Source organism: Oceanicola sp. D3, from assembly GCF_006351965.1.
Lineage (GTDB): Bacteria > Pseudomonadota > Alphaproteobacteria > Rhodobacterales > Rhodobacteraceae > Vannielia.
This window is the reverse complement of the sequence record NZ_CP040932.1, coordinates 3,556,135-3,772,842: the sequence shown is the minus strand read 5'-3', so window position 1 is coordinate 3,772,842 and position 216,708 is coordinate 3,556,135. Positions and strand designations below refer to the sequence as shown.

At 65.2% G+C, this 216,708-nt stretch carries 236 protein-coding genes, 1 tRNA gene and 2 pseudogenes (2 of these 239 cut by a window edge); 146 read left to right on the top strand and 93 right to left on the bottom strand.

What is annotated here, in order from left to right:
* From FHY55_RS18980 to FHY55_RS18955, 6 genes are all read left to right on the top strand, one after another.
* Nucleotides 1-294 carry the 3' portion of a hydroxypyruvate isomerase family protein gene (locus FHY55_RS18980; protein WP_140015681.1) on the top strand. 465 nt of this gene lie to the left of the window's left edge, so 294 of the gene's 759 nt are visible here — the last part of the coding sequence; the start codon falls outside the window, past its left edge; its stop codon occupies nt 292-294.
* Between the two features lie 51 nt (nt 295-345).
* Nucleotides 346-1,071, top strand: a complete 726-nt coding sequence (gene nanR, locus FHY55_RS18975; RefSeq protein WP_168223061.1) for a transcriptional regulator NanR — start codon at nt 346-348, stop codon at nt 1,069-1,071.
* Nucleotides 1,068-2,312 (top strand): ribulose-bisphosphate carboxylase large subunit family protein, encoded by a 1,245-nt coding sequence (locus FHY55_RS18970; RefSeq protein WP_140015679.1) that lies wholly within the window; start codon nt 1,068-1,070, stop codon nt 2,310-2,312. The genes nanR and FHY55_RS18970 overlap by 4 nt, the downstream gene beginning before the upstream one ends.
* A complete protein-coding gene (locus FHY55_RS18965; RefSeq protein ID WP_140015678.1) occupies nt 2,309-3,622 on the top strand; it encodes a four-carbon acid sugar kinase family protein in 1,314 nt (437 codons plus the stop codon). The genes FHY55_RS18970 and FHY55_RS18965 overlap by 4 nt, the downstream gene beginning before the upstream one ends.
* 1 nt (nt 3,623) lies before the next feature.
* Nucleotides 3,624-4,466 (top strand): phosphogluconate dehydrogenase C-terminal domain-containing protein, encoded by an 843-nt coding sequence (locus FHY55_RS18960; protein WP_140015677.1) that lies wholly within the window; start codon nt 3,624-3,626, stop codon nt 4,464-4,466.
* A gap of 75 nt (nt 4,467-4,541) precedes the next feature.
* Complete coding sequence (locus tag FHY55_RS18955; protein ID WP_140015676.1) at nt 4,542-5,480, top strand: 2-hydroxyacid dehydrogenase; 939 nt, start codon at nt 4,542-4,544, stop codon at nt 5,478-5,480.
* A 180-nt stretch (nt 5,481-5,660) separates the two neighbouring features.
* Here FHY55_RS18955 and FHY55_RS18950 read toward each other — a convergent pair whose 3' ends face one another.
* On the bottom strand, nt 5,661-7,673 hold the full coding sequence (locus FHY55_RS18950; protein WP_140015675.1) for an NADPH-dependent 2,4-dienoyl-CoA reductase: 2,013 nt from the start codon (nt 7,671-7,673) through the stop codon (nt 5,661-5,663).
* Between the two features lie 196 nt (nt 7,674-7,869).
* On the opposite strand from FHY55_RS18950, the gene FHY55_RS18945 reads away from it, so the two are divergent.
* Nucleotides 7,870-8,511, top strand: a complete 642-nt coding sequence (locus FHY55_RS18945; RefSeq protein ID WP_140015674.1) for a hypothetical protein — start codon at nt 7,870-7,872, stop codon at nt 8,509-8,511.
* Between the two features lie 13 nt (nt 8,512-8,524).
* On the opposite strand, the gene FHY55_RS18940 is transcribed toward FHY55_RS18945, so the two are convergent.
* From FHY55_RS18940 to ilvD, 4 genes are all read right to left on the bottom strand, one after another.
* On the bottom strand, nt 8,525-8,929 hold the full coding sequence (locus FHY55_RS18940; protein WP_140015673.1) for a hypothetical protein: 405 nt from the start codon (nt 8,927-8,929) through the stop codon (nt 8,525-8,527).
* Nucleotides 8,930-8,944: 15 nt separating this feature from the next.
* Nucleotides 8,945-9,721 (bottom strand): DUF6478 family protein, encoded by a 777-nt coding sequence (locus tag FHY55_RS18935; RefSeq protein ID WP_254695369.1) that lies wholly within the window; start codon nt 9,719-9,721, stop codon nt 8,945-8,947.
* A 155-nt stretch (nt 9,722-9,876) separates the two neighbouring features.
* Nucleotides 9,877-10,548, bottom strand: coding sequence for a hypothetical protein (locus tag FHY55_RS18930; protein ID WP_140015672.1), 672 nt, complete (start codon nt 10,546-10,548; stop codon nt 9,877-9,879).
* A gap of 1 nt (nt 10,549) precedes the next feature.
* Complete coding sequence (gene ilvD, locus FHY55_RS18925) at nt 10,550-12,313, bottom strand: dihydroxy-acid dehydratase (RefSeq protein WP_140015671.1); 1,764 nt, start codon at nt 12,311-12,313, stop codon at nt 10,550-10,552.
* A gap of 112 nt (nt 12,314-12,425) precedes the next feature.
* On the opposite strand from ilvD, the gene FHY55_RS18920 reads away from it, so the two are divergent.
* The 7 genes and pseudogenes from FHY55_RS18920 to FHY55_RS20685 all read left to right on the top strand — a co-directional run bounded on the left by FHY55_RS18920 (nt 12,426) and on the right by FHY55_RS20685 (nt 19,855).
* Complete coding sequence (locus tag FHY55_RS18920; protein WP_168223060.1) at nt 12,426-13,307, top strand: CPBP family intramembrane glutamic endopeptidase; 882 nt, start codon at nt 12,426-12,428, stop codon at nt 13,305-13,307.
* A 58-nt stretch (nt 13,308-13,365) separates the two neighbouring features.
* Complete coding sequence (locus FHY55_RS18915; protein WP_140015669.1) at nt 13,366-14,259, top strand: CPBP family intramembrane glutamic endopeptidase; 894 nt, start codon at nt 13,366-13,368, stop codon at nt 14,257-14,259.
* 144 nt (nt 14,260-14,403) lie between these two features.
* A pseudogene (locus FHY55_RS20985) lies at nt 14,404-15,572 on the top strand (MFS transporter).
* 63 nt (nt 15,573-15,635) lie between these two features.
* Complete coding sequence (gene accD / locus FHY55_RS18905; protein WP_140015668.1) at nt 15,636-16,610, top strand: acetyl-CoA carboxylase, carboxyltransferase subunit beta; 975 nt, start codon at nt 15,636-15,638, stop codon at nt 16,608-16,610.
* Between the two features lie 26 nt (nt 16,611-16,636).
* Nucleotides 16,637-17,854, top strand: coding sequence for a folylpolyglutamate synthase/dihydrofolate synthase family protein (locus tag FHY55_RS18900; protein WP_140016196.1), 1,218 nt, complete (start codon nt 16,637-16,639; stop codon nt 17,852-17,854).
* Between the two features lie 244 nt (nt 17,855-18,098).
* Complete coding sequence (locus tag FHY55_RS18895; protein WP_140015667.1) at nt 18,099-18,698, top strand: rhodanese-like domain-containing protein; 600 nt, start codon at nt 18,099-18,101, stop codon at nt 18,696-18,698.
* Nucleotides 18,699-18,721: 23 nt separating this feature from the next.
* The gene (locus FHY55_RS20685; RefSeq protein WP_210410514.1) at nt 18,722-19,855 is read left to right on the top strand and encodes a LysM peptidoglycan-binding domain-containing protein; all 1,134 of its coding nucleotides are present in this window, start codon (nt 18,722-18,724) and stop codon (nt 19,853-19,855) included.
* A gap of 182 nt (nt 19,856-20,037) precedes the next feature.
* On the opposite strand, the gene argF is transcribed toward FHY55_RS20685, so the two are convergent.
* On the bottom strand, nt 20,038-20,964 hold the full coding sequence (gene argF / locus FHY55_RS18885; RefSeq protein WP_140015666.1) for an ornithine carbamoyltransferase: 927 nt from the start codon (nt 20,962-20,964) through the stop codon (nt 20,038-20,040).
* On the bottom strand, nt 20,961-22,142 hold the full coding sequence (locus tag FHY55_RS18880; protein ID WP_140015665.1) for an aspartate aminotransferase family protein: 1,182 nt from the start codon (nt 22,140-22,142) through the stop codon (nt 20,961-20,963). Before FHY55_RS18880 ends, argF begins: the two co-directional genes overlap by 4 nt.
* A 233-nt stretch (nt 22,143-22,375) precedes the next feature.
* Here FHY55_RS18880 and FHY55_RS18875 point away from each other — a divergent pair, with 233 nt between their 5' ends.
* From FHY55_RS18875 to FHY55_RS18855, 5 genes are all read left to right on the top strand, one after another.
* Complete coding sequence (locus FHY55_RS18875; protein WP_140015664.1) at nt 22,376-23,305, top strand: DMT family transporter; 930 nt, start codon at nt 22,376-22,378, stop codon at nt 23,303-23,305.
* Between the two features lie 55 nt (nt 23,306-23,360).
* Complete coding sequence (locus tag FHY55_RS18870) at nt 23,361-23,957, top strand: GcrA family cell cycle regulator (RefSeq protein WP_140015663.1); 597 nt, start codon at nt 23,361-23,363, stop codon at nt 23,955-23,957.
* An 80-nt stretch (nt 23,958-24,037) separates the two neighbouring features.
* The gene (locus tag FHY55_RS18865; protein WP_140015662.1) at nt 24,038-25,057 is read left to right on the top strand and encodes a GSU2403 family nucleotidyltransferase fold protein; all 1,020 of its coding nucleotides are present in this window, start codon (nt 24,038-24,040) and stop codon (nt 25,055-25,057) included.
* A 107-nt stretch (nt 25,058-25,164) separates the two neighbouring features.
* Nucleotides 25,165-26,106 (top strand): ABC transporter ATP-binding protein, encoded by a 942-nt coding sequence (locus tag FHY55_RS18860; protein ID WP_140015661.1) that lies wholly within the window; start codon nt 25,165-25,167, stop codon nt 26,104-26,106.
* Nucleotides 26,103-26,864: an ABC transporter permease gene (locus tag FHY55_RS18855; protein WP_140015660.1), complete on the top strand. Its 762-nt coding sequence runs from the start codon at nt 26,103-26,105 to the stop codon at nt 26,862-26,864. Before FHY55_RS18860 ends, FHY55_RS18855 begins: the two co-directional genes overlap by 4 nt.
* Before the next feature lie 54 nt (nt 26,865-26,918).
* Here FHY55_RS18855 and FHY55_RS18850 read toward each other — a convergent pair whose 3' ends face one another.
* Nucleotides 26,919-27,476 carry a hypothetical protein gene (locus tag FHY55_RS18850; protein WP_140015659.1) on the bottom strand — a complete coding sequence of 186 codons (558 nt, stop codon included), beginning with the start codon at nt 27,474-27,476 and terminating at the stop codon, nt 26,919-26,921.
* Nucleotides 27,477-27,598: 122 nt separating this feature from the next.
* On the opposite strand from FHY55_RS18850, the gene FHY55_RS18845 reads away from it, so the two are divergent.
* The gene (locus tag FHY55_RS18845) at nt 27,599-28,096 is read left to right on the top strand and encodes an N-acetyltransferase (protein WP_140016194.1); all 498 of its coding nucleotides are present in this window, start codon (nt 27,599-27,601) and stop codon (nt 28,094-28,096) included.
* A gap of 8 nt (nt 28,097-28,104) precedes the next feature.
* The gene (gene rimO / locus FHY55_RS18840) at nt 28,105-29,481 is read left to right on the top strand and encodes a 30S ribosomal protein S12 methylthiotransferase RimO (protein ID WP_140015658.1); all 1,377 of its coding nucleotides are present in this window, start codon (nt 28,105-28,107) and stop codon (nt 29,479-29,481) included.
* On the opposite strand, the gene alaE is transcribed toward rimO, so the two are convergent.
* From alaE to FHY55_RS18815, 5 genes are all read right to left on the bottom strand, one after another.
* Nucleotides 29,478-29,885, bottom strand: coding sequence for an L-alanine exporter AlaE (alaE, locus tag FHY55_RS18835; RefSeq protein ID WP_140015657.1), 408 nt, complete (start codon nt 29,883-29,885; stop codon nt 29,478-29,480). The genes rimO and alaE overlap by 4 nt on opposite strands.
* A gap of 172 nt (nt 29,886-30,057) precedes the next feature.
* Nucleotides 30,058-30,402 (bottom strand): DUF6455 family protein, encoded by a 345-nt coding sequence (locus FHY55_RS18830; protein ID WP_140015656.1) that lies wholly within the window; start codon nt 30,400-30,402, stop codon nt 30,058-30,060.
* A gap of 83 nt (nt 30,403-30,485) precedes the next feature.
* Complete coding sequence (locus tag FHY55_RS18825) at nt 30,486-30,827, bottom strand: hypothetical protein (protein WP_140015655.1); 342 nt, start codon at nt 30,825-30,827, stop codon at nt 30,486-30,488.
* Between the two features lie 56 nt (nt 30,828-30,883).
* Complete coding sequence (locus FHY55_RS18820) at nt 30,884-31,246, bottom strand: diacylglycerol kinase (RefSeq protein ID WP_140015654.1); 363 nt, start codon at nt 31,244-31,246, stop codon at nt 30,884-30,886.
* Between the two features lie 113 nt (nt 31,247-31,359).
* Nucleotides 31,360-32,073: a M48 family metallopeptidase gene (locus tag FHY55_RS18815; RefSeq protein WP_140015653.1), complete on the bottom strand. Its 714-nt coding sequence runs from the start codon at nt 32,071-32,073 to the stop codon at nt 31,360-31,362.
* A 141-nt stretch (nt 32,074-32,214) separates the two neighbouring features.
* Between FHY55_RS18815 and FHY55_RS18810 the strand changes: the two genes are divergently transcribed.
* Nucleotides 32,215-32,457: a hypothetical protein gene (locus tag FHY55_RS18810; protein WP_140015652.1), complete on the top strand. Its 243-nt coding sequence runs from the start codon at nt 32,215-32,217 to the stop codon at nt 32,455-32,457.
* Between the two features lie 14 nt (nt 32,458-32,471).
* Complete coding sequence (locus tag FHY55_RS18805) at nt 32,472-33,470, top strand: lysozyme inhibitor LprI family protein (protein ID WP_140015651.1); 999 nt, start codon at nt 32,472-32,474, stop codon at nt 33,468-33,470.
* A gap of 17 nt (nt 33,471-33,487) precedes the next feature.
* Here FHY55_RS18805 and FHY55_RS18800 read toward each other — a convergent pair whose 3' ends face one another.
* From FHY55_RS18800 to FHY55_RS18775, 6 genes and pseudogenes are all read right to left on the bottom strand, one after another.
* Nucleotides 33,488-34,645: a DUF1217 domain-containing protein gene (locus FHY55_RS18800; protein WP_140015650.1), complete on the bottom strand. Its 1,158-nt coding sequence runs from the start codon at nt 34,643-34,645 to the stop codon at nt 33,488-33,490.
* 74 nt (nt 34,646-34,719) lie between these two features.
* Nucleotides 34,720-35,115: pseudogene (gene flbT / locus FHY55_RS18795) on the bottom strand (flagellar biosynthesis repressor FlbT); the annotation flags it as partial.
* Nucleotides 35,112-35,519, bottom strand: coding sequence for a flagellar biosynthesis regulator FlaF (flaF, locus tag FHY55_RS18790; protein ID WP_371707741.1), 408 nt, complete (start codon nt 35,517-35,519; stop codon nt 35,112-35,114). The gene flaF and the pseudogene flbT, both read right to left, overlap by 4 nt.
* A gap of 113 nt (nt 35,520-35,632) precedes the next feature.
* The gene (locus tag FHY55_RS20935) at nt 35,633-37,225 is read right to left on the bottom strand and encodes a flagellin (protein ID WP_140015647.1); all 1,593 of its coding nucleotides are present in this window, start codon (nt 37,223-37,225) and stop codon (nt 35,633-35,635) included.
* 309 nt (nt 37,226-37,534) lie between these two features.
* Entirely contained in the window at nt 37,535-37,888 is a 354-nt protein-coding gene (locus tag FHY55_RS18780) for a flagellar export chaperone FlgN (RefSeq protein ID WP_140015646.1), read from the bottom strand.
* Nucleotides 37,881-38,165 carry a rod-binding protein gene (locus tag FHY55_RS18775; RefSeq protein WP_140015645.1) on the bottom strand — a complete coding sequence of 95 codons (285 nt, stop codon included), beginning with the start codon at nt 38,163-38,165 and terminating at the stop codon, nt 37,881-37,883. Before FHY55_RS18775 ends, FHY55_RS18780 begins: the two co-directional genes overlap by 8 nt.
* A gap of 112 nt (nt 38,166-38,277) precedes the next feature.
* On the opposite strand from FHY55_RS18775, the gene FHY55_RS18770 reads away from it, so the two are divergent.
* Both FHY55_RS18770 and FHY55_RS18765 read left to right on the top strand, forming a co-directional pair.
* On the top strand, nt 38,278-39,822 hold the full coding sequence (locus tag FHY55_RS18770; RefSeq protein ID WP_140015644.1) for a flagellar hook-length control protein FliK: 1,545 nt from the start codon (nt 38,278-38,280) through the stop codon (nt 39,820-39,822).
* 12 nt (nt 39,823-39,834) lie between these two features.
* A complete protein-coding gene (locus tag FHY55_RS18765; protein WP_140015643.1) occupies nt 39,835-40,572 on the top strand; it encodes a flagellar hook capping FlgD N-terminal domain-containing protein in 738 nt (245 codons plus the stop codon).
* Nucleotides 40,573-40,938: 366 nt separating this feature from the next.
* Here FHY55_RS18765 and ubiB read toward each other — a convergent pair whose 3' ends face one another.
* Nucleotides 40,939-42,471 carry a 2-polyprenylphenol 6-hydroxylase gene (gene ubiB / locus FHY55_RS18760; protein ID WP_140015642.1) on the bottom strand — a complete coding sequence of 511 codons (1,533 nt, stop codon included), beginning with the start codon at nt 42,469-42,471 and terminating at the stop codon, nt 40,939-40,941.
* Nucleotides 42,472-42,478: 7 nt separating this feature from the next.
* Nucleotides 42,479-43,231: a bifunctional demethylmenaquinone methyltransferase/2-methoxy-6-polyprenyl-1,4-benzoquinol methylase UbiE gene (ubiE, locus tag FHY55_RS18755; protein ID WP_140015641.1), complete on the bottom strand. Its 753-nt coding sequence runs from the start codon at nt 43,229-43,231 to the stop codon at nt 42,479-42,481.
* An 85-nt stretch (nt 43,232-43,316) separates the two neighbouring features.
* Here ubiE and FHY55_RS18750 point away from each other — a divergent pair, with 85 nt between their 5' ends.
* The 14 genes from FHY55_RS18750 to gyrB all read left to right on the top strand — a co-directional run bounded on the left by FHY55_RS18750 (nt 43,317) and on the right by gyrB (nt 58,752).
* The gene (locus tag FHY55_RS18750; protein ID WP_140015640.1) at nt 43,317-44,027 is read left to right on the top strand and encodes a hypothetical protein; all 711 of its coding nucleotides are present in this window, start codon (nt 43,317-43,319) and stop codon (nt 44,025-44,027) included.
* Between the two features lie 61 nt (nt 44,028-44,088).
* Entirely contained in the window at nt 44,089-44,952 is an 864-nt protein-coding gene (gene mutM / locus FHY55_RS18745; protein ID WP_140015639.1) for a bifunctional DNA-formamidopyrimidine glycosylase/DNA-(apurinic or apyrimidinic site) lyase, read from the top strand.
* Nucleotides 44,953-45,016: 64 nt separating this feature from the next.
* Nucleotides 45,017-45,793, top strand: coding sequence for an enoyl-CoA hydratase (locus FHY55_RS18740; protein WP_140015638.1), 777 nt, complete (start codon nt 45,017-45,019; stop codon nt 45,791-45,793).
* Nucleotides 45,794-45,868: 75 nt separating this feature from the next.
* Nucleotides 45,869-46,219 (top strand): DUF2384 domain-containing protein, encoded by a 351-nt coding sequence (locus tag FHY55_RS18735; protein WP_140015637.1) that lies wholly within the window; start codon nt 45,869-45,871, stop codon nt 46,217-46,219.
* On the top strand, nt 46,219-46,731 hold the full coding sequence (locus FHY55_RS18730; protein WP_140015636.1) for an RES family NAD+ phosphorylase: 513 nt from the start codon (nt 46,219-46,221) through the stop codon (nt 46,729-46,731). Before FHY55_RS18735 ends, FHY55_RS18730 begins: the two co-directional genes overlap by 1 nt.
* 160 nt (nt 46,732-46,891) lie before the next feature.
* Nucleotides 46,892-47,158 (top strand): 30S ribosomal protein S20, encoded by a 267-nt coding sequence (rpsT, locus tag FHY55_RS18725; protein ID WP_140015635.1) that lies wholly within the window; start codon nt 46,892-46,894, stop codon nt 47,156-47,158.
* Between the two features lie 576 nt (nt 47,159-47,734).
* Nucleotides 47,735-49,180, top strand: a complete 1,446-nt coding sequence (gene dnaA / locus FHY55_RS18720; protein WP_140015634.1) for a chromosomal replication initiator protein DnaA — start codon at nt 47,735-47,737, stop codon at nt 49,178-49,180.
* Between the two features lie 148 nt (nt 49,181-49,328).
* On the top strand, nt 49,329-50,447 hold the full coding sequence (gene dnaN / locus FHY55_RS18715; RefSeq protein WP_140015633.1) for a DNA polymerase III subunit beta: 1,119 nt from the start codon (nt 49,329-49,331) through the stop codon (nt 50,445-50,447).
* An 82-nt stretch (nt 50,448-50,529) separates the two neighbouring features.
* The gene (locus FHY55_RS18710; RefSeq protein WP_254695520.1) at nt 50,530-50,880 is read left to right on the top strand and encodes a type II toxin-antitoxin system PemK/MazF family toxin; all 351 of its coding nucleotides are present in this window, start codon (nt 50,530-50,532) and stop codon (nt 50,878-50,880) included.
* A gap of 173 nt (nt 50,881-51,053) precedes the next feature.
* Nucleotides 51,054-52,172, top strand: a complete 1,119-nt coding sequence (gene recF, locus FHY55_RS18705; protein ID WP_140015631.1) for a DNA replication/repair protein RecF — start codon at nt 51,054-51,056, stop codon at nt 52,170-52,172.
* A complete protein-coding gene (locus FHY55_RS20680; RefSeq protein WP_210410512.1) occupies nt 52,169-52,366 on the top strand; it encodes a DUF1697 domain-containing protein in 198 nt (65 codons plus the stop codon). Before recF ends, FHY55_RS20680 begins: the two co-directional genes overlap by 4 nt.
* Nucleotides 52,363-52,983: a LysE family translocator gene (locus FHY55_RS18695; RefSeq protein ID WP_140015630.1), complete on the top strand. Its 621-nt coding sequence runs from the start codon at nt 52,363-52,365 to the stop codon at nt 52,981-52,983. The genes FHY55_RS20680 and FHY55_RS18695 overlap by 4 nt, the downstream gene beginning before the upstream one ends.
* A gap of 48 nt (nt 52,984-53,031) precedes the next feature.
* Nucleotides 53,032-56,250 (top strand): caspase family protein, encoded by a 3,219-nt coding sequence (locus FHY55_RS18690; RefSeq protein ID WP_140015629.1) that lies wholly within the window; start codon nt 53,032-53,034, stop codon nt 56,248-56,250.
* Nucleotides 56,251-56,334: 84 nt separating this feature from the next.
* Nucleotides 56,335-58,752, top strand: a complete 2,418-nt coding sequence (gene gyrB, locus FHY55_RS18685) for a DNA topoisomerase (ATP-hydrolyzing) subunit B (RefSeq protein WP_140015628.1) — start codon at nt 56,335-56,337, stop codon at nt 58,750-58,752.
* 28 nt (nt 58,753-58,780) lie between these two features.
* On the opposite strand, the gene FHY55_RS18680 is transcribed toward gyrB, so the two are convergent.
* From FHY55_RS18680 to FHY55_RS18660, 5 genes are all read right to left on the bottom strand, one after another.
* Nucleotides 58,781-59,947, bottom strand: a complete 1,167-nt coding sequence (locus FHY55_RS18680) for a winged helix-turn-helix domain-containing protein (protein WP_140015627.1) — start codon at nt 59,945-59,947, stop codon at nt 58,781-58,783.
* A 244-nt stretch (nt 59,948-60,191) separates the two neighbouring features.
* On the bottom strand, nt 60,192-60,632 hold the full coding sequence (locus FHY55_RS18675) for a thioesterase family protein (RefSeq protein ID WP_140015626.1): 441 nt from the start codon (nt 60,630-60,632) through the stop codon (nt 60,192-60,194).
* 8 nt (nt 60,633-60,640) lie between these two features.
* Nucleotides 60,641-60,736 (bottom strand): DUF2474 domain-containing protein, encoded by a 96-nt coding sequence (locus FHY55_RS18670; RefSeq protein ID WP_140015625.1) that lies wholly within the window; start codon nt 60,734-60,736, stop codon nt 60,641-60,643.
* Entirely contained in the window at nt 60,736-61,767 is a 1,032-nt protein-coding gene (gene cydB / locus FHY55_RS18665; protein ID WP_140015624.1) for a cytochrome d ubiquinol oxidase subunit II, read from the bottom strand. The genes FHY55_RS18670 and cydB overlap by 1 nt, the downstream gene beginning before the upstream one ends.
* Nucleotides 61,768-61,770: 3 nt before the next feature.
* Complete coding sequence (locus FHY55_RS18660) at nt 61,771-63,195, bottom strand: cytochrome ubiquinol oxidase subunit I (RefSeq protein ID WP_140015623.1); 1,425 nt, start codon at nt 63,193-63,195, stop codon at nt 61,771-61,773.
* Between the two features lie 145 nt (nt 63,196-63,340).
* Between FHY55_RS18660 and FHY55_RS18655 the strand changes: the two genes are divergently transcribed.
* A complete protein-coding gene (locus FHY55_RS18655; protein WP_140015622.1) occupies nt 63,341-64,399 on the top strand; it encodes a bifunctional transcriptional activator/DNA repair enzyme AdaA in 1,059 nt (352 codons plus the stop codon).
* Here the strand turns inward: FHY55_RS18655 and FHY55_RS18650 are convergent.
* Entirely contained in the window at nt 64,396-65,352 is a 957-nt protein-coding gene (locus FHY55_RS18650; RefSeq protein WP_140015621.1) for a hypothetical protein, read from the bottom strand. The two genes, FHY55_RS18655 and FHY55_RS18650, sit on opposite strands and share 4 nt — an antisense overlap.
* 150 nt (nt 65,353-65,502) lie before the next feature.
* Here FHY55_RS18650 and FHY55_RS18645 point away from each other — a divergent pair, with 150 nt between their 5' ends.
* Nucleotides 65,503-66,267: an HpcH/HpaI aldolase/citrate lyase family protein gene (locus tag FHY55_RS18645; protein ID WP_140015620.1), complete on the top strand. Its 765-nt coding sequence runs from the start codon at nt 65,503-65,505 to the stop codon at nt 66,265-66,267.
* A gap of 74 nt (nt 66,268-66,341) precedes the next feature.
* Here the strand turns inward: FHY55_RS18645 and FHY55_RS18640 are convergent, their stop codons facing one another.
* From FHY55_RS18640 to FHY55_RS18630, 3 genes are read right to left on the bottom strand one after another with little or no spacing between them, the layout of a single operon-like run.
* On the bottom strand, nt 66,342-66,908 hold the full coding sequence (locus FHY55_RS18640) for a hemerythrin domain-containing protein (protein WP_140015619.1): 567 nt from the start codon (nt 66,906-66,908) through the stop codon (nt 66,342-66,344).
* Entirely contained in the window at nt 66,905-67,801 is an 897-nt protein-coding gene (locus FHY55_RS18635) for a rhodanese-related sulfurtransferase (protein WP_140015618.1), read from the bottom strand. The genes FHY55_RS18640 and FHY55_RS18635 overlap by 4 nt, the downstream gene beginning before the upstream one ends.
* 49 nt (nt 67,802-67,850) lie before the next feature.
* Nucleotides 67,851-68,393, bottom strand: a complete 543-nt coding sequence (locus FHY55_RS18630; RefSeq protein WP_168223059.1) for an NADPH-dependent FMN reductase — start codon at nt 68,391-68,393, stop codon at nt 67,851-67,853.
* Nucleotides 68,394-68,520: 127 nt separating this feature from the next.
* Here FHY55_RS18630 and pncA point away from each other — a divergent pair, with 127 nt between their 5' ends.
* From pncA to FHY55_RS18610, 4 genes are all read left to right on the top strand, one after another.
* On the top strand, nt 68,521-69,120 hold the full coding sequence (pncA, locus tag FHY55_RS18625; protein ID WP_140015616.1) for a bifunctional nicotinamidase/pyrazinamidase: 600 nt from the start codon (nt 68,521-68,523) through the stop codon (nt 69,118-69,120).
* A 49-nt stretch (nt 69,121-69,169) separates the two neighbouring features.
* Nucleotides 69,170-69,883, top strand: a complete 714-nt coding sequence (gene arsH, locus FHY55_RS18620; protein ID WP_140015615.1) for an arsenical resistance protein ArsH — start codon at nt 69,170-69,172, stop codon at nt 69,881-69,883.
* A gap of 68 nt (nt 69,884-69,951) precedes the next feature.
* Complete coding sequence (gene pncB / locus FHY55_RS18615) at nt 69,952-71,244, top strand: nicotinate phosphoribosyltransferase (protein WP_140015614.1); 1,293 nt, start codon at nt 69,952-69,954, stop codon at nt 71,242-71,244.
* Nucleotides 71,241-72,071 carry a sulfite exporter TauE/SafE family protein gene (locus FHY55_RS18610; RefSeq protein ID WP_210410511.1) on the top strand — a complete coding sequence of 277 codons (831 nt, stop codon included), beginning with the start codon at nt 71,241-71,243 and terminating at the stop codon, nt 72,069-72,071. The genes pncB and FHY55_RS18610 overlap by 4 nt, the downstream gene beginning before the upstream one ends.
* Before the next feature lie 75 nt (nt 72,072-72,146).
* Here FHY55_RS18610 and arfB read toward each other — a convergent pair whose 3' ends face one another.
* From arfB to FHY55_RS18585, 5 genes are all read right to left on the bottom strand, one after another.
* On the bottom strand, nt 72,147-72,572 hold the full coding sequence (gene arfB, locus FHY55_RS18605) for an alternative ribosome rescue aminoacyl-tRNA hydrolase ArfB (RefSeq protein ID WP_140015613.1): 426 nt from the start codon (nt 72,570-72,572) through the stop codon (nt 72,147-72,149).
* A gap of 258 nt (nt 72,573-72,830) precedes the next feature.
* Nucleotides 72,831-73,457: a queuosine precursor transporter gene (locus FHY55_RS18600; RefSeq protein ID WP_140015612.1), complete on the bottom strand. Its 627-nt coding sequence runs from the start codon at nt 73,455-73,457 to the stop codon at nt 72,831-72,833.
* A gap of 95 nt (nt 73,458-73,552) precedes the next feature.
* On the bottom strand, nt 73,553-74,359 hold the full coding sequence (locus FHY55_RS18595; RefSeq protein WP_210410510.1) for an esterase-like activity of phytase family protein: 807 nt from the start codon (nt 74,357-74,359) through the stop codon (nt 73,553-73,555).
* 71 nt (nt 74,360-74,430) lie between these two features.
* Nucleotides 74,431-75,336 carry a penicillin-insensitive murein endopeptidase gene (mepA, locus tag FHY55_RS18590; protein WP_140016192.1) on the bottom strand — a complete coding sequence of 302 codons (906 nt, stop codon included), beginning with the start codon at nt 75,334-75,336 and terminating at the stop codon, nt 74,431-74,433.
* Nucleotides 75,336-76,673: an MFS transporter gene (locus FHY55_RS18585; protein WP_140015610.1), complete on the bottom strand. Its 1,338-nt coding sequence runs from the start codon at nt 76,671-76,673 to the stop codon at nt 75,336-75,338. Before FHY55_RS18585 ends, mepA begins: the two co-directional genes overlap by 1 nt.
* Before the next feature lie 113 nt (nt 76,674-76,786).
* Here FHY55_RS18585 and FHY55_RS18580 point away from each other — a divergent pair, with 113 nt between their 5' ends.
* Nucleotides 76,787-77,509 carry a hypothetical protein gene (locus FHY55_RS18580; RefSeq protein ID WP_140015609.1) on the top strand — a complete coding sequence of 241 codons (723 nt, stop codon included), beginning with the start codon at nt 76,787-76,789 and terminating at the stop codon, nt 77,507-77,509.
* A gap of 83 nt (nt 77,510-77,592) precedes the next feature.
* The gene (locus tag FHY55_RS18575) at nt 77,593-78,297 is read left to right on the top strand and encodes a hypothetical protein (protein ID WP_140015608.1); all 705 of its coding nucleotides are present in this window, start codon (nt 77,593-77,595) and stop codon (nt 78,295-78,297) included.
* 49 nt (nt 78,298-78,346) lie between these two features.
* Here FHY55_RS18575 and FHY55_RS18570 read toward each other — a convergent pair whose 3' ends face one another.
* On the bottom strand, nt 78,347-79,522 hold the full coding sequence (locus FHY55_RS18570) for an acetyl-CoA C-acyltransferase family protein (RefSeq protein WP_140015607.1): 1,176 nt from the start codon (nt 79,520-79,522) through the stop codon (nt 78,347-78,349).
* 125 nt (nt 79,523-79,647) lie between these two features.
* Between FHY55_RS18570 and FHY55_RS18565 the strand changes: the two genes are divergently transcribed.
* From FHY55_RS18565 to FHY55_RS18555, 3 genes are read left to right on the top strand one after another with little or no spacing between them, the layout of a single operon-like run.
* Nucleotides 79,648-80,268, top strand: coding sequence for an HAD family phosphatase (locus tag FHY55_RS18565; RefSeq protein ID WP_140015606.1), 621 nt, complete (start codon nt 79,648-79,650; stop codon nt 80,266-80,268).
* Entirely contained in the window at nt 80,265-81,176 is a 912-nt protein-coding gene (locus tag FHY55_RS18560) for an ornithine cyclodeaminase family protein (protein ID WP_140015605.1), read from the top strand. The genes FHY55_RS18565 and FHY55_RS18560 overlap by 4 nt, the downstream gene beginning before the upstream one ends.
* Nucleotides 81,173-82,105 (top strand): alpha/beta fold hydrolase, encoded by a 933-nt coding sequence (locus tag FHY55_RS18555; RefSeq protein WP_140015604.1) that lies wholly within the window; start codon nt 81,173-81,175, stop codon nt 82,103-82,105. Before FHY55_RS18560 ends, FHY55_RS18555 begins: the two co-directional genes overlap by 4 nt.
* Here the strand turns inward: FHY55_RS18555 and FHY55_RS18550 are convergent.
* Nucleotides 82,102-82,743 (bottom strand): hypothetical protein, encoded by a 642-nt coding sequence (locus FHY55_RS18550; RefSeq protein WP_140015603.1) that lies wholly within the window; start codon nt 82,741-82,743, stop codon nt 82,102-82,104. The genes FHY55_RS18555 and FHY55_RS18550 overlap by 4 nt on opposite strands.
* Nucleotides 82,740-83,984 carry an MFS transporter gene (locus FHY55_RS18545; RefSeq protein ID WP_140015602.1) on the bottom strand — a complete coding sequence of 415 codons (1,245 nt, stop codon included), beginning with the start codon at nt 83,982-83,984 and terminating at the stop codon, nt 82,740-82,742. The genes FHY55_RS18550 and FHY55_RS18545 overlap by 4 nt, the downstream gene beginning before the upstream one ends.
* A gap of 106 nt (nt 83,985-84,090) precedes the next feature.
* On the opposite strand from FHY55_RS18545, the gene zapE reads away from it, so the two are divergent.
* On the top strand, nt 84,091-85,182 hold the full coding sequence (gene zapE, locus FHY55_RS18540; protein WP_140015601.1) for a cell division protein ZapE: 1,092 nt from the start codon (nt 84,091-84,093) through the stop codon (nt 85,180-85,182).
* A gap of 224 nt (nt 85,183-85,406) precedes the next feature.
* Here the strand turns inward: zapE and glyA are convergent, their stop codons facing one another.
* Nucleotides 85,407-86,696: a serine hydroxymethyltransferase gene (gene glyA, locus FHY55_RS18535; protein ID WP_140015600.1), complete on the bottom strand. Its 1,290-nt coding sequence runs from the start codon at nt 86,694-86,696 to the stop codon at nt 85,407-85,409.
* Between the two features lie 183 nt (nt 86,697-86,879).
* Here glyA and FHY55_RS18530 point away from each other — a divergent pair, with 183 nt between their 5' ends.
* A complete protein-coding gene (locus FHY55_RS18530; protein ID WP_140016191.1) occupies nt 86,880-87,620 on the top strand; it encodes an NAD kinase in 741 nt (246 codons plus the stop codon).
* A 70-nt stretch (nt 87,621-87,690) separates the two neighbouring features.
* Here the strand turns inward: FHY55_RS18530 and FHY55_RS18525 are convergent, their stop codons facing one another.
* Nucleotides 87,691-88,041, bottom strand: coding sequence for a hypothetical protein (locus FHY55_RS18525; RefSeq protein ID WP_140015599.1), 351 nt, complete (start codon nt 88,039-88,041; stop codon nt 87,691-87,693).
* A 215-nt stretch (nt 88,042-88,256) separates the two neighbouring features.
* Here FHY55_RS18525 and FHY55_RS18520 point away from each other — a divergent pair, with 215 nt between their 5' ends.
* Nucleotides 88,257-89,246 carry a glutathione S-transferase family protein gene (locus FHY55_RS18520; protein WP_140015598.1) on the top strand — a complete coding sequence of 330 codons (990 nt, stop codon included), beginning with the start codon at nt 88,257-88,259 and terminating at the stop codon, nt 89,244-89,246.
* A gap of 17 nt (nt 89,247-89,263) precedes the next feature.
* On the opposite strand, the gene FHY55_RS18515 is transcribed toward FHY55_RS18520, so the two are convergent.
* Together FHY55_RS18515 and FHY55_RS18510 are read right to left on the bottom strand one after the other, a co-directional pair.
* The gene (locus tag FHY55_RS18515) at nt 89,264-89,656 is read right to left on the bottom strand and encodes a hypothetical protein (RefSeq protein ID WP_140015597.1); all 393 of its coding nucleotides are present in this window, start codon (nt 89,654-89,656) and stop codon (nt 89,264-89,266) included.
* Between the two features lie 96 nt (nt 89,657-89,752).
* Nucleotides 89,753-90,802, bottom strand: coding sequence for an FAD-binding oxidoreductase (locus FHY55_RS18510; RefSeq protein ID WP_140015596.1), 1,050 nt, complete (start codon nt 90,800-90,802; stop codon nt 89,753-89,755).
* A gap of 49 nt (nt 90,803-90,851) precedes the next feature.
* Here FHY55_RS18510 and mnmD point away from each other — a divergent pair, with 49 nt between their 5' ends.
* Nucleotides 90,852-91,520, top strand: a complete 669-nt coding sequence (mnmD, locus tag FHY55_RS18505; protein ID WP_140015595.1) for a tRNA (5-methylaminomethyl-2-thiouridine)(34)-methyltransferase MnmD — start codon at nt 90,852-90,854, stop codon at nt 91,518-91,520.
* A complete protein-coding gene (locus FHY55_RS18500; protein ID WP_140015594.1) occupies nt 91,517-92,386 on the top strand; it encodes a DMT family transporter in 870 nt (289 codons plus the stop codon). The genes mnmD and FHY55_RS18500 overlap by 4 nt, the downstream gene beginning before the upstream one ends.
* A gap of 10 nt (nt 92,387-92,396) precedes the next feature.
* On the opposite strand, the gene FHY55_RS18495 is transcribed toward FHY55_RS18500, so the two are convergent.
* Nucleotides 92,397-93,839 carry an MORN repeat-containing protein gene (locus FHY55_RS18495; protein WP_140015593.1) on the bottom strand — a complete coding sequence of 481 codons (1,443 nt, stop codon included), beginning with the start codon at nt 93,837-93,839 and terminating at the stop codon, nt 92,397-92,399.
* Nucleotides 93,840-94,006: 167 nt separating this feature from the next.
* Between FHY55_RS18495 and FHY55_RS18490 the strand changes: the two genes are divergently transcribed.
* Both FHY55_RS18490 and FHY55_RS18485 read left to right on the top strand, forming a co-directional pair.
* Nucleotides 94,007-95,665, top strand: coding sequence for an NAD+ synthase (locus FHY55_RS18490; protein ID WP_140015592.1), 1,659 nt, complete (start codon nt 94,007-94,009; stop codon nt 95,663-95,665).
* A 4-nt stretch (nt 95,666-95,669) separates the two neighbouring features.
* Nucleotides 95,670-96,608 (top strand): 1-phosphofructokinase family hexose kinase, encoded by a 939-nt coding sequence (locus FHY55_RS18485; RefSeq protein ID WP_140015591.1) that lies wholly within the window; start codon nt 95,670-95,672, stop codon nt 96,606-96,608.
* Nucleotides 96,609-96,685: 77 nt separating this feature from the next.
* Here FHY55_RS18485 and FHY55_RS18480 read toward each other — a convergent pair whose 3' ends face one another.
* Together FHY55_RS18480 and FHY55_RS18475 are read right to left on the bottom strand one after the other, a co-directional pair.
* Entirely contained in the window at nt 96,686-97,456 is a 771-nt protein-coding gene (locus tag FHY55_RS18480) for an SseB family protein (RefSeq protein WP_140015590.1), read from the bottom strand.
* Nucleotides 97,453-98,040: a uracil-DNA glycosylase family protein gene (locus FHY55_RS18475; protein WP_140015589.1), complete on the bottom strand. Its 588-nt coding sequence runs from the start codon at nt 98,038-98,040 to the stop codon at nt 97,453-97,455. Before FHY55_RS18475 ends, FHY55_RS18480 begins: the two co-directional genes overlap by 4 nt.
* Nucleotides 98,041-98,193: 153 nt before the next feature.
* On the opposite strand from FHY55_RS18475, the gene FHY55_RS18470 reads away from it, so the two are divergent.
* The 5 genes from FHY55_RS18470 (at nt 98,194) to FHY55_RS18450 (ending at nt 103,713) form a co-directional block, all read left to right on the top strand.
* Nucleotides 98,194-98,532, top strand: a complete 339-nt coding sequence (locus tag FHY55_RS18470) for a helix-turn-helix transcriptional regulator (protein ID WP_140015588.1) — start codon at nt 98,194-98,196, stop codon at nt 98,530-98,532.
* Entirely contained in the window at nt 98,525-99,562 is a 1,038-nt protein-coding gene (locus FHY55_RS18465) for a permease (protein ID WP_140016190.1), read from the top strand. Before FHY55_RS18470 ends, FHY55_RS18465 begins: the two co-directional genes overlap by 8 nt.
* Before the next feature lie 144 nt (nt 99,563-99,706).
* Nucleotides 99,707-100,954, top strand: a complete 1,248-nt coding sequence (locus FHY55_RS18460; protein WP_140015587.1) for a Na+/H+ antiporter NhaA — start codon at nt 99,707-99,709, stop codon at nt 100,952-100,954.
* A 259-nt stretch (nt 100,955-101,213) separates the two neighbouring features.
* The gene (locus FHY55_RS18455) at nt 101,214-101,873 is read left to right on the top strand and encodes an ABC transporter ATP-binding protein (protein ID WP_140015586.1); all 660 of its coding nucleotides are present in this window, start codon (nt 101,214-101,216) and stop codon (nt 101,871-101,873) included.
* A 46-nt stretch (nt 101,874-101,919) separates the two neighbouring features.
* Nucleotides 101,920-103,713 carry a capsule biosynthesis protein gene (locus FHY55_RS18450; protein ID WP_371706986.1) on the top strand — a complete coding sequence of 598 codons (1,794 nt, stop codon included), beginning with the start codon at nt 101,920-101,922 and terminating at the stop codon, nt 103,711-103,713.
* A 259-nt stretch (nt 103,714-103,972) separates the two neighbouring features.
* Here the strand turns inward: FHY55_RS18450 and rnhA are convergent, their stop codons facing one another.
* From rnhA to ispH, 10 genes are read right to left on the bottom strand one after another with little or no spacing between them, the layout of a single operon-like run.
* Nucleotides 103,973-104,422: a ribonuclease HI gene (rnhA, locus tag FHY55_RS18445; RefSeq protein ID WP_140015584.1), complete on the bottom strand. Its 450-nt coding sequence runs from the start codon at nt 104,420-104,422 to the stop codon at nt 103,973-103,975.
* A gap of 5 nt (nt 104,423-104,427) precedes the next feature.
* Nucleotides 104,428-105,075 (bottom strand): CDP-alcohol phosphatidyltransferase family protein, encoded by a 648-nt coding sequence (locus FHY55_RS18440; protein WP_254695367.1) that lies wholly within the window; start codon nt 105,073-105,075, stop codon nt 104,428-104,430.
* A complete protein-coding gene (locus FHY55_RS18435; protein ID WP_210410509.1) occupies nt 105,068-105,436 on the bottom strand; it encodes a hypothetical protein in 369 nt (122 codons plus the stop codon). The genes FHY55_RS18440 and FHY55_RS18435 overlap by 8 nt, the downstream gene beginning before the upstream one ends.
* On the bottom strand, nt 105,436-106,386 hold the full coding sequence (locus tag FHY55_RS18430; protein ID WP_140015582.1) for a phosphatidate cytidylyltransferase: 951 nt from the start codon (nt 106,384-106,386) through the stop codon (nt 105,436-105,438). The genes FHY55_RS18435 and FHY55_RS18430 overlap by 1 nt, the downstream gene beginning before the upstream one ends.
* Entirely contained in the window at nt 106,383-107,078 is a 696-nt protein-coding gene (locus FHY55_RS18425) for a 1-acyl-sn-glycerol-3-phosphate acyltransferase (RefSeq protein ID WP_140015581.1), read from the bottom strand. Before FHY55_RS18425 ends, FHY55_RS18430 begins: the two co-directional genes overlap by 4 nt.
* A 10-nt stretch (nt 107,079-107,088) precedes the next feature.
* Entirely contained in the window at nt 107,089-107,703 is a 615-nt protein-coding gene (locus FHY55_RS18420) for a class I SAM-dependent methyltransferase (RefSeq protein WP_140015580.1), read from the bottom strand.
* Entirely contained in the window at nt 107,700-108,305 is a 606-nt protein-coding gene (locus FHY55_RS18415; protein ID WP_140015579.1) for a LysE family translocator, read from the bottom strand. The genes FHY55_RS18420 and FHY55_RS18415 overlap by 4 nt, the downstream gene beginning before the upstream one ends.
* A gap of 5 nt (nt 108,306-108,310) precedes the next feature.
* Nucleotides 108,311-108,808 carry a hypothetical protein gene (locus FHY55_RS18410; protein WP_140015578.1) on the bottom strand — a complete coding sequence of 166 codons (498 nt, stop codon included), beginning with the start codon at nt 108,806-108,808 and terminating at the stop codon, nt 108,311-108,313.
* A 51-nt stretch (nt 108,809-108,859) separates the two neighbouring features.
* Complete coding sequence (locus FHY55_RS18405; RefSeq protein WP_140015577.1) at nt 108,860-109,354, bottom strand: hypothetical protein; 495 nt, start codon at nt 109,352-109,354, stop codon at nt 108,860-108,862.
* 45 nt (nt 109,355-109,399) lie between these two features.
* Nucleotides 109,400-110,350 carry a 4-hydroxy-3-methylbut-2-enyl diphosphate reductase gene (gene ispH / locus FHY55_RS18400; protein WP_140015576.1) on the bottom strand — a complete coding sequence of 317 codons (951 nt, stop codon included), beginning with the start codon at nt 110,348-110,350 and terminating at the stop codon, nt 109,400-109,402.
* Nucleotides 110,351-110,480: 130 nt separating this feature from the next.
* On the opposite strand from ispH, the gene FHY55_RS18395 reads away from it, so the two are divergent.
* On the top strand, nt 110,481-110,954 hold the full coding sequence (locus FHY55_RS18395; protein ID WP_140015575.1) for a cytochrome c: 474 nt from the start codon (nt 110,481-110,483) through the stop codon (nt 110,952-110,954).
* 62 nt (nt 110,955-111,016) lie between these two features.
* On the opposite strand, the gene FHY55_RS18390 is transcribed toward FHY55_RS18395, so the two are convergent.
* Nucleotides 111,017-111,595 (bottom strand): NYN domain-containing protein, encoded by a 579-nt coding sequence (locus FHY55_RS18390; RefSeq protein WP_140015574.1) that lies wholly within the window; start codon nt 111,593-111,595, stop codon nt 111,017-111,019.
* A gap of 133 nt (nt 111,596-111,728) precedes the next feature.
* Here FHY55_RS18390 and folK point away from each other — a divergent pair, with 133 nt between their 5' ends.
* From folK to FHY55_RS18360, 6 genes are all read left to right on the top strand, one after another.
* A complete protein-coding gene (gene folK / locus FHY55_RS18385) occupies nt 111,729-112,295 on the top strand; it encodes a 2-amino-4-hydroxy-6-hydroxymethyldihydropteridine diphosphokinase (RefSeq protein WP_140015573.1) in 567 nt (188 codons plus the stop codon).
* Between the two features lie 124 nt (nt 112,296-112,419).
* Nucleotides 112,420-112,773, top strand: a complete 354-nt coding sequence (rpoZ, locus tag FHY55_RS18380) for a DNA-directed RNA polymerase subunit omega (RefSeq protein WP_140015572.1) — start codon at nt 112,420-112,422, stop codon at nt 112,771-112,773.
* Nucleotides 112,774-112,795: 22 nt separating this feature from the next.
* Nucleotides 112,796-114,913, top strand: coding sequence for a bifunctional (p)ppGpp synthetase/guanosine-3',5'-bis(diphosphate) 3'-pyrophosphohydrolase (locus FHY55_RS18375; protein ID WP_140015571.1), 2,118 nt, complete (start codon nt 112,796-112,798; stop codon nt 114,911-114,913).
* 85 nt (nt 114,914-114,998) lie between these two features.
* Entirely contained in the window at nt 114,999-115,628 is a 630-nt protein-coding gene (locus FHY55_RS18370) for a DUF2062 domain-containing protein (protein WP_371706980.1), read from the top strand.
* A 281-nt stretch (nt 115,629-115,909) separates the two neighbouring features.
* Entirely contained in the window at nt 115,910-116,653 is a 744-nt protein-coding gene (locus FHY55_RS18365; protein ID WP_140015569.1) for a pyridoxine 5'-phosphate synthase, read from the top strand.
* Nucleotides 116,654-116,708: 55 nt separating this feature from the next.
* Nucleotides 116,709-117,173 carry a hypothetical protein gene (locus FHY55_RS18360; protein WP_140015568.1) on the top strand — a complete coding sequence of 155 codons (465 nt, stop codon included), beginning with the start codon at nt 116,709-116,711 and terminating at the stop codon, nt 117,171-117,173.
* A 37-nt stretch (nt 117,174-117,210) separates the two neighbouring features.
* Here FHY55_RS18360 and FHY55_RS18355 read toward each other — a convergent pair whose 3' ends face one another.
* Nucleotides 117,211-118,101: a LysR substrate-binding domain-containing protein gene (locus FHY55_RS18355; RefSeq protein WP_140015567.1), complete on the bottom strand. Its 891-nt coding sequence runs from the start codon at nt 118,099-118,101 to the stop codon at nt 117,211-117,213.
* A gap of 88 nt (nt 118,102-118,189) precedes the next feature.
* Here FHY55_RS18355 and FHY55_RS20905 point away from each other — a divergent pair, with 88 nt between their 5' ends.
* The 11 genes from FHY55_RS20905 (at nt 118,190) to recO (ending at nt 124,879) form a co-directional block, all read left to right on the top strand.
* Nucleotides 118,190-118,324 (top strand): hypothetical protein, encoded by a 135-nt coding sequence (locus tag FHY55_RS20905; RefSeq protein WP_256377566.1) that lies wholly within the window; start codon nt 118,190-118,192, stop codon nt 118,322-118,324.
* Between the two features lie 49 nt (nt 118,325-118,373).
* Entirely contained in the window at nt 118,374-118,796 is a 423-nt protein-coding gene (locus FHY55_RS18350) for an ABZJ_00895 family protein (protein WP_140015566.1), read from the top strand.
* Nucleotides 118,793-119,248 (top strand): hypothetical protein, encoded by a 456-nt coding sequence (locus FHY55_RS18345; RefSeq protein WP_254695366.1) that lies wholly within the window; start codon nt 118,793-118,795, stop codon nt 119,246-119,248. Before FHY55_RS18350 ends, FHY55_RS18345 begins: the two co-directional genes overlap by 4 nt.
* A 7-nt stretch (nt 119,249-119,255) precedes the next feature.
* Entirely contained in the window at nt 119,256-119,666 is a 411-nt protein-coding gene (gene acpS, locus FHY55_RS18340; RefSeq protein ID WP_140015565.1) for a holo-ACP synthase, read from the top strand.
* A gap of 199 nt (nt 119,667-119,865) precedes the next feature.
* A complete protein-coding gene (lepB, locus tag FHY55_RS18335; RefSeq protein WP_140015564.1) occupies nt 119,866-120,660 on the top strand; it encodes a signal peptidase I in 795 nt (264 codons plus the stop codon).
* A 4-nt stretch (nt 120,661-120,664) separates the two neighbouring features.
* A complete protein-coding gene (gene lepB, locus FHY55_RS18330) occupies nt 120,665-121,384 on the top strand; it encodes a signal peptidase I (RefSeq protein WP_140015563.1) in 720 nt (239 codons plus the stop codon).
* Nucleotides 121,381-122,061 (top strand): ribonuclease III, encoded by a 681-nt coding sequence (gene rnc, locus FHY55_RS18325; protein ID WP_140015562.1) that lies wholly within the window; start codon nt 121,381-121,383, stop codon nt 122,059-122,061. Before lepB (FHY55_RS18330) ends, rnc begins: the two co-directional genes overlap by 4 nt.
* Nucleotides 122,061-122,861, top strand: coding sequence for an endonuclease/exonuclease/phosphatase family protein (locus FHY55_RS18320; protein WP_140015561.1), 801 nt, complete (start codon nt 122,061-122,063; stop codon nt 122,859-122,861). Before rnc ends, FHY55_RS18320 begins: the two co-directional genes overlap by 1 nt.
* 58 nt (nt 122,862-122,919) lie before the next feature.
* Entirely contained in the window at nt 122,920-123,831 is a 912-nt protein-coding gene (gene era, locus FHY55_RS18315) for a GTPase Era (protein ID WP_140015560.1), read from the top strand.
* Entirely contained in the window at nt 123,828-124,154 is a 327-nt protein-coding gene (locus FHY55_RS18310; RefSeq protein WP_140015559.1) for a DUF1491 family protein, read from the top strand. Before era ends, FHY55_RS18310 begins: the two co-directional genes overlap by 4 nt.
* Nucleotides 124,154-124,879, top strand: a complete 726-nt coding sequence (gene recO / locus FHY55_RS18305) for a DNA repair protein RecO (RefSeq protein ID WP_140015558.1) — start codon at nt 124,154-124,156, stop codon at nt 124,877-124,879. Before FHY55_RS18310 ends, recO begins: the two co-directional genes overlap by 1 nt.
* 4 nt (nt 124,880-124,883) lie before the next feature.
* On the opposite strand, the gene FHY55_RS18300 is transcribed toward recO, so the two are convergent.
* Nucleotides 124,884-125,282 (bottom strand): META domain-containing protein, encoded by a 399-nt coding sequence (locus FHY55_RS18300; protein ID WP_140015557.1) that lies wholly within the window; start codon nt 125,280-125,282, stop codon nt 124,884-124,886.
* A 77-nt stretch (nt 125,283-125,359) separates the two neighbouring features.
* Here FHY55_RS18300 and FHY55_RS18295 point away from each other — a divergent pair, with 77 nt between their 5' ends.
* Nucleotides 125,360-125,962 (top strand): DUF4189 domain-containing protein, encoded by a 603-nt coding sequence (locus FHY55_RS18295; protein WP_140015556.1) that lies wholly within the window; start codon nt 125,360-125,362, stop codon nt 125,960-125,962.
* A 31-nt stretch (nt 125,963-125,993) separates the two neighbouring features.
* On the opposite strand, the gene FHY55_RS18290 is transcribed toward FHY55_RS18295, so the two are convergent.
* Nucleotides 125,994-127,670 carry an acyl-CoA dehydrogenase family protein gene (locus tag FHY55_RS18290; RefSeq protein WP_140015555.1) on the bottom strand — a complete coding sequence of 559 codons (1,677 nt, stop codon included), beginning with the start codon at nt 127,668-127,670 and terminating at the stop codon, nt 125,994-125,996.
* A 147-nt stretch (nt 127,671-127,817) separates the two neighbouring features.
* Between FHY55_RS18290 and FHY55_RS18285 the strand changes: the two genes are divergently transcribed.
* Nucleotides 127,818-128,588 (top strand): sulfite exporter TauE/SafE family protein, encoded by a 771-nt coding sequence (locus tag FHY55_RS18285; protein ID WP_140015554.1) that lies wholly within the window; start codon nt 127,818-127,820, stop codon nt 128,586-128,588.
* A 23-nt stretch (nt 128,589-128,611) separates the two neighbouring features.
* Here FHY55_RS18285 and FHY55_RS18280 read toward each other — a convergent pair whose 3' ends face one another.
* The 3 genes from FHY55_RS18280 to FHY55_RS18270 all read right to left on the bottom strand — a co-directional run bounded on the left by FHY55_RS18280 (nt 128,612) and on the right by FHY55_RS18270 (nt 131,480).
* Nucleotides 128,612-129,199 (bottom strand): DUF3859 domain-containing protein, encoded by a 588-nt coding sequence (locus FHY55_RS18280; protein WP_140015553.1) that lies wholly within the window; start codon nt 129,197-129,199, stop codon nt 128,612-128,614.
* Nucleotides 129,200-129,279: 80 nt separating this feature from the next.
* The gene (locus tag FHY55_RS18275) at nt 129,280-129,789 is read right to left on the bottom strand and encodes a DUF3859 domain-containing protein (RefSeq protein ID WP_210410508.1); all 510 of its coding nucleotides are present in this window, start codon (nt 129,787-129,789) and stop codon (nt 129,280-129,282) included.
* A gap of 92 nt (nt 129,790-129,881) precedes the next feature.
* Complete coding sequence (locus tag FHY55_RS18270; RefSeq protein ID WP_140015551.1) at nt 129,882-131,480, bottom strand: phosphoenolpyruvate carboxykinase; 1,599 nt, start codon at nt 131,478-131,480, stop codon at nt 129,882-129,884.
* A gap of 353 nt (nt 131,481-131,833) precedes the next feature.
* Here FHY55_RS18270 and FHY55_RS18265 point away from each other — a divergent pair, with 353 nt between their 5' ends.
* The 7 genes from FHY55_RS18265 to FHY55_RS18235 all read left to right on the top strand — a co-directional run bounded on the left by FHY55_RS18265 (nt 131,834) and on the right by FHY55_RS18235 (nt 137,351).
* Nucleotides 131,834-132,535, top strand: a complete 702-nt coding sequence (locus FHY55_RS18265) for a response regulator transcription factor (RefSeq protein WP_140015550.1) — start codon at nt 131,834-131,836, stop codon at nt 132,533-132,535.
* Between the two features lie 107 nt (nt 132,536-132,642).
* Nucleotides 132,643-134,250: a sensor histidine kinase gene (locus tag FHY55_RS18260; protein WP_140016187.1), complete on the top strand. Its 1,608-nt coding sequence runs from the start codon at nt 132,643-132,645 to the stop codon at nt 134,248-134,250.
* 51 nt (nt 134,251-134,301) lie between these two features.
* Complete coding sequence (locus tag FHY55_RS18255; RefSeq protein WP_140015549.1) at nt 134,302-134,760, top strand: HPr kinase/phosphorylase; 459 nt, start codon at nt 134,302-134,304, stop codon at nt 134,758-134,760.
* On the top strand, nt 134,757-135,716 hold the full coding sequence (gene rapZ / locus FHY55_RS18250; RefSeq protein WP_140015548.1) for an RNase adapter RapZ: 960 nt from the start codon (nt 134,757-134,759) through the stop codon (nt 135,714-135,716). The genes FHY55_RS18255 and rapZ overlap by 4 nt, the downstream gene beginning before the upstream one ends.
* Nucleotides 135,713-136,105, top strand: coding sequence for a PTS sugar transporter subunit IIA (locus FHY55_RS18245; RefSeq protein ID WP_140015547.1), 393 nt, complete (start codon nt 135,713-135,715; stop codon nt 136,103-136,105). The genes rapZ and FHY55_RS18245 overlap by 4 nt, the downstream gene beginning before the upstream one ends.
* Nucleotides 136,106-136,117: 12 nt before the next feature.
* The gene (locus tag FHY55_RS18240; protein WP_140015546.1) at nt 136,118-136,387 is read left to right on the top strand and encodes an HPr family phosphocarrier protein; all 270 of its coding nucleotides are present in this window, start codon (nt 136,118-136,120) and stop codon (nt 136,385-136,387) included.
* Between the two features lie 55 nt (nt 136,388-136,442).
* On the top strand, nt 136,443-137,351 hold the full coding sequence (locus tag FHY55_RS18235) for a lysophospholipid acyltransferase family protein (RefSeq protein WP_140015545.1): 909 nt from the start codon (nt 136,443-136,445) through the stop codon (nt 137,349-137,351).
* Between the two features lie 3 nt (nt 137,352-137,354).
* On the opposite strand, the gene FHY55_RS18230 is transcribed toward FHY55_RS18235, so the two are convergent.
* Nucleotides 137,355-138,230 (bottom strand): 3-hydroxybutyryl-CoA dehydrogenase, encoded by an 876-nt coding sequence (locus FHY55_RS18230; RefSeq protein ID WP_140015544.1) that lies wholly within the window; start codon nt 138,228-138,230, stop codon nt 137,355-137,357.
* 165 nt (nt 138,231-138,395) lie between these two features.
* On the opposite strand from FHY55_RS18230, the gene FHY55_RS18225 reads away from it, so the two are divergent.
* Nucleotides 138,396-139,220: a DUF6473 family protein gene (locus FHY55_RS18225; protein ID WP_140015543.1), complete on the top strand. Its 825-nt coding sequence runs from the start codon at nt 138,396-138,398 to the stop codon at nt 139,218-139,220.
* Between the two features lie 70 nt (nt 139,221-139,290).
* Here FHY55_RS18225 and FHY55_RS18220 read toward each other — a convergent pair whose 3' ends face one another.
* The 6 genes from FHY55_RS18220 to FHY55_RS18195 form a co-directional block, all read right to left on the bottom strand.
* Nucleotides 139,291-140,217, bottom strand: coding sequence for an electron transfer flavoprotein subunit alpha/FixB family protein (locus tag FHY55_RS18220; protein WP_140015542.1), 927 nt, complete (start codon nt 140,215-140,217; stop codon nt 139,291-139,293).
* Nucleotides 140,217-140,975 (bottom strand): electron transfer flavoprotein subunit beta/FixA family protein, encoded by a 759-nt coding sequence (locus FHY55_RS18215; RefSeq protein WP_140015541.1) that lies wholly within the window; start codon nt 140,973-140,975, stop codon nt 140,217-140,219. The genes FHY55_RS18220 and FHY55_RS18215 overlap by 1 nt, the downstream gene beginning before the upstream one ends.
* 147 nt (nt 140,976-141,122) lie before the next feature.
* Nucleotides 141,123-141,695 (bottom strand): cob(I)yrinic acid a,c-diamide adenosyltransferase, encoded by a 573-nt coding sequence (locus FHY55_RS18210; RefSeq protein WP_140015540.1) that lies wholly within the window; start codon nt 141,693-141,695, stop codon nt 141,123-141,125.
* A 1-nt stretch (nt 141,696) separates the two neighbouring features.
* A complete protein-coding gene (locus FHY55_RS18205; RefSeq protein WP_140015539.1) occupies nt 141,697-141,900 on the bottom strand; it encodes a twin transmembrane helix small protein in 204 nt (67 codons plus the stop codon).
* 65 nt (nt 141,901-141,965) lie between these two features.
* Nucleotides 141,966-142,799 carry an SDR family NAD(P)-dependent oxidoreductase gene (locus tag FHY55_RS18200; protein ID WP_140015538.1) on the bottom strand — a complete coding sequence of 278 codons (834 nt, stop codon included), beginning with the start codon at nt 142,797-142,799 and terminating at the stop codon, nt 141,966-141,968.
* Between the two features lie 45 nt (nt 142,800-142,844).
* The gene (locus tag FHY55_RS18195; RefSeq protein WP_254695519.1) at nt 142,845-143,369 is read right to left on the bottom strand and encodes an SH3 domain-containing protein; all 525 of its coding nucleotides are present in this window, start codon (nt 143,367-143,369) and stop codon (nt 142,845-142,847) included.
* Between the two features lie 197 nt (nt 143,370-143,566).
* Between FHY55_RS18195 and FHY55_RS18190 the strand changes: the two genes are divergently transcribed.
* The 12 genes from FHY55_RS18190 to FHY55_RS18135 all read left to right on the top strand — a co-directional run bounded on the left by FHY55_RS18190 (nt 143,567) and on the right by FHY55_RS18135 (nt 158,965).
* Complete coding sequence (locus FHY55_RS18190) at nt 143,567-145,891, top strand: DNA topoisomerase IV subunit A (RefSeq protein ID WP_140015536.1); 2,325 nt, start codon at nt 143,567-143,569, stop codon at nt 145,889-145,891.
* A 62-nt stretch (nt 145,892-145,953) separates the two neighbouring features.
* Nucleotides 145,954-147,198 carry a YjgN family protein gene (locus FHY55_RS18185; RefSeq protein WP_140015535.1) on the top strand — a complete coding sequence of 415 codons (1,245 nt, stop codon included), beginning with the start codon at nt 145,954-145,956 and terminating at the stop codon, nt 147,196-147,198.
* A gap of 33 nt (nt 147,199-147,231) precedes the next feature.
* Nucleotides 147,232-148,362, top strand: a complete 1,131-nt coding sequence (locus tag FHY55_RS18180; RefSeq protein WP_140015534.1) for a M48 family metallopeptidase — start codon at nt 147,232-147,234, stop codon at nt 148,360-148,362.
* Nucleotides 148,359-149,000, top strand: a complete 642-nt coding sequence (locus FHY55_RS18175) for a hypothetical protein (protein ID WP_140015533.1) — start codon at nt 148,359-148,361, stop codon at nt 148,998-149,000. Before FHY55_RS18180 ends, FHY55_RS18175 begins: the two co-directional genes overlap by 4 nt.
* Before the next feature lie 136 nt (nt 149,001-149,136).
* Nucleotides 149,137-150,312 (top strand): elongation factor Tu, encoded by a 1,176-nt coding sequence (tuf, locus tag FHY55_RS18170; RefSeq protein ID WP_140012664.1) that lies wholly within the window; start codon nt 149,137-149,139, stop codon nt 150,310-150,312.
* Nucleotides 150,313-150,488: 176 nt separating this feature from the next.
* Nucleotides 150,489-150,950 (top strand): (2Fe-2S)-binding protein, encoded by a 462-nt coding sequence (locus FHY55_RS18165; protein WP_140015532.1) that lies wholly within the window; start codon nt 150,489-150,491, stop codon nt 150,948-150,950.
* Between the two features lie 4 nt (nt 150,951-150,954).
* Entirely contained in the window at nt 150,955-153,111 is a 2,157-nt protein-coding gene (locus FHY55_RS18160; RefSeq protein WP_140015531.1) for a xanthine dehydrogenase family protein molybdopterin-binding subunit, read from the top strand.
* A 251-nt stretch (nt 153,112-153,362) separates the two neighbouring features.
* Nucleotides 153,363-154,334: a zinc transporter ZntB gene (locus FHY55_RS18155; RefSeq protein ID WP_140015530.1), complete on the top strand. Its 972-nt coding sequence runs from the start codon at nt 153,363-153,365 to the stop codon at nt 154,332-154,334.
* Nucleotides 154,335-154,421: 87 nt separating this feature from the next.
* Nucleotides 154,422-154,497: transfer RNA gene (locus FHY55_RS18150), tRNA-Trp, on the top strand.
* Nucleotides 154,498-154,604: 107 nt separating this feature from the next.
* Nucleotides 154,605-156,251 (top strand): electron transfer flavoprotein-ubiquinone oxidoreductase, encoded by a 1,647-nt coding sequence (locus FHY55_RS18145; RefSeq protein WP_254695365.1) that lies wholly within the window; start codon nt 154,605-154,607, stop codon nt 156,249-156,251.
* Between the two features lie 142 nt (nt 156,252-156,393).
* On the top strand, nt 156,394-158,121 hold the full coding sequence (locus tag FHY55_RS18140) for a tetratricopeptide repeat protein (RefSeq protein ID WP_140015528.1): 1,728 nt from the start codon (nt 156,394-156,396) through the stop codon (nt 158,119-158,121).
* Nucleotides 158,108-158,965 (top strand): 4-(cytidine 5'-diphospho)-2-C-methyl-D-erythritol kinase, encoded by an 858-nt coding sequence (locus tag FHY55_RS18135; protein WP_140015527.1) that lies wholly within the window; start codon nt 158,108-158,110, stop codon nt 158,963-158,965. Before FHY55_RS18140 ends, FHY55_RS18135 begins: the two co-directional genes overlap by 14 nt.
* Nucleotides 158,966-158,973: 8 nt before the next feature.
* Here the strand turns inward: FHY55_RS18135 and FHY55_RS18130 are convergent, their stop codons facing one another.
* Entirely contained in the window at nt 158,974-159,912 is a 939-nt protein-coding gene (locus FHY55_RS18130; RefSeq protein ID WP_254695518.1) for a polyprenyl synthetase family protein, read from the bottom strand.
* A 130-nt stretch (nt 159,913-160,042) separates the two neighbouring features.
* On the opposite strand from FHY55_RS18130, the gene FHY55_RS18125 reads away from it, so the two are divergent.
* The 3 genes from FHY55_RS18125 (at nt 160,043) to FHY55_RS18115 (ending at nt 161,315) form a co-directional block, all read left to right on the top strand.
* Entirely contained in the window at nt 160,043-160,261 is a 219-nt protein-coding gene (locus FHY55_RS18125; protein WP_140015526.1) for a DUF2007 domain-containing protein, read from the top strand.
* 31 nt (nt 160,262-160,292) lie between these two features.
* Nucleotides 160,293-161,012 carry a tRNA1(Val) (adenine(37)-N6)-methyltransferase gene (locus FHY55_RS18120; RefSeq protein ID WP_254695364.1) on the top strand — a complete coding sequence of 240 codons (720 nt, stop codon included), beginning with the start codon at nt 160,293-160,295 and terminating at the stop codon, nt 161,010-161,012.
* Nucleotides 161,013-161,150: 138 nt separating this feature from the next.
* Nucleotides 161,151-161,315 (top strand): YdcH family protein, encoded by a 165-nt coding sequence (locus FHY55_RS18115; protein ID WP_140015524.1) that lies wholly within the window; start codon nt 161,151-161,153, stop codon nt 161,313-161,315.
* Here FHY55_RS18115 and FHY55_RS18110 read toward each other — a convergent pair.
* The 4 genes from FHY55_RS18110 to FHY55_RS18095 all read right to left on the bottom strand — a co-directional run bounded on the left by FHY55_RS18110 (nt 161,296) and on the right by FHY55_RS18095 (nt 165,314).
* Entirely contained in the window at nt 161,296-162,201 is a 906-nt protein-coding gene (locus FHY55_RS18110; protein WP_140015523.1) for a DMT family transporter, read from the bottom strand. The genes FHY55_RS18115 and FHY55_RS18110 overlap by 20 nt on opposite strands.
* Nucleotides 162,202-162,280: 79 nt before the next feature.
* Nucleotides 162,281-163,003, bottom strand: coding sequence for an acetoacetyl-CoA reductase (gene phbB / locus FHY55_RS18105; RefSeq protein WP_140015522.1), 723 nt, complete (start codon nt 163,001-163,003; stop codon nt 162,281-162,283).
* Nucleotides 163,004-163,094: 91 nt separating this feature from the next.
* The gene (locus tag FHY55_RS18100; protein ID WP_140015521.1) at nt 163,095-164,270 is read right to left on the bottom strand and encodes an acetyl-CoA C-acetyltransferase; all 1,176 of its coding nucleotides are present in this window, start codon (nt 164,268-164,270) and stop codon (nt 163,095-163,097) included.
* A 201-nt stretch (nt 164,271-164,471) separates the two neighbouring features.
* Complete coding sequence (locus FHY55_RS18095; RefSeq protein WP_140015520.1) at nt 164,472-165,314, bottom strand: EAL domain-containing protein; 843 nt, start codon at nt 165,312-165,314, stop codon at nt 164,472-164,474.
* Nucleotides 165,315-165,413: 99 nt separating this feature from the next.
* On the opposite strand from FHY55_RS18095, the gene FHY55_RS18090 reads away from it, so the two are divergent.
* On the top strand, nt 165,414-165,983 hold the full coding sequence (locus FHY55_RS18090; protein WP_140015519.1) for a DNA-3-methyladenine glycosylase I: 570 nt from the start codon (nt 165,414-165,416) through the stop codon (nt 165,981-165,983).
* Nucleotides 165,984-166,074: 91 nt separating this feature from the next.
* Here FHY55_RS18090 and FHY55_RS18085 read toward each other — a convergent pair whose 3' ends face one another.
* Nucleotides 166,075-166,632: a TlpA disulfide reductase family protein gene (locus FHY55_RS18085; protein ID WP_140015518.1), complete on the bottom strand. Its 558-nt coding sequence runs from the start codon at nt 166,630-166,632 to the stop codon at nt 166,075-166,077.
* A gap of 22 nt (nt 166,633-166,654) precedes the next feature.
* Between FHY55_RS18085 and argH the strand changes: the two genes are divergently transcribed.
* The 7 genes from argH to FHY55_RS18050 are packed head-to-tail and all read left to right on the top strand — an operon-like array spanning nt 166,655 to nt 173,432.
* Nucleotides 166,655-168,055, top strand: coding sequence for an argininosuccinate lyase (gene argH / locus FHY55_RS18080; protein ID WP_140015517.1), 1,401 nt, complete (start codon nt 166,655-166,657; stop codon nt 168,053-168,055).
* Nucleotides 168,052-168,189: a lipoprotein gene (locus FHY55_RS18075; RefSeq protein ID WP_140015516.1), complete on the top strand. Its 138-nt coding sequence runs from the start codon at nt 168,052-168,054 to the stop codon at nt 168,187-168,189. Before argH ends, FHY55_RS18075 begins: the two co-directional genes overlap by 4 nt.
* Nucleotides 168,189-168,401, top strand: a complete 213-nt coding sequence (locus FHY55_RS18070) for a hypothetical protein (RefSeq protein WP_140015515.1) — start codon at nt 168,189-168,191, stop codon at nt 168,399-168,401. The genes FHY55_RS18075 and FHY55_RS18070 overlap by 1 nt, the downstream gene beginning before the upstream one ends.
* Entirely contained in the window at nt 168,385-168,570 is a 186-nt protein-coding gene (locus FHY55_RS18065; protein ID WP_140015514.1) for a hypothetical protein, read from the top strand. Before FHY55_RS18070 ends, FHY55_RS18065 begins: the two co-directional genes overlap by 17 nt.
* Before the next feature lie 44 nt (nt 168,571-168,614).
* Entirely contained in the window at nt 168,615-169,442 is an 828-nt protein-coding gene (locus tag FHY55_RS18060; RefSeq protein WP_140015513.1) for a hypothetical protein, read from the top strand.
* A 49-nt stretch (nt 169,443-169,491) separates the two neighbouring features.
* Nucleotides 169,492-170,757: a diaminopimelate decarboxylase gene (gene lysA / locus FHY55_RS18055; RefSeq protein WP_140015512.1), complete on the top strand. Its 1,266-nt coding sequence runs from the start codon at nt 169,492-169,494 to the stop codon at nt 170,755-170,757.
* A gap of 47 nt (nt 170,758-170,804) precedes the next feature.
* Complete coding sequence (locus tag FHY55_RS18050; protein ID WP_140015511.1) at nt 170,805-173,432, top strand: TIGR02302 family protein; 2,628 nt, start codon at nt 170,805-170,807, stop codon at nt 173,430-173,432.
* A gap of 114 nt (nt 173,433-173,546) precedes the next feature.
* Here FHY55_RS18050 and FHY55_RS18045 read toward each other — a convergent pair whose 3' ends face one another.
* Nucleotides 173,547-174,449 (bottom strand): zinc-ribbon domain-containing protein, encoded by a 903-nt coding sequence (locus FHY55_RS18045; protein ID WP_140015510.1) that lies wholly within the window; start codon nt 174,447-174,449, stop codon nt 173,547-173,549.
* Nucleotides 174,450-174,620: 171 nt separating this feature from the next.
* Here FHY55_RS18045 and FHY55_RS18040 point away from each other — a divergent pair, with 171 nt between their 5' ends.
* From FHY55_RS18040 to FHY55_RS18025, 4 genes are read left to right on the top strand one after another with little or no spacing between them, the layout of a single operon-like run.
* A complete protein-coding gene (locus FHY55_RS18040; RefSeq protein ID WP_140015509.1) occupies nt 174,621-175,298 on the top strand; it encodes a cell division ATP-binding protein FtsE in 678 nt (225 codons plus the stop codon).
* A 26-nt stretch (nt 175,299-175,324) separates the two neighbouring features.
* On the top strand, nt 175,325-176,227 hold the full coding sequence (locus FHY55_RS18035; protein ID WP_140016185.1) for an ABC transporter permease: 903 nt from the start codon (nt 175,325-175,327) through the stop codon (nt 176,225-176,227).
* A complete protein-coding gene (locus FHY55_RS18030) occupies nt 176,224-176,979 on the top strand; it encodes a 1-acyl-sn-glycerol-3-phosphate acyltransferase (protein ID WP_140015508.1) in 756 nt (251 codons plus the stop codon). Before FHY55_RS18035 ends, FHY55_RS18030 begins: the two co-directional genes overlap by 4 nt.
* 4 nt (nt 176,980-176,983) lie before the next feature.
* Nucleotides 176,984-177,586 carry a pyridoxamine 5'-phosphate oxidase family protein gene (locus FHY55_RS18025; RefSeq protein ID WP_140015507.1) on the top strand — a complete coding sequence of 201 codons (603 nt, stop codon included), beginning with the start codon at nt 176,984-176,986 and terminating at the stop codon, nt 177,584-177,586.
* A 93-nt stretch (nt 177,587-177,679) separates the two neighbouring features.
* Here FHY55_RS18025 and FHY55_RS18020 read toward each other — a convergent pair whose 3' ends face one another.
* A complete protein-coding gene (locus FHY55_RS18020) occupies nt 177,680-178,642 on the bottom strand; it encodes an acetyl-CoA carboxylase carboxyltransferase subunit alpha (protein WP_140015506.1) in 963 nt (320 codons plus the stop codon).
* 132 nt (nt 178,643-178,774) lie between these two features.
* On the opposite strand from FHY55_RS18020, the gene FHY55_RS18015 reads away from it, so the two are divergent.
* Nucleotides 178,775-179,608, top strand: a complete 834-nt coding sequence (locus FHY55_RS18015) for a GyrI-like domain-containing protein (RefSeq protein WP_140015505.1) — start codon at nt 178,775-178,777, stop codon at nt 179,606-179,608.
* Nucleotides 179,609-179,638: 30 nt separating this feature from the next.
* On the opposite strand, the gene FHY55_RS18010 is transcribed toward FHY55_RS18015, so the two are convergent.
* Nucleotides 179,639-180,595, bottom strand: coding sequence for an L-malyl-CoA/beta-methylmalyl-CoA lyase (locus FHY55_RS18010; protein WP_140015504.1), 957 nt, complete (start codon nt 180,593-180,595; stop codon nt 179,639-179,641).
* A gap of 155 nt (nt 180,596-180,750) precedes the next feature.
* Here FHY55_RS18010 and FHY55_RS18005 point away from each other — a divergent pair, with 155 nt between their 5' ends.
* From FHY55_RS18005 to FHY55_RS17965, 9 genes are all read left to right on the top strand, one after another.
* Nucleotides 180,751-181,401, top strand: coding sequence for a hypothetical protein (locus FHY55_RS18005; RefSeq protein WP_140015503.1), 651 nt, complete (start codon nt 180,751-180,753; stop codon nt 181,399-181,401).
* 184 nt (nt 181,402-181,585) lie between these two features.
* Nucleotides 181,586-182,593 (top strand): N-acetyltransferase DgcN, encoded by a 1,008-nt coding sequence (gene dgcN, locus FHY55_RS18000; RefSeq protein WP_140015502.1) that lies wholly within the window; start codon nt 181,586-181,588, stop codon nt 182,591-182,593.
* Nucleotides 182,594-182,665: 72 nt separating this feature from the next.
* Complete coding sequence (dgcA, locus tag FHY55_RS17995; protein ID WP_140015501.1) at nt 182,666-183,631, top strand: N-acetyl-D-Glu racemase DgcA; 966 nt, start codon at nt 182,666-182,668, stop codon at nt 183,629-183,631.
* Complete coding sequence (locus tag FHY55_RS17990; protein ID WP_140015500.1) at nt 183,628-184,404, top strand: metallophosphoesterase; 777 nt, start codon at nt 183,628-183,630, stop codon at nt 184,402-184,404. Before dgcA ends, FHY55_RS17990 begins: the two co-directional genes overlap by 4 nt.
* Nucleotides 184,401-185,228: a hypothetical protein gene (locus FHY55_RS17985; RefSeq protein WP_140015499.1), complete on the top strand. Its 828-nt coding sequence runs from the start codon at nt 184,401-184,403 to the stop codon at nt 185,226-185,228. Before FHY55_RS17990 ends, FHY55_RS17985 begins: the two co-directional genes overlap by 4 nt.
* The gene (locus FHY55_RS17980) at nt 185,225-186,079 is read left to right on the top strand and encodes a D-amino-acid transaminase (protein ID WP_140015498.1); all 855 of its coding nucleotides are present in this window, start codon (nt 185,225-185,227) and stop codon (nt 186,077-186,079) included. Before FHY55_RS17985 ends, FHY55_RS17980 begins: the two co-directional genes overlap by 4 nt.
* A gap of 154 nt (nt 186,080-186,233) precedes the next feature.
* The gene (locus tag FHY55_RS17975) at nt 186,234-188,756 is read left to right on the top strand and encodes an OmpA family protein (protein ID WP_140015497.1); all 2,523 of its coding nucleotides are present in this window, start codon (nt 186,234-186,236) and stop codon (nt 188,754-188,756) included.
* A 13-nt stretch (nt 188,757-188,769) separates the two neighbouring features.
* Nucleotides 188,770-189,498, top strand: a complete 729-nt coding sequence (locus tag FHY55_RS17970; RefSeq protein ID WP_140015496.1) for a hypothetical protein — start codon at nt 188,770-188,772, stop codon at nt 189,496-189,498.
* A gap of 514 nt (nt 189,499-190,012) precedes the next feature.
* Entirely contained in the window at nt 190,013-191,929 is a 1,917-nt protein-coding gene (locus tag FHY55_RS17965) for an alpha/beta hydrolase domain-containing protein (protein ID WP_140015495.1), read from the top strand.
* 56 nt (nt 191,930-191,985) lie between these two features.
* Here FHY55_RS17965 and FHY55_RS17960 read toward each other — a convergent pair whose 3' ends face one another.
* The gene (locus tag FHY55_RS17960; protein WP_140015494.1) at nt 191,986-192,294 is read right to left on the bottom strand and encodes a DUF1244 domain-containing protein; all 309 of its coding nucleotides are present in this window, start codon (nt 192,292-192,294) and stop codon (nt 191,986-191,988) included.
* Nucleotides 192,295-192,526: 232 nt separating this feature from the next.
* Between FHY55_RS17960 and FHY55_RS17955 the strand changes: the two genes are divergently transcribed.
* Nucleotides 192,527-192,955, top strand: coding sequence for a hypothetical protein (locus tag FHY55_RS17955; RefSeq protein ID WP_140015493.1), 429 nt, complete (start codon nt 192,527-192,529; stop codon nt 192,953-192,955).
* A gap of 141 nt (nt 192,956-193,096) precedes the next feature.
* Here FHY55_RS17955 and FHY55_RS17950 read toward each other — a convergent pair whose 3' ends face one another.
* A complete protein-coding gene (locus FHY55_RS17950; RefSeq protein ID WP_140016184.1) occupies nt 193,097-193,840 on the bottom strand; it encodes an N-formylglutamate amidohydrolase in 744 nt (247 codons plus the stop codon).
* Between the two features lie 136 nt (nt 193,841-193,976).
* Here FHY55_RS17950 and pyk point away from each other — a divergent pair, with 136 nt between their 5' ends.
* Nucleotides 193,977-195,422 carry a pyruvate kinase gene (gene pyk / locus FHY55_RS17945; RefSeq protein WP_140015492.1) on the top strand — a complete coding sequence of 482 codons (1,446 nt, stop codon included), beginning with the start codon at nt 193,977-193,979 and terminating at the stop codon, nt 195,420-195,422.
* Nucleotides 195,423-195,553: 131 nt separating this feature from the next.
* Nucleotides 195,554-195,784, top strand: coding sequence for a hypothetical protein (locus FHY55_RS17940; RefSeq protein ID WP_254695363.1), 231 nt, complete (start codon nt 195,554-195,556; stop codon nt 195,782-195,784).
* On the opposite strand, the gene FHY55_RS17935 is transcribed toward FHY55_RS17940, so the two are convergent.
* A complete protein-coding gene (locus FHY55_RS17935) occupies nt 195,781-196,473 on the bottom strand; it encodes a dienelactone hydrolase family protein (RefSeq protein WP_168223055.1) in 693 nt (230 codons plus the stop codon). The genes FHY55_RS17940 and FHY55_RS17935 overlap by 4 nt on opposite strands.
* Before the next feature lie 184 nt (nt 196,474-196,657).
* Between FHY55_RS17935 and rpmI the strand changes: the two genes are divergently transcribed.
* From rpmI to FHY55_RS17920, 3 genes are all read left to right on the top strand, one after another.
* Entirely contained in the window at nt 196,658-196,858 is a 201-nt protein-coding gene (gene rpmI / locus FHY55_RS17930) for a 50S ribosomal protein L35 (protein ID WP_140015490.1), read from the top strand.
* A 12-nt stretch (nt 196,859-196,870) separates the two neighbouring features.
* The gene (rplT, locus tag FHY55_RS17925) at nt 196,871-197,233 is read left to right on the top strand and encodes a 50S ribosomal protein L20 (RefSeq protein ID WP_140015489.1); all 363 of its coding nucleotides are present in this window, start codon (nt 196,871-196,873) and stop codon (nt 197,231-197,233) included.
* Nucleotides 197,234-197,509: 276 nt separating this feature from the next.
* Nucleotides 197,510-198,463 carry a Hint domain-containing protein gene (locus FHY55_RS17920; protein ID WP_140015488.1) on the top strand — a complete coding sequence of 318 codons (954 nt, stop codon included), beginning with the start codon at nt 197,510-197,512 and terminating at the stop codon, nt 198,461-198,463.
* On the opposite strand, the gene FHY55_RS17915 is transcribed toward FHY55_RS17920, so the two are convergent.
* Complete coding sequence (locus FHY55_RS17915; protein ID WP_140016182.1) at nt 198,436-199,230, bottom strand: MauE/DoxX family redox-associated membrane protein; 795 nt, start codon at nt 199,228-199,230, stop codon at nt 198,436-198,438. The genes FHY55_RS17920 and FHY55_RS17915 overlap by 28 nt on opposite strands.
* Nucleotides 199,231-199,398: 168 nt before the next feature.
* Here FHY55_RS17915 and pheS point away from each other — a divergent pair, with 168 nt between their 5' ends.
* Nucleotides 199,399-200,469, top strand: coding sequence for a phenylalanine--tRNA ligase subunit alpha (gene pheS / locus FHY55_RS17910; protein ID WP_140015487.1), 1,071 nt, complete (start codon nt 199,399-199,401; stop codon nt 200,467-200,469).
* A gap of 110 nt (nt 200,470-200,579) precedes the next feature.
* Here the strand turns inward: pheS and FHY55_RS17905 are convergent, their stop codons facing one another.
* Both FHY55_RS17905 and FHY55_RS17900 read right to left on the bottom strand, forming a co-directional pair.
* Complete coding sequence (locus FHY55_RS17905; RefSeq protein ID WP_140015486.1) at nt 200,580-200,771, bottom strand: hypothetical protein; 192 nt, start codon at nt 200,769-200,771, stop codon at nt 200,580-200,582.
* Nucleotides 200,772-201,032: 261 nt separating this feature from the next.
* Nucleotides 201,033-201,284 carry a hypothetical protein gene (locus FHY55_RS17900; RefSeq protein WP_140015485.1) on the bottom strand — a complete coding sequence of 84 codons (252 nt, stop codon included), beginning with the start codon at nt 201,282-201,284 and terminating at the stop codon, nt 201,033-201,035.
* Between the two features lie 153 nt (nt 201,285-201,437).
* Between FHY55_RS17900 and FHY55_RS17895 the strand changes: the two genes are divergently transcribed.
* From FHY55_RS17895 to FHY55_RS17875, 5 genes are all read left to right on the top strand, one after another.
* Nucleotides 201,438-201,719, top strand: a complete 282-nt coding sequence (locus tag FHY55_RS17895) for a YrhK family protein (RefSeq protein WP_140015484.1) — start codon at nt 201,438-201,440, stop codon at nt 201,717-201,719.
* A gap of 5 nt (nt 201,720-201,724) precedes the next feature.
* Nucleotides 201,725-201,958: a hypothetical protein gene (locus FHY55_RS17890; RefSeq protein WP_254695362.1), complete on the top strand. Its 234-nt coding sequence runs from the start codon at nt 201,725-201,727 to the stop codon at nt 201,956-201,958.
* Nucleotides 201,959-202,038: 80 nt separating this feature from the next.
* The gene (gene pheT, locus FHY55_RS17885) at nt 202,039-204,432 is read left to right on the top strand and encodes a phenylalanine--tRNA ligase subunit beta (RefSeq protein WP_140015483.1); all 2,394 of its coding nucleotides are present in this window, start codon (nt 202,039-202,041) and stop codon (nt 204,430-204,432) included.
* On the top strand, nt 204,429-204,935 hold the full coding sequence (locus FHY55_RS17880) for a hypothetical protein (RefSeq protein WP_168223054.1): 507 nt from the start codon (nt 204,429-204,431) through the stop codon (nt 204,933-204,935). The genes pheT and FHY55_RS17880 overlap by 4 nt, the downstream gene beginning before the upstream one ends.
* 83 nt (nt 204,936-205,018) lie before the next feature.
* A complete protein-coding gene (locus FHY55_RS17875; RefSeq protein ID WP_140015481.1) occupies nt 205,019-205,507 on the top strand; it encodes a hypothetical protein in 489 nt (162 codons plus the stop codon).
* 86 nt (nt 205,508-205,593) lie between these two features.
* On the opposite strand, the gene FHY55_RS17870 is transcribed toward FHY55_RS17875, so the two are convergent.
* A complete protein-coding gene (locus FHY55_RS17870; protein WP_140015480.1) occupies nt 205,594-206,295 on the bottom strand; it encodes a glutathione S-transferase family protein in 702 nt (233 codons plus the stop codon).
* Between the two features lie 150 nt (nt 206,296-206,445).
* Between FHY55_RS17870 and mscL the strand changes: the two genes are divergently transcribed.
* Entirely contained in the window at nt 206,446-206,877 is a 432-nt protein-coding gene (mscL, locus tag FHY55_RS17865; RefSeq protein ID WP_140015479.1) for a large conductance mechanosensitive channel protein MscL, read from the top strand.
* 163 nt (nt 206,878-207,040) lie between these two features.
* The gene (locus tag FHY55_RS17860) at nt 207,041-207,733 is read left to right on the top strand and encodes an adenylate kinase (protein WP_140015478.1); all 693 of its coding nucleotides are present in this window, start codon (nt 207,041-207,043) and stop codon (nt 207,731-207,733) included.
* 72 nt (nt 207,734-207,805) lie between these two features.
* Here the strand turns inward: FHY55_RS17860 and FHY55_RS17855 are convergent, their stop codons facing one another.
* Entirely contained in the window at nt 207,806-208,003 is a 198-nt protein-coding gene (locus FHY55_RS17855) for a DUF1127 domain-containing protein (protein ID WP_140015477.1), read from the bottom strand.
* A gap of 334 nt (nt 208,004-208,337) precedes the next feature.
* Here FHY55_RS17855 and ruvC point away from each other — a divergent pair, with 334 nt between their 5' ends.
* Genes ruvC through ybgC form a run of 5 tightly spaced genes read left to right on the top strand, consistent with a single transcriptional unit; the run spans nt 208,338 to nt 211,576 of the window.
* Nucleotides 208,338-208,847 carry a crossover junction endodeoxyribonuclease RuvC gene (ruvC, locus tag FHY55_RS17850; protein WP_140015476.1) on the top strand — a complete coding sequence of 170 codons (510 nt, stop codon included), beginning with the start codon at nt 208,338-208,340 and terminating at the stop codon, nt 208,845-208,847.
* On the top strand, nt 208,844-209,512 hold the full coding sequence (gene ruvA, locus FHY55_RS17845) for a Holliday junction branch migration protein RuvA (protein ID WP_140015475.1): 669 nt from the start codon (nt 208,844-208,846) through the stop codon (nt 209,510-209,512). The genes ruvC and ruvA overlap by 4 nt, the downstream gene beginning before the upstream one ends.
* Before the next feature lies 1 nt (nt 209,513).
* Nucleotides 209,514-210,536, top strand: a complete 1,023-nt coding sequence (ruvB, locus tag FHY55_RS17840; protein ID WP_140015474.1) for a Holliday junction branch migration DNA helicase RuvB — start codon at nt 209,514-209,516, stop codon at nt 210,534-210,536.
* Between the two features lie 45 nt (nt 210,537-210,581).
* Nucleotides 210,582-211,199: a hypothetical protein gene (locus FHY55_RS17835; RefSeq protein WP_140015473.1), complete on the top strand. Its 618-nt coding sequence runs from the start codon at nt 210,582-210,584 to the stop codon at nt 211,197-211,199.
* Complete coding sequence (gene ybgC / locus FHY55_RS17830; protein WP_140015472.1) at nt 211,196-211,576, top strand: tol-pal system-associated acyl-CoA thioesterase; 381 nt, start codon at nt 211,196-211,198, stop codon at nt 211,574-211,576. The genes FHY55_RS17835 and ybgC overlap by 4 nt, the downstream gene beginning before the upstream one ends.
* Nucleotides 211,577-211,592: 16 nt before the next feature.
* On the opposite strand, the gene FHY55_RS17825 is transcribed toward ybgC, so the two are convergent.
* The 7 genes from FHY55_RS17825 to trmD all read right to left on the bottom strand — a co-directional run.
* Nucleotides 211,593-212,051: a hypothetical protein gene (locus tag FHY55_RS17825; protein ID WP_140015471.1), complete on the bottom strand. Its 459-nt coding sequence runs from the start codon at nt 212,049-212,051 to the stop codon at nt 211,593-211,595.
* Nucleotides 212,052-212,106: 55 nt separating this feature from the next.
* A complete protein-coding gene (locus FHY55_RS17820) occupies nt 212,107-213,498 on the bottom strand; it encodes a sensor histidine kinase (protein WP_140015470.1) in 1,392 nt (463 codons plus the stop codon).
* A gap of 405 nt (nt 213,499-213,903) precedes the next feature.
* Complete coding sequence (gene rpmE, locus FHY55_RS17815; RefSeq protein ID WP_140015469.1) at nt 213,904-214,125, bottom strand: 50S ribosomal protein L31; 222 nt, start codon at nt 214,123-214,125, stop codon at nt 213,904-213,906.
* An 11-nt stretch (nt 214,126-214,136) separates the two neighbouring features.
* Nucleotides 214,137-214,529, bottom strand: a complete 393-nt coding sequence (rplS, locus tag FHY55_RS17810) for a 50S ribosomal protein L19 (RefSeq protein WP_140015468.1) — start codon at nt 214,527-214,529, stop codon at nt 214,137-214,139.
* Nucleotides 214,530-214,971: 442 nt separating this feature from the next.
* On the bottom strand, nt 214,972-215,166 hold the full coding sequence (locus FHY55_RS17805; RefSeq protein WP_140015467.1) for a hypothetical protein: 195 nt from the start codon (nt 215,164-215,166) through the stop codon (nt 214,972-214,974).
* 188 nt (nt 215,167-215,354) lie between these two features.
* On the bottom strand, nt 215,355-216,173 hold the full coding sequence (locus FHY55_RS17800) for a hypothetical protein (protein ID WP_140015466.1): 819 nt from the start codon (nt 216,171-216,173) through the stop codon (nt 215,355-215,357).
* A gap of 134 nt (nt 216,174-216,307) precedes the next feature.
* Nucleotides 216,308-216,708, bottom strand: the end of a protein-coding gene (gene trmD, locus FHY55_RS17795; RefSeq protein ID WP_140015465.1) for a tRNA (guanosine(37)-N1)-methyltransferase TrmD. The gene runs 403 nt beyond the window's last position; only the last 401 of its 804 coding nucleotides appear in the window; its start codon lies beyond the right edge, outside the window — the gene reads right to left on this strand; the stop codon is at nt 216,308-216,310.

The following is a 216,708-nucleotide window of genomic DNA, read 5'->3' as shown; positions in this document are numbered from 1 at the left end:
ATTCTGGCCGAGGTGGGGGCTGAGAACCTGAAGATCATGTTCGATTGCTACCATGTACAACTCATGGAGGGCGACCTTAGCCACCGGCTTGAGCGGCTCTTGCCGATGATCGGGCACATCCAGATTGCTGCTGTGCCAGACAGGGGCGCTCCGGATCATGGGGAAGTGAATTTCGACCATATTTACAAGCACCTGAAGGCGCTGGGCTGGTCTGCACCACTGGGGGCGGAATACAAGCCGGGCGGGCCGACAGAGCCGACATTGGGCTGGTTAAGAGCGGCGCAAGAGGTTTGACTTAGACGGTGGTCTTGTCTGTGGCGGGCGCTTGCGCTACCAACTGGTATGATGAGTTTACCAGATCACGATAGATCCGCCGGTATCAAACCGCGCAAGCTGGCCGACGAGGTGCAGGAGCGGCTGCTTCGGCTCATTCGCGCGGAGGGCCTTGGCCCCGGCGATGCGCTGCCCTCGGAGCGCGAGCTGATGACGCGCTACGAGATTGGCCGCCCGGCGATCCGCGAGGCGATGCAGGCGTTGCAGCACCGCGGCATCATCGAAATCCGCCACGGCGGGCGCCCGCGTGTGGCAGAGCCTTCGCTTGACGGGCTGATCGGCCAGCTCGGCACCGGTGTTCAGCACCTGCTGGCCCATACCTCCTCGATGGACCACCTCAAGGAGGCCCGCGCCGCGCTGGAGGCCGAGATGGCCCGCATTGCCGCCCGCCGCCGCAACGAGGCAGACATCGGCGCGCTGGAGGCCCTGCTCGCGGCGCAGGAATTTGCCACGGAGGAGCCCGAGCGCTTCCTCGAAATCGACGGCAAGTTTCATCGTCGTATCGCCGCCATTTCTGCCAACCCGATCTTCGAGACCCTCGCCGCCGGGATCTTTGACTGGATGCGCGACTTCCACGTGGAAGGGGTGCGCAAGGTGGGGCTTGAGGCGCTGACGGTGACAGAGCACCGCGCGATCCTCGACGCGATCATCGCCGCCGATCCGGAAGCCGCTGCCCAAGCGATGCGCGACCATCTGGAGCGGGCAAACGCACTTTATCATCAGGATCACTTCCAATGAGTGAACGCATCGAAGCCGACTATCTGATCGAAACCCCGGTCGAGCCGGAAAAGGCCGCTGCCGCAATGGCGGGCGAGCAATCTTCTGGCACCTTCGTGGCTGTTCCGGGCGAGACACCGGAGCTGCGCGAGCGTTCGGCGGCGCGGGTGGAGGCGCTGGAGATTGTTGGCGAGGTAGGTGAGCCATCGCTGGGCGGCGGGCTGACAGGAGAGCGCTACACGCGGGCGAAGGTGACGCTCTCGTGGCCGCTTGCAACACTGGGGCCGGACCTGCCGAACCTTGTGGCGACGGTGGCGGGCAATCTCTTTGAGTTGCGTCAGTTCTCGGGGCTGAGGCTGTGCGACATTCGCCTGCCGCGCGCCTTTGGTGACGCCTACCCGGGGCCGAAGTTCGGGATCGCGGGCACGCGGGCGATGGCGGGGGTAGAAAACGGGCCGCTGATTGGCACCATCGTCAAGCCCTCGGTAGGGCTGACGGCGGAAGACACCGCCGCGCTGGCAGGGGATCTGGCGGCGGCGGGGATCGACTTTATCAAAGATGACGAGCTGCAGGCGGACGGGCCGAACTGCCCGTTCGACGACCGCGCCCGCGCGGTGATGGGCGTGTTGAACGAGCATGCCGAGCGCACCGGCAAGCGGGTGATGTATGCCTTCAACCTCACCGGCGAGGTGGATGATATGCGCCGCCGCCATGACCTGCTTATCGAGTTGGGCGCCAGTTGCGCGATGGTGAGCCTCAACTCGGTTGGCCTCTCCGGCTTGCTGGCGCTCACCCGCCATTCTGACCTGCCGATCCATGCTCATCGCAACGGCTGGGGTTACCTGAGCCGGGCGGAGATGCTGGGCTGGGATTATCCGGCTTGGAGCAAGCTGTGGCGGCTGGCCGGCGCGGACCACATGCATGTGAACGGGCTGCGCAACAAGTTCTCGGAAGGCGATGACAGCGTGGTGGCTTCGGCCCTATCGGTTGGCACACCGCTTTGGGAAGACAAGCCCTGCGTGGCGATGCCGGTGTTCTCCTCGGGGCAGACGGCGGTGCAGGCGGCGGAGACCTATGCGCGGGTCGGCCATGCCGATTGCATCCATGCGGCGGGCGGCGGGATCATGGCGCATCCGGGCGGCCCGGCGGAAGGGGTGGCCTCGCTGCGGCAAGCCTGGGAGGCGGCTGTTGCTGGCGTTCCGGCGGCGGAGTATGCGGCCACGCGGCCCGCGTTGGCGGGCGCGTTGGAGGCCTTCGGGTGAGCCTGCCGGGGGGCATTTTGATCGGCTGGGTGGGGGATGACTTCACCGGCTCGGCGGCCAGCATGGAGGTGCTGGAGTTTGCCGGGGTGCCCTCAGTGCTGTTTTTGGACGTGCCGAGTGAGGCGCAATTGGCGCGGTTTCCCGGCGTGCGGGCGGTGGGCGTGGCAACCACGGCGCGCTCGCATTCGCCTGCGTGGATGGAGCGGGAGTTGCCGGGGGTGTTCCGGTTTTTGACCGAAACGGGCGCGCGGGTGGTGCATTACAAGACCTGCTCCACGCTGGATTCCGCCCCCGAGGTGGGCTCGATCGGCAAGGCGATTGATTTGGGCGCAGAGGTGGTGCGGGGGCCGTTCATCCCTTGCCTTTTGGCCGCGCCGAAGATGCGGCGGTATCAGGCGTTCGGTCACTTGTTCGCAAGCGGGCCGGGGGGCGTTTTTCGGCTGGACCGGCACCCGGTGATGGCGCGCCATCCGGTGACGCCGATGGATGAGAGCGATGTGGCGGAGCATCTGGGCAAGCAGACGGCGAAGAGCTTTGGCTTGGTTTCGCTGGAGGATCTGGAGGCCACGCCGGAGGCTGAGGTGTGGTCGTTCGATGCGATGACGGATGCGCATATGGGCGTGGTCGGGCGGCGGATGTGGGATGCCTCGCCAGCGCTCGCCGTGGGCTCGCAGGGGGTGGAATACGCGCTGGTGGAGCACTGGCGCGCGCAGGGGTGGATTGGCGCAGAAGACCGGGTTGAGAGCGCGGGACCGGTGGAGCGGATGCTGGCGGTGTCGGGCTCGGTTTCGCCCGTCACGGCGGCGCAGATCGCCTGGGCTGAGGCGCATGGATTTGAGGGGATCGAGCTGGATGCGGCGGCGGCTGTACGGGGCGAGGAAGCCGGCGTTTACGAGGCGGCGATTGCGGCGCTCAACGCGGGGCGCGACCCGTTGATCTACACGGCGAAGGGGCCGGATGACCCGGCGGTGGCGCGGCTGCGGGCGGCTGTGCCTGCTGGCGGGATGGAAGAGGCCAATGCGCGGATCGGGGCGGCTTTGGGTAAGGTTCTGGCGCGCCTGTTGCGGCAGACCGGGCTGAAGCGTGCGGTGATTTCGGGCGGCGATACAAGCGGCCATGCGAGCCGGGAGTTGGGGCTGTTTGCCTTTACTGCACTGGCCCCGACGATCCCCGGTGCTGCGCTGCTGCAGGCGCATTCGGAGGATGAGGATTTGGCCGGGCTGCAACTGGCGCTGAAGGGCGGGCAGATGGGCTCGGACGATTATTTTGGATGGATCAAACGCGGCGGTGGTGCCGCAGGAGGAGAATGAAATGACGAAGGTTGCTTTGCTCGGTGCGGGCGGAAAGATGGGTGTGCGGCTGGCGCAGAACCTGAAGCCGACACGGTTTGAGATTGACCATATCGAGGTGTCCGAGGCGGGCCGCAAGCGGCTGCTTGACGAGGTAGGCGTTGAGGCGGTGACCGATGGGGACAACGCGATTTCTGATGCCGATGTGGTGCTGATGGCGGTGCCGGACCGGCTCATCGGCAAGATCGCGCATGGGTTTGTCGACAAGCTGAAGCCCGGTGCGGCGGTGATCGTGCTGGATGCGGCGGCGCCCTATGCGGGCGAGATGCCGGAGCGGGAGGATGTGACCTATTTCTGCAGCCATCCGTGCCACCCGCATATCCTTGAAGTGCAGGCGACGGAGGCGGCGCAGAAGGACTACTTCGGCGGGATCGACGCGCCGCAGGGGATTGTTTGCGCGCTGATTCAGGGGCCGGAGGAGCATTATGAGCTGTGCGAGGAGATCGCCAAGATCATCTATGCGCCGGTTGCGCGGTGCCATCGTTGCACGCTGGAAAACATCGCGGTGCTGGAGCCTGCGCTGAGCGAAACCGTGGCGGCGACGATGTGCATGGCGCTGCGGGAGGCCACCGACAAGGCGGTGTCCATGGGGGTGCCGGAGGCGGCGGCGCATGACTTTGTGTTGGGGCACTTGAAGATCGAGCTGGCGATTGCCTTTGGGATTTTTCCGGAAGGGAAGTTTAGCGACGGCGCTCTGATGGCGATTGATCAGGCCAAGAGCGTGATTTTCAAGGAGGACTGGGTGGAGCAGGTCTTTTCACTGGAGGCAGTGAAGAAGTCTGTTCAGGACATCTGCGCGGGGTGATCCGAGGTTGACTCTCCGGCGGGGCGCTGCGAGGAAATGGTATACCATTTATGCGCCGCCGGGGAGGAAAAGGCTATGAGCAAGGTGATCGCAATCGGGAATTACAGCGAGTCTGATCTGGCCCGAATGAAAGAGACGTTCGACCCGGTTTTCGTGGCCGAAACGACCGACCTTGGCAGCCTCGATGAGGCCACCCGGGCCGGGATCGTGGCGGCCGGGTTCAAGGGGCACAAGCCGTTTGGGCCCGAGGCGATGGACCTGCTGCCGAACCTCGGTGTCATCGCCAACTTCGGAGTTGGTTACGACAGTATTAACGTAGCGGCCGCTTCGGAGCGCGATATCCGTGTGACCAACACGCCCGATGTGCTCAACGATGACGTGGCAGACCTTGCCGTGGCGATGCTGTTGATGTGCGGGCGCGAGATGGAGCATGCGAGCAAGTGGGCGCGCTCCGGATCATGGGCCGCAAAGGGTGAATATCGGCTGAACCGCAAGGTCAGCGGTGGCACGGCGGGCATTTTGGGCCTTGGGCGGATCGGGCGCGATATTGCCGACCGGCTGGCGGCTTTCAAGATGGATCTGCACTACTGGAGCCGCTCCGAAAAGGAGACGCCCGGCTGGACCTATCACGACAGCCCGACCGCGCTTGCGGCGGCGGTGGACTACCTCATCGTGGCGACGGTGGGCGGCAAGGCGACGGAAAATATCGTTTCGGCAGAGGTGCTTGAGGCCCTCGGGCCGCGGGGCATCCTTATCAACATCTCGCGCGGGTCGACGGTGGATGAGGAGGCGCTTTTTGCGGCTCTGGAATCTGGCGGGATCTATGGGGCGGGGCTGGATGTGTTTGTGAACGAGCCGAAGATCGACCCCCGGTTTTATGACTTCCCGAACGTGGTGATCCAGCCGCACCAGGGCTCCGGCACGGTGGAAACACGGGCGGCGATGGCGCAGCTTCAGCGCGACAATATCAGCGCTTTTCTGGCCGGAAACGACCTGCTGACGCCGGTGAACTGACCGGAAAACGGGCTTTGCAAAAATGCCGGTGCGGCGCCGAGGGAGGCGCCGTTAACCCGGCAATTGCATGGGCAACATCCTATGCACATCCTATGCACAACCCATACCTATGAGATGGCGCAAAGCCCGGTGCGTTAACGCGGCGGGCGCTGTGCCTGCCTCCGCCCCCGCCTCATCCGATCAAAGAGCGGTGGCCAGCCGTGTGCCCTGATTGATGGCGCGCTTGGCATCAAGCTCGGCGGCCACGTCGGCCCCGCCGATGACATGGATGGGTTTGCCCGATGCTTCGAGCTCCTCCAGCAGATCACGGCGGCTCACCTGCCCGGCGCAAAGCACGATGGTATCGGCCTCGATCAGCTTGTGTTCGCCGTTCTGGGTGACGTGGAGGCCTTCGGGGGTGATCTGCTCGTAGCTGATGCCGCCGAGCATCTTCACCTTGGCCATTTTCAGCGCGGCGCGGTGAATCCAGCCGGTGGTTTTGCCCAGCCGCTTGCCGGGGCGTTCGTCTTTGCGTTGGAGCAGGGTGATTTCACGCGCCGGGGCGAGGGGCTGGGGGCCTTCGGGGGCGAGGCCGCCGCGGTGGGTGGCCGGGTCTGCCACGCCCCACATTTCCATCCATTCCGGTAGGTGCTCGGTGGGGCTGTCGCCGGGGTGGGCGAGATAGTCGGCCACGTCGAAGCCGATGCCGCCGGCGCCGATGATCGCGACGCGCTTGCCCACGGGGGCCTTGCCGCGCAGCACGTCGATGTAGGAGAGCACATTGGGGCCGTCTTGCCCGGGGATCTGCGGATCGCGGGGGGAGACACCGGTGGCGATGATGACCTCGTCGAAGGGGGCGAGGGCCTCTGGCGTGGCCTCGGTGTTGAGGTGCAGGGTGATGCCCGAGCGCTCGACCATGGTTTGATACCAGTCGACCAGCCCGTGAAACTCTTCCTTGCCGGGGATCACGCGGGCCATGTTGAGCTGGCCGCCGATCTGGTTTGCGGCGTCAAACAGGGTGACCTTGTGGCCGCGTTCGTCTGCCGTGAGGGCGGCGGCGAGGCCGGCGGGGCCTGCGCCGACCACGGCGATGCTCTTGGGCGTGTCGGTGGGGGTGATCTGAAGCTCGGTCTCGTGGCAGGCGCGCGGGTTGACGAGGCAGGTGGTCATCTTGCCCGAAAAGGTGTGATCGAGGCAGGCCTGATTGCAGGCGATACAGGGGGCGATGGTATCGGCCTCGCCTGCGGCGGCCTTCTGCACGAAGTCAGCGTCTGCAAGGAAGGGGCGGGCCATGGAGACCATATCGGCGCAGCCCTCGGCCAGCACCGCCTCGCCAACTTCAGGCGTGTTGATGCGGTTGGAGGTGATGACCGGGATGCCCACGTGGCCCATCAGCTTTTGCGTGACCCATGCGAAGGCGCGGCGGGGGACGGAGGTTGCGATGGTGGGGATGCGGGCCTCGTGCCAGCCGATGCCGGTGTTGAAGATCGAAGCGCCGGCCTTCTCGATTTCCTGCGCGAGCTGGATGACCTCTTCGGTGGTGGAGCCATTGGGCACGAGGTCGATCATTGAGAGGCGGTAGATGACGATGAAGTCGGGGCCGACGGCCTCGCGGACGCGTTTGACGACCTCGATGGGCAGGCGAATGCGGTTTTCGTAGGAGCCGCCCCATCGATCTTCGCGCTTGTTGGTGTGCTTCACGATGAACTGGTTGAGGAAATAGCCCTCGGAGCCCATCACCTCGACGCCATCATAGCCTGCCTCGCGGGCGCGGGCGGCGGCGGTGGCGATATCGGCGATCTGCTTTTCGATGCCCTCTTCATCCAGCTCTTTGGGGGGGAAGGGGGAGATGGGGGATTTGATCGGGGAGGGGGCGACGCAATCGGGGCCGTAGGCGTAGCGCCCGGCGTGGAGTATCTGCATGGCGATGCGCCCACCGTTGGCGTGCACCGCATCGGTGACGGAGCGGTGGTTGGCGATGTCTTGGGGTGTGTAGAGGCCCGCCGCGCCGGGAAACACCCCGCCCTCGCGGTTGGGGGCCATGCCACCGGTAACGATCAACCCGGCGGAGGCGCGGGCGGCGTAGAAGGCGGCGACGCGGGCCCAATCGCCGGTTTCTTCCAGCCCGGTGTGCATGGAGCCCATCAGCACGCGGTTGGGCAGGGTCACGTGGCCAAGCTCCAGCGGCTTGAGCAGGTGGGGGTAGCTAGTCATCTTTGGCGTCCTCCTGCGCCGGAGAGTGCCGTGGCGGAATGGGGATGTCACGTGCCGACGCTGCGTTACCGGTGCGATCATTGCGGGGCCGCCTTGGCCAAGTTGACAGCCAGGGGCTGTGCGATGACTTTGGGTAATTATTGAACCCGAAGTCATTCAGCGCCCTGCGGCGCGAAACCACCAGTGAGGCAGACCCTTGGCTGAAAGTGCGATCATTTTTTACCTGCACGGGCATGATGTGCCCGGGGCCGGTGTAACCTTCTCTATCGACAAAGACCCGCCGGCTGGCTGGAGCGTGCTGCATTGGACGATTGAGAAGAGCATGACGGCCAAGGAGCTGGCCGAGAAGATCGTCGCGCATTGTACCAAGGAAGGCGCGAAGATTGGCGGGATTGTCATCAACTCCCACGGGGCTCCGGCGGAGATCAAGCTGGGCAAGAAGATCTCGTTCAGCACGGTGGATGACCTCGCGCCATTGAAGGGCAACTTTGCCAAGCGGCACAACGGGATAGATGCGCATTGCTGCAACGTGGCGGCGGCCGGGATAAAACTTGACGTGCGCGAGGTGGAGAGCACTTACGGCACAACGGCGGCGTTGGGGTATTCGCTGTTCAACGACACGGGGATCGAGAAGAAGGGGGTTGGCCACCAGTTCATGGTCAAGATGGCGAAGGCGACCGGGGTGCATGTAAATGCGCCCTATCAAATTCAGATGGCGGCGATCGAGGTGGGGGGCTTCGTGGTCAAACGCCCGACGGGGCATTTTGCCGGAAGATGGGTGCGGGCGTGGCCTGACGGGGTGAGCAAGTCATTCAGCGAGCACATCAAGCCGCGGTAAGTGAGCGCGCGCGTTAGCGGCCAAGCACTTCGAGGCAGTGGCGGCGGAAGGCCTTTTTCAGCATGTCGAGCTCGGCGCGCAGCAGGTCGACCTCGGCGCGGATGTCATCTTCCAGCGGCTGGCCGGTGACGATGGTGAAATGCTCAAGGGTGGCGCCGGTGCGGGCATCGCGGATGGTGAAGGTTTGCACCCCTTCAGAGAGCAGCTCGGCGGGGATGGGCACGCGGAGTTGCCAGAGGTTCTGCATTTCGCCATCGGCCTTCAGCTCCACACCGGGCAGCGCTGTATCGAGGTGCAGCACCTCGATTTGCGGCTGAACGGTGCCGGTGGCCTCGGCCATCAGCATCCCTTCCCACACGCCAGCGTGGATGCGGGTTTTGGTCAGGGTGAGCTGGCTGCTTGTGGCTGTATCGGGCATCGGCCTGCGTCCTCGTCAGATTTCGGCACGTGGTCTGCGCGTGAGCGTGACATCGCGCAGCATGATCTGGTTCATCTGCGGGCCTTCGAAGATCAGGTCGATCCAGGCTTTCTCTACCCGCTTTTCGTTGAGATCCGAATAGGCAAGGTCGAACTCGGCCACCTGCGGGCCATCGGTGCCCATTGGCAGCTCGCGCACCACCTGCTCGGTGTTGGGGCCGTGCTTGATGTTGAGGCGGGCGAAGATTTCTAGCGGTTTCTCGGCCTCAACCTGCACGTCCAGCGACATGATGTGCTTGCGCTTCAGCCCGTCGACCGCGCCGTGCGGCAGCTCGATGACGAGGCTGAGGAAGGAGCCGTCGAAGCGGAACACATCCATCCGCAGGCCGAAGGGGGCGAGGTCTTCGCCCGAGGTGTTGCGGATTTGGCGGAGGGTCAGCTCGCTGACGGCGCAATCGTGGTGCAGCGTGGTTTCGCCGCCGAGCATGGTGCGGGTTTCGGCCGCCGCGACGCCGGGGGGCGAGATGGGGCCGCGCCAGATTTCGGGGCGCCATGCCCATTCGGTGCCCAGCGGCTTGCGGATTGCGTTGCTGTCGATCAGCGGCAGGGTGAGCCGGCTCTCGGCCTCGTGCATCACCCGATCAAGCTGGCGGCGGAGTTGCCGGGCTCGGGTGCGCAGCCCGCGCAGATGCGCCAGATCGACGGAGGCCGCGGCATCGGCAGCACGCCCCCACCGGCGCAGGGCGCGGCGGTGTGCGACACGGTCGATCAGGCTGTCCATCGGTTTGGCCATGCTCTCGGGCGCCTTGCTTGCTCGTTGTGCCGTGCGGCGGTTCGTCCGGGGCGTGCGAATACTCTACGCCGGTATGATACTGACGGGAAAGTGTTTCAATACTGCAAATCCCGGCTGCGGCGCGGATGTCGCACCCTTGCCTGCGCAGGCGGCGCTCAACCTGCGGTTTCGGCGCGAATTCGCGCAACGAACTCCTGCAACAAGCCGAGGCCTGCCTGTTTGCCGACCGGGTCGTCCTTCAGCGAGTGCAGCACCACCGAAACCAGACGCCCGTTGACCGTGAAGAACCCGCGCCAGCGCGCGGTGCCAAGCTCTGGGCTGGGCGGGGCGGCGCTGTCGACGAGGGCGACCATGAAGAGGCCGGGGCGCTCGACGGTTTCGGTGATGACCACGCTGGAAGCCTCGCCTGCGTAAGACAGCGCGGCGCGGCCCGAAGCGGAGCGGAAATAGGCGGCGAGCTGGCCCGGGTTCACCGGATCCGCGCCGGAGCCGCGTTTGCCGATGGTTGCCGTCAGCAGCCCCATCCGCCCCGGCGCGGGGTGCTCGGGTGATTGGCTGATGGCCGAGCAGGCCGCAAGCAGCACGAAGCCGCCTTTGCGCGCCCTTGTATCAACGCAATAGCCCTCGGGCGCGGCCACCGTGACGCCCGTCACCGTGAGGCGGGTGGGCGGCTTGGGCGGGATCGAGCTGGCCGGAGCCGCGCCGCCCGCCCCCGCCGCACCGGCTGTATCGGCCGATCCGGCGAGAAAGCCGGGCAGTTCGGTGCCTTCGCATCCGGCAAGGGTTGCCAGCGCGATGAGCGCCGCAAAGAGCCGCCCAAGCCGCATGTTACTGGTCCATGTAGACGTGGGTTTCGACCTTCGCGCCCGGATGGGTCACCGCGCCATATTTGGCCGAGCCGACGAGTTGGGCGTATTTCCAGAGCGAGCCGGAGGCATAGTCGGTTTTGCGGGGGCCGGGCCATGCGGCCTTGCGCTCGGCCAGCACCTCGTCGGAGAGGTCGACCGAAAGCTCGCCGTTGACCGCGTCGATGGTGATGACATCGCCGTTCTGCAGAAGCGCGATCGGCCCGCCGTGGGCGGACTCGGGGCCAACGTGGCCGACGCAGAAGCCGCGCGTTGCACCGGAGAAGCGGCCATCGGTGATGAGCGCGACCTTCTTGCCCATGCCCTGCCCGGAAAGTGCGGCGGTGGTGGCCAGCATTTCGCGCATGCCGGGGCCGCCTGCGGGGCCTTCGTTGCGGATGACGATGACTTCGCCCTCTTCATAGGCGCGGGCCTTCACGGCGGCGAAGGCCTCTTCCTCGTTCTCGAACACGCGGGCCGGGCCGACGAAACGCTGGTGCTGCGAGGGGATGCCCGCGACCTTCACGATGGCGCCATCGGGGGCGAGGTTGCCCTTGAGGCCAACAACGCCGCCGGTCTTGGTCAGCGGGGTTTCGATGGGGTAGATCACCTTGCCGTCGGCCTCGCGGGAGATCTGGTCAAGCTCTTCACCGATGGAGTTGCCGGTGGCTGTCATGCAGTCTTCATGGATGAGGCCCGCCTTGCGCAGCTCTTTCATCACCACCGGGATGCCGCCCGCGTCATAGAGATCCTTGGCGACATATTGGCCGCCGGGCTTGAGATCGACGAAGTAGGGGGTGTCTTTGAAGATGTCGCAGACGTCTTCGAGGAAAAAGTCGATGCCGGCCTCGTGGGCGATGGCCGGGAGGTGCAGGCCAGCGTTGGTGGAGCCGCCGGTGCAGGCGACGACGCGGGCGGCGTTTTCGAGGCTTTCGCGGGTTACGACATCACGGGCGCGGATGTTCTTTTCGATCAGGTTCATCACCGCGCGGCCGGAGGCCTCGGAATACTGATCGCGGCTTTCGTAGGGCGCGGGCATGCCCGAGCTGTTCATCAGCGCGAGGCCGATGGCCTCCGACACACAGGCCATGGTGTTGGCGGTGAACTGGCCGCCGCAAGCGCCGGCGGAGGGGCAGGCCACGCGCTCGAGCATATCCAGCGCGGCGTCGGACATTTCGTGGTTCTGGTGGCGGCCCACGGCCTCGAACATATCCTGCACCGTCAGGTCACGGGTGCGGAAATCTTCGGGGATCTCGTTGTTTTGGGGCGCTTTGCCCGGAAGGATCGAGCCGCCGTAGATGAAGACGGAGGGCGTGTTGAGGCGGACCATCGCCATCATCATGCCGGGCAGGGATTTGTCGCAGCCCGCGAGGCCAACGATGGCATCGTAGCAGTGGCCACGCATGGTGAGCTCTACGGTATCGGCGATGGCCTCACGGGACGCCAGCGAGGCGCGCATGCCCTCGTGGCCCATGGCGATGCCATCCGTCACGGTGATGGTGGTGAACTCGCGCGGCGTGCCTGCTGCGGCCTTCACCCCGAGCTTCACGGCCTGGGCCTGACGGTTGAGCGAGATGTTGCAGGGCGCGGCCTCGTTCCAGCAGGTGGCGACGCCGACGAGGGGGCGGTGAATTTCATCCTCGGAGAGGCCCATGGCGTAGAGGTAGGAGCGGTGCGGCGCGCGCTCCGGCCCTTCGGTCACGTGGCGGCTGGGCAATTTGGATTTGTCGGCCTGGCGTTTCAGCATGGTTTCTCTCCCGTTCTCAGTCGCCTGTCGGAATAAGCCCGGCGCGACGGAGGGGCAAGCCGGATTGCGCCCCCTGCCGCGCTCGCCTATCTCACAGGGATGGGGTGCAACCATGGCATATAAACGGCTGAGCGAGTTTGCGGCACCGGCCCAAGCCACCCCCGACCTTTGGCGGATCGGGGCAGTGCTGGGGCTGATGTTTGTTACCGTGATGGTGTTGCAGCAGCTGGTTTTCATCGTCGTCGCGGGCTTTGGCGGCCCGAATGCGGTGGAGGCGATCTTTCAGTCCGACGGCACATCGGCGGGGCGCACGCTGGCGGCGCTGTTCTCGCATGGGCTGTTTGCGCTGGGGCTGGTGGTGGCGCTGCGGGCGATGCATTGGCGTGGATTTCTCAGCCTGTTCGGGCCGGGGGCCCATGCGGCGGGAGATTTCTTTCGGGTGCTTTATTGGCTTGTGCCGCTCTACATCGGCGCGATTGCGATTTTGCCGACCGATTATGACGTGGTGCCCAATGCGCTGATGCCGACGAACCGCTGGTTGCTTTATCTGCCGTTGGGGCTGGCTGCCGTGGCGGTGCAGGCGGGCACGGAGGAGGTGTTCTTTCGTGGCTATCTCACCCAGCAGATTGCGGCAGGCACGCGGGAGGGCAGCTGGGCGTGGATGGCGGTGCCCGCGATCCTGTTTGCCTTGCTGCACTGGACGGCAAGCTCGGGCGACAATGCCATCTGGTTTTGCCTCTGGGCGCTTTGCTTTGGCCTTGTCGCCGCCGATCTCACGGCGCGGGCGGGAAACCTTGGCCCGGCGCTGGCGTTGCACATCGTGAACAACGCGGTGGCCCTGTTGGGCGTGTCGTTGCCCGGACCGGCGGCCGGGCTGGCGCTCTATCACACGCCGTTTGCAGCTGATGCAGGTGTTATTCCGGGGCTGATGCCGGTGGAATTTGCGCTGCTGCTTGTTGCATGGCTGGCGGCGCGGGTGGCGATCCGGGCGTGAGGCGGATATTGGCGGAAGATAGCGTCGGGGCAGGCCCCGACCGGCGGGAGAGCGCAAGATGAGACATCCGGAATTTGCGGCGATGCTGGTGCCCGCACGGGTTTATCCGCAGATATGGCGGCTGCTTCTGGGCGTGCTGCTGATCGTCTTCATCTACATCTCATGGACGCTCATCGTGCTGGGCGGCGCGGTGGGCGTGGTGGCGGCAGAGCAGGGCCTTTGGGGCGTGATGCCGTTTTTCCAAGAGCTTCAGGCGGGCCGTTACCCCGGATCGGTGGCCCTGCTGCTGCTGACCTTCGGCGGCATGGCACTGGGCCCGGTGCTGGCGGCGGCGGCGCTGCACTTCCGGGGGCCGAACACGATCTTCGGGCCGTGGGGAGACTGGTGGCGCGGGTTTGTCACCGCCTTTGGGGTGGTCGCCCTCGTCTTTGGCGGGCTGATGGTGGCCAGTGCTGCGATCTGGCCGCCGGTGGCGAACCTCGAGATGGGCCGCTGGCTGATATGGATGCCGCTTGCGCTGCCGCTGCTGTTTTTGCAGATCGCGGCGGAGGAGATCCTGTTTCGTGGCTATCTCATGCAACAGCTCGCCGCCCGCTTTGCGGCGCGCTGGATCTGGTTTACCCTGCCTGCGCTGGCCTTTGGCCTGCTGCACTGGGATCCGGAAGCGGGCCGCAACTTGCCGTTGGTGCTGCTCTCGGCCTTCGCCTTCGGCCTCGTCGCCGCTGATTTGACCGAGCGCACCGGCTCGCTGGGCGCGGCGATGGGCTTTCACTTTGCCAACAATCTGCTCGCGCTCTTCATCGTGAGCATCGAGGGCACCATCACTGGCCTCGCGCTTTACGTAACGCCGTGGGGCCTTGCGGAGGAGGGCATCGTTTCGCTCGGGCTGGTGGTTTCGATCGTGCTTTTGTTTGGCAACTGGTGGATCATCAAGGGCTTGCTCGACCGCTGAGGCTTGCGCGGATTCGGGCCGCGATGTAGAATGAGCCATAAAGGTGAGAAGACCTAAACTTTGCCGTGGGAGCGCGGCTCGCCGCCTTCCGGAGCGCCCGGCCAGCCCGTTCTGTGCCGGGCTTTTTCTCGGCCAGAAGGAGCCATGGCCATGCGCAGCCCGCCACGGCTCATCACGCTGATCCTGCTCACCGGCCTTTCGACCGTATCGCTGAACATGTTTGTCCCCGCGCTGCCCGCCATCGCGGCGGAGCTGGGCACGAGCTATGCCACGGTGAACCTTGCGATTGCGGGCTATCTGGCGGTGACGGCGGTTGCGCAGGTGGTGATGGAGCCGCTGGCCGACAGGCTGGGGCGCAGGCCGGTGATGCTGGGCGCACTGGCGCTTTATGTGCTGGCCTCGGCGGGGGTTGCGCTTTCGGGCAGCGCGGCGGGCTTTCTGGGCTGGCGGATGCCGATGGCGGCGATCACGGCGGGCTGGGTGGTGACCCTCGCCGTGGTACGCGACACGGCTGCGCCGGGCAAGGCGGCGGGGATCATGGGCACAATCTCGGGCGCAATGGCGCTGGCCCCGCTGCTCGGCCGCTCTTGGGCGGCGCGGTGGCGCAGGTGCTGGGCTGGCGGGCGATCTTTGGGCTCTATGCGCTGGCTGGCGCCGCGATGCTGGCCTTCTGCTGGCGCGACTTCGGAGAAACCCGGCAAAACACCCCGCGCGAGCCCTTCGTGGCCAGCGCGAAGCGGCTCTTGAGCAACGGCAGCTTTTGGGCTTTCGCCGCCTGCACAGCGCTCTCCACGGGTGGATTTTACGGCTACATCGCCGGGTTCCCCGCCGTGTCGGCGGCGCGGTTCGGGCTGGGAGAGGCGGCCACCGGCGCGGCGCTCGGGGCGATCACCGGGGGCTTCATGTGCGGTGCGTTCCTGTCGTCCCGGCTGGCGGAACGGGTGGGGCTGACGCGGATGATGCTGGCCGGGCGGCTCTGCGCGGTGACAGGGCTTGCGGGCGGGCTGCTTTGGGCGCTGCTCATCGGGCCATTGAGTGCGCCGGGCATGGTGGCCTCGGTGATGTTCATCGGGCTTGGCAACGGGCTGACGATGCCGTCCTCAAACGCCGGTGCCATCGCTGCGGTGGAAGGGCTGGCAGGCTCGGCCTCGGGCCTTCTGGGGGCCCTCACGGTGGCTGCGGGCGCTGTGATGACGGCGGCGATTGGCATGGTTGTGGCGCGTCACCCCGATCCTGCGGTGCTGCTCGCCGCCTTGCTTGCGCTCGCGCTTGGAGCGCTCGGCGCTGCTGTGGTGGCTCATCGGCGGGGTTGATTGCAATTCCCCCGCGCTCGGCCTATCTCACGAAGCAGCAGCAGGCAGCCTCGGAAAGGTGCGATGAACTGGATTTCCAACTACGTTCGCCCGAAGATCAACTCGCTCTTCTCGCGCCGTGAGGTGCCCGAGAACCTGTGGAAGAAGTGCCCGGAGTGCGGCACGATGCTGTTCCACCGGGAACTGAGCGACAATCTGAACGTCTGCACAAGCTGCGACCATCACATGCAGCTCACCCCGCGCGAGCGGTTCACGGCACTGTTCGACGGCGGGATCTTCACCGAGGTGAACGTGCCCGAGCCGGTGGCCGACCCGCTGCAGTTTCGCGACCAGAAGCGCTATCCGGACCGGCTGAAGGCGGCCCAGCGGGCGACGGGCGAGCATGAGGCGATGCTGGTGGCCGAGGGCGAGATGGGGCGCACGCCGGTTGTGGCGGCGGCGCAGGATTTCAGCTTCATCGGTGGCTCGATGAGCATGTATGTGGGCAATGCCTTTATCGCGGGGGCAGAGCGCGCGGTGAAGATGAAGCGGCCCTATATCGTATTTTCCGCCGCTGGCGGTGCCCGGATGCAGGAGGGCATTCTGGCGCTGATGCAGATGCCGCGCACCACCGTGGCGATCCAGATGCTCAAAGAGGCCGGGCTGCCCTACATCGTGGTGCTGACGCACCCGACGACGGGCGGGGTGACGGCCTCTTACGCGATGCTGGGCGATATCCACATTGCCGAGCCGAATGCGCTGATCGGCTTTGCTGGCACGCGGGTGATTGAGCAGACCATTCGTGAGCAGCTGCCGGAGGGCTTTCAACGGGCCGAGTACCTGCTGGATCACGGGATGCTCGACCGGGTGACCCATCGCAAGAAGATGAAGGAAGAGCTGGTGTCGCTCTGTCGGATGCTGATGGGGATGGAGCCGCCGGTGGTGGGCGATCTGCCTGCACCGCCGCCCGAGCCTGAGCTGCCCGCACCGGAGCAGCCCGAGCCCTCGCAGGCTGCGGCGGGCGATGAGGCTGCGCCGATGGAAGAGCAGAAGAAGTGACAAGCGCGGCCCTGCTGGAGCGGCTGATGCGGCTCCACCCGGCGGAGATTGACCTGACATTGGGCCGGATGCACCGGCTTCTCGCGGCCCTCGGCAACCCCGAGCGGCAGTTGCCGCCCGTGGTGCATATCGCGGGCACCAACGGCAAGGGCTCGGTGCAGGCGATGCTGCGGGCCGGGCTGGAGGGCGCTGGGCAGAGGGTGCATGCCTATACCTCGCCGCATCTGGTGCGGTTTCACGAGCGGATCGTGCTGGCGGGGCAGGAGATTTCTGAAGGCGCGCTATGTGGCGTGCTGGAAGAGGTGATCGAGGCCAACGCGGGCGAAGAGATCACCTTTTTCGAGGCGACGACGGCGGCGGCCTTTGTTGCCATGGCACGGGAGCCTGCCGATTGGTGCCTGCTGGAGGTGGGCCTTGGCGGGCGGCTGGATGCGACCAATGTGATCGACAGCCCGGCGCTTTGCGTCGTTACCCCGGTGGCATTGGATCATCAGGAATATCTGGGCGAGACGCTGGGTGAGATCGCGGGCGAGAAGGCCGGGATATTGAAGCGCGGCGTGCGGGCCGTGGTGGCGCGACAGGCCGAAGAGGCGGAAGAGGCCATTGAGCGGGCGGCTGCACGGGTCGGCGCACCATTGTTGGTTGAGGGCCAGCACTGGCACGGCGCGGCGGAGCGCGGGCGGCTGGTGGTGCAGGACGAGACGGGCCTTTTGGACCTGCCGCTGCCGGTGCTGCGTGGGCCGCATCAGGTGGCCAATGCGGGCGTTGTCGTGGTGGCGCTGCGGGCGCTGGGCAAGGGCGAAGAGGCGCTGGAAGCGGCGATGAGCCGGGCCGAGTGGCCCGCCCGGATGCAGCGGTTGGAGCCGCGCGAGGGGCTGGAGCTGTGGCTCGATGGTGGCCACAACCCCGCCGCCGCGCAGGTGCTCGCTGCCGGGCTGGCGGACCTGCCTGCCCGGGAGACGGTGCTGGTGGTGGGGATGCTGGCCAACCGACCGGTTGAGGCGTTTCTCGCGCCATTGGCCGAGGTGGCGGGCCGGGTGGTGGCCGTGCCGATCCCCGGAGAGGAAAAGGCCCACCCGCCCGAGGCGGTGGCGCAGGCGGCGACAGCTTTGGGGTTGCAGGCCGAGATCGCCCCCGATCTGGCGGGGGCTCTTGCGCGAATTGCAGCCACCTCTCCCGAGGCGCGGGTGGTGATTTGCGGCTCGCTCTACCTTGCGGGTGCGGTGCTTGGCGGGCGGGCCTGATCCCTGCAATCGGCCCGCGTGGCTGCCATGGCGGGAGTTTGCCGGAGCCGGTTGAAATTTAGGCGTCGGGTAAGCCCTTGGAACGACTCATAAACTCGCCGACGGGCGAGCCACCGTATCTTGAAAGCTACACTTTATATTGACCGCATAGGCGAAACTTCGCTACATTTTGCGGTGTATAGGATAGGCGCGTCCGTCTGCCATTTCCATAATCAAGGGCGCTCCGGCTGTTGGGGGACATATTATGCGCATGATCGCGGTTGCGATTGCGGCGGCATATGCCACAGGGGTTGCTGGCCTCGGGGCGGAGCCGATCCGGATTACGGAAGACATGCTTTCAAAGAGCTTCGACCTGAAGGGCGAAGCGATCACCATTGAAAGAACGCAAGACGAAGCCGCGGGGGCGCAGAACTGCCCGCCCGCCTGCATCCAGCCCGCCTATGTGGCAGAAGGCGTGGAAACCGTGGGCGAGCTCGAGGTTATCGCCTTTCTCGAAAACACGGTGGCCAGCGGCAAGGGCCTGCTGCTCGACAGCCGGATGCCTGACGTTTTCATCAACGGCACAATCCCCGGCGCGGTGAATGTGCCTTACACCACGCTCGATCCCGAAAACCCCTATCGCAAAGATATTCTCAAGGCGCTGGGGGCCAAGGAGAACGGTGGCAATTGGAACTTTGATGGCGCAATGGAGCTGACCCTGTTTTGCGCCGGGCCCGGCTGCGACCAGACCGCCAAATCCATCGCCAGCCTCTCTTCGGCGGGCTACCCGGCAGAGAAGCTGCATTACTACCGTGGTGGGATTCAGGTTTGGCAGATGCTCGGCCTGAACGTGGCGCAACCCTGATGGCGATGCGGGGGCAGGATAACATGTTCAGAGCTCTGGTTGTGGCCTCTGCGTTGCTGACGGCGACCCTTGCGGCGGTGCTCTTCATGCCCGGGATCGGGCGCAACAGCGGCGCGGCGGAGGCTGTGAGCACCGGCGAGATGCTGCGAAGCGGTGAGCTTGCGAGCGGGGCCGAGGATGTGGCCGCAGAGCCGGTTGAGGCTGCGGCGGTGATGCCGGAGCCCGAGGTGCAGCCGCTGGAGGTGGCGGAGGTCGCCACCGCGGCGGCCGAAAAACAGGGGCCGCTCGCGGATGAGAATGCCCTTGCGGCGGCAGTGGCCCTCTCGGCCCCTGCAATCGAAGACACCACGCCGGGCGCAAGCGGCGATGTGGAAGCGCTCAGCCGGGGTGTGCTGGCCGGGCTGGGCCATGAGCTGCCCGAGGAACAGCCCGCTGCCGATGTGGCGTCCACCCCCGATCCGGAGGCAATGGGCGGCCCGCTGGTGAACGTGGAGCGCAGCACGAAGTCCCGCGCGTCATCCGACCGGGCCCTGAGAGACGCAGCCTCGTGGACGACGGATTACGTGTTGATCGGCCTTGGCCAAGGGCCGCGCAAGGTGACATCGGCACTGGAAGACGCGCAGGAGTGGTCGACAGCCTATGTGCTGAACGGGCTTGGGGCCGAGTTTTCGCAAGAGGCGGATGCGGGCAACGGGGCCGGGCCTGTGGTGGCGCTGGAAGACGTGATTGCGCAGGCGATCGAAGAGGGCCGGTCGGATGAAGACCTGATCGAGCTGATCGACCGGCTTTCGGCATCCGGGCAGCTTGACGCGCCGGCGGCCCTGCTGCGGCCCGACGGGCAGGTGGATTCGGCGCTGGTGCTGAACGCGCTGGTCAGTGCCTCCACGGCACGGGCCGGGGCCGAGGCGGGCGCACGCCAGCAGGCCGCAAACGGAGCCGCTGCCGCAGCGCCAACGCCGGTGCAGCGCCCCGTGGTCCGCCAGCTTGAATCGCCGGTGACCTACACCGTGAAGCGGGGCGACAGCCTTGCGGCGATTGCCTATCGCTTCTACGGCGTGACCAGCCGTTACACGATGATCTTCGAAGCAAATCGGGAAGCGCTTTTGAGCCCCGACAAGATCCGTGCGGGCCAGCGGCTGACGATACCAGCCGGCTGAGAGAGCACATCCGAAGGGCGAAAGAGTAAGCAGAATAACCAGTCACGCCCCCAAAGCCACCGGCCCCCCGTTTTCAGGAACAGGCGGCCGGTGGTTGCGTTTTAGGGGGCGCGCGTTGGCCGTTTGAGCCCTCCCTGCAGCTGCGAAGAAAGGCACGGAGGGTCTTGATGAGCTGCCTTGCCTCAGGCGCCGAGGCACCAGCGCAGAACGGCCTTTTGCGCGTGCAGGCGGTTTTCGGCCTCATCGAAGATTACCGACTGCGGGCCATCCATCACCGCGCTTGTCACCTCTTCGCCCCGGTGCGCGGGGAGGCAGTGCATGAACAGCGCCTGCTCGCCCGCGGCGGCCATCACGTCCTCATTCACCTGATAGGGGCGCAGCAGGTTGTGGCGGCGTTCGCGGGTGCTTTGGGCATCGTGCATCGACACCCATGTATCGGCCACGATCAGGTCGGCACCTTCGACGGCGGACCAGATATCGCGGTCGAACTCCACTTTGGAGCCTGCGGCGCGGGCCTCTTCGACGAACACCCGCTCGGGATCAAGCTGTTCGGGGCCGCAGAAGGTGACATCGAAGCCGAATTTGCCTGCGGCGTGCAGGAAGCTGGCGCAGACGTTGTTGCCATCGCCCGCCCAGACGACCTTTTTGCCCGCAATCGGGCCGCGATGCTCCTCGTAGGTCATCACGTCTGCCATGATCTGGCAGGGGTGGGTGCGGTCGGTGAGGCCGTTGATGACGGGCACCGAGGCGTGCTCGGCCATTTCCAGCAGGGTATCTTCGGCGAAGGTGCGCAGCATGATGAGATCAACGTAGCGCGACAGCACGCGGGCGGTGTCGGCGATGGTTTCGCCGTGGCCAAGCTGCATTTCGCCGCCCGAGAGGACCATGGTTTGCCCGCCCATCTGGCGCACTCCCACGTCGAAGCTGACGCGGGTACGGGTGGAGGGTTTTTCAAACACCAGCGCAACGATATGGCCCGCCAGCGGCTGCTCGTCGTCGGGCAGGCCCTTGAGGCGGCCAGCGCGGGCCTTCTTCATGGCGGTTGCGTTGTCGATCATCGCGCGAAGGTCGGTGATGTCGGTTTTGTTGATGTCGAGGAAGTGGTTCATTGCGCGGTCTCCACGGCAGTTGCGGCGGCGTCGAGCCGGGTGATGGCCTCGGAAATTTCTTCCTCGGTGATGTTCAGGGGCGGCAGCAGGCGGGCCACGTTGTCGGCCGCAGGCACGGTGATGACGAGGGCGTCGTAGCCCGCCTTCACCACGTCGGCCACCGGGGCCTTGCACTTGATGCCGAGCATGAGGCCTTGCCCGCGGACGCTTTCGAAAACCTCGGGGTGGGCGTCGATCAGCCCCTCCAGCTTTTGCCGCAGGAGGCCGGACTTGCGGTTGACCGCGTCGAGAAACGCCGGGTCGGAGACCACATCGACCACCGCCTTGCCCACGGCGCAGCCCAGCGGGTTGCCGCCGTAGGTGGAGCCGTGGGTGCCTGCGACCATGCCCGCCGCAGCGGCCTCGGTGGCCAGCACCGCGCCGAGGGGGAAGCCGCCGCCGATGCCCTTGGCGGACATGGCGATATCGGGCGCGATCCCGGCCCATTCGAAGCCGAAGAACTTGCCGGTGCGGCCAATGCCGCATTGCACCTCATCCGCGATCAGCAGCACGCCATGCGCGGTGCAGGCGGCGCGGATGGCCTTGAGCTGGTCATCGGGCAGCACGCGGATGCCGCCCTCGCCCTGCACCGGCTCGATCATGACGGCGGCGACATCGGGCTTGGCGACCTCGGCCTCGAATTGCGCCATGTCGCCCCATGCGAGGTGGCGGAAGCCGGGGAGGACGGGGCCGAAGCCGCCAACCATCTTTTCGCTGCCCGAGGCGGCGATCGCGGCGGAGGAGCGGCCGTGGAAGCAGCCTTCGAAGGTGAGGATTTCGATGCGCTCGGGGTTGCCCGCCGCGTGGTGGAACTTGCGGGCCATCTTCACCGCCAGCTCGCAGGTTTCGGTGCCGGAGTTGGTGAAGAAGACGGTATCGGCAAAGCTCACCTCCACCAGCTTGTCGGCCAGCGCCTTCTGCTCGGCCACGGTGTAGAGGTTGGACACGTGCCAGAGCTTGCTGGCCTGCTCGGTGAGCACCTGCACCAGCTCGGGCGCGGCGTGGCCCAGAGCATTCACGGCGATGCCGGAGCCGAGATCAAGGAAACGTCGGCCATCCTGCTCCACCAGCCATGCGCCTTCGCCCTTCACGAAGGTGAGGGGTGCGCGATTGTAGGTCGGCAGGATGGAGGGGATCATCGGATCGTCCTTTCTGGAATGAAGCCCCGAAATGGCTCAGAGAGGGGCTTTCGTCAACGATTTTTGGGGTTTGGACCGGGTTGCGGGCGGGCACGGCGAAGCGGCCCGAGAGTAATCAGGCGCGGCGTCGGCGTCGGATATTGGCGCAAGTGGTCATGGCGGGGCAGATAGCGCATTGACGCGGCCTTGGGAAGCACGATCTATGCGGGGAGCATAAAACCCCCGGATCCCTGATGCGTGACGCCACCTTTATCCCGGTCAAGCCGGACAACCTGATTGCGGCGATCTGCATCGTGGCCTCGACCTGTTTCATTGCGCTTTCCACGCTGTTCGCCAAGTCGCTGACGACCGACGCGCTTGGCCCCGCCCTTTCGCCCTTTCAGGTGAGCCAGGGGCGCTTTGTCTTTGCGCTGATGGTGTTTGCGATGGCGGCGGCGGTGATGCGGCTGCGGCTGACGCGCCCGCATATGGGGCTGCATATCGCGCGCACCGGCTGCGGTTGGGGCGGGGTGACTTTAATGTTCGCGGCGGTGGCCTATATACCGATGGCCGATGCCACGGCGCTCACCTTCACCAGCCCTGTCTTTACGCTGATCTTTGCGGTGCTGTTGCTGGGTGAGCGGGTGGGCTGGGTGCGCTGGGGCGCGGTGGCGATTGCCCTGACCGGCGCGACCATTTTGCTGCGGCCCACCCCTGCGAGCTTTCAGCCTGCGGCGCTGCTGGCGATGGGGGCGGCGGTTTCGATGGGGTTGGAGGCGATCTGGATCAAGAAGCTCACCGGGCGGGAGGGGCGGCTGCAAATTCTGCTGGTGAACAATTGCATCGGCGTGGTGATTGCCTCGGTGGCTGCCGTGGCGGCTGGATGGCAGATGCCGACCGGGCTGCAATGGGGCGCGGCGGCGGGGGTTGGGGTGACGATGGCACTGACCCAGACCCTCTTTATCAACGGGATGGCGCGGGCAGACGCCTCCTTTGCCGCTCCGTTCACCTACGGCACGCTGGTCTTTGCCGCGATCTTCGATGCGGTGGTCTTTGGCGTTTTGCCCGGCTGGGTGAGCTACCTGGGCGCGGGCGTGATCGTGGCGGGCGCGCTACTGCTGGCCTGGAGAGAAGGTAGAAAGCGCCCGGTCGGGTTGCACCCGGGCGCTGGCGTAGTAAAATAAGGGAAACAAGCGGCCCGGTGGCGGGCCGCTTTTCAGTTGAAAGGATGACGGGCCAATGTCGTGGACCGATGAGCGCGTGGAAACCCTGAAACGGATGTGGGGCGAAGGCCAGTCGGCCAGCCAGATTGCCAAGGAGCTGGGCGGGGTGACCCGCAATGCCGTGATTGGCAAGGTGCACCGGCTTGGGCTTTCGAACCGTGCGACGGGGGCTTCGCCCGCGCCGGCGGCAAAACCCGCCGCGAAGGAAAAGCCGGCGGCTGCAAAGCCCAAGGCGAAGGCCAAGCCGCAGAAGGCTGCTGAACCGGCCAAGGAAAAGCCCGCCAAGGAAGAGCCTGCGACCCAGAGCGCCGCGCCGCCGATGAGTGCCGCGCGCAAGGCGATCATCCCCGCAGGCCAGCCGCTGCCGCCGCAGCCCTCGGCCAACGAGATCAGCCCCGAGGCGCTGGCCTCGGTGCGCGAGGTTGAGAAGAAGGCCAAGAAACTCAGCCTGATGGAGCTGACCGAGCGGACCTGCAAATGGCCGATCGGCGACCCGGCGACAGAGGACTTTTGGTTTTGCGGGCTTTCCGTGCAACAGGGCAAGCCCTACTGCGAAGCCCATGTTGGCGTGGCCTTCCAGCCGATGAGTTCGCGCCGCGACCGCCGCCGCTGAGGGGATTGTGCATAGCAATTTTGGTTTTTGCTGCACAAAGATATTGACGGCATATACAGCAAAAAATATTTTTGCTGTATATGGATGAGCTGAGCCGACATTCGCTGAACGCCCAATCGGCCTATCACGACCTGCTTCGCTCTCATCTTGATGAGCGGGTCACGGAGATCCGTGGCACGCCAAAGCTCTACAAAGTTAATGAAAAGTCCTATTGGTACGACACGTATCGTACCGGTTCGGCTCAGCAAAGAACCTACATCGGTGAGGACACTCCCGAGCTGAGGGCTCGTCTGGAGCGGATTTCCGAGATCAAGGCGGAAGCATCAGAACGCAATGACCATCGCACGCGGCTCGTGCGCCTGCTGCGTGCCGAGGGCGTAGCGACGATGGACGGGGGCACCGGTAGCCTTCTGTCAGCGATGGCGCGGATTGGTGTGTTTCGGCTTGGCGGCACCATCATAGGCACGCAGGCCTTCAAGCTTTACGAGGGCGAGTTGGGCGTAAAGCTGGGATATTCGGGTGCCGCGATGACAGGCGATGTGGATATCGCCAGTTTCGAACGGCTCTCGGTGGCGCTTGATGACACGGTTTCGGAGCCGATGAACGATGTCTTGTCGAACCTGTCCTTCGATCCCGTGCCGTCGCTCGATAAGGGCAAGGTCTGGCGGTGGCGTCAGACCCGGCGGGAGATGCTTGTGGAGTTCCTCACGCCGTCCTTTGAGGCGGACGAGGGGCTGAAGCCGCTGCCTTCTCTCGGCGTATCGGCACAATCGCTGCATTACCTGAATTTTCTCTTGGCACGGCCCATCCCTGCGGTTGGGCTCTACCGCTCGGGCGTGCTGGTGCAGATCCCGCGACCTGAGGCCTTTGCGATTCACAAGCTTATCGTCGCGGCGCGGCGGGAGGGGCGGGATGCGATCAAGGCGCGCAAGGACCGCGCGCAGGCGGCGCTGCTGATCGCGGCGCTGGCGGAAGACCGGCCGGGCGAGTTGGCGGAAGCTTGGGAGGAGGCGCGGGCCGGTGGGCCGAAGTGGTGTGCGCTGATCGACAAGACGTTGAAACATATGCCGGAAAGCGCCGCCCTGTTGGCTGAATGCTGACAGTCCCCTGTCAGCACGGCGCAAGAAACTGAACCGTTCGGTCTTGCCGTGGGGTCTTTCGGCGCTACACCTTTCTCCCTGGCATAACGAGGGAAGGAGGCCGCATCATGGCCCCGATCATTTCCATCAAGGGATTGCAAAAGACCTATGACGACGGGTTCACCGCGTTGCATGGCGTCGATCTGGATATCGAAGAAGGTGAGATTCTTGCGCTGCTCGGGCCCAATGGCGCGGGCAAGACCACGCTGATCTCGGCGGTCTGCGGGCTGGTGACGCCCACGGGCGGCAGCGTGACGGTGGGCGGGCATGACATTGCAACCGATTACCGCGCGGCGCGCGAGATGATCGGGCTGGTGCCTCAGGAAATTTCGATTGAGCCCTTCGAGAAGGTGCTGAACACGGTGCGCTTTTCGCGCGGGCTGTTCGGCAAGAAGAAGGACGAGGCGCATCTGGAAAAGGTGCTGAAGAGCCTGAGCCTGTGGGACAAGAAGGACAGCCGCAACAATGAGCTTTCGGGCGGGATGAAGCGGCGGGTGCTGATTGCAAAGGCGCTCAGCCACGAGCCGCGGGTGCTGTTCCTCGACGAGCCGACGGCGGGCGTGGATGTGAACCTGCGCAAGGACATGTGGGCGCTGGTGCGCGAGCTGCGCAGCGAGGGCGTGACCATCATCCTGACCACCCATTATATCGAGGAGGCCGAGGAGATGGCCGACCGGATCGGGGTGATCGACAAGGGCCGGCTGCTGCTTGTGGAAGACAAGGACAAGCTGATGAAGAGCCTTGGCCGTAAGGAGCTGGTGCTGGAGCTGGCAGAAGCGCCCGCGACGCTGCCTGACAGCCTGCAGGGCTATGATCTTGAGCTGGACGGCACGCGGCTGACCTATACCTTCGACACCACCGCCGGGTCGACCGGGGTGACGCGGCTGATGGCCGATCTGGCCTCTGCCGGGCTGAAATTTACCGATCTCTCCACCCGCCAGTCGAGCCTTGAGGATGTGTTCCTTTCGCTGGTCGAAGAGAACCAGGACCAGAAGGAGGCCGCGCAATGAACTGGCGGGCGATTGCGGCGATCTACCGATTTGAAATGACGCGGTTCTTCAGGACCGTGACCCAAAGCATCGTGTCGCCGGTGCTTTCGACGGTGCTTTACTTCGTGGTCTTCGGCTCGGCCATTGGCGGGCGGATCGAGAGCGTGGAGGGGGTGAGCTACGGCGCCTTCATCGTGCCGGGGCTGGTGATGCTAACGCTGCTGCAACAGTCGATCAGCAACGCGAGCTTTGGAATCTACTTTCCGAAGTTCATTGGCACGATCTTTGAGCTTCTGAGCGCGCCGATGAGCTTTATCGAGGTGGTCATGGGCTATGTGGGGGCGGCGGCGACCAAGGCGTTGTTTATCGCGGGCATCATCATGATCACGGCGAGCTTCTTCGTGGAGCTGAACATTCTGCATCCGGTGTGGATGCTGGCCTTTCTGGTGATGACGGCGGTGAGCTTTGCGCTGCTGGGCTTCATCATCGGGATCTGGGCGAAGAACTTCGAGCAGTTGCAGCTTATCCCGCTGCTGGTGGTCACGCCGCTCGTGTTTCTTGGTGGGTCGTTCTACTCGATCTCGATGCTGCCGCCGGCCTGGGCGACGGTGAGCCACTTCAACCCGGTGCTCTACCTCGTCAGCGGCTTCCGCTGGAGCTTCTTCGGCATCTCCGATGTGCCGGTGGGCATTTCGCTGGTGGCAGTGGCGGGCTTCTTTGTGGTCTGCCTCTTGGCGATCTATGCGATCTTCAAGACCGGCTGGCGCATCAAACCGTGAGCTATAGGCGCGGGCCGCTGGGGGAGGACGGGCGGCCCGCGCGCTGAGACAGGATCATTCGATCCCGTCTATCCCTTCATCGTCGTCGCCGCGCCCGTGGTAGTGCGAGTCGGCATCAATCGCCGCGTAGAGCGGGGCCAACTCTTCATCGGTGAAGGTGTGCGCCTCGCTGCGGGCGGGTTCTGAGACGGCGTAGGCGGTGTTGAGCGGCTCGGAGAGGGTCAGCTCGTCTGACTCTTCGATGGCCTGCCGATTGGAGTGATAAAAGTAGAGCGCCTGAGCAATGTAGGCGAGCGCCTCGGAGACCTTCACCGGCATTGGCTGGGCGATGTAGTCGAAGGCGGCATGGGTGGATTCATGCACCACCAGCGCGGCCCTGAACGGGTCTCCATCCACGGCGGTGAAGCCGAGATCGAACCTGTTGGGCCCGAAGCGGTAAACGCCGCAAACGCCAGCCGGGCCGGCCCGCCGTGCGGTGATTGTGTTATCGGCGATCTTGTCGCGGACGGGCTGATAGATTGCGGGGGTCACGTTGCGACCGGCTACGGTGAAGCGGAGGTGCTGCATGGCAGCTGTCGAGATCGCGCGATCGACGTCTTGTATCAAAGACATTTTAACATCTCTCTCAATTGGGTTCGCCCGAGGCGGGGCGATTGCTATGACTTTAAGCGCAAGTGCGGCCTGAATTTCCGCTGCGCAGTAATAATATGGGGATGCGGAGGCGCGATTTGAAGATGCGGGCCGAGGTGGCTGGGCAGGATTTTGCCGATTGGGCTGGGGTGCACCGGCTGCTGGTGGAGAGTTTTGCCTTCATGGAGGGGCGGATTGACCCGCCTTCCTCGCTTGCTGCGGTTACCCCGGAGGGGCTGGCGGAAAAGGCGGAGCGGGAGGTGCTGATGCTGGTGCGCTACGGCGCCCGCGTGGTGGCCTGCGGCTTTGCCTCGCCGCGTCGCCCGGTGCTTTATCTTGGCAAGCTGGCGGTGACCGAGCAGCTGCGCGGGCGCGGGTTGTTGCGGCAGATGGTGGCGCTGGCCGAGGAGATGGCGCGGGACGGCGGCTTTGAGGCGCTGGAATTGCAGAGCCGGGTGGAACTGGTGGAAAACCACGCCACCTTTGCGGCGCTGGGCTTTAAGGAGGTCGCCCGCACGGCCCATGAGGGCTATGACAGGCCGACCTCGATCACCTTTCGCCGCGTCGTGCCCCCTTCCGCCAAGGGGCAAGCGCCTGTATAGCGCGCTCCATGTCCAGCAATCCGCCCGACCTGCGCCCCGACCTTGCCCCACGCCCGAAATTCGGTGAGGCGCCCTGTGAGGGGCAGCCGCGCATTGGCATGGTCTCGCTGGGATGCCCGAAGGCGCTGGTGGACAGCGAGCGGATTTTGACGCGACTGCGGGCTGAGGGCTACGGGATTTCGCCCGACTATTCCGGGGCCGATGCGGTGATTGTAAACACTTGCGGCTTTCTCGACTCGGCCAAGGCCGAGAGCCTCGATGCGATTGGTGAGGCGATGGCGGCCAATGGGCGGGTGATCGTGACGGGCTGCCTTGGGGCGGAGCCGGAATACATCACCGGGGCGCATCCGAAGGTGCTGGCGGTAACCGGGCCGCACCAATACGAGCAGGTGCTGGATGCGGTGCATTCGGCGGTGCCCCCCGCGCCCGACCCGTTTGTGGATTTGCTGCCAGCCTCGGGCGTGAGCCTGACGCCACGCCACTACAGCTATCTGAAGATTTCGGAGGGCTGTAACCACAAGTGCAAGTTCTGCATCATTCCGGATATGCGCGGCCGGCTTGTGAGCCGTCCGGCCCATGCGGTGGTGCGCGAGGCGGAGCGGCTGGTGGAGGCGGGGGTGCGCGAGTTGCTGGTCATCAGCCAAGACACCTCGGCCTATGGCGTGGACATCAAGCATTCCGAAGAGCGGGGGCACCGGGCGCATATCACCGATCTGGCGCGCGATCTCGGCAGCCTCGGCGCTTGGGTGCGGCTGCATTACGTTTACCCCTATCCGCATGTGCGGCAGGTCATTCCGCTGATGGCGGACGGGCTGGTGCTGCCCTACCTTGATATCCCCTTCCAGCACTCCCACCCCGAGACGCTGAAGCGCATGGCCCGGCCGGCGCATGGCGAGAAGACGCTGGAGCGGATCGCGGAGTGGCGGAGCATTTGCCCCGATATCACCCTGCGCAGCACCTTCATTGTGGGCTACCCGGGTGAGACCGAGGAAGAGTTTGCTCACTTGCTGGATTGGCTGGATGAGGCGCAGCTGGATCGTGTTGGCTGTTTTCAATACGAGAATGTCGCCGGGGCGCGGTCGAACGACCTGCCCGACCATGTGCCCGCCGAGGTGAAGGAAGAGCGCTGGGCGCGGTTCATGGAGAAGGCGCAAGCGATCAGCGAGGCTAAGCTGGCAGCGAAGGTCGGCCAGCGGATGGATGTGATCGTGGACGAGATCGACGCCGACGGCGTGGCCACTTGCCGGACCAAGGCCGATGCGCCGGAGATCGACGGGAACCTGTTTATCGACGAGGGCACCGAGGGGCTGGCGCCAGGCGATATCGTAACGGTCGAGGTGGACGAGGCCAGCGAATACGACCTTTGGGGACAGCGGGTAGACTAGGCGGGCGTGACCCCGGCCATCCGGCGCGACCAGTCCAGAAGCAGTCCGTAGGGGCGGCTGAGCAGCACCATCAGCACGAGGGCGGAGCCGACGGCGGCGGTGGTTTGGGCCAGTGTGGCCCCCGCGGCGAGCAGGGTGAGGGCGTAGACCGGGGCCTGAAAGCTGATGAAGGCGGTGATGTCGAGCGCGGTGCGGGCGCGCGCGCGGCGGGGCGCGAAGCGGCGGAAGAGCATGTCGCGCCACCAGCCATAGGGGCGGCCCGTGGCCACCATCACCGGGATCATCACGAGGCGGGTGAACAGCACGGCGGAGGGCTCCATCCCGGCGATCAGCAGCTCGGAGAGGGCGGCGACGGTGGTGAAAAAGAGCACTGCCGTCAGGGTATCTACCAAAAACAGGCGCATGGCACGGCTCTATCCGCTGCATTGGGTGCTGCCAAGCGTGGAGTGCCGACTGCCTTGGCCTTGAACATGAAAAGGGGTCGGTGGCTCCCCAGTCACCGACCCCTTGTGATGCCGGCGGAGCGGGCCCCTCACCCACTCCTCTCTCCCTGCCGGCATGTCTCTGTAAGCGGGCTCAATGGCTCTGGCGCAATGCCTCCACGCGAGCGATAGCCTGGCTGGCCCGGTCGACGGCCCGATCGGACTCCCGGCGGGCTTGCTCGGATCTGGCGCGCAATTCTTCAAAGCGGCGCTGGTTAACGCAGCTGGGTGGGCAGTTTGCGCCCTCTTCGATCGCGGTATCGAGCCATTCGCCGCAGCGCTCGGCCCAGCCGCAGCCTCGGCAGCGGGTGACCATTGCGGACCATGCCTCGCTGTCGAGCGCACCCTCTTCCATCGCCTGCGCCAGATCGGTGCGGGTGGCCTTGGCCATGCCCATGGCCAGCAGGTAGTGCGTGCGTTCGTCTCCGAGCGGTTTCATCGCGGCCTGTCCTTGTTCCGGTTCGCAGGACAGGTTTTGCAAAACGGGCGGCGACCGTCTTTGACTCAGGTCAAACCGGGGTATCAGGGCAGGGGCGTGAGTTTTTCCAGCGCGGTGCCGCCGGCCCATGTGCCGTGGAGTTCGCCCGTTGGGGTGATGACGTAATACACCGGCTCGGGATCGCCCCAGCGGATGGTGATGACCTTGCCGTCCACCGGGCCTGCACCGGCGTAATTGCTGCCCGCCACCTGCCAGGTCATGCTGACGGCGCCGCCATTTTCGACCAGATCGACAGTGCCGGTGTACTTGCTGCCATCGGGGTTCATCCCGGCCACGGCGTAGCGGCCCGAGAGGCCTTCAGCGACGGCGGGCAGGGCGAGGCAGAGGAGGCTGGCGGCGGCGAAAGCGGTGGAGCGTGTGAACATGGGCTTTTTCCTGAGGGCTTGGGGCTTAATGCCTCCAAGCTTGCCCGCGACGGGCTTTAAAAAGCAAGCCCGAGCAGAATCACCAGCCAGGCCAGCCCCACGGCAATGGCCGCGAGGGCGACCGCGGCGGAGGCGGTGTCTTTGGCCTGTTTGGCCAGCGGGTGACGCTCCATAGAGATGTGATCAACGGTGCGCTCGATGGCCGTGTTGAGGCACTCAAAGGCAAAGACGAGGATGCCGCCCATCAGCAGCAGGGCCTTCTCCCCGGCCGAGATTGGCAGGATCAGAGCCATCAGCGCCGAGGCGAGGTAGGCGACGATCCACTGCTTGAGGGAATGCTCGGTGCTCCAGACGTGGGCGAAGCCCTCCCACGACCATTTGGTGCGGAGCCAGATCCGCTTCACTTGTTGCTTGAACATCCGCTGCCCTCGTCCGACCTCTCGCCCCTGCTTTCAGATAGCGGCGGAGGCGCGGTTTTTGAAGCCTGCCGCAGCATAGGGCTGCAAATGGGGCAGGTGGTGGCGCGGGGGCGCTACATGTTGGCGGCGGTCCGGCGCACGGTTTCGATCCGCGAGGCGTTGGGCGGGTGGCTGCCCAGAAACACATCGCCCGGATCTGGGATGCGGGTGAAATACTGCGCGCCGCGCACCGGGTTGAAGCCTGCTTTCTTGGCGATGATCGTGCCGAGCGCATCGGCCTCCAGCTCGAATTCCTTGGAGAACCGCCGCGCGCCGATGCCTGCACCAACTCGCGTGGCCGCCTCCACCGCAGCATCGCCGCCGCCGCCCACGCCGACCAGCGTGCCAAGCACAAGCGCCCCGAAGGTGGCGCTTTCGCGGGTGCGAGGGATGTGCTCCTTGATGTGATGCGCGGCCTCGTGGCCGAGGATAAAGGCCAGCTCATCCTGATTGCGGGCATCGGCAATCAGCGCCAGCGTGAAGGCGATCACCGGGCGGCCCGAGCGATCTTCTGTTTGGTAGGCGTTGGCGGGCTGGCCGCGCCGATCATCGACGATGATGAGGAAATCGCAGTTGGCGCGGGGCAGGCGGGCGCGGCATTCGCGCTCGGCCACCGGCTCCACCCGTTTGACGACGGTCACGAAGTTGCGCGCCGCGCGGTTGGCGTCGACGCTGGCGGGCGCGGCGGTGGGTGTGGGCTGGCTTGGGGGCTGCTGTGGCTCGGAGGGCACCTCGACGCATGCGGTGAGGGATGCCAGCGCCACAATTGCGCATAGATGTTTAATCATGGGCCTCTGTCTCTGCCTGACTGCTCTTTCGCCGGGCAGAATAGCAGGCCGTTGCACTGCGCTGTAGCCCCTTGATGCCCAGAGAGGGTGCCTGCGCGTTTCGCGGCTGACAGGGGCAGGGCGGCGGGCTAGGCTGGGGGCATGTTTACCATCGAACACGATTTTGACGCGACGGTGATAACGCTGGTCGATGAGCCGGGCCCACATTTGCAGGAAGATGTGACCATTCAGGCCTTCGAGGATTGCGTGACCATCGAGCAACTCGATCCGCGGCAGGACGAGGTGCAGAAAATCACCCTGTCGTTGAGCCAGCTCCGCGATCTTGCGGCGGCACTGGACCTGCCTGAAGGGGTGTATCAGCTGCGGCGCGCTCCGCAGGGCTGAGGAGGGAAGAAGAGATGCGCCGGGTTTTGACCTTTGCTGGCATCGTCGCCGGGCTCTTGGCCCTCGCGGCCCCCGGTGTGGCTCAAGAGATCAAGACCTACGGCGCGTTTCGCCACGCGCCCGCGCTGCCGAATGTGCTGGTGCTCAATGGCCAGATCAAACGCGGCGCGACCTTCGATTTGCGCAAGGCGCTGCGCGAGCACGGCGAGGTGGACACCCTGTTTTTGATCTCGCCGGGTGGGGATGTGCATCAGGGGCTGGAGCTTTCGGCGATTGTCTTTGACCGGGCGCTTTCGACGGTGATCCCGCCCGAGGCCGATTGCGCTTCGGCCTGCTCCTTTCTCTTTGTGGCGGGCAAGGCGCGGCGGGCCTATGGGCGGCTGGGGGTTCACCAGTTTACCTCGGGCGGCGCGGTGACGGGGCCGGCGGCGGAGGCCGATGCGCAATCAGTTGCGGCGCAAATCTTCGACTACCTCAAGGAATACGACGTGCCGAGCCTGTTCATGGTGCGGATGCTGGAAACGCCGAGCGACCGGATTTACTGGTTTCCGCCCGATGAGTTGCGCGACAGCGGGATTGAAACCTTTTCCACCTTCGGGCCAGAGCTTGAGGGATACGCCGCCTTGCCCGGCTTGGCAGAACCGCCCGCGCCCCGGCTTGAGGCCACGCCGCGGGTGCCTGTGACGGAGCCACGTGTGGCCGCCGAACCAGACCCGGCGCCCGCTCCCGACCCGGCCCCGCGGATCACTAGGCGCGACCCTGACCCGAGCTTCAATTGCGACCGGGCAGGCACGCCAACCGAATATGCCATTTGCGGCAGCGTCGAACTGGCCGATCTCGACAAGCGTATGGCCTCGCTATTTTACAGCCGTCGCGGGCGCATGAGCGCTGCCGGGAAACGGCAACTTGATGCCGGGCAGAGGGATTGGCTGGCACAGCGCAACGGCTGCGGGGCCAGCGTGCCCTGCCTGCGGGCGGCTTATAGCCAGAGGATAGCAGCGCTTGGGGGCTGATCCCCGGGCGAGGGCTGTCAGGTCAGCAGGCTGAACAGGTTGTTGCTATTGACGCCGCTGAGGATGGTGAGCGCCGCATTGGTGGAGGTTGCGCCAGAGGCCTCGCCGCTCAGCTCGGTTTGCACGAGGTAGCGGCGGATCAGATTTTCCCGCTGTTCCGGATCGGCGAATTGGGAAACCTCGTCGGACCCGAAGAGCGAAGTGGCGCGGGCCTTGTAGGTTTCCAGCTGGCGATCAAGATCGAGGGCGGCGAAGGCTGCGGGCAGGCCAAAGGCCTTGTCGAACACCTCGCGGAGAGCGGCACTGCCCATGATCTTGAGCCAGCTGGTATCATTGCTGTCGTCCGGATCGGCGGCGATGGCGGGCAGTTCGCGCTCAAGATTGAGGGCGATGCGCAGCTCGGAGGCCTGCTCGCCAACTGCCACCTCAAACTGCCGCGAGGTATAGTTTTGCTTGATCCGGTCGATAAAGCCAGTGAGCTGCTCGGTTGGCCTGTCTTCGAAGAGGCCGAAGACCTGCTGGCGCATCACTTCGACCTGAACACCTTGATCGAGCGCGTCAAACCCCTCGGCCACGTTGAAGGCAGAGAGCATCGCTTCGCGCATCCTGCGGTTGCCCATGACCTCCGGCCAAAGCGCATCGACCTCGTCGCGCAGCGCGGCCACCCCATCGGAGCCGGGGGCGCGGCTCATCTCGTCGGAGAGGGCTTTGAGCCGGTCGACAAGCTGCATGGCCTGATCGCCAGCCTCCTGCCGTTGGTTGGGTGGCAGAGTATCGGTGCCTGCGCGGATCTGGGCCTCGACGGCGGCGAAGCCGTTGTTGGGCGTTCCATAAGCGCCAAAGCCGAAGGCCTCGGCGAGATTCAGGTAGCGGGTGTCGGAGAGGCGGTTGGCCAGAGCCGCAGGGTCTGATGTGCCCTCTTCCAGCACCTTCTGGATGAAGTATTTGTTGCCGATATCATCCGACAGGCCAAAAGCCCCGAGGGCGACGCGGAGCAGGCGGAAGTCATTCACCAGATCTTCTGCCGTTTCCACGTTGGCGATCCGCTCTTCGAAGACTTCCATGTCACTCTGCACGCTGGCCGAGTTTGCGAGCGTTTGCTGCTGGCTCTCTTGCGTGCGTTGCAAAAACTGCCAGCCCAGAAGGCCGCCGGTGGGGACGATGGGCGTGAACATCAGGAGGGCTTCACATCTGGCGGCATGGAGGGCGACATGGGCAGCTGTTGCGGCCTTGGCTCCTGCTGGCCTGTCTGCGCTGCAATCAGCCGGTCTTCGCGCGGTATCAGTGTGCGCAGCGCCTTGAGCGCCTGATAATGCTGCCCGTCGCGCACTGCCATTGTGGCGGCGTCGAGCTGAGCGCGGCTGTCATGGTCGGTGAACACCTGGCTAAGCTGTTCGATCCCGCGCATGAGCTGGATATCGGCATCAGCTGGCGATGTGTCACCCGAGAGGACAAGCTGGGCGATATAGGCCACCCGTTTGACGGGTGTCTTGGCCTCTTCGGGGTGGATGGCATCGCGCAGCCGAAGGATGTGGGCTCCGGGGGTGACGATGGAGAGCCGCGAGCGGCGATCTCCGTTTTCGATCACCGCGCCGTTTATGAGCACCCGCTCCTTGGGGCTGAGCTTGAGGACGAGGCCGCTCATTTGCTTGCTCCGGTCGTCGCCGGGGCCGGGGCCTTGGCGGCGCGTGGTGGAGCGGCAGCCGGGCTGGCCCCGAGGCCGCGCATGACGGCCATGTTGATTTCGATCAGCGGGACCACGTTGGCCTTGCGGCGCAGCACCGTGGAGGAATGCTCTGAGGTAAACCGGGCGAGGTAGAAGATGCGCGCGCGCAGATCGGGGGAGAGGCCGTTTGCGCCATCGGCGACATCTGCGGCAAGCGCTGTCCAGAGTTGGCGGTTTTCGTGGATCGCCGCGACCAGCGCGTTGAAGTTTCGGGGTGCCTTGAGGCGCGAGGTGACCCGGCTGAAGGCTGCGTATTCGGTGCCGCGATGGGTGCGCAGCGGGGCCTGCTGGCCGGAGGAGTAGGCGCTTTGCGCCAGTTGCACGGAGTTCAAGGCTCTGTCCTTCCACTCGGGGGGGAATTGCGGTGAGTAGAGAGTGGGCGGGGCGCCCCGAGCCGTTTTGGCCCGGACCATTCGGCGCCCCGCCCGTTACCGTATTACCGGAACAGCGACAGGATCGACTGCGGTGCCTGGTTGGCGATGGAGAGCGACTGGACCCCCAGCTGCTGCTGCACCTGAAGCGCCTGCAGGCGGGCCGAGGCGGCCTCCATATCGGCGTCCACGAGGCTGCCGATACCCGCGGTGAGGCTGTCGGTGAGGTTCGAGATGAACTCCGACTGGGTCTCGATCCGGCCTTCGACCGAACCGAAGTTTGCCGCCGCTTCGATTGCGCCGTCGATGTAGGTTTCGATGTTGGCCAGAGCCGCCTCGACACCCTCATCGGTGGTCACGTCGATGTCGTCGACACCGGCCAGGCCACCCGTGGCTTCACCATCGGCCAGACCGTTGACCTGCAGGGCCATTGCCGCGCCGTCATTGTCCACCTGAAGCATCCAAGCGCCCGTGGCTGCATCCTGGGTCACGTTGGTGGAAATGTCGGAGAGGCCCGAGCCGTCGATCGCGATCTTCAGGCCCTTGGCCACGTCTTCGAAGGTTTCACCCTTGCCGGCGACGTAGTCGTAGTTAGTGCCGCCGATCGAGACGCGGTAGCCGTCACCCTCGCTGACGCCAGCGGTTGCGGAGAAGGTCACCTCGGAGGCGCGGGCCTGAAGGTTCGCCCCGGTGAAGCTGGAGGCTGCGGCGGTGGCGGCGGCCCCTTCCACATCGGCAGAGAACTGCGTGGTGGCCGAGGTGGTATCGCCGTTGATCTCGATGTCGTCGAACTTGGAGGTGGAGGTGATGGTAATCACCGCACCGGCGACTTCTGCCGAGATGTCCTCGATACCAGCAGCGTTGATGGCCGCGGTCAGACCGTCGGACACATCGTTCAACGTGGTCGAATCAGCGGTGTAGGAGACCGTGGTTCCGTTGATCTGCAGGTTGAAGACATCACCGATGGATTGAGCCGTGCTCATGGTGATTTCCATCTCGTTCCCGGTGTTCGAGAAGTCACGGGTCGAGCTGTCATCGGCGTTCTGGCCTGCGCCAGCCTGCACGGTGACATTGCCGCCGGTGGCCGCCGCGTCCGCCGCCGTCAGGGCGGAGCCGCCGACGAGCGAGGCACCGGTGCCCATGACGCCAGCATCATAGCTGAGATCCTGGCGGGCAACGGTGATGTCGGAGGCCTGCACCGAGCCGTCATTGGAGCGATCCAGCGAGGAGAGCACGTTGACGTCATCGGTGCCGTTGAGCAGGTTGAGCCCGTTGAACTGGGCCGCACCCACCACCGAAGCGATCTGATCGGAGAGCGCCGTGATGTCGGACTGCAGCTTCTCGCGGTCGACGTTTTCTTCCTGAGCGCCGACGATCTTCTCTTTCATCTGCACGAGCAGGTCGGTGACGGTTTCGGCGCCGTTGCGGGCCACCGCGACGGTGCTTTCGCCGAGAGACAGGCTCTCGGAGATGGCCTTGAAGCCGCGCACGTCGGATTCCATCACCTTGGAGATCGCCCAGATGGCCGAGTTGTCACGGGCGGAGCCCACGGACTTGCCGGTAGAGATTTCGGCCTGGGTCTGCTCGAGGTTCATATTGATGCCGCGCAGGGTTTGCAGGGCAACCATCGAGCTGGTGTTGGTAAGAATACTGGACATGGTTCTTTCGGTCCTTTTCAGATGAGACGCTTTTGCGCCATTTCGGAACGTCGCCCGTTAGGGCGACTGGTTTCCGGTTTCACCGTCATGCGGACCGATGTTGCGGGCCGCGCCACCCACGAAGGTGCGACTGCGAACCTGACCGAGTGAGTTTAAAGGAGTCCTAATTTCCCCCTTCCGCAGAACCGCGCATTTTAGGCGAGTTGTTCTTGATTGGAGAGGACGTTCGGTGAATGGAACGTGACCGCCTCCGGTGCGGGGCGCAGGCCGGAGACAGTTGGAATCATGCCAAAAAGTATCGCGCCAGGATCAGGCGCGACGTTCGAAGCTGGAGCGCGCCACGCCCAGATCCTTGCGTTTGCCATCGTCTGTGTAGGTGTCGAGGTGCTCCGCCGCGCGCCGGGTTTCGCTCAGCCTTCGGGCGACCGCGCGAAGCCCGCGCTGGGCGGCATCCAGCAGCCTCTCATTGCCTCGCGAGCTGACCGAAAGCGCCTCAAGCTGGGAGCGAGTCAATGTGTCGGCCTGCGCTTCGATCTGCTTGAGCAACTCGTGCTTCTCTTCATAGAGCGCCTCGAGGCGGATGAAATCCCCGCCCTTCAGGGCTTCCCGCTCGGCCTCCATAAGGGCCTGCGCACGTTCATAAAGTTCGATGTTATCAGCCATGGTTTCGCGCCTTCAGACTTTCAAAAATATGTTCCGCCAGGCCAATTCCGCCGCTTTGGGCCATGGCCTTGGCCTGCTCCTGCCTCAGAAACGAGGCGAACCCTTCTTCCCCCGCGCCGCCGCCGAAACCCTCTCGCGTGTCGCCCAGCCCCGTGTGCCCCAACATTTCTGCAAGAAAGCTCGCCTCAAGCTCGACAGACAGCTTGCGCAGGTGTTGCTCGCGCTGAGGCAAAACCGCGGATGCAGCGGGCGGTGGGATAGGGGGAATCGGCGGCATGGGTGGCCTTTCGAAATGCGGCTATTTTGAGGCATTAGGGCAGAAACCGGTAAAGGATTGGTAACTTTAACAAGGCATTCTGCAGCCAACTTGTCAGAAGGATCAGGTTCAGATGCAGAACGCGATGTTGTCCGAGATGGCCGTATTTGCAGTGAGCCCCGCCGCCGCGCAGGGCCGTGCAGGCGGGCAGGCGCAAGCGGAGGCGGGCGGGCCGGATTGGGCTGCCATTTTCGCGGCGCTGGGGGCTGAAGCCGCGAGTGAGGAGGTCGAACCTGCGGCTGGCGGGCCTGAAACGCTGGGGGCGGTTGTTGAGCAGCCCGATTTTGACACCCCACCGGTAGAAGCTGATGCCGGGGTGGCGGGTGTAGTGGAAAGTACAGTGCAGCCGCCGGAGAATGCTGGCGCACGGGTAGACATGGCCGAGCCGGCGCAAATGGATGAACCTGAAGCGGCATTGGCCGGGATTGCGGTGAGGCCGGCCGCACCAGAAGCGGGCGCCGAAGCGGCTCCCGAACCGCCGTTGCACAAGGAGGTTGCGCAGCCTGTGGCCGAACTTCGCAGGGTGTCGCGCAGGGAAGAGGGCGGGCACTTGGGCACTGCTGTGGCAACTGCGCAAGAAGCGCCACGGTTGCACGATGCCGCCCCAGTACGACCGCTGGAGATCGCGCCCAACTGGGCATTGGCGACTCTGTCTGAAACGCCTGCCACTCAAGTTTCGCGCGAGGCTCCGGCTCTTGCGATGTCACGGCTGACGGATCGGGCTGCCTTGATGTCGGCCCTGAGCAATTGGCGCCCGCATGTGGACAATGGCAGCGAAGCTGCGCCGCGTGAGAGACCGGTGAACCCGGCCATTGAGGCCGCCGTGAGCAAGGTTCGTGAAACGATTGCCGCTCTCCGGCCCGAAACCGTTGCAGGAAGCACTGCGGATATGCCGGTGAACGGACCGGTCCTGGAGCGGCTTCGGTCTCGCGTGGATGCACCGGTTGCGCCACCGCCGGGGGATCCGGCCCCCATTGCGGCGGCCCCGGAGGCCGCGCCGGAGCTTGCAATGCCCGCGCGTGTCGCTTCCGCACCTCCGCAAATCGCACAGGCCGCCGCCGTTGTCGCGCCAGCGCTGGCCGCGGAGCCGCTTCCGGTGAGCACCCCGAGCATGGCCTTGGAGGCCGCAACCGCGGTTCCCGAGGCGCGCACCATTCCGCATCTCGCGCCCCACGCATCAATTGTTGCCGCGCCGTCCGGGCATGCGGCCGCGGCGCAGCAGGTGGCCGCTCAGATTGCTGAGATCTCGCGCCCGCTGCCCGATGGGCCGGTGGAACTGAGCCTGAAACCTGAGGAGCTCGGGCGACTGAAGCTTTCGTTCACGGGGAGTGAGGCGGGGCTGCATATTGCCGTAACCGCCGAGCGGCCAGAGACGCTTGAGATGATGCGCCGCCATATCGAAATTCTGGCGCAGGAAATGCGACGCCTCGGGCATGAGGGTGCCCAATTCAGTTTTGCCAGCGGCGACAGCGGATTTGGCCAGCATCAGAACGGGGAGGGCGAGGGCCAGACCGTGAGCTGGGCGGGTAACGACGCGCCGCATGAGGCGCTGTCACCCGGCGCTGAGGGGCCGCCGACCCTTCAACTCGGCACCGCCGGCCTAGACCTTCGCCTCTGACAGGAGCCCATGATGGAAACCTCATCTGCCACAGCCGCCACCCTGAGCCAGAATTCCAACGCCCAGGCCAGCCAAGGCTACATCAACTCGGATTTTGAAACCTTCCTCAAGATGATGACCACGCAACTCCAGAATCAGGATCCGCTGAATCCGCTCGACAGCGCAGATTTTGCCGTGCAACTGGCGACCTTCTCCAATGTCGAGCAGCAGGTGCGCACCAACGTTCTGCTTGAAGAGCTGTCCGCGCAAATGGGGATGACAGGCATGTCGGAGTTGGCGAATTTTGTCGGCATGGAAACCCGGGTCACCGCCCCTGCGCGGTTCACCGGGCAGCCGATCGAGATGACGCTCGATCTGGCCAGCGAGGCCGATGCCGGGGTGCTGGTGGTGACGGATGAGTTTGGCATTGAGCGACAGCGGCTGATGATCGACTCAAGCGCGCCCTTCCACGTCTGGCAAGGGGTGGATGACAGTGGCACCCTTTTCGCCGATGGCACTTACAAGTTCAGCGTGGAGAGCTACGCGGGCGAAGAGCTGATCGCGACCACTCAGGCGCAGGTTTATGCCCGCGTTGAGGAAGCGAGGCTGGAGAACGGAGAGACCATGCTGCTCTTGAACAGCGGTGTCACTGTGCCGGCATCTTCGGTGACGGCCCTGCGCTTTCCGGTTGTCTATGAAGAAAGCCCCGATGCGGTGAGCGGCGGTGCGGAAGGCGCGCGCACGCAATATTCAAGCGCGACGCAGCGCTGACTGCCGCTGCGGTGACAGAAGGCACATGAGCGCAGGGTAAGATACGGCTCCTCGCTGAGCGAAGCGTTGGTTGCCGATGCCAGGCGCGTTGCGAAGCGATTCCAATCCCCTGAGCGCGGCGAGGCTCGAAGAGCCGGGCCGCGTGTAGGGCGGGGGCGAAAGCCAGCGCGCGCGTGATGCGGCGACTGCGCGCGCAGAGAGCGCGATATGTTCAGGTATCCGAACTGAGCGGAGAAGGCCGATCACCCAAGCCGAGCGTAGCGAGGCTACGCGCGCCAACCGAGCGTAGCGAGGCCGCCAGGCGCCTCCCGAGCGCAGCGAGGCTACTGAAAAGCCTGCCGGGCGTCAGCCCGGCGGCCGGAGGTGTTACAGGTTGCTGGTCAGGGCCATCGCGGCGAGTGCGATGGCGGCGCCGAGAGTGGTCCAGCCGAGGCGATGCCAGAATTTGCTGCCCGAGGGGCGGGGCGGTGGCGGGGTGGCTTGGGCGATCAGGGCGCGTTCGAGCAGCGCCGGTAGGCGCGGGCCGAAGCGGATGGCGACGCGAGCGGTTTCCTTGAGGTCGTGCAGCAGGGCGGCCGGGCCGACGTTGCGCTTCACGTAATCTTCGACCACCGGGCGCGCGGCCTGCCAGATGTTGATGTTGGGGTGCAGCGAGCGCGCCACCCCTTCCACCACGACCATGGTGCGCTGCAGCAGGATCAACTCGGTCCGGGTTTCCATGCCAAAGCGTTCGGTCACCTCGAAGAGGTAGGACAGCAGCCGGGCCATGGAGATATGCGTGGCATCCATCCCGAAGATCGGCTCGCCCACCGCCCGCAGTGCGCGGGCGAACTCATCCACATCGCGGTCGGCGGGCACATAGCCGGCCTCGAAGTGCACCTCGGCCACGCGCTTGTAGTCCTTGCGGATGAAGCCCATCAGGATCTCGGCATAGACCCGGCGGGTATACTCGTCGATCCGGCCCATGATGCCGAAATCCAGCGCGATGATCTCGCCGCCCGGCGCCACCTTGAGGTTGCCCTGATGCATGTCGGCGTGGAACAGCCCGTCGCGCAGGGCGTGGCGCAGGAACAGCGAAAGCACCCGCTCGCCAAGGGCCACCCGGTCGTGGCCCGCCGCATCCAGCGCCGCGAGGTCGTTGAAGGAGATGCCCTCGGCCCACTCCAGCGTCATCACGTGTCGCGCTGAAAGCGGCCAGAACGGGCGCGGCACCATGAAACCCTCGTCGCCCTCCGTGTTCTCGGCAAATTCGGAGGCGGCGGAGGTTTCCAGCCGCATGTCAAGCTCGCCAGCCACGACGCCTTCAAAGTGCTCGATCACGTCGCGGGGGCGGAGCCGGCGGGAGGCGGGCGAGAGCAGTTCGATCATCGCGGCGGCGAAGTAGAAGGCATCGACGTCACGGGCAAAGGCGCGTTCGATCCCCGGGCGCAGCACCTTCACGGCCACCTCGCGCCCGTCATCGGCGCGCACGGCCTTGTGGACCTGCGCGATGGAGGCCGCTGCGACCGGCTCGGAAAACTCGGAGAACAGCACGTCAACGGGCTGGCCCAGCTCTGCCGCCACCACGCGCATCGCCTCGGCGCGGGGGAAGGGCGGCAACTTGTCTTGCAGCACCATGAGCTGCTGCGCCAGTTCCGGCCCCACCACATCGGGTCGGGTCGAGAGGATCTGGCCGAATTTGATATAGGCCGGCCCGAGCGCGGTGAGCGCGCGGGTGACGGGCGGCTGCGACGGGTCGCCCTTCAGCCCCAGCCATTTGAACGGCCAGCCGAGCACACGGGCGGCCACGCGAAGCGGGCGCGGTGCGTCCATCGCCTCCAGCGCCACGCCCATCGCGCCGGTGCGCTCAAAGGTGGCCCCGGTGCGGATCAGCCGCCAGATGTTGTGCGGGCCGCGCACCCGGGCCTCAGAGCTTCCAGCCGGAGTGCAGCGCGGCCACCCCGAGGCTGAGGTTGCGGTATTTCACCTGCTCGAAGCCGGCGGTGCGGATCATCGAGGCGAACTCCTCCTGCGGCGGGAACTTGCGGATGCTCTCCACCAGATACTGATAGCTGTCGCGGTCGCCTGTCACCAGCTTGCCCATGCCCGGGATGACGTTGAAGGAGTAGGCGTCATAGGCCTTTTGCATCAGGGGGTTGGGCAGTTGCGAGAACTCCAGCACCATCAGCCGGCCGCCGGGGCGCAGCACGCGGTAGGCCTCCGCGAGCGCATCAGGAATGCGGGTGACGTTCCGGATGCCGAAGGAGATGGTGTAGGTGTCGAAGCTGTTGCTTTCGAAGGGCAGGGCCATGGCATCGCCCACCACCCAATCAAGCTTGTCGGCCATATCGGCGGCCTCGGCGCGTTTGCGGCCCTCCACCAGCATTGCCTCGGTCATGTCGCAGACCGTGGCCGTGGCCCCCTCACCGGCGCGGCGCAGGAAACGGAAGGCGATGTCGCCCGTGCCACCGGCAACATCCAGCAGCCTTTGGCCGGGGCGGGGCGCCAGCCAATCCATCATCGCGTCTTTCCAGAGCCGGTGGATGCCGACGCTCATCAGGTCGTTCATCACATCGTATTTGGAGGCCACGGAGGAGAAGACCTCGTGGACCATGCCGGCCTTTTCGGCCTCAGGCACCTCGGCATTGCCGAAATGCGTGGTTTTTCCGTCATCTGCCATGGGCTTGCCCAACTTTGTTCGCAAACCGGATATAGGCAATCTGCACCGGATACAAACGTGCCAGATGAGCGCAGGAGGGTGCGAGATGGGTGAGCAAGAGCAGTTCTGGCTGAGGGCGTTGAATTTCGTGCTCGACAACCCGCTGGTGCTGTTGGCGCTTGCCGCTGCTGTGGTGCTGCTCGTGGTCGCGGCTATCGCGGCCTATGTCTACTTTGTCTGGATCCTGCCCGGGCAGGTTGGCCGTGCGGTCACCACCAAGCTCTACGAGGCGACCAATGCCGCCGATGCGCAGGGCCGCCGGGTGGAGCTGACGGCGGGGGCGAAGTTCATGAAGCAGCGGGACATCGCGCCGCTGGCCTCGCGCGGCATGGCGCAGGCCGCCGAGGATTCGGTGGGCAGCAAGGTGATGCGCCCCACGTGGGGGATGCGGCTCTCGACGGTGCTCATGGCGGCGGCGGGCGTTGCGGTGCTTTTCTTTGCAGACATGGGGCTGGACCCGGAATGGATGGTGTTCATCAAGCCTGCCGCGGTTGGGGTTGCCCTGCTGGGCATTGCCCATGTTTTCAGCTTCGAGATGCGCTATGATCGGGATGTGATCATCTCGCAGAGCCTCATCCAGTTTCGGCGCGAGATCGCATGGCGTGATTTGGTGGACATCAGGGACGAGGGGAACGGGGTGTATCGGCTGACCTCGGCGGATGGCAAGAAGATGCGGGTGCAGAAGTATATGACCGGCATGAGCGACTTCCTGACCCGGGCGCATGGCGCGATTGACGGGCGCGGGGCCTTGGCCTGAGGGCTTGCGGGGCCGCGCTGGCCCGCTAGGTTTGGCGCCTGACCTTTGAGCCGGAGCCGATATGCCCGAACTGCCCGAGGTGGAAACCGTGCGCCGCGGTTTGCTGCCAGCCATGGAAAACACCGTGATTGCCGAGGCCCGGGTGAACCGGGAGGGGCTGCGCTGGCCGTTTCCGCCGGGCATGGCCGAGCGGCTCACCGGCAAGCGCGTGCTGGGGCTACGGCGGCGCAGCAAGTATATTCTGGCCGATCTGGACAGCGGGGAGACGCTGCTGATTCATCTGGGGATGTCTGGGCGGATGCGGGTGAGCGGCGAGGGGCCCGATATGATCCCGGGGGTGTTTCACCACACCCATCCGGCACCCGAAAAGCATGACCATGTGGTGTTGAACATGGAAAACGGGGCGCGGGTCACGTTCAACGATGCGCGCCGTTTTGGGGTGATGGACCTCGTGCCGACCGTGGAGGCCGAGACGCATCGGCTGCTGGCCGCGCTTGGGCCAGAGCCGCTGGGCAACAGTTTTAGCGAGTCGCACCTGATCGCCGCATTCGAGGGGCGGAATACGCCGGTAAAAGCCGCGCTACTGGACCAGAAGATTGTGGCCGGGTTGGGCAATATCTATGTGTGCGAGGTGCTCCACCGCACCGGCATCTCGCCACGCCGGAAGGCCGGGCAAATCTCTGCGCCCCGGGTTGCACGGCTGGTTCCGGCGATTCGTGAGGTCTTGGAAGAGGCCATCGAGGCGGGCGGGTCGAGCCTGCGCGACCACAGGCAAGCCTCTGGCGAGCTTGGATATTTTCAGCACCGCTTTGCCGCCTATGACCAGGAAGGCGCGCCGTGTTCTACCCCCGGTTGCGGCGGCGTGATCCGACGGATCGTGCAATCGGGGCGTTCCACTTTCTACTGTGGATCATGTCAAAGATAACTTGCAGCGTGGTCTGACCCTGCTAACAAAGGGAAGTCTGGCAGCCGAAAGGAACCGCCGCCACATGGCCTATGAAACCATCGTCGTCGATACCGCCGACCATGTCTGCACCATCCGTCTCAACCGCCCCGAAGCTCTGAACGCGCTGAACGCGACGCTCATTGGTGAGCTGTCGGAGGCCGTCACCGAGGCCGATGGCAACAAAGCGGTGCGATGCATCATCGTGACCGGCTCGGAGAAGGCCTTTGCGGCCGGGGCCGATATTTCGGAGATGGCAGAGAAGGATTTTGTCGATGTCTTCATGGGCGACATGTTCGGCCCGCAGATCGACAAGATACTGGCTTGCCGCAAGCCGATCATCGCCGCCGTTTCGGGCTATGCGCTTGGCGGGGGCTGCGAGCTGGCGATGATGTGCGATTTCATCATTGCTGCGGACACCGCTAAATTCGGCCAGCCCGAGATCAACCTTGGCGTCATTGCCGGAATCGGCGGCACCCAGCGGCTGACCCACTTCGTTGGCAAGGCCAAGGCGATGGACATGCACCTGACCGGGCGGTTCATGGATGCCGAGGAGGCCGAGCGCAGCGGGCTGGTGAGCCGTGTGGTGCCTGCCAAGAAGCTGATGGATGAGGCGATGGCGGCGGCACAGAAGATTGCCGAGAAGTCGATGGTTTCGGTGAAGGCGGCCAAGGAGGCGGTGAACCGCGCCTACGAGATGCCGCTGCGCGAGGGGCTGCTGTTTGAGCGGCGGCTGTTCCACGGGCTGTTTGCCACCGAGGACCAGAAAGAGGGCATGAAGGCCTTTCTGGAAAAGCGCGAGCCGCAGTTTCGCGACAAGTAGCATCTGTGCAGCCACGTTGATTTTTGCGCCAATCTCACCTATATTGACGTTGACCGCGTCAGGCGGAGTGGTGTGATGGTCTTTGCAGAGATAGCCGAGAACGGAAAGTTCGCGCCGGGCAAACTGGCGGCGACCCTCTTGACCACCGTCGAGGAGGTGGCCCAGACGGCGGGGCTGAGCCGCGATGCCGTGGCCCGCAAGGCCCGGGCAGGCACTCCCAAGACCCAGATGCGGCTGCGTGAAATGGTGGAAATTCTCACCCGTGTCAGCCCGCGTTTCGGCTCCGATTTGCTGGCCTATGCCTGGTATCGCTCGGTCCCGCTCGCCGGGTATGGCGAGGTCACGGCGATGCGGCTGGTCAAAGATGGGCGGGCAGAGGCGGTGCACAGGTATCTCGACAGGCTGGACGCTGGCATCCACGCCTGATGCGCTGGTCCGGCACGGTTTTTCGCGCGCTCAACCCCTATTGGGCCTACCGGCCGCTTTCGGGAGAAGGGGCGGCCCAGTTTGGCGGGCGATTCAACTCCGTCGGGCAGGCGGCTCTGTACACCTCGCTGACGGTCGAGACCGCCCTGCGTGAAGCGCAGCAGGCGGGAAGCTTTATGCCTGTAACCGTGGTGGCGTTGGCGGTTGAGGTGGAGCAGGTTTTCGATGCGACCAACGCCGACGCACTCGCTGGGGAAGCCCTCACACGCGCCGATCTGGCTCAGGCGGATTGGGCGGATGAGGCGGACCGGCTTGGGGTGGCACGGGTTCAGCGAATCGCAGAACGGCTAGCGAAGGGCTACAACGGCCTCTTGGTCGAGAGTTTCGCGCCGGGCGCGGCTGGTGGGAATTTGAACCTCGTGCTGTGGCACTGGGGGGAGGCCGCTCCGAACCGGGTGAGGGTGATCGACGATCAGGACCGGCTGCGATACCCGCCGCAGGCGCCGGACTAGGCGAAAATGCCTTTGCAAAACGTGCCGCGAGCTGTATACGCCCGCCGATACATGCGTGTGAGGCCCGCTCTGGCCAGAATCGCCCGGTTGCGAACCCGGGGTCGGGTCTTCCCGCGCTCACCAGTTTGAAACGCACGACCCGACGAAAGAGAGACACACCATGGCCAATTCGCCCCAAGCCAAAAAACGCGCCCGCCAGAACGAAGCCCGCTTCGCTGTGAACAAGGCGCGCCGTTCGCGCATCCGCACCAGCCTTCGCAAAGTCGAAGAGGCCATCGCCTCCGGTGACAAGGATGCCGCCACCGCCGCCCTGCGCGCTGCCCAGCCCGAGCTGATGCGCGGCGTGACCAAAGGCGTCTACCACAAGAACACCGCAGCGCGGAAAATGTCGCGCCTGAGCGCCCGCGTGAAGGCCATCGGCGCCTGAGTCGTGATCACATTTCAGGAAAGGGGCGCCACCTTCGGGTTGGCGCCCCTTTTCGTTGCGCTGTGTCGTTCAGGCCATAAAAACTAGGGCGTTCAGGGGGGTGGCGGGATTCGGCCTGATTAAAGCATGAGTCAAGGCAAAAGGTCAGTTGCCCGCTCGCGCGAGCGCTTGCTATCACCAATCCTGCGATTCACGTCGCCTAGGGGGGACATGATCGTTTTCAGCCGGGCACCGGAGCTTCAGGGGAAGCGCTGCACCGGGGCAAAAAGCTGGAAACGGGTTGTTGTCGAGAGAGTCTGCAGGCGAGCCTGAATGGCCGCTCTGTCAGGGTCGCTGCTGCTGACACGACATGTCCGAAGAGATGTCACTGGCTGGCGGGCAAAGCTTGCGCCTGCACAGCCTGTCTTTTGAATGCTCTATGGAGCCAGCCCAGCGCTATTGCGCAATGGGTAGCGAAAGGCATTGCCATCCGCGTCCCCGACGCCCGTGAGCCGCATGAGTGCGGGCCGCCAGATTTGGCAGGGGCGGTTTGTGGGTGTGTGAATGACAAACAAAAAGTGGGACAGGATAGTGGGAATGCCGCAGACGCGATGGGGACAGGTCAGTGAGTCGCTCAAGACGACGGTTGGACAAAACAATTTCAAAACCTGGATTGAGCCGCTCAAGCTGAACAGCCTGGAAAATGGCGTTGCGCATTTTGAAGTGCCGACCAACTTTTTTGGCAATTGGGTGAGCCGCAATTTCTCTGACACGATCGTCAAGCAGATGAGCCGCGACGGGCTCGAAGTGCGCCGCCTTGAGTTTCGTGTGCCCAGTGCCGCGGCGCGCGCTGCGGCAGCGGAGCAGGCGGCCAATGAGGTGCGCCCTGTGCAAGCCGCCAGCGATGATGCTGGCGCTGGCAGCCGTGGTGCAAGCGCCGGTGGGTCCGGACGAGGCCAGTCTGGCGGGTCGGGCAATGCCGGCAGCAACAGTGACGACGATCTGCCCGGGGCCGCGCTGGATGAGCGCTTTACCTTCGACAGCTTCGTCGTCGGCAAGCCCAACCAGCTGGCCTATACCGCCGCGCGCCGGGTGTCGGAAGGTGGCCCGCTGACCTTCAATCCGCTGTTCCTTTATGGCGGCTCCGGCCTTGGTAAGACCCACTTGATGCACGCCATTGCATGGGCTCTGCAGGAATACTGCCCGGAGAAGAAGGTGGTGTATCTGTCGTCTGACCAGTTCATGTATCGCTTTGTCCGCGCCCTGCGCGAAGACGGGATGCACGAATTCAAGCAGGCGTTCCGCTCTGTCGATGTGCTGATGGTGGATGACGTGCAATTCTTCGCGGGCAAGAACAGCACTCAGGAAGAGTTCTTCCACACGTTCAATGCGCTCTCCGATCAGGGCAAGCAGATCGTCATCAGCGCCGACCGCGCGCCGCATGACATCAAGAAGATCGAAGACCGGATCGCCAGCCGTCTGGCCTCGGGCCTCGTCGTTGACCTGCACCCGACCGATTACGAGCTGCGGCTTGGGATCCTTCAGCAGAAGGCGGAGTTTTACAAAGGCCACTATGGCAACCTCGATATTGCGCCGCATGTGCTTGAGTTTCTCGCGCACCGGATCACCGGCAACGTTCGCACGCTCGAAGGCGCCCTGACCCGTCTCTTTGCTTTCGGCAACCTTGTTGGCCGCGAGGTTTCTCTGGAGATGGTGCAGGAGTGCCTTGCCGACCTGCTCCGCGCCTCCGAGCGCAAGCTGACGGTGGAAGAAATTCAGCGCCGGGTGTGTGAGCATTACAACGTGCGCATCTCAGATATGACCGGCCCCAAGCGGCACCGCACCATCGCCCGCCCGCGTCAGGTGGCGATGTTCCTTGCCAAGGGGATGACCGCCCGCTCGCTGCCGGAAATCGGCCGCCGCTTCGGCAACCGGGATCACACCACGGTGCTTTATGCGGTGCGCAAGATCGAAGAGATGATGCAGACCGATAGTGGATTGGCCGATGACATCGAGCTGCTGAAGCGGATGCTCGAAGCCTGATCGCCGGGGGCGGGCACATGGCCCGCCCGGTCTGCCGTTGGGGGTGCTCTTGACGCTCCTTTGAAACCTCACGAAACTGCGAGAAACAACTTGCCTGCCGAGGGGAAACGCATAGTCTGCGCCTCCCGGCACCTAGGGGGACAGAGCAATGAAATTCTCGATCGAGCGGGCCGTTCTGCTGAAGGCCATCGCGCAGGCGCAGTCGGTTGTCGAGCGCCGCAACACCATTCCGATCTTGGCCAATGTGCTGATCGAAGCCGAAGGCGACGGTGTGCAGTTCAGGGCCACGGACCTTGATATCGAGGTGGTCGACAAGGCCCCGGCGATGGTCGAGAAGGCGGGTGCCACCACGGTGAGCGCCGTCACCCTGCATGAGATCGTGCGCAAGCTGCCCGACGGGGCGCAGGTGCAACTGACCGATGACAGTGCCGCCGGGCGGCTGACTGTGGAGGCGGGGCGCTCGAACTTTCAGCTCGCCACGCTGCCGAAAGAAGATTTTCCGGTCATGGCGTCGAGCGAGTATGGGGCCAACTTCAGCGCTGGTGCCGCCACGCTGCGCCGCCTCTTCGACAAGAGCAAGTTTGCGATTTCCACCGAGGAAACAAGGTATTACCTCAACGGTGTTTACATGCATGTGGCCACCGGCGAGGAGGGCCAGGCGCTGCGCTGCGTGGCGACCGATGGCCATAGGCTGGCCCGCGTGGATGCGCCGCTGCCCGAGGGCGCCGAGACGATGCCGGGCGTGATCGTGCCGCGCAAGACGGTGGGCGAGTTGCGCAAGTTGCTCGACGATGACGAGGCGCAGATTGCTGTTTCGGTCAGCGAGACCAAGGTGCGCTTTGCCACGCCCGAGATCACCCTGACGAGCAAGGTGATTGACGGCACTTTCCCCGATTACACCCGCGTCATCCCGACCGGAAACACCAAGAAGCTGGAGGTGGATGCCGCCGAGTTTGCCAAGGCTGTTGATCTGGTGTCGACGGTCAGCAGCGAGCGGTCCCGCGCGGTGAAGCTCTCGCTCGACGAAGACAGGCTGGTGCTTTCGGTCAATGCGCCTGACAGCGGTGCAGGCTCGGCAGAGCTGGCGGTGGCCTATGGCGACGAGCATCTGGAGATCGGCTTCAACGCCAAGTACCTCACCGAGATCGCCAGCCAGGTGGACCGGGAGAACGCGGTGTTCCTGTTCAACTCCGCTGGTGATCCGACGCTGATGCGCGAAGGCTCCGATACCTCGGCGCTCTATGTCGTGATGCCGATGCGGGTGTAAGGTATCCGTGGGGCTTGTTTTTCACCCCAAGCAGGGCACCGTTGTTCGGGTAAACTTCGACGCTGCATTTCGTACTCCGGAGATGGTAAAACCGCGTCTGGCGATTGTGATATCAAAGCCAATTGTTGCAAGGGGTGGCTTGTGCACCGTGGTCCCTTTGAGCACCACAGCGCCCGACCCGGTCATGCCGTATCATTGCGCGCTCGAAGTTGCGTTTAAGATGCCAAGCGTTTGGGGCAATCGAAAACGATGGGTCAAAGGTGACATGGTTTATGCGGCCGGGTTTCATCGAATTGACTTGTTGAGTTTGGGTAAAGACCGCAGCGGTAAGCGCATTTACCAGACTTCAACTATTTCCGAGCAACAATTGGCGATTGTGCAGCGTTGCGTACTGCAAGGTCTCGGTCTCGGAACATTGACAAAACACCTCTGAACGACCATTTAAGTCGTGTGGCGGCTCTGCTTCGCATCCGCATTAAGACCCCACCAGGGGCCATCAGACCCTCCGGCGATACCAAGCTGTGGTCTGATGCCGAAAAAGGCTCCACTTTCGGGTGGAGCCTTTTGCATATGGAATGATCCGACTGGCCGGGCTACCCAAACACCATGCCCCGCCTTGCCCTCACATCCCTGACCCTCTCGCACTTCCGCTCGCATCGTCGGGCGGAACTGGCTTTGGATGGCCGCCCGGTTGCGCTTTGGGGGCCGAATGGGGCGGGCAAGACCAATGTGCTGGAGGCAGTTTCGCTGCTCTCGCCCGGGCGTGGGCTGAGGCGGGCGAGTGCCGAAGAGATGGCCCGCGCGCCCGAGGCGCTGGGCTGGAAGGTGAAGGCGGAGCTGGCCTCGCTGGGGCATTTTCATGAGTTGGAAACATGGGCCGAGGCGGGGGCCAGCGGGCGCAGCGTAAAGATCGACGGCAAGGCGGCGGCGCAGGTGGCGTTGGGGCGGCTGGCGCGGGTTGTGTGGCTGGTGCCCTCGATGGATCGCCTCTGGATCGAGGGGGCCGAGGGGCGCCGGCGGTTTCTGGACAGGATCGTGCTCAGCTTTGAGCCTGCCCATGGCGAGGCGGTGCTGGCCTATGAAAAGGCGATGCGCGAGCGCAACCGGCTCTTGAAGGACATGGTGCGCGATGCCCATTGGTACGCCGCGTTAGAGCAGCGGATGGGCGAGGAGGGCGCGCGCATTCATCGCCACCGCGAAGACGCGTTGATGCGGCTGGCGGCGGCGCAGGATGAAGCGAGCAGTGCCTTTCCGGCGGCGGGGCTGATGCTGAGCCACCCCGAACCGGCCTGTGACACGCCCGGTGACGCCGAGGCGTTGACGGCGGCGCTTGCAGAGGGCCGCGCACGCGACCTTGCGGCAACGCGCACACTGACCGGCCCGCATCGCGCCGACCTTGGGGCCACCTATATTGCCAAGGACACCCCGGCGCGGCTTTGCTCCACCGGCGAGCAAAAGGCGCTGCTCCTCTCGCTCATTCTGGCGAACGCCCGGGCCTTGGCCGAGGATTTCGGCGCACCGCCGCTGTTGCTGCTCGATGAGGTGGCGGCGCATCTCGATGCCTCGCGCCGCGCCGCGCTTTATGCCGAGATCGAGGCGCTCGGGGCGCAGGCCTTCATGACCGGCACGGGCGCAGAGCTTTTTGAGGAGTTGGGCGGTAAGGCGCAGCACTTTGAGGTGACCGAAGAGGCCGGGCTTTCCGCGCTGCGCGAGGTGGCGGGGTGACATCGGTTTTGCTTCTGCGCGGCATCAATGTGGGCGGGTATAGCAAGCTGGCGATGGCCGAACTGCGCACGCTGCCGGAGGGCTTGAGCACATCGAAAATCCCGGCCAAGGCAGAGCGGTTGCTGGGCAGCCCCATGACGGCCCGCAATTTTTCAACCGTGGCCAAGCTGGCCGAGATGCTGGACGCGCCATGACAATCACCCCCGCCGATCTGGGCCTCTATGCCTTTGCGCTGCTGATCCTGTTTCTCACGCCCGGCCCGGTTTGGATGGCGCTGACAGCGCGGGCGCTGAGCGGGGGCTTCAACGCTGCATGGCCGCTGGCGCTGGGGGTCACGGTGGGCGATGTGCTTTGGCCCTTCCTTGCGATCTACGGGATCACTTGGGTCACGACCGTTTTCGCGGGCTTCATGGCGGTGCTGAAATGGGTCGCGGCGGCGATCTTCCTTGTCATGGGTGGGCTCATTTTGCGCCATGCGGGCAAGTCGATTGCCGCTGACAGCCGGCTGACACGGCCCGGCATGTGGGCCGGGTTCGCGGCCGGGATGGCGGTGATCCTGGGCAACCCGAAGGCGGTTCTGTTTTACCTCGGTGTGTTGCCGGGCTTTTTTGACCTCACCGCCGTGACATGGGCCGACATCGCCGCAATCACCGCGCTTTCGGCGGTGGTGCCGCTTTTGGGCAACCTCGGTTTTGCCCTGATGATCGACCGCGCCCGCCGCCTGCTGGCCTCACCGGAGGCGCTCCGGCGGACGAATATCGTGGCGGGCTGCCTGTTGACGCTCGTGGGCTGTGTGATCCCCTTTACCTGACGGAAAACGTCACTGGCGCTTGGGCGGAGGCCGGGTATCCTGCCGATCATGCGCCGCTTGTTCGTGATCTTCCTTCTGTGCGTCACTGCCCTTCCCGCGCTCGCCGAAAAGCGGGTGGCGCTGGTGATCGGCAATGATCGCTACGAGGACATGCGCCCGCTGAAAAACGCGGCGAACGATGCCGATACAGTGGGCGCGGCGTTGGAGGCCCTGGGCTTTGACGTGGTCTATGAGCGCGACCGCGACAAGAGGCGGATGGAGCGGGCGCTGGAAGACCTTGAGTATGACGGTGAGGGCGCCGATGTGGCGGTGGTCTACTTCGCTGGGCATGGCTTCGAGGTGGGGGGCGACAACCGGCTGCTGCCGGTGGATGGCGACGGGTCGTCGATCGAGAGCCTGATGGAAAGTTCGCTGAGCCTTGCCGAGATCCGCGAGCGGGTGGCGAAGATTGCGCCGGTCGCGGTGCTGTTGGTGGACGCGTGCCGGGTGGACCCATTTGAGGGCGCGGATGAGGGGCGCGCGGCGATTGCTTTGCAGGCAGGGGAGACGCCGGGATTTGCCGCCGTGCCGCGTGGCGAGGGGACGCTGATCGGCTTTTCCACCGCGCCGGGGGCTGTGGCGCTGGATGGTGAGGGCGAAAACTCGCCCTTCGCCGCTGCGCTGGCGCGGCATCTTGCAGCGCCGGGGCTGGAGGTGCGCTCGGTGCTGACGCTGGTGCAGCAGGAGGTTTATGACCGCACGCGCGGGGCGCAGCTGCCCTACGTGGAAAGCGCCCTGCCGCGGCTGTTCTTTGCTGCCGGTCAGGATGACGCGCTGCCCGAGCGGGAGCGGCTGCTGCTGGCGATGGCCGAGCTGACGCCGGATGTGCGCGCCGAGGTGGAGCGGGTTGCCAGCGATGCCGAAGTGCCGCTGGCGCCGATCTTCGGGGCGCTTCTGGCCAATGATCTTTCTGATGCGTCGCCAAGTGAACGCAGCGCGAAGCTGGCCGAGGCGGCGGCGGCCTTCGTGGCGACGCGGGCGCAGTTGCGGCAGCTTTCGGCGCAGGATGGCGAGGTGGCCGAGATGCGCCGGGCGGCCGAGATGCGGCTGGAACTGGGCGATTTTACCGGCGCATTGGGCGCGCTCGACGAGGCCGTTGCGCTCGACAGGGCCTCGGGCGATGCGCTGATGGAAAACCTCGTGGCGCGGCGGATGTCTGAGGCAGAGACGCTGCGGCTCAAGGCCGGTGTGGCCCGCACCCGGCTGGATTATGCGCTGGCGCTGGAGGTGCTGGAGCAGGCGGGTGTGATACACGAGGAGCTAGCCGCGCTGAGCCCGCCCGAGGAGGCGCGGATTGCACGGATCGAGCTGTTTCAGGAGGCGGCGGAGATTTTCACCCTACTGGGCGACCATGCCGCCGCGTTGGGGGCCTATCAAGGCATGCGCGATCTGGCGGGCGCGGAGTTTTTGCAGGCGCAGGATGACGTTGCCATGCGCCGCCGCCTTTACCTTGCCTTTGTGGGCATTGCCAAAGCGCAGAAGGTGGTGGGCGATACCGAGGCTGTGCGCGAGGCGGCGGTCCAGGCTGTGAGGGTGCTGCGCAAGGGCGAGGGGCAGGGGGCGGCCCTGCAGCACGATCTGGATATCTGGGAGGTCGAGATGCTAATCGGCGACCTCGGGATCTTGCTGGGAGACCACGAGGCCGCGCTGAAGGACTTTGAGGATGCCGCCGCTCGGATGCGGCCCCACGCCGAGGCCCGCCCGGAGGATGCGGCGGTGCAGCTGAGGCTTGCGGAGGCCAATGAGCGGCGCGGCGATGCCCAGATTGGCATGGGCGAGGCGGAGAAGGCCTTTGACAGCTACTGGGAGGGGCTGGAGATTTATGGCGCGACGGCGCGTGAATCGGGCAAACGCGATGGCCTCGCGATCGGGCGCACGGCGATGAAGGTGGGGCGCGCTCTGCTGGAGACCGGCGATGTTGAGCCAGCGCTTCAGTATTTTGCGAAGGCCGAAGAGTTCTTGGTCAAGATGTTCGAGCAAGACCCGCAACGCGCGGCGCTGCGCCACGCTTTGAGTGGCACGCTGATCGGGCAATCCATGGCGCTGACCCGGATGATGGAGCGCGAAGAGGCCGAAGCGAAGGCGCGGGAGGCGCTGGACCTGTTGCGCCCGATGCTGGCGGCGGCGCCGGGGGACACGGCCATCGGGCATGCGGTGTTCGAGGCGGAATTTGCGCTGGGGCGGGCGCTTTCGTTTCTAGGGCGGGATGCCGAGGCGAAGGCTGCGCTGGAGCGGGCCCGTGGGCAGATGGAAGCACTGCGCGAGGCCAACCGGACCCACGCGGGCTGGATTTATGACGGCATCGTTCTGGAACGGTATATCGCCCACCGCGCCGCGCGGGCGGGAGACCGGGAGGCGGCACTGGAGGGGCTGATCGAAGCGCGAGGCTTTGCCAGGATCCTGATGAACATGAAGGGTGAAAACCGTCGTTGGCGGGATCTGAACCTTGAGATCAACCTGCAAATCGAGTCCCAACAACTTGGCGCCACGAGCGAGGCGGAGCTGAAGCAGTTGCACCTGACCCGCTCCTACATCGTGCTGACCAGCATCTGGCTGCTGATGCAGGACGCGGAAGACCCGGAAACCGCCCTGCAGGCCGGGCTTGCGATGCTGCGGCTCGGGCAGACGGAGGTTGCGTTGGGTGAGGTGGTGGAAGCCGACGGCACCATGCGTGATGCCTATGATTGGCTGACCTCAGCCGCTGCGCGGATGGAGCGGGCGGAACCGAGGATCTACGCCGCCGAGGCTGCGGAGTCGCTGGGGCAGCTGGAGCTTGGCTATGGCAGCGCCGAAAACGCCGAGGCATGGCACCGGATCGCGCTGGAACTGCGCCAGAAGTTGATGGTGAACCATTCGCAAGACACGCGCCGCGGCTGGCTGCTCTCGGTGAGCCATGAGCAGCTTGGCACTGCGCTGGCCGTGCAGGGGCGCACGGCGGAGGCGATTGCCGAACATGAGGCGGCGCGGGACATGCGGCTGAAGCTGTTGGAGACGCTGAAGGCTGATCGCGGCGTCACTTGGGGGCTCTATGTCAGCTACTATCACCTCGCGGATTTGGGGGTGGAGCCGGCTGAGAATATGGCGCGCGCGCTGGAGGTTTTGGCGCGGATGGAGGCGCGGGGCTGGCTCTCTGCGGAGCAGGCAGAATACCTTGCCGTCACCCGCGACCGGATCGCCGAAATCGCCAAGGAAAATCAGGCAGATACAGCGCCAGCGGAAAGCCCCTGAAAAGCCGCCGAAAATCGTGTCATCCGCGTGACATCTCCGGCCCGAAAGTCTATAAATCCGGCACAACAACAACGGACAGGCGGCATGGCCGAAAACGAACAGGCACCCGAAGAATACGGCGCAGATTCCATCAAGGTTCTCAAGGGCTTGGAGGCGGTTCGCAAACGCCCCGGCATGTACATCGGTGATACCGATGATGGCTCGGGCCTGCACCACATGGTGTATGAGGTCGTCGATAACGGGATCGACGAGGCGCTGGCGGGCCACGCCGACCGTGTAACCGTGACATTGCATGCCGATAATTCGGTTTCTGTCAGCGACAACGGGCGCGGGATTCCGGTGGATATGCACCCCGAAGAGGGCGTCAGCGCGGCCGAGGTCATCATGACCCAGCTGCACGCGGGCGGGAAGTTTGACCAGAACAGCTACAAGGTGTCTGGCGGTTTGCACGGGGTTGGCGTTTCGGTCGTCAACGCGCTTTCCGACTGGCTGGAACTGCGCATCTGGCGCAACGGCAAGGAGCATGTTGCGCGGTTTGAGGGTGGCTTCACGACAGAGTCGCTCAAGGTGCTTGGGGATGCGGGTGGCAAGAAGGGCACCGAGGTGCGCTTTCTGGCCTCGACCGAGACATTTTCGAACTTGGAATACAGCTTCAAAACGCTGGAAAACCGCCTGCGCGAGCTGGCCTTCCTCAACTCGGGCGTCCGCATCCTGCTGCGCGATGAACGCCCGGCGGAGGCGCTGGAAAGCGAGCTGTTCTACGAGGGCGGCGTGCGCGAGTTCGTCAAGTATCTCGACCGGCACAAGACCCCGGTGATGGAAGAGCCGATCTTCATGGTCGGCGAGAAAGACGGCATCGGCGTGGAAGTGGCGATGTGGTGGAACGACAGCTACCACGAGACGGTGCTGCCCTTTACCAACAACATCCCCCAGCGCGATGGCGGCACCCATATGGCGGGCTTCCGCGGTGCGCTGACCCGCACGATCAACCTTTACGCGCAGTCTTCGGGCATTGCGAAGCGGGAGAAGGTGAGCTTTTCGGGCGACGATGCCCGCGAGGGGCTGACCTGCGTGTTGAGCGTGAAGGTGCCCGACCCGAAATTCTCCAGCCAGACCAAAGACAAGCTGGTGAGCTCCGAGGTGCGGCCTGCCGTGGAAGGGCTGGTCAACGAAAAGCTCGCAGAGTGGTTCGAGGAGCACCCGCTGGAAGCGCGCCAGATCGTCGGCAAGATCGTCGAGGCGGCGCTGGCCCGCGAAGCGGCGCGCAAGGCCCGTGAGCTGACCCGGCGCAAGACGGCGATGGACGTGGCCTCGCTGCCCGGCAAGCTGGCGGATTGCCAAGAGAAGGATCCGAGCAAGTCGGAGCTGTTTCTGGTGGAGGGTGACTCCGCCGGGGGCTCGGCCAAGCAGGGCCGGGCGCGGAGCAACCAGGCGGTACTGCCGCTGCGCGGTAAGATCCTCAACGTCGAGCGCGCCCGGTTTGACCGGATGCTGGGCAGTCAGGAGATTGGCACGCTGATCACCGCGATGGGCACGGGGATTGGCCGCGACGAGTTCAACATCGACAAGCTGCGCTACCACAAGATCGTCATCATGACCGATGCCGACGTGGACGGCGCGCACATCCGCACTCTGCTGCTCACCTTCTTCTTCCGGCAGATGCCGGAGATCATCGAGGGTGGGTATCTCTACATTGCGCAGCCGCCGCTCTACAAGGTTTCGCGTGGGAGATCAGAGGTTTACCTCAAGGACGTGCCCGCACTGGAAGATTACCTAATCGCGCAGGGTGTGGAGGGCGCGGTGCTGCGGCTGCCGAGCGGCGAGGAGATTGCCGGGCAGGATCTGGCCCGCGTGGCCGACGCCGCCCGCCAGTTTCGCCGCATCCTTCAGGCTTTCCCGACCCATTACCCCACGCGCATTCTGGAACAGGCCGCGCTGGCAGGGGCGTTTGAGCCGGGCGCGGCAGACCGCGATCTGCAAGCCGTCGCCGATGCCATCGCCGCCCGGCTGGATCAGGTGGCGGTGGAATACGAGCGCGGCTGGCAGGGCCGGATCACGCAGGACCATGGCATTCGCTTGGCACGCGTTCTGCGCGGCGTTGAAGAAATCCGCACGCTGGATGGCGCTGTGCTGCGCTCGGGCGAGGCCCGCAGGCTGGCACAGGTGGCCGGTGAAGGCCGCGACATCTACAAGCAGATGGGCACCCTGAGCCGCAAAGACCGCGAAACTCAGATTCACGGCCCGCTCGACCTGCTGCAGGCGATCCTTGAGGAAGGCGAGCGCGGGCTGACGCTGCAACGCTACAAGGGTCTCGGGGAGATGAACCCCGGTCAGCTGTGGGAGACCACGCTGGATCCGGAGGCGCGCACGCTGTTGCAGGTGAAGGTCGAAGACCTCGCGGAGGCCGACGACCTCTTTACCAAGCTGATGGGCGATGTGGTGGAACCGCGCCGCGAGTTTATCCAGCAGAACGCGCTGAGCGTGGAAAACCTAGACTTCTAAGGAAGGTGGGCAGATTGCCCACCCTACATTAGCGGTCGCAGGCCCAGATAACGCTGTCGAGCCCCGCAAGGCGGCAAAGCCGTGTCAGCTCGGCAGCGAGCTTGTCTTCGCGGGCCTTGGAGGGGCGCACGCCCGGTTCTGACCAGCGGTTCATCACGGTGAGCGTGCCCGCCTTGCGGTCGGCCTTGGCTTCCAGCCGGCCAATGAAGCGCGACCCTTCGAGCAGTGGAAACACGTAGTAACCCCATTGCCGCTTGGCGGCGGGGACGAACATTTCGACGGTGTAGTCGAAGCCGAAGAGGCGTTTGAGGCGGGCGCGGTCGCGGATCGCCGGGTCAAACGGGTTGAGGATGCGAAGGCGTGAGGTGGGGGCGGTGAGCGCCTCCAGCCGGGCCTCAATGTCGGGGCAGGCCAGCGCTTTGATCCGGGTCTTGTTGGTGGTTTCCACCTCGACGGGCACAAGGTCGGGCGCGGCCTCGGCCCAGCGGGCGGTTTCGGCGACGGTGGTGGCATCCCAGAACTTGCGAATTTCGCCGGGCGTGCCGAAGCCGATACGGTGCAGGGCGGCGCGGGAGAGCCAGTCGATCTGCTCGGCATCGGGCACCTCCTGCTCGCGCAGATCGGCGGGAAAGACGCGCTCGGCGAGATCGTAATGCTTGGTGAAGCTCTTGCGGTGACAGGTGGCCAACTCACCGGAAAACCACAGAAAATCCAGCGCGCGTTTGTGCGGCGGGCGTTGCCACATCTCCTTGGGCCCCTCGTGGGTGTGCTCGAAATCGCGGGTGCAAAGCGGGCCTTCTTCGGCCACCCGTGCCTTGACGGAGGAGAGCAGATCGGGGTCGATCTTGCCCCACCAGCCGGAGCGGGAGATCTTTTCGCGCATCCGGGCAAACTGGCGGCGCCACATGGGCAGGAACTCCATCGGAAGAACGGAGGCATCGTGGGTGAAATGCTCGAAGACGGCTTGCTGCTTGCCGAGCAACTTGTCCATCATCGGTTCACGGTAGTTGGCGTTGCGCGACCACATGATGTGGTGATGGGCCCGGCTGACGATCTGGATCGAGTCGAGCTGGACGAAGCCGAGATCGTGGATGATGCCGGGCGCGTCGAGCTTGCCGGTGGGCGGCGTGGCAAGGCCGTGGGCTGAAAGCCAGAGGGCGCGGGCCTGAGCATTGGAGATGGTGAGCGCGGTCATTGCGGCAGGATTGGGCCGGGCGCGCGGGGTTTGCAATCCGGTTGCTGACATTTTGGGGGGCGACGCGGGAGCGGCGGGTCGAGAAGGCTTCGCCGTTGATCTTGGATGGGCGGGGGATGCACGACCGGTAGGGATGGTGGGCAGATTGCCCACCCTACGGGTCGTGCGTTGCTTTTTATCTGGTCAGAACGGCGAGCAGGGCCTCGGTGGAGGCGTCGCGGTCGTCAGGGTTTCGGCCCGCGCCTCACATCTGCGCGGGGCGTAGCGCGGTGAGGGCGTTGCGCAGGCTGTCTGGCAGCGGTTTGGGGCGGCGGGTGGCCGCGTCAACGTAGACGTGGGTGAAGAAGCCTTCGGCGGCGGCAATATCGCTGTCGCCGGGGAAAAGGGCGATTTCGTAGCGCACGGAGGAGGTGCCGATGTGGGCGACGCGAAAGGCAGAGGTGACCGGATCAGGAAAGCGGATTTCGGCGTGGAAGCGGCAGCCGCTTTCGACCATCACGCCGATCTGGTCGCCATTCAGATGGTCGAGCAGGCCGGCGTGGATGAGCCAGGCGTTCACGGCCGTATCGAACAGCTCGTAATAGGCCACGTTGTTGAGGTGGCCGTAAGGGTCCATGTCCTTCCAGCGGGTGTCGTGACTGGCATGGGCAAAATAGTCGGCGCGGGTGCCGGGCGGCGTTTTCATGCCCCCGATCAGAGACCGAGCGCGGCCCGGATGGCAAGGGCCACGAGGCCGAGTACCAGCAGCGAGCCGCCATAAAGCGCGATGAACCAAGCTACGCGGCGCATCAGTGGTAGCCCGAATCCGCGTCGATCTTGCCGCGGAAGACCCAATAGGCGAAGGCGGTGTAGGCGAGGATCACCGGGATCAGGATGCCCGCGCCGATGAGCATGAAGATTTGCGAGTTTTCCGGCGCGGCGGCCTCCCAGATCGTCACCTCGGTGGGCACGATGTAGGGGAACATCGACACGCCAAGGCCGCCAAAGCAGAGCGTGAAGAGCACAAGCGCAAGGATGAAGGGTGAAAGCTCGGCAGAGGCCATGCGCAGCCGGATCATCAGAAAGACGAAGGCGGCGGCGGTGAACGCGCCGACAACGGCAGCAAGCCCCCATCCCCATCCGGTGAACCAGCGGGCGTAGTAGCCCTCTTGCAGGAAGGGCGTCCACAGGCTGACCAATGCGATGAAGCCAACGGTGAGCGGGGCGAAAAGCAGCGCCCAGCGGCGCATCCGGTTTTGCAGCTCGCCGGTGGTTTTTAGTACCAGCCAGCAGGCACCCAGCAGCATGTAGCCGACCATTACCGCAACGCCGACGGCGAGCGTGAAGGGGGTGAGCCAATCCCACCAGCCACCGGCGTAGACGCGGGCGGCTTTGTCGATCTCGATGCCTTGCAGGATCGCGCCGAGGGTGATGCCCTGGGTCAGCGCGGCAAGGCCCGAACCGCCGATGAAGGCGGCATCCCACAGCGGTTTCCAGCGCTCGGTGCGCCAGCGAAACTCGAAGGCAACACCGCGAAAGACCAACGCCAGAAGCATGGCGATAAGCGGGGCGTAGACCGCGGGAAGGATCAGCGCGTAGGCCAGCGGGAAGGCCGCGAAGAGGCCGCCGCCGCCCATCACCAGCCATGTTTCATTGCCATCCCAGACAGGGGCGACGGTGTTCATCATCACGTCCCGATCCTTGCGGCGGGGTTCGAGCGCAAAGAGCATGCCGAGCCCAAGGTCGAACCCGTCGAGCACAACGTAGACCAGCACCGCGAAGGCGATGATGAAGGCCCAGATGACGGTGAGATCAAAGGAAATACCTTCAGCAAGGGGCATGGGTCATTCCTCCTTCGGGGCGTCGGAAACAGGGGAGCGCCCCGCCGCGCGGACGGGGCCGGTGGCCACATCCTTGAGGCGAGGCTCGCCGGTGGCGGGCGGGTGGCTCATGAGGCGCAGGATATACCATGTGCCTGCGCCGAAGACGGCCATGTAGACCACGAAGAAGGCCAGCAGAGAGGCCCCCACGGCGGGCGCATCGAGCGGGGCGGCGCTGTCAGCGGTGCGCAGCAGGCCATACACCGTGAAGGGCTGGCGGCCGACCTCGGTGGTGACCCAGCCCGCGAGCACGGCGACAAGGCCGGAGGGGCCGAGCAGCACGGCGGCGCGGTGCAGCATGGGCCAGTCGAACAGGCGGCCACGGGCGCGCGCGAAGAGCGACCAGAGGCCAAGGCCGAGCATGGCAAAGCCAATGGCCACCATGATGCGGAAGGCCCAGAAGACAATGGCCACCGGCGGCTGATCTTCATCCGGCACGGTATCCAACCCGTCGAGCGGGGCGTTCAGATCGTGCTTGAGGATCAGCGACGACAGTTTGGGGATGCCCACCGCGTAGTCGAGCGTTTGCGTCTCGTCATTGGGCACCCCGAAGAGGTAGAGCGGCGCGCCGTCGGGGTGGCTTTCATAGTGGCCCTCCATCGCCATGACTTTCACCGGCTGGTGCTCCAGCGTGTTCAGCCCGTGCAGGTCTCCGAGGAAAATCTGCACCGGGGCGACGATCGCGGCCATCCACATCGCCATGGAGAACATGGTGCGGTTGGCGGGGGTCGAGATTTCGCCCCTGCGGCGGTGGCGCAGCAGGTGCCACGCGCCGACGCCGCCGACGATGAAAGCGGTGGTGAGGTAGGCGGCGGTGACGGTATGAGCCAGCCGGTAGGGGAAGGAGGGGTTGAAGATGACCTGCCAGAAATCGGTGGGCAGGAATTGGCCTGTTTCCGGGTCAATCTCAAAGCCCGCGGGGGTGTGCATCCACGAGTTCACTGAGAGGATCCAGAAGGCCGAGATGAAGGTGCCCACGGCGACCATTGCGGTGGCGGCCATGTGCAGCCCCGGCCCCACACGATCCCGCCCGAAGAGCATGATCCCGAGGAAGCCCGCTTCAAGGAAGAAGGCCGAGAGCACCTCGTAGGCCATCGGCGCACCGATCACCGGGCCGGCCTTGTCGGAGAAAACCGACCAGTTGGTGCCGAACTGGTAAGACATCACGATGCCGGAGACGACGCCCATGGCGAAGGCCAGCGCGAAGATCTTCACCCAGTAGCGAAACAGCGCAAGGAAGCGTTCTTCCTTGGTCCAGAGCCAAAGCGCGTTGAGCACGGCGAGGTAGGAGGCCAGCCCGATGGTGAAGGCTGGGAACAGGAAGTGGAATGAAACCGTGAAGGCAAACTGCAGGCGGGCGAGGAAAACGGCATCAAAGGCTTCGAACATGGATCTCGGCATTGGCTGTTTCAGGTTGCGCAGGAGGTAGCACCAAGGCGAAGCGCGTCGAGTCGGGGTGCCGCTTTGCCGCAGGGCGAAAATAGGCGCCCGATTTCCGGCTGCGCGGGGCAGGGCGGCGGGCTAGGCTGGGGCCATGCTGTTTCGATTGCCAGATGATGACACGCTCTATGCCGCGCTGATGGCGCGGGATGCCAGCTATGAGGGGCGGGCGCTGGTGTGCGTGCGCTCAACCGGGATTTTCTGCCGGCTGACCTGCCCGGCGCGCAAGCCGCTGCGGGAGAATTGCGAATTCAGGGAAACGGCGCAGGCCTGCATCGAGGCGGGCTTTCGGGCCTGCAAGCGGTGCAAGCCGCTCGACGCGCTCACCGATGATTCCACAGTCACCGCGCTGCTGGAGGCCTTGGCCGCCGATCCGGCGCGGCGCTGGAGCGAGGCGGATGTGGCGGCGGAGGGGTATGACCCTTCTACCGTGCGCCGCGCCTTCAAGCGGGCCTTCGGCGCCACCTTTCTGGAGATGGCGCGGCAGCGGCGGCTGCTCGCAGGGCTGGAGGTGCTGGGAGAGGGCGGCAAGGTGATCGAGGCGCAGCTTGATGCGGGGTTTGAAAGCGCCTCGGCCTTCCGCTCGGCCTTCGGGCGCATGCTGGGCATTGCGCCGGGTGCTTTTGAAAAGCGCCCGCTGCTGATGGCCGACTGGATCGACACGGCCCTTGGCCCGATGGTGGCTGTCAGCGATGCCCGGGCGCTGCATCTGTTGGAATTCGTGGGCCGCAAGGCTCTGCCGCGCGAGTTGCAAAGGCTTCATGCGGCGGTGAAGGGCTCGCTGGGCTTTGGGCGGCCCGCGCCGACCGATCAGGTTGCCGCCGAGCTGGGCCGGTTCTTTGCCGGGGAGAGCGCACGCTTTGGCACGCCGCTGGCGCTGCATGGCTCGGAGTTCACGCGCGCCGTTTGGGCCGCATTACAGGAGATACCGGCAGGCGAGACGCGCAGCTATAGCGAAGTGGCGCAGGCCATTGGCAAGCCGCAAGCGGTGCGAGCGGTGGCGCGGGCCAACGGCGCCAACCAGATTGCACTGGTGATCCCCTGCCACCGGGTGATCGGGGCGGATGGCAACCTCACCGGCTATGGCGGCGGGCTTTGGCGCAAGGAGCGGCTGATTGCGCTGGAGCGCGGGTTTGCCGCCCGTGCGGCCTAGGGCTTTCCGCCCGCGTTGGGCCCGGCCAGATCGTTCTTCACCATCCAGCCTGCGAGGCGCGACAGCATGATGTCCTGCACCTGCTGCTTGATGGCGCGGGGTTCGCGGCCTTCGATCTCGTCGACGAAGGAGGTGACATAATCGGTGTGGGCGTCATCGAGCCAGAACATCAGCCGGGTGAAAGGGTTGAAGTTGTCATGCACCTCATCAATCTCGCAGCGGGTGCCGCCCGCTTCAGGGATGAAGCGCTGCCGCGCCATCGAGCTGGCGCCGCTTTCGGGCACAATAGCATGGCAGGTAATCTCGCCATCTTCGGCCTCCACCACCCGCATCTTGTAGCCCATCTCGCGCTCGCAGGGCTCGAAGGTTTCTGAATCTGGGATGTTGGCGGTGAACCAGACCGGAAAGAAGCCCTCATCGTCGGGCTGGCCACAGCGGTGGTGGCCCTTGGTTTCGCCGGGCCGCATGATCATCGCCTCCTCCAGCACCTCGGGCGCGACGGGAACCCAGGTGCTTCCGCGCGTGCGGTAGGTGCGCGTGGGCAAGGACATGAGTGCGGTGGGCAGAAGCCAGACGAGCAGGAAGGTGCCCATGACGAAGGTAAGGAACAGGCGGATGATCTGCCATTGCACCTGCTGGTTGGCCAAAGCCGGGCCAGTGGTGTGAAGTGTCATTTCGCCGGTGGTGGCAAGCAGGCCGGTGAACATGAGCGCCATCGGCAGTGCCTCGGTCCATCCGCCAGGAAAGGTCGCGTGGTGCCAGACCATGAAGCCCGTCCAGAGTGCCATGACGACGATCAGCGTGGCCGGGTCGGCGAGCGGCCCATCGCCCGGGTGGAGCGCGATGGAGAGCGCAGCCCCAAGCAGCGGCAGGGCCGAAAACGCCACGACACGACGGCGCAGGCGCGACAGGCGGTAGGGCACGTGGTAGGACCAGAAGCTTTCGTCAGGCATCGGGGGACCTCATCAACAGGCCACCGGCTTAGCAGCCGGACCGGGCGGGAATGTGGCGCCGGGTCGGCAATTTTGTCTCGCAAGTCCATCGTCTTGGCTTCTTCCGGCTTATGGCAGATAGTCGCGCCCGAGCGAGAGAGGGAGAGCGCCATGGACATGCCGAAGAATGCCTTCAAGGCCGCGATCGCCGAGGGGCGGTTGCAGGTGGGGATCTGGAACACGATCCCCGATCCGGGCGTGGTGGAGCTGCTGGCGGGCACGGGATATGACTGGATCCTGCTCGACAGCGAGCACACCCCCGTGACCATTCCGGGGCTGATGCCGCTGATGCAGGCCGCCGGGGGCTACCCGGTGACCACGATCGCGCGGCCCGGCTGGAACGACATGATCGAAATCAAGCGCTTGCTGGATCAAGGCGCGCAGACCCTGCTCATTCCCTATGTGCAGAGCGTGGAGGAGGCCGAGCTGGCGGTGCGCCATGTGCGCTACCCGCCACGCGGCGTGCGCGGTGTCGGCGGCACAACCCGAGCCAGCCGCTATGGCGCGGTGAAGGATTACATCCAGACTGCCGAGCAGGAGATTTGCCTGCTGGTGCAGATCGAGACCGTGGAGGCGATGGCGCAGGCCGAGGAGATTGCGGCGGTGGATGGCGTGGACGGCATCTTCATCGGACCGGCGGATTTTGCCGCGTCGATGGGCTACCCGGGCCAGCCGACCCATCCGGAGGTGAAGGCGGCCATCCTCGATGGCATCCGCCGGATCAAGGCGGCGGGCAAGGCGCCGGGCATCCTGACGCTGGACCCGACCTTCCAGAAGGAAGCCGAGGAGGCCGGCGCTGTGTTTGTCGCGGTGACGCTGGATGCCTCGATCCTGCGCGCGGGTGCGATTGCGGCGCGGGAGCGCTTTGCCGGATAGGCCGGGGAGCTCATCCGCCCTTCGAGGCGTCTTCGCGGCTGCGATGAGCGGGCGAAGCCCCCGAAGAGCGGCCCCTAGCCGATGGTCTGGGGGCCGAGCTTGAGCACCACCGGCACCACCAGCTCTTCCTCGTCGGTCAGGTGCCGGTCGAGCAGGCCTCCCAGGCTTTCGAGCGACGCGGCGAAGGGGGCGGCTGCATCCTTGGCATTCCCGCCCTCCGCCAGTTTGCCGAGCGTGAGGTTGGCGGCATCGGCAAAGCCCGCCAGTGCCGGATCGAGCAACTGGTGGTCTGCCTCCATGAGCTGAAAACCGCGGGCGATCTCGGGGGCCTTGGCCTCAAGGATTGGGAAGTAATGCGCATCCTCGATCTGGTGATGGCCGTGGAGCTGTTGCAGCAGCATCCCGCCGTAGCGTGGCAAGGTCGAGCCGAAGCGGGCTGGGTCGCCACCATCGAGCAGGCTCTCGGTTTCTTGATTCAGCAGGTCCAGCAGGCGGCGGAACATCAGGTGCCGGTCGAGCCAGAACTCCACCAGCCCGGCAAAATGCGGGTGCGCCTCCCAGGTTTCGCGCGGGTAGTCTGCCAGCAGGACGCGGAGGGCGTCGGGCAGCGCGGCGCGGGTGTGAAGATCCAACTCGTTCATTCGGCGGAGCTAGCGCGGGTGCGGGCCAGTGCAAGCTGGCGCTGCCGTTCGCGAAAGCGGGCGCGGTCCTCTTCGGTATATTCGCCCACGCAGGCCGGGCATTGCACGCCTTCCTCATAGTCCGGCGCGGCGCGCCCCTCGGGCGAAACGGGCCGTCCGCAGGCGTGGCATAGCTGGTAGTCGCCCGGCTTTAACCCATGGCCCACAGAGACGCGCTGGTCGAACACGTAGCACTCGCCGTCCCAGCGGCTTTCTTCCTCCGGCACCTCTTCGAGATACTTCAGGATGCCGCCCTGCAGGTGATAAACCTCGTCAACGCCCTGTGATTTCAGGTAGTTGGTCGATTTTTCGCAGCGGATGCCCCCAGTGCAGAACATCGCCACCCGCTTGTTGTGAAACCGATCCTTGTTGGCCTCCCACCAAGCCGGGAATTCGCCAAAGCTGGCGGTTTCGGGGTTTACCGCGCCCTCGAAGGTGCCGATGGCAACCTCGTAATCATTCCGCGTGTCGATCACCGCCACATCTGGCGCCTCGATCAGCGCGTTCCATTCGGCGGGGGCAACATAGGTGCCGACCGAGGCCGTCGGGTCCACGCCCTCCACGCCAAGCGTGACGATCTCGCGCTTGAGGCGCACTTTCATCCGGCGGAAGGGGCGCTCGGCGGCCTTGCTTTCTTTCCACTCCAGATCGGCGCAGCCCGGCAGGGCTTTGATATGCGCGATCAGCGCGTCAATCCCGGCGCGAGGCCCGGCCACGGTGCCGTTGATCCCCTCGGGCGCCAGCAGGAGCGATCCGCAGAGCCCTTCGGCCTCGCAGAGGGCCTTGAGCGGCCCCTGCAGCGCGGCAGAGTCGGGGAAGGAGGCAAACTTGTAGAGCGCGGCGACGGTGAACATGGGGCGCGGCATAGCGCTCGCCGCGCCCTCAGGCAATGCCAAGAGCGGCTTAGAACTTCTCTGCGAAGGCGGCGAAGCTCTCGGCCCAGTCACGCAGGAACTTCTGGGTGTCTTCCTTGGCAATCTCGCCAGTCTCCGAGAAAAATTCGCCATCGGTGCGCATGTACACTTCGGGGTAGCCCATCACGTGCATCCCCAGCGCCACGCCGCGCATGCGCATGTGCTGTGCCGCAACGGCGCCGCTGATTGCGCCGGGCGAAGCGCTCATCACGGCGGCGGGCTTGCCGACCCATGTGCTTTTGCCCCAAGGCCGCGAGCCCCAATCCAGTGCATTGGCGACGAATCCGGGGATGTTGCGGTTGTATTCGGGCACCACGAAGAGAAAGCCGTCAACCGCATCAATCTCGGCCTTGAAGGCGGTGACGTCAGCGGGCGGGTCGGACCAGAGATCATCGTTGTAATGGGGCAATGCGCCGATTTCGATGGGGGAGAAGGCCATCAGGTCTGTGCCAATTCCGGCGACGGCCTCGGCCAGTTTGCGGTTGAGCGAGCCTTCACGCAGGCTGCCGACGATCACGCCGATTTTCTTCATGTGTCTTTCCTTCTGTCCTGTCCTCCCGCTGGCTCCAACTGGCCCGGCAGGCGGCAAGATCAACCCGGAGATTGACGCTTTGATCCTCACTGCTACCTTTCGCGCCAACCAAAGGAGACAACAGCCCATGCCCGACAGCGCCCTTATCGTCATTGACGTGCAAAACGACTTTTGCCCCGGCGGGGCGCTGGCCGTGGAGGGGGGCGACACGATTGTGCAGGGGATCAACGACCTGATGAATGATTTTCCCGCCGTTGTGCTGACGCAGGATTGGCACCCGGAGGGGCATTCGTCTTTCGCGTCGGGGCACCCCGAGGCCGAGCCGTTCTCGATGATCGACATGCCGTATGGCCCACAGGTGCTTTGGCCGGATCACTGCATTCAGGGCAGCGCGGGGGCCGAGTTTCATGCCGATCTTGATACCACCCGGGCCGATCTGATCGTGCGCAAGGGCTACAACCCGCGGATCGACAGCTATTCGGCCTTCTTCGAGAACGACCACGAAACGCCGACCGGGCTGGAGGGCTACCTGCGCACGCGGGGGATCGAGAAGCTCACCATGGTGGGGCTGGCAACCGATTACTGCGTGAACTTCTCCGCCGTCGACGCTGCCAAGCTCGGCTTCACCGTGACCGTGCGCACCGACCTTTGCCGCGCGATTGATCTCGACGGCTCACTGAAGGCAGCGATGGACGGGATGCGCGGCGCCGGCGTGGTGGTGGATTGACCCTCAAGGGGACTTGTCCCGCCATGCGAAGCCCCGGAACGGAGAACAAATGACCGATACCCCCCAGCTTGACGAGGCGAGCTTTCGCGCGCCCGACCCGGAGCAGCTCTTCCCGCAGCAGCACAGCACCCATCCGGCGCGGATCCTGCTGCTCTATGGCTCGCTGCGAGAGGTGGCCTATTCGCGGCTGATGGTGGAAGAGGCGGCGCGGGTGCTGGAAAAGCTCGGCTGCGAGACCCGCATCTACAACCCCTCCGGCCTGCCCCTGCCCGATGACGCCCCCGCCGATCACCCCAAGGTGGCGGAACTGCGCGAGATGGTGATGTGGTGCGAAGGCATGGTCTGGTCATCACCCGAACGGCACGGCGCGATGACCGGCATCCTGAAAAATCAGGTGGATTGGATCCCGCTTTCGCCCATCGGCGGGGTGCGCCCGACGCAGGGCAAGACGCTGGCGCTGATGCAGGTCTCGGGCGGCTCGCAGAGCTTCAACTCGGTGAACCAGATGCGCATTCTGGGCCGCTGGATGCGGCTGCTGACTATCCCCAACCAAAGCTCGGTGGCCCGCGCCTGGAACGAGTTTGAAGACGGGCGAATGAAGCCCTCGCCGTTCTACAACCGTATGGTCGATGTGATGGAGGAGCTGGTGCGCTTCACCCTGCTGACCCGCGACATCAAGGATCACCTCGTCGATCGCTACTCGGAACGGGTGGAAACCCGCGAGCAGCTATCGAAGCGGGTGAACCTGAAAGACGCCACCTGACCCGCCCCCCCGCTGGACTCCCCCGGCCCCGCTTGAAATAACCACCCGGCACCACCCCGGAGGACCAGATGGTCGACATCGCGAGCCGCGTTTATAACCACAAGTGGAAGATCGACCCTATCGTGCGGTCGCTGATCGACACGGATTTCTACAAGCTGCTGATGTGCCAGTCGGTGTTTCGCAACAAGCCCGACACGCAGGTGACGTTTTCGCTGATCAACCGGACCAAGTCGGTGCCGCTGGCCAAGCTGATCGACGAGGGGGAGCTGCGTGAGCAGTTGGACCATATCCGCTCGCTCTCGCTGACGCGGGGCGAGAGCACTTGGCTGCGGGGCAACACGTTTTATGGCAAGCGGCAGATGTTCCGGCCGGACTTCATGGAATGGTTCGAGAACCTGCGGCTGCCTGCCTATCACCTTGAGCGGGTGGGCGACCAATATGAGCTGACCTTCGAAGGCTCCTGGCCCGAGGTGATGCTGTGGGAAATTCCGGCGCTGGCGGTGCTGATGGAGCTGCGCGGGCGGGCGGTGCTGAACGAGATGGCGCGGTTTGAGCTTCAGGTGCTCTATGCCCGGGCGATGACCAAGCTCTGGGAGAAGGTCGAGCGGCTGCGCCAGGTTGAAGGGCTGCGGCTGGCCGATTTTGGCACGCGGCGGCGGCATAGCTTTCTTTGGCAGGACTGGTGCGTGCGGGCGATGGTGGAAGGGCTGGGCGACAAGTTTACCGGCACCTCCAACTGCCTGATCGCCAAGAACCGCGACCTTGAGGCCATCGGCACCAACGCCCATGAGCTGCCCATGGTCTATGCCGCGCTGGCCAAGGATGATGCCGCGCTGGCCCGCGCGCCCTATGACGTGCTGAGCGACTGGCATGAGGAGCATGACGGTAACCTGCGGATCATCCTGCCCGACACCTACGGCACCGAAGGCTTTCTGGCCAATGCGCCGGACTGGCTGGCGGGCTGGACGGGCATCCGGATCGACTCGGGCGACCCGGCCACGGGGGCCGAGGTGGCGATCAACTGGTGGAAGTCGCGCGGAGAAGATCCGACGAAGAAGCTGGTGATCTTTTCCGACGGGCTCGACGTGGAAAAGATCGAGGAGCTTTCGGCGCAGTTCCGCGGGCGGGTGCGGGTTTCGTTTGGCTGGGGCACGCTGCTGACCAATGATTTCCGGGGGCTCACGCCGGGCGACGCGCTGGCGCCGTTCTCCCTTGTCTGCAAGGCGGTGGAGGCCAATGGGCAGCCGACGGTGAAGCTCTCGGACAACCCGAAGAAGGCGATGGGGCCTGCGGAGGAGATTGCGCGCTACAAGCGGGTCTTCGATGTGGGGGCCCAAGAGGCGATGGAGGTTGTGGTTTGAGCGACACCTATTCGCTGGGCCTGCTGATCGCGCTGGCCGTGGGGCTTGTGGCGACGGGGGCCGTGGCCGGGGTGCTGGCCGGGCTGTTGGGCGTGGGCGGCGGCATTGTGATTGTGCCGGTGCTGTTCTGGCTGTTCGATTGGCTCGGTGTGCCTGATGCGGTGGCGATGCATGTGGCGGTGGCCACCTCGCTGGCGACGATCATCCCCACAAGCATCAGCTCGGCCCGCTCCCACCACAAGAAGGGCGCGATTGATGCAGCTCTGCTGAAGAGCTGGGCGCCGTTGATCTTTGTTGGCGCGTTGATCGGAGGGCTGCTCTCCAAGGTGATTGCATCCTCGGGCCTCACGCTGATTTTTGGGGTGATCGCGCTGCTGGTGGCCATCAACATGGCGCTGCCAAAGAAGATCGTGCTGGCCGATGACCTGCCGCAAGGGCCGGTGGCGCGGGGTGTGGTGCCCGGCTTCATCGGGGTCTTTTCGGCGCTGATGGGGATTGGCGGGGGCACGCTTTCGGTGCCGACGTTGACGGCGTTTTCCTTCCCGGTGCACCGGGCGGTGGGCACGGCGGCGGCCTTTGGGCTGGTGATCGCGGTGCCTGCGGTGATTGGGTTCGTCTGGTCAGGGATCGGGGTTGATCTGCGGCCGCCCTATTCGCTGGGCTATGTCTCAATCCCGGCGGCTGTGCTGATCTTTTCGGCCTCGGTCTTCACCGCGCCGGTGGGCTCGAAGATTGCGCACAGCCTCGATCCGGCACGGCTGAAACTGGCCTTTGCGGCGTTTCTGTTCCTGTCTTCGCTAAAGATGCTCTGGTCGGCGCTGATGTAACGGGGCGGTGGGTTTCACCCACCCATCAGCCGGGGCAGCATGGGTGGTGGGCAGATTGCCCACCCTACGGATTGTTCAGGTGTCAGGGTCGACCTTGCCGCGCATGGCCTTCACCTCGCCGCGCACTTTCTTGGCCTTGAGCCTCCGCTTTTTTGAGCCGAGCGTGGGGCGGGTGGGGATGCGGCGTTTGGGCTTTTCGGTGGCCTTGCGGATCAGCTCGGCGAGGCGTTCGCGGGCCAGCTCACGGTTTTGCGCCTGTGACCGGGTGTCCTGCACCAGCAGAAGCAACTCGCCGGCCTCGGTCCAGCGGCGGCCCGCAAGCCTGCGCAGGCGGTTTTTCACCGGCGGGGGCAGGTTGGGCGAGGCGGCGGCGGCAAAGCGCAGCTCGACGGCAGTGGCCACCTTGTTGACGTTCTGCCCGCCCGGCCCCTGCGAGGTGGTGAAGACTTCGGTGATTTCCCAGTCTTCAATGGTGATCTGGTCGTTGACCCGTATTGGCATGATCCCACACCTAGCCTCGTATTGCTCTCAATCAAAAGGGCCGCCCCGGATGCCGGAGCGGCCCTAACGAACTTTTTGGAGGCGAGGTCCGGTTAGACCATCGGCCAAAAGCGACATTCACGCCGCAGGGTTTGCCCTACGTGCGAACCTCCGCTGTTGTCCCGACACCTCTCTCCAATGTAGCTCTCGACACTGGATCACCTCCTTTCAGCTGTTTCAAAAACGCAAGTTCAGCGTGAATCAGGAGGTGCGCACCTGTCAAACTTTTTCTGCGCGCGCGAAACTGGCGGTGATGAGGCGGAAGGGGATAAGGGCGAGGGCCGCCAGCGCCAGCTTGACGCTCCAATCGGCCACGGCGAGCGAGACCCAGAGCGGCGCCACGGGCCCCTGCCCAAGCAGCGGAACGCCTTCCTGCGCCCATCCCGGCACGTTCCCCGGCTCGATGCCGTTGAAGGTGGCGGCGAAGGCGAGCGAGAAGAAGATCACCGTATCGAGCGTGGAGCCGACGAGGGTGGAGGCCAGCGGCGCCTGCCACCATGCCCGCGCGCGCATCTTGTCAAAGACCGCAACGTCCAACAATTGGGCAGAAAGAAAAGCGAGGCCGGAGCCGAGCGCCACGCGCAGGGTAACGAGCGGGCCGAATTCGCCCTGGATCTGCGAGCCGACGAGCGAGCAGGCGACACCCACGACAAAACCGGCGGCAACCACCTTGCGGGCGGTGGCGGCGCCGTAGAGCCGGTTCATCGTGTCGGTCACGAGGAAGGCGATGGGGTAGGTCAGCGCGCCCCATGTCAGCCAGTCGCCCAGCAGGTGCTGCACGAGAATATTGGAGGCCACAACAACGGCGGCCATGGCGAGAACGCCAGCGATCAGATTGGTCTTCATGTGTTTGGGCCCGTTTTAGCAAGGTGGTCGGGGACTTGGCCCCGCACCGCGCGGGACGGCGGGGGAATAGCGCCCGCCCGGGCACATTGCAACACCTAGTCGCTCAGCGTGACTTCGACGATCTCGCTGCGCTGGTAGCTTTTGAAGTTGTCATCCGAGACCATCACCGCCCGAAGCTGCCCGGTGCCATCGCGCCAGAGCGAGAGCCCTTCGAGGTTGCCGTGGGTGAGCGGGCCAGTCTCGTAGAGCACGCGGGCGGGCCAGACATCGCCCTTCATCTCGTGGCGGGTGATGCGCGAGGAAAAGCCGTAGCCGGTGAAGTGACGCCAAAGCAGGGTAAAGCGGCCCTTGTCGTCAAAATCGGCCCCCACGGGCAGCCACTCACCCTGCCGCTCCACCGCGCCGACCTTCTCCCAGCGGCCCTCGGCATAGCGATAGATCGGGAAGGGGGTGGAATAGCTGCCAGAGCGTTCGGGCAGGGTATAAAGCGCGCCTTCGGCATCAATGGCGAGCGCCTCGAGCGCGGAGTTGTTCTGGAGCGTCTTGAAATCGGGGTGCCGGGGCATCCACGCAGCCTCGCCGCCCTGCATGATATCGTCGCCGCGCCACGTCCATATGCGGTGATAGCCCTCGAAGCTCACGTAAAAGCGGCCATTCTCGCGCCGCGCCAGCCCCTCGGCGTCGCTTTCATAGCCGCCTACTAGGTGGCCATCGGGGTCGGTCAGGCGTTTGTGTTGCTGCACCTCCAGCCCGGTGAGCGTGCCGTGTTCGTTGCGGATCAGCCGCCCCTCGGCCAGCGCGGCGCGGTCGGACAGCGCCCAGAAGCGGCTGCCATCTTCCGACACCTCGATGCCGGAGAACCCGCCGAAGCGCCGGGCTTCGTCGCTGCTTCCAAAGCTCACCGACGCCACGCGCCCACCCCCTTGCCCCGCCGCGAGGGCGAGGCCGGAGAGGAGCGCGAGGGTGGTGAGGCTTAATCCGAGTTGAGAACGCCGACGCATGAGCGAGGCAGATCGGCCATGGTGAAATCGCGCGGGTGCTTCTTGCGCGGGGCGGCCTTTTTCTTGGTGCCGGCCTTCACCTTTGGTGGGTTCAGATAGTCCGTCACCCACCACCGTAGCGTTTCATCACAGCCGTCTCCCCCCTTGGAAAGCTCGTTGACCGAGGGCTGCTGGGTTACGCACTCACGGTCGCCGCGCGGGCATTTGAGACGGACGTGGAAGTGATAGTGGTGGCCGTAGAGCGGGCGGATCTTTTGCAGCCATTTCTTGTCACGCCGCTTGGCCCGTTCGCAGAGGAAGATCTTGACTGGGGGGGTGACGAAGATGCGATCCACCGCCGGGTCGCGCGCGGCAAGTTCCAGCACGGCGGCGTGGGCACCCGTCCAGTTGCCGTTGACCGAGCGTTGATCCTTCGAGCGCACCGAGATGGCCGAGATATTCTCGCGGGCACTGCGGGAGAGGCCGAGGCTCTTGGGTTTGTTCATCCAGATGTCGATATCCAGCCCGATCTGGTGGCTGGAGTGGCCAGAGGTCATTGGGCCGCCGCGCGGTTGCGAGATGTCGCCAATGTAAAGGCCCGGCCAGCCAAATTTGCGCACCCCGGAGGAGAGCCGCTGGATGAAGGCGATGGTTTCAGGATGGCCCCAGTTGCGGTTGCGGGACAGGCGCATGGCCTGCCATGTCGGCCCGGTTTCTGGCAGTTCGACAAGGCCCGCCGCACAGCCCTTGGAGTAGAAGCCGATGGATTCGGGCCGCTGTCGGGAGCCCTCGGGATGCGACCCGAAGAGGCGGTTGGCCTTTTGCTGTGCTTCCACCGGCGCGGGGGCCAGGGCGGGCACGAGGGCGATGGAAAGGGCGATCAGGGCTGCTCGGATCATCATTGCGGGTCTGCTCCGTCCGGTTTTACCCAGAGTAGCAGAACGAGCCCGATGATAAACAGCCCGATCAGCGGGGTGACCCCAAGTTGCTGTGATCCGGTGAGCGTGGTGGCCACGCCGATGGAGATGGGTGCAATGAAGGAGGTGGCCTTGCCTGCAAGGGCGTAGAGGCCAAAGGCTTCTGTCATCCGGGCCGGGTTGGCCTGACGCACCATCATGGTGCGCGAGGCGGCCTGAAGCACCCCGCCTGCCGCACCGATCACCGCGCCGAAGAAGTAGAAGGCGAGGTCCGGCAGTTGGCTGCCGGCTTCAAGCGGGATCAGGAACACGCTTTCGCGGCTGACCATCACCACCGACAGAGCCACGCCGGTGAGCACCAGAACGCAGGTAACGATCACCGGCTTGGGGCCGAAGCGCACATCGGCCCGCCCCCCGATCCAGGCAAAGACGGCGCCGGTTATGATGGTGAGAATGCCGAAGATGCCGGTTTGCACCACCGACCAGCCGAGCACGCCCGCCGCGTAGATGCCGCCGAAGGTATACATGCCGTTCAGCGCGTCACGGTAGAACATCGACGAGGTGAGATAGGCCAGCAGCGAGGGGGATTTCGGCAGGGTGCGGATGGTGTTGCCGAGCCCGTGGAGGGCCTTTTTGACGGCGCCCACCGAGGGCTTTTCGCGGCGCGGATCGCGCACCCAGAGGAAGAAGGGGACCATGAAGATGGCGTACCAGATGGCCGTCAGCGGCCCGACCGCGCGGGTGCCCTCGCGGGCCTCTGCATCAAGCCCGAAGATCGGGGCAAAGCCGGCCATGGTTTTGCCGGTGGTCGGGCTTTCGGCGAGGAAAACAAGCATGATGACCAGCGCGAAAAGCCCGCCGACATAGCCGAAGGCCCAGCCATTGCCCGAGATGCGGCCGATCTCTTCTCGCGTGCCGAGGTCGGGCAGCATGGAGTTGGTGAAGATCGTGGCAAACTCCATCCCGATCAGGCCGATCGCAAAGAACACCAGCGTGCGGGTGAGGTCAAAGTCTTGCGGCGCGGCCCACCAGAGCCCGCTTGCGCCCACGATGTAGAGCACCGAAAAGCCCCAGATCCAGCGCACGCGCTTGCCCGAGGTGTCGGCCATCGCGCCAAGGATCGGGGCGAGAATGGCGATGACGATGCCTGCGGCCCCCACGCCAAAGCCCCATGCCGCCTGCGCCTTCGATCCGTCGCCCAGCACCGAGTTGACGTAGGGCGCGAAGATGAAGGTGAGCAGGAGCGTGTTATAGGGCTGGGAGGCCCAATCGAAGAAGAACCAGCCCCATATGCGCTTTTTCGCCGAGATTTCTGCCATGCCACCGCCCCTTGTTGGGCTTCATAGAGCATTGAACCGGCGCGTGGTGCAACTGCGCATTGCGGGGGCGGCGGCGCTTCAATATGGTCGCGGAAAACCGAGCAGAGTGGCCGATGTTTCGTCCGATCAACCTGATAATCCTGGCCGTCCTCGTGGCGGGTGTCGCGCTGGTGGCGCGAGAAACCATGCGCCGTGGCGGTGGCGGCGAGGATGTGGCTGCCGTGGCCGAGCAGGTTGTGATCGGGCGCACCTACCGGGTGGACAAGAGCTTCGTGCAACGCACGGGCAAAGTGCCCGGTGTGGCCTTCCAGATCATCCTGCCCAAGCGCCCGGAACAGACCCACCACATCGGCGTGGAAGAGTTGCCCGAGGGTGGCGTGGTGCAGTTCAACTTCCGGGCCGAGGACGAGACCTTTCTGGAAAGTCTCTTCATGGCGCCGATCCGCATTCCCATGGGCAAGATGGACGACCGGCTGGCCGCCATTGCCCCAAAGCTCGCGGAGCAGGGGCCTGCGCTGCTGGGCCAGAAGTTTGAAGAGGTGACCTCGGGCGAGGTGCGCGAGATCCGGCTTGGCACCGGCGAGGGCTACCGGGCGCTGGAGCTGACCGGCACCTACCTCGATCCGCGTGACGAGGCGCGCTACACCTACCGTTTCATCGCCGTGCCGGACCCTGAACGCGCCGAAAGCCTGTATTCGGTGAGCCATATCAATCAGGCCCATCTGGTGATTGAGGGGGCCAACTTTGGCCCCAGCCTGACCGGCAAGGCGTTGTCGACCCTGCGCCTGATGGCCCCGCCGGTGCAGGAAACGGCCGGCGAGGCGGCGGGCGAATAGGCCATTTGCGCCGGGGCTTCCCCTAACGGCATAGGGGTGGATAGACTGGTGGCATTCATATTCTCAGAACGGATGCCATTTCGATGACGCGCTTTCCCGCCCTGCTCACGGCCTTTGCCCTTGCCGCCGCCGCGCCGCTTGCGGCCCAAACCACCGATGCTTCACCCGAGCCCACGCTGACAGCGCAGGGGGCGGAGCTGGCAGGCTTCACGCTTCAACTTGGCTCGACGGAGGACGTTGTGTCGGGCGAGACCTTCAAGGCGGATGCGGACTATCTCACCAAACACGGCAAGCCCGAGGCGGCGCCCTTTGCCGTGGTGGTGCCCCTTTCAGGCGATGGCAGCTATGAAAGCCGGGTGGTGGAGACGCCACGCACAGGGCTTGTGAAGTTTGTCTTTTCTACCCCGGGGGGCGGGCTGATCGAGGCGATGACCTTCAGCGAGCTGACCCTGCCCGAGGCGGAAAAAGAGCCCCGGTTGGACTATCTGCGCGAAATCATGCTCGCGGTCGCTGTGGGGCAGTTTGTAGACAGCAAGCCCGAGGCCAGCCGCCAGAATATCCGCAAGGTCGACATCGGGCGGCACAAGGCGGTGGAGATCTTCGGCACCTACCGGCATGCGGATTACGGCGTGATCCATTGGCGAATGGTGGGCCTGCCCAACCCCGACGGGGAGGCCGGGGTGGTGGCTTTGGCGCAGATTTCGGAGGAGGCGGTGCCGATCGGTTCGCCCGATGACTTTCCCGCCTCGCTTACTGGCCGGATGCTGGAATCCTTCAGCTTCGACTGAGGGTTACAGCGATGGCCGGTATCGTCAGAGCGCTTCCAGCACGTGACAGTCAGAGCGCTTCCAGCGCTACCGCAATGCCCTGACCACCGCCGATGCACATGGTGATCAGCGCCCGCTTGCCGCCTGTTCGCTCCAGCTCATAGAGCGCCTTCACGGTAATGATCGCGCCGGTTGCCCCAACAGGGTGGCCAAGCGCGATGGCGCCGCCGTTGGGATTGACCTTCGCCCCGTCGAGCCCGAGCCCCCGGTTGACGGCGATGGCCTGTGCGGCGAAGGCTTCGTTGCTTTCAATCACGTCGAAATCATCCACCGAAAGGCCAGTGCGGGCGCAGAGGGCCTGCACGGCGGGCACCGGGCCGATGCCCATGACGTGGGGGCTGACGCCTGCATGGGCATAGCCGATGACGCGGGCGCGGGGCTTGAGGCCGGCCTTCTCGGCGGCTTCGGCGCGGGCGAGCACGAGGGCCGCCGCGCCGTCATTGATGCCGCTGGCGTTGCCTGCCGTCACCGTGCCATCTTTCTGGAAGGCGGGGCGCAGGGCGGCGAGCTTTTCGGCGGAGGTGGCCTTGGGGTGCTCATCGGTTGCGAAGGACACCATCTCTCGCTTCACCTTGATCTCCACCGGCACGATCTGGCTTTGGAACCGGCCCTCGGCAATCGCCGCTGCGGCGCGGGTCTGGCTCTCCAGCGCGAAATTGTCTTGATCGGCGCGGCTGACCTGATGTTCGGCAGCGACGTTTTCTGCCGTTACCCCCATGTGGCCGGTGCCGAAGGGGCAGTTGAGCGCGCCGAGCATCATATCCAAGCTCTTTATATCGCCCATCTTCTGGCCCCAGCGGGCCTCTGGCATAATGTAGGGCGAGCGGCTCATGCTCTCGGCCCCGCCGGCAATGGCGAAGTCGGCATCGCCAAGGGCAAGCGCCTGCGTGGCCGAGACGATGGCCTGCGCGCCGGAGCCGCAGAGGCGATTGACGTTCATCGCCGGGGTGCTCTCGGGGATGCCGGCATCCATCGCGGCAACGCGCGACAGATACATATCGCGCGGCTCGGTGTTGATGACATGGCCGTAAACCACGTGGCCGATTTGCCCCGGCTCCACGCCAGAACGCTGCATGGCCTCGCGGGCCGCGACGGCGCCAAGCTGCGCGGGCGGTGTGCCTGCGAGCGCCCCTCCGAAAGTGCCGATTGCGGTGCGGGCACCGTCGAGAATCACGATATCGTCCATGGGGGCCTCCTCTGCCGTTGCCCTGATTGTAGCCTCGTGTCAGGGCCGGGCAACTGCGGTGGGGGTTGAGGGCCGCAACGTCAGATGGTTGAGTTCGCCCGAAGCCTCCCCGGAAAGGAATCCCCATGCCCGTCAGCGCCGTCATCTTTGACATCGGCAATGTGCTTATCGAGTGGAACCCCGAGCGGTTTTACGATGCCGAGATTGGGCAGGAGCGGCGAGAGCGGCTTTTTTCCGAGGTCGACCTGCACGGGATGAACGACCGGGTGGACCGGGGCGAGACCTTTCGGGACATGGTGATGGAATGCGCCGGGGCGAACCCGGATTGGCATGATGAGATCACGCTATGGCACGACCGCTGGATCGAGATGGCGCAGCCAGCAATTGACCATTCGGTGCGCCTGCTGAGGGCGCTCCGCGCGGGCGGCGTGCCCGTCTTCGCTTTGTCGAACTTCGGCATCCAAAGCTTCGAGCTAGGCGAAAGCCACTACCCGTTTTTGGCCGAGTTCGACCGGCGCTATATTTCTGGCCACATGGGCGTGGCCAAGCCTGACCCGGAGATTTACGCCATGGTCGAGGAGGACTGCGGCGTGGCCCCCGAGGCCCTGCTGTTTGCAGATGACCGTGACGACAACATTGCCATGGCCAAATCGCGTGGTTGGCAGACCCATCTGTTTGAGCACCCGGCGGGGTTTGCAAACAGGCTCGTAGCCGAGGGGCTGCTCACCGAGGACAGCGCAAGATGACCACACCGAAGTTTATAACTTATGAACAGGGCGAGGCCGCGCTGGATTGGATCGCGCTGACCGACGCTCTGGCCGAGGGCCACACCCTGCCCAAAGCCGAGATCGAAGACAGTTTCCTCTATCGCGGCGACGACACGATGCTCAGCCGCGCCGCGTGGATCGACGGGCTCGGCGCGCTGGTGAAGACGGCCACGATCTTCCCCGGCAATGCGGATGCGGGCAAACCGGCGGTGAATGGGGCGGTGACGCTGTTTTCTGACCGCACCGGCGAGGCGGAGGCCTTTGTGGATTTTCACCTCGTGACCAAGTGGAAGACGGCGGGCGACAGCCTGCTCTCTGCCCGTCGCCTCGCCCGGCCTGAAAGCCGCAACATTCTGATCCTCGGCGCGGGCACGGTGGCAGCCTCTTTGATCGAGGCCTATTCGGCGGGCTTTCCGGGGGCAAAGTTCACGCTGTGGAACCGCACCGCCGGGCGGGCGGCGCATTTGGCAGAGGCCACCGGCGCTTCTGTGGCGCGCGATCTGGCGGAGGCTATTGGCGCGGCAGACATTATCGCCACGGCCACCATGAGCACCGAGCCGGTGCTGAAGGGCGAGTGGCTGCAACCCGGCCAGCATATCGACCTGATCGGGGCCTACCGGCCCGACATGCGCGAGGCGGATGACACGGCGCTGCAACGCGCGCGGCTGTTTGTGGATTCTCGCGCAACGACCATCGGCCATATCGGCGAGCTGAAGGATCCTCTGGCGCGGGGCGTGATTACGCAGGCCGATGTGCTGGCCGATTTCTATGAGCCCGAGGCCTACCGCCGGGGCAGCGCCGAAGAGATCACCATGGCCAAGAACGGCGGCGGGGCGCATCTGGATCTGATGACCGCCCGGCACATCCTCGACCGGGTGGGGGCGTGAGCCTCTGGCTCTGGATTGCCTGCGCGCTTGGCGTGACGATCCTCGCGCCGCCCTTGATTGCATGGCTTCTCTCGCGGTCGCGCCGGGCTGCGCGCAAGGGGTTGCCGGGGCGGAGCCTTGCGCTGGACGAGGGGCGGGTGCAGCTGCGGCTCGACGGGCTGGAGGGCCGCCCGGTGGCGGTGATGGTGCACGGGCTGACAACGCCCAGCTGGGTGTTTGACGCCATCGCCGAGGGCCTTGTGGTGCAGGGCTGGCGCGTGTTGCGCTACGACCTTTGGGGCCGGGGCGGCTCGGACATGCCGCGCAAGATGCAGGACAAGGCGCTGTTTGTGCGCCAGCTTGCCGGGGTGATCGAGGCCGAGGCACCGGAGGGGCCGGTGCTGCTGGTGGGCTATTCGATGGGCGCTGCGATTTCGGCAGCCTATGCAGAGGCTTACCCGGGGCGGGTGCGCGGGCTGGCCATGCTGGCCCCGGCGGGGTTGGGGCACCGGTTGGATGGGTTTTCCCGCTTTTGCGCCGCCACGCCGGTGTTGGGAGATTGGCTTTGGGCCACCTTCTCGGGCATCGGCTTGCGGGCACAGGCGCGCGGCGCGGCGGCGCAGGGGCCCTCTTCGGTGGAGGGGTTCACCGCGCGGCTCAGCGCAGAGAGCCGCACGCGGGGATACCGGCGCGCGGTGCTTTCCTCGCTGCGGCACATGCTGAGCGAGCGGATTGGCCCAACGTTGAAGGCGCTGGATGCACGGGGGCTGCCGATGCTGGCTGTCTGGGGCGGGGAGGATCGGCTGATTGCCCGCACCGCACCGGAGCGGCTGGCGCGGCAAGCGGGCAACGCGGCGCAGATCACCGTGGCGCAGGCAGGCCACGGGCTGCCGCACACCCATCCGCGCGAGGTGTTGAAGGCGCTGGCAGGCTTTACGCCAAGGCTTTAGCGGTAGGCTGCCTTGCAGGCCCCGGAGCGCGGGGCCAGATCGCAGGCGCGGCGGTAAAGCGCATCGGCCCGTTGCGAGTTTCGCCCGGTGCCCGGTGCCCCGTCACGGTAGATGTTGCCCTCCATGAAGCAGCCCCATGCCGCGCCGCGTGCGCAGGCTTCGGAATAGGTTTTCTTCTGGCAGGCGGCGGCGGTGGCTTGCGCCGGGCGGGTGCCGGGCCGCCAGCTTCCGTTGCGGGCGGTGGCGGCGGCGTTGACGCAGGCGTTGGCATTGCCGAGCGCACAGGCCCGCATGAAGAGCGGGTAGGTGAACTGGCTTTCTTCCTCCAGTGGCGTGGCGGTTTGCATCGCGTGGGCGAGGTTGAAGCAGGAGGATTGGTCGCCACCGAGGCAGCGGTTCAGGCAGGCGTTGGGCTTGCGGGCGCAGCTTTTGTCGGAGCGGTAGCGGGTGGTTGAGGCGCGGTAGACCGAAGCGGGGCACTGCCGGAGCGTGGCGACGAAAGCCGGATCCTTGGCGATTTTCAGCAGCACGGTGCGCATCGGCTGAGGCTGGTTGCGCGCCCATGACAGGGTGTCCTGCGCGGTGGCGCTCAGCGGTGTGAGGAGGAGGAGTAGGGCGGCGAGGGCAGTGCGGATCAAGCGGCAAGTCCTTGTGACGGCGTGCGGTTTTCGCGGATCGGCAGGTGCACGAGCGCCGAAAAGGCCCCCACGCCGACGCCGATCCACCAGACCATCGTATAATCACCATAGATGTCATACATCCGCCCGCCGAGCCAAACGCCGAGGAAGCTGCCAAGCTGGTGCGAGAAAAACACGATGCCGTAGAGCGTGCCCATGTAGCGCAGCCCGAAGATATGGGCCACGAGGCCGGAGGTGAGCGGCACGGTGGCCAGCCAGAGCGAGCCCATGAGGACAGAGAAGAGCAGCACGGTGGCGGGCGTGATCGGGAAGAGAATGAAGGCCGCCGCGATGATGGTGCGGGCGGTGTAGATGCCTGCGAGCAGGTATTTCTTGGTGTAGCGCTTGCCGGCCCAGCCTGCGGCGAGGGTGCCGGCGATATTTGCCAGCCCGATCAGCGAGATGGCGATGGCTCCGAGGGCGGAGGTGGTGGAGATGCCAAGCCCTGCCAGCATGCCGCCCGCTTGAATGGGTGAGCACATCTCGGCCACCAGCGCGGGGAAGTGGGCGGTGACGAAGGCAAGCTGGTAGCCGCAGGAGAAGAAGCCGAGGAAGATCAGGGTGAAGGAGGGGTCTTTGGCGGCGCGGATGAGCACTTGGCCGATGGACTCTTCCAGCTCGTGGCGGCTGACCTGGCTGGGGGAGCGCATCATCGGCAGCACCGCGAGCACGGCGAGGATGGCGACGGCGAAGATGAGGAAGACCTCCTGCCAGCTGAGGAAGCCCAGCATCCACTCGGCCAGCGGCGCGCCGAAAACCTGCCCGGCGGACCCGGCGGCGGTGGCGATGGCGAGGCTCATGGAGCGGTTGTCATCCGAGGAGGCGCGGCCCACGACCGCGAGGATCACCCCGAAGCCGGTGCCCGCGACGCCGAAGCCGACAAGGATTTCAAGCAGTTGGTGCTGGAGCGGCGAGACGGCGACGGAGGAGAGCACGAGGCCCACGGCATAGAGCACCGCGCCCATGATAATGGCCTTGCGGTCGCCGATCCGCTCGGCAATCGCGCCGAAGATCGGCTGGCCGATGCCCCATGCGAGGTTTTGGATGGCGATGGCGAGGGAGAACTCGGCGCGGGGCCAGTTGAACTCTTCCGCGATGGGAATCTGGAACACCCCGAAGCTGGCCCGGATGGCGAAACCGACGAGGATGACGAGGCAACCGCCGATCAGGACCGGGGTAAGGAGGGGGGTGCGGGTTTCCATGTGGATTTATTTGACCAAGTCATGGAATAGGTCAAATCGCATTTCGTGATGTGACGGATCACAGGTGGTGGGTTTTACCCGCCCGGCAGCCGAGGTACAGGACAGCATGAGCGCGACTCTGCCCGAGATTTACGATGCCCGCGTGGGTGATGGCACGCTGAAGGACGACCCCGCGCAACGGGGCGCCTTGCCCGCCTTCGAGCGGGTGCGAGCCGCGCTGGAGGCGCGACCGGAGCCAAAAGGCGGCCTGCGCGGCCTCTTTGGCGGAAAGAGCACGCCCGAGCCGGTGAAGGGCCTGTACCTCTGGGGCGGTGTGGGCCGGGGCAAATCCATGTTGATGGATATGTTCTACGAAAGCGTTAACAGCCCGAAGAAGCGCCGCGTGCACTTCCATGCCTTCATGCAGGAAATCCACGGCGCGCTGCATGAGGTGCGCAAGACCGGGGTGGGTGACGCCATTCGCCCGGTGGCCGAGGATGTGGCGGAGAAGGTCGAGTTGCTCTGTTTCGACGAGATGCAGATTACCGATATCACCGATGCGATGATCGTGGGGCGGCTGTTCGAGAAGCTCTTTGCTGCCGGGGTAGCAGTGGTGACCACCTCGAATCGCCCGCCGAAAGACCTGTATAAGAACGGCCTCAACCGGCAGCTCTTCGTGCCTTTCATCGAGCTTCTGGACACCCGGATGGAGGTGCGCGATCTGGCCGCCGATACTGACTATCGGCAAGATAGGCTTTCGGGAAATCCGGTTTATTTCTCGCCGCTTGGCCCGGAGGCGCGGGCGAAGATGGACGAGGTTTGGCAAGACCTCTCGGGCCCCGATGCGGCGCCGCTGAAGCTGGTGGTGAAGAGCCGCGAGGTGGAGGTGCCGAGGTTTTCCAACGGGGTGGGGCGGGCCAGTTTTTACGAGCTCTGCGGCCGCCCGCTGGGGCCTGCGGATTACCTCGCGATTGCCGAGGCGGCGCGGGTGCTGATGGTGGATGATATCCCCTGCCTGAGCCGCTCGAACTTTAACGAGGCCAAGCGGTTCGTCACCCTGATTGATGCGCTTTACGAGGGGAAGGTGCGGCTGATCTGCTCTGCCGCCGACCAGCCGGAAAGCCTTTATCTGGAAGGCGAAGGCACCTTTGAGTTTGAGCGCACGGCAAGCCGGTTGCGCGAGATGCAGGATGCCGAATGGGGCCGTGCGGCGGGGTAGGGTTTGGCCGTTAACCCCGAAAAGCAAAGGGCAACATCCTGTGCACAAGTGATGCACATCCCATGCACATGTCGGATGACATAGGTGGCATTAATCAATGGACCGTGCGCTGAGCGCGGCAAGAAAAAACCCCGCCGGGAGGGGCGGGGTTTTGGGATGTGAGAGATCCTCGGGTCAGGCCCGAGGATGACCGGGTCAGGCCCGAGGATGACGCCGCGCGCGGCTCACTCGTAGAGCGGGAAGCGGGCGCAGAGGGCGGTGACCTCGGCCTTCACCTTTTCCTCGACCTCACCGTTGCCGTCTTCGCCATTCGCGGCGAGACCGTCGACCACGGCGACGATCCAATCGGCGATCTGGCGGAATTCGGGCTCACCAAAGCCGCGGGTGGTGCCGGCGGGCGCGCCGAGGCGGATGCCGGAGGTGACGAAGGGCTTCTCCGGGTCGAACGGCACGCCATTCTTGTTGGTGGTGATATGGGCGCGGCCAAGGGCGGCCTCGGCGGCCTTGCCGGTGACGCCCTTGGGGCGCAGGTCTGCGAGGCAGAGGTGGTTGTCGGTGCCGCCCGACACGATGTCGATCCCGCCCTTCTGGAGCTGGTCGGCCATCGCTTGCGCGTTCTTCACCACTTGTGCGGCGTAGTTCTTGAACTCGGGGCGCAGGGCCTCACCGAAGGCCACGGCCTTGGCGGCGATGACATGCATCAGCGGGCCGCCCTGAAGGCCGGGGAAGACCGCCGAGTTCACCTTTTTGGCGATGTCGGCGTCGTTGGTGAGGATCATGCCGCCACGGGGGCCGCGCAGGCTTTTGTGGGTGGTGGTGGTGCAGACATGGGCATGCGGGATCGGCGAGGGGTGGACGCCCCCGGCGACGAGCCCGGCGATATGGGCCATGTCGACCATCAGGTAGGCACCGACTTCATCGGCGATCTCGCGGAAGGCGGCCCAATCCCAGACGCGGGAATAGGCGGTGCCACCAGCGACTATGAGCTTGGGCTTATGCTCCAGCGCCTTGGCGCGGATGTCTTCCATATCCAGCAGCTGGTCTTGCTGGCGCACGCCGTAGCTGACCACGTTGAACCACTTGCCCGACATGTTGACGGGGGAGCCGTGGGTGAGGTGGCCGCCGCTGTTGAGGTCGAGGCCCATGAAGGTGTCGCCCGGCTGGAGCAGGGCGAGGAACACGGCCTGGTTCATCTGGGAGCCGGAGTTGGGCTGGACGTTGGCGAAGTCGCAGCCGAAGAGCTCCTTGGCGCGGTCGATCGCCAGCGTTTCGGCAATGTCGACGTACTGGCAGCCGCCGTAGTAGCGCTTGCCCGGGTAGCCCTCGGCATATTTGTTGGTGAGCACCGAGCCCTGGGCTTCGAGCACCGCCTTGGAGACGATATTCTCGGAGGCGATCAGCTCGATCTCGTCGCGCTGGCGGCCGAGCTCCTGGGTGATGGCCTTGGCGATCTCGGGATCGCGGCTGGCAAGCTCTTCGGTGAAAAATCCGCTGTCACGGTGGGGCGCGTTCATTGGGCGGGCCTCTTTGGCTGGGGAACGGTTGGGCGGGGTTTACCTCATGGCAGGGCGGGGCAAAAGCGACAAAGCGCCACTTTTGCGCGGAATGGCGGCATATCGGCGGTCTTGTGTTTCGGATCGGCGCGGGCGAAGTCTTTGGGGAAACCCGGAGGATGCCCCTTGGACAAGATCGCCTTCATGGCCGCCGAGACCCAGATTGCCGAGGAGGCGCGCCGCCATCTGGCCGGGCAGCATGGGGATGTGCCGCCCGAGGAGGCCGAGGTGATTGTGGCGCTGGGGGGCGACGGGCATATGCTGCAAACCCTGCGTGACACCCAGCATCTGGATACGCCGGTTTACGGGATGAACTGCGGGACCATCGGCTTTTTGATGAACGAATACAGCGAGCCGAGCCTGAAGGAGCGGCTTGAGGCGGCGGAGGAAGAGGTGCTGCACCCGCTGCGGATGCGGGCCTTTACCGCCGATGGAGGCACCGAGGAGGCGCTGGCGATCAACGAGGTGAGCCTGCTGCGGCAGGGGCCGCAGGCGGCAAAGCTGCGCATTCAGGTGGATGGCCGGGAGCGGATGGAAGAGTTGGTGTGCGACGGGGCGCTGCTGTGCACGCCAGCGGGGAGCACGGCCTACAACTACTCGGCACACGGGCCGATCCTGCCGATTGGGGCCGAGGTGCTGGCGCTGACGCCGATTGCCGCTTTCCGCCCGCGCCGCTGGCGCGGCGCCCTGCTGCCGATGGCCGCCGAGGTGCGCTTTGACGTGCTTCAGCCCCAAAAGCGCCCTGTGCGGGCCGAGGCCGACAGCCGGGCGGTGGAAAATGTGGTGACGGTGATCGTGCGCTCTGACGAGAGCATCACTCACCGGATATTGTTTGATCCCGGCCACGGGCTGGAGGAGCGGCTCATTCGGGAGCAGTTTGCCTGAGGCGCGGCGGTGCGGCCCGTTCGGGCTGGCAGCTTGCGGTTCTCCGGCGTCGGGCCTTTGAACGCGGTGCTTAGCGGCTTTCGATCAGGCCGACGGGCGCATCCTTGGCGCGGGCAAAATCCAGCGGCGCGCTGTCGGCAGCGGCGGTGTTGCGCTTGAACTCGAAGATGCGCTCCCCGGCCTCTTCGCGGCTGGTGACGATCAGGCATTGGTAGAGGTGCCGCTCGCCCTCGAACAGGTCCACCAAACCGCGCAGATTGGGGGCGGGCTCGGCGGCGAGGGCAAAGCCCTTGGACCAGAAGCGCAGTACGGGATAGCTCTCATCGCCGTCGCGCACCCGCAGGCGGCTTTTGCGGCGCTCGGCATCACGCCGCGCGGCTTCCAGCCCTTCGCGGACCGATTGTGGCAGAAAATCAGACATTTGGCAGCTCCGGTTCGTGGGCAGGAGCATTGTGACCGAATCGGGTGACGTCAAGGTTAACGTTTTCCGGCGGTTTCCTCCCTGCGCGAGTGTAACACTTGGGCACGGCGAGAGGTTCCGTGCGAAAATGCGCAAAACACCCTTCGCGGCTGCCTGTATGATGCGCGGCGCACATTGGCTAGATAGGGCGGGACATAGAGAGACAGGAGGCGAACATGGGCCGTTTGGTTGAGGGCGAGTGGAAAGACGAGTGGTATGATACCAGCAAGAGCGGCGGCAAGTTTGTGCGCTCTACCTCCGGGTTCCGCAACTGGATCACCGCCGATGGCGCTGCGGGGCCGTCGGGCGAAGGCGGCTTTGAGGCCGAGAGCGGGCGCTATCACCTCTATGTTTCGCTGGCCTGCCCCTGGGCCCATCGGGCGCTGATCTTCCGGGCGCTGAAGGGGCTTGAAGAGCATATCTCCGTTTCCGTGGTGCACCCCGATATGCTTAAGAACGGCTGGGAGTTTCGCATCGATTTTCCGGGCGCGACCGGCGACGGGCTCTTTGGCAAAGACTATCTCTGGCAGGTCTACACCCATGTGGACCCCGAGATGAGCGGGCGGGTGACGGTGCCGGTGCTCTATGACACCAAGCGCGACACCATCGTGAGCAATGAAAGCTCCGAGATCATCCGTATGCTCAACTCCGCTTTCGACGGGATCACCGGCAACAGCGATGACTACTGGCCCGAAGAGCTGCGTGAGGGCATCGAAGAGGTGAACGCGCGGGTTTATGACACGGTGAACAACGGGGTCTACAAGGCCGGGTTTGCCACCACTCAGGAGGCCTATGACGAAGCGGTGCGCCCGCTCTTTGACAGCCTCGACTGGCTGGAAGATCGCCTTGCCACCCACCGCTACCTGATGGGCGAGCGCCTCACCGAGGCCGACTGGCGGTTGTTCACCACGCTGGTGCGCTTTGACGAGGTCTATCATACGCACTTCAAGTGCAACCGGAACTTCCTGCGGGAAATGCCCAACCTCTGGGGCTATGCCCGCGAGCTTTATCAGGTGCCCGGCGTGGCCAGCACCTGCGTGCCCGCGCATTACATTCGCCACTACCATTACAGCCACGACACGGTGAACCCGCATCGGATCATCCCGCTGAACCCGGTGCTGGACTGGACGGCGCCGCATGGGCGTGAGGCTCTGAAGGCCGCCTAGGGCCGGGCGAGCTGCGCTCAGGAGCCGCCGGGGCCGGAGGGGCGGGGGTAGTTGCGCAGGTATTGCGTCATCTGCCAGCGGATGAGGTAGTTGGCGTCAACCACCTCATAGGCCACGCCGAGCTGCTGGGCGACGGTGCGCACCTGAAACTCATAGGCATCTTCGCGCCCGTCGGTGTCGATCATCACCACCTTGGGGGTGAGGCCGGTTTGCGTGGCGGCAAACACTGCCTGGTGCACGCTGTCGATGGAGCTGCGCTTGTCGAGCCCCAGTTCGATGACGTGGCTTTCGGTGCGGCAATCGACCCGGACGTAATGCAGATCGTAGCCCACGTTATAGGGCACGCGCACTTCGACATCGCCCATGGCGAACATCGAGCAGTAGATCAGGGCAAGGGCGGTTTCGGTCATCGGGCCTCTCTTGGGCAGAGGCTAGGATGGCGTTAACCTTTTGTTAACACTTTTCTCGGTGCCGCGCGGGATCTGTGCCCCAAAACCCCGGCTTGGCTAGAGGCTGTCTTCCACCCGGAAGCCCTGCGGGATCGCATCGCGCCCTTCCAGCACGAGGTCGGCCATTACCCGGGCCACGCCGGGGGCCATGCCGAAGCCGATCTTGAAGCCGCCGTTGGCGATGAAGTGCCCGTCGCGCCCGGGCCAAGCCCCGAGCATGGGCGCGCGGCTGCGGGCGCGGGGGCGCAGGCCGGCCCAGCGCTTCAGCACCGGCGCGCCGTGGAGCAGGGGCACGAGGGCGCTGGCCTTTTCCAGCAGCGTATCGAGCAGCGCATCGGTCTCCAGCCCATCGAATTCGCGCTCGGAGGTGGAGCCGATGGCCACCGTGCCATCTGCGTGGGGCACGACATGGACACCATCGGCAAAGAGCTGCGCGGCCTTGTGCGCCTCGAAGTGCAGCAGTGCGGCCTGCCCCTTGATCGGTGCGCCAACGGGGCGGCCCATATCGGCGGAAAGCGCGGCGAGGCCATCGGCCCCGGTGGCCCAGATTACCGGGCCTTGCTCGCCGTCCGCGTCGGCGCTGTCGCCAATCACAACCTCGCTGCCCGCAGCTTCCAGCGCCGCCGCTAGGGCGGCGCAGGCGCGGGCGGGGTGGAGCCGGGCTGTTAGGGTGTCGATCACATAAAGCCCGGTTTGCGAGACGGGACGGAAGGCCGGGGCCTCGCTTTCCTCCACCACCTGCCAGACCGCGCGGCCCTGCCAGAGCGCCTCGGCGCCCGCCGCCCGCGCCCGGGCCAGCGCCTCGCCGCCGGGCACCACCGGTTGCACGCGCCCCGTGCGGGCATAGCCGGGGTCGACCCCTCCGGCGGCTTGAACGCCGCTCCAAAAGCTCGCTGCCGCCAGCAGGCTTTCCAACTGAAAGGCTTTCTTGGGGTTCCAGTTTTCCGGCACATGCGGGGCGAGCGCGCCCACGACGCCGCCCGACGACCCTGCGCCGACTGCGTGCCGCTCGATCACCCGCACCTTTGCGCCGCGCCGGGCACATTCCCACGCGATCGACAGGCCAAACACCCCGGCCCCGCGCACCGTCACCTCTGCCATGGACATCCCTCCGCGCCGCCGCCATTCTCCGCCCGAACACATAGGCTATCCCCCGATGCATCACCATCCCGCCACGCTCGCATGGCGCGACAACGGCACCCCCGTTTCGACTCGTTTTGATGACCCGTATTTCTCGCTGGAGAACGGGCTGGCCGAAACGCGCCATACCTTCCTCGCAGGCAATGGCCTGCCGGGGCGGTTGCGCGATGGGTTTCACGTGGCCGAGCTGGGGTTTGGCACCGGGCTCAACCTGCTGGCGCTCTGGCATATGGGGCGCGAGGCCGGGGTGGCGGTGCGCTACACCGGGTTTGAAGCTTTTCCGATGGCTGCGGAAGACGCCGCGCGGGCGCTGGAGCCCTTTGCCCCGGCCTTCCCCGATCTGGTGGAGGCGCTTGTGGCGCAATGGCCCGAGGCTGGCGGCGTGATCACTGCGCCGGGGCTTTCGGCCGAGGTCATCCCCGGCGATGCGCGGGAGACGCTGGCGGCGTGGCAAGGCAGGGCGGATGCGTGGTTTCTTGATGGCTTCTCGCCCGCCAAGAACCCCGAGCTTTGGGAGCCCGCGCTGATGGCAGAGGTTGGCCGCCACACCGCCCCGGGCGGTACATTTGCCACTTACACGGCAGCAGGCCACGTGCGCCGGGCGCTTGGGGAGGCGGGCTTTACGGTGACCCGCCAGCCGGGTTACGGGCGCAAACGCCACATGAGCACAGGAATCCTCGCATGAAGCCCCGCAGCGCCCAGACCAACGGCATTCTGCTGATGGTCGTCACCACCTTTATCTTTGCGGTGCAAGACGGGCTTTCGCGCCATCTTGCCGAGGAATATCCGGTGATGATGGTGGTGATGATCCGCTACTGGTTTTTCGCCGCCTTCGTCCTGACCATCGCCGCGCGCGCGCCCGGCGGGCTCAGGGCGGCGACCCGATCGAACGTGCCGTGGTTGCAGATCTTTCGCGGCGTGCTGCTGGCGGCCGAGATCTGCGTGGCGGTGCAGGGCTTTGTGCTGCTCGGGCTGGTGGAGGCGCATGCGATCTTTGCCTGCTACCCGCTGCTCATTGCCGCGCTGTCCGGCCCGGTGCTGGGCGAGAAAGTTGGCTGGCGGCGCTGGGCGGCGATTGGCGTGGGGTTCTGCGGCATCCTCGTGATCCTGCGGCCCGGCTTTGGCGTGTTTGCCCCCGCCGCTATCGTGCCGCTGGTGGCTGCGGGGATGTTTGCGCTCTACGGGTTGCTCACCCGCGCCGTCTCCCGGCATGACAGTTCGGCCACCTCCTTCTTTTACACCGGCACCTCGGGCGCGGTGGTGATGACGGTGGTGGCGGTGTGGCAATGGGTGCCGATGACCGGGGCCGACTGGCTCTGGATGGGCAGCCTCTGCATGACGGGCGCCTTGGGCCACTGGACGCTGATCAAGTGCTACGAGTTTGCCGAGGCCAGCGCGGTGCAGCCCTTTGCCTATTTCCAGCTGGTCTTTGCCTCGGCCGTGGGCGTGATCTTTTGGGGCGATGTGCTGCCGCCGATCACCATTCTTGGCGCGGCCATCGTGGTGGGCGCGGGGCTGTTCACGCTCTGGCGCGAGCGGCGGCGGAGCTGAGCGCGAAGGCTCAGCCGTCGGAGGGGGCGGCGGCCTCTTCTGCGGTGTCCTCGGTGGCAGGCGGGGTGCTGGCGCGGGTCAGAATGCCCTTTTCCCATTCACCGCTTTCCACTTCGCCGGTGGCATAGGTCATGGTGCCCATGCCCTGCCGCTTTCCGGCGGCGAAGAGCCCCTCGTAGACATCGCCGTTGGCGTAGGTTGCCACGCCCTTGCCGTCGATCTCGCCCGCTGTCCAGCCGCCCTCGTAGGTGAAGCCGTCGGCCATGGTGATCTTGCCCTGGCCTTCGCGCATTCCGGCCTTGAAGCCGCCCTCGTAGGTGGTGCCGTCGGCATAGGTGGCCACACCTTGCCCGTCGCGCAGGCCGTTCTTCCATTCGCCCACGTATTTGTAGCCATCGGGGGAGGTCATGGTGCCCTGACCGTGGTTCTTGGCGTCCTTGAACTCGCCATCATAGACCATGCCGCCCTTGTAGCGCGCCACGCCCTTGCCCTCGATCACCCCCTCGACCCAGCCGCCGGTGTAGACCGAGCCATCAGGGTAGGTGATGGTGCCCTCGCCCTGCGCGAGATCATCGACGAAATCGCCCTCGTAAACCGAGCCGTCAGGGTAGTTTACCTTGCCCTTGCCGTGGATCCGGCCTTCCTTCCATGCGCCGGTGTAGCTGTAGCCATCGGCGCCGGTGAAGGTGCCTTGCCCGTCGCGCTGATCGGCCTTGAAGTCGCCCTCATACACATCGCCGTTGGAATAGGTGACCTTGCCCTTGCCGTGGCGCTGCCCATCGACCAGCAGGCCGGTGTAGACATCGCCGTTGGGCTGGGTCAGCGTGCCGAGACCGTTGATTTGCCCGGCCTTCCACGCGCCGTTGTAGGTGAGCCCGTCCGGCATGGTTAGCACGCCCTGACCGGCGCGCTGGTTGCGGACGAAGTTGCCCTCGTAAACCGACCCATCGGGGTAGGTCATGCGGCCCGCGCCTTCCTTGGAGCCGGCCACCCAAGTGCCCTCGTAGACTGAACCGCCCGGTGAGGTGAGCTTGCCTTGCCCCTCGTGCAGCCCCTTAACGAAGGCACCCTCGTAGCGGGTGCCGTTGGCATAATCGGCCACGCCCTGGCCGGTCATCTCGCCGTTCTTCCAATCGCCGTCATAGGTGCCGCCATCGGCGAAGGTGATCTTGCCCTTGCCCTCCGGTTTGCCCTTGGCGAAGGCCCCCTGATAGACCGAGCCATTGGGATAGCGCGCCACGCCCTGGCCGAGGATCTCGCCCTCGACCCAGTCGCCCTCATATTCGTAGCCGTTGGGCAGGGTATAGCTGCCCTTGCCGTGCTGAAGGCCGTTCTTGAAGGTGCCCTCGTAGACTCCTCCGTTTTCGTATTGCTTGATTTGCTTGTCCTGCGCGGCCAGCGGTGTGGCCAGCGCCAGAATGGCTGCCAGTGCGATATGTCCTGCCCGGATCATTGGGTTTTATCCTTTTGGCTGCCCCTTGCCCTTTCGGCGCGGGTCGTCTTCCTGCGCGGGCACGAAGGTAAGGCCCGCCGCGCCGGGTCGCAACGCTTTTTGGGCGGGCAACCTTTCACTTCAGCGTCAATCTGCTAAGTCGGATCGCATCAAGGAGAGGCGCAGGCATGGCCGACAGGTTTCGGATAACATTGGCACAGTTGAACCCGGTTCTGGGGGATATGGCGGGCAACGCGGCAAAGGCCCGCGAGGTCTGGGCCAAGGGCAAGGCCGCCGGGGCCGATCTGGTGGCCTTCACCGAGATGTTCATCTGCGGCTACAACGCGCAAGACCTCGTGGATCGCCCCGCCTTTGCCGCCGATGCGGTGGCCCATGTGGAGGCGCTGGCGCGTGACTGTGCCGATGGCCCGGCCATCGCCATTGGCGGCCCTTGGCCCGAGGATGGCAAGCTGTTCAACGCCTATTTCATCCTCAAGGACGGCAAGGTGATGACCCGGGTGCTCAAGCACCACCTGCCCAATGAGACGGTATTTGACGAGGTGCGCATCTATGATGCCGGCCCGCTTGGCGGACCCTATGCGGTGGGCAACACCCGCATCGGCTCGCCCATCTGCGAGGACGCGTGGCACGAGGATGTGGCCGAGACGCTGGCCGAGACCGGCGCGGAGTTTCTGCTCGTGCCCAATGGCTCGCCCTACTATCGCGGCAAGATGGAGACCCGGCAGAACCTGATGGTACAGCGCGTGGTCGAAACCGGCCTGCCGCTGATTTACCTCAACATGGTGGGCGGGCAGGATGACCAGGTGTTCGACGGCGGCTCCTTCGTGCTGAACCCGGGCGGGGCGCTGGCCTTGCAGATGCCGGTCTTCGATGAGGCGGTGGCGCAGCTGGACCTTGAGCGCACCCCGGACGGCTGGCGCGCCGTGGAGGGCGAAAAGGCCGCGCTGCCGGGTGAATGGGAGCAGGACTATCGCTGCATGGTGCAGTCGGTGCGCGACTATTTTGCCAAGACCGGCTTCAAACAGGCGCTGCTGGGGCTTTCGGGCGGGGTCGACTCGGCACTGGTGGCGGCGATTGCCGCCGATGCGCTGGGGCCGGAGAATGTGCGCTGCGTGATGCTGCCTTCGGAATATACCTCGGAGCATTCGCTGGAGGATGCCAAGGCGGTTGCCGAGAAGCTGGGCTGCCGCTACGACTTTGTGCCGATCAGCGGCCCGCGGGCGGCGGTGACGGAGGCGTTGGCGCCGCTCTTTGAGGGCACCGAGCCGGGGCTGACGGAGGAGAACATCCAGAGCCGGTTGCGCGGGCTGCTGTTGATGGCCTTGAGCAACAAGTTTGGCGAGATGCTCCTGACCACCGGCAACAAGAGCGAGGTCGCCGTGGGCTATGCCACGATTTATGGCGACATGGCGGGCGGGTATAACCCGTTGAAAGACCTCTACAAAACCCGGGTGTTTGAAACCTGCCGCTGGCGCAACGCCAACCACCGGGCGTGGATGCTGGCGCCCGAGGGCGAGGTGATTCCGCCCCGGGTGATCGACAAGCCGCCATCTGCCGAGCTGCGCGAAGACCAGAAGGACGAAGACAGCCTGCCGCCTTACGAGGATCTCGACCGCATTCTAGAAATGCTGGTGGATGAAGAGGCCTCCGTGGCCGAAGTGGTGGCCGAGGGCTTTGCCGATGAGGTGGTGCGCAAGATCGAGCGCCTGATTTTCCTGAGCGAATACAAGCGCTTTCAGTCTGCGCCGGGCGCACGGCTGACCAAGGCCGCCTTCTGGCTTGACCGGCGCTACCCCATCGTCAACCGCTGGCGCGACCCGTCTTAGGCCGATGCGCCCGATCCTGACCCTCACCCCCAACCCGGCGCTGGACCTCTCGGCGGGGACGGCTTTGGTGCGCCCGGGCGTGAAGCTGCGCTGCGGCCCAGCCACGGTGGAGCCGGGCGGTGGTGGTGTGAATGTGAGCCGGGCGGTGCACCAGCTTGGCGGCGCTTCGCGCTGTCTCGTCGCGCTGGGCGGGGCGACGGGGGCCACGCTGGAGGCCGCGCTGATCGCGCGCGGGCTGGATGTGCTGCGCGTCGAAGCGCCGGGCGACACTCGCCAGAGCCTCGCCGTGACCTGCGAAGAGACCGGCAATCAGTTTCGGTTTTCGCTGGCCAGCGCGGCGTGGTCAGAGACTGACTGCGCGGGGGTTCTCGACGCGGTGAAAGCGGCGGTTGAGCCCGGCGCGCTTGTCGTCCTCTCCGGCTCGCTGCCGCCGGGCATGGGGCCGGATTGGCTGAAGCCGCTCGCGGATGCGGTGGGCGCTGCCGGTGCGACACTTATCGCGGATACATCGGGCGAGCCCCTGAGCCGGCTGGCGCGAGAGGGCGGGGCCGATGTTTTGCGGATGGATCACGAGGAGGCGCGGATCTTGTCCGGCACGCTGCTGGCAGATGTGGCAGAGGTGCGGGCCTTTGCGGCGGCGCTGGCGAAAACGACGCCTCAGGTGATCGTGGCGATGGGGGCGGCCGGGTCGGTTATGGCCTGCGCCGACGGGAGCGCATGGCACGCCGCCGGAGCTGATGTGCCGGTGGCGAGCAAGGTTGGCGCAGGCGACAGCTTTGTTGGCGGGTTCACCCTTGCGTTGGCCTCGGGCAAAGCGCCGGAAGAGGCGCTTCAGGCTGGGATGGCGGCGGCCTCGGCTGCCGTGATGACGGCAGGGACCGAGTTGTGCCGATTGGAGGACTACGCGCGCGTGCTGCCGGCCTGCGTGCTGACCCGGCTCTGACCGGTCCGTCTCATCCGCCCTTCGAGGCGTTTTCGACCTCGCGATGGTGGGGCTGAGGCCGGGGCAGAGCCACCTAGCTATCGCAGCTTCGGCGGCTTGTCGGGGTTTGAGCCCGGTGGTTCTGGCACCCATGGCTCACGCTGCTCAGGCTCCGGCAGATCAAACCGCATGCCGTGCCGCGCCATCGCCTGTGCCAGAGGCGAGCCGTCCTCCAGAAAGGCCACGTCCAGCGCTTCGCTTTCCAGCCCGGAGAACTTGAGCGCCTCGTTCGCCGCGCCCGCCAGCGCGTGCTCTGCGCCCTCGCGGGCGTCGATGAAGGCCAGCAAGTGCCCCTCTGCGCCGGAGCGATAGCTGGCGCGCACCAGCAGCGCGGCTTTTGCCAAGCCAGCGCCGGTGGCCAGCTTGGCGTCCAGCGCCATCAGCAGCGCGCGGGGCAGGGCGGGGGCGTTCACCTCCACCGGGATCTCCTCGGCGGCCTCCGGCCCGTGGCCCAGCGTCTCGGCCAGCCAGTCGATCGCGGCGGCGGGCAAGACCATGGCCGAGGGGGCCTCAAGGTTTAGCCCCAGTCCGAGGTTCTGGCCCGCCATCATGGCCACCAGCCCGCGCCCGGACATGGCAGCAAAGGCGGCCTCGCCCTGGGTGAAGCCGACCAGCCGCTCTTCGCTGTCGAAGGCCAGCAGGATCTCGCCCTCGCCGGTCTCCACCGCGCGCGGGGTGATCACCTCGCCTTCCGGCTCGGCTTCCAGCAGCAGGAAGATCTGGCTGTCGGCGAGCCGGGCGTAAAAGGCCAGCCGCTCGGCCTCTCCGCCGGCTTCCATGGCCGCGTGGGCCTCGTCGAGCGTGGTCATAGTACCTCCTTCACCCTGTCGCGCAGCGCCGGAAGAAGCTCGGCGCTGAACCATGGGTTTGCCTTCAGCCACCCCGTATTGCGCCATGACGGGTGGGGCAAGGGGAAGCGGTCGGGCGCATGGTCGCGCCAGGCGGCAACGGTGCGGGTGACGCCCGCGCGCTTTGCCGCGCGGCCAAGGTGCCAGCCCTGCGCGTAGCCGCCGATCAGCAGGGTGAGCGGGGCCGGGCCGATGTGTTCGAGCGCGGCGTCGCGCCATGTGTCGGCGCAGATGGCGGGCGGGGGCAGGTCGCTGCCCTTGGCGTTGTAGCCGGGAAAGCAGAAGGCCATCGGCAGGATGGCAACGCGGGCGGTGTCATAAAAGGTGTCGCGGTCGAGGCCCAGCCAGTCGCGCAGCCGGTCGCCGGAGCGATCGTTGAAGGGCAGGCCGGTTTCATGCACGCGCATCCCCGGGGCCTGCCCGACGATGAGGATGCGGGCACCGGGGGCAAACCACGGCACCGGGCGCGGGGCATGGCGCGTGGCGGTGGCAGCAAAGCGGGGGGCGCAGAGGCGGCAGGCGCGGATGTCGTCGGGGAGGGCCATGGGGTGCAGTGTAGCGGGGGCGAAGAGAGGCCTGAAGGGGCTGGATGAGCCCACCCGGGCTGGCTCGTTCGCCCTTCGAGGCGTCCTCGCCCATGTTTCGATGGTTATCGAAATACCTTGCGCCGCGTGAGTCCGTTCGATATTTCTAGAATCATGAAAACGACTCACACAGATGATCTCTCCCTCGCCACCGCCGCCTCCACCTTCGCGGCGCTTGGCTCCGAGCAGCGCCTTGCCGTGCTGCGCAGCCTTGTGCGGGCCGGGCCGGGTGGGCTGCGCATTGGCGAGCTGGGCGAGCGTACCGGCGTTACCGGCTCCACGCTGACCCACCACATGAAGATCCTCACCGCCGCAGGGCTCGTGCGGCAGGAAAAGCAGGGCCGCAGCATCATATGCGCCGCCGTTGCCTACTCCGAAGTCCGCGCCCTCACCGATTTCCTCCTTGCCGAATGCTGCGCCGATGCGCCCGATGGAGACCATTCTCATGGCTGACCTCACCCAATCGCCCCGCCCCTCGCTCGGGGCCCTTTGGAAGCGCACACCCAAGGCGTGGCTGGCCTCTCTGCTGATTGTGCTGGCTGTGGCGCTGTTTGATACGCCGCAGGTGCTGCCAACGGTGCAATTTGCGCTGAATGCCCTGCTGCATACCGCGCCCTTCATCCTTTTTGCCGTTCTCGCCGTCGCGTGGCTCAAGGCCACCGGGGCCGAAAGCCTGCTGGCCCGCGCCTTTGAGGGCAACCAGAGCCGGATGATCGTGATGGCGGCCCTGCTCGGCGGGTTGTCGCCGTTCTGCTCCTGTGAGGTGATCCCCTTCATCGCCGCCTTGCTCGCCGTGGGTGCGCCGCTTGGCGCGGTCATGGCCTTTTGGCTGGCCTCGCCGTTGATGGACCCGGCGATGTTTTCGATCACCGCGGGCACGCTGGGGCTGGAATTTGCCTTGGCCAAGACGCTCGCCGCCGTTGGCTTGGGCTTGATGGGGGGCTACCTGACGATGGCCTTCGCCAAATCCCCCGTCTTTGCCGACCCGCTCCGCCCGAAGAAGACCTGCGGCTCTTGCTGCGGCAGCGACAAGCCGTTCGAGGGCAAGCCCGTCTGGCGGTTTTGGAACGAAGCCCCGCGCCGCGAGACCTTCCGTGAAACGGCGCTGGAAAATGGCCTGTTTCTCTTCAAATGGCTGCTGCTGGCCTATCTGCTGGAGAGCCTGATGCTCACCTATGTGCCCGCCGAGATGATCGGGGCGGTGCTGGGCGGCGAGGGGCTGGGGCCGATCCTGCTGGGCGCGCTTGTGGGGGCACCGGCTTACCTCAACGGGTATGCCGCCGTGCCCCTGATCGACGCGCTGCTGGCGCAGGGCATGAGCCAAGGCGCGGCGATGGCCTTCGTCATTGCCGGGGGCGTCTCCTGCATCCCCGCCGCCGTGGCCGTCTGGGCGCTGGTGAAGCCCCGGGTCTTTGCGGCCTACCTTGGCTTTGCCTTCGTTGGCGCGGTGTTGGCGGGGATGGCCTGGGGCGCCTTCGCCTGAGGCAAAGGGGCATGGCGTTGCCGTGCCGCGCCCGGCCCTGAGCCTGCCATGCGCGGCAGCGCACAGATGAGCGCCTGCCCGCCCGGTTGCCCCTCCTTTCCGATTTGCGTATCTGGGGGAAACGCTGCGGCAGAGGGGTGAGGCATGTATCGCGTCTGGAATTTCGTCACGAACTATTCGCTCTTGCTCATTGCGGGCGCGATCATCGCTCTGATCTGGGCCAATATTAACGCCGACAGCTACCACCACTTCGTGGAATTCGTGATCTGGGATCACGCGCCCATCGGCCATATGCACGATGGCCACCGCACGCTGACGCTGCACTACCTCGTCAATGATGTGCTCATGGCCTTCTTCTTTGCCATCGCGGCCAAGGAAGTTTGGGAGGCGGTGATCCTCGAAAACGGGAGCTTGCGCGGCAAGAAGGCGGCCACGCCGCTGATCGCCACCGTGGGCGGCATGGTTGGGCCGATCTCGGTTTACCTCGGTATCGCTTATTTTCTTGGTTCCGAGACCTATAGCGCCGTGGCCAACGGCTGGGCGATCCCGACGGCGACGGACATTGCGTTTTCCTACCTTGTGGGGCGCATGGTGTTTGGCGCGGGCCACCCGGCGGTGCGCTTCCTGCTGCTGCTCGCGATTGCAGATGATGCGGCGGGCCTCATCATCCTTGCCATCTTCTACCCCTCGGGCGAGCTGGCCCCGGAGTGGCTGCTGCTTTCGCTGGCCGCTGCCGTGGCGGTTTTCATCCTGTGCAACTGGCTGCCCCGCAAGCTCGACGCGGGCAATCAGGACCGGCCCAAATCCACCTGGATGGCCTCGACCCTCAGTGTTTGGCCCTATCTGCTTGCGGGCTGCGTCAGCTGGTATGGCTTTCAGGAGGCGGGCATTCACCCGGCCCTCGGCCTGCTGCCGATCGTGCCTACGCTGCCCCACGCCGACCGTGCCTTTGGTATCTTTTCGGAGGCCGAGCAGTATCTTTCGGACCTGCTCAACAAGGCCGAGCACATGCTGAAGCACCCGGTGGAGGTGATCCTGTTCTTCTTCGGCCTGCTGAACGCGGGCGTGGAGTTCAATGCCATTGGCGAGGCCACGTGGCTGGTGCTGGCGGGTCTGATCATCGGCAAGCCGGTGGGGATTTTCCTGATGGGCTGGATCGCCGCCTATCCGATGAAGCTGGGGCTGCCTGCGGGCATGCGCTCGATCGACCTTGTGGTGATCGGCTTCGTTGCGGCCATCGGCTTTACCGTGTCGCTCTTCGTGGCCTCCGTCGCCTTCCCCGGCGGGCCGGTGCAGGACGCCGCCAAGATGGGCGCACTCTTCAGCTTTGGTGCAGCGGTGCTGTCGCTGCTCGCGGGCAAGCTGACGCGGGTGGAAAAGCAGGAAGGCTGAGGGCGGCAAAGGCCCGGCAGCGCGCCTGCCGGGCTGCCTGCCTTGCCGGATAGGCTGACGGTTGTTTCAAAGGTGGCGTAAGTGCCGCCGGATTCGCCGGTTTGCCTCCCGCTGCGCCACAGTTGCGTCATAATCTGCCGCAGGGTCGTTGAAAACCTGACGTTAGGGGCGACATATTGCTGCCTAACTGCAAACCTATACCGATGTATTAACCAAACACCGGCTAAGGTGTAGAAACGAGCAGTGGCAAAGGCAACGGATGCTGGAATTCTCCAACGTCAGCAAGTCCTTCTGGACCGGGAAGCAGCGCAAGGTGATCCTTGATCGCGTGTCTTTTCGTGTCGAATTGGGCAATTCGCTTGGCATCCTCGCCCCCAACGGCACCGGCAAGACCACGCTGATCAACATGATGGCGGGGCTGGAAAAACCCGATGAGGGCGAGATTCGCCGGGGCTGCCGCATCTCCTTTCCGCTCGGGTTCATGGGGGGCGTCGTCAACCGGCACACCGGCACCGAGAACGCCCGCTATATCGCCCGGCTCTACGGGCTTGATCCCGATTATGTGGAGGCCTTCGGGCGCTGGCTCTGCGGGATCGAAGAATATTTTGACATGCCGGTCGGCACCTACAGCCAGGGGATGCGCGCGCGCTTTTGCTTTGCGCTGATGCTGGCGCTCGATTTTGATATGTATCTGATCGACGAGGGCATGCCCTCGACAACGGATGTTGAGTTTAACCGCCGTGCGGGGTCGATCCTGCGGGAGCGGCTGAAGGATACCACTGTTATCATCGTCTCCCACCAGCCCGGCACGCTTGAAAAGTTCTGCCGCTCGGCTGCGGTGCTGCGGGATGGGCAGTTCCACATGTTTGAAACGCTGGAAGAAGCAAAGAGGCTCTATGACTACCAAGCCCAAGGCTAGCAAATTCCGCATCCGGCGTGACGGCCCGTTGACTCCCGGCCAGGCCATGGCGGCCACTGAGGGCGCGACGGCGCGCAAGGTTGCCCCGCCACCGGTGGAGGAAAAGCCCGTGGCCGCTACCGCGCCCGCGCCTCAGGCGCAGCAGGAGCAGGCGAAGGGTGCCAAGGCCGAAGATGTCACCCTGCGCGAGCCCGGCAAGGCGAAGGATGAAGACGTGGCCATGATGGAGGCCGCCTCGCCCGAGATGCATGACGATGGCTTTGGCCCCGACATGATGCCAACCGCTGCCGCCGCCAAAAAGGGCAAGGCGGGCCAGACGCCTGCCCAGAGCGGCGAGGTTGCCTCTGCCCAATCCGCCCAGAGCGAACAGACCATTGCCGACATCCGCAAGGAGGGGCTGACCGGGCGCCAGTTGCGCATGGCCCGCCGGGTGGCGCAAAAGCACGGGCTGGCCCCGACCTCCGATTTCGACGCGGTCAAACAGCTGCGCGACCGGGGCATTGATCCGTTTCAGCGCTCCGCCATGCTGGAGCTGGTGCAGAACAACGCCAAGGCCCAAGGCCAGGGCAACGGCAACGGCGGTGGGGCCACCCCCAATCTGCCGCAGGTCGCACGCCAGCAGGGCCCCGGCACCTCCGTGGCCGTGCCGCAGGACGCGCCGGTGCCCGGCCCCGCGCTCAACACTGCCGAGCAGCGCGCCAACGAGATTGGCCGCATCCAGCAAGACATCACCCGCCGCCGCCGCCGCAAATCCTTGCTGCTCTTCACCCGGCTGGCTTTCTTTGTGCTGCTGCCTGCCTTCATCGCGGGCTGGTATTACTACGTGCTGGCCACGCCGCTCTATGCCACCAAGTCCGAGTTCCTGATTCAACAGGCCGAATCCGGCGCCGCTGCAGGCCTTGGCGGGCTGTTCCAGGGCACCACTCTTGCCACCCAGCAAGACAGCACGACGGTGCAAAGCTACCTTTCCTCCCGCGCCGCGATGAAGCGGCTGGACGCCGAGCATGGCTTCAAGATCCACTTCGAGCAGCCGTTCATCGACCCGATCCAGAGGCTGGAAAGCGGCGCAACCGACGAGGCCGCCTATCGGCTGTATCAGCGCAACGTGAAAATCGGCTACGACCCGTCCGAGGGCATCCTCAAGATGGAGGTCATCGCCGCCAGCCCCGAAAAGAGCCAGGAGTTCTCTGAGGCGCTTCTGGGATACGCCGAAGAGCAGATTGACCAGCTCACCCAGCGCCTGCGGGAAGACCAGATGAAGGGCGCGCGTGAAAGTTTCGACGAGGCCGAGGCGAAGGTGCTTGCCGCGCAAAAACGGGTGCTCGAACTGCAAGAGCAGCTTGGCGTGCTCGACCCGGTGAGCGAATCCGGCTCGCTGATGAGCCAGATCACCCAGTTTGAGCTGGAGCTGCGCCAGAAGGAGCTCGACCTTCAGCAGCAACTCTCCAACACCCGCCCCAATCAGGCCCGCGTCCGGGCGCTGGAAGGCGATATCTCACGGCTCAAGGCGCTTGTTGCAGAGTTGCGCTCCTCGATGACCCAGACGACCGATACCGGCGCGTCACTGGCCCGCATCACCGGTGAGCTGCGCATTGCCGAGGCCGATCTGGCCACCCGGCAGTTGCTGCTCCAGCAAGCCGCCGCCCAGCTTGAGACTGCCCGGATCGAGGCCAATCGGCAGGTGCGTTATCTTTCGCTCGGCGTTGCGCCGATTGCGCCCGACGAGGCCACCTATCCGCGTGCCTTCGAAAACACCGCCCTCGCGCTGCTGATCTTTGCCGGGATCTACCTGATGATCTCGCTCACCGCCTCGGTGCTGCGCGAACAGGTTGCGGGCTAACGCCTAAAGGGCGGCGCCTATTGTGCGCCGCCCGCTCGTCCGTCTGACACTATGCCATCGTCCCGCAGCAATGCGTCTTTCGGGGTGTCATGGCGCGGATGTTCCGGGTGCGGGAGCGGCCTGAAGGGGCGCTCTCGACAGGGTGCCATCTTGCAGGGCGCCGCACCGCCTGTTCACGGTGCTGCGGCAGCCATCCCATAACGCTGTCAAACTCTGTAAGGGTGCGCGGGCAGGCCTGCTTGCGGCCAGCCAAGACCGCCTATTTGAACGGCTTCATCCCGGCGCGCGCGAGTTCATCAGCGCGCTCGTTTTCGGGGTGCCCGGCGTGGCCTTTGACCCATTGCCACGTTACCCGATGCCGCCGATTGGCCTCATCGAGCCGCTGCCAGAGTTCCACGTTTTTCACCGGCTTCTTCGAGGCGGTCTTCCAGCCATTGCGCTTCCAGCCATGCACCCATCCGGTGACGCCGTTCTTCACATAGGCCGAGTCTGTCACCACGGTGATCTCGGTATCGCGCGAGAGCGATTCCAGCGCCGAAATGGCGGCCATCAACTCCATCCGGTTGTTGGTGGTCTGCGCCTCTCCGCCCGAGAGCTCGCGCTCCTTCACCACCGCGTCGCCCTCCTTGGCTTGCAGCAGCACGCCCCAGCCACCGGGGCCGGGATTTCCGGAGCAGGCTCCGTCGGTATAGGCATAAAGGTCTGGCATGGGCGCTATGTGCCCGGCTCGCGCGGCAGAGACAAGGCCCGGATCATGCGGATTGCCCGGCGCAGGGCGGTGAATGCGGTGCCGAGGGCGACGAGCCAGAGCACGGCGAAGAGCGCCCAGCCCGATCCCCAGATCAAAACCTCCACGGCGCCCGCCACGCAGCCCGCCGTCACCGCCGCCATCCGGTGCGGCTTGGCCATTGGCCCGCAAAAGTCGGCCGCCAGCCCTTCGGCCCGGCCCAGCTCGCGGATATAGGCTGTGCCCACCGCGAAGGCCCCCGCAAGGCAGCCAAGCCAGGGCAGCCCGCAGGCCAGCCCCAGCCCGGCCAGAATGAGCACATCCGCCACCCGGTCGGGTGCCTCGTTCCAGAACGGCCCCGTCGGCCCGCCCTTGCCGCCCTCCAGCGCCACCATCCCGTCGAGCAGGTTGGCCACGAGGCGGAGTTGGCAGAACAGCGCGGCTGCGAAGAGCAGTTGGGCTGCGATGAGCGGCCCGGCGGGGAGGCTGAGCCAGAAGCAGGCGAAGGCCAGCGCGGCAAAGAGCATGGAGCTGGCGGAAATCTGGTTGGGCGTCACACGGCTCGCCGCCAGCCGCCGTGCCGCGGCCTGCGCCCAGCCCGCCGAGCGGGCGGCGATGGGGCGGCGCTCAGCCACGGGACCAGAGCCTGTAGGTGTAGAGCATGGCATAGAGCGTCGCGACGGTGGTGGGCACGGCCAGCGTGGCCAGCACCTCGGGCGTGCCGGCGAGGCTGTGGATGGTGAAGAGCAGCACGAAGGAGATTGCGCAGCACACCAGCGGCGGCCCCACCAGCCCGGCCACCCCCGGCAGACGTGGCACCAGCGCCTCCTGCACCCGCTTCAGCCCATAGGTGATGGCCGCCGTCATCGCGCCCTGCACCAGCGCGGCCACCAGCGGCGCGGGCATCGGGTGGCCGCTGTTGGCATAAAACGCCCAGCCGCCCATCAGCGCGGCCCCTGCGGCGGTATGGGCCAATGACGAATCCGCCAGCCGCATCAGACCACCGACCAGTAGTAGCGCACCAGATGAAAGAAGATCGGCGCGGCAAAGACCACCGAATCCATCCGGTCGATGAAGCCGCCATGCCCTGCGATCAGGTGGCCCCAGTCCTTCACCCCTCGGTCGCGCTTCACCGCAGACAGCACGAGCCCGCCAAAGAAGCCCATGAGCGTGACGGCCAGCGCCATGCCCAGCGCCTGCCACGGGCTGAACGGGGTGATCCAGTAGAGCGCGGTGCCGATCAGCGAGGCCGAAACCACGCCGCCCACCAGCCCTTCCCATGTCTTGGAGGGCGAGACGGTGGGTGCCACTTTGGTGCGCCCCACCAGCTTGCCCCAAGTGTATTGCAGCACATCCGAGATTTGCACCACGATCACCAGCCAAGCGATCAGCAGCACCTCGCGCCCTTCGAAGCCCTCGATCCGCAGCGTCAACAGGGCGGGCACGTGGCTGACGCAATAGACGCAGATCATCAGCGCCCATTGGGTTTCTGCGATGCGGATGAACACGTCGCGGGTGTCACCATGCAGCACCGCGACGACCGGCAGCAGCAGGAAGGCGTAGACCGGCACGAAGATCGAGTAGAAGCCATACCACTCGTCCCACACGAGCCAGAATTGCACCGGCAGCACCACGAAGAACGCGCCGAACAGCGCCCAATGGTCGGCGGCGCGCTTGGTGGTCAGGGTCAGCACCTCGCGCAGCGCGGCAAAGGAGATCAGCGCGAAGAGCACGATCACCCCGGCCTTTCCGGCCAGAAAGGCGAGGCCGAGCAGGGCGGCCATGCCCCACCACGCGTCAATCCGCGCGTTCAGGTTTTCGATGCCCGAGTTGGAGCGATCCGGCGCAACCCGCTCGCGCAGCACCCGGCCTATGAAGGTGGCCACCACCAGCACGCCGAGCGTGGCGAACAGCAGCTTCAGCAGATCGGCGCTGGCGGCACTCATGCGCTGCCCTCCGGCGCTTCGCCCGATGTTATTTGCGGCCCGGCGGCGGGTTTCAGCGCCAGCATCGCCGCGCTTGCCCGCTCCAGGAACTCTTCCCGGCTCTCCCCGGCCCGCACCCGGATCGGCGCGCCAAAGCTGACGGTGCAGAGCAGCGGCACCGGAACCAGCTTGCCCTTGGGCAGCACGCGGTTGAGGTTTTCGATCCAGACCGGCACCATCTCAACCTCTTCGCGCTGCGACGAGATGTTGTAGATGCCCGATTTCAGCGGCAGCAGGGGCACGTCCGGGTCCATGTTGCGCTTGCCTTCGGGGAAGATGATGAGGCTGTCGCCCGCGTCCACCGCCTCCATGATCTTGTCCATCGGGTTCACATCGCGCCCCTCTTCGCCGCGATAGATCAGAACGGTGTTGAACACGTCACGCCCGATGAAGCTGCGCCAGCCATTCGTCAGCCAGTAGTCCGCCGCCGCCACCGCGCGGGTGCGGCGGCGCAGGCGCGAGGGCAGGGCCGTCCAGATCAGCACGAAATCTCCGTTGGAGGTGTGATTGGCGAAGTAAACGCGCTGCACCGGCACCGGCTCGCAGCCTTCCCAGATGCCGCGCACGGCGGTGACCAGCCACGCGAAAAACACGATCGCATGGCCCATGGTCTTGGCGGCAAAGGCGCGGGCGGCGGTGGTCAGCTTGTCCATGCCGGAGAGCCTAACCCGTTGTCGCGGCAACGGGAATAGCCTGCGCGAGCAGCACGATAAACTCCGATGCATCGCCCGAAAGCCCCTTGCCCCGCGACACCCGCCGCCCGGCGATCTCAAAGCCCGCGTCCGCCAGCAAGTGCTCCAGCTCGTCCTCGCTGTAATAGCTGTAGAACCGCCCGATGCTGTCCGGACCCTCACCCTCGCCCAGCTTCATCCCCAGATGCAGCCAGCCGCCGGGCTTCAGGGCGCGGTGCAGCCGGGCAAGATGCCCCGGCAACTCGCCTCGCGGGGCGTGCAACAGCGAGAAATTTGCCCACACCCCATCATACACTTCCGCCCCGCTGATCTCCTCAAAGCGGGCTTGCCGCGCCTGCACGCCGGGTTGAGCCGAGGCTCGCGCCACCATTCCGGCAGATCCATCCACCGCATCGACGGCAAAGCCCCGCGCCACCATCAGCGCCGCCGAAAAGCCGGGGCCGCAGCCGAGGTCCAGCACATGCGCCTCCTCGGGCAGCCGCGCCATGAAGGCATCAAGGTCGGGCCGCTCCTTCAGAGCCGCGCCCATCGCCACGTAATCCTCCACCCGCGCGTCATAGACGGCGAGGGTGTCTTCCGGCTTCATGCCCGCTCGAAGGCCAGGCGGAGCCCGAGGGCGGCAAAGCTTGCGGCAAAGGCACGGCGCAGCCAGGCCATTGCGCGCTCGGAAGCCAGCACCCGGGCGCGCATGGTGCCTGCAAGCGCCGCATAAAGCGCGAAGACGGCGAAGGTCATGGCGACGAAGGCGAGGCCAAGGCCCACAAGCTGCGCTGTGGCATCGGCGCCGGGGGTGATGAACTGCGGCAGGAAGGCCATGAAGAAGATCGGGATCTTCGGGTTCAGAATGTTCAGCGTGATGCCCCGCCGCACGATGCGTAGCGCCGCGCCGGGCGTTTCGGGCTTCACGTCCAGCGTGCCTGTGCCCTTGAGCGTGCCCCAAGCCATCCACAGCAGATAGGCCACCCCGGCCCATTTGATCGCCTGAAACAGCAGTGCCGAGCTATGCAGCACGGCGGCCAGCCCGGCCATCGCGGCGGCGAGGTGCACCACGGTGGCAAGCGTGCAGCCGATCACCGCCAAGCCCCCCGCTCGCCAGCCGCCGCCCAGCGTCATCGACAGGGTGTAGACAACACCGATGCCGGGCGCGAGGCAGACGAGAAAGGTGGTGAGGAGGAAGGCGAAGCTCATGGAATTTACTTTCGTTTCAGCAGCTTGTCGGCGTCACGGTTCACGCGGCGGTAATCACGGATCGGCACGGCGGCGCGTATTGCGTCGTAAACCGGCTTCATCCGGGCGGCATCGGCGGGGCTGACGAAGGGCGGCAGCTTCAGCCCGTTTACGCCAACGCCCCAAACCCAACCGCTCCGCGCCTCGCCGTAGCGCTCGGGCGCAGGTAACGCACGCGGGGGCCGCTCGGCAAAGCCGCTGCGCTCAACCGCGGTGTCGATGGCATAAGCCTTCTCCCGGTCTGCCTTGGCATAGCGTGTCACGCAATCTTCCTCCTCCGGCCCTCGGCAGGCCATGAGCATCACGCTCGAATCCGAGTAGACCTCAAAGTAGAAGCCCTTGAAGCCGGGCTCGGTCGATCGGGTGTTTTCATGCAGGTATCTGGCAACGAGCGCGGGCGGCTCGGCGAGGGCGGGAACGGGCGCGAGCAGCAGGAGGCAAAGGGTAAGCAAAATACGAGTCATGCCCAACACTGCCCCAGCGTGTGCCGTAAGGGAAGCCTGAACAGAGGGGCGTTACTCGCCCTCGGCCAGCCTGTCTGCCGCCGCGTTGACCTCTGCAAGGGCTGCTTTGGGGAGGGCGGCATGGATCGCGTCCAGCACCGCCTTGACTCGCGCGGCATCTGCCTTGGCGGGCAGGGCGGGGAGGGTCACCTCCTGCTTGCTCCACACCAGCTTGCCCCAGCGCAGCCCGCCGCCAATGGGCGGCTCCGGGTTTAGCGCGGCTGGGCGTTGCGCAAGGCCAGAACGTTCGGCCACCCGGCGAATGGCCCGCAGCTTGCTCCGGCGCACGCGAGCCTCGCGCTGCACGCAGCCCTCCGGGTCATACCCCCGGCAGGCGGTCAGCACCGCAGTGCCATCGGCCCGGATCTCGGCGCGGAATTCCTCGCGGTAGGGCGGTGGCAGCGAGCCGTTGTCATAGCCGTATTCCACCACCACGGGCGGCGGGCCTTCGGCCCGGGCGGAGGGGGCGGCAAGCAGAGCGAAAATCAGACAGAGGGCGCGTTGCATCGTAGCGAGAGTGCCCCAGCCTTGGCGGCCAGAAAAGGGAAAATCTCAGGCCGGTTCGCGCAGGACGCGGGGCACCTTGAACTCGACGCGCTCCTGCGCGGTTTCTACCATCTCGACCGTCACATTGTAACGGCTGCGGAAGGCGTCGATCACCTCTTCGATCAGCACTTCGGGGGCAGAGGCACCGGCGGTGACGCCGACAGAGCCGATGCCCTCCAGTGCCCGCCAGTCGATGTCACTCGCCCGCTGCACAAGCTGGGCATAGCCGGAGCCCGCCCGGCTCGCCACCTCGACCAGCCGCCGCGAGTTGGAGGAGTTTGGCGCGCCCACCACCAGCAGCGCGTCGGCGCGGGGGGCGATGGCCTTTACTGCCTCTTGCCGGTTGGTGGTGGCATAGCAGATGTCTTCCTTATGCGGCCCGACGATGGCCGGAAAGCGGGCCTTCAGCGCGGCGACGATCTCGGCGGTGTCATCCACTGAAAGCGTGGTTTGGGTGACAAACGCCAGCTTCTCCGGGTCGCGCACCTCAAGGCTCGCCACGTCCTCGGGCACCTCAACCAGCAGCACCTCGCCCTCGGGGAGCTGGCCCATGGTGCCAATGGTTTCGGGGTGGCCCGCATGGCCGATCATCACCATCTGCAAGCCGTTCTCGGCATGGCGCTCGGCCTCGATATGCACCTTGCTCACCAGCGGGCAGGTGGCATCGACAAAGACCAACTCGCGCTTGGCGGCCTCGGCGGGCACCGCCTTGGGCACCCCGTGGGCCGAGAAGATCACCGGGCGGTCGTCCGGGCATTCCTCCAGCTCTTCAACAAACACCGCGCCCTTCTCGCGCAGCCCGTCCACCACGTATTTGTTGTGCACGATCTCGTGGCGCACGTAGACAGGCGCGCCCCATTTCTCCAGCGCCATCTCGACGATTTTGATCGCCCGGTCGACGCCGGCGCAAAAGCCGCGCGGAGCGGCGAGGAGGAGGGTGAGAGGCGGTTTGCTCATGCTGCTAGAGGTAGTGCGCGACGCGGGCGAGGTAAAGCGCTGCCGATTGACGCGGGCGTGATCGGCACGGGGCTTGCCTTCCCCCTGCTGGAAGGTGGCAGACCCTTCCGCAAGAAGGAGATTTGCCGCCATGAAAGCCCCCCTCATCACCCTCGTTGCCACCGTCACGGCCGCAGCCCTCTGGCTTGCTTGGCCCGGACAGGCTGAAAGCACGGCAGGCTTGCTGCCCTATGACGATCCTGAAGCCCTCGCCCTCGGCAAAACGCTCTACGCCGACAATTGCGCCGCCTGCCACGGCGCGGCGCTGGAGGGGCAGGTGCCCAATTGGCGGGAGCGAGATGCCGATGGCATGATGCCCGCGCCGCCGCATGATGAGAGCGGCCACACGTGGCACCACCCTGATGCCATGCTCTTTGCGATCACCAAGTTCGGCACCGAGGCTGTGGTGGGGCAGGGCTACCGGAGCAACATGATGGGCTTTGAGGGCGTGCTGAGCGATGAAGAGATTCTCGCCACGCTCGCCTTCATAAAAAGCACATGGCCGTCCGAGCTGATCGAGGCGCATAACGGCATGAACGCGCAGTTCGAGGCCTCTCAAAACTGAAAAGGCCCGCCACAACGGGCGGGCCTTGAACCGTAGGGTGGGCAATTTGCCCACCGCCGGGGTCAATCGCGGGCGGTCAGCTCCTCGGCGCCCGCAGGCTCGGGGCGCGGCTCGCGCGGGGGGCGGCCGATCACGTCTTTCAGCTCGTCCAGCTCGATGAAGTTGTCGGCCTGACGGCGCAGTTCATCGGCGATCATCGGCGGCTGGCTGCGGATCGTGCTCACGACCGACACGCGCACGCCCTGGCGTTGCAGTGATTCAACCAGCGGGCGGAAATCGCCATCGCCGGAGAACAGCACGATGTGATCGACATGGGGAGCCAGCTCCATCGCATCGACAGTCAGCTCGATGTCCATGTTGCCCTTCACCTTCCGGCGACCCTGACTATCAACGTATTCCTTGGCGGCCTTGGTCACCATCGAGAAGCCGTTGTAGTGCAGCCAGTCCACCAGCGGGCGGATCGGCGAATACTCGTCGTTCTCCAGCAGCGCGGTGTAGTAGAAGGCGCGCAGCAGCTTGCCACGGCGCATGAATTCCTGACGGAGGAGCTTGTAGTCGATGTCAAAGCCCAGGGCCTTGGCGGCGGCGTATAAATTTGAACCATCAATAAACAGAGCGAGGCGCTCATCACGGTAGAACATCAAATACCCTTTCTGTATATGGGCCCGGAACTCCCCGTGTGTGGTGGTGGTGGGAGGGGAAAGAGTGGAGTTTTCCCGAGACCGTAGCGGAAAATAGTGTAAATAAAGTCGGTCGCAACCCTCCTAGTGTCATATGACAGTCACAAATGCTCTTATTGCCGCCGGGTCAAACGCAACGTCACCGGCGGGTCACCCAAATGTAACGATCCTGTCGGCGCTTTCCGCCCTCAATCACGATTCGTTTGCGATAGTGGCAAAAAGCCGCCTCTTTGAGACCCCTGCATTTCCGCAGGGGGCAGGTCCGGATTTTGTGAATACCGCTGTCTTGGCTGAAACCACGATGTCTCCCGAGGCGGTTCTGGCGCATCTGCACGCCGTCGAGGCGGCGCACGGGCGGGTGCGCAACAAGCGCTGGGGCCCGCGCACGCTGGACCTCGACCTGATCGGCTGGGGTGATGCGGTGCGCCCCGACCGGCCCACATGGCGGCGCTGGGCGGGGCTTTCTGCCGTCAGCGCTGCGCGAGAAACCCCGCAAGAGCTGATCCTGCCGCATCCCCGGTTGGCCGAGCGCGCCTTTGTGCTGGTGCCCTTGTTGGACATTGCCCCGGATTGGACACACCCCGTCACCGGCCTTTCGGTGGCGCAAATGGCGGCGGCGCTGCCGCAAAAGGCACGCGATGAGATCAAACCCCTGTCATAGTGCCGCAATGCCCTGCAAAACCGGGGCCTGCTCCTTCAAAACCGGCCCCCGCCCCCTTGCCATCGCCCCATAGCCCCGTTAAGTAGCGGCCTTCACTGCCCAACCCTCCCTGCAGGAGATATCCATGGCCCGCGTCACCGTTGAAGATTGCGTCGATAAAGTCCCCAACCGCTTCGAGCTTGTCATGCTCGCCGCGCACCGGGCTCGTGAGATTGCCGCAGGTGGCAGCATCACCATCGAGCGCGACAACGACAAGAACCCGGTTGTCTCGCTGCGCGAGATTGCCGAGGAGACCCAGCAGGCCGATGATCTGCGCGAGCGCATGATCGAGAGCTATCAGACCCAGATTGAGGTTGATGAGCCCGAGGATGATGCAATGGCGCTGCTGATGGGTGCCGAGCAGGACAAGCCCGCCGACGACGACATGTCGGAAGAGAAGCTCCTCCGCGCCCTGATGGAAGCGCAGGAACAGAAGTAACCTCAAACCAAGGGCGACAGGCATGGACTCCGACGGTCTCGTCGCCCTCGTTTCTTCCTACAACCCGAACTGTGACGCCAAGCGGATCGCCGAGGCCTTTGCCTATGGCGAAAAGATGCATGACGGCCAGCTGCGCCAGTCGGGCGAGCCCTATTTTACCCACCCCGTCGCTGTGGCCGAGCTGTTGGCGCGGCAGATGTTGGATGATGACACGATCATCACCGCGCTGCTGCATGACACCATCGAAGACACGATGGCCAGCTACTCCGATGTGTCGCGCCAGTTCGGGGCCGAAGTGGCCGAGCTGGTGGATGGCGTCACCAAGCTGACCAATCTCCAGCTTTCCAGCACCGAGACCAAGCAGGCCGAGAACTTCCGCAAGCTCATCATGGCCGTCAGCCGCGACCCGCGCGTGCTGCTCGTCAAGCTGGCGGACCGGCTGCACAACATGCGCACCATCAAGTTTCAGCGCCCCGAGAAGCAGGCGCAGAAGGCGCGCGAGACGATGGATATCTTCGCGCCGCTCGCCGGGCGCATGGGGATGCAGTGGATGCGCGAGGAGTTGGAAGACCTCGCCTTCAAAGTGCTGAACCCCGAGGCCCGCAACTCGATCATCCGCCGTTTCATCATGCTGCAACGTGAGAGCGGCGATGTGATCGACAGCATCACCCGCGACATTCAGAAGGTGCTGAAGAAGTCGGCCATAAAGGGCGAGGTGCTGGGCCGCGCCAAGAAGCCCTTCTCCGTCTGGCGGAAGATGCAGGAAAAGCAAAAGAGCTTTTCGCGGCTGGCCGATATCTATGGCTTCCGGGTGATCCTCGACTCCGAAGAGGATTGTTACCGCGTGCTTGGCGCGATTCACGCCCGCTGGACGGCGGTGCCCGGGCGCTTCAAGGATTACATCTCGGCCCCCAAGAACAACGGCTACCGCTCGATCCACACCACTGTGACGGGCCGCGACGGCAAGCTGGTTGAGGTGCAAATCCGCACCCGCGAGATGCATGATGTGGCCGAGGCTGGCGTGGCCGCGCATTGGAGCTACCGAGACGGGGTGCGCGCCGAAAACCGCTTTGCCGTCGACCCGGCGCAATGGATCCGCTCGCTGACTGACAGGCTCGACGTGGAAGACCACGACGAGTTTCTCGAGCATGTGAAGCTGGAGATGTATCAGGACCAGGTGTTCTGCTTCACCCCCAAGGGCGATGTGATCAAGCTGCCCCGCGGGGCGACCCCGATCGACTATGCCTATGGCATTCACACCCGCATTGGCGACAGCTGCGTGGGGGCCAAGATTGACGGGCTGCGCGTGCCGCTCTGGACACGGCTGAAGAACGGCCAGCAGGTGGAGATCATCACCGCCGAGGGCCAGAGGCCGCAGCCGACATGGCTGGATATCGTGGTGACGGGCCGGGCCAAGAGTGCCATCCGCCGCTCCCTCCGCGAAGAAGACCGCGAGCGCTTTATCAAGCTCGGGCGCGAACTGGCCCGCGTGGCCTTTGAGCATGTCGGCAAGAAGGCCACGGAAAAGGCGCTGACCACGGCGGCCCGAACGCTTGGGCTGGTAGACCATGAAGAGCTGCTGGCGCGCCTCGGATCGGCCGAGCTGACCGCGCGTGACGTGGTGAGCACGCTCTATCCCGACCTTGCCGAAGCCCATCGCGGCGAGGTGGTGGATGAGGCCCGCTCGGTTGTGGGCCTACCCGAAGGCCAGATCTCCACCCGCGCCCAATGCTGCCAGCCGGTGCCGGGCGAGCGGATTGTTGGCATCACCTATCGCGGCAAGGGTGTGATCGTGCATGCCATCGACTGCCCGGTGCTGGTGGAGTTTGACGACGAGCCTGACCGCTGGGTTGACCTCCAATGGCACTCCGGCCAGCACGGTGCCGTCAACACCGTGACCGTCGAGCTGACCATCTCCAACGATGCGGGCATCCTCGGGCGCATCTGCACCCTGATCGGGGAGCAGAAGGCGAATATATCCGATCTGCACTTTATCGACCGGAAACAGGATTTTTATCGTCTCTTGATAGATGTGGACTTGCGTGACGTGGAGCACCTGCACATGGTGCAGACCGCGCTTGAGGCCGATAGTGATGTGGCCGAGATCGCGAGAGTGAAGAACACGGACCGCAAACCATGAACCAGCGGCCCCCGGGGCGGGGCCGCAGAGCAGGGGAAGAGGCTTGGTATTCAGGCGCAGGGACAGGCGAAGCTGGGCACGAATCGTGCTCGAGTTCTTCTACCCGCGCGGCGGCTGGTATCGTGCGGCGCAATATGTGCGCCACAGGCTACGCCGCCTGCCCGACGCTCCCAACCGCATTGCCCGTGGCATCTGGGCCGGGGTTCTCGTGAGCTTCACCCCGTTCTACGGGCTGCACTTTCTTTCGGCCTTCCTCGTTGCCAAGGTCATGCGCGGCAATATCCTCGCCGCCATCCTCGGCACGTTCTTTGGCAACCCGATCACCTTTCCGATCATCGCGGCCCTCTCGCTCAATCTGGGCCACGCGATGCTGGGCACCCGCCCCGTCTTCGGGCGCGGCCCGAGGCCGGATGACAGCCATGGGCTGATGAAGGCGTTTTCGGGTGCCATGTCGGACCTGTGGAACAACTTCATCTCGATCTTCACGCCCGACAAGGCCCATTGGGGCAAGCTGGCGGGCTTCTTCGATGATGTGTTCTTGCCCTATCTCATCGGCGGCATCGTGCCCGGCGTGATCTGCGCCACGATCTGCTATTATGTTTCCGTGCCCGTCCTCACCGCCTACCAGCAACGCCGCAAGGGCCAGCTGAAGGCCAAGCTGCAAGAGATCGCCGCCAAGCGGAAGAAGCAGGAAAGCGACGTGGCGGGCGAGTAGGGCAGGGCGCTTTCAGCCTTCCTAACCAAAGCCGGGGTGCGCCGTCCTGCGGGGTGGCGCAGGCAACGTTGGTTTGGGGCACTTTATGGCGCGGTGGTCATCTCACCTTGCAGAATGGTGCCAACGCAACCGAAGCGCCGCCCCGGGGGGCGGGACGGCGCTGCCCGGCGCGCATCGGGCTGGCACGGCGGCTCAACTGCGCCACATACCATCCCACGGCAGCACCCCTTCCAACCCGGCAAAACCCGCCCTAAGGTCCGCCTCAAAAAAGGGCTTGCAGCATGACTGAAAAACTCCGCCTCGGCGTCAACATCGACCACGTCGCTACCGTCCGCAACGCCCGCGGCTCGGCCTATCCCGATCCGCTCCGCGCCGCCAAGCTGGCCGAGGAGGCCGGGGCCGATGGCATCACCGCGCATTTGCGCGAAGACCGCCGACATATCTCGGATGGCGATATCGAAGCGCTGACCGAGGCGCTCACCGTGCCGCTGAATTTCGAGATGGCTGCGACCGAGGAGATGCAGGCCATCGCCCTTCGCCATAAGCCCCATGCGGTGTGCATCGTGCCCGAGAAGCGCGAGGAGCGCACCACAGAGGGCGGGCTGGAAGTGGCGCGTGAAGAGAACAAGCTCGCCCATTTCATCGCCCCGCTGGCCGATGCAGGGTGCCGCGTGTCGATCTTCATCGCTGCGGATCAACGCCAGATCGAGGCCGCGCACCGGATTGGTGCGGCGGTGGTTGAGCTTCACACCGGCGCCTATTGCGACGCCCACGCCGAGGGGCGGCTGAAGGAGCGCGACGAGGAGCTGGAGCGCCTGCGCGAGATGTCCGCCTTCGCCCATTCCCTCGGGCTGGAGGTGCACGCGGGCCATGGCCTTACCTATGACACCGTGCAACCCATCGCCGCCTTCCCCGAGCTGCGCGAGCTGAACATCGGCCACTTCATCATCGGCGAGGCAGTCTTTCGAGGCCTCGTGCCTGCCATCCACGAAATGCGCCGCCTGATGGACGAGGCCCGCGCGTAGGGTGGGCAATTTGCCCACCACCCCGCCCTCCCAAGCCAGAAAGGCACCACAGCCCATGCACCGCCTCTTCGCCGCCCTTGCCTGCGCTCTCCTCACCCTGCCTGTTGCCGCGCAGGATCGGGCCGCATTGGAAGCGGATTGCGACTCCAATGGCAATTATCAGGCCTGCCGCGAGGCCCTCATGTCGCAGGACTTGCCAGCCGGAGAGGCGCAGAAGCGGGCGATGATACAGCTGTCTGCCCTTGGTCGTTGCCACGATGCGCAGGCCCCTCACGGCGAGTCTTGCTGGTATGTCGGCTACACGCTTGCCTATGACGATGTGCTGCCCACCGATCCCGAGCGCGGGTTTTTCTACGCCAACCGCGCCTGTGACATGGACAGCGTGAAGGGCTGCGTGGCGCTGATTGCGATGCATGCCAACGGGATTGGCACTGAGAAGAGCGAAGACGCCACCCGCGTGGCCGCCACCCGCGCCTGTGATCTCGGCCACGCCGACGCCTGCGCCTTCATCGGCCGTTAATCTGCGTAGGGTGGGCAATTTGCCCACCACCGGGCGCTCAGCCGCCCAGCCCCTCCGCCGCAATCGCGCCCTTCAGCCAGCGCCGAAACAACCGCGCCGGGTTGCTCAGGCTGCGCCCCTCGGCGTGGAGCAGCCAATAGGCGTGCTGGGTTTTGTGCCAGCGCGGCAGGGGCGCGACCACCTGGCCCCGCGCCAGCGGATCATGCGCCAGCACCTCGAAGGCCAGAAACACCCCTTGCCCGGCCATCGCCGCGTCAAAGCATAGCGAGGCGTCTGAAAACTCAGGCCCGCCGCCCAGCGCCACGGCGGCGTCTTCGGGCTGCAACCAGTTGTTCCAGCCGAACATGGCGGAGGTGTCTCGGATGATCGGCAGGGCGGAGAAGTCTGCGGCGCTCTGCACCTGCGCGGCCATATCGGCGGAGCATACCGGCACGATTCGCTGATCAAACAGCCTCTCGCAGGCCACGCCCTTGTAGCCGCCCGGGCCGATCCGCACCGCGAGGTCGATATCCGAGGCGGCAAAATCAACCAGCCCCACCGCGCTGTCGATCCGCACCTGAATGTCTGGATGGGCGCGGGTGAAATCGGCCAGCCGCCAGATCAGGAAGCGGGCCGCAAAGATCGGCGCGACAGAGACGGTGAGAACATGCGCCCGGTCGCGCCGGGCCGCCTCTGCGGCGCGGGTGAGGCGGGCGAAGCCTTCGGCGAGGTTGGCAAAGATCTCCTCGGTGCCCTCCAGCGGTGTCATCCCGCCCGGCCTGCGCTCAAACAGTGCCCGCCCCAGCGCCGCCTCCGCCCGCGCCACCTGCTGGCTCACCGCGCCGGGTGAAACCCCAAGCGCCGCGCCGGCCTTGGAGAGCGAGCCCAGCCGCGCCACGGCCTCGGCGGCACGCAGGGCATTGAGGGGAATTTCATTCAGATCAGGCATATAGAAAAACTAAAGCCATATCCAGCACAGGCGCAATCCAAAAGGGTCGCGCTGGGGGCTATGTTGAGCCTAGCTGAAAGGATGCCCCATGCTCCGTTACCTCCGCACTCTCTTTGCCTCGCCCCCGGCCTCCGACCCGGCCGACCCTCTTGCCCACCCCGCGCTTCGCGCCATGAGCGCCCGCGAGTTGGCCGACCTTCCCCTGCCGCGCCCCGGCCGTTAAGCTGCGCTGCAAAGGCTGTTTGTGGCCGAACGGAGCGGAGACAGGTGCGATGCGGGTAAACCTTATGCGATACGCGGGCGTTTACATCGCCGCCGCTGTGGGCCTCGCCGTGCTGATCTGGATCGCGGATGCCGCCTTTGGCCTGCGCCTGCCGACCGGTCTTTCCACCGCCCTGCCGCCTATGCTGGCGGCCTTGCTCGAAGGGCAGGCCTTCGCGCGGGCGTACCGCGAACTGGCACCGAACGGTGAGGCATGGTCTATCGCGCTTCGGATGACCCTTGTCGTGGCGGTTATCAATGCCGTCATCCTCCTCGGCATGTTGCTCTTTACGCCACAGCTGGCAGACCCGGAGGCCTTTGGCATCATCGCCGTTGTCTTCGTGGTGCTGCTGGGCTTGGTGCTGGTCGTCAATCGCGTGTTCTTCGGCATGGGGGTCAAGAGCCAGTTGAAGGCGCTGGAGGGGGGCAAGTGATCCGCGCTGCTCTCGCGTTGCTCGCGCTCAGCCTGCCTGCCACCGCGCAGGAGGTGTCTGACTGCGGCGACTGGCGCACGCAGGCCCGCAACATCCCCGAGCCGTGGGAGGCCAGCACCCGCAGCTTTGCCAATGGCGATGTGCGCCTTGTGTTGCTCGACACGATCGAACCCGCTGCCGCCCCCACTCACCTGATGATCCTGTCGCCACCTTTCGACGAGCTTGGCAGCCGCCAGTGCAAGGTGCTCTCCCGCGAGGGGCAGGCGGGCTGGGCGGGGATGCAGTTTGAACGCCTCGAAGCGGGCTATGACCCGGCCCGCGGCCTCACCTTCACCCTTCCGGCGATGATCTGGCTGCCGGAGAAGAACTTCGTCAACTCCACCCTGCTCTCCATCACGCTCAACCAATCGACCGGCGAGATCACCGTCAGCCAGCAGCTCGGCAACGAATGAGCTGCCCATGATTCTCGGCATCGGCACCGATCTGGCCAACATCGAGCGTATCGCGGCCACGCTGGAGCGGTTTGGCGACCGCTTCCGCAACCGCGTGTTTACCCCCACCGAACAGGCCAAGGCCGAGCGGCGGGCCGATACGCCGGGCACCTATGCCAAGCGCTGGGCGGCCAAGGAGGCGTGCTCCAAGGCGCTGGGCACCGGGCTGCGCATGGGGATCGCGTGGAAGGACATGTCGGTGCGCAACCTGCACACCGGGCAGCCGGTGATGGAGGTGACGGGCTGGGCCGCCGAGCGGCTGGCCTCGATGACGCCGCCGGGGCATGAGGCGGTGATCCATGTGACGCTGACCGACGATCACCCATGGGCGCAGGCCTTCGTGGTGATCGAAGCCCTGCCGCGCCGCGCGGCGGAGTAACGCGCGCCGCCGGGGCGATTGGGGCGCGATAACGCTATGCATGGGGTGTGCATCACTTGTGCATGGGATGTTGCCCATCACCGCGGCGTGATCGTGCCGCGCCGTTAACCTTCCCGCGCGGTCCCCTTACGTTAGCTTGACACTACCTCGCCTCACCGCCATGAAGCGAGCCGAGCGAGGAGACAGGCGAGGGAGCCGAATGGCCGAGAAAACCAAAGCCGGCGACGGCATCATGGAGACGGTCAAAACCGTCTTCTGGGCCCTCATCATCGCCGGTGTCTTCCGCACCCTGTTCTTCCAGCCGTTCTGGATTCCGACAGGCTCGATGAAGGACACGCTGCTGATCGGCGATTTCCTCTTCGTCAACAAGATGGCCTATGGATACTCCAAGCATTCCTGCCCGTTCTCCGCCTGCCCGATTTCGGGGCGGATCTGGGCCGGTGCGCCGGAGCGCGGCGATGTGGTGGTGTTCCGCCATCCGGTGAGCGGTGCCGATTTTGTGAAGCGTCTCATAGGTTTGCCCGGAGATCGCATTCAGGTCACCAAGGGCCAGCTGATCGTGAACGGCACGCCCTACAGCCAAGAGGACGGTGGGCTTTATACCGAGATCAAGCAGCCTCAGGGCAGCCAGGGCACCGAGCCCGCCTGCTCCAACGCGCCGGTTGGTCAGGGCGGCACCTGCGAAAAGCAGCGCCTGATCGAAACCGACCTGAACGGCAAGAGCTACAGCACCCTCGACGTGCGCTATCTGCCCAATCGCCATCAGGATGAAACCAAGGTCTACGTGGTGCCCGAGGGCGAGTATTTCTTCATGGGCGACAACCGCGACAACAGCCAGGACAGCCGCGTGAGCCAGCAGATTGGCGGCGTTGGCTTTGTGCCCTACGAAAACCTCATCGGCCGGGTCGACCGGGTGATGTTCTCCTCCGCCGGTCGCTCGCTCTTCTACTTCTGGACATGGCGGGGCGACCGCTTCTTTCACAAAGTAGAGTGATCCGGTGCGCCGGGTTCTCTACTGGTTTTTCATCGGGATAGGCGTTGCCGTGGTGCTGGGCCTTCCCGGCCTCGCCCTCGCTGTTCGCTTGGTCTGGGCCCCGTTCTATATCCCGGCAGGCTCGATGAAGCCCACGCTGCTGGTGGGCGATTACTTCTTCGTCAACGAGCGGTTGGCGCGCCCCGTGCAACGTGGCGATGTCGTGGTGTTTCGCCATCCGGTGAACAACACCGATTTCGTCAAACGTGTCATTGCGCTGGGTGGCGATACCATTGCTCTGGAGGATGGCATCGTGGTGCTGAACAGCGCGCGGTTGGAGCAGGTGCCGCTGGGTGATTTTGTGGAGGTCAACGCGCCCCAAGGGCCCCACCACAGCGTGCCGCGCTGCATGCCACCCAAGCCCGCCCTCGGCGCAGATTGCCGCAAGGCATTGCTGCGAGAGACATTTCCGGGCGGTCGCAGCCATTTGATGCTGGATATGGGCCGCTCGTCCCTTGATGACATGCCCCGCCGGACGGTGCCCGAGGGGCATATGTTTGTGCTGGGCGACAACCGCGACAACAGCCTTGATAGCCGGGTGAGCCAGTCTGCCGGCGGGCTTGGCTTCGTGCCGCTCGAGAACATTCGCGGCTATGCCGACAGGGTGCTGTTTTCTGCCGCCGGTTCGTGGCTTTATGATTTTCGTAACTGGCGCGATGATAGATACGGGATGCAGATCGAATGAAGCTCTCGGCAGAGATTCAGGCTTTTGCGGCGCGGCTCGGCCATGAGTTTGCCACGCCGGAGCTGCTGATACGCGCATTGACCCATCCGTCGTTCTCTACCGCCGGGCAGGACAACAACCAGCGGCTGGAGTTTTTGGGCGACCGGGTGCTTGGCCTTGTGGTGGCCGAAGCGCTGATGGAGGCGGATCCGGCAGCGGCGGAGGGCCAGCTTTCGCCCCGCTTTCATGTGCTGGTCAACAAGGAAACCTGCGCAGATGTGGCCCGCGAGATTGGCCTTGGCGATGTGCTCAAGCTGGGCCGCTCCGAGATGCAATCGGGCGGGCGGCGCAAGGAGGCGCTGCTGGGCGATGCGATGGAGGCGGTGATTGCCGCCGTCTACCGAGATGCGGGCTACGATGCCGCCCGCGCCGTGGTGCGCAAGCATTGGCTGGGGCGGGTCAAAGGCGTTGAGGCGGATGCCAAGGATGCCAAGACGGCGCTGCAAGAATGGGCGCAGGCCCGTGGGTTGCCGCCTCCAAGTTACGAGTTGCGCAAGCAGGAGGGCGTTGGGCACGAGTTCATCTTCCACATGGCCGCCGTTCTGGCCAGTGGTGAAGAGGCCATGGGCAAGGCCCGCCGCAAGAAGCTGGCAGAGCACGAGGCGGCGCGGGCCTTGCTGGGGCGACTGGAAAGCTGATGCGGATCACCTGCCTCAACGCCTGGGGCGGGCGGATGCACGGTGAAATGTCTGCCTGGCTCGGTGCGAACGATCCGGATATCCTGTGCCTTCAAGAGGTTATCCACGTTCCAAACAGCCCTTCAGAATGGCTGGATTACCGCGATGAGGGGCGCAACCTGCTCCAGCGGGCCGACATGCTGGCCGATCTCGCCGCTGCGCTGCCGGGGCATGACATCACCTTTTGCCCTGCGGCCCGAGGCCCGCTCTGGCATGGCGACTCGCAGGTTTGGAGCCAATGGGGCCTCGCCACGGCGGTTCGGCGCGGCCTGCCTGTCACCCATCAGGCACAGGGTTTTGTGCATGGCAGCTTCGGGGCGGAGGGCTTTGGCCCGCATCCCCGCTCCCGCACCGGCCATGCCATCCGCCTCTGGCGGCCCGAGGGCGCGGTGGTGATTGCCCATATGCACGGGTTGCGCGACCCTGAGGCTGGCAAGGCCGACACCCCTGCCCGCGCCGCGCAGGCCAAGCGCCTTGCGGGCTTGGTCGAGGCGGTGCTGCACCCCGGCGATGGGGTGATTATTTGCGGCGATTTCAACGTGCTGCCCGGCAGTGAAACCCTTGAGCATCTCTCCAGCCTCGCCCCGCGCGAGCTTGTCACCGAAGGCGGCCACCCCGGCACCCGCAACAGCCTTTACACCAAGCCCGAGCGCTTTGCCGATTACATGATGGTCAGCGATGCGGTGCCGGTGTCCCAGTTTGACGTGATCCATACCCCGGAAGTCTCTGACCATTGCCCGCTTGTGCTGACACTCGCCTAACCCTATGGAAGCGCCTTCCCCGGCGGGCTAGACTCGCCGCCATGAAAGGCTACAGCCCATGACCACACGCGCCGGTTTCGTCGCCCTGATCGGAGAGCCCAACGCGGGCAAATCGACGCTGACCAACCGCATGGTCGGCGCGAAGGTGAGCATTGTGACCCACAAGGTCCAAACCACCCGCGCCCGTATTCGCGGTGTGGCGATTGAAGGCGAGAGCCAGCTTGTGTTCGTCGACACCCCCGGCCTCTTTCGTCCGCGCCGACGGCTGGACAGGGCGATGGTGGCTGCGGCATGGGGCGGCGCGGCGGATGCCGATGTGGTGGTGCTTCTGGTCGAGGCGCACCGGGGGCTGACTGAGGGGGTGCAGGCCATTCTGGACGCGCTGAAAGAGCGCGAGGTTGAAGGCCAGAAGGTGGCGCTGGCGATCAACAAAATTGACCGGGTGAAATCGGAGGTGCTGCTGGAACTGACGGCAAAGCTCAGCGAAGCCTATGATTTTGCAGAGGTCTTCATGATCTCCGCCGAAAAGGGCCATGGCGTGGACGATCTGCGCAAATGGCTGGCCGGTGAGCTGCCCGAAGGGCCGTGGCTTTACCCCGAAGACCAGATCGCCGATCTGCCCCTGCGGATGATTGCTGCCGAGATGACCCGCGAAAAGTTAACATTGCGGCTGCATCAGGAGCTGCCTTATCAGCTGACGGTCGAGACGGAAGCTTGGGAAAACCGTAAGGATGGCAGCGCGAAGATCGACCAGATCGTCTATGTCATGCGCGACGGGCACAAGGGCATCGTGCTGGGCAACCGGGGCGAGACGATCAAGGCCGTGGGCAAGGCGGCGCGCGAGGAGCTGGAGGAGTTTCTCGGCCATCGCGTTCACCTTTTCCTGCAGGTGAAGGTGCGCCCGAATTGGCTTGAAGAGTCAGAGCGGTATGACGAGATGGGCCTTGATTTCAAGGACGGGAACGCTTGACCCGGCTGACCAGCTCGTTTTGGGTTCAGGCCTATCTGACCCGCCTGCGTCTGGCCGACATCCCCGCCTTCGTGGTTGCCAAGGGCGATGAGACGGCGGGCAACATTCTTGTCAAGCAAAGCCCGCTCGATGGCTCCGCGCGGGCGTTTCAGCGGATCATGGCAATGGACGGCTCGCGCCCGTGGGACGTGTTGGCCGAGGGGCCGGAGCCGGAGGTGGATGAGGTGCTGCGCGAGCAACGCCGGTTTGACCCGGATATCTGGGTGATCGAGGTGGAAGACCGCGCCGGGCGGCACTTGCTCGACGAGGAAGGGCTGGATTGATGGAGTGGCGTGCGGAAGGCGTGCTGCTGACCACCCGCCCTCATGGCGAGAACGCCGCAATCATTGAGGTTTTCACCGCCGAGCGCGGGCGCCATGCGGGCGTGGTGCGCGGCGGGGCAGGGCGCCGGATGTCGCCCATCCTGCAACCGGGCGCGCAGCTCGATCTGACTTGGCGCGCGCGGCTGGAGGATCACCTCGGGGCCTTCACCGTCGAGCCGATGCGTGCGCGCGCTGCCGGGGTTTTGGGTGACCGGAGGGCGCTGGCGGGGCTGGGTGCGGTGACGGCGCTGCTCTCCTTCGTTTTGCCCGAGCGCGCCGCCTACCCCGGGCTCTACACCCGCTCGCTCACCGTGCTGGACCTGATCGAGGAAGCCTCTGACCATTGGCCGCTGGCTTACCTGCGCTGGGAGTTGGCGCTGCTTGACGAGATGGGCTTTGGCCTCGATCTCACCACCTGCGCCGCTACGGGCGCGCGTGACGGGCTGGTTTATGTGTCGCCGAGGACCGGACGGGCGGTGAGCGAAAGCGGGGCCGGGGAGTGGGCTGCCAAGCTGTTGCCCTTGCCGCCGTGCCTGATGGGCGAGCCGCCGGAGAGCGCCGGTGAGTTGATGCAGGGCTTTGAAACCACGGGGTATTTTCTGGAGCATCAGCTCAGGGCTTCGCTGGGCGAAAAACCTTTGCCCGGCGCGCGCGGGCGCCTGATGCGGGTGCTCGCCAAGGGCTAGGGCGTCACTCGCCGTTGCTGCGCCGAAACACCATTTCGCGCCCCGCCTCGTTGGACAGGATCAGCACTGGCCCGGAAGCCTCTGCCAGAGTCATCTCGGAGAGCGCCTTGAAGAAGGCTGCCTCGCCGTTCAGGTGCAGGCAGGCCCGCCGGGTGGCGGCGATCGGGCCGGGTTGAAACCACGGGTAGGGGGCGTCCTGCGCTGCCGAGTAGCTGTTGCAGGGCGCTTGCCCCGCGATCCGCCCGGCTTCGCTCAGGTCGAGCGTGGCGCCCCATTCAAAGCCTTCGCCGTCAATCTCTTCCAGCTGGTACAGGCCAGAGGCATAGCCGGTGAGGGTTTCATCCGCGCAGGCGGTGGCTAGGGGCGGCAGGGCGAAGAGGGCGGCAAGGGCGAGAGGTTTCATGCCGACAGAGGTAGTGCGCCAACCCGCCGCCGCCAAGGTGCCATGTTGGTGCCACAGGGCTTTGCGACACTTGCGGCATGTTGAAGCGATCAACTCTTTTTGGCGCTGTGGTGGCGATCACCGCCCTGTCCTTCACAGCGGTCTCCGGCCTTGTGAACAGCGATCAGCCCGTGCCCGCCGCCGCGCTCCAAGGCCCTGCACCGCAGGCGCTTGCCGCGGCCTATCCGCAGGCCTGGGCCATGCATCAGGCCTATGATGAGTTTCTTGCCGGGCCGCAGTGGTATGGCGCCTTTGCCGTTGGAGCGGATGGCGCGTTTGGGGCTGTTTCGGGCTATGCAGACCGCAGCGTTGGCCGCGCCGATGCGCTGGCGCATTGCGCGACCTGGGCGGAGGATTGCCGGATCGTGGCAGAGCTGTTGCCCGCCACCCCTCTCGCACAGGGCGCGCCGCCGGTTTCGGGGCCACAGGCGGAGGCGCTTATCGGGTTGCGGCGCAGCTACAGTGGCCTGCGGGCCTTTGCCGTCGATAAGCGGGGCCACTGGGGCAGTGCATGGGGCTTCACCTCCCCGGAAAAGGCAGAGGCAAGGGCCGTTTCGGAATGCCGGGTTGCGCAGGGGCGTGGCACGCCGCCGCCCAACAAGCCGGGCTACGCTTGCAAGGTGATCTGGGTCAGCCGCTAGCGGTCTTGCGAGGCCGCTGAGTGGTGCGCGGTCAGGCGAGCAGGCGGCGGGCGATGACCTGCGCCTGAATCTCTGCCGCGCCCTCGAAAATATTGAGGATCCGCGCGTCGCAAAGCACCCGGCTGATGGCATATTCCATCGCAAAGCCATTGCCGCCGTGAATTTGCAGCCCGTTGTCCGCCGCTGCCCACGCCACACGCGCGCCGAGCAGCTTGGCCATGCCCGCCTCGACATCGCAACGCACGCCATTGTCCTTTTCCCATGCCGAGAAATAGGTGAGCTGGCGGGAGATCATGATCTCCACCGCCATCATCGCCAGCTTGGAGGCGACACGGGGGAAGTCGATGAGCGATTTGCCGAATTGCTTTCGGTCCTGCGCGTATTTCATCGAAATATCCAGCGCCGATTGGGCCACGCCGATGGCGCGGGCGGCGGTTTGGATGCGGGCGCTCTCGAAGGTTTCCATCAGCTGCTTGAAACCCTTGCCCTCTTCGCCGCCCAGCAGGTTCTCGGATTTCACCTCGAAACCGTCAAAGCCCAGCTCGTATTCCTTCATCCCGCGATAGCCGAGCACCTCGATCTCGCCGCCGGTCATGCCGGGGGTGGGGAAGGGGGCGTCATCGGTGCCCGGCGTCTTTTCGGCCAGAAACATCGAGAGGCCTTTGTAGTCGCTTGTCGAAGGGTCTGTGCGGGCAAGCAGGGTCATCACATGGGCGCGGGCGGCGTGGGTGATCCAGGTTTTGTTGCCGGTCACCTTGTAGGTGTCACCCTCCTTCACGGCGCGGGTGCGCAGGGCGCCAAGGTCGGAGCCGGTGTTGGGCTCGGTGAAGACGGCGGTGGGCAGGATCTCGGCGCTGGAAATGCGGGGCAGCCAGCTTTCCTTCTGCGCCTCTGTGCCGCCGCAGATGATCAGCTCGGCCGCGATTTCGGAGCGGGTGCCAAGTGAGCCGACGCCGATGTAGCCGCGTGAAAGCTCCTCGGAGACCACCACCATGGAAGCCTTCGACAGACCGAAACCGCCGTATTCCTCAGGAATGGTCAGGCCGAAGACGCCCATCTCGGCAAGCTCCTCGATGATCTCCATCGGGATCAGCTCGTCCTTGAGGTGCCAGTCATGGGCGTGCGGCTCGATCTTGTCGACCGCGAAGCGGCGGAACTGCTCGCGGATCATCTCCAGCTCGTCGTCCAGCCCGGTGGCCCCGACCGTGATTTCGGCGGAGCGCTCCTGCATCAGCTCAACCAGTCGCAAGCGGGCGGCCTGGCTGTTGCCCTTGGCGATGAGGTGGCGCACCTCATGGGTCATCAGCGCATCGGCGCTGTCGATGCCAATGTCGGAGAGCCGGATGATCTCTCCCTGGCTCATCGGGATGCCGCCGACCATTTGGGCGAGATACTCGCCGAAGGCGATCTGGTGGATCAGCTGCTCCACCTCGCCAAATTTGCCTTCTCCCTGGAGCTTCTCGGCCCAGGCCTGCATCTGCTTGAGCGATTGCACATAGGTCGCAAACCACGCCAGCCCGTGGGCCGCTGTCTGGTTGGCCTCCACAGCGCCGCCAGACACCCGGCCATCCGTGGCCAGCTCGGCCCTCAGGCCCGATTTTGCCGTTTCCAGCAGCGCCTCGGCGGGGGGCACCGCGGCGGCGGTGAGGGTGAGGAGATCGGGGAGAAGGATGGATTGGGCGGTCATGTCCTGTCCGTCATGGGGCATGGATTCGGTCCTCGCTGTCGTGCTCGGGATGGGATAATCCCTTCGCAGGCGCAGCGCAACTTAATTTCGCCAAACAATACTTTCGTGCATAAAAATGTCGCGCTCGATTCGAGGTGCAGCGGCGGGAGTGGCGCGCTATGAGGCGATATGAGCATTCTGCCAGAGCTTCTGACCCCCGGTCTCGTTGTCTTCGCCCTCAGCGTCACCCTGCTTGCAGGCGTGGTGAAAGGGGCGGTGGGCTTTGCGATGCCTTTGATCATGGTCTCGGGCATGGGTATTTTGCTTGATCCGAAGCTGGTGGTGGCGGGCATCATTTTGCCTATCGTTGTTTCCAACGCGCTTCAGGTGGCCCGCTGCGGCTGGGAAGAGGCCAAGGCGGCGCTGCGCGACTACCGGGCCTATATCCTCATTGTTTGCGTCATGATCCTGCTGTCGGCGCAGTTGGTGACGATGATCTCCAGCCAGGTGATGTATCTGGTACTGGGCATCCCGGTCACGCTGCTTTGTGCGATCCAGCTTGCCGGGCTGAAGCTGGTCATCCCCGAAGAGCGGCGCCCGGTGGCCTCGGTTGTGGCGGGCTTCCTCTCTGGTGCGCTCGGCGGGCTGGCGGGCACATGGGGGCCGACAACGGTGCTTTACCTCGTGGCCATCGAAACCCCCAAGGCGCGGCAGATCGTGGTGCAGGGCGTGATCTACGGCCTCGGCTCGGTGATGCTGCTGGCCGGGCACATGAAAAGCGGGATCATGAACAGCGAGACGGTGTGGTTTTCGGCGCTGATGCTGCTGCCCGCGCTTGCCGGCATGTGGCTGGGCTTCAAGCTGCAGGACAGGATTGATCAGGCGACCTTCCGCAAGGCAACACTGGCCGTGCTCTTCATCGCCGGTCTCAACCTGATCCGGCGTGGGGTGATGGGCTAGGCGGGAGCGCGCCGGGTTTTGCCCTAGGCAGGTTTGTTAGGCTCTAGCGGCGCGAAGCTCAACAGGCCCGCCGGATCACACATTTCGCCCGCGCCGGGATAGGCCTCGGGCGGGACCACGGTGAAGGGGATGCGATAGAGCAGCTCGCCCTCGAAGCTGGCCTCCATGATCCATGTGCCGGTGACCGCCTCATAGGGAAAGTCGAACCGGTAGAGATGGGTCGAGAAGCTGCTGTCGCTGTAGCTGGCCTGCCAGCTCTGCGTTTCGGTGCCCCGGCCGGGGAAGGGGGGGTGGAAGACGGTGAAGGTGGCCCCGGTGATCGTGACTCCATCCGCCGCGCGGGCACGCACGCCGAAGCCGAGGCCCATCAACGCGGGCACGAGCTGGCCCAGCGGGGAGAGCTCTGGCGGGGTGTCGAACACATCGACCTGTCCCCGGTCGGTGCCGGGCGCTTCCATTGTGCCGGTGATCTCGACCGCGCAGTTGAGGCCATAGCTGACCTCGGCAACCAGCGCGGGGTTGATATAGAGCTCGGCAGTGGTTTCCTGCGCCACGGCAGTGGGCGGGGCGAGGGTGAGGGCGAGCAGGAGGGTGAGGCGAATGTGTTTCATATCATGCCGGAATATGGGGCCTTTGGCGGCAGAACCCAAGTGGCCGGATCAAGGATGAAGGGTTTCTTCACCCGCCTGTCTCATGCGGGGGGCGGCCCGGCGGGGTGCGGCGTGGCGCTGAGCAGGTCGAGGTGCTCGCAGTCCAGCGGCGGACCGGTATAGGCCGCGGGCGGCACGACTTGGAAAGAGACCGAGTAAATCAGCTTCTGCCCCTGTAGCGCCTGAAGCTGCCACAGCCCCGGCGTGGCTTCGTGGGGCGCATCGAAGGTGAAGATGTGGGTCATCGGCGCTTCCGGCCCGAGATGCGAGGCGAAGCTTTGGCTGGTGGTCCCGGTGCCGGGGAAGGCCGGGTGCAGGCTGCGGATGGTGATGGCCATGGGAGTAGCCCCCTCATGCGCCCAGGCCTTGACGCCAAAGCCAACGCCCAGCACAGCGGGCACCTGCTGGTGGCTGTCGACGAACTGCGCCTCACCTTCAAAGATATCCACGCGCCCGTTCTCGGTGCCCGGTGCGTCTTTGGAGGAGACGATGGGCAGCGGGCAGGTGAGGCCAAACTCCAGCCGTTCAATCACGGTTGAATCGGCCTGCACGCGCGGCTCGGAGAGGCTCGCGCCAGCGGACAGCAAAAGGGCGGCAAGGGCCAGCCCGGCCCTCACCGCCCGCAATGTCTTGCCTCGCAAGCTCACCCGATGGCGACGGCCTTCACATCGTCGTCGATGTAGGCGTCGTATTGGGCGAAGTTCTCGGCGAACATCTCCACCAGCTTCTTGGCCTGCGCGTCATAGGCCTCCTTGTCGGCCCAGGTCGAGCGCGGGTCGAGCAGGCCGGCGTCAACGCCATGCACGGTGACGGGCACTTGGAAGCCGAAGTTTTCGTCCTTGCGGAAGGTGGCCTCATGCAGCGAGCCGTCGAGCGCGGCGGTCAGCAGGGCGCGGGTGGCTTTGATCGGCATGCGCGAGCCGGTGCCATAGGCGCCGCCGGTCCAGCCGGTGTTGACCAGCCAGCAGGTGGCGCCGTGGGTGTCGATCTTCTCGCGCAGCAGGTTGCCGTAAACCTCGGGCCGACGCGGCATGAAGGGCGCACCGAAGCAGGTGGAGAAGGTCGGCTCGGGCTCGGTTACGCCGCGCTCGGTGCCGGCGACCTTGGAGGTGAAGCCGGAGAGGAAGTGATACATCGCCTGCGCCGGGGTGAGCCGGGCGATCGGGGGGAGCACCCCGAAGGCGTCGCAGGTGAGCATGATGATGTTCTTGGGGTGGCCGCCAAGCGCGGTTTCGGATGCGTTGGAGATGTACTCCAGCGGGTAGGCGCAGCGCATGTTGGCGGTCAGGCTGTCATCGTCGAAATCGAGTTCCTTGGTCTCGGGATCGTAGACCATGTTTTCGATGACGGTGCCGAACATCTGCGTGGTCGCGTAGATTTCCGGCTCGGCCTTTTCGCTGAGGTTGATGGTTTTGGCGTAGCAGCCGCCCTCGAAGTTGAAGGTGCCGCGATCCGACCAGCCGTGCTCGTCATCGCCGATCAGCACCCGGTTCGGGTCTGCCGAAAGGGTGGTTTTGCCGGTGCCGGAGAGGCCGAAGAACACGGCGGCATCCACCGGGTTGCCCTCGGCATGGTTGGCCGAGCAGTGCATTGGCATGATGCCGCGCTCGGGCAGCAGGTAGTTGAGCAGGGTGAAGACGGATTTCTTGTTCTCGCCCGCGTATTCGGTGCCGCCGATCAGGATCAGCTTCTTGTCGAGGTTCAGCGCGATCACGGTTTCGCTGCGGCAGTCGTGCTTGGCCGGATCGGCCTGAAAGCTGGGGCAGTTGATGACGGTGAACTCGGGCTCGAACGTATCGAGCTCTTCCCGCGAGGGGCGGCGCAGCATGTGGCGGATGAACAGCGAGTGCCATGCCAGCTCGGTGACCATGCGCACATCCAGCCGCTGGGCCGGGTCGGCGCCGCCGAACAAGTCTTGCACGAAGTAGTCGCGGCCCTTCATGTGCTCCAGCATGTCGGCGTAGAGCGCATCGAAGCCAGCCTCGGACATGGGCGCGTTGTTTTCCCACCAGATGGTGCCTTCGGTGGCGGCGGAGCGAACCACGTGCTTGTCCTTGGGCGAGCGGCCGGTGAACTTGCCGGTGGAGCACAGAAACGCCCCGCCCTTGCCCAGTTCACCCTCGCCGCGCTTGACGGCCTCTTCAACAATGGCTGGCTCGATGAGGTTGTAATAGACGTTCCCCAGGCCATTAATTCCTTGATCTTCCAGGCGTTTGGCGGGGTTGACGCGTCCGATTGTCATCGTTCTTTCGTGCTCCTGAGGCAAGCTCTGTTCTGGCAGTCCGTTCCGGCCCGTCCCGGCCTGAAACGCCACCCCGGCAAGGGGGTGGTTCCGCCCCTATAGCATGGCGTTTTTGCAAAGGAACCGGCGCAGGCGCGGCGTTAGCGCAACCAGCGTCAGTTTAACGCAAACATCCGCCGAGGGGCGTGAAATGCGGCGGTGAGGTGATGCAAATTAGCCATTCGTTTTCACTTTTGCGGTTCATTAGGGCCCGCAAGTGCGGGTGATTCGCACTTAGTAGTTGATTCCAAAGGTGTGATTCGGGATGTTGAGGCAAAACAAGGCAACGAGCACAAACAATAAGGAATACAGGCATGTCGAGAATTGCCCTCGTCGATGACGACCGGAATATCCTCACGTCCGTCTCGATGACTCTGGAGGCCGAAGGCTTCGAGGTCGAGACGTACAATGATGGCCAGACGGCGCTGGACGCCTTCAACAAGAAGCTCCCCGACATGGCGGTTCTTGACATCAAGATGCCACGGATGGACGGGATGGACCTGCTTCAGCGTCTGCGCTCCAAGACGACCATGCCGGTTATCTTCCTCACCTCCAAGGATGACGAGATTGACGAGGTGCTCGGCCTGCGCATGGGCGCCGACGACTATGTGAAAAAGCCCTTCTCCCAGCGCCTTCTGGTGGAGCGTATCCGCGCCCTGCTGCGCCGTCAGGAAGTGATTGGCGGCGATGGCCCGACCGAGGCGGAAACCGCCCAGGTGATGGTGCGCGGCGAACTGGTGATGGACCCGCTGCGCCATGCCGTGACCTGGAAGGGCATGGACGTGTCGCTCACCGTGACCGAGTTCCTGCTGCTTCAGGCCCTCGCCCAGCGCCCCGGCTTCGTGAAGAGCCGCGATCAGCTGATGGACGTGGCCTATGACGATCAGGTTTATGTCGACGACCGCACGATCGACAGCCACATCAAGCGCCTGCGCAAGAAGATGCGCTCGGTGGATGATGAGTTCTCCGCGATCGAAACTCTCTATGGCATCGGGTATCGCTACAACGAGGAGTGAGGCGGTACGGGCAGGAGGTGGCCCCGGTGAGGGACACAGGCCAGACATATGAGGCGGATGTCGTTCTTGGCGAAGACTGGGAAAGCCCCCAGAGCGCCGATTACGCCATGCAGCAAAAGCGTGCGCGTCGGGGCTTCCTGACGCTCAACCGCTCGCCGCTTGCCCGCAAGATCATCACCTTCAACCTGCTCGGCCTGTTGCTGCTGGTGGCGGGTGTTTTCTATCTCAATCCCTTCCGGGACAGCTTGGCCCTGCAACGCGAAGCGGGGCTTCAGGCCGAGGCCCAGCTTATCGCCGATGTTTTCGAGGTGCAGCTGACGGGCGGCCCGGTGGCGCTGGATGCGAGCGGCGTGGATATTCAGGCGGTGGTTGATGGGCTCGACCTGTCGTCCGGGGTTGAGGTTTTCGTTTTTGGCAAGGCCGAGACAATCCTTGGCTCCACCTTGGGCCGCGACACCGCAAGCGCCGTGACGCAGGCCCAGAAAGAGCGCCGCACGGTCATCACCGACTTTCTCAACGCGATCTGGGAGGGGATGTCTTCAATCTTCTCCTCGCAGCGCGCGGACATCCCCGATGTAGACGCCGAAGGGCTGGCGCGCGCCATGGTGGCCGATGCCGCAACCGGCCGCACGACGGTGCGCACGGGGTCAAACGCGGCGGGTGGCACGATCTTTTCGGTCGCAACGCCGGTGATTGCGGGCAATCAGGTTGTGGGTGTTGTGGCCATCACCTCAGCGCAGGGCGAGATTGACACACTTGTGCGCTCTGAGCGTGAGCAGGTGCTGCAGATGTTCGTCATCGCCATCCTTGTTTCCATTGGCCTTTCGCTGCTGCTGGCCTCCACCATCGCCAACCCGATTGCCGACCTTGCCTCCGCCGCCGAGATCGGGCGGGAGAATGGCGGCCAGAAGATGAGCCCCAACCGGGTGCGCATCCCCGACCTCACCGGGCGACCCGATGAGATTGGCCGCCTGTCCGGTGCCCTGCGCGGCATGGTGGCTGCTCTCTATGACCGGATCGACGCCAACGAACAGTTTGCCGCTGACGTCTCTCACGAAATCAAGAACCCGCTGGCCAGCCTGCGCTCTGCCGTCAGCTCGATGCGGGTGGCCAAGCGTGATGACCAGCGCCAAAAGCTGCTTGACGTGATCGAGCATGACGTGCGCCGACTGGACCGCCTTGTCAGCGACATCTCCAACGCCTCCCGGCTCGACAGTGAGCTGGTGAAGGAAGAGGAAGAGCCCTTTGACCTGCTCCATATGCTGGGCAACCTTACCGAGTATCTGGGCGGCGAGGCCAAGCGAAAGGGCGTGGAATTTATCACCGACGTGCCCCGCCAGCCGATCCGGATCAATGGTCTGGAGGCGCGGCTGGCGCAGGTGTTTGTCAACCTGATCACCAACGCCCTGAGCTTCTGTGAAGAGGGCGATGCAGTGCGCGTTTGGGTCCGCCGGCGCGAAAATCGCGTGCTGGTGGTGGTTGAGGATACCGGCCCCGGCATCCCCGAGCAGGCGCTGACCAAGGTGTTCAACCGTTTCTATTCCGAGCGGCCTGAGGGCCAGTTTGGCGACCATTCCGGCCTTGGCCTTGCGATCTCCAAGCAGATCATCGAGGCCCATGGCGGCGTGATCTGGGCCGAGAACATCCGGCCCACCGAGAGCGACATCACCTCCGAGCCGCTGGGCGCCCGCTTCGTCGTCGGTCTGCCCGTCTGATCGCAGGCCGCGCCCCGCCCGCGCGGAGGCAAGTGCAGGACATGTCAGCCGATGGCCGAAACGACCGCCAGCCATGATGACTTTTTCCACGCAACGGCCGTGGCCATTGGCGATCGGGGCGCGATGATGATCGGGCCCTCGGGCGCGGGCAAGTCGGCGCTGGCGGTGGAGCTGATCTCGCGCGGGGCAAAACTGGTGGGCGACGACAGGCTGATGCTTAGCGCGGCAGGCGGTGTGCTCACGGCGCGGCCCCGCCCGGGCTTCGAGGGCCGGATAGAATGCCGGGGCGTTGGCCTGCTGACGGTGCCCGCCGTGCCGCAGGCAAAAATCGACCTCGTGATCGACGTCGGGCGCGAAGAACGTGACAGGCTACCGCCACCGCGCGAAATTCTGATCCTCGGATGCAGTCTGCCCTTGCTTCACCGGGCGGCAGGAGCGCAGTTTCCGGCAGCGGTGTTGCTGATGATGTCAGGCGGCACCCTCAACAGCCCCAATGATCCGGCCCGATGACTGACGATCCGCATGCCACTTCCACGCCCCAAGCGCTGCCGCACGCGAGTGCCGTGCAACGCCTGGTGCTCGTGACCGGGCCAGCCGGGGCGGGCCGCAGCTCGGCGGTGCGGGTGCTGGAAGATCTGGGCTATGAAGCCATCGACAACCTGCCGCTCTCGCTCGTTCCCCGCCTGCTGGAGGCCGCGCCGCGCGGTGGCGCCCTTGCGCTGGGGATCGACAGCCGCAACCGGGAGTTTGACCCGCCGCACCTGCTCGACCTGCTGGCTCAGCTCGACGCGCGCCCGGACGTGGCCCATGAGGTGCTTTACCTCGATTGCCTGCCCGAGGTGCTTCTGCGCCGCTATTCCGAAACCCGCCGCCGCCACCCGCTCGCCCCCTCTGAGAGCCCGGAGGAGGGCATTCGGCGCGATTTTGAGCTGCTTGCCGGCATCCGCGAGCGCGCCGATGTGCTGATCGACACATCGGACCTGTCGGTGCATGACCTGCGCGAGGAACTCGACAGGCTGTTTTCGCTGGAGGCAACGGTGCGGCTTGGCGTGTCGATCCAGAGCTTTTCCTACAAGCGCGGATTGCCCCATGGGCTCGACATGGTGTTTGACTGCCGCTTCCTGAACAACCCGCACTGGCAGCCGGATCTGCGCCCGCTGGATGGCCGCGACGCCGCTGTGGCGCGATATGTGGAAGCCGACCCCCGCTTCGCGGAGTTTCACAAGCGCGTGCGAGGCCTTGTAGACATGTTGCTTCCGGCCTTTGTAGAAGAAGGAAAATCCCATCTGTCGATCGGCTTCGGCTGCACCGGCGGGAAGCACCGCTCTGTTGCCCTGACGGAACGGTTCGGGAAAGAGCTTGCAGGGGCCGGATGGCGCGTGTCTATTCGGCATCGGGAAATTGAACGGCGGGTTGGGGCACGGGTGGCAGAGCCACCGGCCGCAGCTTTGGGGACGAAGGCTTGATCGGAATCGTGATCGTGGCGCATGGCGGGCTGGCGAAGGAATACCTCGCCGCCGTTGAGCATGTCGTGGGCCAACAGGATGGCATCAGCGCCATTACCATAGCAGCGGATTGTGACAGGTCGAACAAGCAGAACGAGATTTGCGCTGCCGCCGATGCGGTGGACGATGGCTCCGGTGTTGTCGTCGTGACCGACATGTTTGGCGGCTCGCCCTCCAACCTCTCCTTGCTCGCCTGCCGCCCCGATAACCGGAAGATTCTGTACGGAGCGAACCTGCCCATGCTGGTCAAACTTGCGAAATCTCGCCACCTGAAGGTGGAGGACGCAGTAAGTTGCGCTATGGCGGCGGGACGTAAGTACATAAACAGCTATGATGGTGGAGCCGCCTGAGGCGGGGTGGGTATGTCGGTGCAACGTCTGGAAATCGTGAACGAAAAAGGTCTGCATGCCCGGGCGTCTGCCAAATTCGTGGAGACCGTGGAGCAGTTTGACGCAGAGGCCGAGGTGTCGAAAGACGGGCTCTCGACAGGGGGGGACAGCATCATGGGGCTTTTGATGTTGGCAGCGTCCAAGGGAACCTTTATTGAAGTCGAAACCCGCGGGGCCCAGGCCGAAGAGCTGGCCACCGCCCTTGCAGAGCTGGTGGCCGACAAATTCGGTGAAGGCATCTGAGAGACGAGAGCAGGGAGGCACGGCCCTCTTGGTGGAGAGTTACCAACCCAAGACGATGAGCTTGCGGCGCCCGCGTCGTGGCCTTGAGCTGCCCGTGACCGGGCCGCAGACGCAGCATGAGTCGGAGGCTCTCAACGAGGTGCCCTATGACCGGCGGCGCCTGAGCTACGCCAACACTTTCCCGAACCCGCTGCAGGCCAATTTCATCCGGGTGATGGAGTGGCTCACGGCCAAGTTGCGGCTGCTGCGGCTAATCCGCCGTTTTGAGGCGATGGGCGTGCCCCACGGCCAGGGCTTCTGGGCGCAGGCGCTTGGCGTCATGGGGATTGATCTGACCACGCCGAAGGAGCAGATCGACAACATCCCCGAGAGCGGCCCGCTTGTGATCGTTGCCAACCACCCGCATGGGCTGGTGGATGGCATGGTGCTGGCCGAGCTGATCGGGCGGCGGCGGACCGACTACAAGATCCTCACACGCTCGCTGCTGACCGGCGTTGCGGAGATTGACGACTTCATGATCCCGGTGCCGTTTCCGCATGAGCCGGACGCGCTGGAGCGCAATCTTGAGATGCGCAAGAAGGCGATGCAGCACCTCAAGGACGGTGGCTGCGTGGTGCTCTTTCCGGCGGGCGAGGTGGCCTCGTCCAAGGGGTGGTTTGGCCCGGCGATCGAGAAGGAGTGGCACGCCTTCACCGCAAAGATGGTGTTGCGCTCAAACGCCTCAGTCGTGCCGATCTACTTTCAGGGCCAGAACAGCCGCTGGTATCAGATCGCCAACAGGGTGAGCGCGGTGCTGCGCCAAAGCCTGCTGCTCTACGAGGTGCGCCACGCGCTGAACAAGCCGCAGGCCCCGGTTGTGGGCAAGGCAATCGGGCGGGACGAGATTGACTCGCGCGCCGACAATCCGCGCAGCTTCATCCAATGGCTGCGCGAGCAGACGCTGGCGCTCAAGCCCAAGGGCTGAGCCTTAACGGGTCGGCACCGGCTCTTCGCCGCGATAGTCGTAAAAGCCGCGCTGCGTTTTGCGGCCCAGCCAACCAGCCTCGACGTATTTGGTGAGCAGCGGGCAGGGGCGATACTTGGTGTCGGCCAGCCCGTCATGCAGCACGTTCATGATGGCAAGGCAGGTGTCGAGCCCGATGAAATCGGCCAGCTCCAGCGGGCCCATCGGATGGTTGGCGCCGAGCTTCATGGCCATGTCGATTGACTTCACGTTGCCCACGCCCTCGTAGAGCACATAGACCGCCTCGTTGATCATCGGCATCAGGATGCGGTTGACGATGAAGGCGGGAAAATCTTCTGCCGAGGAGGCGGTTTTGCCGAGCCGTTCAACCACGGCGGCGCAGGCCTTGTAGGTGGGCTCGTCGGTGGCGATGCCGCGGATCAGCTCGACCAGCTGCATCACCGGCACCGGGTTCATGAAGTGGAAGCCCATGAACTTTTCGGGGCGGTCGGTGCGCGAGGCGAGCCGGGTGATGGAGATGGAAGAGGTGTTGGAGGACAAGATCGTGTGCGGGGCCAGATGCGGCACGAGGTCTTCGAAGATCGCGGTTTTGATCGTTTCGCGCTCGGTCGCGGCCTCGATGATGAGGTCGGAAGGGCCGAGGTCGGTCAGGGTGAGGGTTGACGAGATGCGCCCCAGCGCGGCGTCGCGCTCCTCGGCGGTGATCTTCTCGCGGCTGACCTGACGCTCCATGTTCTTGCGGATGGTCTCCATCGCCTTGTCGATGGCATCCTGCTTGATGTCGTTCATCTTGACGTCATAGCCCGCGAGGGCGAGCACATGGGCAATGCCGTTGCCCATCTGGCCCGCGCCGACAACGCCGATGGTCTGGATATCCATGTCATGCACCCCGCTTGGCTTTTGCGGGAGAGTAGGGGGGGGATGCAGCCGCAGCAAGGCCCGGACGGCAAAGAAATATCTCTCCAATTCGAAACTTTAGCGAAATCGAAAGATGCATCCTTCACGGTCTCTCCCGGGTGAAGAGAAATTGTGTGAGGTGGTGGAATGACCTACGCGACAAGGGGTCAGTGTGCCCTTGATTATATGCATTGCCGATACGGCAAGTCCCGGCTGCTGTTTCGCGGCCCGCGACGCAAGCTGGATGGCAAATACGTGGCCTTTTTTGGCGGCACGGAAACCTATGGCAAGTTTGTTGAGTTGCCGTTTCCGTCGCTGGTGGAAGAGCTGACGGGGCGGCGCTGTGTCAACTTCGGCTGCCTGAACGCGGGGGCAGACCTCTATGTCAACGACCCGACGCTGGTGGATGCGGCAAGCCGCGCGGCGGTGACGGTGGTGCAGGTGATGGGCGCGCAGAACATGTCTAACCGGTTCTATGCCGTGCATCCGCGCCGGAATGATCGCTTTTTGCGCGCCTCCAGCCTGATGAAGACGGTGTTCCGCGAGGTGGATTTTACAGAGTTCAACTTCACCCGTCACATGCTCTGCACGCTGCATCGCGTCAGCGTGGAGAAGTACAAGATGGTGGTTGAAGAGCTGAAGGCGGCCTGGGTTGCGCGGATGGAGACGATGCTGGCACGACTGCCCGGCAAAGTGGTGCTGCTTTGGGTCCGTGACGGGCGTCAGCCCTGCCGCGACGAGGGGCTGGGGTGTGACCCGCTCTTCGTGGACGAGGATATGGTGGATAGTCTGCGCCCGAAGCTGGCCGGGGTTGTTGAGGTGACGCCCAGTGCCGATGCCTGGAGCAAGGGGACGGAGGGCATGGTATTTACCGAGATGGAAGCGCCGGTTGCGGCAGAAATGCCGGGCCCGCTGGTGCATCAGGAAATCGCCGAGGCGCTCTCGCCGGTTGTGCGGCAGTTGGTGAAGTAAAGCAAAAGGCCCGCCGGTTGGGGCGGGCCTTGTATTTGTTTAGGGGTCGGGCAAGCGGCCCGCCACCGGCTCAGAGCTTTTCGATCAGCTCCGGAACGGCGGTGAAAAGGTCTGCCACGAGGCCATAGTCGGCAACCTGGAAGATCGGGGCCTCTTCGTCCTTGTTGATCGCGACGATCACCTTGGAGTCCTTCATGCCCGCGAGGTGCTGGATCGCACCGGAGATGCCCACGGCCACGTAGAGCTCGGGGGCGACGACCTTGCCGGTCTGGCCCACCTGCCAGTCGTTCGGGGCAAAGCCCGAGTCGACGGCGGCGCGCGAGGCACCCACGGCGGCGCCGAGCTTGTCGGCGAGCTTTTCGATCAGGGCGAAGTCCTCTTCCGAGCCCACGCCACGCCCACCGGAGACGACGATGCCGGCAGAGGTCAGTTCGGGGCGGTCGCTCTCGGCCACCTTGTCCTCGACCCATTCGGAGAGGCCCGGGTTTTCGGCGGCAGAGGCGCTTTCCACCGAGGCGGAGCCGCCTTCACCGGCGGCGTCGAAGGTGGAGGTCCGGAAGGTGATAACCTTCTTTTCGTCCTTCGACTTGACCGTCTGGATCGCGTTACCGGCGTAGATCGGGCGCTCGAAGGTGTCGGCGTCGACTACGCCGGAGACGTCCGAGAGGATCATCACGTCGAGCAGGGCGGCGACGCGGGGCATCACGTTCTTTGCATCGGTCGTGGCAGGGGCGCAGATGTGCGAGTAATCCCCAGCGAGCGAGACGATCAGCGCGGCGGTCGGCTCGGCGAGGCGGTGGCCCAGCGAAGCGTCTTCGGCGACCAGCACCTTGGCCACACCGTCGATCTTGGCGGCGGCCTCACCGGCGGCAGAGGCGGAGGCCCCGGCGCAGAGCAGGGTCACGTCGCCCAGCGATTTGGCGGCGGAGACGGCCTTGGCGGTGGCGTCCATCGCCAGTTCGCCATCGGTCACTTCGGCAAGAAGCAGAACAGCCATTACACGACCCCCTTTTCTTTGAGTTTGGCCACCAGCGTATCGACGTCGGGCACGATCTCGCCGGCTTGGCGGGTCTCGGGCTCGGAGGTCTTCACCACTTCGAGGCGCGGGCTGACGTCGACGCCGTAGTCTTCGGCGGTCTTCTCATCCAGCGGCTTCTTCTTGGCCTTCATGATGTTGGGCAGCGAGGCATAGCGCGGCTCATTGAGGCGCAGGTCTACGGTGACGATGGCGGGCATCTTCACCTTGATGGTCTGCAGGCCGCCGTCGACCTCGCGGGTCACCACGGCGCTGTCGCCCTCAACCTTCACCTCGGAGGCAAAGGTGGCTTGGCTCCAGCCGAGCAGGGCAGAGAGCATCTGGCCGGTGGCGTTCATGTCATTGTCGATCGCCTGCTTACCGGCGAGCACGAGGCCCGGCTGCTCTTCCTCGACGACCTTGGCGAGGATCTTGGCAACGGCCAGTGGCTCGATGTCTTGGTGCACGTCATCGGCGGCCACCACGAGAATCGCCCGGTCGGCGCCCATGGCGAGCGCGGTGCGCAGCGTTTCCTGCGCCTGCTTCACGCCGATGGAGACGGCCACCACCTCATCGGCGGTTCCGGCCTCTTTCATCCGGATCGCCTCTTCTACGGCGATCTCGTCGAAAGGGTTCATCGACATCTTCACATTGGCAAGATCGACCCCGCTGCCATCCGATTTGACACGGACCTTCACGTTGTAGTCGATCACCCGTTTCACAGGCACAAGCACCTTCATAGGGTCTTTCTCCTCGCTTCATGGGCGGCAAAACCACCCGGATTTGCGCATTTGTTAGCGGAGTGCGCGCCCCGCTTACAGGGCAAAAACGCCGCAATCCGCCACGCCGACGCCGCGTTTTGCCACGTTAGCGCAAACGTTTGCGGCCTATCGGCTACCGCCGGGCACCCAGAGCACATCTTCGCCGTCGTTTGCCACGCGGGCGGCGACGAAGAACCAATCGCTGAGGCGATTGAGGTAGCGGATGGCGAAGGGGTTCACATCCTCCGGCTCGTCCTGCGCCAGTTCGGTGGCCAGCCGTTCGGCGCGGCGGCAGGTGGTGCGGGCAAGGTGCAGATGCGCGGCGAGCGGGGTGCCGCCGGGCAGGATGAAGCTGCGCAGCGCCTCCAACCCGGCGTTCATCTCGTCAATCTCGGCCTCCAGCCGCGTGACCTGCGCCTCGATCATCCGCAGCGGCGGATATTCTGCCGCGTCATCCTCTGCCAGCCCGGGGCGGCAAAGGTCGGCGCCGAGATCGAAGAGGTCGTTTTGGATGGTGGCAAGCCGCGCGTCCATCTCGCCTGTCGCATGCAGGCGGGCCATGCCGACGACCGAGTTCAGCTCGTCGGATGTGCCATAGGCCGTAACGCGGGCCGAGTGCTTGGCCACCCTGTCGCCGTTGCCAAGCGCGGTGTCGCCCTTGTCACCCGTGCGGGTGTAGATCTTGTTGAGAACAACCATGTCAGCCTCCCCGGCGCAGCCAGACAAAAAGCAGGATCAGCACGATGGCCACGGCCTGCGCGCCAATCCGCCAGCGCATCACCTTGTTGGCGTGCTTCCTGTTGAATTCGCCGCCCTTGGCAAAGCCGCCGATGCCAAAGAGCAGGATGGCCACGACGATGAGGCAGGCCACGGCAACGAGAAGGAATAACGGATCATTTGTCATCTGGGTCTCCGGCGTTTCGCCTCATGTAGCCTGCCGGGGCACGAATGCGAAGGTGACAGCCTGCCTCAGACCTTGCGAATCGCCCAGTCCTGCACCCGCTGGGGCAGGAGGCGCTTGGCGAGGGCCATGATATGCGTGGGCGTGGTGATCCGGTAGCGCGCCTTCGGGCGGCGGGCGGTGAGGGCCTTGAGCACCGCTTTTGTGACCGCTTCGGGACCAAGCTCGAAAGGTTCGGGCTTGTCGCTGCGCTTGTAGAGCTGGTCGAGCAGCTCGGCTTCGTATTGCGCCTTGCGGGGCGAGGCTTTCCAGTCGATCCATTGCTCGAACTTGGCGATGGCATTGCGACGAAACTCGGTGCGGATCGGGCCGGGCTGGATCAGCACCACGTCGATATTGGCGTCTGACATTTCCAGCCGGAGCACATCGCTCAGGCCTTCCAGCGCAAACTTGGAGGCCACATAGGGCCCGCGCCAGCGCATCGCCATGAAGCCGAGGACGGAGGAGCAATTGAGGATGCGCCCGTGCCCCTGCGCCCGCATCGCCGGAAGCACCAGCCGCGTTAGCGTGTGGTAGCCAAAGAAATTGCTTTCAAACAGGTCGCGCAGCCCGTCGGTGGGCACATCCTCCAGAGGGCCGACGAGGCCATATGCGCCGTTGTTGAAGAGGGCATTCAGCGTGCCGCCCGTGGCCGCGAGCACCTCGTCCACGGCGGCTTTCATGCTGGCGTCGTCCTGATGATCGAGCCGGAGGCTTTCAAACCCCTCCGCCGCGAGCCGATCTACGTCTTTTTGCTGGCGGCAGGTGGCAAACACGCGCCAGCCCGCCTTGCGCAGGCCGTGGGCTGCGTCATAGCCGATGCCGGTGGAACAGCCGGTGATGAGAATGGATTTTTGCGTCATGCGGCAGCACATGCCCCGGCGCGTGGCCCGGCGCAAGTAATGCTGTCAGCCCTGCGGCAGTTCTCTGAGGAAATCGCCCGACATGTAGCCCTCTTCGCCATTCAGCAGGATGCGGGCCCAGCCGTTGTCTTCATAGCTGAGGATCTCGACTTCTTGGTCCTGCACGACCTGACCGATCACGCCGTTCCCGGTGGAGGGGCCAGAGCGCACGTTGACACGCTGGCCGATGACAACACCCACAGTGGTGAGTTCAACCGAGGCGGGTTCTTCCTCAAGGGTGGGCTCATCGGCGGGCAGCTCTGCCAGCGCCGCCTCGACGGCGGCATCCGTGGCGGCACCAAGCGAGGCTTCCAGCACGGGCGCGGGTGTTTCTTCAATCGCCGGTGGGGCGGTGGTGAGGACAGCGGGGTTGTCTTCGGCCTTGGTGGCGGTGTCTTGCACCGACTCGGCGTCAAGCGCAGAAAGCTCCTGCGTGGTCAATTCTGGCTGATCAGACCCCATGGCAACCTCGGGGCCGTCTCCAACAAGCACCATCGCCCCAAAAATAAGGGCGACCAGCGCTACTACCATTTTCAATAAGCCGCGAGCCCCCATCGCATCCTCCGCACTCTAGCGTTACTCAATACATCCAACACCACTATAGCGTGATGAGTTCCATCGGGCCATGCTGTTACTGCTTTTCAAACCGCTTTGGAGGGCGCTGTGTGTCCTTCTGATGACTCCGCTTTCGCTTTACCGCGTTTCTTGGCTTCGGTATCACATCATCTATGAATAACGAGGCAGACACCCCCAATATCGAGCCGAACGAGAGGGCAGAACCCCTCCGCCGGGCAATAGGCGAGCGCTATTTGACCTATGCGCTCTCAACCATCATGCACCGCGCGCTCCCCGATGCGCGCGACGGGCTGAAGCCGGTTCACCGGCGAATCCTCTATGCGATGCGCCGTTTGCGGCTGTCGGCGACCGGGGGATTCCTGAAGTCGGCGAAGATCAGCGGCGACACGATGGGGGATTTTCACCCCCACGGCGATCAGGCGATCTACGATGCCATGGCGCGGCTCGCGCAGGACTTTGCGGTGCGCTACCCGCTGGTTGATGGGCAGGGCAACTTTGGCAACATCGACGGCGATGGCCCCGCCGCCTCGCGCTACACCGAGGCGCGGATGACCGTGGGCGCGGAGGCGCTGCTGGAAGGGCTGGACGAAAACACCGTCAACTTCCGTGACAACTACGATGGCCGGTTGCAGGAGCCCGAGGTTCTGCCCGCCGCCTTCCCCAACCTTCTGGCCAATGGCTCCAGCGGCATTGCCGTGGGGATGGCCACGAACATTCCGCCGCATAACATCGACGAGCTGGTGCAGGCCTGCCTGCATTTGCTGAAAACGCCGGATGCGCGCGACGATACACTGCTGAATTACGTGAAAGGCCCCGACTTCCCCACCGGGGGCGTGATCGTGGAGCCGCCCGAGAGCATTGCCGAAACCTACCGCACGGGCCGGGGCGCGGTGCGCCTGCGCTGCCGCTACGAGGTGGAAGATCTTGGGCGCGGGCAGTGGCAGATCGTTGTCACCGAAATCCCGTATCAGGTGCAGAAATCCAAGCTCATCGAGAAGATCGCCGAGTTGATCCAGCTGAAGAAACTGCCGATTCTGGGTGATGTGCGGGATGAGAGCGCCGAGGATATCCGGCTGGTCATCGAGCCGCGCTCCAAGAACGTCGACCCCGAGATCCTGATGGGGATGCTCTATCGCAATTCCGACCTCGAAGTGCGCTTCAGCCTCAACATGAACGTGCTGATCGACGGGCGCACGCCTAAGGTTTGCTCGCTCAAGGAGCTTCTGCGTGCCTTCCTCGACCACCGCCGCGATGTGCTGCAACGCCGCTCGCAGCACCGGCTGGAGAAGATCGACAACCGTCTTGAGGTGCTCGAAGGCCTGATGATCGCCTTCCTCAACCTCGACCGGGTGATCGACATCATCCGCTATGACGACGAGCCCAAGCGGGCGCTGATGGCCGAGGACTGGTCGATCAAGCGGGCGCGGGCCACGGATGAGCGCGATTATGTCAGCCCCATCGGGCCGAGCACGCCGCAGGAGCCGCAGGACGGGCTGACCGAGGTGCAGACCGAGGCAATCCTCAACATGCGGCTGCGCAGTTTGCGCAGGCTGGAGGAGATGGAGCTGAAGGCCGAGCAGGACGCGCTGATGAAAGAGCGCGAGGCCCTGCAAGACCTGCTGGAGAGCCCCGATCTGCAATGGGATCGTATCAGCGATGAGCTGAAAGAGGTGCGCGAGAAGTTCGGTGCCAAGGCGGAGGGCGGCGCGCGGCGCACAACCTTTGCCGAGGCGGGCGAGGTTGAGGATGTGCCGATCGAGGCGATGATCGACCGGGAGCCGATTACGGTTGTCTGCTCGCAGATGGGCTGGATCCGGGCCATGAAAGGCCACATCGACCTGAGCCAGGAGTTGAAGTTCAAAGACGGTGACGGGCCGCGCTTTGCCTTCCATGCCGAGACCACCGACAAGCTGTTGCTGCTGGGCGCGAACGGGCGGTTTTATACCCTCCCCGGCTCGCAACTTCCCGGCGGGCGCGGCATGGGCGAGCCCGTGCGGCTGATGGTCGATCTGCCCAACGAGGCCGAGATCACGGCGCTCTTTGCCCATGTGCCGGGCGAGAAGCTGCTGTTGGCGTCCAGCGCGGGCGATGGCTTTGTGGTCAACTCCGACGAGGTGGTGGCCCAGACCCGCGCGGGCAAGCAATCGCTCAACGTGAAAGATGGCGTCACGGCGCTGGTCTGCCGCCCGGTGAAGGGTGATCACGTGGCGGCAGTGGGCGAGAATCGCAAGGTTCTGGTCTTTGCGCTCGACGAGTTGCCAGAAATGGCCCGCGGCAAGGGCGTGCGGCTGCAACGCTACAAGGATGGTGGCCTGTCAGACGCTGTGACCTTCGCGCTTGAAGAGGGGCTGAGCTGGAAAGACCCTGCCGGGCGCACCCGCACCGAAACCGATCTTGCCGAATGGATCGGCAAACGCGCCTCCTCTGGCCGAATGGCCCCGCGCGGATTTCCGAGAGACAACAAATTTACCGACTGAATGTCATGATTTCGCCCGATCAGCCCCGATAAGAGGGCAGGGCATAAAACGAGGGAAGAGCAATGGCTTATACAGACGCACCACTTGTCGAGGACGACGTGCTGCACGGTGCATATCGCGGCGAGGGAGGGCGGCTGTTTTGGCTTGCGCTCGGCACCGGGGTGCTGACCCTGCTGACGCTGGGGATTTACCGCTTCTGGGCCAAGGCCCGCATCCGCCGCTATCTCTGGAGCGCCACGGCGCCCGGCGGAAACCCGTTTGAATACACCGGCACCGGGCTTGAGAAGTTTCTTGGCTTCCTTGTGGCGGTGGTGATCCTTGCCGCCTACCTCGGCGTTCTCAACGTGCTGCTGCTCTTCGCCGGTTTCTCGATCATCACCGGGGGTGACCCCTCGGACCCGATGGTGATGTTTCAGCAGATTCTGGTGCTGTATATCAACCTCTTCGCCCTGATCCCGCTGATCTATTTCGCGCAGTATCGCGCCCGCCGCTACCTGCTCAGCCGCACCCGCTGGCGTGGCGTGCGCTTCGGGGCGGAGCCGGGCGCTTGGGGCTACACGTGGCGGGGCTGTCTGCTCGCTATCGTCAGCGGCCTGTCGCTTGGCCTGCTTACCCCGCTCGCCACCTTCAAGCTCGAAAAATACACGTGGAACCGCACGTGGTATGGTGATGCGAAGTTTACCCAAGGCGGCAAGTGGACAAGCCTCTATCGGGCGATGATCCACGTGGTGATCGGTGTGCTGCTCTTTGTTGCGGCTGGCGTGCTCATCGCTGTTTATCCAGACCTTGGCCTGCTCGGCACGGTGCTGTTCTTCGTGGGCTACATCTGGCTGATCATCGGCTTCATCTACTACCAGGTGCACGCCTGGCGCATTCTGGCGGCCCATAAGGTGCTGGGCGAAGATATTCGCTTCCGCTCGCTGCCGCGCACCGGCACGATCATCGGCACCTATATCGTTGGCACCATCGCGGTTTCGCTGCTTTCGGCGCTCGCGCTGATCCCGCTGGGGCTACTGCTTGGCGGTCTGGCTCAGGCGACCACGATCTTCGTCGACCCAGACGCGCTGATGACCACGCCGCAAGGCTGGCTGGCGATTGCCATCATCGGCTTTGCCTATTTCTTCGTCATCGTCTTTGCAGGCGCACTGTCGATGGTCTTCATCACCCAGCCGATTCTGCGGCACTATGTTGAAGAAACGACCGTGATCAACGCCTCCGGCCTTGATGCCATCCGCCAGCGTGTAGGCGATGAGGTGGTGGATGCCGAGGGCTTTGCCGATGCGCTCGATGTGGGCGCGGCCTTCTAGGCTGCGTCTGTCACACTCAAGAGGAGCCGCCCCATGAGCAATGCCGCGCCCCTGCCCGCCTTTGCCGTCGCCGCCCGTTTCTTTGACGGGCAGAGCGCCGGTGAGACGGTGGTGCGCGGCTTGGCCGAACAGCTCAAGGGGCGGCTGCAGATCTTTGACGAAGAGAGCGGCCGCCTGCTTGCCGAGTGGCCACTCGAAGAGCTGCGGATGATCCGCGACCCGGGTTTTGGCGATGGCATCGTGTTTTACCGCGAAGGCCATGATGAAGCCCGCCTCAACGTTGGTTCGGCGCAGGATGCGGCTGCGCTGGAGGCTGTTGCCCCCAATCTGCGCAAGGTGACCGTGGCCAAGGGCACGGCCCGCAAGGTGCTGTTTTGGACGGGTGGGGCCGTGGCGGCGCTGCTGCTGATCCTCTTCGTAATCCTGCCCACCCTCTCTGACACGCTCGCCGGGCTGATCTCGCCCGAGCAGGAAGAGCAGATCGGCCTCACCGTTGTGGGGCAGATGGAGGGCATGCTGGGCAGCCGCAACGGCTCGGGCTTTTGCACCAGCGAAGAGGGGCAGGCGGCGCTGGAAAAGATGAGCGAGCGGCTCACCGGCCATATCGAGTTGCCCTATCCGCTGAAGCTCAAGGTCATCCGCCATCCGATGGTCAATGCCTTCGCCGCGCCGGGCGGGCATGTGGTGATCGTCTCTGGCCTGCTCGACAAGGCCTATAGCGCCGAAGAGGTGGCCGGTGTGCTGGCCCATGAGATCGGCCATGTCTACAACCGTGACCCGCTCCGCATCACCCTGCGCACGGCAGGATCGGCGGGTATCCTCTCGATGATCCTCGGCGATTTTGCCGGTGGCACGCTGGTGCTGGCGATTTCGCAGCAGCTGATGCAGGCCAGTTTCTCGCGCGAGGCCGAGGCGGCGGCCGATGTTTTTGCCTTTGAGGCGTTGGAAAAATCTGGCTTGCCCACCGAGGGGATCGCCCGCTTCTTCGAAAAGCTGCGCGACCGTTACGGCGATAGTGAGGGCGCGATGGAATATCTCGCCTCCCACCCCAACCTCGCCAGCCGGGCCATCGCTGCACGCGCCGCCGAAACCCGCGCCAGGGGCGATTTTGAGCCGGTTCTGACCGATGCTGAATGGGATGCGCTGAAGGCGATTTGCAAGTGAGGCGCGCCGCGGCCCTGCTGTTGCTTCTGGCAGGCTGCTCCGCCGTGGCCGACCTTGAAGAGCCGGTGGTGCCCATCGGGGCTTTCAGCCTTGGGCATGCGGTGGTGGTCGCCGAAGGGGCCAAGAAGGTGCCACCCTCGCGGGAGGCTACGCCGGAGGAATGGCAGGCGGCGCTGGAGAGCGCCCTGACCCAGCGCTTTGGCCGGTTTGACGGCGGACAACTCTACCACGTCGCGGTGAAGGTTGATGCCTATGCGCTGGCGGTGCCCGGTGTGCCGGTGGTGCTTTCGCCCAAGTCCGTGCTGCGGATACAGGTTTCGGTCTGGGATGATGCGGCGGGCGGCAAGCTGAACGCCGAGCCCCGCGCCTTCACGGTGTTTGAGCGGTTTTCCAGCGAAACCGTCGTGGGCTCGGGGCTGACCCGCACTCGGGAGCAACAGATCGAGCAGCTTTCGGCCAATGCGGCGCGGCTGATCGAAGCGTGGATGCGGGAGAATCCGGGGTGGTTTACCCGCCGCAGCGCCCCCGCTCCGACAGTGCAAGCCACGCCCTTGCCTGCGCCCACGGTGCCCCCGGCGGCAACCGACCGGCCTGGCGTGTCGCCCGACATCGGCGAGGTCATCACACCTGCACAATAGGTGCGGCGCGGCTTTTGTCGTGATGTGAACTGCTTGCCCCCAAACCTGCTTGATTTTTCCCCCATGCCCGCGTAGGCACCCGCCCATGCAAATCCCGGGGCCACCGTCGGCCCCCCGAAAAGAGGCGCCAAGGACGATGGCTAAGGAAAAGTTTGAACGTAACAAGCCGCACGTGAACATCGGCACGATCGGTCACGTTGACCACGGCAAGACGACGCTGACGGCTGCGATCACCAAGTATTTCGGCGACTTCAAAGCCTACGACCAGATCGACGGCGCGCCGGAAGAGAAGGCCCGCGGGATCACCATCTCGACGGCGCACGTGGAGTATGAGACCGAGGCGCGTCACTACGCCCACGTCGACTGCCCCGGCCACGCCGACTACGTGAAGAACATGATCACCGGTGCCGCCCAGATGGACGGCGCGATCCTGGTGGTGAACGCCGCTGACGGCCCCATGCCCCAGACCCGCGAGCACATCCTGCTCGGCCGTCAGGTTGGCATCCCGGCCATGGTCGTGTTCATGAACAAGGTCGACCAGGTGGACGACGAGGAGCTTCTGGAGCTCGTCGAGATGGAAGTGCGTGAGCTTCTGTCGTCCTACGACTTCCCCGGCGACGATATCCCGATCATCGCGGGTTCGGCTCTGGCGGCGATGGAGGGCAACAAGCCCGAGATCGGCGAAGAGAAGATCAAGGAGCTGATGGCTGCCGTTGACGAGTACATCCCGACGCCCGAGCGCGCCGTGGACCAGCCGTTCCTGATGCCGGTCGAGGACGTGTTCTCGATCTCCGGTCGCGGTACGGTTGTGACCGGTCGTGTCGAGCGCGGCGTGATCAACGTGGGCGACGAAATCGAGATCGTCGGCATCAAGGACACCCAGAAGACGACCTGCACGGGCGTGGAAATGTTCCGCAAGCTGCTGGATCGTGGTGAAGCTGGCGACAACATCGGTGCGCTGCTGCGTGGTATCGACCGTGAAGCCGTTGAGCGGGGCCAGGTGCTCTGCAAGCCGGGTTCGGTGACGCCGCACACGAAGTTCGAAGCCGAAGCCTACATCCTCACCAAAGAGGAAGGTGGCCGTCACACCCCGTTCTTCGCCAACTACCGCCCGCAGTTCTACTTCCGCACGACGGACGTGACCGGGACGGTGACCCTGAAAGAGGGCACCGAGATGGTGATGCCGGGCGACAACGTGTCGTTCACGGTTGAGCTGATCGCCCCGATCGCCATGGAAGACGGCCTGCGCTTCGCCATCCGCGAAGGCGGCCGCACCGTCGGCGCCGGCGTGGTCTCCAAGATCATCGAGTGATCGGTAGGGTGGGCAATCTGCCCACCTCACCTTGAAAAAGCTTTGCAGGGCCGCCCCTTAGCCGGGGCGGCCCGACTTTTTTGGCTGGCTGGCAGGACAAAATGTCACCGCGCTCTACATCCCTGAGCAAAATGAACGCAACCGTTCACCGCGCCAGCTCAGGGAGGCCAGCACCCATGTCTATTTCCTTCAAACTCAATGGCGAGGAGGTTTCGGTTGAGGCCCCCGAAGAGATGCCGCTCCTCTGGGTGATCCGCGACCGCCTCAAGCTCACTGGCACCAAGTTTGGCTGCGGCGTGGCCTCTTGCGGGGCCTGCACCGTGCATGTGGATGGCGAACCGACCCGCTCCTGCCAGACGTGGATCTCTGACGTGGAGGGGCTTGAGGTGACCACCATCGAAGGGGCCAGCGGGCCGGTGGCCGAGGCGGTGCAGGCCGCATGGCGCGCCAATGACGTGGTGCAATGTGGCTACTGCCAGTCAGGCCAGATCATGCAAGCCGTTGGTTTGCTGAGCGAAAACGCCGCCCCGACGGATGAGGACATTGACAGCTACATGGGAGGCAACGTGTGCCGCTGCGCCACCTATGTGCGGATCCGGGCTGCGATTCACGATGCGGCGAAGCGGATGGAGGGCTGAGACCATGAATGATTTTACACCTTCCCGCCGCTCCTTCCTCGCTGGCTCTGCCGCTGCGGGGGCTTCGCTAGTTATCGGGCTGAATGCCAAGGGCGCGCTGGCTGCCGGGCATGATGGCGCGCTGGTGCCCAACCCCTTTGTGAAGATCGCGCCGGATGGCACCGTGACGGTGATCATCAAGCACTTCGAGATGGGGCAGGGCACGACCACGGGCCTTGCCACGCTGGTGGCCGAGGAGATGGACGCCGATTGGGACGCGCTCCAGATCGAGTTTGCCCCGGCGGATGCCTCGAAATATGCCAATACGCTTTTCGGAATGCAGGGCACCGGCGGCTCGACGGCAATGGCCAACAGCTACATGCAATACCGTCAGGCGGGCGCAGCGGCGCGGGCGATGCTGATGGAGGCAGCGAGCCTTGAGTGGGCCGTGCGGGCCAGCGAGATCACCATCGACAAGGGGGTGGTGCGCCACGGGGATGTATCCGCGGGCTTTGGTGAGCTGGTTGGCAAGGTGAAGGAGACCGCCGAGCCGCCGAGCGAGCCGATCCTGAAAGAGCCGAAGGATTTCAAACTGATAGGGCAAGATCTGCTGCCCCGGAAGGATACTCCGGCCAAGACGGATGGCACCGCGATCTTCGCCATGGACGTGGCACCTGAGGGCGCGATCTATGCCGTGATGGCACGGGCGCCGCGCTTTGGCGGAACGGTTGCGAGCCTTGACGACAGCGCTGCGCTGGAGGTGCCCGGCGTGTCTGCGGTGAAGGAAACGCCCAAGGGCGTGGTGGTTTATGCCACCGACACCTGGGCCGCGATGCAGGGCCGGGACGCGCTGAGCATCGAGTGGGATTTCTCCAATGCAGAAGGGCGCTCCACCGAAGAGATGGAGGCCGAATATGCCGCCGCGCTCGATGGTGACGGCCCGGTGGCCCGTGACGACGCGGGCGTGGCCGAGGCGCTAGAGACCGGCACCGCCGTGGAAGCGGAGTTTGACTTTCCGTTCCTTGCCCATGCGCCGATGGAGACCATGAACTGCGTGGTGCAGGCCAAGGACGGCAAGGTGCACATTTGGGACGGATCGCAGTTTCCGACCGTGACGCAGATGGCCGTGGGCGCGGTCACTGGCGTTGGCCCGGAAAACACCTCCATCGAGACCGTTTACGCGGGCGGCTCTTTTGGCCGACGCGCGAATATGGACAGCGACTACCACGTGGAGGCCGCGATGGCCGCCATCGCCTTGGGCACCGATCAGCCGGTGAAGCTGGTTTGGACCCGCGAAGACGACGTGCGGGGTGGATACTACCGGCCAATGGTTAAGCATCGGGTAAAGATGGCGGTCGGGGCGGACGGCAAGCTCGCTGCGTGGCAATCGGACGTGGCCTCGAAGTCGATCTTCACCGGCACGCCGATGGAAGAGATGATCGTGCATGACGGGGTGGATCACTCCACCGTCGAGGGCGTTTCAGATACGCAATATGCGATCCCGGCGATGAAGGTTTCGGTGCGCAACATGGAAACCCCGGTGCCGGTGCTCTGGTGGCGCTCGGTGGGCCACAGCCACTCGGGCTATGCGATGGAGGTGGCGATGGATATGGCCGCCGAAGCTGCGGGCGCCGATCCGGTGGCCTTCCGCGAAGAGCTGCTGGCGGGCAGCCCGCGCCTGCTGGGCGTGCTGAAGCTCGCTGCGGAAAAAGCCGGTTGGGGCAATGACTTGCCCGATGGCTGGGGCCGGGGCGTGGCGGTGCATCCCTCGTTCAACAGCTATGTGGCGCAGGTGGCCGAAGTGTCGACCGATGCTGATGGCCGCGTGAAACTGGAGCGGATCGTGGCGGCGGTGGATTGCGGCGTGGCGGTGAACCCCGATGTGATCCGTGCCCAGGTGGAGGGGGCGATTGGCTATGGTTTGAGCCATGCAATGCGTCAGAAAATCACCTTGGATAGCGGTGAGGTGGTGCAGAGCAACTTCCCCGATTACGAGCCGCTCCGGATCAACGATATGCCCAAGATCGAGGTGCATATCGTGGCCTCTGCTGAAGCGCCTACGGGGATCGGGGAGCCGGGGCTGCCGCCTGCGGCGCCTGCTGTGGCCAATGCGATCTTTGCGGCGACGGGCAAGCGGATCATGCGGCTTCCGATGGTGGATGCTGGCGTGGAGTTCGCCTGATATCAATGGCTTGCGCCGCGCTCCACCGGGGGCGCGGCGGGCTTTGCAGGGATGCCGTTGCGTGGGCGGCAGTGGTGCCGTTAACCAGTGGTTTTGGGGGGCAACATCCTATGCACATTCCATGCACATTCCATACCTATGAGAAAATGCAGGGCGTTCGCTGTTAAGGCTGCGCGCGCTGGTGGCTTCGCCTCTGTGGCCATTGCCGGATTTCGGTTGCCCGGCGCGATGCGGGGGCTAGGCTCTGGCCCATGGAGCACATCGAATTTGCCTATTGCCTGAACGGCCCCGACGCGGGCCAGCGGCTCGACAGCGAGGCGCATATCGTCACCAGCCTGAAGGCGGACGAGTTGGCGTGGCTGCATCTTGTGGCCGACCACCCGGAAACCGACCCTTGGATGGAGGAGGTGCTGGACTTCGTCGAGCCGCCGACCCGCGCCGCACTGACCGCCAAATCGACCCGGCCCCGCACTTCGGTGCAGGAGGACGGGCTGGTGGTGATTTTGCGGGGGGTCAACCTGAACCCCGGCGAAGAGGTGGAAGACATGGTTTCGCTGCGGGTGTTCCTGAACCCGGCGCGAATCATCACCCTCTCGCGGCGCCCGCTGCTCTCGCTCACCGATTTGCGCCGGGAGGTGGAGGCGGGCGAGGGCCCGCAAAGCGCGGGGACGTTTTTGGCGGCTCTGGTGGAGCACTTGGGCGGGCGGATTGACGGGGCGCTGTTTGATCTGGCCGAGCGGGTGGACGCGCTGGAGGACGCGGTGATTGCCACGCCCGACCCGGCACAGCGCGGACAGGTGGTGGATGAGCGGCAGGAGGTGATCGACCTGCGCCGTTACCTCGGCCCGCAGCGTGATGCGATTGGCCTGCTCGTCAGTGGTGGCCATGCGATGCTGTCCAAGAGCGACCGCCGCAGGCTCAACGAGGCGCATGACAAGCTGGTGCGCGCGGTGGAGGAGCTGGACGCCATGCGCGACCGCTTGATCGTGTTGAAGGACGAGATCGACTCGGCGGTGCAGGACAGGCTGAACCGCAACCTCTACCTGCTGAGCATCCTCAGCGCGATCTTCCTGCCGCTGGGCTTTTTGACCGGGTTGATGGGGATCAACCTTGGCGGGATGCCGGGGGCCGAAAGCGGCGCGGCGTTCTGGGTGTTTACCGGGGCGCTCTGCGTTGTGGCGGTCGGGCAGTTTTGGGTGCTGCGCCGCTTGAAGTGGATTTGAGGGCCGCGGGATGGCCGCACAAGCCCCGCGCTGCGGATTTCCCTCTTGCCAAGGCAGGCGCGCTTTCATATGCACGGCACCGGCCTTAGGGGTATAGCTCAGTTGGTAGAGCGACGGTCTCCAAAACCGTAGGTCGCGGGTTCAAGCCCTGCTGCCCCTGCCAGGCCACCTTCCCTCACTTTCTCCGCGCCGCAGCGTAGCGATTGCCTTGCGCCTGCCCCTCCGGTAACCAAGGCCGGACGAACAATTGTTGCGCGGAGGATGAGCCCGATGGCCGAGATCGAACGGGAATCGATGGACTACGATGTGGTGATCGTGGGGGCCGGGCCTGCCGGGCTTTCGGCGGCGATCCGGCTCAAGCAGCTTGATGCCGATCTGGACGTGGTGGTGCTGGAGAAGGGCTCGGAAGTTGGGGCGCATATTCTCTCTGGCGCGGTGCTGGACCCGTGCGGCCTTGATGCGCTGATTCCGGATTGGAAAGAGAAGGGTGCGCCGGTCAATGTGCCGGTGACGAAGGACAATTTTTATATCCTTGGCGAAGAGGGCAAGCTGCGGGTGCCCAACTTCCCGATGCCGCCGCTGATGAACAACCACGGCAACTACATCGTTTCCATGGGCAATGTCTGCCGCTGGATGGCGGAGCAGGCGGAAGAGCTGGGGGTTGAGGTGTTTCCCGGCATGGCCTGCTCGGAGCTGATCTATGAGGGCGACCGGGTGAAGGGTGTTGTGGCCGGTGAGTTTGGCCGTGAGCCCGATGGCACGCCGGGCGCGGGCTATGAGCCGGGGATGGTGCTGAACGGCAAGTATGTGTTCCTCAGCGAGGGCGTGCGGGGATCACTCTCCAAGGAGGTGATCGGCAAATACGGGCTGGCCGAGGGGCATGAGCCGCAGAAATACGGGCTTGGCATGAAGGAGATCTGGGAGATCGACCCTGCCAAGCACCGCGAGGGCACCGTGACCCACACGATGGGCTGGCCGCTGGGCGGCAATGCCGGGGGTGGTTCCTTTATCTATCACCTTGAGAACAATCAGGTTTACGTCGGCTTCGTGGTTCACCTGAACTACAAGAACCCGCATCTCTTCCCCTACATGGAGTTTCAGCGGTTCAAGCATCATCCGATGGTGGCTGAGCTGTTGGAGGGCGGCAAGCGCGTGGCCTATGGCGCGCGGGCGATCACCGAGGGTGGCTATCAGTCCATGCCCAAGATGGTGGCGCCCGGTGTGGCGCTGCTGGGCTGCTCGGTGGGCATGGTCAACGTGCCACGGATCAAGGGCAACCATAACGCCATGCTCTCCGGCAAGGCCGCGGCCGAGGCGGCCTTTGAGGCGATCAAGGCGGGGCGCGAGGGCGACGAGCTGGCGGCTTATGAGGCTGAGGTGCGCGGCGGGGCGATTGCCAAGGATCTCAAGAAGGTGCGCAACGTGAAGCCGATGTGGAGCAAGTGGGGCCTCTGGCCGTCGCTGGCGCTGGGCGGCTTGGATATGTGGACGAACAACCTCTTCGGCTTCAGCCTGTTTGGCACCCTGAAGCACGGCAAGAACGATGCCGATGCCACCGGGCTGGCCGCCGACCATGCGCCGATTGAATACCCCAAGCCCGATGGCAAGCTCAGCTTTGACCGGCTGACCAATGTGTCTTTCTCGATGACCAACCACGAGGAAAGCCAGCCCTGCCATTTGAAGCTGAAGGATCCGTCGATTCCGATTGCCTTCACCCTGCCGAAATATGCTGAACCGGCGCAGCGCTACTGCCCGGCGGGCGTGTATGAGGTGGTTGAGAAGGACGGCAAGGAAGAGTTTGTCATCAACTTCCAGAACTGCGTGCACTGCAAGACCTGTGACATCAAGGATCCGCCGCAGAACATCAACTGGACGGTGCCGCAGGGCGGTGACGGGCCGAACTACCCCAACATGTGAGCCGCGGGCGCGGCAGGGCCGTCACGATGGCGCGAGAAATCGCGTGACAAGGGCTGTCGTGGCCGGGGATCGTATTGTTTTGGTAAGCGCAGGGGTCTACCGTGCGCCGACAATGAACAATAAAAGGTAGATCGGCCCCGCCATGAGCACCCCGCGCCTTAGATCACTGCTTCGCACCGCCGCCACGCTGACGCTGGCCGTGAGCCTTGCCCTGCCCGCCGCGGCCCAACAGGCCGACAGGGGGCTTTCCGGCGCGTATCTCGCGGCCCGTGTGGCCAGCTACAACAACGATTTTCGCGCCGCGGCCGATTATTACACCCGCGCTCTGGTGCGCGACCGGACGAACCCGTTTTTGCTGGAAAACGCCATTTTGGCCTTTATCGGGCTGGGCGACTTCAAGGCCGCCGCGCCGATTGCCCGGCAGATGGTGGAGACCTCCGAGGACAGCCAGATCGCGCAGCTGGTGCTGATTGCCGAGGAGCTTCGCAAGAAGAACTATGCCGGGGTGCTGGAGAGCATCGAGGCGGGTGAGAGCGTTGGCCCGCTGGTGGACGGGCTGGTACGGGCCTGGGCCGAGCTGGCGCAGGGCAATATGGACCGGGCGCTGGAGGCTTTCGATACCGCTGCTGCCGATACCGGGCTGAAGGCGTTTGGCCTTTATCACAAGGCGCTGGCCTTTGGGGTGGCGGGTGATTTCGAGGCGGCTGACAACATCTTTTCGGGCCGCGAGGCCGGGCCGCTGCGGCTGACCCGCCGGGGCGTGATTGCCCATGTGCAGGTGCTGAGCCAGCTGGGCCGCAACGAGTCTGCGCTGGAGCTGATGCAGAAGGCCTTCACCCGCGACCTGGACCCAGAGCTTGCCGCCATGCGCACGCAGCTGGAGGCCGGAGAGACCTTGCCATTTACCGTGATCCGCTCGGCGGATGACGGGCTGGCAGAGGTGTTTCTCTCGGTGGCCGGTGCGCTGAACGGCGAAACCTCCGACAGTTACACGCTGCTCTACGCCCGCGCCTCCGACTACCTGCGCCCGGATGGCAACACCGAGGCGCTGCTGCTGGCGGCTGAGCTGCTGGACCAGATGGAGCAATACGAGCTGGCCACCCGCACATATGAGCGCGTGCCGCAGAGTGACCCGGCGTTCCATGCTGCCGAGATGGGCCGCGCCGAGGCGCTGCGCCGGGCTGGCAAGGTGGAGGCGGCCACGGAGGTGTTGCGCCAGCTGGCCAAGTCGCGCCCCGATATTCTGGGAGTTCATATCGCGCTGGGCGACATCCTGCGCGGGCAGGAGGAATGGGCGGCGAGCGAAGCGGCCTATGACAAGGCGATTGCGCTCTTCGAGAGCGATCTGGAGACCCATTGGGTTGTTTACTACGCGCGGGGCATCACCCGTGAGCGGATGGAGACATGGGACGGGGCCGAAGCGGATTTTCGCAAGGCTCTGGAACTGCGCCCGAACCAGCCGCAGGTGCTGAACTACCTTGGCTATTCCTACGTGGAGATGGGCGAAAACCTCGACGAGGCGCTCGACATGATCGAACGTGCCGTGGCCGAGCGCCCCGACAGTGGCCACATCACCGACAGCCTCGGCTGGGTGCTTTACCGGCTGGGCCGCTACGATGAGGCGGTGGCCCATATGGAGCGGGCAACCGAGTTGCTGCCGGTGGACCCGATCGTCAACGACCATCTGGGCGACGTTTACTGGGCCGTGGGCCGCCATCTTGAGGCGCAATTCCAGTGGAAGCGGGCGCTGAGCTTTGAGCCGGAAGAAAAGGACGCGGAGCGCATCCGGCGCAAGCTGGAGGTGGGGCTGGACGAGGTTCTGGCCGAGGAAGGTGCACAGCCGCTCGCGGTCGCCAATGACGAAGGTTGAGGCCTTCGCCCCGGCCAAGATCAACCTTGCGCTTCACGTTACAGGCCGCCGCAGTGATGGGTATCACCTGCTCGACAGCCTCGTGTGCTTTGCCGATGTGGGCGATCACCTGATCCTGCGCGATGCGGCGGGGATGAGCCTTGGGGCCTCGGGCCCGTTTGGGGCAAGCGTGCCGCCGGGGCCTTCCAACCTTGTGTTGCAGGCTGCGGAGCTGATGGAGGCCGAGGCCGCGCGGCTTGGGCTGCCGGCGGGCGGTGTCTCTATCCAGCTGGAAAAGAACCTGCCGATCTCTTCCGGCCTCGGTGGTGGCTCGGCAGATGCCGCGGCTGCGCTGCGGGCGCTTTCGGAGTTGTGGCGCCTGCCTATGCCCGGCCCGCACAGGCTGGCAGAGGCGCTGGGCGCGGATGTGCCGGTTTGCGCAGATCCGAGCGTGGCCTACCGGATGCGCGGCATTGGCGAGGAGTTGACGCGGATCGAGCGGATGCCGCAACTCAACCTGCTGCTGGTCAACCCGCGCGTGCCGGTTTCGACGGCGGCGGTGTTTGGGCGGATGGAGCGGCATGACAACGCCCCCCTGCCGGAGCCGCCCGAGGCCCCCACGCGCCGCGAGCTGGTGGATTGGCTCACGTGGCAGCGCAATGATCTTGAAGCCCCCGCCTGCTCGCTGGCCCCGGAGATTGCCGAGGTGCTTGATGAGCTGCGCTTGATGGAGGGGGTGATGCTGGCGCGGATGTCAGGCTCTGGTGCCTCCTGCTTCGCCATTTTCGAGGACAATGAGGCACGCGACCGGGCCGCAGGGATGCTGCGCGATGAGCGGCCCGAGTGGTGGGTGGCCGAGGGCTGAGCCCGGCGTCAGCGGATGCGGGCGACCACGTAATCGGCGAGGTCGATGAGCATGTCGCGCATGTCGCTGGCGGGCAGCGGCGCGAGGGCGGCCTTGGCGCGGTCGGCCCATGCGGTGGCCTCGGTTCGGGTGGCCTCCAGCGTGCCGTGCTTCGCCAGAAGGCCGAGCGCGGTTTCCAGATCGCCCTCTTCCTGCCGACCACGCTCGATGCAGCGCTTCCAGAAGTCGCGCTCTTCGTCATTTGCCGCCGCCACGGCCTTGATCACCGGCAGGGTCAGTTTGCGCTCGCGGAAATCGTCGCCCACGTTCTTGCCGGTCGCCCCGGCGTCGCCCGCGTAATCGAGGTAGTCATCGACGATCTGGAAGGCGATGCCGAGTGCGTCGCCATAGTCGAAGAGGGCGCGGGTGGCCTCGTCGGAGGCACCGGAGATCACCCCGCCCGCCTCTGTTGCCGCCGAGAACAGCGCCGCCGTCTTGCCGCGCACAACCTTGAGATAGACGCTCTCATCGGTCTTCAAATCCTGCGCCGCGCTCAGTTGCAGCACCTCGCCCTCGGCGATGGTGGCCGCCGCGTTGGAGAGGATGGAGAGCACCCGAAGGTTGCCCGGCTCGACCATGAGCTGGAAGGCGCGGGCGAAGAGGTAATCGCCCACCAGCACGGAAGATTTGTTATCCCAGAGCAGGTTGGCGGTGGGGCGGCCCCGGCGCTGGGCGCTTTCATCGACCACGTCATCATGCAGCAGCGTGGCGGTGTGGATGAACTCGACCGTCGCGGCGAGGTGCACGTGGAAGGGGCCGGCGTAGCCACAGAGCCGCGCCGCGGCGAGCACCAGCATGGGGCGCAGGCGCTTGCCGCCTGCCTCGATCAGATGGGCCGACACCTCGGGGATGCGGGGGGCGTGTTCGGAGGCCATACGCTCGGCGATGAGCGCGTTGACCGCAGCCATATCGCCCTGCAACGCCGCTGCCAGCCGCTCGTGCGGTTTGGTCTGCGCCGCCGTCTCCGCTTTCTTCAGCACGCTCACGCTCCTGTAACCCCGCTCGACAGCCGCCATCGCTGCGCTTAAGTCTTTGTCCATGAAGGCCGTTCTACGCACCACCGACCCGACACAACTCGCATTCGCCAAGGCGCTCCTGACCGGCGAGGATATAACTTGCTTCGAAATGGACGTCCATATGAGCGTGCTCGAAGGCTCCATAGGCGTTTTGCCGCGGCGGCTGATGGTGGCGGATGCCGAGCATGAGGAGGCCGCCGAGATCCTGCGCGACAACGGGGTCGAAGGTGTTGTCGACTGAGGCGCGGCGCGATCGGTATCTGGGCGGGCGCGTGCAGGCCTGGCAGCCGGTGGCGGGCTATCGGGCCGGGATGGATGCGGTGCTGCTTTCGGCAGCGGTGCCCGCGCAGGCCGGAGAGACGGCGCTGGAGCTGGGCGCGGGGGCCGGTGTGGCTAGCCTGTGCCTTGCAGCCCGGGTGACAGGCTGCCGGGTGACGGCAGTGGAGCGCGATGCGGCCTATGCCGAGCTTGCCCGCCGCAATGCCTGCGAGAACGACGGCGCGGTGGAGGTGGTGGAGGCCGACATTGCCGCCCTGCCGCCAGAGCTGAAGGCCCGCAGCTTTGCCCATGTGCTGTTCAACCCGCCCTATTTTGATCGTCGCCGTGGCAAAGCCTCGCCCGATCCGGCGCGAGAGGCGGCGATGGGCGAGGAAACGCCGATTGCAGAGTGGGTCGATGTGGCCGCCAGAAGGCTGGCACCGCTGGGCCTGCTCACGGTGATTCACAGGGCCGAGCGCCTGCCCGAATTGCTGGCGGCGCTCCAAGGGCAGGGCGGGTTTGGCGGGCCGCAGATGCTGCCGCTGGCCGGGCGCGCGGGGCGGGACGCCGGGCGGGTGATTGTGCAAGCCCGCAAGGGCGGGCGGGCCGATGCACGGCTGCTGGCCCCGATGGTGCTGCACCGGGGGCCGGCGCATGAGCGGGATGGGGACGACTTTACCGAAGAAGCGGCCGCGATTTTGCGGGAGGGCGCGCCGCTCACCCGGCTCTTGTGACAGCTCTGTGAAATCTTAACCCTTTCGAAAGCTTTGCACTTGACCTTTATCCACAGCCCAGGTGCGCGGCATGGGTGACACGACTCAGATTCTGTGCTGCAATCAGCGGGCTGACCCATAACCATAGAGGAGATACTCATGTCCGTGACTGCCCATCTTCAGGAGCTTCGTCGCAAACACCAAGTACTCTCGGCCGAAGTGGAAGAGGCACAACGCAGCCCCGGGGCGAGCGATTTAAAGATCGCGGAGATGAAGAAGCAAAAACTTCGTCTGAAAGAAGAGATCAGCCGGTTGGCGACTTAGACTTTGGCGAAGTGAGCTTCGCGGCGCGGCGGCTTGCCCGAGCGGCAAGCGCGGCGCCAAGCGAGATCAGGAGGGCGGAGGCGGCCAGCCACTCGGTCGGCTTCGCCACATCTGCGAGAACGAGCGCAAGGGTAGAGAGCAGCGGGGCCGCATAGGAGGCGGTGCCCAAAAGCTGGATGTTGCCGCGCTTCATGCCGATATCCCAAGTATAGAAGGCAAGGCCCACCGGCCCCAGCCCCAGCGCGATCATGCTCGCCCAGCCCAGCGTGCCCTGTGGCCATGCGGTTTGCTCCAGCGCGAGGTGGGCCACCACGGAGAGCAGGGCGGAGGCAAGGCAGAAGAGGGTGACAACTTCGGAGGGGGCCGTTCCGAGGCGGCGCGACAGCACCGAATAGCTTGACCAGGTGAGCGCGCAGGCGAAGGCCAGACCGTAGCCAAGCGCCCATTCGCGGGTAAATCCGCCGCCATCGCCGGTGATCACAACCGCCGCCCCGGCAAAGCCGAGCAACGCCCCGATTATGTGCCCGGCCCGCAGCTTTTCGCCCGGCAGGAGGCCGGAGAAGAGCACGATGAAGAGCGGCCAGAGATAGGCGATGAGCCCGGCCTGCGCGGGCGGGGCAACGCGCAGGGCGGAGAAGTAGAGCAGGTGGTAGCCGAAGAGCCCGGTGGTGCCGAAGGCGATCACCTTCCAGCCCGGCGCGAGCATGCGGGCAAAGCCGCCGGGCCGCGCGGCGCACCAGACAAGCCCGATGGCCCCGCCGATGGTGAAGCAGATGGCATTGAGCTGAAGCGGCGGCACCGGGGCGGAGCCCACGGTGAACAGCGCCAGAAGCGCCCAGAGTAGGATGGCGGTGAAGCCGATGGCGGTGGCGGCGGCGCGTGTCATCCCGCCGGTCTAGCCGGGGTGCGGACAAAGAAAAAGGGCCGACCGCATGGCCGACCCTTTGCTTGCCTTTGCGTCGGGCTCAGACGAAGAACTGCGCGCCGTTGGCCGAGATCGTGGAGCCGTTGATGAAGCCCGCATCGTCGGAGGCGAGGAAGGCCACGCAGCGGGCGATTTCCTCGGGCTCGCCAAGGCGACCGGCGGGGATTTGGCCGATGATGCTCTCGCGCACCTTCTCGGGCACGGCCATCACCATCTCTGTGGCGATGTAGCCGGGGCAGACCGCGTTGGCGGTGATCCCGGCGCGGGCGCCTTCCTGGGCCAGCGATTTGATGATGCCAAGGTCACCGGCCTTGGTGGCGGCATAGTTGACCTGGGCAAACTGGCCTTTTTGGCCGTTGATCGAGGAAATCACGATCACCCGCCCGAACTTGCGCTCACGCATGCCGGGCCAGACCGGGTGGACGGTGTTGAAGACGCCGGTGAGGTTGGTGTCGATCACATCTTTCCACTGCTCGGGCGTCATCTTGTGGAAGGGCGCATCGCGGGTGATGCCAGCGTTGGCGACCACCACGTCGATTGGGCCGAGATCGGCCTCGACCTGGGCGATACCGGCCTTGGAGGCCTCGTAATCGGCCACGTTCCACTTGTAGGTCTTGATGCCGGTGGCCTCGGTGAAGGCCTTGGCCTTCTCGTCATTGCCCGCATAGGTGGCGGCCACTTCATAGCCATCGGACTTCAGCTTTTTGGAAATGGCTTCCCCGATCCCTCGGGAACCGCCGGTGACGAGTGCAACGCGGGTCATATGATTCTCCTCCTCCGTATTGGTAATCTTGTTACGCAGTTGAAATTGGACGCGCAACTATATTGCGCGCCCTCTTCTGCGTTCTCTCGGCTCAGGGGCGTTCGAGGCACATGGCCACGCCCATGCCGCCGCCGATGCAGAGGGTGGCGAGGCCCTTCTTGGCGTCGCGGCGCTGCATTTCGAAGAGCAGGGTATTGAGCACGCGGCAGCCCGAAGCGCCGATGGGGTGACCGATGGCGATGGCGCCGCCGTTCACGTTTACGATCGAGGGATCCCAGCCCATGTCCTTGTTCACGGCGCAGGCTTGCGCGGCGAAGGCCTCGTTGGCTTCCACCAGGTCGAGGTCGGAAACCGACCAGCCCGCCTTGTCGAGGGCCTTGCGGGAGGCGTAGATCGGGCCGACGCCCATGATCGACGGGTCCAGCCCGGCGGTGGCATAGGAGGCAATGCGGGCCAGTGGCTGGATGCCACGCTTTTCGGCGTCATCGGCGCTCATCAGCAGCACGGCGGCGGCGCCATCATTGAGGCCGGAGGCGTTGGCGGCGGTGACGGAGCCCTCTTTGGTGAAGGCGGGGCGCAGCTTTTGCATGGCTTCCATGGTTGCGCCGTGGCGGATGTATTCATCCTTGTCGACCACGATGTCGCCCTTGCGGGTGCTAATGGTGTAGGCGGCGATCTCATCGTCGAACTTGCCGGCCTTTTGCGCGGCTTCGGCCTTGTTCTGGGAGGCAACGGCGAACTCATCCTGCTGGTCGCGAGTGATCTGCCACTGGTCGGCCACGTTCTCGGCGGTCTGGCCCATGTGGTAGCCGTTGAAGGCATCCCAAAGACCATCGCGGATCATCGTGTCGATATACTTCATGTCGCCCATCTTCTGGCCCTGACGCAGGGAGGCGCAGTGGGGGGACATCGACATGTTTTCCTGCCCGCCTGCGGCGACGATGGAGGCATCGCCAAGCTGGATGTGCTGGGCGCCGAGCGCCACGGCGCGCAGGCCGGAGCCGCAGACCTGGTTGATGCCCCATGCGGCGGCCTCGGTGGGCAGACCGGCATTGACATGGGCTTGTCGGGCGGGGTTTTGGCCCTGACCGGCAGTGAGCACCTGGCCGAGGATGGTTTCGGAAACCTCGCCCTTTTCGATGCCCGCACGCTCGACGATGGCCTCCAGAACGGCCTTGCCGAGATCATGGGCCGGGGTGTTGGCGAAGGAGCCGAGGAAGGAGCCCACAGGGGTCCGCGCGGCTGAGGCGATTACGACGTTGGTCATGAGACATCCTTTCCCGATGGCTGGGGCGGGGTGTCTGTGTTTGCGTGCCTGATTGACCCGACTCCACCCCGCCCGGATCCCAGCCATGGGTAGAGCTTTGGCGGGGGTGACGCAAGGGCGGCATTGCTGCGGTGCGGCAAAATGCTGCGCTGCGGCGTTGAGCCGAAGCTGAGGCGGATTGGCCTGCGCCCCGTGGCCCGCTTAGCCGGTGCGGCGCATGCCTTGGGGAAATTCCTTCCACCCCGGTGAGGTGGTGGGCGCGCCGAAGTGGTAGCCCTGCAGGCAATCCACCCCGAGCGCCGAAAGCGCGGCGGCATCTTCGGCGTTCTCGACGAATTCGGCTACGGTGAACATGTCGAAGTGGCGGGCGATGGAGACCATGGCCTGCACCAGCACGCGGTTGTCGGGGTCGTGGCTGATGCCGCGCACGAACTGCCCGTCGATCTTGAGGATATCGAAGAAGAAATCCTTGAAATAGCGGAAGGCGGTGTAGCCCGCCCCGAAATCATCCAGCGCGAAGGAGATGCCGCGGGTTTGCAGATCGAGCATGAAAACCGAGGTGATATCGGGCATGATCATGGCCGAGGCTTCGGTGATTTCGATGATCAGGCGCTCCGCCAGCGTTGGATCCATCGTGAGGCCGCGCTCCAGCGTCTGCATCCAGCGCGGATAGCCGATAGAGCGGGCCGACATGTTGATGGCCAGCCGCAGGGCGGGGGCCTGATGCAGCGCTGTAAGCCCCATTTCGAGCGCGAGACAATCGATGATTCGACCGATCTCGTTGGTTTCGCAGGCACCGATGAACTCCCGCGCGGGAATCACCCGCCCGGTGTCATCGAGCACGCGGATCAGCCCCTCGTAAAAGGCGGTTCTGCCGTGATCGAGGGTGCTGACGATGGGTTGAAAGGCGAGCATGACATCGCGCCTGTCCAGCGCGGCGCGGACCATCGACAGGATATTCTCGTCGCGCTGGCGCACCGCTGCGCCGAGCGGAGAAGTGTCATTGGCCTCGAAGATTTGCCGCCGTGGTTCTGCTCCGGCCATTGCATGCTCCGTTCTGACAGGTGCGGTCAGGATGCACCTTGTTCTCCTAAGAAATCCTGAATATTCATATTTTGTTCTAATTTTAGGGATGGGTGCGGGATGGGCGAGCGCTGCGGCTGGGTCGGGCAGGACCAGATCTACATCGACTACCACGATGAGGAGTGGGGCGTGCCGGAATATGACGGGCGGGCGCTGTATGAAAAGCTCATGCTCGACGGGTTTCAGGCCGGGCTTTCGTGGATCACCATTCTGAAAAAGCGCGATAATTTTCGCGCCACCTTCGAGGGGTTCGAGCCTGCGCGGATTGCGGAATGGGGCGAAGCCGAGGTGGCGCGCTGTCTGGCCGATCCGGGGATCGTGCGGCACCGGGGCAAGATCGAGGCGGCCATTGGCAATGCGCGGGGCTGGCTGGAGATTGAGGCGCGGGAGGGGTTTTCGGCCTACCTCTGGAATTACGTCGACGGCAAGCCGGTGCAGAATCGCTGGGCCTCGCTGGCCGAGGTGCCGGCAAAGACGGCGGTTTCGGAGGCGATCTCGAAAGACCTGAAGAAGCAGGGCTTCCGCTTTGTCGGGCCGACGATCGTTTATGCCTTCATGCAGGCGGTGGGCATGGTGAATGACCACGTGGTGGGCTGCCCGCGCCATGGCGACTGCGCCGCGCTCGGTTGACCGGGGCGCTGCGTATTTCGAGCAAGAAAATAGAGCCCAAACCGTTCATTTTCTTGCTTCAAATACTCCCCGCCGGAGGCACTGAAGTTTTTCAACCGCCCTCTGCCACCAGCGCGGCGATGATGGCGCGGGCGCTGTCGCTGTTCCATTCGGCATCGCCGGTGAGGCGGGCAACCTCCTGGCCCTCGGCGTTGAGGATGACCGTTACCGGAAGGCCCAGCACGCCCATGTTGCGGGCGAGTTTTTGGCGCGGATCGCGGTAGACCGGCAGGTCGGCAAGGCCGATTTCGGTGAGAAAGCGGGTGACGGCGCCGTCGGGGTTGCGCCCGGTGGCCACGGTGACGACGCGGGCGCCCTTGCCCTCGAAGGCTGCGCCAAGTTCGGCCAGCGCGGGCATTTCCTTGCGGCAGGGGGCACACCATGTGGCCCAGAAGTTGAGGATGATGACCTCGCCCTTCAGATCGGCGAGGGTGAGGGGGCCATCGGGGCCGTCGAACGCCTCGGTGGGCACCTCGCGGGGCGTGGCGTGCACGGCGAGCTTTTTCATGCTGCCGTCGCGCAGGGCGGCAATGTCTTGGGCGCTTGCGCTGCCCGTGTTTGCAGTGAGGCTCAGCGCCGTGTAGAGAACCGCGGCAATCAGACGTTTCATTCCCAACTCCTTCAGGCCCGTAATGACAGAGACCTCCAAGACCAGTGCCAACGCCATGTGGGGCGGGCGTTTTTCTGCCGGTGTGGACGCGATCATGGAGGCGATCAATGCCTCGATCGGGTTTGACCAACGGATGGCGCAGCAGGATATCGCGGGCAGCCGCGCCCATGCCGCCATGCTCGCGCAGGTCGGCATCATCTCGGATAGCGATGCCGAGGCGATCCGGGAAGGGCTGCTCACGGTGTTGTCAGAGATCGAAGGCGGCGCATTCGAGTTTTCCGCCGCGCTGGAGGACATTCACATGAATGTCGAGGCGCGGCTGGTGGAGCTGATCGGGGATGCGGGCAAGCGGCTGCACACCGGGCGGAGCCGGAATGATCAGGTGGCGCTCGATTTTCGGATGTGGGTGCGTGACCAGTGCGATGCGGCGGTGCCAGCGATCCGCGCGGTGCAGAAGGCGCTGCTGGCGCAGGCCGAGACCGGGGCGGATTGGGTGATGCCGGGCTACACGCATTTGCAGGTCGCCCAGCCGGTGACATGGGGCCACCACATGCTGGCCTATGTCGAGATGCTGGGGCGCGATGTGACGCGGTTTGAGGACGCGCGGGCACGGATGAACGAGTCGCCGCTGGGCGCGGCGGCGCTGGCGGGCACGAGCTTTCCGATTGATCGGGAGGCGACGGCCAAGGCGCTGGGCTTTGATCGGCCGATGGCCAACAGCCTTGATGCGGTGGCGGACCGGGACTTTGCACTGGAGTTCATGGCGGCGGCGAGCATTTGTGCGATGCATTTGAGCCGCTTGGCGGAGGAGCTGGTGATCTGGTCATCGGCGCAGTTCCGCTTCGTCACCATGTCCGACACCTGGTCCACCGGCTCCTCTATCATGCCGCAGAAGAAGAACCCCGATGCCGCCGAGCTGATCCGCGGCAAGATCGGGCGCATCCTTGGTGCCAACCTTGGCTTGTTGACGGTGATGAAGGGCTTGCCGCTGACCTATTCCAAGGACATGCAGGAAGACAAAGAGGGCGTCTTTGATGCCGCCGACACGCTGATGCTGGCGCTGGCCGCGATGGCGGGGATGGTGGAAACCATGAGCCCCAACCGCGAGAAGCTGGCCGAGGCGGCGGGCACGGGCTTTTCGACCGCGACCGACTTGGCGGACTGGTGCGTGCGGGTGCTGAACCTGCCGTTCCGTGACGCGCACCACGTGACCGGCGCTCTGGTTGCGATGGCCGAGAAACAGGGCTGCGACCTGCCAGACCTAACGCTGGAACAGATGCAATCGGTCAAGCCTGAGATCACCGAAGATGTCTTCACGGTCTTGTCGGTAGACAACTCGGTGGCCTCGCGCACATCCTATGGCGGAACGGCGCCCGATAACGTGAGGGCGCAGATTGCCCGCTGGAAGGATGCCTTGGCATGAAACCTCTCGCTGCGTTTGCCCTGCTGTTGACCCTTGCCGCTTGCGGTGTGGATGGCGATCCGGAGCCGCCAGCGGAGCCGGGCATCAGCGTGAGTGGCAAGGTGAAGGTGGGGATCACCGGGGGCAGTGGCTGATGCGGGCACTGGCGCTTCTCTGCCTCGGTGCGCTGCTGGCGGGCTGCGCCGGAGGATCGGGCGAGGGGCTAAAGGTGGCCGTGAGCTTGCCGACCAAGGTGCAGGCCGGTGTGGCCGGGTCGAGCGATGGCAAGACCCGCCCTGTGCAGCGGGTGGCCGATTGGGAGCCCTATGTGATTTATGGAGCGGATGAAGATGATCGCACGTTCTGAACGGCTCCTGTTGCTGCTGGCTGGTGCCGCGCTGCTTTCGGGGTGCGCGATGGGCGAGCCCAACGCCGACCGCCCCGAGCCCGGGGTTCATTTTCACGGGAAGGTGCAGATGGGCGTGGCCAAGGATGCCGACGGCAACATCCGCCCCGTCACGCGGATTACCGGCTGACGCTGTATTGCTGCCGCGCAGGCGGTTAGGCTGGCCCCATGCGGGTGGCCTCATTTCTCAAACAACACTGGCGTGGGGCGCTGCCGCTCTGGCTGGCTCTGGCGGGACCGGTGGCATGTTCGGCGCTGCTGCTTTGGGCGGTGAACCGGGTGCTGGCGGATTGGCCGCTGCCCGCTCTTGCGCTGGTGGATGCGCCGCTGGCGATCTGGGCTGTGGTGGGGGCGTTTCGCACGGCAGACAGGGCGTTGCGGGAGGGCGGCGGGTTTGTGGCCGGCTTTGCCGCCTATGCGGGCGCGGGCGCGGTGCTGCTGGCCGTGGGCACAACGCTGGTGGCGCGAAAGACGCCGGTGCGCAGCTTTACCTCAGAGACGGTGCCCGCCCGCCTTGCCGTGGCCCGCCTGCCGGAAGAGGCCGGGCGGCTGCGGCTGGAGGGGGAGATGACGCTGGCGCAGTTCAACGCGCTGCGTGAGCGGCTGGCGCGGGGCGGCGTGGTGGCGATCGACCTCGACAGCCCGGGCGGCAATATATTTGCGGCGCGCGGCATGGCGCGGCTGATCGAGGAGGCGGGGCTGGCGACCCATGCGCAGGTGCGGTGTTTCTCAGCCTGCACGCTGGTGTTTGCCGCCGGGGCGGCGCGGAGTGTGGGGCAGGAGGGCGCACTGGGCTTTCACCGCTACGTGCTGCTGGACAGTTCCAGCTATGGCGCGGTGCGGCATGTGGATGCAGCCGCCGAGGAGGCGAAGGACAGGGCCTTTCTGGCGCGGCGTGGCGTGGCGCGGGCCTTCCTTGAGCGGGCCTATCAGACTCCGCCCGAGACGCTCTGGCACCCCAGCCGCGCCGAGATGCGGGAAGCGGGGCTGCTGACTGATTGATCTGCCCGGCGCTGGGCAGTAGGAACGCGCGGAAACGAGCGAGGGCGCGATGGACCATTTTCTCTACCGTGACGGCGTGTTGCATGCCGAGGATGTGCCGATCTCCGAGATCGCGGCGCAGGTTGGCACGCCGTTCTACGTGTATTCCGCCGCCACGCTGACCCGGCATTACAAGCTGTTCGAAGAGGCGCTGGACGGCGTGCCGCATTGCATTTGCTTTGCGATGAAGAGCCTTGCCAATCAGGCGGTTCTGACCCTGCTGGGCAAGCTCGGGGCGGGGATGGATGTGGTGTCTGGCGGGGAATATGCCCGGGCAATTGCCGCCGGTGTGCCGGGCGACAAGATTGTGTTTTCCGGCGTCGGCAAGACCCGCGCCGAAATGGCGATGGCGCTGGAGAGCGGCATTCGCCAGTTCAACATCGAGAGCGAGCCGGAGATGGAGGCGCTGAGCGAGGTGGCCTGCGCGATGGGGGCCGAGGCGCCGGTGACGATCCGGGTGAACCCGGATGTGGATGCCAAGACCCATGAGAAAATTTCGACCGGCAAGAAGGGTGACAAGTTTGGCATCCCGATCAGCCGCGCCAAGGAGGCCTATGCCCGTGCCGCCGCGCTGCCCGGCCTGAGGGTGGTGGGGATCGACGTGCATATCGGCAGCCAGCTCACCGACCTTGCGCCCTTCGAGACCGCCTTTGAGAAGGTGGTGGAGCTGACCCATGCGTTGCGCGCGGAGGGCCACACGATTGAGCGGCTCGATCTTGGTGGCGGCCTTGGCATCCCCTACGAGCGCAACAACTCCGGCCCGCCGCTGCCGATTGAATATGGCGCGATGATCAAGCGCGTTACCGAGGGGCTGGGCGTTGAGGTGGAGATTGAGCCGGGGCGGCTGATTTCGGGCAATGCGGGTATGCTGGTGGCCGCCGTGATCTACGAGAAGGACGGGGATGGCACCGACTTTCTGATCATCGACGCGGCGATGAACGACCTGCTGCGGCCAGCGATGTATGGCGCGCACCATGACATCGTGCCGGTGATCGAGGCGGAGCCGGGGGTGGAGCAGCGCAGCTATGATATCGTCGGGCCTGTCTGCGAAAGCGGCGATACCTTTGCCAAGGCGCGTGCCTTGGCGCCGGTGAAGCCCGGTGAGCTCGTCGGGTTTCGCTCGGCGGGTGCATATGGTGCCGTAATGTCGAGCGAATACAACTCGCGGCCGCTCATTCCGGAGGTGCTGGTGAGCGGAGATAACTTTGCTGTCATACGGGAAAGACCGACCTTTGACGAAATGATTGCCCGCGATAAGGTTCCCTCATGGGTGTAGGCCATGCTGGCCGCACTTGCCGCGAATCCTGACCGCATCGGAGGGTCATGGACCCGAATGCCGCCCGCTCCCGCGCCCTGAAGCGCCTGATGAAACCCCTCCAGCTGACGCGGATGGGGATGATTACCGAACGGGCGGTGCGCAGCTTCTGGCCGGTGTGGACGCTGGTGTTTGCCGCCTTGGCCGCGCTGGCCTTTGGCGCGCATGACATGCTGCCGCCCGAAGGGGTGTGGAGTGTTGGCGGGCTCTGGATTGTGGCCGTCATCGTGGCCATCGGGCTTGGTATCCGCGCTTATACCCGCCCCACGGGCAAGGAGGTTGTTGCGCGGTTGGATGCCACGCTGCCGGGCCGCCCGATCAAGGCGCTCTCTGACAAGCAGGCGATTGGCGCGGGTGATTTTGGCTCCGAGGCGGTGTGGAACGCTCATGTGGAGCGGATGGCCGAGCGGATCGAGAGCGCCCGCGCGGTGCAGCCCGATCTTCGCCTTTCGGACCGTGACCCCTATGCGCTGCGCTACGTGGCGCTGGGCGCGCTGGTGACGGCGCTGCTGTTTGGCTCGCTTTGGCGGATCACTTCGCTGGATGATGCGGCCGGTGCAGGGCCGGGCGCGGCGCTGGCGGCCGGGCCGAGCTGGGAGGGCTGGATCGAGCCGCCTGCCTACACCGGCAAGCCCTCGCTCTATCTCAACGATATCGAACAGGCCGAGTTTACCGTGCCCGAGGGCTCGGAGGTGACGATCCGGCTTTATGGCGAGGTGGGTGCGCTGGATGTGCGCGAAACGGTGTCCGGCATGGCACCTGCCGCTCCGGCCGAAGAGGCCTCTGCCGATGAGGCCATCCCCGAGGCCACGCCCGCTGCGGACGATGGGGTGCGCAGCTTTGCCATCAACGGCTCTGGCGAGATCGAGATTGGCGGCTCCGGCGGGCGGCAGTGGACGGTGCTGATTTCGCCTGACACGGCGCCCCGGGTGGAGCTTGTTGGCGAGGTCGACAAATCGGCGATGGGCGAGCTGCAGCAGCGGTTCCGGGCCGAGGATGACTATGGCGTTATTGCCGGGTCTGCCCGGATCACGCTGGACGAGGGCGCGCTGGATCGCCGCTATGGCCTTGTGGCCGAGCCGGAGCCGCGCGAGCCGGTGGTGCTTGATCTGCCGATGACGATTTCGGGCAACCGTGCGAGCTTTGAGGAAACCCTGATTGACGACCTGTCAAAACACGCATGGGCCAACCTGCCCGTGGTGATGCAGATGTCGGTGGAAGACGCCAACGGCCAGCAGGGGCGCAGCGAGGCGCGCGCCATGGTGCTGCCCGGGCGGCGCTTCTTTGACCCGGCGGCCTCGGCGCTGATCGAGCTTCGCCGCGATCTGCTTTGGAGCCGGGAGAACGCGGCCCGCACCGCCCAGATCCTGCGCACGATCACGTGGAAGCCCGCCTCTGCCATCGCCCAACCGCGCACCTATTTGCAGGTGCGGATGGTGTTGAAGCGGCTGGAGGCGGCGGGCGAGACGCTGCCCGAGGCCACCCGCGACGAGCTGGCCGAGGCGCTCTGGGAGATTGCGGTGCGCATCGAGGAGGGCACGCTCTCCAACGCGCTGGAACGGCTACGGCAGGCGCAGGAGCGGCTGAACGAAGCCATCCGCAACGGCGCGAGCGACGAAGAGATTGCCCAGCTGATGGAAGAGATGCGGCAGGCGATGCAAGACTACATGCGCCAGCTTGCCCAGCAGCAACAGCAGAACCCCGGTGAGCAACAGCCCGGCCAGCAGGGCGAGACGATGGAGCTCTCCCAGCAAGACCTGCAGGACATGCTCGACAAGCTCGAGGAGCTGATGCAGCAGGGCCGCACTGCCGAGGCGCAGGAGCTGCTCAACCAGCTGATGGAAATGATGCAGAACATGCAGGTCACCCAGGGCCAGGGCGGGCAGGGGCAGCAGAGCCCCGGCGAGGAAGCCATGGAGGGGCTGGCCGAAACCCTGCGTGACCAGCAGGGCCTGAGCGACGAGGCCTTCCGCGACTTGCAGGAGCAGTTCAACCCCAATGCCCAGCAGGGCGAGAGCGGGCAGAACGAGGGCCGCAATGGCAACCAGGGCCAGGGCGAGAGCCATGAGCAGGGCCAGAACCAGCAGGGCCAGGGCGACAACCCTGATGGCCGCCCCGGCGAGGGTGGCGAGCCGGACGAGCGCAGCCTTGCGCAGCGCCAGCGCGAGCTGCGCCGCGAGCTGGAGCGCCAGCGCGGGCAGCTGCCGGGCGCGGGCACCGAGCAGGGCGACGCCGCCCGCCGCTCGCTCGACGAGGCGGGCCGGGCGATGGACCGGGCCGAGGAGAGCTTGCGGCAGGGCGACATGGCCGAGGCCATCGACAACCAGTCACAGGCGATCGAGCGGCTGCGCGAAGGCATGCGCAACCTCGGCGAAGCCATGGCCGAAGAGCGCCGCCAGCAGCAGGGCGGGCAGGGTGAAAACGTGGGCCGGGCCGACCCGAACAACCGCCGAGATCCGCTGGGTCGTGACCGGGGTTCCACCGGCCCGCTGGGCACCGAGGAGCACATGTTGCAGGGCGATGATGTGTATCGCCGGGCCCGCGACCTGCTGGACGAAATCCGCCGCCGCTCTTCCGAGCAGGGACGCCCGGATGTGGAGCTGGAATACCTCAAGCGGCTGCTGGAGCGGTTCTGATAACGGGCGTTGGCCTCCGCCTGCAATCAGCCACCAGCCAACTGGCGGCGAGCCCGTGCAAGGCCTGCCGCCAAGGCGCGTTGTTTCGCATTTGACCTGAAGTGAAGCGGGTGCTTACTCGCTGCTGGCGCCGCGCAGCGTGTTGTCGAGCCAGCGACGGCCGTCGTTTACGGCGGCAACATAGCTGGTGAGCGGGCCTTCCACCGCGGGCACAGCCGCCGCGATGCGCGGGCTCTGCGTGTAGATCAGGGTGGCCGCGAGGGCGAGGACGGCCACGAGGCCGAAACCGATCCGGAAACCGCGCTTGGCCTTGCGCTTCTCGGCTTCATCGGCGGCGCCCGCTTCTTCGGCGGCGCGGCTCGGGTCGGCGCTGGCGCGCAGGGTGGAATTGATCTGCTCGATATCGGGCAGCATTTCCTTGCGCTGAACCGCGCGGCCCGACAGGGCGGCGACGGCGACCACCGGGTTTTCACCACGGATCTTTGCCTTGTGGGTTTCGCTGGCAACCTGCCGCTCTTCCGGCTTTGGCGCAGGGGCCGGCTCGGGTGCGGGCTGCGGTGCGGCCTGTTCCGGCTCGGCGGGTGCGGGGGCCTCGGCGGCGGGCGCAGGCGCGGGTGCCGGCTCGGGCACAGGGATTGGTTCGGGCTGGGCTGGGGGCTGCGGTTGTTGGGCGCTTTCGGCAGCGCGGGCGGCCTTTTCGCGTTCGGCCTCCTCGCGGAGCACGTCCATGACGGCGGTGTCGAGGGCGCGGCGGCCGGTGCGCTGCTCGGGCGCGCCGCTCGCTGCAGCCTCGCGACTGGCCTGATCCGGCCCGCCGGTGGCGATCTTGGTGGTTTCGCGCTTGGGGCCGGGCTGGCTGGCGATGCGGGTGGCCAGGCTTGGCGCTTCGCCGCTGCCTTCGGGCTTTTGAAACCAGCCATGCCCACAGCTGGAGCATTGCACATCACGGCCTGCCTCTGGAATGGCGCCGTCGTCCACGTTGTATTGCGCCCCGCAATTCGGGCATACCAGCCGCATAGTCGCCCCCTCGATTTCAACCCGTTTCGGTTGCTTGCCCCAGTTTATTGATGCGCAAACTATCACTCAAACAGCGGGAAGCAAAGAAATAGCGCTGGCCCCCGGCGGGCGGCAATTGCATGTGAGGCCCCACTGCGGCAAAAGGAGCCGCAGGACTGGCGGGGGTAGTGCGTGATCGAGCTGGAGAATGTGGCCTACAGCTACGGCGGGGGCGAGTTGCTGAGTGACATTTCGCTCCGCCTTGCACCCGGCTCTTTCCATTTTCTGACCGGGCCTTCGGGCGCGGGCAAGAGCACCCTTTTGAAGCTGTGCTATCTGGAGCTGGCCCCCACGGCGGGCCGGGTGCAGCTGTTTGAGCGGCCCTCGGAGGGCTTCAGCCGCGATGAGGTGGCCCGCGCGCGCCAGCGCATTGGTGTGGTGCATCAGGATTGCCAGTTTCTCGATCACCTGCCGCTGGCCGAAAACATCGCGCTGCCGCTCACCGTGGCGGGCCGGAACGTGGAGGCGGAGCGCGGAAATGTGGATGAGCTGCTGCGCTGGGTCGGGCTGGAGGCCCATGCCGATGCCCTGCCGCCCTCGCTTTCGGGCGGCGAGCGGCAGAGGGCGGCGCTGGCGCGGGCGGTGGTGATGTCTCCCGATATCGTGCTGGCCGATGAACCGACGGGTAATGTGGACTGGGAGATGGGGCAGCGCTTGCTCCAGCTGCTGGTGGAGTTGAACAAGATGGGAAAGACCATCCTCGTCGCCACCCATGACCTGAACCTGATCCGCACTGCCAAGAGCAAGGTGGCCGCGCGGGTGCTGCGCATTTCCAAGCGCCGTTTGCAATTGGCCGGGGCCGACCTGTGAGCCGGGCCGGGGCCATCGTTGCCGAGATGCGGCAGAGGCTGGGCAGGGCACTGGCGCTGTTGCAGGGCGACGGGCAGGCTGACCGGGTGGTGCCGCCGACCGGCTTTACGGCCAACCTCACCCTTTTCACTGCGGGCGCGATGGCCTTTTTGGCTGTCTTCGCGCTTGCCCTCTCGCTCGCCACGGGCCGGGTGGCCGACCGTTGGAGCGAGGAGCTGGCACGCTCGGCCACGCTGCGCATCTCCGCCCCCGCCGACCAACGCGCGGCCCAGACCGCAAGGGCGTTGGAGGTGCTGGAGAGCACGCCGGGCATCAGCTCGGCCCGGGCGCTGGATGACGAGGAGCAGAAGGCGCTGCTGGCACCTTGGCTCGGCGTTGACCTGCCGCTGGAAAACCTTCCGGTGCCGGTGCTGATCGAGGTGGTCGAGGGCAGTGGGCTGGATGTGGAGGGGTTGAAGCAACGGCTCGCGGGCGAGGTGCCCGGCGCTGTGTATGACGATCACTCGCGCTGGCGCGCCCCGCTCATCCGCGCGGCCTCGCGGCTGCGGTTGATGGGGCTGGTGGCGCTGGGGCTCATTGCCGCCTCGATGGCCGCGATGATCACCCTTGCGGCGGGCTCCGCGCTGGCCGCCAATGCCCGGGTTATCGCCACGCTGCGGCTGGTGGGCGCGCGGGATGTATACATTGCCCGCGCCTTCGTGCGGCGCTTCACCCAGCGGGCGCTGCTGGGCGCGGCGGTGGGCACCTCGCTGGCGATGCTGGCCATCGCCCTGATGCCACGGGCCGAAACCACTGGCGGCTTTCTCACCGGGCTTGGCTTTACCGGGGTGGGCTGGCTCTTGCCGCTGCTGGTGCCGCTCCTGGCCGCCGCCGTGGCCTTCTGGGCCACCCGCGCCGCCGCATTCCGCAGCCTGAGGCAAGTGACATGAGCTATGCAATCCAATGGCTGCGCAGCCTGTTCTTCGTTGGGCAGATGTACCTGGCGATGTTCATTCTGGCGCTGTTCTTCACCCCGTGGATGCTGTTTGACCGGCGCGGGGCCTATGCCGGGGTGCACACATACTGCCGCTGGGTCCGCTGGACGGCCTCCTGGATGGTGGGGCTGAAAACCGAGGTACGGGGCGAGGTGCCGAGCGAAGAGGTGCTGGTGGCCTCAAAGCACCAGAGCTTTCTGGACATCATCATTCTGGTTTCGGTGCTGCCGCGCCCGAAGTTCATCATGAAGAAAGAGCTGATGTGGGCGCCGATCCTTGGGCAATACGCGCTGCGGATCGGCTGTGTGCCGGTGGACCGGGGCAAGCGGGCGCAGGCGATTCAGAAGATGATCTCTGACGTGGCCTCGGGCGCGGCGCTGCCGGGGCAGCTGGTGATCTATCCGCAGGGCACCCGCGTCGCCCCCGGGGTCGATCTGCCGTACAAGGTGGGCAGTGCCGTGCTCTACCGCGAGTTGGGTCAGCCCTGCGTGCCGGCGGCGACCAATGTGGGCGTGTTCTGGCCGCGCAAGGGCATCTATCGCAAACCGGGGCTCGCGGTGATCGAATTTCTGCCGCCGATCCCGCCGGGGATGGAGGCCAAGGCCTTCATGGCGCGGCTTGAGGAGGTGGTGGAAGCCCGCTCCGACCAGTTGATGGCCGAGGCCGGCTTTCCGGTGGCGACAAAGGACATTCCGCTGGGGGAGTAGGGCGATGCAGGTGATCGAGAGCATCGAGGCGCTGGAAGGGCTTTATGGCGAGCCGGTGAAGGCCTCGCTGACCAAGGTGGCACGGCAGATCACCCCGCTTTATCGCCAATGGATCGGGGCCTCGCGGTTTTGCGTGCTCTCGACGGTTGGCCCCGAAGGCACCGACGGCACGCCCCGGGGCGATGACGGGCCGGTGGTGATGGAGCTTGACCCGCACCGGCTCGCGCTGCCCGACTGGCGCGGCAACAACCGGATCGACAGCTTGCGCAACATCGTCCGCGACGGGCGGGTGAGCCTTATGTTCATGGTGCCCGGCGCGGCCAATGTGGTGCGGGTGAACGGGCGGGCGGTTGTGGCCGTGGACGAGGCGCTGCTGGCACGGTTCGAGAAGGGCGGCAAGCAGCCGCGCTCGGTGGTGGTGGTGACGGTGGAAGAGGTTTACTTCCAATGCGCCAAGGCAATCATGCGCTCGGGCCTGTGGCGCGGCGAGGACGAGAGCGACAAGGTGCCCAGCGCAGGCCGGATGATCCGCGAGGCGGATACAGACTTTGACGCCGAGAGCTACGACGACGGCTATGCGGAATATGCCAAGCCGCGCATGTGGTGAGGCGCGGGGCAGCTCTTCAAGGCGCTTCGGCCTTTCATCGCAGCTGCGAGGAGCCCGCCAAGGGGCGATGAGCCGCTGCGGAGGCTGGCGGCCTTAAGCGGCCAGCCCCTTGCTTCCCATCTTCAGGAATTTCTCGCGGCGGTCCTTGCGCAGCGCCTTGCGGTCTTTGCCGTCAAGCTTGCCCAGCACCGTCTGGATCGCGGCGCCAACGCGGGCGATTGTTTCTTCCCGGTGGCGTTGCGCGCCGCCCAGCGGCTCTTTCACGATGTGATCGCAGATGCCCAGCTCGGAGAGGTTTTGCGCCGTCAGCCGCAGCGCCTCGGCGGCTTCGCGCATCTTCTCGGCGTCTTTCCAGAGGATCGAGGCGCAGCCCTCGGGCGAGATCACCGAGTAGATCGAATGTTCCAGCATGATCAGGCGGTTGGAGGAGGCAAAGGCCACCGCGCCGCCAGAGCCGCCCTCACCGATCACTACGCTCACCATCGGCACGCCGAGGCTGAGGCATTTTTCGGTAGACCGGGCGATGGCCTCGGATTGGCCGCGCTCTTCGGCGCCCTTGCCGGGGTAGGCGCCGGGGGTGTCGACCAGCGTGACCACGGGCAGGTTGAAACGGTCTGCTAGATCCATCAGGCGGATCGCCTTGCGGTAGCCCTCGGGGCGGGCCATGCCGAAGTTGCGCTCGATCCGGGTTTTGGTGTCATGGCCCTTTTCGTGGCCGATCACCACCACCGGACGGCCCTCAAGCCGGGCCATGCCGCCCATGACGGCATGATCGTCGGCAAAGTTCCGGTCGCCGGCGAGCGGGGTGTATTCGGTGAAGAGGGCTTCGATGTAATCCTTGCAGTGCGGCCTGTCGGGGTGGCGCGCGACCTGGCATTTGCGCCAGGCGGAGAGGTCGCCGTAGAGGTCGGAGAGCAGGGTGGCGGCCTTGGCGTCCAGCCCCTTGGCCTCATCCTCGACCTTCATCTCGGGGTTGGCGCGCGCCATCGCACGCAGCTCTTCGGCCTTGCCTTCGATCTCGGCAAGCGGTTTTTCGAATTCCAGGTAGTTGGTCATCTATCCTCGCAGAATGGCCTCTCGGAGTGGCTGCCCCCCTCATATGGCGCAGCGTGCCGGGGCTTGCAACAAAGCAAGATTTGTCGTCTGCCGCGATGCTAGGCGAAGGGGCGTTGGCCGCGAGGGATTGCGATGGATTATCGAAAGCGGATGGATCGGGTGGAACGCCATATCCTGACCCATCTGGACGAGGATCTGAGCCTCGATGCGTTGGCCGATGTGGCGGCTTTCTCGCGGTTTCATTTTCACCGCGTCTACACCCGGATGATGGGTGAGACGGTGGCCGAGACGGTGCGGCGCACCCGGCTGAACCGCGCCGCGGTGATGCTGGCAACTACCGGGCAGGAGCTGAGTGAGGTGGCCGCGATGTGCGGCTATCCGAACCCGCAGAGCTTTGCCCGTGCCTATCGCACCGCTTTTGGCGAAACGCCCTCACAAACCCGCACGCGCCGCGCAACGCCGGTTCTGTTATTGCCTGACAAACAAGGAGAAATTCCGATGTATGATGTTGAAATTCGCAAGGAGCCGGGGTTTCGGGGGGCTGCGATTGCCCATTCGGGGGCCTATCAGCAGATCGGCGGGGCCTATGACAGGCTGATTACGCGCTGCCTTGATGCCGGGCTGAAGGGCAAGCTGGGGCTGCTGGTGGCCTATTTCTGGGATGATCCCACGGCGGTTCCGGTGGAAAAGCTGCGCTCTCATGCCGGGGTGATCCTGCCCGAGGGGGTGCCCCTGCCAGAGGGGCTGGACCCGGTGGAGGTGACACCCTGCGAGGTGCTGGTGGTGACCCATAAGGGCCCCTACACCGGGCTGCCCGAGGCTTGGGGCTTCATGTATGGCAAGGCCCTGCCCGAAAGCGGGCGGGCGCCCTCGGAGGTGGAGCCGCCGTTTGAGCGTTACCTCAACAACGCGATGGACACAGCGCCGGAAGAGCTGCTGACCGAGGTGGTGATGCCGCTGGCCTGAGGCGGATGGCGGGGCAAGCCCCGCCCTGCGTCAGCCCGCGATCAGCTCGCTTTGCTTCACGATCACCTCGGCCTGTTTGATCGAGGCGATATCGACGAGGCGGCCCTTGTAGACGGTCGCGCCCGCACCCTCTGCTTTGGCCTTCTCCATTGCGGCGAGAATTTCGCGGGCCTCGGCCACGGCCTCCTCGGATGGGGTGAACACCTCGTTGGCCAGCGCCACCTGCTTGGGGTGGATCGCCCATTTGCCAACCATCCCGAGGGTGGCCGAGCGGCGGGCCTGGGCGCGGTAGCCCTCATCGTCGGAGAAGTCGCCAAAGGGCCCGTCAACCGGCAGCACGCCATGGGTGCGGCAGGCGGCGACAATGGCGGTTTGCGCCCAATGCCACGGGTCGGAGTAGTGGCGCGCTTCTCCGTGGAGCATGTAGTAATTTTCCTGCGTGCCGCCGATGCCGGTGGTTTGCATGCCCATGCTTGCGGCGAAGTCTGCCGCGCCAAGGCTCATCGCGGCCATGCGGGGGGAGGCGGCGGCGATTTCTTCGACGTGAGCGATGCCAGCGGCGCTCTCGATGATGACCTCAAAGCCGATCGGCTTTTTGCGGCCCTTGGCGCTTTCGATTGCCGTGACGAGGGCATCGACCGCGTAGATATCCGCCGCGCAGCCGACCTTGGGGATCATGATCTGGTCGAGCCGGTCTGAGGCGTTTTCCAGCAGGTCCACCACGTCACGATACCAAAACGGCGTGTCGAGCCCATTGATGCGCACCGAGAGCAGCTTGTTGCCCCAGTCGACATCGCCGATGGCGGCGATGATGTTTTTGCGGGCCTCTGGCTTGTCATCGGGGGCAACGGAATCTTCCAGATCGAGGTTGATCACATCCGCCGCCGAACTGGCCATCTTCTCGAAGATCGCCGGGCGCGAGCCGGGGCCGAAGAGTTGGCAGCGGTTGGGGCGCGAGGGCGGGGCGGGCTGGAGGCGGAAGGACATTGGCGGACCTCTGGGTAATGATGTGTCGCAGGCGGTTGGTGTGGGGATAGATTGTTGCGCCGTCAATCGCAAGCCGATTTCGCACCTGCAGCAATGGCGGCTAGGCGGCGTGGGGCCGATGCGGCATAGTTGGCGCATTCATCGGAGGTATTATCATGCGTTTTTACTTTATTCCCGCCGTTCTCCTGTGCAGCGCCGCCCCAGTTGCGGCAGAGCCCGTGGGCGTGCCATCGGGCTGCGCGGTGACGGCGACCATGCTGCGGAGCAATTGCGAGATGGTTCAGGTTTTGCGCTGCGAGGCCGATGCCGAGGCGGGGCCACAGCGGGTAGATGTGTATCTCGACGGCACCTATCTGGGCGAGGAGGAATGGCAGGTTATCGAGATGGTGCGCTGGCGGCGTGGCAACAGGTTGCAGGAGATGGCAGCGCAAGAGGGCAGCTATGCGGCGCTGGCCACACTGAGCGCGGGCGAGGTGATGGAGTTGAAGGCCGACAGGAGCCGCCGGATGACGGGCACCGACACGCCTGCAATGGTTGACCCATTCGACATTCGCATCGAGGCGCTGGGTGAGGGGCGGCGCGAGCTGGCCTCGGGGCAGCGGCGGATGGTGAAGCGGTTTCGCTACAGCTTTACCGCGCCCAAGGAAGAGAGCGGTGACACCGTGATGGAATATGACCCGGCCCTTGGCCTGCCGATCTGGGCCGAAAGCTGGACAACGCGGGGGGCTGAGGCGGTTTATGGCCCCGGGCACACGAGCTTCATGAGCGGCGCGGCGCCGGAGGGCGCGCCTTGCACGCCAAATTAGGGGCCAAAGGGCACCACGGCGGCGCGAAAGCGGCTTGAAGAGCAGGCATTGCGCGAAGATTTTGCGCAACTTTCGGGTGGGTTCGGATGTTCTTGCACATATGCCCGCCGAGCCGGGGCAGATCGGCAAGAATTCTTGCCTGCCCGGCCCTAGGTTGGGGGTAACACCAACAGGAGCTGCCCAGATGATCGAGACGCCGTATCTTCTTTTCCTCGGAGACGCCCCGGATGCCCTCGCGGCCAAGGTGGCACAGGGTATCAAGGATTGGCGGCCCGAAAACGCGGTGGGCCAGCTCAGCCTGCCGGGCTGCAAGGCCGATATGAAGCTGACAGAGCTGAGCATCGAGCAGGCCGTGGAGGCGGGGGCGAAGACGCTGGTGATCGGCGTGGCCAACCGGGGCGGCAAGATTGCGCAAAACTGGATGGATGTTCTGGAAAAGGCGCTGATCGCCGGGCTTGATCTGGCCTCCGGCCTGCACAACCTGCTGCGGAACGAGCCGAGCCTTGTGGCGCTGGCCGAGGAGCATGGGCGCCAGCTGCACGATGTGCGCATCCCCAGCGTCGAATATCCGATTGCCAGCGGTGAGCCCCGCAGCGGCATGCGCCTGCTGGCGGTGGGCACTGATTGCTCGGTGGGCAAGATGTATACCACGCTGGCGATGGATGCCGAAGCGCGCAAGCGGGGCCTCAAATCGACCTTCCGGCCCACCGGGCAGACCGGCATCCTGATCACCGGCGATGGGGTGCCGCTGGATGCTGTCATCGCGGATTTCATGGCCGGGAGCATCGAGTGGCTGACGCCTCCAAATGACGCCGACCATTGGGACATGATCGAGGGGCAGGGCAGCCTGTTTCACCCCAGCTACTCCGGCGTGACGCTGGCGCTGGTGCATGGCGGCGCGCCGGATGCGCTGGTGCTCTGCCACGAGCCGACGCGGCCCCATATGCGCGGCCTGCCGGGCTATGAGCTGCCGACGCTGGAGGCGCTGCGCGACCTCTCGCTCACAATGGCGCGGGTGGTGAACCCCGGGGTCGAGGTGATCGGGATTTCGATCAACACCCAGCACATGAGCGAAGCCGAGGCGGAGGCCTATCTGGCAGAGGTGGAAGAGCGCATGGGCCTGCCCACGGTGGACCCGTTCCGCCAAGGCGCGGCACGGCTGGTGGATGCGCTTCCCGCGCCCAAGGCGTAGCCGCGAGGTGGGCAGATTGCTCACCCTACGGGGCCGGGCTAGGCTGGTCGGCAACAGATAACGGAGACCCCGATGCAGATCACTGCAAAGACAGAGCAATTTGCCCTGAAGGTGCCTTTCACCATCTCGCGCGGCACCAAGGTGGCGGCCGATGTGGTGACGGTGGAAATCCGCGAGGGCGGGGCCATTGGCCGGGGCGAATGCGTGCCCTACGCCCGTTATGGTGAGAGCCTTGCCAGCGTGATGGACCAGATCAACGGCCTGCCGGAAAAGGTGAACCGTGCCGATCTGCTGCGGCTTCTCCCCTCGGGCGCGGCGCGCAACGCAGTGGATTGCGCGCTTTGGGACTTGGAAGCCAAGCAGCGCAGCGAGCGGGTGTGGGCGCTGGCCAGCCTGCCGCAGCCCGGGCCGGAGATTTGCGCCTATACCCTGTCGCTGGGCGAGCCCGACGAGATGGAGCTGGCCGCCCGCGAAAACGCGCATCGCCCGCTGCTGAAGATCAAACTCGGCACCCCGGAAGACATGCCCCGGCTGGAAGCCGTGCGCCGGGGCGCCCCGCGCTCACGGCTGATCGTTGATGCCAATGAGGGGTGGAGCGCGGAGATCTACAGCGAGCTGGCTCCCTACCTCTTGCGCCTGGACGTGGGGCTGGTGGAGCAGCCGGTGCCCGCCGATCAGGACGAGAGCCTGATTGGGCTGATAAAGCCAGTGCCGATTTGCGCCGATGAAAGCTGCCATGACCGGGAGAGCCTGAAGCACCTCAAGGGCAAGTATGACGTGATCAACATCAAGCTCGACAAGACAGGCGGGCTGACCGAGGCCCTCGCGTTGAAGCGGGCGGCGCAGGAAGAGGGCTATGGCATCATGGTGGGCTGCATGGTGGGCACCTCGCTTGGCATGGCCCCGGCAGTGCTGGTGGCGCAGGGCGTGGGCTTCACCGATCTCGATGGCCCGCTGCTGCTGGGCGAAGACCGGATGCCGCCGCTGGCCTATGACGGGCGCGGCGTTCACCCGAGCCAGGCTGCGCTCTGGGGATGACCCTGCCCGTCGCGCATCTGCCCACGCCGCCTGAGCGGTTTGCGGTGATCGCGGACGTGCATGGCAATGCCGATGCGCTGGCGGCAGTGCTGGCGGAGATCGACGGCGAGGGGCTGGGCCAAATCGTCAACCTCGGAGACCATCTGAGCGGCCCGCTGGACCCTGCGGGCACGGCGGAGCTGCTCATGGCACGGCCCGGCATGGTGTGCATCCGGGGCAATCATGACCGCTACCTGCTGGAAGATCCGATGGCGCAGATGAGCGCGACCGACCGGGTGAGCCGCGAGGCGATCGGACCCGCCGAGATGGACTGGCTTGCAGCCCTTCCGGTGACTGTGTGGCTGGGGGACGATGTGTTTGCCTGCCACGCCCGGCCCGCGCGGGACGATGAATACCTTATGGATGTGATTGACGGCGACGGCGTGGCCGAGCGGCCTACCGCGGCGGTGGCGGGCGGCCTTGAGGGGATAGAGGCCGGTCTGGTGCTCTGCGGCCATTCGCACCTGCCCCGGGTGATGGAGGTCGGGGACACACTGGTGGTCAACCCCGGCTCGGTGGGCTGCCCGGCCTATGAAGACGGCGCGCCCGCGCCCCATGCCGTGCAGAATGGTGCGCCCGAGGCGCGATGGGCGGTGGTGGAGCGCGCCGCCGATGGCTGGGCCGTGGAGCTTCGACAAACCGCCTATGACACCGCCCGTATGGTCGCCATGGCGCACGCCTATGGCCGCGACGACTGGGCGCGTGCGGTTCGGACAGGGTGGATCCGCGGGTGAGAACGGCGCTGGAAACCTGCGCCACCGGGCGGGCGATGGTGCGCGGCAAGGGTTTTGACGCCGACGCGCTGCCCGCAGGGCTGGAAGAACTGGCGCTTTACGAGGTGCGCAAGGCCGATCTGCCGCGACTGGCCGGGCTGGCCCGGGTGCCGCTGAAGGTGCTGGAGCTGCGCTGGGTCACGGCCCCGGATTTCACCGCGATACCTCTGCCGGAGGGGCTGGAGGAATTGGAGATCTGGCACTCTCCGAAGCTGAAAAGCTGCGATGGCATCGGACAGGCGCCGGGGCTGCAGCGGCTGAAGTGGTGGGACACCGGGGCGCTGGAGGATGGCTCCGCGCTGGCCGGGTTGCCGGAGCTGAGGGTGCTGGAGATCGAGGGCGGGATGAATGCGAAGCAGAAGGTCGCGAGCTTCGACTTTCTGCGCGGTCTGCGCTTGGAGCGGCTGGCCATGAACGGGATCGCGCCAGCGGGGCTTGATGTGGCGCCGGTGCTGGAGATGAAAAGCCTGCGGAAGGTGGAGGTGCACGGGAGCGACCTCGACATCGACAGTGTCGCCGCCCTTGCCGCGCGCTTTCCGGGCGTGCACCGGCAGATCGTGGAGCTGGAGGACTATCCGGCCAGCCTCGGGATGCGCTGCAAGGCATGCGGTGGCGTGCAGAAGATGCTGCGGCTGCGGCGGCGCAAGTTTTTGTGGTGCCCGGCGTGCGAGGCGGAGGCGCTGGGCCGGGTTCTGGCGGATTTCGAGCGCCGCGTGGAGGCGGCTCGACAAGGGCGGGGTGGCGGCCTATCACCCGGTAAACCAAGCAAAGGAGCCTCAGCATGAGCCGGATCGTCTATGTGAACGGAGAGTATCTGCCGGAAGAGGAGGCCAAGGTTTCGGTCTTCGACCGGGGGTTTCTCTTTGCCGATGGCGTTTATGAGGTGACAACCGTTCTAGGCGGCAAGCTGGTGGATTTTGGCGGCCACGCCAAGCGGCTCTGGCGCTCGATGGCCGAGCTGGAGATGACACCGCCCTGCACCGAAGAGGAGCTGCTGGGCATTCACCGCGAGTTGATCGCGAAAAACGGGCTGGAGGAGGGGATGATCTACCTTCAGGTAACGCGCGGCGCGGCGGATCGTGATTTTGCCTTTCCGCCCGAGGGCACCGCGCCAACGCTGGTGCTGTTCCACCAGGAAAAGCAGATCGCCGAGAGCCCGGTGGCGGGCAAGGGGATCAGCGTTGTCTCTATCCCCGACGAGCGTTGGGGGCGGCGCGATATCAAGACCGTGCAGCTGCTTTACCCGTCGATGGGCAAGATGGCGGCCAAGAAGGCGGGCGCCGATGACGCATGGATGGTGGAAGATGGCGCAGTGACCGAGGGCACCTCGAACAACGCCTATATCGTCAAGGGCGGCACCATCATCACCCGCCAGCTCGGCACCGAGATCTTGCACGGGATCACCCGCGCTGCCGTGCTGCGCTTTGCCCGTGAGGCGCAGATGAAGGTGGAGGAGCGGCCCTTTACCATCGAAGAGGCGCAGGGTGCGGATGAGGCCTTTGTCACCTCGGCCTCGGCCTTCGTGATGCCGGTGGTTTCGGTGGACGGCGCACCGGTGGGCGAGGGCAAGCCCGGGCCGGTGGCTACGCGTCTGCGCGAGATCTACATCGACGAAATGAAGAAGGCCGCGGTGTAGCGCCCGGCGCAGGGCGCGCCGCCTGCTCTCCCGCGCCGCTGCGGCGTGTTCCGGCTGCCCCTGTGCCGGGCTTTGGCCTTGCACTTTGGGGTGGCTTGCGGGCACCATGCGGCCACGCCGAGGCGTTGATTTGAGAACCGGGAGATTTTGAAACGTGCGCAAGCTCTTGGGCGGGGCAGTTCTGGTGGGCGGTGTGCTGGTGCTGGGGCTTTATGCCGGAGCACGGCCCGCACCTTCGATCGAAGAGAGGATAAACGCGCAGGCGGCTGCGGCGGTGCAGGGCTCGGTTCACGGGCTTTCTGCAACGGCGCGGGGCCGGGACATCGTGCTTTCGGGCGTGGCCGACAGCGAGGCGGAACATGCCCGCGTGATGGCCGCGCTGGATGCCGTGCCGGGCCGCCGCGTGGTGCGCTCGCAGGCTGATATTCTTCCACTGGCCGACCCGTTCACCCTGCGCGGGGCAAAGGGGCCGGGCGGCCCTGTCTGGAAGGGCCATGTTGCATCGGAAGCGGCGCGCGCGGCGCTGGCCGAGAAGATCGGTGCGGAGGCCGCCGGTGAGCTGGAGCTGGCAGGCGGTGCCCCGGCGGGTTGGGGCGATGCCGCACTGGCCGGCACGCAGGCGCTGTTGCCGTTGGAGCGCGGGCAGGTTGTGCTGGAGGGGCAGACGATTGCGCTGAGCGGCGTTGTCACCACGCCGACGGAACAGGCCGCCGCAGAGGCCCCGCTGGTGGTGTTGCCCGAGGGCTGGACGGCAGAGGTGGACCTGACCACGCTGGACGATGGCACCCCATTCGCACTGGATATCGAGGCCGAGGGCGGCAATGTGACGTGGAAGGGCGGAAAGCTGCCCGCGGCGGTGGACCCGCTGGACCTCGACACCGCCTATGGCGCGCCGGTCGCTGGCGATATTGCGGTGTCGCGGATCGGCGAGGGCGAGGCGGATTTTGCCGGGGCGGCGCAGGCCGGAATGACGGCGCTGTCGCGCTTGATGCGCGGGCGGCTGCGGATTGAAGGGCAGACGCTGGCGCTGACCGGCCTTGCGGCAGACCCGGAGGCCGCCGCAGCGGCGCGGGCCGAGCTGGAAGGCCTGCCCGAGGGCTTTACGCCGCTGGTTGAGCTGGAGCTGAACGACGACGGCAAGCCCTATGCCCTGACCCTGCGAAAATCGGCCAGCGGGCTACAGGCCAGTGGCAAGCTGCCCGCCGCGATGGCCGAGGATGACCTTGTGGCGCTGGCTGGACAGGAGCCGCGCGGCGATTTGGCGATGGCGCGGATCGGGGCGGAAGAAGAGACATTCACCCTCGCCGCCCGCGCCGCGCTGAAGGCCGTAGCCGCCGTGAAGACGGCAGATGTTGCGCTTTCCCCGGAGGGGCTCTCCTTTGTGGCGCTGGCCGCGACGCCGGATGCGGCAGCGGAGGCCGAGGCGGCGCTGATGCCGGTGACAGGCAGCATGCCGATGTCGATCCAGATTGACGTGGAAGACGATGGCGCGCCCTTTGCGCTTGTCGTCGAGAAACCGGTGGACGGCGCGTGGAAGGTCTCTGGCAAGGTGCCGGCGGTGCTGGAGGGCTTTGACTATGCCGCCGCCGCCGGGGTGGACGCGCTGGAGGCCGGTGAGGTTGCAGTGGCGCGGATCGGCGGCGAGGCGCATGGCTTTGCAGATGCGGTGCCCCCCGGGCTGGCGGCGCTTTCTGTGCTGAACACCGGCAGGCTGACGGTGCGCGAAGGCGCGGTAGACATCGAGGGCGAGGCCGATGACCCGCAGGCCGCCGCAGAGGCCGAGGCGGCGCTGACCGCGCTGCCCGAGGGGTTTGCGCCCGCGCTGGCGCTGGATCTGGTGGATGACGGCACGCCACCGGGCTTTACCTTCTCCTACTCCGTCGCAGAGGGCGGTGCGCTCAGCGGCAAACTCCCTGCCGGGATCACCCCGCCAGACATTGCGGCCCTCTCCGGGCTGGACAGGCTGGCGGGCACGCCGGGCCAATCGCGCGATGACGAAACCGGCGCCGCGCCGATGCGGCAGGCGCTGGCGGCGCTCGCGCCCTGGATGGGCGAGCTTGAGGCGGTGCAGCTGGTGCTGGGCGAGGGGGGCACGGTGCGCGCCGATGTTACCGCAAGCCCGGGCGTGGATGGCGCGCTGTTGCAGAGCCAGTTGGCCGAGGCGCTGGGCGGCGAGGTGACACTGGCCGTTGCGGATGCCGAGGGCGCTGCCGAGGGCGATTTGCGCGACAACCCGGCGCTTGGTGCGCAGCAGCGCCTTTCGGGTGGCATATGGCTGCCGGTTGTGAGCGGCTTCGAGACCACCGTTGAGGGCTGCAACGCGGCCACGCAGGCGGCGCTGGAGGGGGAGCGGATTGGCTTTGTCACCGGGGCCTTCCGGCTTGATGCGGCCTCGTTCCGGGCGGTCAATGCCGTGGCGGCGGTGGCGCTGGAGTGTGGCGCGGCGGGGCTGACGCTGGCGCTCGGCGGTCACACCGATGCCACCGGAAACCCGGAAAGCAACAGGGCGCTGAGCCAGAAGCGGGCCGAGGTTGTGGCCGAGGCGCTGGCCGCCCGTGGTGTACCGGAGCGCGTGCTGGAGGCCACAGGCCACGGCGCTGACGAGCCGGTGGCCGACAATGACACCGCAGAGGGCCGCGCCCGCAACCGGCGCACCACCCTCGCGTGGAAAGACTAGAGAAGGACGCGAGATGTTTCAGAACTGGGGCTTTCTGCTCACCGAAATCTGGCTGTTGCTGGCCCTTGCCGCCCTTGTTGGGCTGGTGGCGGGTTGGATCATCTGGGGCAAATCCGAGCCTCTGGCCGAGGCAGGCGAGGAGGTGGATCAGGTGGCCTTCGATCAGGCCCGCGCCAATGAGCACCGGCTGCGCGCCGAGCGCGACGAGCTGCTGGCCCGGCTGGATCGCTGCCGCTCGGATGGCGAGAAGAAAGACGCGCGGATGAAGGAGATGGAAGGCGAGCTTGACGAGCTGCGCGGCGAGGCCGCCTTCACAGCCCCGCTTCCGGCCTTCGAGGCCGAGGATGACGAGATTCGCGCCTTTGACGAAACCTCGGGCACGCCCGCAGAGCCGGCGGAAGACGCCACGCCCGATTTCGATGGCGATGGGGTGCGTGAGGGCACCGAAGAGGGCAGCGCCCCCGCCACCCTCGATGCCCCCCGCGAAGGCGCGCCGGATGACCTGAAGAAGATCAAGGGTGTGGGCAAGAAGCTGGAGCAGTTGCTGCACGAGATGGGCTTTTATCACTACGACCAGATCGCCGGATGGACTGACGAGGAGGTGGCATGGGTCAATGCCAACCTCGTTGGCTTCAAGGGCCGGGTGAGCCGTGACAACTGGGTGGAGCAGGCCAAGGTGCTTGCCGCTGGTGAGGAAACGGCCTTTTCGAAGCGAGTCGACCGGGGCGGCCTTTACGACTGAGGCTTGGCGTTGGCGGCCGGGCTTTTTGCCTTTTCGTAAGACTGCTGAGGCGTGCGGGGTGCGAGGCGTTGCGCCTGCGTGCTGAGGCCTGCGTGGCCGCTGGTTAAGGGGCTAGGCGCTCGTTGGCCCAATGGGGCGGCGCGACTGGCTGCCCGCCTCACACTTTCGCACATTCAAAACAGCGCTGTGAGTTTGGCTGCTCCTTTGGGGTGCGCCTGCCTCGCGGCGCGGCTCGGGTTCAAATCAATCGAGAAGTGATTGTAGGCAATAATCCGCCGCACGGATGCAATTGTTATCATTTTGTATACAAAAACGTTGTCGAGTTAACTATGCCCCGATAGGTTGTGCGGGAGTGGTGATGTTTATCCGAGCGATGGGAGGGCGCGGATAGGCGGATGGGCCGCCCACGGGGCGATGGTGCGTGTTGTTGCGCCATTTCCGGGCGGCTCCCGAAAGACGCCGGAAAGGCGCGCAGGACCAGGCCCACCGCACACAATCAGAGGGAGGATACCTCATGACATTATTCGCACGACTGGCTGGCACGACCATGCTGGCGCTTGCGCCGGGCCTTGCATCCGGCGAGGTCACCAAGTTCGAGATCACATCACAGGCCCCGGCCTTCGAAGGGCAGAGTTTTGGCGACGCGGGCGCCTATGAGCGGATCGACGCGCTGGCGACCATTGCCATCGACCCGACATCGGAGCGCGCCGCCGGGATCGTCGATCTCGACAAGGTGCCAACGAATGACGCGGGGATGGTGGAGTTTACCGCCGAGGTGGCGATCCTGCGCCCGGCGGGCGAGGGCTCTGGCGTGCTGTTTTACGAGGTGGTGAACCGTGGGCGTAACCTGTCGTTCATGGGGCTGAACCTGTCACCGGGCGGCTCGGGCTTTGATATCAGCAAGCCGGGCGACGGCTTTCTGATGAACCGGGGGCACACGCTGGTCTGGAGTGGCTGGCAGACCCATCTGGGCGAGGATTTTCTGAACCTCAACCTGCCGACGGCTGAGGGCGTAACGGGCCAGTCGCGCGAGCAGTTCATCTTTGACGACGGCGAGACCGTGAGCACCGGAACACTGACCTACCCGGCGGCGGATATGGACCCGGCCAAGGCCACGCTGACCGTGCGCGCCGACACCGACTCACCGCGCGAAACGCCGGAGGGCCTGAGCTTTCGCTACATCGACGAACGCACGGTAGAGATCACCCGGCCCGAGGGCGTGGACGGCGGCGCGATCTATGATTTCGTCTACCCGGCGAGCGAGGCGGTGCCAGCGGCACTCGGCTTTGTCGCGGTGAGCGATGTCGTGTCTTTCCTGCGTGGCAACACCGGCACAGAGGCCGAGCGTCCGACGGGCGAGATCACCGAGGCGCTGGGGATCGGCATCTCGCAATCCGGGCGGTTCATGCGCGACCTGATCTATCAGGGCTTCAACGCGGATGAAGCGGGCAACACGGTGTTTGACGGGGCGATCGTGCATATCGCCGGGTCGCGCAAGACCTTCACCAACTACCGCTTCGCTTTGGCCGGGCGCTACTCTCGCGCGCATGAAGACCATGACTATCCGGGCGATCAGTTTCCGTTTTCCTACGCCGAAACCAGCGATCCGCTGACCGGACAGACCGACAGCATTCTGGCCACCTGCACGGCGAGCGAGACCTGCCCCAAGATCATGCATGTGGATACCGACACCGAGTTTTGGCAGGGCCGGTCCTCGCTGGTGTCAACCGCGCCGGACGGCACGCCGCTGGAGATGCCCGAGAACGTCCGGCTGTATTATCTGGCCGGGGCGCCGCATTTTAACGGTTGGGGCGGTGCGCCGGGCGAGGCGAGCACCTGTGACTACATGACCAACCCCCTCAGCCCCGCGCCGGTGCTGCGTGCGCTTGAGGTTGCACTGGAGGATTGGGTGCGCGAGGGCACCGAGCCGCCGCAAAGCGCCTTTCCCGGCCTTGGTGGCGAGGGGCTGGCGAGCCCTGACAAGCTGGCGCTGCCACAGCTTCCGGGCGGCACGCCGGAGCCTGAGCCGAACGATCTGCACGTGATGGATCACGGCTCCAACCCGCCAGCCGAGGGCGAGGCCTATGCGCTGATGGTGCCCGCGCTGGATGCGGACGGGATCGCCGAGGTTGGCGTGAAGCTGCCCTATGTGGCGGTGCCGACGGGCACCTACATGGGCTGGAACCTGCGCAGCGAGGGCTTTGCCGATGGCGAGCTGTGCAGCCTGACCGGCAGCTTCCTGCCCTTCCCCGCCGAGGCGGCAGAGGGAGACAGCCGCCAGCCAATCGCGGCGCGCTATACCGATGAGGCGGCCTATAAGGCGGCCATCGAGGCGGCTGCAGAGTCGCTCGTCGACAAGCGGTTGATGCTGGAAGCCGACGTTGACCTTGTGGTCAGCGAGGCCCCGGCGCTGAACGCCGCGGCGCAGTAACAGGGGCGCGGGCGGGCGCATGCGTGCCCGCCCCAAGCTTCAGCGTCGGCGGGGGCTCAGCCCTTGCCGACGTTCTCTTCAAAGGCGGTTTTGAACGCCTCTTTCTGACTGTCGTTCGCCTCGGGCTGCTGCGCTTTCCAGTCGCCGTAGGGCATGCCGTAAAACAGCTCGCGGGCCTCTTCCTTGCCCATCTCGATGCCGCGCTCGGCGGCGGCTTCCTGCATCCATCGCGACAGGCAGTTGCGGCAGAACCCGGCGAGGTTCATCAGGTCGATGTTCTGCACGTCAGTGCGCTTTTCCATCAGGTGCTTTTGCAGCGTCCGGAAGGCGGCGGCTTCAAGCTCGGTGCGGGTGGCGTCGTCCATGGGGATCCTCCTTGTTGGGGTAGAGAATGGGCTTGGTCGCGGTGGAAGCAAGGGGTGAAGGCAGTTGGTTTGCCGTCATTGGGGGCAGAGGCAACGCGGAAGACAGCTATGAGCCCAAGGTGACCGATGCTGCGCTTCGAATGAATGTCAGATACTGCTTTTCCAGTCCTGCGACTGCGAGCACATTTTTCGGTGTGCTCTTGGGATTTGCAACGCAAGGAGCGTGGGTAAAGTGAAAAAGAGCCTTCTGGCCTACACGGCGTCATTCTTCGTTGGCTTCTTCATTTGGCTTGGGTTTGGTGTGATCGAGGCCACAAATCCGATTGTACCGTGGGAGTATCCGATTTTGGGTCTGTTCACAGGCTGGTCATATCCGAGTGGAGCATCAGCAGAACTCCACTATTTAAGTCACGTGGCTGAAACGTGGTTCCCGTTTCTGGCAGCCTACCTCACGGCCAATCTAGTGACGAGGCGCCAAGCCCGTTTCGTTGGGGCTCTGGTACTTTATGTGGCCTTCCTCATTTGGTCCCTTGGACTATTGGTGCTCACGGAACTTGGGCTGAGCATCAATACGGCCTTTATTGTCGGTTTCTTGGGAACGATGTTCGGCGGTGCATTCATTTATTTGAAGATAGTCGCTCCTGAACAATTGCTAGAGTAGCGTATCGCGTCAATTCTGAAGCGGACATTGAGGGCAAACTGTCCAACGGTAGCTCCGTCAGCAAAGCTGATCCGATGTTCAGTGCTGCGCTGGCTAGGCGCCTGCAAGCTACGTCGCCTTCTTGGGCCGGGTGTGAAAGCGCTATCTCCCCGATGCCTCCAGCGCCTCTTCCAGCAGCGGCGCCAACCGCGCGGCCCAGGCGGCTTGCTGGGCGTCGGTTTCGATCAGGTCTTGCCGAAGTTCGATCAGCACGTTGGGGCGGCCGTGTTGCAGGGCGTGGCGGTCGACCGCGTCGCCGGGCAGGTGGCCGCCGTAGGGCTCGTTATCGCCCACCACGAGGTCGGGCTCGCGGCGCAGGCGGGCGATGAGGGCGTTGGCGAGGGCCGGGTCGACATGGGAGTGCAGCACGCCGACTTGCCAAGGCCGGGCCGGGCGACCCTTGAGCTTGGGGGTGAAGCTGTGGACCGAGCAGAGCACCGGGGCCTCGCGGGCCCCCAGCAGCTCGGTCAGCGCGTCGTGGTAGGGGCGGTAGCAGAGGGCCTTGCGGCGCTCCAGTTCTTCCGGCCCGGCGTGGCGGTTGCCGGGGATGATCGTGCCGTCATAGAGCTTCATCAGCAGGGTCGGATCATCCTCGCCGCGGTTCGGGTCGATCACCAGCCGGGAGAAGTTTGAGCAGATCGCAGGCCCGCCCAACTGCTCGGCCAGCGCAAGCGCAACACCGGCAGCACCGGGATCGAAGGCGATGTGGCGGGCCATGTCTTCGGCGGGCAGGCCGAGGCTGCCGCCGTTCACCTCGGCGGGCACAAAGTTTGTTGCGTGGTCACACGTTACGCACCAGCGCCCAGTGCGCTCGCGCCCGTGAAGGGAGTAGGGGTGATATGTCATGGCGGTGTTTTGATTTCGGGTCATGCTCTGATAGGCAAGAGGGGCGCGGGATACCAGAGCAACCAAGCAGTGCCCCCCTTCCCGTCGCGCCGCTTTAGCGCTAACAGAGGGCAATCGAGATCAGGAGAGCCACGAGATGAAACGCAACCGAAACGTTAAAATCGTGGCCACGCTCGGCCCAGCCTCGGACACCTACGAGATGATCCGCAACCTGCATGAAGCCGGGGCCGACGTTTTTCGTCTGAACATGAGCCATGGCTCCCATGAAGAGATCAAGGCGCGCCACGAGATGATCCGCCAGGTTGAGCAGGATGTGGGCCGCCCGATCGCGATTCTGGCGGACCTTCAGGGCCCCAAGCTGCGCGTGGGCACTTTTGCGGGCGACAGCGAAGAGCTGGTGGAGGGTGCCAAGTTTCGCCTCGATCTGGACCCGACGGATGGCGATGCCAGCCGCGTTTGCCTGCCGCACAAGGAAATTTTTGACGCGTTGGAGCCAGGCTCTAGCCTGCTGGTCAACGACGGCAAGATCCGCCTAAAGGTGACGGAATGTGGCAGCGACTATGCCGATTGCGAGGTGATCGCCGGGGGCACCATCTCCAACCGCAAGGGGGTCAACGTGCCCGATGTGGTGCTGCCGCTGGCGGCGCTGTCGGAGAAAGACCTGAAAGACCTCGAGTTCGTTTGTGCGCTTGGCGTCGACTGGCTGGCGCTGTCTTTCGTGCAGCGCAAGGAAGACGTGCTTCAGGCGCGGGAACTGGCCAAAGGCCGTGCCGCCATTCTCTCGAAGATCGAGAAGCCTGCCGCCGTGAAGGCGTTTGAAGAAATTCTCGAAGTCTCCGACGGCATCATGGTGGCGCGCGGCGATCTGGGCGTGGAACTGCCGGTGCAGGCGGTGCCGCCGATCCAGAAGCGCCTTGTGCGCACCACCCGCTCTGCCGCCAAGCCGGTGATCGTGGCCACGCAGATGCTGGAAAGCATGATCGAAAGCCCGATGCCGACCCGCGCCGAGGTGTCGGACGTGTCCAACGCGATCTACGAGGGCACCGATGCGATCATGCTCAGTGCCGAGAGCGCGGCGGGTGATTATCCGATTGAAGCGGTGCGCATGATGGATGCGGTGGCGCAGGAGGTGGAGAGCGATCCGACCTATCGCAATGTGATCGAGGCGGCTCGCCGGATCGAGCGCTCGACCGTGGCCGATGGGATCGTGAGCGCCGCGCGCGAGATTGCCGAGGCCACCGACATCAAGGCCATCGCCTGCTTTACCCAGACCGGCACCACCGCCACCCTGGTGGCGCGGGAGCGCCCGGAGGTGCCGATCCTTGCGATGACCAATCACATCAGCACCGCCCGCCGGCTTGCGCTGACATGGGGCTGCACCTGCGCCATCACCGCCACGCTGGAGCGCTTCAAGCAGGCCGTGGTCAGCGGTGCCCGCGCTGCCCGCGAGCTGGGAATGGCGACCGAGGATGACCAGATTGTTGTGACCGCGGGTGTGCCCTTCAACGTGCCCGGCTCCACCAACATCCTGCGGGTCGCGCCCTGCGCCGAGCGCCTCATCTTCCCCTCCGACCCGGAGTAACCCACCGTCGCCCTGCGGCCACGCCGGGCCGCCCTGAACTGGTTTCCGCGCGGAACGATTGATTTTCTGCGCGGGTGCCGGAATACTTGCCGCTAAGGCAAGGAAATGCAGCGCAGTTCAGGAGTGGGTTTGTGTATATCGACCCGGACGTCATTTTTGTGATCGGCATGGTCGTGGGGCTGCTCGCGGTCCCGGCGCTGATCGGCGCTTTCTCGGAAAGCCGGACGCCCCGCGCGGCGGCGATCATGGTGCTGATCTCGGCGGGGCTGATCTCTGTTGCCGTCTTGCGCAAGCCGGGCGGCTACTCGCTGAGCACCGCGCCGGATGTGTTCATGAATGTGGTTTCCAGTATCGTGAACTAGAAGGCCGCGGCGAAAAGCCCTTCGGTTGCTGCCCAGGCCCGCGCGGTGGCACGGGCGTCAAACTGCTTGCCGCCTGCCTTGTCCTGCGCCTTGGGGTTGGTAAAGGCATGGCCCACACCGCCCATTGCGAGGATTTGCCAATCGGCCTCGGCCGCATCCAGCTCTTTTGACAGGGCCAGCACATTTTCGGGCGTGGCCAGCGGATCATCCCAGCCGTGCAGCGCCAGAACGCTGGCGGTGATGCGCGGCGCAACGTGCCATGTGGGCGCATCGAAGAGGCCATGAAAGCTGGCAACGGCCTTCACATCCGGCTCGCCCATCCGCGCCAGATCGAGCACGCATTTGCCGCCAAAGCAAAAGCCGATGGCCCCGTGCTGGCCGTTGGTCACGCCCGAGCCGCGCATCCAGTCGAGGGCGGCCCCGATGCGGCGGCGCAATTCGCCCCGGTCGGCGTTGAGGCCGTTCATCAGGCTGCGGCAGTCTTCCGGGCCTTCGGGCGCACGGCCATAGGTGTCGGCGACGAAGGCGGCATAGCCCATTGAGGCAAGCCGCTCGGCGGCGTCCATTTCCACCGGGCTGCGCCATGCGATGGAGTGAAAGATCAGCACGCCGGGGCGGGGGCCCGACTGGGACGGGTCGGTGACGATGGTTCCGTGAAAGTCGTCGTAGGTTTGGTCGAGCTGCTGCATGGCGCGGGCCTTTCTGCGAGGTCGGATCGGGGCGCAGGGTGGCTGCACCGGCGGGCGGTGTGGAGGGGCCAGAATTTCCTTGCCAGCCGGAGGATTCGCCCCTATACGGCGCTTCTCACGCATGGGCGGGCCGAAAGCGGCATGCCTACCCGTGCCAATATGACCACTTCGATGGAGATGGCAAATGCCCAAGATGAAGACGAAATCGAGCGCCAAAAAGCGCTTCAAGGTGACGGCCTCCGGCCGCGTGAAGGCAGGCCAGGCTGGCAAGCGTCACGGCATGATCAAGCGTAGCAACAAGTTCATCCGCGACGCCCGCGGCATGGTTGTTATGAGCGAAGCCGACGAGAAAATCGTCAAGAAATTCATGCCCTACGCGCGCTAAGGAGAGCCCCAGATGTCTCGTACCAAAGGCGGCACCGTCGCCCATTCCCGCCACAAGAAGGTGATCAAGGCCGCGAAAGGCTATTACGGTCGCCGGTCCACCAACTTCAAGACCGCCACGCAGGCTGTCGACAAGGCCAACCAATACGCCACGCGCGACCGCAAGAACCGCAAGCGCCAGTTCCGCGCGCTGTGGATCCAGCGGATCAACGCTGCCGTGCGCGCCCATGACGAAGCGCTGACCTACTCGCGCTTCATCAACGGCCTGTCGCTGGCCGGCATCGAGGTAGACCGCAAAGTGCTGGCCGACCTCGCCGTGCATGAGCCGGAAGCCTTCGGCGGTATCGTCGAAAAGGCGAAAGCCGCGCTGGCCTGAGGCCCGCGAAGAGAAATTTGAAAGGGCCGTCCTTCGGGGCGGCCTTTTTGCATTCGGGGCCTGCTCGTCCGCCCTTCGAGGCGTCCTCGCGGGGCGCGGGCGAAGAGACGGCAGAGCCGTGGATGAGCCTGCGCGGCAAGTGCGGCGCGGCCACAGGCGCAGGCAAATCTGAGCAATGCTCGCAAACCTGTACCAAAACCGGCGCTTATGTGGTGAATTTGGGGCCAAGGCGGCCGTCAGAGTCGCAGCATATGTGAGGCAGGTGCGAAGAGGCCAATGGCGTCGATTTCGCTGACACTTCAATTCGTGAACGGCGATCCGGCAACGTCAGGTAAAGGGATCAACCTGACAACGCAGCAGGAGCCGAGCGCGGTTTTCGAGGAACCTTCGGGGGAGTTTTCGCTCTCCACGGTGGCCAGTGGAGATGTGCTTGTCATCAACGGTGTCAGCTACGAGTACGAATACCTTGGCACCGGCGAAATTCGTGGCAATCCTGATAACGCGGCGGCCTTCATCCGCATCACCTCCGGCCCACCGGGGGCGGAGTATGAGGCGGGCAGCACCTTTGCCATCGACCTGACAGACCCGGACGACCCGGATTATCCGAACCTGCCCAACGGCTCCACATCGCTGAAGGTGTCAGACCTCGATGCGGAGACCGAAACGGAATTTCCCTGCTTTGCGGCGGGCACCCGGCTCGAAACCGAGGCCGGGCTCTGCGAGGTGGAATTTTTGCAGCCCGGCATGAAGCTGCGCACGCGGGACAACGGCTGGCAGGTGATCCGCTGGGTTGGCGGCAGCCGGGTGAGCGGGCAGGGTGCCCTTGCGCCGGTGGTGATCGAGGCGGGAGCGCTGGGCGATCATGGCCGCCTCGTGGTGTCGCCCAACCACAGGATGCTTGTGGGCGGCTGGCGGGCTGAACTGCTCTTTGGCGAGCCCGAAGCGCTGGTGGCCGCGAAGGCGCTGGTGGATGGCACCGCGATCCGCTTCGCGCCCTGCTGCACGGTCTTCTATTACCATGTGCTTCTGGATGCGCATGAGGTGGTTTATGCCGAGGGCGCGCAGACCGAGAGCTTTTATCCCGGTGAGGTGGGCGCAGAGGCCCTCACCGATGCCGCGCGGGAAGAGATTGAGGCGATCTTCCCGGGGCTCTTGGCCGGGCACAGGCCCTATGGCGCGCTCGCCCGCCCCGAGCTTCGGCGCTACGAGGCGGCGCTGATCGCGGCCTGAGTCGCCATGTAGAGGCCCATGCCCAGCATCATCAGGTTTTCGGTCAGTGACACGAAGCCAAGCGGCACGTTGGAGCCGCCGCCCATGCAGGCGCATTTCAGCTCGCGCTTGTCGATGTAGACCGCCTTGATGACCGACACCGCGCCTATGCCGCCGATGATGATGGCGATGGGCGCTGCCAGCCATGTGGCGATGCCCGCGAGCATCAGGAGGCCAGCGGCGGCTTCGAGGAAGGGGTAGGCATAGGCATATTCCACCCGGCGGCGGGCCAGCAGGTCATAGCCGAGGAACATGGTCGAAAAGCTCTCGACGTCGCGCAGCTTTTGGAAGGCGAGGATGCACATGGCGATGGCGATGATGGGCACAAGCGCGGCGGTGGTGATCGCGCCGGTCGCCAGCCAGCTCACGGCAAGGCCCATCAGCGCGGCGAGGGCGAAGGTGGCGATGACGGGCTGGTAGGTGGTGGCTTTTTCGTCGCGCAGCGGGATGCCGAAGAAGGCGCGCAGATCGTCGTAGCCGCCAATGCGCTCGGTGCCGATCCATGTTTGCGGGGTGGTCTCGACGCCGTGCTCTTGCATGAAGGCGTCGGTTTCTTCGCGGGTTTCCAGCGGGTGGTCTTCCACGTCATAGCCCCAGCGTTCGAGCATCGCCTTGGACTTCAGGCCAAAGGGGCAGAGGTGATCGGGCGTGGCCATGCGATAGAGGCGGGCCTTGGCCTTCGCTTTATCGCGCGGTGGCGCGTGGCGGTCCGTGATGTCGGGGGTCATTCCGGGCGGGCTGGCTTGGGCGTGCATGGGCTGTCCTTTCAGAAGGACAACGAGGGCGGCCATCATGGGGTTCCGTCAGGGCGGCATGGCGCGGCAACTCCCGCCCTACGGCTTGCACCCCCACGCGCACCGCTATAGGCAAGCGGCGGTGCAAAGGAGGCCCCGCTGATGGACGAGCTGCGCGGAAAATACATCGAGGCGATTGCCGGAGCTGCCGACGAAGCGGCGCTGGAAGATCTGCGGCTGCAGGCCGTTGGCAAGAAGGGCGAAGTGAGCCTGAAAATGCGCGAGCTGGGCAAGATGACCCCGGAAGAGCGCCAGGTGGCCGGCCCCGCGCTGAACGCGCTGAAGGATGAGATCAACGCCGCGCTGGCCGCCCGCAAGATGGCGCTGGCCGATGCCGCGCTCGACGAGCGGCTGAAGGCCGAGTGGCTGGACGTGACGCTGCCCTCGCGACCGCGCCGCCAAGGCACGATCCACCCGGTGAGCCAAGTGACGGAGGAGGTCACCGCGATCTTTGCCGACATGGGCTTTGCCGTGGCCGAAGGCCCCCAGATCGAGACCGATTGGTACAACTTCGACGCGCTGAACATCCCCGGCCACCACCCGGCGCGGGCGGAGATGGATACTTTTTACATGGCGCGCGAAGAGGGCGACAATCGCCCGCCGCATGTGCTGCGCACCCACACCAGCCCGGTGCAAATCCGCTCGATGGAAGCGGGCGGCGCGCCGACGCGGATCATTTGCCCGGGCCGGGTCTATCGCGCGGATTACGACCAGACGCATACGCCGATGTTCCACCAGGTCGAGGGCCTTGCGATCGACAAGGATATCTCGATGGCCAACCTCAAATGGGTGCTGGAAGAGTTCTTCACCGCCTATTTTGGCACCAGCGTGAAAACCCGCTTCCGCGCCAGCCACTTCCCCTTCACCGAGCCTTCGGCGGAGGTGGACATTCAGTGCAGCTTCGAGGGCGGCACGGTGAAGGTGGGCGAGGGCGATGACTGGCTGGAGGTGCTGGGCAGCGGCATGGTGCATCCGCATGTGCTCAAGTCCGCCGGGGTGGACCCGGAAGAGTGGCAGGGCTTTGCCTTCGGCATCGGAATCGACCGGCTGGCGATGCTGAAATATGGCATCCCCGACCTGCGCGCCTTCTTCGAGAGCGACCTGCGCTGGCTGCGCCATTACGGCTTCGCCGCGCTGGATGTGCCCACGCTGCACGCGGGCGTGTCGCGCTAGGTTGGCGGGATGGTGGGCAGATTGCCCACCCTACACAAACGAAAGAGGGCGCGGCGATATCCAGCCCCCTGGAACATCGCCGCGCCCACGCTTTTGCCCCCACCCGAATGTTACTCGGGCAGAAAACCCTTCACGAAGGCCATCGAATCTTGGTCGATCACATCCATGATGGTTCCACGTGCAAGGCTGACCGCCTTCGCATCAAGCACCGGCACGGCCAGAATGGCGGCGGCGGTGAGTGTCAGCACGACAAGCACGGGAAATCGTGCTCCGCCGGCTGCGGATTTGAAAATGGTTTGCATCTGCTCGTCCTTGCACTGTCCGCGTGCCGGTTTTCCGGCTTACACGGGTCTCTTGTTGCGCCCCGTTATCGGGTGTCGCAGCGTCAGTTAGCGCGGGAAAAGCGGCGAGATCTGGGCGAGTTTTAGGTAATTTTGCAGAAACAATTCTGCCGCAGGTGGCGGCATTGTTTCCGCCCTCAAACGAGAGTCGCCCCGCCCTGCGGCCGGAAACGAGGGAAAGCGGCCGAAGGGCAGGGCGGTGGCGGGCGCCGAAGGGGCGCCCTAGTTTGTGGCGTTCTTGTCCTCGGAGCGCAGCCCGGGGATCAGATCGGCCACCGGCGTGTTCCACAGGCGGGCCGGGTTCATCCGGCAGAGCGCGCGGTTCAGCTCGATGTTATCGGTCAACTGACGGCATGTTGTGCCGCCCGCACCATCTGGCGAGTTGGAAATGAAGCCGAGCCCGATGAGCACAAGCACAGCAATCGCAAGTGGGCGGAGAAAACCACCAAGGGAGTCGAGAACGGACGAAAGCATGGTACCCCCAATATTCGTCAAGTGAATCGGCCCCCACCGGTTCACGGTCTTGATAGGGCTTAATTGTGGCAAAACTTGGGCAAACGCGGCGGGTTTGTGTCGATGGCGCAAGGAAGTTACAGGGGGGACGACCCGAGAAAAGGAGCCTGTGCGATGAAGCTGTTTCGCCACGAGAATCGCGAGAGAAACCATGATACGCGCCGTATTTATGCGCTTTACGAGCTGGCCTACACGCTGGTGGATTTCGGCGCGGCGACCTGCTTTTTGATCGGTTCGGCGCTGTTTTTCTGGCCCGCGTGGGAAACGCCCGCCGTCTGGCTCTTTACCATCGGCTCGCTGCTGTTTTTCGCCAAGCCCGCGATCCGGCTGGCGCGGGAGGTGAAGCTGCTGCGCATGGGCAAGTATGAAACGCTGGCCGAGCGGATGGAGCGTTAGGGCAGGTGGCACGCTCGCAGCACGCCCGGACAGACCTGAAAGCGCGGCTGGCGCGGCTGCGGCTCTGGGTGCGCCATCATGTGCGGCCCGGGTGGCGGGCGGTTGTGGGGGTGCTGTTGATCTGCGGCGGGCTGCTGGGGTTTTTGCCGGTGCTGGGGTTCTGGATGATCCCGCTCGGCATTGCCGTGGCCGCGCTTGATCTGCGTCCCCTCTGGCGGCGTTGGCGCGGGCGGCGCTGAACCCGGCTTGCCCTTTTCCCCCCCACGCCATTGCGCTAAGACCCGCGCAAACCCCCGACACGGCGGATAAGGACGACCCGATGAAATTCACCCTGAGCTGGCTCAAGGAACACCTCGAAACCGAGGCCCCCCTTGACGATATCCTCGAAGCGCTGACCGATCTCGGCCTTGAGGTGGAGGGGGTCGAAGACCCGGCCTCCCGGCTTGAGGCCTTTACCATCGGCAAGGTGCTCGCCGCCGAGAAGCACCCCGATGCCGACCGGCTGAAGGTGTGCCAGGTGGCCACCGATGAAGGTGAGAAGCAGATCATCTGCGGCGCGCCCAATGCGCGCGAGGGGATCACCGTGGTGGTCGCCAAACCGGGCACCTATGTGCCGGGGATCGACACGACAATTCAGGTGGGCAAGATCCGGGGGATCGAGAGCCACGGCATGATGGCCTCCGAGCGCGAGATGGAGCTTTCGGACGAGCACGATGGCATCATCGAGCTGGAGAGCGGCGAAGTGGGCGACAAGTTCACCGACTGGCTCGCGGCCAACCGCCCCGAGGCGGTGGACCCGGTGATCGAGATCGCCATCACGCCAAACCGCCCCGATGCGCTGGGCGTGCACGGCATTGCCCGTGACCTCGCCGCACGTGGGCTGGGCACCCTGAAGCCGCTCACCGCCCACACGATCGAGGGCAAGTTTGAGAGCCCGGTGAAGGTGCGCATTGCCGAAGACACGGCAGACGGCTGCCACGTGTTTCAGGGCCGCTACATCAAGGGCGTCAAGAACGGCCCCTCGCCGGAGTGGCTGCAAAAGAAGCTGCGCGCCATCGGGCTGCGGCCGATTTCGGCGCTGGTCGATATCACCAACTACTTCACCCACGACCGCAACCGCCCGCTGCACGTGTTTGACGGTGGCAAGGTGACCGGCGATCTGCTCATCCACCGCGCCAAGGGCGGCGAGGAGCTGCTGGCGCTGGACGGCAAGACCTATGCCATGCCCGAGGGCGCGATGGTGTTCTCGGACGACAAGGGCGTGGAGAGCATCGGCGGGATCATGGGCGGCGAGGAGTCCGGCTGCACCGAGGAGACCACGGATGTGATCCTTGAGGCGGCCTATTGGGACTTTGTGCAGATCGCGCTGACGGGCCGGGCGCTGAAGATCAACTCCGATGCGCGCTATCGCAACGAGCGCGGGATTGATCCGGGCTACAACCGGCAGGCGGTGGATGATGCCACGGCGATGATCATCGAGCTTTGCGGCGGCGAGCCCTCCGAGCTGATCGAGGCCGGGCAGGTGCCCGATGTGAGCCGGGCCTACAAGCTTCGCCCCCAGCGGATCGAGAGCCTTGTGGGCATGGAGATTCCCGAAGCCACGCAACGCGCCTCGCTGGAGGCACTGGGCTTCGTGATGGATGGCGATATGGCGCAGGTGCCAAGCTGGCGGCCGGATGTGAAGGGCGAGGCGGACCTTGTGGAAGAAGTCGCCCGCATCGCTTCGCTGACTGGGCTGGTGGGCAAGCCGATGCCGCGGGTTTCTGCCGGTGTGCCCGAGGCGATCCTGACAGAGAGCCAGCAGCGCGAGCGGATTGCGCGGCGCACGATTGCCTCTCTCGGCTACAATGAATGTGTGACCTACAGCTTCATTGATGAGGCGACGGCCAAGCTCTTCAATGGTGGCGAGGCTGCGACCAAGCTGGAAAACCCGATTTCCTCCGAGATGAGCCATATGCGCCCGGCGCTGCTGCCGGGGCTGTTGCAGGCGGCAGCTCGCAACCAAGCGCGCGGCTTTGCCGATATGGCGCTGTTTGAGGTGGGCGCGGCCTTCCACGGCGGTGAGCCGGGCGAGCAGCACATGCTGGCCACTGGCCTTCTGGTGGGCGCAACCGGCCCGCGTGACAGCTTTGGCGCACGCCGCGACGTGGATGTTTACGATGCCAAGGCGGATTGCGAGGCGGTTCTGGCGGCCCTCGGTGCACCTGAGCGCGTGCAGTTTCGCCGCGAGGCGAGCGACTGGTGGCACCCGGGTCGCTCTTCGGTGATGGCGCTGGGCAAGAATGTGCTGGCCGTCTTTGGCGAGATCCACCCCCGTATCCTGCGTGAGATGGATGTGAAGGGCCCGGCGGTGGGCTTCACCATCTGGCCGCAGGCGGTGCCTGCGAAGAAAGCCAAGGGCGCTTCGCGCGGGGCGGTGGTGATGGCCGATTTGCAGGCCGTCGAGCGCGATTTTGCCTTTGTCGTCGACGAGGGCGTGGCCGCGATGGACCTGATCAATGCTGCACGCGGGGCCGACAAGGCGCTGATCGAAGAGGTGCGCCTGTTTGACCAGTTCATCGGCGGCAGCCTCGGTAAGGGCAAGAAGAGCCTAGCGATCACTGTGCGGATGCAGCCCACCGGCAAGACCCTGACCGATGAAGACATCGCAGGCGTTGCCGCTAAGGTGGTGGAGAAGGTCAGCAAGGCCACCGGCGGCGCGCTGCGCGGGTGAGACGCTGGCGCTGGGGATTGGTGGCGGCTGTCGCTGCCGCCAACCTGCTCGCATGGCCCCACCTGCTGCGCCGTGACGTGCGCGTTGAGTGCTTGCCCGAGATGGTGGTGCGGAGCGGTCTGCTGGATGGGGCCGGGCCCGAGGGCGTGGTGCACGAGCTGCCCGGTGTGCGCGCCACATGGCACCTCTCCGGGCCGGGCAGCCTTTCAAACCAGGGGATCGAAACCGAGGCGGGGCTGGTGCCGTGGCGGGCCGAACATGCACGCCAGCTGTGCCATGAGGGCCTGCCCTGCGCCCTGAAGGTCGAAAGCGAGAGCCGCTTTGCGCTGCTCTGGGTCGAACCGGCGGAGCAGGGCTATGCCGGGGCACTGGTGGTGCAGGATTCGGCCGACCGGCGAGTCACCTTTTCGGGCCGCGCCGAGGAGACGGCCGAAGGGGCAGCCTGTGCCGCGCTGGCCGGATGGTTTGCCTTTGCCCGGACAGAGCTTGCGGCGCCGGGCTGACCAGCCAAGAAATCTCGAAAAAGGATGGAACCCGCGCCGCTGTTCGCGCGTTTGAAACCCAATTGGTTTCAAGGAGGCCCATTATGGCCCGATTATCGGTGGCGACGATTTGCGCCGCCCTGCTGGCTGCGCCAGCCCCGGCCTGCGATATTTCGCTGCCGCTGGTTGAAGGCATGTTTGCCGACCTCGACGCGCCGCTTGATCAGCTGACAAGCCTGCCCTCGGGGGCCGGGGCGTTTGAATATCTCAATGAAAACTACCTCGACACCATTCACCTGACCCACAATGGCAAGACCTACGCCTGGACAGCCAAGAACACCGCGGCCACCTGTGCCCGGACCGGCGGCAAACGCACATGCCGCGTGGTGGCCGATAGTGAAACCCGCTTTGGCAAGATCACCCTCGCGCGCGAAGCCAAGGGCACGGCCACCCGCTATCGCTACCGGCTGCTGATGGTGGAAGGGCGGCGGCATGTGCGGCTGTTTCCGCGCCCAGCGGCGACCCGGCTCTCGGCGGCCTGCAACCTCATGCAATCGGTCGACAGCTTCCGCCGCATATGGATGCACCGGTAAGCGCGATTGAGCCGGGCGAAGACGCCTTGAAGGGCGGATGAGCCAGCCCCTTGGACGCTCATCCACGCCTTTGGCGTCTCTTCGCCTCAGCCCTCGCGCGGGGGCACGTTGAGCCCGGCCTGCACGGCGGGGCGCGCCTTGAAGCGCTCGATATAGGTGGTGACGTTCTTGCGCTCAGGCAGGCCAACCAGCTCTTCCGCGCCGTAGAACTCCAGCCCCATCAGCCACGGAACGATGGCCATATCGGCGATGGAATACTCGCCCGCCACCCAGTCCTTGCCCTCAAGCGCGCCGTCGAGCACGCCGAGCAGGCGCTTGGCCTCACCGATGAAGCGCTCGCGGGGGCGGGGGTCTTCGATCTGGCTTCCGGCGAACTTCACGAAGTAGCCGAGTTGGCCCAGCATCGGGCCAAGCCCGCCCATCTGCCACATCAGCCACTGGTTGACGATATGCTTGCCGGTGCCGCTCTCGCCATAAAACTTGCCTGTCTTCTCCGCGAGATAGATCAGGATTGCCCCGCTCTCCCACAGCGCCAGCGGCTCGCCGCCCGGGCCGTCTGGGTCGATGATGGCGGGGATCTTGTTGTTGGGGTTCAGGCTGAGAAACTCGGGGCTCTTCACGTCCTTGTCCGACACCGTCACTCGATGCGCCTCATAGGGCAGGCCCATCTCTTCCAGCGCGATGCCGATCTTGCGGCCATTCGGTGTGGGGAAGGAAAACAGCTGCAGCTTGGACGGGTCTTCGACCGGCCAGCGTTTGGTGACGTTGAAGTTTGAGAGGTCTGTCATGTGGGTTGTCCCTGAATTGTCGCTTTTGGCCTACGTAGCGTCACCGACGCATAAAAAAAGCTGAAATCGTGGCAAATGTTGTTTACAAGCCCGCCAGCCTCGGTGGGGCTGTTAAACAGTGCGCTAACACGTGCGAGAGGGACCAAGGATATGATGAGAGAATTTAAGGACTTCATTGCCAAGGGCAATGTGATGGACATGGCGGTGGGTATCATTATCGGTGCTGCCTTTACCGCGATCGTCAGCTCGATGGTGGCCGATCTGATCAACCCGATCATCGGCCTCTTCACTGGCGGGCTCGACTTTACCAACAACTACGCCGTGCTGAGCGGCGATGTGGCCGAGGGCACCTCGCTGGAAGCCGCGCGTGAGGCCGGGGCTAACGTGTTTGCATGGGGCAGCTTCGTTATGGCCGTGATCAACTTCCTGATCATCGCCTTCGTGGTCTTCATGCTGGTGCGCTACGTCAACAAGGTGAAGGCGATGGCCGAGAAGCCCGAGGAAGTGGCCCCCGAAGTGGAAAGCGGCCCCTCCGAGCTGGACGTGCTGCTCGAAATCCGGGACTCGCTGAAAAAGGCCTGATCCGGTTTGATCTGACGGAAAGGGGCGCTCTGCGGGGCGCCCTTTTTTGTGCCCGCCGTTTCGGTGTGCCACGGTATGCAATGGGGCGGTTTTGCCGCAGTCGGGTGTTCACGCTTTCGTGTTACCCAAGCGTCACGTTGTGGATGGTTTTGGAGGACACACCATGGGGGCACAGATGGGCGCACGGCCTGTATTCATCCTTCTCGGCCCGCCCGGCGCGGGCAAGGGCACGCAGGCGCGGCGGCTGGAGGAGCGCTTTGGCTTGGTCCAGCTTTCGACCGGCGATCTGCTGCGCGCGGCGGTGGCTGCGGGCACCGAAGCGGGCCGCGCGGCCAAGGCGGTGATGGAAGCAGGCGGGCTGGTGAGTGACCAGATCGTGCTGGATATCCTCGCCGACCGGCTGGCCGAGCCGGATGTGGCGGGCGGTGTGATCCTCGATGGGTTCCCGCGCACCACGGTGCAGGCCGAGGCGCTGGATGCGATGCTGGCCGCACGCGGAGAGCGGGTGACCGGGGCGATCTCGATGGAGGTTGACGATGCCGCCATGGTCGAGCGGATTGCCGGGCGCTTTACCTGCGGGAGCTGCGGTGAGGGCTACCATGACAGCTTCAAACCCACAGCGGTGGAGGGCGTATGTGATGCCTGCGGCGGCACCGAGATGAAGCGCCGCGCCGATGACAAGGCCGAGACCGTGGCCGCACGGCTGGAGGCCTACCACGCCCAGACCGCGCCGCTCATTGGCTACTACGCCGGGCAGGGCGTGTTGGACCGGGTGGATGCAATGGGCGAGATTGACGCCGTGACGGCATCGCTGACCGCTCTTGTCGAGCGGATGCGCGCCCCGGCCCAAGTCTGACCGCAGCGCAAAAAAAGGGGCGGCACCCTTGCGGGGCCGCCCTTCAAGTTTGCCATTTCTGGCAGGGAGAGTTCAGATGTCTGCGATATCGGCGCGGCTCAGCCCGATGTCGTCCAGCTCGCGGTTGCTGAGCTTGGAGAGCGCCTTGCGGGTGATGCGGCGATCGTTCCAGTCGGCGATAACGCCGGCGGGGCGGGTGAGGAAGTGGGCGAGTTTACCGGCGAGAGTGCTGCCGGAGGCGCGGGCGGTCGGATCAAAGAAATATGCCATCGGGGTTTTCCTTATAGGCGCGGATCGGGGAGGGGCGGTTTTGTAACCGCTGCATTCTGAGGCTCAATTAGAAGCGGATTGCTCAATTAACAAGCGCAGTTAAAACATGCCCGCCATGCAATTTGTGCATGGGTCATGTAATTCGTAACCATCTGGAAACTCTTGTGAAATTTCCGTGACAGGGTGGTGCAGAAAGTGCCGTTTCCGCCCCTTGGGGCGTCGTTTTCCGCCCGTTTGCCCTCTGCGGCCCACCGCATTCCCGCTTGGGATTGTTCACGTTTCGTGCTAATCGGTTAAAAAGCGCTGCGAAATGCGGGCATGTGAGAGGGCGAGCATGAGGATAATCGGGGTCGATCCGGGCCTGCGCAACCTTGGGTGGGGCGTGATCGAGGCCGAGGGCAGCCGCATGATTCATGTCGCCAACGGGATTTGCCAGAGTGACGCCGCCGCGCCGCTCGCCGCGCGCCTGCAATCGCTCTTCCGCGCCTTGAGCGCCATCATCACCGAATACGCCCCCGAGGCGGCGGCGATTGAGGAAACCTTCGTCAACCGCGATGGGCAGGGCACGCTGAAGCTGGGCCAGGCCCGGGGCGTGGCACTGTTGGCGCTGGCCGAGGCCGGGCTGGCCCCGGGCGAATACGCCCCCAACACAGTCAAAAAGGCAGTCGTCGGCACCGGACATGCCGCCAAGGGGCAGATTGCCCATATGGTGGCGCATTACTTTCCGGGCGCGAAGGTGGCAGGTGCCGATGCCGCCGATGCGCTGGCCATTGCCATTTGCCATTCGCACCATTCCGGCCCGGGCGCTGCCAAGCTGGCCGCTGCGCTGAGGGCGGCAGGATGATCGGGCGGATCGCCGGGCGGCTGGATTATAGGGCTTCCGATCACGTGCTGATCGACGTGCGCGGCGTGGGCTATCTGGTGTACGTTTCCGAGCGGACGCTGGCCGCGCTGCCCGGCCCCGGCGAGGCGGTGGCGCTTTATACCGATCTGCTGGTGCGCGAAGACAACCTGCAACTTTTCGGCTTTCCGACCCTGCTTGAAAAGGAATGGCACCGGCTGCTGACCTCCGTGCAGGGCGTTGGCGCGAAGGTTTCGCTCGCAATCCTCGGCACGTTGGGGCCGGAGGGCGTGGGCCGGGCGATAACGCTGGGCGACGCGGCGGCGGTGAAATCGGCACCGGGCGTGGGGCCGAAGCTGGCGGCGCGGGTGGTGAACGAGTTGAAGGAAAAAGCCGCCGGCGTCATGGCGATGGGCAGCTTCGGAGGCGGCGCGCTCTTGCCAGAGACGGTGGAAGTTGTGGAGGCCGATGCGCCTATTGCCACCCCCGCGGCCGCCTCGGCACCCGTGGCGAGCGGCAGGGCAGAGGCGCAGGCCGATGCGCTTTCGGCACTGGTCAACCTTGGCTACGGGCAGAGTGAGGCGGCACAGGCGGTGGCGCAGGTGGAGGGCGAAGACTCCGGCGCCTTGATCCGCGCGGCGCTGAAGCTGCTGGCACCGAAGGGCTGATATGGCAGAACCGGACCCAACCCTGCGCCCCGAGCCGCGCGAAGAGGATGCCGCATCGGGTGCGCTGCGGCCCGAGAGCCTTGATGACTTCACCGGGCAGGCGGAGGCGCGGGCAAACCTCAAGGTGTTCATCGAAAGCGCCAAGCGGCGTGGGCAGGCGATGGATCACACGCTGTTTCACGGGCCCCCCGGCCTCGGCAAGACGACGCTGGCGCAGATCATGGCAAAGGAGTTGGGCGTCGGCTTTCGGATGACCTCCGGGCCGGTGCTGGCGCGGGCGGGCGACCTTGCGGCGATCCTCACCAACCTTGAGCCGCGCGATGTGCTCTTCATCGACGAGATCCACCGGATGAACCCGGTGGTGGAAGAGGTGCTCTACCCGGCGATGGAAGATTTCGCGCTCGATCTCGTCATCGGCGAGGGGCCTGCGGCGCGCTCGGTGCGGATCGAGCTGGAGCCCTTCACGCTGGTGGGGGCGACGACCCGGCTGGGGCTGCTGCAAACGCCGCTGCGCGACCGCTTCGGCATTCCGACGCGGCTGAACTTTTACACCGTGGACGAGCTGCACAGCATCACCATGCGCGGGGCGCGGATGCTGAAGATCGCCTGCGAGGAGGACGGCGCACGCGAGATTGCGGCCCGCTCACGGGGCACGCCGCGCATTGCCGGGCGGCTGCTGCGGCGGGTGGTGGATTTTGCGCTGGTCGAGGGTGACGGGCGGATCACCAAGGCGATTGCCGATGGCGCGCTGACCCGGCTGGGGGTGGACAAGCTGGGGCTGGACGGGGCCGATCGGCGCTACCTGAGCCTCATTGCAGAGGCCTATCAGGGCGGGCCGGTGGGGGTGGAAACGCTCTCTGCCGCGCTCTCCGAGAGCCGGGACGCGATTGAGGAGGTGATCGAGCCCTACCTGCTGCAACAGGGGCTTATCCAGCGCACCCCGCGCGGGCGAATGCTGGCGCAGCGGGCGTGGAGCCACCTCGGCCTCGCCGCGCCGCGCGGGCCGGGTGACCTGTTTGAGTAACCGCGCCGCCTTGCTGCGACGCGCAGGCTTTGGCACAACCGGGCCATGAGCCCAGACGACATTGCCCGCCTCTTCACCCGCACAGACGGGACGTATCATTTTGCCCGTTGGGAGCGGCCCATCGTGCCCATCGTCTTCGGTGTCGAAGATGAAACGCTTGGCGTGGTGAAAGGCGCCTGCGAAGCCGTTGTTGCGATGGCGGGCCACAAGATGGCCGAGATGGACAATGAGCAGGGGGCCAACCTGTTTTTCTTCTTCTTTCGCGAATGGGAAGAGCTGCTGGCGGTGCCCGACCTTGGCGGGATGATCCCGCGGCTGGAGGGCCTTGTAGAGCGGCTGGAAAAGGCCGGGGCCTCGTCTTACCGGGCGTTTCGCTTTGAGACGGCGGGGGCCATTCGGGCGGGGTTTGTCTTTGTGCGGATGGATGAGGCGAACCGGGCGCTCTCGGCGGAGGCGCTGGCGCTGAACCAGATGGCGCGGGTGATGCTCGACTGGGGAGAGGGGGCCTTTGCCGGGGCGTCGCCGCTGGCGCTGGCCAAGGGGCGGGCGGTGCTGCGGCCCGAGATCGCGGAGGTGATCGTGGCGGCCTATGATCCGGTGATGCCGGCGGTGGCCCATGACCCCAGCCACGCCCTGCGACTGGCCGCGAGGGTGGGGCGATGAGCCATCTGTTTCCCTGCGAGGTCTATTATGAAGACACCGACCTGTCGGGCTTTGTTTACCACGCCAACTACCTGAAATTCATCGAGCGCGCCCGCTCAGCCTGGGTTGCCGGGCTTGGGGTGGATCAGAACGCGATGCGCGAGGCCGGGCTGGTGTTTGCCGTGCGGCGGATCGAGGCGGATTTTCTGGCCCCCGCCCGGCTGGGCGACGCGCTTGAGGTAGAAACCCGCGTGGCCAGCCAGACGGCGGCGCGGATGGTGCTGGCGCAGCGCGTGTTGCGGGGCGACGTGGCGCTGTTTGAGGCGCAGGTGACGCTGGTGGCAATGGGCACCGGCGGGCGACCTGTGCGGCTGCCCGAGGCGCTGCGCAGGGCCTGAGAGGGCCAACAGCGGCTCAACTCATCGGGGCGGGGCCGTGGCAGCGGATATGCAGATGGGTGCAGCGGGGCGGGGACCAATCGGTGCGATCCCAGCAATAGGCCTCGCCACCGTCAATCAGCCGCAGGATCCACACCACCGGCTCGCCCGCGTCAGTTGTCCGCTGCTCGCCGTGCAGAAACATGGTGATGGAGCCATCATCACTTTCCAGCACGTCATAAACGCCCTGCTGATCAATCTCGCCGAGGTAGTTTGTCATCGGGCCGCGCCAGTCGAACCACGAGGTTTTGCGGGCCGTATCGAAGGTGATGCTGTGGGGGTTCTCGTCGCAGTGCATGCCTGTGACATCGGGAAAGGCCCATGTGTTGGCGGCAAGGTGGGCGAAGATATCGCGCGGCAGGGGGCGCTCGGGTGTTTGGGCCAGAGCGGCGCCGGTGGCAAGACAGGCCAGAAGGGTAAGGAGGGGGCGGTGCATGGGCGCGAGCCTAGCCTGCGCGCCGCCGGGCGCAAGAGGGGCGATGGCGGGTGCCCTAGCCTGTGGTGGGCTGTGGCCGAGCGGGCCTTGCCTTGGGGCAGGGCCGCGCGTCGGTATTTGCCTCTCCCCGTGCCGGCGCGGCGGGTCGGGGCACAGCGGAAACGGCGGGCAGGTAGAGCGTGAACCGGCTGCCGTGGCCGCTTTGTGATTCGGCATGGGCATGGCCGTTTGCCTGATGTGCAAACCCCTCCACCATCGAGAGCCCCAAGCCGGTGCCATGGCCCTTGGCCTTGGTCGAAAAGAAGGGGTCGAAGACCTTGCCGATAATCTCTTCAGGGATGCCGATGCCATTGTCGCAGACCGAAAGCGCCACATAGGCCCCGGAGGGAAGCCAGGCCGGGTGCGGATCCTCGCGCGTGAGGTGCCTGGCCTGAAAGTGCATTCTTCCGCCCTCAGGCATGGCGTCGCGGGCGTTGATCGCAAGGTTGAGCAGGGCGGCTTGCAGCGTTGTTTCATCGGCGAGGATGTGCGGCAGGTCAGGCTCGGCCGTCACGCTCAGGCCAATGTTGGGCGGGGCCACGCGCCGCACCAGCCGCTCAACCTCCAACAGCACATCTTCAGGGTCCAGCCGCACCGGCTCCATCATCGGCCCGCGACTCAGGGCGAGCAACTGCCGGGTCAGGGCCGCGCCGCGCCAGCAGGCGGTGAGCGCCTCTGTGCAGAAGGCCTCCCGGTCGCTGTCACTCTCTGCAGTCCGGATCATCTCAAGGTTGCCCTGAACCACGCTGAGCATGTTGTTGAAGTCATGCGCCAGCCCTCCGGCCAGCGTGCCCACGGCTTCCATCTTTTGGGCCTGAAAGAACTGCCGTTCTGTATCCAGCAGCCTGCGGTGAGATCTATTGGCCTCGTAAACAGCGATGAGAAAATAGCAGATGATCGTCGCCGACAGAATCAGGGTGGTATAAAACAACGGGCCGCCGCCGGGGGCCTCATAGGTGGATGCGGAAATTGCCAGGAATGCGCCCCCGAGGGGGGCCATATAGGCTGCAGAGATTTGCCATATCCGCGCCCGAACCAAAAAGACATTAAGCACGCCCCCAACCAGCAGGATCATTGCGCCGTATTTCAACGCGTTGTTTTCATGCAGCCAAAGATAAACCGGGAGTGCCGCGAAAAGGGAGGCGATCAAAAGTGAGATACCGACCATCACGGCAAAGAACCTGCGGGAGGTGGCCTGGGGCCAGCGCCAGAGCACGAATTTCTCCAAACCCACGGCAGCATAATAGACGCCCAGCCAAAGCGGCAGCAGGGTCAGCCCCATGAGCAGGGTGCCCGTCGCTGTGCCAATCAGCAGCAGCAGCAATCTGGCGGAAAATTCTGCACTGCGCACACGTTCGGCGCTGCGCAACACGCCAAGGTGTACGCTATAATCGCTATTGTCCGTCATGCTTCCCACAGGCCGCCGCGCTCAGAGAATCCAGCAAGTTTCTGAGGGGGCGAGACCAAAGTTTTCTCGTGTAACTAGCTTGAGGCTAGCGTGAGAAAAAATAGATTTCAATCCAAAGGCGAGGAGCGCAATTAAATTTTGTTTGGAAATTAATAACCTAAAGAATATGCGCAATCACATATCCTAAATACAACTTCGAAATTCGCGGCCCTGTTACAGCCTGCGATGGGCGCACCGAAGCCTAGACGGGGCTCGGCTTGCGCCGGGGAAGCCGCCTGCCGGGCGTAAAGTTTGCCATGGTAGGGAAAGCGGGGCTTGATCAGGCTCGCACAGCAGCCCGAAAATGAAAGCGCCGCCCACGGAAGGTGATCCCGGGGCGGCGCTTGGCAGTCAAAGGGGGCGGGCTCAGAAGCCGAGGCCCTCGTATTTCTTCTTGAACTTCGACACGCGGCCACCGGTGTCCATCAGGCGGGTGTTGCCGCCGGTCCAGGCCGGGTGAACCGAGGGGTCGATGTCGAGCGACAGCGTGTCGCCCTCGGCGCCCCAGGTCGATTTCATCTGCACAACGTCGCCATTGGTCATCTTGACGTCGATGAGGTGATATTCGGGATGCAGGTCTTTTTTCATATCTCTGCTCCTTAAGCTTCGGCGCCGGATTTATCGGCGAGCGGCTTGTAGTTGGTGTCTTCCGCGATCCGGGCCGATTTGCCGCGGCGGGTGCGGAGGTAGTAGAGCTTGGCGCGGCGAACGCGACCACGACGCACCACGGTGATGCTGTCGATGTTGGTTGCGTGCAGCGGGAACACCCGCTCGACGCCTTCGCCGAAAGAGATCTTGCGCACGGTGAACGAGCCGGCAATGCCGTCGCCGTTCTTGCGGGAGATGCACACGCCTTCGTAGTTCTGAACGCGGGTGCGGGTGCCCTCGGTCACCTTGTAGCCAACGCGCACGGTGTCGCCGGCTTTGAAATCGGGAATGTCTTTCCCGAGGGAGGCGACTTGTTCGGCCTCCAGTTCAGCGATCAGGTCCATCTGATCCACTCCTATCGTTGCCCGTGGTATGCCACGGAGGTTTGGCGTGTCTCAGAGCTTCGGGTTTTCTACCGGGTCCGCCATTTTGCGCCCGCCGAAGAGTTCAGCCACTGTTCCTTGGTCTACGTCCGAAGAGCCTTGGCCCATACCCGAACGGTCCGGGGGCGATTCCGCCCGCAGACTGGCGCTGTTTAGGGGGATGGGGGCTTTGGATCAAGGGGTTTGTGGGCGTCGGCGTCTGTGAGCCAGTCGATCAGGCGCGCCAGTGCCGCACGGGCGCGGGCGGCTTCACGCTCAGGGCTAAGATGGTGAACACTGTGAGCAGCTCGTTGGCTAGCCTGGACTGCGTGAGGGTGAAGCCAAGCCAGATACCGATTGCAAGGAGCACGCCTACTACCACGGCGGCCCTCCATCGCCCGCTCTGGTGCGTCAAACCCGTGGCTCAGGGCCCTTGGCGAAGGAATTCTCTCCACCAGCGCGGGCTCAGCAGCTTGGGGCGGAACACCAGCAGCAGGATCACCGCAAGCGGCACGCCGATTGCGGGGGTGGTGAGGATTAGCAGCACCAGCAAAACCGCCGCCGGGGTGGCCAGCAGCGCCTTGGTGGCGAGGGGGAGGTTGGAGAGCTTTTCTTTCACGGCTCGGTGCTGGGCCTTCTATGCGCGTTATCGACCGGAGCTAGTGATGAAACCGGGCAAGAGGGTGGCAAACGCTTGGCGGTCGGTTCGTAGGGGCGAAACGCTGTGTTTAGCCGCGGCCTTCCCGGCGCAGATCGCCATCTGCTCTGCGCCCGCGTCCCGGCGAAGCAGTGCCATCCAGAGTGCGCTCAGGCGGCTTCTTTCGCCTTTGGCTCATGGTGGCGCAGGAGGCCCAGATCGCTTGCAAAGCTGAAGCCGGAGCGCGTGGAATGGGCGAGGCTGCTTGTCGGCCTGTCGATCTCCTGGGGAAACTTCGGGCGCGGCACTTGCGTGTTGTGCCGGGCTTCCAGCCGCAGCAGCCGGGCCTCCAGCGCTTCTGCCGTCAGGCTGCAAACCGGCCCGTCCAGCGGCAACGCGTGGTAGCGATAAAAGCCTGCGTTCCAGCGGGTTACCACAACGTTCCAGCGCTGAATTGCCCGCTCGCGGCCCCAGCGCCCGTTTTCTTCCAGCAGGCTGCCCATCACCGCTCCGGCAATGAAGTGCCATGCGGTGGCGCGGTCGCAGGCCGGTTGTTCGAGAATCCAGAACGCGGCGGCGAGGCGGTCGCCTTCCAGCCCGTCAAACTGGGTGGCGATGTCATCCCACAGCTCCACGTCGGGCGGCATGGCGCGCAGGAAGGGCAGCCAGCCCTCGACGATGAGATGGTTGGCCTTGGCGGCAGGGCCGGTGCTGCGCTCGGCCCGTCGAGTTGCCGGGGCGGCCTTTGTGGCGGCACTGGCCCAACGGCTCCTCCGGCGCTCGGCCCGGGCCTGCCGGTGCGCATCATCTCGTGCGGCGCGTTTGGCGGCCATCGCATCGGGCCAGATCAGCTCGCGCAGCAGCACCACGCAGATCACCGGCAGCAGCGGCAAAACAACCGTCACAGCAGCCTGCGGGAAGGCCTGCACCAAACCCAGTAGAACCAGAAAGCCGAAGGCCAATCCGGGGAGTTCGAGTAGTTTGCCCAATGTTCTGCCTCAAAGCCGTCTGAATTCGACGCAGATTTGAGCAGTAAACCCGGCGAATGCGTGGCAAAGGGCAGGAATTCGCGGGGCAAATGGGTTTTCTCAGGCCCATCTCCGCGTGGGCCGCAGGGGCGCTTTTAGCGCTTCTTCCAAAGGTCGGGTCGGCGGCTTTGCGTGAGCTTTTCGCTCATCTCGCGGCGCCAGTCGGCAATCCGGCCATGGTGGCCCGACAGCAGCACCTCGGGGATCGCCCGCCCACGCCATGTGGCAGGCTTGGTATATTGCGGATGCTCCAGCAACCCGTTGGAATGGCTCTCTTCTTCCGTCGATGCCTCATTGCCGAGCACGCCCGGCAGCAGGCGCACGGTGGCATCGAGCATCGCCTGCGCGGCAATCTCGCCGCCGGTCAACACGAAGTCTCCGAGTGACACCTCCTCGATATCGAACTCTTCCAGCACGCGCTCATCCACGCCCTCAAACCGCCCGCACAGCAAGGTCAGCCCGCGCCCGGCGGCAAAGCGGCGGGCCATGGCCTGAT

Excerpts from the sequence above, each read along its gene's own strand:
- nanR (WP_168223061.1), top strand. The coding sequence starts at position 346 with ATGAGTTTACCAGATCACGATAGATCCGCCGGTATCAAACCGCGCAAG.
- FHY55_RS18970 (WP_140015679.1), top strand. The coding sequence starts at position 1,068 with ATGAGTGAACGCATCGAAGCCGACTATCTGATCGAAACCCCGGTCGAG.
- FHY55_RS18960 (WP_140015677.1), top strand. The coding sequence starts at position 3,624 with ATGACGAAGGTTGCTTTGCTCGGTGCGGGCGGAAAGATGGGTGTGCGG.
- FHY55_RS18955 (WP_140015676.1), top strand. The coding sequence starts at position 4,542 with ATGAGCAAGGTGATCGCAATCGGGAATTACAGCGAGTCTGATCTGGCC.
- FHY55_RS18950 (WP_140015675.1), bottom strand. The coding sequence starts at position 7,673 with ATGACTAGCTACCCCCACCTGCTCAAGCCGCTGGAGCTTGGCCACGTG.
- FHY55_RS18940 (WP_140015673.1), bottom strand. The coding sequence starts at position 8,929 with ATGCCCGATACAGCCACAAGCAGCCAGCTCACCCTGACCAAAACCCGC.
- FHY55_RS18935 (WP_254695369.1), bottom strand. The coding sequence starts at position 9,721 with ATGGCCAAACCGATGGACAGCCTGATCGACCGTGTCGCACACCGCCGC.
- FHY55_RS18930 (WP_140015672.1), bottom strand. The coding sequence starts at position 10,548 with ATGCGGCTTGGGCGGCTCTTTGCGGCGCTCATCGCGCTGGCAACCCTT.
- ilvD (WP_140015671.1), bottom strand. The coding sequence starts at position 12,313 with ATGCTGAAACGCCAGGCCGACAAATCCAAATTGCCCAGCCGCCACGTG.
- FHY55_RS18920 (WP_168223060.1), top strand. The coding sequence starts at position 12,426 with ATGGCATATAAACGGCTGAGCGAGTTTGCGGCACCGGCCCAAGCCACC.
- FHY55_RS18915 (WP_140015669.1), top strand. The coding sequence starts at position 13,366 with ATGAGACATCCGGAATTTGCGGCGATGCTGGTGCCCGCACGGGTTTAT.
- accD (WP_140015668.1), top strand. The coding sequence starts at position 15,636 with ATGAACTGGATTTCCAACTACGTTCGCCCGAAGATCAACTCGCTCTTC.
- FHY55_RS18900 (WP_140016196.1), top strand. The coding sequence starts at position 16,637 with ATGCGGCTCCACCCGGCGGAGATTGACCTGACATTGGGCCGGATGCAC.
- FHY55_RS18895 (WP_140015667.1), top strand. The coding sequence starts at position 18,099 with ATGCGCATGATCGCGGTTGCGATTGCGGCGGCATATGCCACAGGGGTT.
- FHY55_RS20685 (WP_210410514.1), top strand. The coding sequence starts at position 18,722 with ATGTTCAGAGCTCTGGTTGTGGCCTCTGCGTTGCTGACGGCGACCCTT.
- argF (WP_140015666.1), bottom strand. The coding sequence starts at position 20,964 with ATGAACCACTTCCTCGACATCAACAAAACCGACATCACCGACCTTCGC.
- FHY55_RS18880 (WP_140015665.1), bottom strand. The coding sequence starts at position 22,142 with ATGATCCCCTCCATCCTGCCGACCTACAATCGCGCACCCCTCACCTTC.
- FHY55_RS18875 (WP_140015664.1), top strand. The coding sequence starts at position 22,376 with ATGCGTGACGCCACCTTTATCCCGGTCAAGCCGGACAACCTGATTGCG.
- FHY55_RS18870 (WP_140015663.1), top strand. The coding sequence starts at position 23,361 with ATGTCGTGGACCGATGAGCGCGTGGAAACCCTGAAACGGATGTGGGGC.
- FHY55_RS18865 (WP_140015662.1), top strand. The coding sequence starts at position 24,038 with ATGGATGAGCTGAGCCGACATTCGCTGAACGCCCAATCGGCCTATCAC.
- FHY55_RS18860 (WP_140015661.1), top strand. The coding sequence starts at position 25,165 with ATGGCCCCGATCATTTCCATCAAGGGATTGCAAAAGACCTATGACGAC.
- FHY55_RS18855 (WP_140015660.1), top strand. The coding sequence starts at position 26,103 with ATGAACTGGCGGGCGATTGCGGCGATCTACCGATTTGAAATGACGCGG.
- FHY55_RS18850 (WP_140015659.1), bottom strand. The coding sequence starts at position 27,476 with ATGTCTTTGATACAAGACGTCGATCGCGCGATCTCGACAGCTGCCATG.
- FHY55_RS18845 (WP_140016194.1), top strand. The coding sequence starts at position 27,599 with ATGCGGGCCGAGGTGGCTGGGCAGGATTTTGCCGATTGGGCTGGGGTG.
- rimO (WP_140015658.1), top strand. The coding sequence starts at position 28,105 with ATGTCCAGCAATCCGCCCGACCTGCGCCCCGACCTTGCCCCACGCCCG.
- alaE (WP_140015657.1), bottom strand. The coding sequence starts at position 29,885 with ATGCGCCTGTTTTTGGTAGATACCCTGACGGCAGTGCTCTTTTTCACC.
- FHY55_RS18830 (WP_140015656.1), bottom strand. The coding sequence starts at position 30,402 with ATGAAACCGCTCGGAGACGAACGCACGCACTACCTGCTGGCCATGGGC.
- FHY55_RS18825 (WP_140015655.1), bottom strand. The coding sequence starts at position 30,827 with ATGTTCACACGCTCCACCGCTTTCGCCGCCGCCAGCCTCCTCTGCCTC.
- FHY55_RS18820 (WP_140015654.1), bottom strand. The coding sequence starts at position 31,246 with ATGTTCAAGCAACAAGTGAAGCGGATCTGGCTCCGCACCAAATGGTCG.
- FHY55_RS18815 (WP_140015653.1), bottom strand. The coding sequence starts at position 32,073 with ATGATTAAACATCTATGCGCAATTGTGGCGCTGGCATCCCTCACCGCA.
- FHY55_RS18810 (WP_140015652.1), top strand. The coding sequence starts at position 32,215 with ATGTTTACCATCGAACACGATTTTGACGCGACGGTGATAACGCTGGTC.
- FHY55_RS18805 (WP_140015651.1), top strand. The coding sequence starts at position 32,472 with ATGCGCCGGGTTTTGACCTTTGCTGGCATCGTCGCCGGGCTCTTGGCC.
- FHY55_RS18800 (WP_140015650.1), bottom strand. The coding sequence starts at position 34,645 with ATGTTCACGCCCATCGTCCCCACCGGCGGCCTTCTGGGCTGGCAGTTT.
- FHY55_RS20935 (WP_140015647.1), bottom strand. The coding sequence starts at position 37,225 with ATGTCCAGTATTCTTACCAACACCAGCTCGATGGTTGCCCTGCAAACC.
- FHY55_RS18780 (WP_140015646.1), bottom strand. The coding sequence starts at position 37,888 with ATGGCTGATAACATCGAACTTTATGAACGTGCGCAGGCCCTTATGGAG.
- FHY55_RS18775 (WP_140015645.1), bottom strand. The coding sequence starts at position 38,165 with ATGCCGCCGATTCCCCCTATCCCACCGCCCGCTGCATCCGCGGTTTTG.
- FHY55_RS18770 (WP_140015644.1), top strand. The coding sequence starts at position 38,278 with ATGCAGAACGCGATGTTGTCCGAGATGGCCGTATTTGCAGTGAGCCCC.
- FHY55_RS18765 (WP_140015643.1), top strand. The coding sequence starts at position 39,835 with ATGGAAACCTCATCTGCCACAGCCGCCACCCTGAGCCAGAATTCCAAC.
- ubiE (WP_140015641.1), bottom strand. The coding sequence starts at position 43,231 with ATGGCAGATGACGGAAAAACCACGCATTTCGGCAATGCCGAGGTGCCT.
- FHY55_RS18750 (WP_140015640.1), top strand. The coding sequence starts at position 43,317 with ATGGGTGAGCAAGAGCAGTTCTGGCTGAGGGCGTTGAATTTCGTGCTC.
- mutM (WP_140015639.1), top strand. The coding sequence starts at position 44,089 with ATGCCCGAACTGCCCGAGGTGGAAACCGTGCGCCGCGGTTTGCTGCCA.
- FHY55_RS18740 (WP_140015638.1), top strand. The coding sequence starts at position 45,017 with ATGGCCTATGAAACCATCGTCGTCGATACCGCCGACCATGTCTGCACC.
- FHY55_RS18735 (WP_140015637.1), top strand. The coding sequence starts at position 45,869 with ATGGTCTTTGCAGAGATAGCCGAGAACGGAAAGTTCGCGCCGGGCAAA.
- FHY55_RS18730 (WP_140015636.1), top strand. The coding sequence starts at position 46,219 with ATGCGCTGGTCCGGCACGGTTTTTCGCGCGCTCAACCCCTATTGGGCC.
- rpsT (WP_140015635.1), top strand. The coding sequence starts at position 46,892 with ATGGCCAATTCGCCCCAAGCCAAAAAACGCGCCCGCCAGAACGAAGCC.
- dnaA (WP_140015634.1), top strand. The coding sequence starts at position 47,735 with ATGCCGCAGACGCGATGGGGACAGGTCAGTGAGTCGCTCAAGACGACG.
- dnaN (WP_140015633.1), top strand. The coding sequence starts at position 49,329 with ATGAAATTCTCGATCGAGCGGGCCGTTCTGCTGAAGGCCATCGCGCAG.
- FHY55_RS18710 (WP_254695520.1), top strand. The coding sequence starts at position 50,530 with ATGGTAAAACCGCGTCTGGCGATTGTGATATCAAAGCCAATTGTTGCA.
- recF (WP_140015631.1), top strand. The coding sequence starts at position 51,054 with ATGCCCCGCCTTGCCCTCACATCCCTGACCCTCTCGCACTTCCGCTCG.
- FHY55_RS18695 (WP_140015630.1), top strand. The coding sequence starts at position 52,363 with ATGACAATCACCCCCGCCGATCTGGGCCTCTATGCCTTTGCGCTGCTG.
- FHY55_RS18690 (WP_140015629.1), top strand. The coding sequence starts at position 53,032 with ATGCGCCGCTTGTTCGTGATCTTCCTTCTGTGCGTCACTGCCCTTCCC.
- gyrB (WP_140015628.1), top strand. The coding sequence starts at position 56,335 with ATGGCCGAAAACGAACAGGCACCCGAAGAATACGGCGCAGATTCCATC.
- FHY55_RS18680 (WP_140015627.1), bottom strand. The coding sequence starts at position 59,947 with ATGACCGCGCTCACCATCTCCAATGCTCAGGCCCGCGCCCTCTGGCTT.
- FHY55_RS18675 (WP_140015626.1), bottom strand. The coding sequence starts at position 60,632 with ATGAAAACGCCGCCCGGCACCCGCGCCGACTATTTTGCCCATGCCAGT.
- FHY55_RS18670 (WP_140015625.1), bottom strand. The coding sequence starts at position 60,736 with ATGCGCCGCGTAGCTTGGTTCATCGCGCTTTATGGCGGCTCGCTGCTG.
- cydB (WP_140015624.1), bottom strand. The coding sequence starts at position 61,767 with ATGCCCCTTGCTGAAGGTATTTCCTTTGATCTCACCGTCATCTGGGCC.
- FHY55_RS18660 (WP_140015623.1), bottom strand. The coding sequence starts at position 63,195 with ATGTTCGAAGCCTTTGATGCCGTTTTCCTCGCCCGCCTGCAGTTTGCC.
- FHY55_RS18655 (WP_140015622.1), top strand. The coding sequence starts at position 63,341 with ATGCTGTTTCGATTGCCAGATGATGACACGCTCTATGCCGCGCTGATG.
- FHY55_RS18650 (WP_140015621.1), bottom strand. The coding sequence starts at position 65,352 with ATGCCTGACGAAAGCTTCTGGTCCTACCACGTGCCCTACCGCCTGTCG.
- FHY55_RS18645 (WP_140015620.1), top strand. The coding sequence starts at position 65,503 with ATGGACATGCCGAAGAATGCCTTCAAGGCCGCGATCGCCGAGGGGCGG.
- FHY55_RS18640 (WP_140015619.1), bottom strand. The coding sequence starts at position 66,908 with ATGAACGAGTTGGATCTTCACACCCGCGCCGCGCTGCCCGACGCCCTC.
- FHY55_RS18635 (WP_140015618.1), bottom strand. The coding sequence starts at position 67,801 with ATGTTCACCGTCGCCGCGCTCTACAAGTTTGCCTCCTTCCCCGACTCT.
- FHY55_RS18630 (WP_168223059.1), bottom strand. The coding sequence starts at position 68,393 with ATGAAGAAAATCGGCGTGATCGTCGGCAGCCTGCGTGAAGGCTCGCTC.
- pncA (WP_140015616.1), top strand. The coding sequence starts at position 68,521 with ATGCCCGACAGCGCCCTTATCGTCATTGACGTGCAAAACGACTTTTGC.
- arsH (WP_140015615.1), top strand. The coding sequence starts at position 69,170 with ATGACCGATACCCCCCAGCTTGACGAGGCGAGCTTTCGCGCGCCCGAC.
- pncB (WP_140015614.1), top strand. The coding sequence starts at position 69,952 with ATGGTCGACATCGCGAGCCGCGTTTATAACCACAAGTGGAAGATCGAC.
- arfB (WP_140015613.1), bottom strand. The coding sequence starts at position 72,572 with ATGCCAATACGGGTCAACGACCAGATCACCATTGAAGACTGGGAAATC.
- FHY55_RS18600 (WP_140015612.1), bottom strand. The coding sequence starts at position 73,457 with ATGAAGACCAATCTGATCGCTGGCGTTCTCGCCATGGCCGCCGTTGTT.
- mepA (WP_140016192.1), bottom strand. The coding sequence starts at position 75,336 with ATGATCCGAGCAGCCCTGATCGCCCTTTCCATCGCCCTCGTGCCCGCC.
- FHY55_RS18585 (WP_140015610.1), bottom strand. The coding sequence starts at position 76,673 with ATGGCAGAAATCTCGGCGAAAAAGCGCATATGGGGCTGGTTCTTCTTC.
- FHY55_RS18580 (WP_140015609.1), top strand. The coding sequence starts at position 76,787 with ATGTTTCGTCCGATCAACCTGATAATCCTGGCCGTCCTCGTGGCGGGT.
- FHY55_RS18575 (WP_140015608.1), top strand. The coding sequence starts at position 77,593 with ATGACGCGCTTTCCCGCCCTGCTCACGGCCTTTGCCCTTGCCGCCGCC.
- FHY55_RS18570 (WP_140015607.1), bottom strand. The coding sequence starts at position 79,522 with ATGGACGATATCGTGATTCTCGACGGTGCCCGCACCGCAATCGGCACT.
- FHY55_RS18565 (WP_140015606.1), top strand. The coding sequence starts at position 79,648 with ATGCCCGTCAGCGCCGTCATCTTTGACATCGGCAATGTGCTTATCGAG.
- FHY55_RS18560 (WP_140015605.1), top strand. The coding sequence starts at position 80,265 with ATGACCACACCGAAGTTTATAACTTATGAACAGGGCGAGGCCGCGCTG.
- FHY55_RS18545 (WP_140015602.1), bottom strand. The coding sequence starts at position 83,984 with ATGGAAACCCGCACCCCCCTCCTTACCCCGGTCCTGATCGGCGGTTGC.
- zapE (WP_140015601.1), top strand. The coding sequence starts at position 84,091 with ATGAGCGCGACTCTGCCCGAGATTTACGATGCCCGCGTGGGTGATGGC.
- glyA (WP_140015600.1), bottom strand. The coding sequence starts at position 86,696 with ATGAACGCGCCCCACCGTGACAGCGGATTTTTCACCGAAGAGCTTGCC.
- FHY55_RS18530 (WP_140016191.1), top strand. The coding sequence starts at position 86,880 with ATGGCCGCCGAGACCCAGATTGCCGAGGAGGCGCGCCGCCATCTGGCC.
- FHY55_RS18525 (WP_140015599.1), bottom strand. The coding sequence starts at position 88,041 with ATGTCTGATTTTCTGCCACAATCGGTCCGCGAAGGGCTGGAAGCCGCG.
- FHY55_RS18520 (WP_140015598.1), top strand. The coding sequence starts at position 88,257 with ATGGGCCGTTTGGTTGAGGGCGAGTGGAAAGACGAGTGGTATGATACC.
- FHY55_RS18515 (WP_140015597.1), bottom strand. The coding sequence starts at position 89,656 with ATGACCGAAACCGCCCTTGCCCTGATCTACTGCTCGATGTTCGCCATG.
- FHY55_RS18510 (WP_140015596.1), bottom strand. The coding sequence starts at position 90,802 with ATGTCCATGGCAGAGGTGACGGTGCGCGGGGCCGGGGTGTTTGGCCTG.
- mnmD (WP_140015595.1), top strand. The coding sequence starts at position 90,852 with ATGCATCACCATCCCGCCACGCTCGCATGGCGCGACAACGGCACCCCC.
- FHY55_RS18500 (WP_140015594.1), top strand. The coding sequence starts at position 91,517 with ATGAAGCCCCGCAGCGCCCAGACCAACGGCATTCTGCTGATGGTCGTC.
- FHY55_RS18495 (WP_140015593.1), bottom strand. The coding sequence starts at position 93,839 with ATGATCCGGGCAGGACATATCGCACTGGCAGCCATTCTGGCGCTGGCC.
- FHY55_RS18490 (WP_140015592.1), top strand. The coding sequence starts at position 94,007 with ATGGCCGACAGGTTTCGGATAACATTGGCACAGTTGAACCCGGTTCTG.
- FHY55_RS18485 (WP_140015591.1), top strand. The coding sequence starts at position 95,670 with ATGCGCCCGATCCTGACCCTCACCCCCAACCCGGCGCTGGACCTCTCG.
- FHY55_RS18480 (WP_140015590.1), bottom strand. The coding sequence starts at position 97,456 with ATGACCACGCTCGACGAGGCCCACGCGGCCATGGAAGCCGGCGGAGAG.
- FHY55_RS18475 (WP_140015589.1), bottom strand. The coding sequence starts at position 98,040 with ATGGCCCTCCCCGACGACATCCGCGCCTGCCGCCTCTGCGCCCCCCGC.
- FHY55_RS18470 (WP_140015588.1), top strand. The coding sequence starts at position 98,194 with ATGAAAACGACTCACACAGATGATCTCTCCCTCGCCACCGCCGCCTCC.
- FHY55_RS18465 (WP_140016190.1), top strand. The coding sequence starts at position 98,525 with ATGGCTGACCTCACCCAATCGCCCCGCCCCTCGCTCGGGGCCCTTTGG.
- FHY55_RS18460 (WP_140015587.1), top strand. The coding sequence starts at position 99,707 with ATGTATCGCGTCTGGAATTTCGTCACGAACTATTCGCTCTTGCTCATT.
- FHY55_RS18455 (WP_140015586.1), top strand. The coding sequence starts at position 101,214 with ATGCTGGAATTCTCCAACGTCAGCAAGTCCTTCTGGACCGGGAAGCAG.
- FHY55_RS18450 (WP_371706986.1), top strand. The coding sequence starts at position 101,920 with ATGGCGGCCACTGAGGGCGCGACGGCGCGCAAGGTTGCCCCGCCACCG.
- rnhA (WP_140015584.1), bottom strand. The coding sequence starts at position 104,422 with ATGCCAGACCTTTATGCCTATACCGACGGAGCCTGCTCCGGAAATCCC.
- FHY55_RS18435 (WP_210410509.1), bottom strand. The coding sequence starts at position 105,436 with ATGCGGCTGGCGGATTCGTCATTGGCCCATACCGCCGCAGGGGCCGCG.
- FHY55_RS18430 (WP_140015582.1), bottom strand. The coding sequence starts at position 106,386 with ATGAGTGCCGCCAGCGCCGATCTGCTGAAGCTGCTGTTCGCCACGCTC.
- FHY55_RS18425 (WP_140015581.1), bottom strand. The coding sequence starts at position 107,078 with ATGGACAAGCTGACCACCGCCGCCCGCGCCTTTGCCGCCAAGACCATG.
- FHY55_RS18420 (WP_140015580.1), bottom strand. The coding sequence starts at position 107,703 with ATGAAGCCGGAAGACACCCTCGCCGTCTATGACGCGCGGGTGGAGGAT.
- FHY55_RS18415 (WP_140015579.1), bottom strand. The coding sequence starts at position 108,305 with ATGAGCTTCGCCTTCCTCCTCACCACCTTTCTCGTCTGCCTCGCGCCC.
- FHY55_RS18410 (WP_140015578.1), bottom strand. The coding sequence starts at position 108,808 with ATGACTCGTATTTTGCTTACCCTTTGCCTCCTGCTGCTCGCGCCCGTT.
- FHY55_RS18405 (WP_140015577.1), bottom strand. The coding sequence starts at position 109,354 with ATGCAACGCGCCCTCTGTCTGATTTTCGCTCTGCTTGCCGCCCCCTCC.
- ispH (WP_140015576.1), bottom strand. The coding sequence starts at position 110,350 with ATGAGCAAACCGCCTCTCACCCTCCTCCTCGCCGCTCCGCGCGGCTTT.
- FHY55_RS18395 (WP_140015575.1), top strand. The coding sequence starts at position 110,481 with ATGAAAGCCCCCCTCATCACCCTCGTTGCCACCGTCACGGCCGCAGCC.
- FHY55_RS18390 (WP_140015574.1), bottom strand. The coding sequence starts at position 111,595 with ATGTTCTACCGTGATGAGCGCCTCGCTCTGTTTATTGATGGTTCAAAT.
- folK (WP_140015573.1), top strand. The coding sequence starts at position 111,729 with ATGACAGTCACAAATGCTCTTATTGCCGCCGGGTCAAACGCAACGTCA.
- rpoZ (WP_140015572.1), top strand. The coding sequence starts at position 112,420 with ATGGCCCGCGTCACCGTTGAAGATTGCGTCGATAAAGTCCCCAACCGC.
- FHY55_RS18375 (WP_140015571.1), top strand. The coding sequence starts at position 112,796 with ATGGACTCCGACGGTCTCGTCGCCCTCGTTTCTTCCTACAACCCGAAC.
- FHY55_RS18365 (WP_140015569.1), top strand. The coding sequence starts at position 115,910 with ATGACTGAAAAACTCCGCCTCGGCGTCAACATCGACCACGTCGCTACC.
- FHY55_RS18360 (WP_140015568.1), top strand. The coding sequence starts at position 116,709 with ATGCACCGCCTCTTCGCCGCCCTTGCCTGCGCTCTCCTCACCCTGCCT.
- FHY55_RS18355 (WP_140015567.1), bottom strand. The coding sequence starts at position 118,101 with ATGCCTGATCTGAATGAAATTCCCCTCAATGCCCTGCGTGCCGCCGAG.
- FHY55_RS20905 (WP_256377566.1), top strand. The coding sequence starts at position 118,190 with ATGCTCCGTTACCTCCGCACTCTCTTTGCCTCGCCCCCGGCCTCCGAC.
- FHY55_RS18350 (WP_140015566.1), top strand. The coding sequence starts at position 118,374 with ATGCGGGTAAACCTTATGCGATACGCGGGCGTTTACATCGCCGCCGCT.
- acpS (WP_140015565.1), top strand. The coding sequence starts at position 119,256 with ATGATTCTCGGCATCGGCACCGATCTGGCCAACATCGAGCGTATCGCG.
- lepB (WP_140015564.1), top strand. The coding sequence starts at position 119,866 with ATGGCCGAGAAAACCAAAGCCGGCGACGGCATCATGGAGACGGTCAAA.
- rnc (WP_140015562.1), top strand. The coding sequence starts at position 121,381 with ATGAAGCTCTCGGCAGAGATTCAGGCTTTTGCGGCGCGGCTCGGCCAT.
- FHY55_RS18320 (WP_140015561.1), top strand. The coding sequence starts at position 122,061 with ATGCGGATCACCTGCCTCAACGCCTGGGGCGGGCGGATGCACGGTGAA.
- era (WP_140015560.1), top strand. The coding sequence starts at position 122,920 with ATGACCACACGCGCCGGTTTCGTCGCCCTGATCGGAGAGCCCAACGCG.
- recO (WP_140015558.1), top strand. The coding sequence starts at position 124,154 with ATGGAGTGGCGTGCGGAAGGCGTGCTGCTGACCACCCGCCCTCATGGC.
- FHY55_RS18300 (WP_140015557.1), bottom strand. The coding sequence starts at position 125,282 with ATGAAACCTCTCGCCCTTGCCGCCCTCTTCGCCCTGCCGCCCCTAGCC.
- FHY55_RS18295 (WP_140015556.1), top strand. The coding sequence starts at position 125,360 with ATGTTGAAGCGATCAACTCTTTTTGGCGCTGTGGTGGCGATCACCGCC.
- FHY55_RS18290 (WP_140015555.1), bottom strand. The coding sequence starts at position 127,670 with ATGCCCCATGACGGACAGGACATGACCGCCCAATCCATCCTTCTCCCC.
- FHY55_RS18285 (WP_140015554.1), top strand. The coding sequence starts at position 127,818 with ATGAGCATTCTGCCAGAGCTTCTGACCCCCGGTCTCGTTGTCTTCGCC.
- FHY55_RS18280 (WP_140015553.1), bottom strand. The coding sequence starts at position 129,199 with ATGAAACACATTCGCCTCACCCTCCTGCTCGCCCTCACCCTCGCCCCG.
- FHY55_RS18270 (WP_140015551.1), bottom strand. The coding sequence starts at position 131,480 with ATGACAATCGGACGCGTCAACCCCGCCAAACGCCTGGAAGATCAAGGA.
- FHY55_RS18265 (WP_140015550.1), top strand. The coding sequence starts at position 131,834 with ATGTCGAGAATTGCCCTCGTCGATGACGACCGGAATATCCTCACGTCC.
- FHY55_RS18260 (WP_140016187.1), top strand. The coding sequence starts at position 132,643 with ATGCAGCAAAAGCGTGCGCGTCGGGGCTTCCTGACGCTCAACCGCTCG.
- FHY55_RS18255 (WP_140015549.1), top strand. The coding sequence starts at position 134,302 with ATGGCCGAAACGACCGCCAGCCATGATGACTTTTTCCACGCAACGGCC.
- rapZ (WP_140015548.1), top strand. The coding sequence starts at position 134,757 with ATGACTGACGATCCGCATGCCACTTCCACGCCCCAAGCGCTGCCGCAC.
- FHY55_RS18240 (WP_140015546.1), top strand. The coding sequence starts at position 136,118 with ATGTCGGTGCAACGTCTGGAAATCGTGAACGAAAAAGGTCTGCATGCC.
- FHY55_RS18235 (WP_140015545.1), top strand. The coding sequence starts at position 136,443 with ATGAGCTTGCGGCGCCCGCGTCGTGGCCTTGAGCTGCCCGTGACCGGG.
- FHY55_RS18230 (WP_140015544.1), bottom strand. The coding sequence starts at position 138,230 with ATGGATATCCAGACCATCGGCGTTGTCGGCGCGGGCCAGATGGGCAAC.
- FHY55_RS18225 (WP_140015543.1), top strand. The coding sequence starts at position 138,396 with ATGACCTACGCGACAAGGGGTCAGTGTGCCCTTGATTATATGCATTGC.
- FHY55_RS18220 (WP_140015542.1), bottom strand. The coding sequence starts at position 140,217 with ATGGCTGTTCTGCTTCTTGCCGAAGTGACCGATGGCGAACTGGCGATG.
- FHY55_RS18215 (WP_140015541.1), bottom strand. The coding sequence starts at position 140,975 with ATGAAGGTGCTTGTGCCTGTGAAACGGGTGATCGACTACAACGTGAAG.
- FHY55_RS18210 (WP_140015540.1), bottom strand. The coding sequence starts at position 141,695 with ATGGTTGTTCTCAACAAGATCTACACCCGCACGGGTGACAAGGGCGAC.
- FHY55_RS18205 (WP_140015539.1), bottom strand. The coding sequence starts at position 141,900 with ATGACAAATGATCCGTTATTCCTTCTCGTTGCCGTGGCCTGCCTCATC.
- FHY55_RS18200 (WP_140015538.1), bottom strand. The coding sequence starts at position 142,799 with ATGACGCAAAAATCCATTCTCATCACCGGCTGTTCCACCGGCATCGGC.
- FHY55_RS18195 (WP_254695519.1), bottom strand. The coding sequence starts at position 143,369 with ATGGTAGTAGCGCTGGTCGCCCTTATTTTTGGGGCGATGGTGCTTGTT.
- FHY55_RS18190 (WP_140015536.1), top strand. The coding sequence starts at position 143,567 with ATGAATAACGAGGCAGACACCCCCAATATCGAGCCGAACGAGAGGGCA.
- FHY55_RS18185 (WP_140015535.1), top strand. The coding sequence starts at position 145,954 with ATGGCTTATACAGACGCACCACTTGTCGAGGACGACGTGCTGCACGGT.
- FHY55_RS18180 (WP_140015534.1), top strand. The coding sequence starts at position 147,232 with ATGAGCAATGCCGCGCCCCTGCCCGCCTTTGCCGTCGCCGCCCGTTTC.
- tuf (WP_140012664.1), top strand. The coding sequence starts at position 149,137 with ATGGCTAAGGAAAAGTTTGAACGTAACAAGCCGCACGTGAACATCGGC.
- FHY55_RS18165 (WP_140015532.1), top strand. The coding sequence starts at position 150,489 with ATGTCTATTTCCTTCAAACTCAATGGCGAGGAGGTTTCGGTTGAGGCC.
- FHY55_RS18160 (WP_140015531.1), top strand. The coding sequence starts at position 150,955 with ATGAATGATTTTACACCTTCCCGCCGCTCCTTCCTCGCTGGCTCTGCC.
- FHY55_RS18155 (WP_140015530.1), top strand. The coding sequence starts at position 153,363 with ATGGAGCACATCGAATTTGCCTATTGCCTGAACGGCCCCGACGCGGGC.
- FHY55_RS18145 (WP_254695365.1), top strand. The coding sequence starts at position 154,605 with ATGGCCGAGATCGAACGGGAATCGATGGACTACGATGTGGTGATCGTG.
- FHY55_RS18140 (WP_140015528.1), top strand. The coding sequence starts at position 156,394 with ATGAGCACCCCGCGCCTTAGATCACTGCTTCGCACCGCCGCCACGCTG.
- FHY55_RS18135 (WP_140015527.1), top strand. The coding sequence starts at position 158,108 with ATGACGAAGGTTGAGGCCTTCGCCCCGGCCAAGATCAACCTTGCGCTT.
- FHY55_RS18130 (WP_254695518.1), bottom strand. The coding sequence starts at position 159,912 with ATGGCTGCGGTCAACGCGCTCATCGCCGAGCGTATGGCCTCCGAACAC.
- FHY55_RS18125 (WP_140015526.1), top strand. The coding sequence starts at position 160,043 with ATGAAGGCCGTTCTACGCACCACCGACCCGACACAACTCGCATTCGCC.
- FHY55_RS18115 (WP_140015524.1), top strand. The coding sequence starts at position 161,151 with ATGTCCGTGACTGCCCATCTTCAGGAGCTTCGTCGCAAACACCAAGTA.
- FHY55_RS18110 (WP_140015523.1), bottom strand. The coding sequence starts at position 162,201 with ATGACACGCGCCGCCGCCACCGCCATCGGCTTCACCGCCATCCTACTC.
- phbB (WP_140015522.1), bottom strand. The coding sequence starts at position 163,003 with ATGACCCGCGTTGCACTCGTCACCGGCGGTTCCCGAGGGATCGGGGAA.
- FHY55_RS18100 (WP_140015521.1), bottom strand. The coding sequence starts at position 164,270 with ATGACCAACGTCGTAATCGCCTCAGCCGCGCGGACCCCTGTGGGCTCC.
- FHY55_RS18095 (WP_140015520.1), bottom strand. The coding sequence starts at position 165,314 with ATGGCCGGAGCAGAACCACGGCGGCAAATCTTCGAGGCCAATGACACT.
- FHY55_RS18090 (WP_140015519.1), top strand. The coding sequence starts at position 165,414 with ATGGGCGAGCGCTGCGGCTGGGTCGGGCAGGACCAGATCTACATCGAC.
- FHY55_RS18085 (WP_140015518.1), bottom strand. The coding sequence starts at position 166,632 with ATGAAACGTCTGATTGCCGCGGTTCTCTACACGGCGCTGAGCCTCACT.
- argH (WP_140015517.1), top strand. The coding sequence starts at position 166,655 with ATGACAGAGACCTCCAAGACCAGTGCCAACGCCATGTGGGGCGGGCGT.
- FHY55_RS18075 (WP_140015516.1), top strand. The coding sequence starts at position 168,052 with ATGAAACCTCTCGCTGCGTTTGCCCTGCTGTTGACCCTTGCCGCTTGC.
- FHY55_RS18070 (WP_140015515.1), top strand. The coding sequence starts at position 168,189 with ATGCGGGCACTGGCGCTTCTCTGCCTCGGTGCGCTGCTGGCGGGCTGC.
- FHY55_RS18065 (WP_140015514.1), top strand. The coding sequence starts at position 168,385 with ATGATCGCACGTTCTGAACGGCTCCTGTTGCTGCTGGCTGGTGCCGCG.
- lysA (WP_140015512.1), top strand. The coding sequence starts at position 169,492 with ATGGACCATTTTCTCTACCGTGACGGCGTGTTGCATGCCGAGGATGTG.
- FHY55_RS18050 (WP_140015511.1), top strand. The coding sequence starts at position 170,805 with ATGGACCCGAATGCCGCCCGCTCCCGCGCCCTGAAGCGCCTGATGAAA.
- FHY55_RS18045 (WP_140015510.1), bottom strand. The coding sequence starts at position 174,449 with ATGCGGCTGGTATGCCCGAATTGCGGGGCGCAATACAACGTGGACGAC.
- FHY55_RS18035 (WP_140016185.1), top strand. The coding sequence starts at position 175,325 with ATGCGGCAGAGGCTGGGCAGGGCACTGGCGCTGTTGCAGGGCGACGGG.
- FHY55_RS18030 (WP_140015508.1), top strand. The coding sequence starts at position 176,224 with ATGAGCTATGCAATCCAATGGCTGCGCAGCCTGTTCTTCGTTGGGCAG.
- FHY55_RS18025 (WP_140015507.1), top strand. The coding sequence starts at position 176,984 with ATGCAGGTGATCGAGAGCATCGAGGCGCTGGAAGGGCTTTATGGCGAG.
- FHY55_RS18020 (WP_140015506.1), bottom strand. The coding sequence starts at position 178,642 with ATGACCAACTACCTGGAATTCGAAAAACCGCTTGCCGAGATCGAAGGC.
- FHY55_RS18015 (WP_140015505.1), top strand. The coding sequence starts at position 178,775 with ATGGATTATCGAAAGCGGATGGATCGGGTGGAACGCCATATCCTGACC.
- FHY55_RS18010 (WP_140015504.1), bottom strand. The coding sequence starts at position 180,595 with ATGTCCTTCCGCCTCCAGCCCGCCCCGCCCTCGCGCCCCAACCGCTGC.
- FHY55_RS18005 (WP_140015503.1), top strand. The coding sequence starts at position 180,751 with ATGCGTTTTTACTTTATTCCCGCCGTTCTCCTGTGCAGCGCCGCCCCA.
- dgcN (WP_140015502.1), top strand. The coding sequence starts at position 181,586 with ATGATCGAGACGCCGTATCTTCTTTTCCTCGGAGACGCCCCGGATGCC.
- dgcA (WP_140015501.1), top strand. The coding sequence starts at position 182,666 with ATGCAGATCACTGCAAAGACAGAGCAATTTGCCCTGAAGGTGCCTTTC.
- FHY55_RS17990 (WP_140015500.1), top strand. The coding sequence starts at position 183,628 with ATGACCCTGCCCGTCGCGCATCTGCCCACGCCGCCTGAGCGGTTTGCG.
- FHY55_RS17980 (WP_140015498.1), top strand. The coding sequence starts at position 185,225 with ATGAGCCGGATCGTCTATGTGAACGGAGAGTATCTGCCGGAAGAGGAG.
- FHY55_RS17970 (WP_140015496.1), top strand. The coding sequence starts at position 188,770 with ATGTTTCAGAACTGGGGCTTTCTGCTCACCGAAATCTGGCTGTTGCTG.
- FHY55_RS17965 (WP_140015495.1), top strand. The coding sequence starts at position 190,013 with ATGACATTATTCGCACGACTGGCTGGCACGACCATGCTGGCGCTTGCG.
- FHY55_RS17960 (WP_140015494.1), bottom strand. The coding sequence starts at position 192,294 with ATGGACGACGCCACCCGCACCGAGCTTGAAGCCGCCGCCTTCCGGACG.
- FHY55_RS17950 (WP_140016184.1), bottom strand. The coding sequence starts at position 193,840 with ATGACATATCACCCCTACTCCCTTCACGGGCGCGAGCGCACTGGGCGC.
- pyk (WP_140015492.1), top strand. The coding sequence starts at position 193,977 with ATGAAACGCAACCGAAACGTTAAAATCGTGGCCACGCTCGGCCCAGCC.
- FHY55_RS17935 (WP_168223055.1), bottom strand. The coding sequence starts at position 196,473 with ATGCAGCAGCTCGACCAAACCTACGACGACTTTCACGGAACCATCGTC.
- rpmI (WP_140015490.1), top strand. The coding sequence starts at position 196,658 with ATGCCCAAGATGAAGACGAAATCGAGCGCCAAAAAGCGCTTCAAGGTG.
- rplT (WP_140015489.1), top strand. The coding sequence starts at position 196,871 with ATGTCTCGTACCAAAGGCGGCACCGTCGCCCATTCCCGCCACAAGAAG.
- FHY55_RS17920 (WP_140015488.1), top strand. The coding sequence starts at position 197,510 with ATGGCGTCGATTTCGCTGACACTTCAATTCGTGAACGGCGATCCGGCA.
- FHY55_RS17915 (WP_140016182.1), bottom strand. The coding sequence starts at position 199,230 with ATGACCCCCGACATCACGGACCGCCACGCGCCACCGCGCGATAAAGCG.
- pheS (WP_140015487.1), top strand. The coding sequence starts at position 199,399 with ATGGACGAGCTGCGCGGAAAATACATCGAGGCGATTGCCGGAGCTGCC.
- FHY55_RS17905 (WP_140015486.1), bottom strand. The coding sequence starts at position 200,771 with ATGCAAACCATTTTCAAATCCGCAGCCGGCGGAGCACGATTTCCCGTG.
- FHY55_RS17900 (WP_140015485.1), bottom strand. The coding sequence starts at position 201,284 with ATGCTTTCGTCCGTTCTCGACTCCCTTGGTGGTTTTCTCCGCCCACTT.
- FHY55_RS17895 (WP_140015484.1), top strand. The coding sequence starts at position 201,438 with ATGAAGCTGTTTCGCCACGAGAATCGCGAGAGAAACCATGATACGCGC.
- pheT (WP_140015483.1), top strand. The coding sequence starts at position 202,039 with ATGAAATTCACCCTGAGCTGGCTCAAGGAACACCTCGAAACCGAGGCC.
- FHY55_RS17875 (WP_140015481.1), top strand. The coding sequence starts at position 205,019 with ATGGCCCGATTATCGGTGGCGACGATTTGCGCCGCCCTGCTGGCTGCG.
- FHY55_RS17870 (WP_140015480.1), bottom strand. The coding sequence starts at position 206,295 with ATGACAGACCTCTCAAACTTCAACGTCACCAAACGCTGGCCGGTCGAA.
- mscL (WP_140015479.1), top strand. The coding sequence starts at position 206,446 with ATGATGAGAGAATTTAAGGACTTCATTGCCAAGGGCAATGTGATGGAC.
- FHY55_RS17860 (WP_140015478.1), top strand. The coding sequence starts at position 207,041 with ATGGGGGCACAGATGGGCGCACGGCCTGTATTCATCCTTCTCGGCCCG.
- FHY55_RS17855 (WP_140015477.1), bottom strand. The coding sequence starts at position 208,003 with ATGGCATATTTCTTTGATCCGACCGCCCGCGCCTCCGGCAGCACTCTC.
- ruvC (WP_140015476.1), top strand. The coding sequence starts at position 208,338 with ATGAGGATAATCGGGGTCGATCCGGGCCTGCGCAACCTTGGGTGGGGC.
- ruvA (WP_140015475.1), top strand. The coding sequence starts at position 208,844 with ATGATCGGGCGGATCGCCGGGCGGCTGGATTATAGGGCTTCCGATCAC.
- ruvB (WP_140015474.1), top strand. The coding sequence starts at position 209,514 with ATGGCAGAACCGGACCCAACCCTGCGCCCCGAGCCGCGCGAAGAGGAT.
- FHY55_RS17835 (WP_140015473.1), top strand. The coding sequence starts at position 210,582 with ATGAGCCCAGACGACATTGCCCGCCTCTTCACCCGCACAGACGGGACG.
- ybgC (WP_140015472.1), top strand. The coding sequence starts at position 211,196 with ATGAGCCATCTGTTTCCCTGCGAGGTCTATTATGAAGACACCGACCTG.
- FHY55_RS17825 (WP_140015471.1), bottom strand. The coding sequence starts at position 212,051 with ATGCACCGCCCCCTCCTTACCCTTCTGGCCTGTCTTGCCACCGGCGCC.
- FHY55_RS17820 (WP_140015470.1), bottom strand. The coding sequence starts at position 213,498 with ATGACGGACAATAGCGATTATAGCGTACACCTTGGCGTGTTGCGCAGC.
- rpmE (WP_140015469.1), bottom strand. The coding sequence starts at position 214,125 with ATGAAAAAAGACCTGCATCCCGAATATCACCTCATCGACGTCAAGATG.
- rplS (WP_140015468.1), bottom strand. The coding sequence starts at position 214,529 with ATGGACCTGATCGCTGAACTGGAGGCCGAACAAGTCGCCTCCCTCGGG.